General features: G+C 61.8%; 224 protein-coding genes and 7 pseudogenes (2 of these 231 cut by a window edge). 133 read left to right on the top strand and 98 right to left on the bottom strand.

Annotated elements, in window-relative coordinates:
- The 8 genes from K0P03_RS23340 to K0P03_RS23305 all read right to left on the bottom strand — a co-directional run.
- Window positions 1-791: the 5' portion of an acetate/propionate family kinase gene (locus K0P03_RS23340; protein ID WP_272790747.1), read on the bottom strand. Its footprint begins 322 nt before the window's first position; the window shows 791 of its 1113 coding nt (coding positions 1-791); it begins with the start codon at window positions 789-791; its stop codon lies beyond the left edge, outside the window.
- Window positions 788-1717, bottom strand: coding sequence for a bifunctional enoyl-CoA hydratase/phosphate acetyltransferase (locus K0P03_RS23335; protein WP_023512080.1), 930 nt, complete (start codon window positions 1715-1717; stop codon window positions 788-790). Before K0P03_RS23335 ends, K0P03_RS23340 begins: the two co-directional genes overlap by 4 nt.
- A gap of 39 nt (window positions 1718-1756) precedes the next feature.
- Window positions 1757-2854, bottom strand: coding sequence for an ABC transporter ATP-binding protein (locus K0P03_RS23330; RefSeq protein WP_272790746.1), 1098 nt, complete (start codon window positions 2852-2854; stop codon window positions 1757-1759).
- Window positions 2855-2856: 2 nt separating this feature from the next.
- Window positions 2857-3900 carry an NAD(P)-dependent alcohol dehydrogenase gene (locus K0P03_RS23325; protein ID WP_023512082.1) on the bottom strand — a complete coding sequence of 348 codons (1044 nt, stop codon included), beginning with the start codon at window positions 3898-3900 and terminating at the stop codon, window positions 2857-2859.
- A 17-nt stretch (window positions 3901-3917) separates the two neighbouring features.
- Window positions 3918-4730: a carbohydrate ABC transporter permease gene (locus K0P03_RS23320; protein WP_050746245.1), complete on the bottom strand. Its 813-nt coding sequence runs from the start codon at window positions 4728-4730 to the stop codon at window positions 3918-3920.
- Complete coding sequence (locus K0P03_RS23315) at window positions 4727-5590, bottom strand: carbohydrate ABC transporter permease (protein WP_272790745.1); 864 nt, start codon at window positions 5588-5590, stop codon at window positions 4727-4729. The genes K0P03_RS23320 and K0P03_RS23315 overlap by 4 nt, the downstream gene beginning before the upstream one ends.
- Before the next feature lie 66 nt (window positions 5591-5656).
- The gene (locus tag K0P03_RS23310; protein ID WP_272790744.1) at window positions 5657-6934 is read right to left on the bottom strand and encodes an ABC transporter substrate-binding protein; all 1278 of its coding nucleotides are present in this window, start codon (window positions 6932-6934) and stop codon (window positions 5657-5659) included.
- A 201-nt stretch (window positions 6935-7135) separates the two neighbouring features.
- A complete protein-coding gene (locus K0P03_RS23305; RefSeq protein WP_336314299.1) occupies window positions 7136-8098 on the bottom strand; it encodes an AraC family transcriptional regulator in 963 nt (320 codons plus the stop codon).
- Window positions 8099-8533: 435 nt separating this feature from the next.
- On the opposite strand from K0P03_RS23305, the gene K0P03_RS23300 reads away from it, so the two are divergent.
- The 8 genes from K0P03_RS23300 (at window position 8534) to K0P03_RS23265 (ending at window position 16182) form a co-directional block, all read left to right on the top strand.
- Window positions 8534-9226 (top strand): GntR family transcriptional regulator, encoded by a 693-nt coding sequence (locus K0P03_RS23300; RefSeq protein WP_272790743.1) that lies wholly within the window; start codon window positions 8534-8536, stop codon window positions 9224-9226.
- Window positions 9223-10083 (top strand): ABC transporter permease, encoded by an 861-nt coding sequence (locus K0P03_RS23295; RefSeq protein ID WP_023515415.1) that lies wholly within the window; start codon window positions 9223-9225, stop codon window positions 10081-10083. Before K0P03_RS23300 ends, K0P03_RS23295 begins: the two co-directional genes overlap by 4 nt.
- Window positions 10080-10868 (top strand): ABC transporter permease, encoded by a 789-nt coding sequence (locus K0P03_RS23290; protein ID WP_272790742.1) that lies wholly within the window; start codon window positions 10080-10082, stop codon window positions 10866-10868. The genes K0P03_RS23295 and K0P03_RS23290 overlap by 4 nt, the downstream gene beginning before the upstream one ends.
- Before the next feature lie 27 nt (window positions 10869-10895).
- On the top strand, window positions 10896-11924 hold the full coding sequence (locus tag K0P03_RS23285) for an ABC transporter substrate-binding protein (protein ID WP_024269880.1): 1029 nt from the start codon (window positions 10896-10898) through the stop codon (window positions 11922-11924).
- A gap of 100 nt (window positions 11925-12024) precedes the next feature.
- Window positions 12025-13116 carry an ABC transporter ATP-binding protein gene (locus K0P03_RS23280; RefSeq protein WP_272790741.1) on the top strand — a complete coding sequence of 364 codons (1092 nt, stop codon included), beginning with the start codon at window positions 12025-12027 and terminating at the stop codon, window positions 13114-13116.
- Between the two features lie 14 nt (window positions 13117-13130).
- A complete protein-coding gene (locus K0P03_RS23275; protein ID WP_024269879.1) occupies window positions 13131-13826 on the top strand; it encodes an RraA family protein in 696 nt (231 codons plus the stop codon).
- Complete coding sequence (locus tag K0P03_RS23270; RefSeq protein ID WP_023515759.1) at window positions 13819-14541, top strand: HpcH/HpaI aldolase family protein; 723 nt, start codon at window positions 13819-13821, stop codon at window positions 14539-14541. The genes K0P03_RS23275 and K0P03_RS23270 overlap by 8 nt, the downstream gene beginning before the upstream one ends.
- A gap of 27 nt (window positions 14542-14568) precedes the next feature.
- Complete coding sequence (locus tag K0P03_RS23265) at window positions 14569-16182, top strand: 5-guanidino-2-oxopentanoate decarboxylase (protein WP_272790740.1); 1614 nt, start codon at window positions 14569-14571, stop codon at window positions 16180-16182.
- Between the two features lie 101 nt (window positions 16183-16283).
- On the opposite strand, the gene K0P03_RS23260 is transcribed toward K0P03_RS23265, so the two are convergent.
- Complete coding sequence (locus K0P03_RS23260; RefSeq protein WP_023515757.1) at window positions 16284-17153, bottom strand: LysR substrate-binding domain-containing protein; 870 nt, start codon at window positions 17151-17153, stop codon at window positions 16284-16286.
- Between the two features lie 75 nt (window positions 17154-17228).
- Here K0P03_RS23260 and K0P03_RS23255 point away from each other — a divergent pair, with 75 nt between their 5' ends.
- The 13 genes from K0P03_RS23255 to K0P03_RS23195 all read left to right on the top strand — a co-directional run bounded on the left by K0P03_RS23255 (window position 17229) and on the right by K0P03_RS23195 (window position 30387).
- Window positions 17229-18398 (top strand): four-carbon acid sugar kinase family protein, encoded by a 1170-nt coding sequence (locus tag K0P03_RS23255; RefSeq protein ID WP_272790739.1) that lies wholly within the window; start codon window positions 17229-17231, stop codon window positions 18396-18398.
- The gene (pdxA, locus tag K0P03_RS23250) at window positions 18395-19396 is read left to right on the top strand and encodes a 4-hydroxythreonine-4-phosphate dehydrogenase PdxA (protein WP_272790738.1); all 1002 of its coding nucleotides are present in this window, start codon (window positions 18395-18397) and stop codon (window positions 19394-19396) included. The genes K0P03_RS23255 and pdxA overlap by 4 nt, the downstream gene beginning before the upstream one ends.
- Before the next feature lies 1 nt (window position 19397).
- Window positions 19398-20096 (top strand): 4-hydroxythreonine-4-phosphate dehydrogenase, encoded by a 699-nt coding sequence (locus tag K0P03_RS23245; RefSeq protein ID WP_272790737.1) that lies wholly within the window; start codon window positions 19398-19400, stop codon window positions 20094-20096.
- A 509-nt stretch (window positions 20097-20605) separates the two neighbouring features.
- The gene (locus K0P03_RS23240) at window positions 20606-22084 is read left to right on the top strand and encodes a sugar ABC transporter ATP-binding protein (RefSeq protein WP_023516242.1); all 1479 of its coding nucleotides are present in this window, start codon (window positions 20606-20608) and stop codon (window positions 22082-22084) included.
- A 54-nt stretch (window positions 22085-22138) separates the two neighbouring features.
- A complete protein-coding gene (locus K0P03_RS23235) occupies window positions 22139-23143 on the top strand; it encodes an ABC transporter permease (protein WP_050746265.1) in 1005 nt (334 codons plus the stop codon).
- An 84-nt stretch (window positions 23144-23227) separates the two neighbouring features.
- Entirely contained in the window at window positions 23228-24214 is a 987-nt protein-coding gene (locus K0P03_RS23230; RefSeq protein ID WP_050746233.1) for a substrate-binding domain-containing protein, read from the top strand.
- A 60-nt stretch (window positions 24215-24274) separates the two neighbouring features.
- Window positions 24275-25048: an SDR family oxidoreductase gene (locus K0P03_RS23225; protein WP_023516648.1), complete on the top strand. Its 774-nt coding sequence runs from the start codon at window positions 24275-24277 to the stop codon at window positions 25046-25048.
- Between the two features lie 11 nt (window positions 25049-25059).
- Window positions 25060-26052: a dihydroxyacetone kinase subunit DhaK gene (locus K0P03_RS23220; RefSeq protein WP_050746231.1), complete on the top strand. Its 993-nt coding sequence runs from the start codon at window positions 25060-25062 to the stop codon at window positions 26050-26052.
- 13 nt (window positions 26053-26065) lie between these two features.
- Window positions 26066-26707: a dihydroxyacetone kinase subunit DhaL gene (gene dhaL / locus K0P03_RS23215; RefSeq protein ID WP_023516865.1), complete on the top strand. Its 642-nt coding sequence runs from the start codon at window positions 26066-26068 to the stop codon at window positions 26705-26707.
- Window positions 26708-26843: 136 nt separating this feature from the next.
- Window positions 26844-28961: a bifunctional sugar-binding transcriptional regulator/dihydroxyacetone kinase subunit DhaK gene (locus K0P03_RS23210; RefSeq protein ID WP_272790736.1), complete on the top strand. Its 2118-nt coding sequence runs from the start codon at window positions 26844-26846 to the stop codon at window positions 28959-28961.
- 29 nt (window positions 28962-28990) lie between these two features.
- Window positions 28991-29626 (top strand): dihydroxyacetone kinase subunit DhaL, encoded by a 636-nt coding sequence (gene dhaL, locus K0P03_RS23205; RefSeq protein ID WP_272790735.1) that lies wholly within the window; start codon window positions 28991-28993, stop codon window positions 29624-29626.
- 180 nt (window positions 29627-29806) lie between these two features.
- On the top strand, window positions 29807-30007 hold the full coding sequence (locus K0P03_RS23200; protein ID WP_023517619.1) for a type II toxin-antitoxin system VapB family antitoxin: 201 nt from the start codon (window positions 29807-29809) through the stop codon (window positions 30005-30007).
- Entirely contained in the window at window positions 30004-30387 is a 384-nt protein-coding gene (locus K0P03_RS23195; RefSeq protein ID WP_272790734.1) for a type II toxin-antitoxin system VapC family toxin, read from the top strand. The genes K0P03_RS23200 and K0P03_RS23195 overlap by 4 nt, the downstream gene beginning before the upstream one ends.
- A gap of 231 nt (window positions 30388-30618) precedes the next feature.
- Here the strand turns inward: K0P03_RS23195 and K0P03_RS23190 are convergent, their stop codons facing one another.
- Both K0P03_RS23190 and K0P03_RS23185 read right to left on the bottom strand, forming a co-directional pair.
- Window positions 30619-33732 carry a multidrug efflux RND transporter permease subunit gene (locus K0P03_RS23190; protein ID WP_272790733.1) on the bottom strand — a complete coding sequence of 1038 codons (3114 nt, stop codon included), beginning with the start codon at window positions 33730-33732 and terminating at the stop codon, window positions 30619-30621.
- A gap of 10 nt (window positions 33733-33742) precedes the next feature.
- On the bottom strand, window positions 33743-34921 hold the full coding sequence (locus K0P03_RS23185; protein ID WP_272790732.1) for an efflux RND transporter periplasmic adaptor subunit: 1179 nt from the start codon (window positions 34919-34921) through the stop codon (window positions 33743-33745).
- Between the two features lie 146 nt (window positions 34922-35067).
- Between K0P03_RS23185 and K0P03_RS23180 the strand changes: the two genes are divergently transcribed.
- From K0P03_RS23180 to istB, 24 genes are all read left to right on the top strand, one after another.
- Window positions 35068-35757, top strand: a complete 690-nt coding sequence (locus K0P03_RS23180; RefSeq protein ID WP_024270424.1) for a response regulator — start codon at window positions 35068-35070, stop codon at window positions 35755-35757.
- Entirely contained in the window at window positions 35754-36815 is a 1062-nt protein-coding gene (locus K0P03_RS23175; protein WP_024270423.1) for an ATP-binding protein, read from the top strand. The genes K0P03_RS23180 and K0P03_RS23175 overlap by 4 nt, the downstream gene beginning before the upstream one ends.
- Window positions 36816-37124: 309 nt before the next feature.
- Complete coding sequence (locus K0P03_RS23170; protein WP_336314302.1) at window positions 37125-37553, top strand: GNAT family N-acetyltransferase; 429 nt, start codon at window positions 37125-37127, stop codon at window positions 37551-37553.
- Between the two features lie 53 nt (window positions 37554-37606).
- Complete coding sequence (locus K0P03_RS23165) at window positions 37607-37768, top strand: hypothetical protein (protein ID WP_156031951.1); 162 nt, start codon at window positions 37607-37609, stop codon at window positions 37766-37768.
- 248 nt (window positions 37769-38016) lie between these two features.
- The gene (gene tnpB / locus K0P03_RS23160; protein WP_080600525.1) at window positions 38017-38310 is read left to right on the top strand and encodes an IS66 family insertion sequence element accessory protein TnpB; all 294 of its coding nucleotides are present in this window, start codon (window positions 38017-38019) and stop codon (window positions 38308-38310) included.
- A gap of 208 nt (window positions 38311-38518) precedes the next feature.
- Window positions 38519-39328 carry a phosphonate ABC transporter ATP-binding protein gene (phnC, locus tag K0P03_RS23155; protein ID WP_006473175.1) on the top strand — a complete coding sequence of 270 codons (810 nt, stop codon included), beginning with the start codon at window positions 38519-38521 and terminating at the stop codon, window positions 39326-39328.
- Window positions 39325-40173 carry a phosphate/phosphite/phosphonate ABC transporter substrate-binding protein gene (phnD, locus tag K0P03_RS23150; RefSeq protein WP_046802286.1) on the top strand — a complete coding sequence of 283 codons (849 nt, stop codon included), beginning with the start codon at window positions 39325-39327 and terminating at the stop codon, window positions 40171-40173. Before phnC ends, phnD begins: the two co-directional genes overlap by 4 nt.
- Before the next feature lie 70 nt (window positions 40174-40243).
- The gene (phnE, locus tag K0P03_RS23145) at window positions 40244-41050 is read left to right on the top strand and encodes a phosphonate ABC transporter, permease protein PhnE (protein ID WP_006473411.1); all 807 of its coding nucleotides are present in this window, start codon (window positions 40244-40246) and stop codon (window positions 41048-41050) included.
- A 13-nt stretch (window positions 41051-41063) separates the two neighbouring features.
- Entirely contained in the window at window positions 41064-42062 is a 999-nt protein-coding gene (locus K0P03_RS23140) for a phosphonate dehydrogenase (protein ID WP_003501101.1), read from the top strand.
- A 12-nt stretch (window positions 42063-42074) separates the two neighbouring features.
- A complete protein-coding gene (locus K0P03_RS23135) occupies window positions 42075-42995 on the top strand; it encodes a LysR family transcriptional regulator (RefSeq protein ID WP_003501100.1) in 921 nt (306 codons plus the stop codon).
- A gap of 340 nt (window positions 42996-43335) precedes the next feature.
- The gene (locus K0P03_RS23130) at window positions 43336-43938 is read left to right on the top strand and encodes a recombinase family protein (RefSeq protein WP_003501098.1); all 603 of its coding nucleotides are present in this window, start codon (window positions 43336-43338) and stop codon (window positions 43936-43938) included.
- Window positions 43931-45583 (top strand): IS481 family transposase, encoded by a 1653-nt coding sequence (locus K0P03_RS23125; RefSeq protein WP_003501095.1) that lies wholly within the window; start codon window positions 43931-43933, stop codon window positions 45581-45583. The genes K0P03_RS23130 and K0P03_RS23125 overlap by 8 nt, the downstream gene beginning before the upstream one ends.
- Window positions 45580-46560, top strand: a complete 981-nt coding sequence (locus tag K0P03_RS23120) for an ExeA family protein (RefSeq protein WP_003501092.1) — start codon at window positions 45580-45582, stop codon at window positions 46558-46560. Before K0P03_RS23125 ends, K0P03_RS23120 begins: the two co-directional genes overlap by 4 nt.
- Before the next feature lie 213 nt (window positions 46561-46773).
- Window positions 46774-47445, top strand: coding sequence for a spermidine synthase (locus K0P03_RS23115; protein WP_130517637.1), 672 nt, complete (start codon window positions 46774-46776; stop codon window positions 47443-47445).
- 37 nt (window positions 47446-47482) lie between these two features.
- Window positions 47483-47863 (top strand): DUF6481 family protein, encoded by a 381-nt coding sequence (locus tag K0P03_RS23110; protein ID WP_023515533.1) that lies wholly within the window; start codon window positions 47483-47485, stop codon window positions 47861-47863.
- Between the two features lie 98 nt (window positions 47864-47961).
- Window positions 47962-48999 carry a fatty acid desaturase gene (locus K0P03_RS23105; RefSeq protein ID WP_272790729.1) on the top strand — a complete coding sequence of 346 codons (1038 nt, stop codon included), beginning with the start codon at window positions 47962-47964 and terminating at the stop codon, window positions 48997-48999.
- A gap of 453 nt (window positions 49000-49452) precedes the next feature.
- On the top strand, window positions 49453-50496 hold the full coding sequence (locus K0P03_RS23100; protein ID WP_272790728.1) for a transporter substrate-binding domain-containing protein: 1044 nt from the start codon (window positions 49453-49455) through the stop codon (window positions 50494-50496).
- A 29-nt stretch (window positions 50497-50525) separates the two neighbouring features.
- Entirely contained in the window at window positions 50526-51107 is a 582-nt protein-coding gene (locus K0P03_RS23095) for a protein-tyrosine phosphatase family protein (RefSeq protein ID WP_272790727.1), read from the top strand.
- A gap of 44 nt (window positions 51108-51151) precedes the next feature.
- Window positions 51152-51724, top strand: coding sequence for a GntR family transcriptional regulator (locus tag K0P03_RS23090; protein WP_023512437.1), 573 nt, complete (start codon window positions 51152-51154; stop codon window positions 51722-51724).
- Window positions 51721-52248, top strand: coding sequence for a protein-tyrosine phosphatase family protein (locus K0P03_RS23085; protein WP_272790726.1), 528 nt, complete (start codon window positions 51721-51723; stop codon window positions 52246-52248). The genes K0P03_RS23090 and K0P03_RS23085 overlap by 4 nt, the downstream gene beginning before the upstream one ends.
- Before the next feature lie 6 nt (window positions 52249-52254).
- On the top strand, window positions 52255-53448 hold the full coding sequence (locus K0P03_RS23080; protein ID WP_272790725.1) for an ABC transporter permease subunit: 1194 nt from the start codon (window positions 52255-52257) through the stop codon (window positions 53446-53448).
- Window positions 53445-54548, top strand: a complete 1104-nt coding sequence (locus K0P03_RS23075; protein ID WP_272790724.1) for an amino acid ABC transporter permease — start codon at window positions 53445-53447, stop codon at window positions 54546-54548. Before K0P03_RS23080 ends, K0P03_RS23075 begins: the two co-directional genes overlap by 4 nt.
- Window positions 54549-54698: 150 nt before the next feature.
- Window positions 54699-56195, top strand: a complete 1497-nt coding sequence (gene istA / locus K0P03_RS23070; protein ID WP_050746815.1) for an IS21 family transposase — start codon at window positions 54699-54701, stop codon at window positions 56193-56195.
- Window positions 56192-56938: an IS21-like element helper ATPase IstB gene (istB, locus tag K0P03_RS23065; RefSeq protein ID WP_272790723.1), complete on the top strand. Its 747-nt coding sequence runs from the start codon at window positions 56192-56194 to the stop codon at window positions 56936-56938. The genes istA and istB overlap by 4 nt, the downstream gene beginning before the upstream one ends.
- A gap of 777 nt (window positions 56939-57715) precedes the next feature.
- On the opposite strand, the gene K0P03_RS23060 is transcribed toward istB, so the two are convergent.
- A complete protein-coding gene (locus tag K0P03_RS23060; protein ID WP_245290366.1) occupies window positions 57716-57877 on the bottom strand; it encodes a hypothetical protein in 162 nt (53 codons plus the stop codon).
- Between K0P03_RS23060 and K0P03_RS23055 the strand changes: the two genes are divergently transcribed.
- Window positions 57866-58036: a hypothetical protein gene (locus K0P03_RS23055; RefSeq protein ID WP_272790722.1), complete on the top strand. Its 171-nt coding sequence runs from the start codon at window positions 57866-57868 to the stop codon at window positions 58034-58036. The genes K0P03_RS23060 and K0P03_RS23055 overlap by 12 nt on opposite strands.
- A 15-nt stretch (window positions 58037-58051) precedes the next feature.
- Here K0P03_RS23055 and K0P03_RS23050 read toward each other — a convergent pair whose 3' ends face one another.
- The 4 genes from K0P03_RS23050 to K0P03_RS23035 all read right to left on the bottom strand — a co-directional run bounded on the left by K0P03_RS23050 (window position 58052) and on the right by K0P03_RS23035 (window position 62493).
- A complete protein-coding gene (locus tag K0P03_RS23050; RefSeq protein WP_272790721.1) occupies window positions 58052-59410 on the bottom strand; it encodes an MBL fold metallo-hydrolase RNA specificity domain-containing protein in 1359 nt (452 codons plus the stop codon).
- A 40-nt stretch (window positions 59411-59450) separates the two neighbouring features.
- The gene (locus tag K0P03_RS23045; RefSeq protein WP_023515966.1) at window positions 59451-61817 is read right to left on the bottom strand and encodes a phosphoketolase family protein; all 2367 of its coding nucleotides are present in this window, start codon (window positions 61815-61817) and stop codon (window positions 59451-59453) included.
- Window positions 61818-61889: 72 nt separating this feature from the next.
- Window positions 61890-62216, bottom strand: coding sequence for a hypothetical protein (locus tag K0P03_RS23040; RefSeq protein ID WP_024270383.1), 327 nt, complete (start codon window positions 62214-62216; stop codon window positions 61890-61892).
- 124 nt (window positions 62217-62340) lie between these two features.
- Window positions 62341-62493, bottom strand: a complete 153-nt coding sequence (locus tag K0P03_RS23035) for a hypothetical protein (protein ID WP_245290365.1) — start codon at window positions 62491-62493, stop codon at window positions 62341-62343.
- On the opposite strand from K0P03_RS23035, the pseudogene K0P03_RS23030 reads away from it, so the two are divergent.
- The 3 genes and pseudogenes from K0P03_RS23030 to K0P03_RS23020 form a co-directional block, all read left to right on the top strand.
- Window positions 62488-62988, top strand: a pseudogene (locus tag K0P03_RS23030) (phosphate acyltransferase); the annotation flags it as partial. The gene K0P03_RS23035 and the pseudogene K0P03_RS23030 sit on opposite strands and share 6 nt — an antisense overlap.
- 24 nt (window positions 62989-63012) lie before the next feature.
- Window positions 63013-63405 (top strand): annotated as a pseudogene (locus K0P03_RS23025) (hypothetical protein); the annotation flags it as partial.
- Window positions 63406-63478: 73 nt separating this feature from the next.
- Window positions 63479-64237 (top strand): pyridoxamine 5'-phosphate oxidase family protein, encoded by a 759-nt coding sequence (locus K0P03_RS23020; RefSeq protein WP_024270381.1) that lies wholly within the window; start codon window positions 63479-63481, stop codon window positions 64235-64237.
- Here the strand turns inward: K0P03_RS23020 and K0P03_RS23015 are convergent.
- Window positions 64183-66024 carry a heavy metal translocating P-type ATPase gene (locus tag K0P03_RS23015; RefSeq protein ID WP_023511839.1) on the bottom strand — a complete coding sequence of 614 codons (1842 nt, stop codon included), beginning with the start codon at window positions 66022-66024 and terminating at the stop codon, window positions 64183-64185. The genes K0P03_RS23020 and K0P03_RS23015 overlap by 55 nt on opposite strands.
- Window positions 66025-66083: 59 nt before the next feature.
- On the opposite strand from K0P03_RS23015, the gene K0P03_RS23010 reads away from it, so the two are divergent.
- Window positions 66084-67433 (top strand): MgtC/SapB family protein, encoded by a 1350-nt coding sequence (locus K0P03_RS23010; RefSeq protein ID WP_245462406.1) that lies wholly within the window; start codon window positions 66084-66086, stop codon window positions 67431-67433.
- 44 nt (window positions 67434-67477) lie between these two features.
- Here K0P03_RS23010 and K0P03_RS23005 read toward each other — a convergent pair whose 3' ends face one another.
- The 3 genes from K0P03_RS23005 to K0P03_RS22995 form a co-directional block, all read right to left on the bottom strand.
- Window positions 67478-67978, bottom strand: coding sequence for a cytochrome b (locus tag K0P03_RS23005; protein ID WP_024270379.1), 501 nt, complete (start codon window positions 67976-67978; stop codon window positions 67478-67480).
- Window positions 67979-68025: 47 nt separating this feature from the next.
- Window positions 68026-68451: a sulfocyanin-like copper-binding protein gene (locus K0P03_RS23000; protein ID WP_023517604.1), complete on the bottom strand. Its 426-nt coding sequence runs from the start codon at window positions 68449-68451 to the stop codon at window positions 68026-68028.
- Between the two features lie 134 nt (window positions 68452-68585).
- The gene (locus K0P03_RS22995) at window positions 68586-69416 is read right to left on the bottom strand and encodes a universal stress protein (protein ID WP_024270378.1); all 831 of its coding nucleotides are present in this window, start codon (window positions 69414-69416) and stop codon (window positions 68586-68588) included.
- A gap of 182 nt (window positions 69417-69598) precedes the next feature.
- Between K0P03_RS22995 and K0P03_RS22990 the strand changes: the two genes are divergently transcribed.
- Window positions 69599-70423: a universal stress protein gene (locus tag K0P03_RS22990; RefSeq protein WP_024270377.1), complete on the top strand. Its 825-nt coding sequence runs from the start codon at window positions 69599-69601 to the stop codon at window positions 70421-70423.
- 137 nt (window positions 70424-70560) lie between these two features.
- Here K0P03_RS22990 and K0P03_RS22985 read toward each other — a convergent pair whose 3' ends face one another.
- The gene (locus K0P03_RS22985; protein ID WP_245290364.1) at window positions 70561-70944 is read right to left on the bottom strand and encodes an ArsR/SmtB family transcription factor; all 384 of its coding nucleotides are present in this window, start codon (window positions 70942-70944) and stop codon (window positions 70561-70563) included.
- Between the two features lie 29 nt (window positions 70945-70973).
- Window positions 70974-71612 carry a peroxiredoxin gene (locus K0P03_RS22980; RefSeq protein ID WP_023516262.1) on the bottom strand — a complete coding sequence of 213 codons (639 nt, stop codon included), beginning with the start codon at window positions 71610-71612 and terminating at the stop codon, window positions 70974-70976.
- A gap of 129 nt (window positions 71613-71741) precedes the next feature.
- Here K0P03_RS22980 and K0P03_RS22975 point away from each other — a divergent pair, with 129 nt between their 5' ends.
- From K0P03_RS22975 to K0P03_RS22955, 5 genes and pseudogenes are all read left to right on the top strand, one after another.
- Window positions 71742-72680 carry an MBL fold metallo-hydrolase gene (locus K0P03_RS22975; protein WP_023515538.1) on the top strand — a complete coding sequence of 313 codons (939 nt, stop codon included), beginning with the start codon at window positions 71742-71744 and terminating at the stop codon, window positions 72678-72680.
- A gap of 4 nt (window positions 72681-72684) precedes the next feature.
- The gene (locus K0P03_RS22970) at window positions 72685-73116 is read left to right on the top strand and encodes a YeeE/YedE family protein (protein ID WP_023515537.1); all 432 of its coding nucleotides are present in this window, start codon (window positions 72685-72687) and stop codon (window positions 73114-73116) included.
- Window positions 73116-73550 (top strand): DUF6691 family protein, encoded by a 435-nt coding sequence (locus K0P03_RS22965; protein ID WP_023515536.1) that lies wholly within the window; start codon window positions 73116-73118, stop codon window positions 73548-73550. Before K0P03_RS22970 ends, K0P03_RS22965 begins: the two co-directional genes overlap by 1 nt.
- Window positions 73551-73631: 81 nt before the next feature.
- Window positions 73632-74420, top strand: a complete 789-nt coding sequence (locus K0P03_RS22960) for a sulfite exporter TauE/SafE family protein (RefSeq protein WP_023515535.1) — start codon at window positions 73632-73634, stop codon at window positions 74418-74420.
- A gap of 146 nt (window positions 74421-74566) precedes the next feature.
- Window positions 74567-74957, top strand: a pseudogene (locus K0P03_RS22955) (chloride channel protein); the annotation flags it as partial.
- 57 nt (window positions 74958-75014) lie between these two features.
- Here K0P03_RS22955 and K0P03_RS22950 read toward each other — a convergent pair.
- The 3 genes from K0P03_RS22950 to K0P03_RS22940 all read right to left on the bottom strand — a co-directional run bounded on the left by K0P03_RS22950 (window position 75015) and on the right by K0P03_RS22940 (window position 76636).
- On the bottom strand, window positions 75015-75710 hold the full coding sequence (locus K0P03_RS22950) for a VIT1/CCC1 transporter family protein (protein ID WP_023515911.1): 696 nt from the start codon (window positions 75708-75710) through the stop codon (window positions 75015-75017).
- Between the two features lie 96 nt (window positions 75711-75806).
- Window positions 75807-76361, bottom strand: a complete 555-nt coding sequence (locus K0P03_RS22945) for a cytochrome b/b6 domain-containing protein (RefSeq protein ID WP_037406509.1) — start codon at window positions 76359-76361, stop codon at window positions 75807-75809.
- A complete protein-coding gene (locus K0P03_RS22940) occupies window positions 76358-76636 on the bottom strand; it encodes a PepSY domain-containing protein (protein ID WP_023515909.1) in 279 nt (92 codons plus the stop codon). Before K0P03_RS22940 ends, K0P03_RS22945 begins: the two co-directional genes overlap by 4 nt.
- 129 nt (window positions 76637-76765) lie before the next feature.
- Here K0P03_RS22940 and K0P03_RS22935 point away from each other — a divergent pair, with 129 nt between their 5' ends.
- The 5 genes from K0P03_RS22935 (at window position 76766) to K0P03_RS22915 (ending at window position 80941) form a co-directional block, all read left to right on the top strand.
- A complete protein-coding gene (locus tag K0P03_RS22935) occupies window positions 76766-77098 on the top strand; it encodes a PepSY domain-containing protein (protein ID WP_023515908.1) in 333 nt (110 codons plus the stop codon).
- Window positions 77098-77757 carry a response regulator transcription factor gene (locus tag K0P03_RS22930; RefSeq protein ID WP_037406526.1) on the top strand — a complete coding sequence of 220 codons (660 nt, stop codon included), beginning with the start codon at window positions 77098-77100 and terminating at the stop codon, window positions 77755-77757. The genes K0P03_RS22935 and K0P03_RS22930 overlap by 1 nt, the downstream gene beginning before the upstream one ends.
- Window positions 77754-79118, top strand: coding sequence for a sensor histidine kinase (locus tag K0P03_RS22925; RefSeq protein WP_023515906.1), 1365 nt, complete (start codon window positions 77754-77756; stop codon window positions 79116-79118). The genes K0P03_RS22930 and K0P03_RS22925 overlap by 4 nt, the downstream gene beginning before the upstream one ends.
- A gap of 425 nt (window positions 79119-79543) precedes the next feature.
- Complete coding sequence (locus K0P03_RS22920) at window positions 79544-79675, top strand: CGNR zinc finger domain-containing protein (RefSeq protein WP_081870569.1); 132 nt, start codon at window positions 79544-79546, stop codon at window positions 79673-79675.
- A 3-nt stretch (window positions 79676-79678) separates the two neighbouring features.
- Window positions 79679-80941 (top strand): glycosyltransferase, encoded by a 1263-nt coding sequence (locus K0P03_RS22915; protein ID WP_130520753.1) that lies wholly within the window; start codon window positions 79679-79681, stop codon window positions 80939-80941.
- Between the two features lie 128 nt (window positions 80942-81069).
- Here K0P03_RS22915 and K0P03_RS22910 read toward each other — a convergent pair whose 3' ends face one another.
- A complete protein-coding gene (locus K0P03_RS22910; RefSeq protein ID WP_037408253.1) occupies window positions 81070-82830 on the bottom strand; it encodes a peptidoglycan D,D-transpeptidase FtsI family protein in 1761 nt (586 codons plus the stop codon).
- 1049 nt (window positions 82831-83879) lie between these two features.
- Between K0P03_RS22910 and K0P03_RS22905 the strand changes: the two genes are divergently transcribed.
- From K0P03_RS22905 to K0P03_RS22875, 7 genes are all read left to right on the top strand, one after another.
- Window positions 83880-84674, top strand: a complete 795-nt coding sequence (locus K0P03_RS22905; protein WP_272790720.1) for a DeoR/GlpR family DNA-binding transcription regulator — start codon at window positions 83880-83882, stop codon at window positions 84672-84674.
- A gap of 35 nt (window positions 84675-84709) precedes the next feature.
- Window positions 84710-85774, top strand: a complete 1065-nt coding sequence (locus K0P03_RS22900) for an ABC transporter ATP-binding protein (RefSeq protein WP_272790719.1) — start codon at window positions 84710-84712, stop codon at window positions 85772-85774.
- Window positions 85775-85788: 14 nt separating this feature from the next.
- Window positions 85789-87087, top strand: a complete 1299-nt coding sequence (locus K0P03_RS22895) for an ABC transporter substrate-binding protein (RefSeq protein ID WP_272790716.1) — start codon at window positions 85789-85791, stop codon at window positions 87085-87087.
- Window positions 87088-87161: 74 nt separating this feature from the next.
- The gene (locus K0P03_RS22890; RefSeq protein ID WP_272790715.1) at window positions 87162-88037 is read left to right on the top strand and encodes a carbohydrate ABC transporter permease; all 876 of its coding nucleotides are present in this window, start codon (window positions 87162-87164) and stop codon (window positions 88035-88037) included.
- On the top strand, window positions 88034-88855 hold the full coding sequence (locus K0P03_RS22885) for a carbohydrate ABC transporter permease (protein ID WP_023513594.1): 822 nt from the start codon (window positions 88034-88036) through the stop codon (window positions 88853-88855). The genes K0P03_RS22890 and K0P03_RS22885 overlap by 4 nt, the downstream gene beginning before the upstream one ends.
- A 24-nt stretch (window positions 88856-88879) precedes the next feature.
- Complete coding sequence (locus tag K0P03_RS22880; protein WP_130520747.1) at window positions 88880-89662, top strand: metallophosphoesterase; 783 nt, start codon at window positions 88880-88882, stop codon at window positions 89660-89662.
- 12 nt (window positions 89663-89674) lie between these two features.
- A complete protein-coding gene (locus tag K0P03_RS22875) occupies window positions 89675-90442 on the top strand; it encodes an inositol monophosphatase family protein (RefSeq protein ID WP_023513596.1) in 768 nt (255 codons plus the stop codon).
- 45 nt (window positions 90443-90487) lie between these two features.
- Here K0P03_RS22875 and K0P03_RS22870 read toward each other — a convergent pair whose 3' ends face one another.
- On the bottom strand, window positions 90488-91399 hold the full coding sequence (locus K0P03_RS22870) for an HNH endonuclease (protein WP_023517618.1): 912 nt from the start codon (window positions 91397-91399) through the stop codon (window positions 90488-90490).
- 45 nt (window positions 91400-91444) lie between these two features.
- On the opposite strand from K0P03_RS22870, the pseudogene K0P03_RS22865 reads away from it, so the two are divergent.
- A pseudogene (locus K0P03_RS22865) lies at window positions 91445-91714 on the top strand (recombinase family protein); the annotation flags it as partial.
- Window positions 91715-91783: 69 nt separating this feature from the next.
- Here K0P03_RS22865 and K0P03_RS22860 read toward each other — a convergent pair.
- Window positions 91784-92982 (bottom strand): annotated as a pseudogene (locus K0P03_RS22860) (type II toxin-antitoxin system HipA family toxin); the annotation flags it as partial.
- A gap of 21 nt (window positions 92983-93003) precedes the next feature.
- Entirely contained in the window at window positions 93004-93318 is a 315-nt protein-coding gene (locus K0P03_RS22855) for a helix-turn-helix domain-containing protein (protein ID WP_272790712.1), read from the bottom strand.
- Window positions 93319-93634: 316 nt separating this feature from the next.
- Here K0P03_RS22855 and K0P03_RS22850 point away from each other — a divergent pair, with 316 nt between their 5' ends.
- The 11 genes from K0P03_RS22850 to K0P03_RS22800 all read left to right on the top strand — a co-directional run bounded on the left by K0P03_RS22850 (window position 93635) and on the right by K0P03_RS22800 (window position 104866).
- Complete coding sequence (locus K0P03_RS22850; protein ID WP_272790711.1) at window positions 93635-94750, top strand: ROK family transcriptional regulator; 1116 nt, start codon at window positions 93635-93637, stop codon at window positions 94748-94750.
- Window positions 94747-95550: an ABC transporter permease gene (locus K0P03_RS22845; protein ID WP_272790710.1), complete on the top strand. Its 804-nt coding sequence runs from the start codon at window positions 94747-94749 to the stop codon at window positions 95548-95550. Before K0P03_RS22850 ends, K0P03_RS22845 begins: the two co-directional genes overlap by 4 nt.
- Window positions 95547-96344 carry an ABC transporter ATP-binding protein gene (locus tag K0P03_RS22840; protein ID WP_272790708.1) on the top strand — a complete coding sequence of 266 codons (798 nt, stop codon included), beginning with the start codon at window positions 95547-95549 and terminating at the stop codon, window positions 96342-96344. The genes K0P03_RS22845 and K0P03_RS22840 overlap by 4 nt, the downstream gene beginning before the upstream one ends.
- A gap of 16 nt (window positions 96345-96360) precedes the next feature.
- Window positions 96361-97347: an aliphatic sulfonate ABC transporter substrate-binding protein gene (locus K0P03_RS22835; RefSeq protein WP_272790707.1), complete on the top strand. Its 987-nt coding sequence runs from the start codon at window positions 96361-96363 to the stop codon at window positions 97345-97347.
- Between the two features lie 53 nt (window positions 97348-97400).
- Complete coding sequence (locus K0P03_RS22830; protein WP_272790706.1) at window positions 97401-98954, top strand: sulfatase family protein; 1554 nt, start codon at window positions 97401-97403, stop codon at window positions 98952-98954.
- A gap of 81 nt (window positions 98955-99035) precedes the next feature.
- A complete protein-coding gene (locus K0P03_RS22825; protein ID WP_130521279.1) occupies window positions 99036-99902 on the top strand; it encodes a formylglycine-generating enzyme family protein in 867 nt (288 codons plus the stop codon).
- Window positions 99903-100232: 330 nt separating this feature from the next.
- Window positions 100233-100625 (top strand): RidA family protein, encoded by a 393-nt coding sequence (locus K0P03_RS22820; protein ID WP_272790705.1) that lies wholly within the window; start codon window positions 100233-100235, stop codon window positions 100623-100625.
- A gap of 212 nt (window positions 100626-100837) precedes the next feature.
- Window positions 100838-101749 (top strand): TRAP transporter substrate-binding protein, encoded by a 912-nt coding sequence (locus K0P03_RS22815; protein ID WP_272790704.1) that lies wholly within the window; start codon window positions 100838-100840, stop codon window positions 101747-101749.
- An 86-nt stretch (window positions 101750-101835) separates the two neighbouring features.
- A complete protein-coding gene (locus K0P03_RS22810) occupies window positions 101836-102309 on the top strand; it encodes a TRAP transporter small permease (RefSeq protein WP_023516578.1) in 474 nt (157 codons plus the stop codon).
- Entirely contained in the window at window positions 102306-103586 is a 1281-nt protein-coding gene (locus K0P03_RS22805) for a TRAP transporter large permease (protein WP_023516577.1), read from the top strand. Before K0P03_RS22810 ends, K0P03_RS22805 begins: the two co-directional genes overlap by 4 nt.
- A 35-nt stretch (window positions 103587-103621) precedes the next feature.
- A complete protein-coding gene (locus tag K0P03_RS22800) occupies window positions 103622-104866 on the top strand; it encodes a Zn-dependent hydrolase (RefSeq protein ID WP_023516404.1) in 1245 nt (414 codons plus the stop codon).
- A 24-nt stretch (window positions 104867-104890) separates the two neighbouring features.
- Here K0P03_RS22800 and K0P03_RS22795 read toward each other — a convergent pair whose 3' ends face one another.
- Both K0P03_RS22795 and K0P03_RS22790 read right to left on the bottom strand, forming a co-directional pair.
- The gene (locus tag K0P03_RS22795; protein ID WP_024271018.1) at window positions 104891-105811 is read right to left on the bottom strand and encodes a LysR family transcriptional regulator; all 921 of its coding nucleotides are present in this window, start codon (window positions 105809-105811) and stop codon (window positions 104891-104893) included.
- A 124-nt stretch (window positions 105812-105935) separates the two neighbouring features.
- Entirely contained in the window at window positions 105936-106397 is a 462-nt protein-coding gene (locus tag K0P03_RS22790) for an ATP-binding cassette domain-containing protein (RefSeq protein ID WP_245290410.1), read from the bottom strand.
- On the opposite strand from K0P03_RS22790, the gene K0P03_RS22785 reads away from it, so the two are divergent.
- The 3 genes from K0P03_RS22785 to K0P03_RS22775 are packed head-to-tail and all read left to right on the top strand — an operon-like array spanning window position 106353 to window position 107696.
- Window positions 106353-106838: a hypothetical protein gene (locus K0P03_RS22785; RefSeq protein ID WP_051758738.1), complete on the top strand. Its 486-nt coding sequence runs from the start codon at window positions 106353-106355 to the stop codon at window positions 106836-106838. The genes K0P03_RS22790 and K0P03_RS22785 overlap by 45 nt on opposite strands.
- Window positions 106839-106873: 35 nt before the next feature.
- On the top strand, window positions 106874-107284 hold the full coding sequence (locus tag K0P03_RS22780; RefSeq protein ID WP_156032044.1) for a hypothetical protein: 411 nt from the start codon (window positions 106874-106876) through the stop codon (window positions 107282-107284).
- Window positions 107247-107696: a GNAT family N-acetyltransferase gene (locus K0P03_RS22775; protein ID WP_024271016.1), complete on the top strand. Its 450-nt coding sequence runs from the start codon at window positions 107247-107249 to the stop codon at window positions 107694-107696. The genes K0P03_RS22780 and K0P03_RS22775 overlap by 38 nt, the downstream gene beginning before the upstream one ends.
- 108 nt (window positions 107697-107804) lie before the next feature.
- Here the strand turns inward: K0P03_RS22775 and K0P03_RS22770 are convergent, their stop codons facing one another.
- From K0P03_RS22770 to K0P03_RS22755, 4 genes are all read right to left on the bottom strand, one after another.
- Window positions 107805-108866: an ABC transporter ATP-binding protein gene (locus tag K0P03_RS22770; RefSeq protein WP_272790703.1), complete on the bottom strand. Its 1062-nt coding sequence runs from the start codon at window positions 108864-108866 to the stop codon at window positions 107805-107807.
- A gap of 2 nt (window positions 108867-108868) precedes the next feature.
- Entirely contained in the window at window positions 108869-109717 is an 849-nt protein-coding gene (locus K0P03_RS22765; protein ID WP_023515220.1) for a carbohydrate ABC transporter permease, read from the bottom strand.
- Window positions 109710-110591, bottom strand: a complete 882-nt coding sequence (locus tag K0P03_RS22760; RefSeq protein WP_024271015.1) for a carbohydrate ABC transporter permease — start codon at window positions 110589-110591, stop codon at window positions 109710-109712. The genes K0P03_RS22765 and K0P03_RS22760 overlap by 8 nt, the downstream gene beginning before the upstream one ends.
- A 64-nt stretch (window positions 110592-110655) precedes the next feature.
- Complete coding sequence (locus K0P03_RS22755) at window positions 110656-111927, bottom strand: ABC transporter substrate-binding protein (RefSeq protein WP_272790702.1); 1272 nt, start codon at window positions 111925-111927, stop codon at window positions 110656-110658.
- 216 nt (window positions 111928-112143) lie between these two features.
- Here K0P03_RS22755 and K0P03_RS22750 point away from each other — a divergent pair, with 216 nt between their 5' ends.
- The 5 genes from K0P03_RS22750 to K0P03_RS22730 are packed head-to-tail and all read left to right on the top strand — an operon-like array spanning window position 112144 to window position 119039.
- The gene (locus tag K0P03_RS22750; protein WP_023516996.1) at window positions 112144-112902 is read left to right on the top strand and encodes an IclR family transcriptional regulator; all 759 of its coding nucleotides are present in this window, start codon (window positions 112144-112146) and stop codon (window positions 112900-112902) included.
- A complete protein-coding gene (locus tag K0P03_RS22745; protein WP_023516997.1) occupies window positions 112883-113968 on the top strand; it encodes a Gfo/Idh/MocA family protein in 1086 nt (361 codons plus the stop codon). Before K0P03_RS22750 ends, K0P03_RS22745 begins: the two co-directional genes overlap by 20 nt.
- Entirely contained in the window at window positions 113965-115857 is a 1893-nt protein-coding gene (locus K0P03_RS22740; RefSeq protein WP_024271013.1) for a thiamine pyrophosphate-dependent enzyme, read from the top strand. Before K0P03_RS22745 ends, K0P03_RS22740 begins: the two co-directional genes overlap by 4 nt.
- A 10-nt stretch (window positions 115858-115867) precedes the next feature.
- On the top strand, window positions 115868-117307 hold the full coding sequence (locus K0P03_RS22735; protein WP_023516942.1) for an NAD-dependent succinate-semialdehyde dehydrogenase: 1440 nt from the start codon (window positions 115868-115870) through the stop codon (window positions 117305-117307).
- 10 nt (window positions 117308-117317) lie between these two features.
- A complete protein-coding gene (locus K0P03_RS22730) occupies window positions 117318-119039 on the top strand; it encodes a dihydroxy-acid dehydratase (RefSeq protein ID WP_023516941.1) in 1722 nt (573 codons plus the stop codon).
- A gap of 256 nt (window positions 119040-119295) precedes the next feature.
- Here K0P03_RS22730 and K0P03_RS22725 read toward each other — a convergent pair whose 3' ends face one another.
- Entirely contained in the window at window positions 119296-120987 is a 1692-nt protein-coding gene (locus K0P03_RS22725; protein WP_024271012.1) for an amidohydrolase, read from the bottom strand.
- 113 nt (window positions 120988-121100) lie between these two features.
- Here K0P03_RS22725 and K0P03_RS22720 point away from each other — a divergent pair, with 113 nt between their 5' ends.
- On the top strand, window positions 121101-121553 hold the full coding sequence (locus K0P03_RS22720; protein WP_023517596.1) for a hypothetical protein: 453 nt from the start codon (window positions 121101-121103) through the stop codon (window positions 121551-121553).
- Between the two features lie 319 nt (window positions 121554-121872).
- On the opposite strand, the gene K0P03_RS22715 is transcribed toward K0P03_RS22720, so the two are convergent.
- The 17 genes from K0P03_RS22715 to K0P03_RS22635 all read right to left on the bottom strand — a co-directional run bounded on the left by K0P03_RS22715 (window position 121873) and on the right by K0P03_RS22635 (window position 141114).
- Window positions 121873-123033: an iron-containing alcohol dehydrogenase gene (locus K0P03_RS22715; protein ID WP_024271011.1), complete on the bottom strand. Its 1161-nt coding sequence runs from the start codon at window positions 123031-123033 to the stop codon at window positions 121873-121875.
- Between the two features lie 4 nt (window positions 123034-123037).
- Entirely contained in the window at window positions 123038-123736 is a 699-nt protein-coding gene (locus tag K0P03_RS22710; protein WP_023513169.1) for an SDR family NAD(P)-dependent oxidoreductase, read from the bottom strand.
- Between the two features lie 2 nt (window positions 123737-123738).
- Window positions 123739-124782 (bottom strand): glycerol dehydrogenase, encoded by a 1044-nt coding sequence (locus K0P03_RS22705; RefSeq protein WP_037408252.1) that lies wholly within the window; start codon window positions 124780-124782, stop codon window positions 123739-123741.
- A gap of 10 nt (window positions 124783-124792) precedes the next feature.
- Window positions 124793-125635 (bottom strand): carbohydrate ABC transporter permease, encoded by an 843-nt coding sequence (locus K0P03_RS22700; protein WP_024271010.1) that lies wholly within the window; start codon window positions 125633-125635, stop codon window positions 124793-124795.
- On the bottom strand, window positions 125632-126492 hold the full coding sequence (locus tag K0P03_RS22695; RefSeq protein WP_023515450.1) for a carbohydrate ABC transporter permease: 861 nt from the start codon (window positions 126490-126492) through the stop codon (window positions 125632-125634). Before K0P03_RS22695 ends, K0P03_RS22700 begins: the two co-directional genes overlap by 4 nt.
- A 57-nt stretch (window positions 126493-126549) precedes the next feature.
- Window positions 126550-127878 carry an ABC transporter substrate-binding protein gene (locus K0P03_RS22690; RefSeq protein ID WP_024271009.1) on the bottom strand — a complete coding sequence of 443 codons (1329 nt, stop codon included), beginning with the start codon at window positions 127876-127878 and terminating at the stop codon, window positions 126550-126552.
- A gap of 54 nt (window positions 127879-127932) precedes the next feature.
- Window positions 127933-128994: an ABC transporter ATP-binding protein gene (locus tag K0P03_RS22685; protein ID WP_023511934.1), complete on the bottom strand. Its 1062-nt coding sequence runs from the start codon at window positions 128992-128994 to the stop codon at window positions 127933-127935.
- Complete coding sequence (locus K0P03_RS22680) at window positions 128994-130490, bottom strand: xylulokinase (protein ID WP_023511933.1); 1497 nt, start codon at window positions 130488-130490, stop codon at window positions 128994-128996. The genes K0P03_RS22685 and K0P03_RS22680 overlap by 1 nt, the downstream gene beginning before the upstream one ends.
- A complete protein-coding gene (locus K0P03_RS22675; protein WP_023511932.1) occupies window positions 130483-131943 on the bottom strand; it encodes an FAD-binding oxidoreductase in 1461 nt (486 codons plus the stop codon). The genes K0P03_RS22680 and K0P03_RS22675 overlap by 8 nt, the downstream gene beginning before the upstream one ends.
- Window positions 131944-132056: 113 nt before the next feature.
- Window positions 132057-133073 carry a LacI family DNA-binding transcriptional regulator gene (locus K0P03_RS22670; RefSeq protein WP_023511931.1) on the bottom strand — a complete coding sequence of 339 codons (1017 nt, stop codon included), beginning with the start codon at window positions 133071-133073 and terminating at the stop codon, window positions 132057-132059.
- A gap of 787 nt (window positions 133074-133860) precedes the next feature.
- Window positions 133861-134739, bottom strand: a complete 879-nt coding sequence (gene mmsB, locus K0P03_RS22665) for a 3-hydroxyisobutyrate dehydrogenase (protein ID WP_023514996.1) — start codon at window positions 134737-134739, stop codon at window positions 133861-133863.
- 84 nt (window positions 134740-134823) lie between these two features.
- Window positions 134824-136416, bottom strand: coding sequence for a GMC family oxidoreductase (locus K0P03_RS22660; RefSeq protein WP_272790701.1), 1593 nt, complete (start codon window positions 136414-136416; stop codon window positions 134824-134826).
- Between the two features lie 109 nt (window positions 136417-136525).
- Window positions 136526-137452, bottom strand: a complete 927-nt coding sequence (locus K0P03_RS22655) for a branched-chain amino acid ABC transporter permease (protein WP_430441341.1) — start codon at window positions 137450-137452, stop codon at window positions 136526-136528.
- A 58-nt stretch (window positions 137453-137510) separates the two neighbouring features.
- Window positions 137511-138398, bottom strand: a complete 888-nt coding sequence (locus K0P03_RS22650; RefSeq protein ID WP_023513518.1) for a branched-chain amino acid ABC transporter permease — start codon at window positions 138396-138398, stop codon at window positions 137511-137513.
- 7 nt (window positions 138399-138405) lie between these two features.
- The gene (locus K0P03_RS22645; protein ID WP_023513519.1) at window positions 138406-139107 is read right to left on the bottom strand and encodes an ABC transporter ATP-binding protein; all 702 of its coding nucleotides are present in this window, start codon (window positions 139105-139107) and stop codon (window positions 138406-138408) included.
- 1 nt (window position 139108) lies between these two features.
- On the bottom strand, window positions 139109-139891 hold the full coding sequence (locus K0P03_RS22640; RefSeq protein ID WP_023513520.1) for an ABC transporter ATP-binding protein: 783 nt from the start codon (window positions 139889-139891) through the stop codon (window positions 139109-139111).
- A gap of 14 nt (window positions 139892-139905) precedes the next feature.
- Window positions 139906-141114, bottom strand: coding sequence for an ABC transporter substrate-binding protein (locus K0P03_RS22635; protein WP_024271007.1), 1209 nt, complete (start codon window positions 141112-141114; stop codon window positions 139906-139908).
- Window positions 141115-141283: 169 nt separating this feature from the next.
- Between K0P03_RS22635 and K0P03_RS22630 the strand changes: the two genes are divergently transcribed.
- Window positions 141284-142213 carry a LysR family transcriptional regulator gene (locus K0P03_RS22630; protein WP_024271006.1) on the top strand — a complete coding sequence of 310 codons (930 nt, stop codon included), beginning with the start codon at window positions 141284-141286 and terminating at the stop codon, window positions 142211-142213.
- Between the two features lie 217 nt (window positions 142214-142430).
- On the opposite strand, the gene K0P03_RS22625 is transcribed toward K0P03_RS22630, so the two are convergent.
- Window positions 142431-142964, bottom strand: a complete 534-nt coding sequence (locus K0P03_RS22625) for an NnrS family protein (protein WP_245290409.1) — start codon at window positions 142962-142964, stop codon at window positions 142431-142433.
- A 226-nt stretch (window positions 142965-143190) separates the two neighbouring features.
- A complete protein-coding gene (locus tag K0P03_RS22620; RefSeq protein WP_156032042.1) occupies window positions 143191-143367 on the bottom strand; it encodes a hypothetical protein in 177 nt (58 codons plus the stop codon).
- 101 nt (window positions 143368-143468) lie between these two features.
- On the opposite strand from K0P03_RS22620, the gene K0P03_RS22615 reads away from it, so the two are divergent.
- Window positions 143469-145457, top strand: a complete 1989-nt coding sequence (locus K0P03_RS22615; protein WP_024271005.1) for a cysteine peptidase family C39 domain-containing protein — start codon at window positions 143469-143471, stop codon at window positions 145455-145457.
- Window positions 145454-147151 (top strand): ATP-binding cassette domain-containing protein, encoded by a 1698-nt coding sequence (locus K0P03_RS22610; protein WP_023512178.1) that lies wholly within the window; start codon window positions 145454-145456, stop codon window positions 147149-147151. Before K0P03_RS22615 ends, K0P03_RS22610 begins: the two co-directional genes overlap by 4 nt.
- Here K0P03_RS22610 and K0P03_RS22605 read toward each other — a convergent pair.
- The 10 genes and pseudogenes from K0P03_RS22605 to K0P03_RS22560 all read right to left on the bottom strand — a co-directional run bounded on the left by K0P03_RS22605 (window position 147106) and on the right by K0P03_RS22560 (window position 157801).
- On the bottom strand, window positions 147106-148029 hold the full coding sequence (locus tag K0P03_RS22605) for a GNAT family N-acetyltransferase (protein ID WP_023512179.1): 924 nt from the start codon (window positions 148027-148029) through the stop codon (window positions 147106-147108). The two genes, K0P03_RS22610 and K0P03_RS22605, sit on opposite strands and share 46 nt — an antisense overlap.
- A gap of 93 nt (window positions 148030-148122) precedes the next feature.
- Window positions 148123-148269, bottom strand: a complete 147-nt coding sequence (locus K0P03_RS22600; RefSeq protein WP_024271004.1) for a hypothetical protein — start codon at window positions 148267-148269, stop codon at window positions 148123-148125.
- Between the two features lie 269 nt (window positions 148270-148538).
- Window positions 148539-150779: an ATP-binding cassette domain-containing protein gene (locus K0P03_RS22595; RefSeq protein WP_023515200.1), complete on the bottom strand. Its 2241-nt coding sequence runs from the start codon at window positions 150777-150779 to the stop codon at window positions 148539-148541.
- Complete coding sequence (locus K0P03_RS22590; RefSeq protein ID WP_024271003.1) at window positions 150776-152923, bottom strand: cysteine peptidase family C39 domain-containing protein; 2148 nt, start codon at window positions 152921-152923, stop codon at window positions 150776-150778. The genes K0P03_RS22595 and K0P03_RS22590 overlap by 4 nt, the downstream gene beginning before the upstream one ends.
- A gap of 1 nt (window position 152924) precedes the next feature.
- Window positions 152925-154187 carry an NHLP bacteriocin system secretion protein gene (locus tag K0P03_RS22585; RefSeq protein ID WP_023515202.1) on the bottom strand — a complete coding sequence of 421 codons (1263 nt, stop codon included), beginning with the start codon at window positions 154185-154187 and terminating at the stop codon, window positions 152925-152927.
- Window positions 154188-154342: 155 nt separating this feature from the next.
- Window positions 154343-155278, bottom strand: a complete 936-nt coding sequence (locus tag K0P03_RS22580) for a hypothetical protein (RefSeq protein WP_024271002.1) — start codon at window positions 155276-155278, stop codon at window positions 154343-154345.
- Window positions 155279-155481: 203 nt separating this feature from the next.
- Window positions 155482-155661 (bottom strand): annotated as a pseudogene (locus K0P03_RS22575) (IS6 family transposase); the annotation flags it as partial.
- Between the two features lie 12 nt (window positions 155662-155673).
- Window positions 155674-156439 (bottom strand): annotated as a pseudogene (locus K0P03_RS22570) (IS5 family transposase).
- Window positions 156440-156506: 67 nt separating this feature from the next.
- The gene (locus K0P03_RS22565; RefSeq protein WP_024271001.1) at window positions 156507-156926 is read right to left on the bottom strand and encodes a GFA family protein; all 420 of its coding nucleotides are present in this window, start codon (window positions 156924-156926) and stop codon (window positions 156507-156509) included.
- Window positions 156923-157801, bottom strand: a complete 879-nt coding sequence (locus K0P03_RS22560) for an NAD(P)-dependent oxidoreductase (RefSeq protein WP_024271000.1) — start codon at window positions 157799-157801, stop codon at window positions 156923-156925. The genes K0P03_RS22565 and K0P03_RS22560 overlap by 4 nt, the downstream gene beginning before the upstream one ends.
- Before the next feature lie 108 nt (window positions 157802-157909).
- On the opposite strand from K0P03_RS22560, the gene K0P03_RS22555 reads away from it, so the two are divergent.
- Entirely contained in the window at window positions 157910-158278 is a 369-nt protein-coding gene (locus K0P03_RS22555) for a winged helix-turn-helix transcriptional regulator (RefSeq protein WP_024270999.1), read from the top strand.
- Window positions 158279-158370: 92 nt separating this feature from the next.
- Here the strand turns inward: K0P03_RS22555 and K0P03_RS22550 are convergent, their stop codons facing one another.
- Window positions 158371-159090, bottom strand: a complete 720-nt coding sequence (locus K0P03_RS22550) for a helix-turn-helix transcriptional regulator (protein ID WP_024270998.1) — start codon at window positions 159088-159090, stop codon at window positions 158371-158373.
- Between the two features lie 94 nt (window positions 159091-159184).
- On the opposite strand from K0P03_RS22550, the gene K0P03_RS22545 reads away from it, so the two are divergent.
- From K0P03_RS22545 to K0P03_RS22535, 3 genes are all read left to right on the top strand, one after another.
- On the top strand, window positions 159185-159796 hold the full coding sequence (locus K0P03_RS22545) for a glutathione S-transferase family protein (protein ID WP_024270997.1): 612 nt from the start codon (window positions 159185-159187) through the stop codon (window positions 159794-159796).
- A 263-nt stretch (window positions 159797-160059) separates the two neighbouring features.
- Window positions 160060-161067 carry an amidase family protein gene (locus tag K0P03_RS22540; protein ID WP_024270996.1) on the top strand — a complete coding sequence of 336 codons (1008 nt, stop codon included), beginning with the start codon at window positions 160060-160062 and terminating at the stop codon, window positions 161065-161067.
- Window positions 161064-161960 carry a phosphotransferase family protein gene (locus K0P03_RS22535; RefSeq protein ID WP_024270995.1) on the top strand — a complete coding sequence of 299 codons (897 nt, stop codon included), beginning with the start codon at window positions 161064-161066 and terminating at the stop codon, window positions 161958-161960. Before K0P03_RS22540 ends, K0P03_RS22535 begins: the two co-directional genes overlap by 4 nt.
- 443 nt (window positions 161961-162403) lie before the next feature.
- Here the strand turns inward: K0P03_RS22535 and K0P03_RS22530 are convergent, their stop codons facing one another.
- Window positions 162404-163636, bottom strand: a complete 1233-nt coding sequence (locus K0P03_RS22530; protein WP_023517038.1) for an MFS transporter — start codon at window positions 163634-163636, stop codon at window positions 162404-162406.
- A gap of 485 nt (window positions 163637-164121) precedes the next feature.
- On the opposite strand from K0P03_RS22530, the gene K0P03_RS22525 reads away from it, so the two are divergent.
- From K0P03_RS22525 to K0P03_RS22515, 3 genes are all read left to right on the top strand, one after another.
- Window positions 164122-164319 (top strand): hypothetical protein, encoded by a 198-nt coding sequence (locus K0P03_RS22525; protein ID WP_023517037.1) that lies wholly within the window; start codon window positions 164122-164124, stop codon window positions 164317-164319.
- A 995-nt stretch (window positions 164320-165314) separates the two neighbouring features.
- Window positions 165315-165506 carry a hypothetical protein gene (locus tag K0P03_RS22520; protein ID WP_024270992.1) on the top strand — a complete coding sequence of 64 codons (192 nt, stop codon included), beginning with the start codon at window positions 165315-165317 and terminating at the stop codon, window positions 165504-165506.
- Between the two features lie 238 nt (window positions 165507-165744).
- Window positions 165745-166125, top strand: coding sequence for a hypothetical protein (locus tag K0P03_RS22515; protein ID WP_023517537.1), 381 nt, complete (start codon window positions 165745-165747; stop codon window positions 166123-166125).
- 294 nt (window positions 166126-166419) lie between these two features.
- Here K0P03_RS22515 and K0P03_RS22510 read toward each other — a convergent pair whose 3' ends face one another.
- Window positions 166420-166659: a hypothetical protein gene (locus tag K0P03_RS22510; protein ID WP_156032039.1), complete on the bottom strand. Its 240-nt coding sequence runs from the start codon at window positions 166657-166659 to the stop codon at window positions 166420-166422.
- Window positions 166660-166943: 284 nt separating this feature from the next.
- Between K0P03_RS22510 and K0P03_RS22505 the strand changes: the two genes are divergently transcribed.
- Both K0P03_RS22505 and K0P03_RS22500 read left to right on the top strand, forming a co-directional pair.
- Window positions 166944-167183, top strand: a complete 240-nt coding sequence (locus tag K0P03_RS22505) for a hypothetical protein (protein ID WP_024270990.1) — start codon at window positions 166944-166946, stop codon at window positions 167181-167183.
- A gap of 173 nt (window positions 167184-167356) precedes the next feature.
- Window positions 167357-167566 (top strand): hypothetical protein, encoded by a 210-nt coding sequence (locus K0P03_RS22500; RefSeq protein ID WP_037408243.1) that lies wholly within the window; start codon window positions 167357-167359, stop codon window positions 167564-167566.
- Window positions 167567-168245: 679 nt separating this feature from the next.
- Here K0P03_RS22500 and K0P03_RS22495 read toward each other — a convergent pair.
- The 14 genes from K0P03_RS22495 to K0P03_RS22430 form a co-directional block, all read right to left on the bottom strand.
- Entirely contained in the window at window positions 168246-168551 is a 306-nt protein-coding gene (locus tag K0P03_RS22495; RefSeq protein ID WP_245290407.1) for a transposase, read from the bottom strand.
- A 147-nt stretch (window positions 168552-168698) separates the two neighbouring features.
- Window positions 168699-169625 carry a nucleoside hydrolase gene (locus K0P03_RS22490; protein ID WP_023515340.1) on the bottom strand — a complete coding sequence of 309 codons (927 nt, stop codon included), beginning with the start codon at window positions 169623-169625 and terminating at the stop codon, window positions 168699-168701.
- The gene (locus tag K0P03_RS22485; RefSeq protein ID WP_430440948.1) at window positions 169626-170588 is read right to left on the bottom strand and encodes an ABC transporter permease; all 963 of its coding nucleotides are present in this window, start codon (window positions 170586-170588) and stop codon (window positions 169626-169628) included.
- Between the two features lie 15 nt (window positions 170589-170603).
- The gene (locus K0P03_RS22480; RefSeq protein ID WP_051758739.1) at window positions 170604-171653 is read right to left on the bottom strand and encodes an ABC transporter permease; all 1050 of its coding nucleotides are present in this window, start codon (window positions 171651-171653) and stop codon (window positions 170604-170606) included.
- A 54-nt stretch (window positions 171654-171707) separates the two neighbouring features.
- On the bottom strand, window positions 171708-173249 hold the full coding sequence (locus K0P03_RS22475) for an ABC transporter ATP-binding protein (protein ID WP_024270985.1): 1542 nt from the start codon (window positions 173247-173249) through the stop codon (window positions 171708-171710).
- Window positions 173250-173305: 56 nt separating this feature from the next.
- On the bottom strand, window positions 173306-174295 hold the full coding sequence (locus K0P03_RS22470) for a BMP family lipoprotein (RefSeq protein ID WP_023517464.1): 990 nt from the start codon (window positions 174293-174295) through the stop codon (window positions 173306-173308).
- A 306-nt stretch (window positions 174296-174601) separates the two neighbouring features.
- Complete coding sequence (locus K0P03_RS22465; protein ID WP_051758733.1) at window positions 174602-175597, bottom strand: LacI family DNA-binding transcriptional regulator; 996 nt, start codon at window positions 175595-175597, stop codon at window positions 174602-174604.
- A gap of 452 nt (window positions 175598-176049) precedes the next feature.
- Window positions 176050-177117 carry a 4-oxalomesaconate tautomerase gene (locus K0P03_RS22460; protein WP_023512338.1) on the bottom strand — a complete coding sequence of 356 codons (1068 nt, stop codon included), beginning with the start codon at window positions 177115-177117 and terminating at the stop codon, window positions 176050-176052.
- A 98-nt stretch (window positions 177118-177215) separates the two neighbouring features.
- Window positions 177216-177722, bottom strand: coding sequence for a tripartite tricarboxylate transporter TctB family protein (locus tag K0P03_RS22455; protein ID WP_023512339.1), 507 nt, complete (start codon window positions 177720-177722; stop codon window positions 177216-177218).
- The gene (locus K0P03_RS22450; protein ID WP_023512340.1) at window positions 177719-178708 is read right to left on the bottom strand and encodes a tripartite tricarboxylate transporter substrate binding protein; all 990 of its coding nucleotides are present in this window, start codon (window positions 178706-178708) and stop codon (window positions 177719-177721) included. Before K0P03_RS22450 ends, K0P03_RS22455 begins: the two co-directional genes overlap by 4 nt.
- Before the next feature lie 26 nt (window positions 178709-178734).
- Window positions 178735-180249: a tripartite tricarboxylate transporter permease gene (locus K0P03_RS22445; protein ID WP_023512341.1), complete on the bottom strand. Its 1515-nt coding sequence runs from the start codon at window positions 180247-180249 to the stop codon at window positions 178735-178737.
- Window position 180250: 1 nt separating this feature from the next.
- Complete coding sequence (locus tag K0P03_RS22440) at window positions 180251-181135, bottom strand: NAD(P)-dependent oxidoreductase (protein ID WP_023512342.1); 885 nt, start codon at window positions 181133-181135, stop codon at window positions 180251-180253.
- A gap of 47 nt (window positions 181136-181182) precedes the next feature.
- Window positions 181183-181857, bottom strand: a complete 675-nt coding sequence (locus K0P03_RS22435; RefSeq protein ID WP_023512343.1) for a 4-carboxy-4-hydroxy-2-oxoadipate aldolase/oxaloacetate decarboxylase — start codon at window positions 181855-181857, stop codon at window positions 181183-181185.
- Window positions 181854-182588, bottom strand: coding sequence for a PIG-L deacetylase family protein (locus K0P03_RS22430; RefSeq protein ID WP_024270746.1), 735 nt, complete (start codon window positions 182586-182588; stop codon window positions 181854-181856). Before K0P03_RS22430 ends, K0P03_RS22435 begins: the two co-directional genes overlap by 4 nt.
- A 111-nt stretch (window positions 182589-182699) precedes the next feature.
- On the opposite strand from K0P03_RS22430, the gene K0P03_RS22425 reads away from it, so the two are divergent.
- Window positions 182700-183935 (top strand): LysR family transcriptional regulator, encoded by a 1236-nt coding sequence (locus K0P03_RS22425; protein WP_023514315.1) that lies wholly within the window; start codon window positions 182700-182702, stop codon window positions 183933-183935.
- Between the two features lie 37 nt (window positions 183936-183972).
- Here the strand turns inward: K0P03_RS22425 and K0P03_RS22420 are convergent, their stop codons facing one another.
- On the bottom strand, window positions 183973-184878 hold the full coding sequence (locus K0P03_RS22420) for a LysR family transcriptional regulator (protein WP_024270745.1): 906 nt from the start codon (window positions 184876-184878) through the stop codon (window positions 183973-183975).
- Window positions 184879-184987: 109 nt separating this feature from the next.
- Between K0P03_RS22420 and K0P03_RS22415 the strand changes: the two genes are divergently transcribed.
- The 7 genes from K0P03_RS22415 to speB all read left to right on the top strand — a co-directional run bounded on the left by K0P03_RS22415 (window position 184988) and on the right by speB (window position 190837).
- Window positions 184988-185983, top strand: coding sequence for an ABC transporter substrate-binding protein (locus K0P03_RS22415; protein ID WP_023514965.1), 996 nt, complete (start codon window positions 184988-184990; stop codon window positions 185981-185983).
- Window positions 185984-186059: 76 nt separating this feature from the next.
- Window positions 186060-186842, top strand: coding sequence for an ABC transporter permease (locus tag K0P03_RS22410; protein WP_023514964.1), 783 nt, complete (start codon window positions 186060-186062; stop codon window positions 186840-186842).
- A gap of 8 nt (window positions 186843-186850) precedes the next feature.
- Window positions 186851-187621: an ABC transporter ATP-binding protein gene (locus K0P03_RS22405; protein ID WP_023514963.1), complete on the top strand. Its 771-nt coding sequence runs from the start codon at window positions 186851-186853 to the stop codon at window positions 187619-187621.
- Window positions 187618-188373 (top strand): SDR family NAD(P)-dependent oxidoreductase, encoded by a 756-nt coding sequence (locus K0P03_RS22400; RefSeq protein WP_023514962.1) that lies wholly within the window; start codon window positions 187618-187620, stop codon window positions 188371-188373. The genes K0P03_RS22405 and K0P03_RS22400 overlap by 4 nt, the downstream gene beginning before the upstream one ends.
- The gene (locus K0P03_RS22395; protein WP_023514961.1) at window positions 188367-189074 is read left to right on the top strand and encodes an SDR family NAD(P)-dependent oxidoreductase; all 708 of its coding nucleotides are present in this window, start codon (window positions 188367-188369) and stop codon (window positions 189072-189074) included. Before K0P03_RS22400 ends, K0P03_RS22395 begins: the two co-directional genes overlap by 7 nt.
- Before the next feature lie 11 nt (window positions 189075-189085).
- Window positions 189086-189856 (top strand): creatininase, encoded by a 771-nt coding sequence (locus K0P03_RS22390; protein ID WP_272790700.1) that lies wholly within the window; start codon window positions 189086-189088, stop codon window positions 189854-189856.
- 9 nt (window positions 189857-189865) lie between these two features.
- Window positions 189866-190837, top strand: a complete 972-nt coding sequence (gene speB, locus K0P03_RS22385) for an agmatinase (RefSeq protein WP_023514959.1) — start codon at window positions 189866-189868, stop codon at window positions 190835-190837.
- Between the two features lie 85 nt (window positions 190838-190922).
- On the opposite strand, the gene K0P03_RS22380 is transcribed toward speB, so the two are convergent.
- A complete protein-coding gene (locus K0P03_RS22380) occupies window positions 190923-192002 on the bottom strand; it encodes an ABC transporter ATP-binding protein (RefSeq protein WP_023514958.1) in 1080 nt (359 codons plus the stop codon).
- A gap of 101 nt (window positions 192003-192103) precedes the next feature.
- Between K0P03_RS22380 and K0P03_RS22375 the strand changes: the two genes are divergently transcribed.
- From K0P03_RS22375 to K0P03_RS22340, 8 genes are all read left to right on the top strand, one after another.
- Window positions 192104-192790 (top strand): GntR family transcriptional regulator, encoded by a 687-nt coding sequence (locus K0P03_RS22375; RefSeq protein ID WP_023514957.1) that lies wholly within the window; start codon window positions 192104-192106, stop codon window positions 192788-192790.
- Window positions 192787-193767 carry an alpha/beta hydrolase gene (locus tag K0P03_RS22370; protein WP_023514956.1) on the top strand — a complete coding sequence of 327 codons (981 nt, stop codon included), beginning with the start codon at window positions 192787-192789 and terminating at the stop codon, window positions 193765-193767. The genes K0P03_RS22375 and K0P03_RS22370 overlap by 4 nt, the downstream gene beginning before the upstream one ends.
- A gap of 24 nt (window positions 193768-193791) precedes the next feature.
- The gene (locus K0P03_RS22365; protein WP_023514955.1) at window positions 193792-194994 is read left to right on the top strand and encodes an ABC transporter substrate-binding protein; all 1203 of its coding nucleotides are present in this window, start codon (window positions 193792-193794) and stop codon (window positions 194992-194994) included.
- A 107-nt stretch (window positions 194995-195101) separates the two neighbouring features.
- Window positions 195102-196025 (top strand): carbohydrate ABC transporter permease, encoded by a 924-nt coding sequence (locus K0P03_RS22360; RefSeq protein ID WP_024270744.1) that lies wholly within the window; start codon window positions 195102-195104, stop codon window positions 196023-196025.
- Window positions 196022-196855 carry a carbohydrate ABC transporter permease gene (locus K0P03_RS22355; RefSeq protein ID WP_023513551.1) on the top strand — a complete coding sequence of 278 codons (834 nt, stop codon included), beginning with the start codon at window positions 196022-196024 and terminating at the stop codon, window positions 196853-196855. The genes K0P03_RS22360 and K0P03_RS22355 overlap by 4 nt, the downstream gene beginning before the upstream one ends.
- Before the next feature lie 23 nt (window positions 196856-196878).
- Window positions 196879-197760: a sugar phosphate isomerase/epimerase family protein gene (locus K0P03_RS22350; RefSeq protein WP_023513552.1), complete on the top strand. Its 882-nt coding sequence runs from the start codon at window positions 196879-196881 to the stop codon at window positions 197758-197760.
- Window positions 197757-198752, top strand: coding sequence for a Gfo/Idh/MocA family protein (locus K0P03_RS22345; RefSeq protein ID WP_272790699.1), 996 nt, complete (start codon window positions 197757-197759; stop codon window positions 198750-198752). Before K0P03_RS22350 ends, K0P03_RS22345 begins: the two co-directional genes overlap by 4 nt.
- Before the next feature lie 11 nt (window positions 198753-198763).
- Window positions 198764-199888, top strand: coding sequence for a mannitol dehydrogenase family protein (locus tag K0P03_RS22340; RefSeq protein WP_272790698.1), 1125 nt, complete (start codon window positions 198764-198766; stop codon window positions 199886-199888).
- A 54-nt stretch (window positions 199889-199942) separates the two neighbouring features.
- Here K0P03_RS22340 and hutC read toward each other — a convergent pair whose 3' ends face one another.
- Entirely contained in the window at window positions 199943-200683 is a 741-nt protein-coding gene (hutC, locus tag K0P03_RS22335; RefSeq protein ID WP_024270743.1) for a histidine utilization repressor, read from the bottom strand.
- Window positions 200684-201188: 505 nt separating this feature from the next.
- Here hutC and K0P03_RS22330 point away from each other — a divergent pair.
- The 4 genes from K0P03_RS22330 to K0P03_RS22315 all read left to right on the top strand — a co-directional run bounded on the left by K0P03_RS22330 (window position 201189) and on the right by K0P03_RS22315 (window position 205466).
- Window positions 201189-202208: an ABC transporter substrate-binding protein gene (locus K0P03_RS22330; RefSeq protein ID WP_272790697.1), complete on the top strand. Its 1020-nt coding sequence runs from the start codon at window positions 201189-201191 to the stop codon at window positions 202206-202208.
- Between the two features lie 97 nt (window positions 202209-202305).
- A complete protein-coding gene (locus K0P03_RS22325; protein WP_272790696.1) occupies window positions 202306-203163 on the top strand; it encodes an ABC transporter permease in 858 nt (285 codons plus the stop codon).
- Entirely contained in the window at window positions 203156-203986 is an 831-nt protein-coding gene (locus K0P03_RS22320) for a quaternary amine ABC transporter ATP-binding protein (protein ID WP_272790695.1), read from the top strand. The genes K0P03_RS22325 and K0P03_RS22320 overlap by 8 nt, the downstream gene beginning before the upstream one ends.
- The gene (locus K0P03_RS22315; RefSeq protein WP_272790694.1) at window positions 203979-205466 is read left to right on the top strand and encodes an HAL/PAL/TAL family ammonia-lyase; all 1488 of its coding nucleotides are present in this window, start codon (window positions 203979-203981) and stop codon (window positions 205464-205466) included. The genes K0P03_RS22320 and K0P03_RS22315 overlap by 8 nt, the downstream gene beginning before the upstream one ends.
- Before the next feature lie 95 nt (window positions 205467-205561).
- Here K0P03_RS22315 and K0P03_RS22310 read toward each other — a convergent pair whose 3' ends face one another.
- A complete protein-coding gene (locus tag K0P03_RS22310) occupies window positions 205562-206413 on the bottom strand; it encodes a MipA/OmpV family protein (RefSeq protein ID WP_272790693.1) in 852 nt (283 codons plus the stop codon).
- Window positions 206414-206809: 396 nt separating this feature from the next.
- On the opposite strand from K0P03_RS22310, the gene K0P03_RS22305 reads away from it, so the two are divergent.
- From K0P03_RS22305 to K0P03_RS22295, 3 genes are all read left to right on the top strand, one after another.
- Entirely contained in the window at window positions 206810-207532 is a 723-nt protein-coding gene (locus K0P03_RS22305; protein ID WP_272790692.1) for a response regulator transcription factor, read from the top strand.
- 44 nt (window positions 207533-207576) lie between these two features.
- Window positions 207577-208878, top strand: coding sequence for an ATP-binding protein (locus K0P03_RS22300; protein WP_272790691.1), 1302 nt, complete (start codon window positions 207577-207579; stop codon window positions 208876-208878).
- Window positions 208879-210437: 1559 nt separating this feature from the next.
- A complete protein-coding gene (locus K0P03_RS22295) occupies window positions 210438-210674 on the top strand; it encodes a DUF6894 family protein (RefSeq protein WP_023517445.1) in 237 nt (78 codons plus the stop codon).
- An 8-nt stretch (window positions 210675-210682) separates the two neighbouring features.
- On the opposite strand, the gene K0P03_RS22290 is transcribed toward K0P03_RS22295, so the two are convergent.
- Window positions 210683-210883, bottom strand: a complete 201-nt coding sequence (locus K0P03_RS22290; RefSeq protein ID WP_024270740.1) for a hypothetical protein — start codon at window positions 210881-210883, stop codon at window positions 210683-210685.
- A gap of 155 nt (window positions 210884-211038) precedes the next feature.
- Entirely contained in the window at window positions 211039-211263 is a 225-nt protein-coding gene (locus K0P03_RS22285) for a hypothetical protein (RefSeq protein ID WP_272790690.1), read from the bottom strand.
- 68 nt (window positions 211264-211331) lie between these two features.
- Between K0P03_RS22285 and K0P03_RS22280 the strand changes: the two genes are divergently transcribed.
- Both K0P03_RS22280 and K0P03_RS22275 read left to right on the top strand, forming a co-directional pair.
- Window positions 211332-211472, top strand: a complete 141-nt coding sequence (locus K0P03_RS22280; RefSeq protein ID WP_156032018.1) for a hypothetical protein — start codon at window positions 211332-211334, stop codon at window positions 211470-211472.
- Between the two features lie 169 nt (window positions 211473-211641).
- Window positions 211642-211809 carry a Thivi_2564 family membrane protein gene (locus tag K0P03_RS22275; protein ID WP_024270738.1) on the top strand — a complete coding sequence of 56 codons (168 nt, stop codon included), beginning with the start codon at window positions 211642-211644 and terminating at the stop codon, window positions 211807-211809.
- Window positions 211810-211855: 46 nt separating this feature from the next.
- Here K0P03_RS22275 and K0P03_RS22270 read toward each other — a convergent pair whose 3' ends face one another.
- The 5 genes from K0P03_RS22270 to K0P03_RS22250 all read right to left on the bottom strand — a co-directional run bounded on the left by K0P03_RS22270 (window position 211856) and on the right by K0P03_RS22250 (window position 215523).
- Window positions 211856-212098 carry a hypothetical protein gene (locus K0P03_RS22270; RefSeq protein ID WP_024270737.1) on the bottom strand — a complete coding sequence of 81 codons (243 nt, stop codon included), beginning with the start codon at window positions 212096-212098 and terminating at the stop codon, window positions 211856-211858.
- A 1157-nt stretch (window positions 212099-213255) separates the two neighbouring features.
- Complete coding sequence (locus K0P03_RS22265; RefSeq protein WP_130519047.1) at window positions 213256-213588, bottom strand: hypothetical protein; 333 nt, start codon at window positions 213586-213588, stop codon at window positions 213256-213258.
- 621 nt (window positions 213589-214209) lie between these two features.
- Window positions 214210-214509, bottom strand: coding sequence for a hypothetical protein (locus K0P03_RS22260; protein WP_130519065.1), 300 nt, complete (start codon window positions 214507-214509; stop codon window positions 214210-214212).
- A 420-nt stretch (window positions 214510-214929) separates the two neighbouring features.
- Complete coding sequence (locus tag K0P03_RS22255; RefSeq protein WP_130519043.1) at window positions 214930-215148, bottom strand: hypothetical protein; 219 nt, start codon at window positions 215146-215148, stop codon at window positions 214930-214932.
- A 93-nt stretch (window positions 215149-215241) separates the two neighbouring features.
- Window positions 215242-215523, bottom strand: coding sequence for a hypothetical protein (locus tag K0P03_RS22250; protein WP_272791095.1), 282 nt, complete (start codon window positions 215521-215523; stop codon window positions 215242-215244).
- A 306-nt stretch (window positions 215524-215829) separates the two neighbouring features.
- On the opposite strand from K0P03_RS22250, the gene K0P03_RS22245 reads away from it, so the two are divergent.
- From K0P03_RS22245 to K0P03_RS22230, 4 genes are all read left to right on the top strand, one after another.
- Window positions 215830-216039: a cold-shock protein gene (locus K0P03_RS22245; protein ID WP_023517599.1), complete on the top strand. Its 210-nt coding sequence runs from the start codon at window positions 215830-215832 to the stop codon at window positions 216037-216039.
- A gap of 125 nt (window positions 216040-216164) precedes the next feature.
- The gene (locus K0P03_RS22240; RefSeq protein ID WP_037406336.1) at window positions 216165-216452 is read left to right on the top strand and encodes a hypothetical protein; all 288 of its coding nucleotides are present in this window, start codon (window positions 216165-216167) and stop codon (window positions 216450-216452) included.
- Between the two features lie 44 nt (window positions 216453-216496).
- A complete protein-coding gene (gene rpsU, locus K0P03_RS22235; protein ID WP_130519041.1) occupies window positions 216497-216739 on the top strand; it encodes a 30S ribosomal protein S21 in 243 nt (80 codons plus the stop codon).
- A gap of 34 nt (window positions 216740-216773) precedes the next feature.
- A complete protein-coding gene (locus K0P03_RS22230; protein WP_130519039.1) occupies window positions 216774-217010 on the top strand; it encodes a hypothetical protein in 237 nt (78 codons plus the stop codon).
- A 1336-nt stretch (window positions 217011-218346) separates the two neighbouring features.
- Here the strand turns inward: K0P03_RS22230 and K0P03_RS22225 are convergent.
- Window positions 218347-218613 carry a hypothetical protein gene (locus tag K0P03_RS22225; RefSeq protein WP_024270345.1) on the bottom strand — a complete coding sequence of 89 codons (267 nt, stop codon included), beginning with the start codon at window positions 218611-218613 and terminating at the stop codon, window positions 218347-218349.
- A gap of 360 nt (window positions 218614-218973) precedes the next feature.
- On the opposite strand from K0P03_RS22225, the gene K0P03_RS22220 reads away from it, so the two are divergent.
- Window positions 218974-219435, top strand: a complete 462-nt coding sequence (locus K0P03_RS22220) for a hypothetical protein (RefSeq protein WP_272790689.1) — start codon at window positions 218974-218976, stop codon at window positions 219433-219435.
- Window positions 219436-219475: 40 nt separating this feature from the next.
- On the opposite strand, the gene K0P03_RS22215 is transcribed toward K0P03_RS22220, so the two are convergent.
- Together K0P03_RS22215 and K0P03_RS22210 are read right to left on the bottom strand one after the other, a co-directional pair.
- Window positions 219476-219685, bottom strand: a complete 210-nt coding sequence (locus K0P03_RS22215; protein ID WP_130519037.1) for a hypothetical protein — start codon at window positions 219683-219685, stop codon at window positions 219476-219478.
- A gap of 135 nt (window positions 219686-219820) precedes the next feature.
- A complete protein-coding gene (locus tag K0P03_RS22210) occupies window positions 219821-221407 on the bottom strand; it encodes an MFS transporter (RefSeq protein ID WP_272790688.1) in 1587 nt (528 codons plus the stop codon).
- 53 nt (window positions 221408-221460) lie between these two features.
- Here K0P03_RS22210 and K0P03_RS22205 point away from each other — a divergent pair, with 53 nt between their 5' ends.
- Complete coding sequence (locus K0P03_RS22205; protein ID WP_245462348.1) at window positions 221461-222285, top strand: helix-turn-helix transcriptional regulator; 825 nt, start codon at window positions 221461-221463, stop codon at window positions 222283-222285.
- An 82-nt stretch (window positions 222286-222367) separates the two neighbouring features.
- Here the strand turns inward: K0P03_RS22205 and K0P03_RS22200 are convergent, their stop codons facing one another.
- Window positions 222368-223825 carry an MFS transporter gene (locus K0P03_RS22200; RefSeq protein ID WP_130519033.1) on the bottom strand — a complete coding sequence of 486 codons (1458 nt, stop codon included), beginning with the start codon at window positions 223823-223825 and terminating at the stop codon, window positions 222368-222370.
- A 95-nt stretch (window positions 223826-223920) separates the two neighbouring features.
- On the opposite strand from K0P03_RS22200, the gene K0P03_RS22195 reads away from it, so the two are divergent.
- Entirely contained in the window at window positions 223921-224745 is an 825-nt protein-coding gene (locus K0P03_RS22195) for a helix-turn-helix transcriptional regulator (protein ID WP_050746222.1), read from the top strand.
- Between the two features lie 99 nt (window positions 224746-224844).
- Here K0P03_RS22195 and K0P03_RS22190 read toward each other — a convergent pair whose 3' ends face one another.
- A protein-coding gene (locus tag K0P03_RS22190; protein WP_050746221.1) for an SRPBCC domain-containing protein crosses the window boundary here: on the bottom strand, window positions 224845-225235 show its 3' portion. Its footprint extends 89 nt past the window's final position; the window shows 391 of its 480 coding nt (coding positions 90-480); the start codon falls outside the window, past its right edge — the gene reads right to left on this strand; it ends in the stop codon at window positions 224845-224847.

Raw genomic sequence — 225235 nt, 5'->3', positions numbered from 1 at the left:
TAGAGCGCGGCTTCCACCTGTTCCACCGTCATGCCCAACGCACGCAGCATATAGGTCACCGCACCGCCATCAATCGCTCCGCTTCGCGTTCCCATGGGAATGCCGTCGAGCGCGGTCATGCCCATGGTCGTGTCGACGCTGACGCCGTTATCGAGAGCACAGAGGCTGGCACCGTTGCCGAGATGGGCGACAACCACCTTGCCCCGGGCGATATCGGGATGGTCCTGCTCCAGAGCCCGGGCAATCCACTCATAGGAAATGCCATGGAAGCCGTAGCGGCGCATGCCCCTGTCGCGCAGCGGCTTCTCGATTGCGAACGTCTGGAAGAGCGGATCGTGCCCCGCGTGGAACGCCGTGTCGAAACAGGCAATGTCGGGCGCATGCCCCGCCAGCCGATCCGACGCCTCGATGCCCGCGAGATTGTAAGGCTGGTGCAGCGGCGCCAGCGGATTGAGCGCCTTGAGCGCCCTGACGATTTCCGGCGTCACGATGACAGGCTCGACGAACTGTGCAGCGCCATGGACGATGCGATGCACCGCCGCCACCATGCGCCAACCGTCATCGAAGCGATCGATAAGGTCCAGAACGGCCGACAGGGCCGTGTCATGGTCGCTGCCGTCAAGCGGGCTGTCGATCGACCGTCCTGCATCCGCAACGGTTGCCGATAGGCGGGCGCTCGCGCCGATCCCCGTCACCTTCCCGTTGGCAAGTACCTCGAGCCCCTCGTAGCCCAGCACCTGGAACTTGAGACTGGACGATCCGGTGTTAAGGACAAGGAGGACGTCCTTCACTTGATCTGCCCCTTGTCGCGCGCCTCGGCCAGAAGCACCGCGAGCGCGCAGGACAACAGCCGCGCCCGCTCATTGTCCGCCCGGCTCGTCAGAATAACGGGCACGCGCGCGCCGAGCACGATGCCGGCGGCCTCGGCCCCTCCAAGGAAGGTCAGCTGCTTGGCCAGCATGTTGCCGGCCTCGATATCGGGAACGACAAGGATATCCGCCTCGCCGGCAACCATGGAGACGATACCCTTTTCCCGGGCGGCCTCCGCACTGATCGCGTTGTCGAAGGCCAGCGGGCCGTCGATGAGGCAACCTGTGATCTGGCCACGATCGGCCATCTTGCAAAGCGCTGCGGCATCAAGCGTCGCCTGCATCTTCGGATTGACCGTCTCCACGGCGGCAAGGACAGCCACCTTGGGAAGGTTTCCGTCACCGAAGACCACGCGCCAGAGATCGGCGGCATTCTGCACGATGTCGGCCTTGACCGGCAGGTCCGGGAGGATGTTCACCGCTGCATCGGTAATGATGAAGGGCTTGGGATAACTCGCAATGCTCATGAGATAGGCGTGGCTGATCCTGCGCTCCGTCCTCAGCCCGGCATCTGACCGCACGATGGCTCCGAGCAGTTCGTCGGTGTGGAGCGAGCCCTTCATGATCGCATTGACCTGATGCCCCGCCGCCAGCTCCGCAGCCTTCGCGGCCGCAGCGTGGCTGTGTTCCACGTCCACCAGTTCCCAGCCAGAAATATCGACCGAAGCAACCGTGGCCGCCTCCTCGATCTTTGCCTTGGGTCCGATCAGGATCGGTACGATGAGCTTTTCCCGCACCGCCTCGTCGACGGCTTCAATCACATTCGGCTTGACCGGGTGGACAACGGCCGCCCTGGTCGGCGGCAAGGCCCTGCAAAGCGCCAGGATCGCATCGGTCGCCTCGGCCATGCAGGAACTCCTCTGTCCAGGATGAATCACCCGCTGACCTTACGATCCCGTCCGCAACATCGAAAGACCCGTCATGCGATCGAAGAGGTGGAGGTTCGCTCCGTCAGCCGAGAAGGCGACGGGCGCGCCGGTTACGGGCCGGCTGCTCGCTGGAACGAGAGCGCCGATCTCCCTGCCGCCCACACGGAAGGAAACCAGGGCACTGTCACCGTGAAACTCAACGAGGTCGGCAATGCCGGCAAGGGTGTTCTCCCGCGTGTCTTCGCCGGCTGCGGGCGACAGCGACGACGGCCGCACGCCGAGGGTAAGGGCCTGTCCCTCCTTCAGGTCGAACCGCCTGCGATCGACCCTGAAACGCAGCCCGTCGCCCTCCAGCAGCCAGCTTTCACCAGCAGAGCGCGCTGTTACGTCGAGGAAATTCATGTTCGGCGTGCCGATGAAGCCGGCGACGAAGAGCGTGCGGGGACGCTCGTAGATTTCAGCAGGCGTGCCAACCTGTTCGATCGCTCCGCCTTTCATGAGCACGATACGATCGGCCAGGGTCATCGCCTCGAGCTGGTCATGTGTAACATAGATCGTCGTGGTCTTGAGCGTCTGGTGCAGCCGCGCGATCTCGACGCGCATATGGTTGCGCAGCTTGGCATCGAGGTTGGAAAGCGGCTCGTCGAAGAGGAAGACGCGCGGCGTCTTGATCATGGCGCGGGCAATCGCCACGCGCTGCTGCTGGCCACCGGAAAGCTCCGTCGGCTTGCGGGCAAGATAGGGCTCCAGGCCGAGCGTGCCGGCGACCGTCTTGATGCGGCTGTCGATCTCGGCCTTGTCGACCTTCATGCGCCTCAGGCCGAAGGCGATATTGTCGTAGATCGTCATGTGCGGATAGAGCGCGTAGTTCTGGAAGACCATCGCAACGCCGCGGTCGCGCGGTTCGAGGTCGTTAACGGTGCGGCCGGCGATGCAGACCTCTCCGCCGGAGATTTCCTCCAGCCCGGCGATCATGCGCAGGAGCGTCGATTTCCCGCAGCCGGAGGGGCCGAGGAAGACCACGAATTCGTGGTCCGCGATCTCCAGGTTGAAGTCCCTGATGACATTGACCGCGCCATAGGCCTTGTCGACGCGGGTGCAGACGATGTTTGCCATGCTCAGTTCTCCTCCTGCACGCGGATTTGCAGTTTTACGTCGGTCGGCCGCGCTTCGGCCGCCCGCTCGAAGGCGGCGACGCTTTCACCAAAGGCATAGGTGCCCGTTATCAGCGGCTTCAGATCGACCTTGCCGGACGCGATGAGTTCAAGGGCGCGGTCGAAGACATTGGCGTAGCGGAAGACCGTTTCCACGCGCACCTCCTTGGAAATGGCGCCCGGGACGTCGAAGCGCACCGCATCGACCGGCAGGCCGACCAGCACGACGGCACCGCCCGGCCGCACGAGATCGAAGAGGCCCTCGAAGGCCTTCGCGCTGCCGCTGGCCTCGAAGACGACGTCGGCGCCCCATCCCCCGGTTGCGGCAGCGACGGCAGCTGCGAAGGGGGTCTTGCCGACATTCACCGGCTCGATGCCCGGATAGGCGGCCGCGATCGCCAGCTTCTCGGCGGAAAAATCCGAGATGAAGACCCGGCTGCACCCGCCGGCCAGCGCCGCCAGCGCCACCATGATGCCGATGGGACCGGCGCCGATGACCGCCGCGACGTCTCCCGGCACGATGCGGGCGCGGGTGGCCGCCTGCATGCCGATGGCGAACGGCTCGACCATCGCGCCTTCTGCAAAGGAAACATTGTCCGGCAGGCGGTAGGTGAAGGCGGCGGGGTGAACGGCATAGGGAGCAAGAACCCCGTGCACCGGCGGCGTCGCCCAGAAGCGCACGGCGGGATCGACATTGTAGAGGCCGAGCTTCGCGGCGCGGGACGAAAGGTCGGGAATGCCGGGCTCCATGCAGACCCGGTCGCCGACCGAGAGGGAGCGGACGTTTTCCCCGACCGCGACGATGGTGCCCGCGGCCTCATGGCCGAGCACCATGGGCGCCTGCACCACATAGGCGCCGATCGCGCCATGAGTATAGTAATGCACGTCGCTGCCGCAGACGCCGACCGTATGGACGGCGATCTTGACATCCTCAGGCCCGACGGAAAGCGGGAGATCGATGTCGCGAAGGGCAAGCACGCCCTTCTCTTCGAGAACCAAGGCTTGCATGGAAGATTGTCCTGTCATCAATTGCTCTTGCGCCGGAACGCATTGTTGAGGAGGCCGCTGAGGATCCCGACAAGCAGGAGCGGCGGAATGGAGAGCAGCACCACCGAGGCGTTGAGGATGCCCCAGGGCACGTCGCGGCCGAGCTGGGTGAGCTCCGAGGCGACGATCGGCAACGTCTTGGCATCCGAGGTCGTCAGCATCAGCGCGATCAGGAACTCGTTCCAGACCAGCACGAAGGCAAAGGCGACCGCGCCGATGAGCGAGCGCGAGGCGATCGGCAAGGCGACGCGCAGGAAGACCGCATAGGGGCCATAGCCATCGACCCGCGCCGCCTCCTCGACCTCTTTCGGCACGCGGGCGAAGGCCGGCACGCCGAGCCAGATGACGGTCGCGAGCGTCAACAGCGTATAGGTAACGATCAGCGAGAGCCGCGTGTCGTAGAGGCCGAGATCGAGCCAGATCACCATGAGCGGGATCGCCACGGCGACCGGCGGCAGGAAACGTAGCGACAGCACGAAGAACTGGATGTCGGCCGACCAGCGGTTCGGATAGCGCGCGATGGCATAGGCCGCCGGCAGGCCGAGCAGCGCGCCGATCAGCACCGATCCGCCGGCAGCGAGCAGCGAATTGAGAAGGCCCGCCGCGACGCTTTCCCGACCCAGCACATAGGCGAAATTGTCGAGTGTCGGCGTGAAGAGGAAGAGCGGCGTGGGCGTGACGATATCGACGCGGTTCTTGAAGGCGTTGATCGCCGTCCAGACCATGGGGAAGACGGCGGAAAAGGCCGCAAGATAGAGAACGGAGCGGCCGAGGAAACGGGAGACGTTCATGGCTTCACCCTCTTCCAGATCACCGTGAAGATGACGGTCGTCGCCAGCATCATCAGCACCGCCATGCTGGAGGCATAGGAGATGCGGCCAGATTCGATGAAACCCTGTGAGAAGGCATACATGTCGAGCGTTTCCGTCGCGATGCCGGGTCCCCCGCGGGTCATGACATAGATGAGGTCGAAGGCGCGCAGGGACTCGATCATCTTGATGAAGGTGAGCGAGATGAGTGGCGCCTTCAACATGGGCAGGGCGACATAAGCATAGATCTCCCAGCGCCGCGCATGGTCGAGGCGCGCGGCCTCGAAGGGCTGCGGCGGCAGGGTTTCGAGCAGTTTCAGCACGATGACCGAAAAGAACAGGCCCCATTGCCAGACATCGACCAGCGCGACCGTCATCAGCGCCGTGGCGGGGCTCGACAGCACGTCGAGCGGCTGGCCGGTGATCATCTTGTAGGGATAGGTGATGATGCCGTAGAGCGGGTGGAAGGCGAATTTCCAGACGAAGGCAGCCGAGACGCGCGGCAGGATGACCGGCACCAGGAAGACCAGTGTCAGCACCGCCCTCTGGCGCATCGAGGCGAGTTCGAAGAGTAGGATGCCCAGCACGATCGCGACGAGAAGGGTCAACGTGACCGTTATCACCTCCCATGTCAGCGACACGCCCACCGCATTGACGAAGCGGCGGTCGGAGAAGAGATCGATATAGTTGGCAAGGCCGACGAAGCTGCCGTCGGGACGGCTGAGCTCGCGGTTGCGGAAGGAAATGTAGATGGCATAGGCGGTCGGCACGAAGGCGAGCACCGCCAGGATGACGAGCGGCGGCGCCAGGAAGACGGCGGGCAGGCTGGTTCTTGATTTCATGGGGGTTTCCTCGGGATCGCGCGGCCGCCGTCTCGGGAGGCGAAAGCGGCCGCGCGGCTCAAAGGTTTACTGGCTGCGGGCGACGAAGTCCTTGGCGAAACCTTCGAGTTCGGCAAGGCCTTCCTTGATGTCGGAACGCGAGCCGGTGATCAGTTCCTCCAGGATGATGCCCCAGCGGTCGCCGAGATCCGGCCAGAGCGCGCTCTGCCAGAAGTTGACCGCCGTGACCTTGCCGGTATCGGCAAGGGCCTGGCCGAGGTCCGGACCGTAGAGCTTGGCGAAGGCATCGCTCGCCATGATGCTGGTGCGGTTGAGTTCGCCGAACTGGTTGGCCTCCAGGCGCCGCTTCTCGTTCTCCTTCGATGTCGCCCAGGCGATGAAGAGGCCGGCGCAGGCCTTGGAGGCATCGTCCGGGTTGGCCTTGGTGCCGATGGCAAGGCCGTGGCCGTAGCCGCCGCCCGTCAAGGGCGTCGGGGGCGGCAGGTAGCCGACCTTGCCGACGACCTGCGAGGTCTTCGGATCGATCGCGAGGCCGGCGAGCGGCGTGGATTCGATCAGGATGGCGACCTGGCCCGAAAGAAAGGCGCCGGTCGATTCATCCCAGCTGCCGGTCTGCGTGCCGGGCGCGGAATATTTGAAGAGGTCGAGATAGGTCTGCGTCGCCTTGACGGCCGCCTCGCTGTTGAAGGCGCGCGTGTTGCCGTCGAACCATTCCCCACCGAAACCCTTGAAATAGGGCATCCAGCGCCAGACATTGGCACCCGATCCGCGCTGGCCGCGCAGCGCAATGCCATAGACGCCCTTGTCCGGCTGGTGCAGTTTCTGGACAGCGTCCTTCAGTTCATCGAGCGTTGTCGGCGGCTTGATGCCCGCTGCCTCCAGGAGGTCCTTGCGGTAGACCATCAGGTCGCCGCCGCCCGTAACGGGCGCGAACCAGACCTTGCCGTCATAGGTCGCGACCTTCTGGCGGCCGGGGTCGAAATCCGCATAGTCGTATTCTTCGGGATAATAGTCGGTGAGCGGCACGACCCAGCCGGAGGAAGCAAAAAGCGCAACATTCGCCTCATCGACGTAATACACGTTGTATTTGCCGATGGTGGAGGCATCCGCCTTGGTCTTGGCGCGCCGGTCATTCTCGTTGAGATAGTCGATCTCGAAGGATGCGCCGCCGGAGAGCTTGGTAAACTCGTCCTTGTAGCCTTCCAGAAGCGTCAGGCCGTCGCGCGGCTGGGCAAGAATGCGGATCGTGCCGGAGCACTCCGCAGCCAGCGCGATCGACGAGACCGAGCCGGCAAGAAGGCAAGCATAGGCGATGCTCGAAGCGAGCGTCTTCACGGATGTCATGGATGAACCTCCCCTAAGGATTCTATGGTCGGCGCGGCTCGACCTCCTCGGGCCGGCGCCAATCTGTCAGCGAACAGTTTCGCTGGTGCTGATATTAGCGAAGAGAACCGGGGGAACTAGCGTGCCTGATGCAGCAATTCTGTACTTTAATGCGAAATGGCATGCTGCAGTGCAGAAATAACACCGTGTTTTCGCAAGGTTTCATCGGCTTGCTGCGGGATCATCCCGAAGCGAGCGACGATGGGGCGCCAGCCGGCGATAGGCCGACGGCGTCATGCGGTGCTGTCGCAGAAAGGTGCGGTTGAAATTGGAAATGTTCATGTATCCGACCTCGAAGCAGATGTCGGTAATCGGCGTGTCGCCTTCCGCCAGAAGCTTGCAGGCCTGCCAGATGCGCAGCTTGTTGACGTGATCGGTGAAGGTGTTGCCGGTGTTCTTCTTGAAGAAGCGGGAAAAGGCGCTTTCGCTCATGCCGGCAAGGTCCGCGACATCCGCAAGCCGGATATCGGTTGCGAAGTTGCGGTAGATGAAGACGAGGGCGCGCTGGAGGACATCGAGCGTCTCGGCATCGAGCTTCGGCGAATATTCCGGGGAAGACAGAATGTCATAGTCGCTGGACGTGCCGAGCAGGTCGAGCAGCTGAAGGAAGAGGGCAAAGCGGGCGACGCCCTTTTCCGCCCCCATGCGCTCGACCAGGTCGGCGCCCCTGGCCAGCGTTTCACCGTGAAAGACGAGGCCGCGCTGGGCGCGGGAGAAGAAATCCTCGAGTTGGGCAAATTCCGGGATCAGCCGTGTCGCCTCGCGGATCCGGTCGGGATGGAACTGGAGCACGACGTCCCGCCCCTCGATCACCTCACCCGGCGCCGTCATCGTCACCCAGTCATGCGGCAGGTCGCTACCGATGACGGTGAGATAGGTCGCCGAAAAAGCGCCGATATAGTCACCGACAAAGGCAATGCCCGTGCCCTTGCGGATCAGATGGATCTCGAATTCCGGGTGGAAATTCCAGACGTTGCGCTCCCAGGGATAGTCATCGAGCCGCCAGAGAAAGCTTTCGTCGATGCCGGTGATGATGTGCTCGAAGGTCGGTGTGCTTGAGGAAAACGGACCGGGTCTTGGGTCTGCAGCGCTCTGGGCTTCACGCATCCTGGTGAGAGTGGCCACATTCTTCTCCGGCAGGGTTTCACTCGACGGAAGGTGCAGGCGAGCGATCACCGGTGCGGTTTGGAGCCACGCCTTCCGCTCCCATTGTGGCGTGGAACAGACGCCGGGACAATCCGCACCCACTGCAGCTACCCGTTCACGCAGCCGATGACGCCGCGGCCGGGGGATAAAACACGTCTCTCTAGCTAGGCGGAATGTTGCTGGCACCATTGGTAAGCGCTGGTGTTTGCGCAATCGACGACTTCGCCTCCACCGCTTTCCGAGGGCCCCGCTCCCGGCCAAAGCCTTCGGTTGCCCATCCAAACCCTTCCCTCTCAGGCGCTTCGTGCATGGCCCGATTTTCCGGCCTGTCACTTTCATCGGATTTTATCGAGAGCCGTTGACAGGAAATATTTCGACGATATCTTGAAAATATATTTTATGGAGCGACAAGCCTTGCAGCCCTTCTCCACCAAGAAAATGCGCCTCAGCGACGTCGCCTATCACGGGCTGCGTACTGCCATCATCAAGGCCGAGCTGCTGCCGGGATCACCGATCGACGAGAAGGAATGCATGGAGCGCCTGTCGGTCGGTCGCACGCCGCTGCGCGAGGCGCTGCAGCGACTGGCACAGGAGGACCTGCTGCTCGCCGTGCCCCAGCGCGGCTATTTCGTCTCTTCCACGTCCGCGACGGATTTCTTCCAGCTCCAGGAATTTCGCCTCCAGGCCGAAGTCTGGGCCGCCCGCCTTGCCGCGACGCGCATCAGCGACGCCCAGCTCGACAGTCTAGCTGCGCTGATCGAGGAAGCGCGGGCCGGTGTCGAAGCAAAGCGCATGGAGATCGAATGGCATCTCGGCATCGATGAGGAGATGCACAAGCTGATCGCCGAAGCCTCCGGCAACACCTATCTGATGCAGGCGCTGAACCGCCTCTACGCGCTCTCGGTGCGCAGCCTCTATGTCTCGCGGATGCCGGTGGCGCTGCTCTTCGAAGACCTGAAGGACATGGTGGTCATCCACGAAGCACTCGCGAGCCGCGACCCGGACCAGGCCGAGACCGCGATGCGTGCGCATCTTTCCGTCAGCGCGACGAACCTCATCCGCCCGGTCGAGCCCGCCCGCCAGGCCCGCGTGGAGATCCGCAAGTGACCGCCGCGCGCCGCGGCAACCTCGTGACGCTGGCGCTTCTCGCCCCGTCCCTCCTCAGCGCCATACTTCTCCTCGTCATCCCGATCCTGATCGTCATCGCCTTCTCCTTCGCCGAGCAGGACACTTATGGCGGTGCAAAATTCGGCTTCACGCTGGCGAGCTACCGCGAGCTCTTCCAGGCCATCTATGTGCCGATCTTCGTCAACTCGCTCCAGCTTGCCGCCGTCTCCACCTTCGTCTGCCTGCTGGTCGGCTATCCCATCGCCTATTTCATCGCGCTGCGCGCCGGCCGCTACGCCGGCATCCTGCTCGCGCTGCTGCTCATCCCGTTCTGGATCGATTTCATCGTGCGCATGTCGGCCTGGATGGTGCTGCTCGGCCGGAGCGGCACGATCAACAGCGCGCTTCTCGGCCTCGGTTTGGTCGAACAGCCAATCCGCATGATCGGCACCTATCCCGCCGTGCTCGTCGGCATGCTCTATGCCTTTCTGCCGACGACGGTGCTGCCGATCCACGCCGCGCTGAACGGCCTCGACAAGCGGCTGCTCGAAGCCGCCGACGATCTCGGCGCGACGCCGCTGCAATCCTTCTGGCGCGTCACGTTCCCGCTGTCGCTTCCGGGCGTCATGGCGGCAATCCTCTTCGTCTTCGTGCCGGCCATGGGCGTCTATGCCATCCCGGTCCTGCTCGGCGGCGGCAAGAGCATCATTCTCGGCAACCTCATCGTCCAGCTCTTCCTCGATTTCCGCAATATCCCGCTGGGCGCGGCTGTCTCCGTCGTGCTGCTCGCCATCTCGTCGGTCATCATCGTCTGCTACATGCGCGTGCTGCGCTCGGTCGAGGAGGCACGGGCATGAGGAAGGTTCTTTCGCTCTACGTCCCCGCCGCAACGCTCATCGGCTATATCTTCCTCTTTGCGCCGCTCGTCGTCCTCGTGGTCTACGCCTTCAATGCCGGCCGCTCGACGGTGATCTGGGAAGGCTTTTCGCTCGCCTGGTTCGCCGAAGCGCTGGGCGACCGCGGCCTACGCGCTGGCTTGCAGGTCAGCGTCATCGTCGCCGTCGCCTCGGCCGCGCTTGCCACCGCCATCGGCGCGAGCGCCGCACTTGCTATCGTCAAGCGGCCTTTCGCCGGCAAGAACCTCTTCTCGACGCTCGTCATCGCCCCGCTCGTGCTGCCGGAGATCGTGCTCGCCGTCGGCCTCCTCGTCGCAACCGTCTGGACCGGCGTTCCACTTGGCTATGGCACGTTGATTGCCGGCCATGTGCTGGTATCGATCCCCTTCAGCTTCCTCATCGTGCGCGCCGCCGCCTCGGGTCTCGATCCGCGCCTCGACGAGGCCGCCGCCGATCTCGGCGCCAACGGCCGGCAAGCCTTCCTGCGGGTGACGCTGCCTTTGCTCGCTCCGGCCATCCTCTCGGCCTTCCTGCTCTGCGCGGTCATCTCCTTCGACAATTTTGTCGTCTCGACCTTCGTCTCCGGTGTCGGCTCCACGCCGCTGCCGATCCAGATCTACGCCGCGCTGAAAACCGGCCTTACGCCCAAGATCAACGCGCTCGGCGCCATGCTGATCGCCGTCAACGTCATCGTCATCCTGGTCGTCATGGGACGCTATCTCAAGACGGTCCGCAAACCATCATAACCACCAACCAAAATGGGGAATGCGATAATGAAAAACTGGAGAACCCTTCTTGCCTCGGTCAGCCTGATCGCCTTTGCGTCGGGCGCCTCGGCCGCCGAACTCAACATCTATGCCTGGTCCGGCGAAGTGCCGCAGGAGATCGTCGACGATTTTGCCAAGGAGACCGGCATCACCGTCACCTTCGACACCTATGATTCCAACGAAACGATGATGGCGAAGCTTTCGGCCGGCGCCAGCGGCTACGACCTCATCGAGCCGAGCCAGTACACCGTGCAGGTGCTCGCCAAGCAGGGCCTGCTGAAAGAACTCGACCACGCGAAAATCCCGAACCTCGGCAATCTCGGCGCACCGTTCAAGGACGTCTCCTACGATCCCGGCCAGAAATGGTCCGTACCCTATATCTGGGGCACGACGGGCTTTGCCTATAACGAGGACTGCGTGAAAACCCCGCCGACGAGCTGGAAGGCGCTGTGGGACCCGCAGTATGAAGGCCGCATCTACATGCTCGACAACATGCTTGCCGCCTATATCGCCGGCCTCCAGGTCAACGGCTTCAAGGCCGGCACCACCACGCCTGCGGAAATCGAGAAGGCGACCCAGTCGCTCATCGACCAGAAGAAGGTGCTCGGCGGCTACAACAGCACGAATTTCGGCGATCTCGTCGCCTCGGGCGAAGCCTGCATCGTGCAGGGCTGGAACGGTTCGATCGCGCAGGTGATGGCGACCAATCCGAAGGTCAAGTATGTCGTACCGGATGAAGGCGGCTCGATGTGGATCGACGGTTTCGCCATTCCGTCCTCGGCGAAAAATGTCGAGGAAGCCTACAAGTTCATCGACTACATCATGCGTCCGGATGTGGCCGCCAAGGCGGCGAACCTTTCGAAGTCCGCAACGGTGATCGACAAGGCGAAAGAACTGCTGCCGAAGGAAGTCGTGGAGAACGCCGCCATCTATCCCGCGGAAGACAAGCTGATGAAGGCCGACTTCATCCTCGACGTGGGTGACGCGACAAAACTCTACCAGGACGGCTGGACCAAGGTGAAGACCGCCCAGTAAAGCGCTTGCGGCGGCCGGCTCCAAACCTCCGGCCGCCCCTCCCCTTTCATCACGAGTTCTGAACGATATGCCGCCTGACACCACGACAGGGACGGCCGGCGTGAGCCGTGCCGCCATCGAACTGATCGATATCCGAAAAGCCTTCGGCACCGCCGGCGGCGAGACGACCTACGCCGTCGACCGGATGAACTTTTCCATCCAGGCGGGCGAGTTCTTCACCTTCCTCGGTCCCTCCGGCTGCGGCAAGACGACGACGCTGCGCATGATCGCCGGCTTCGAGGAGCCGACCTCCGGCCGCCTGCTGCTCGACGGCAAGGACGTCACCGGCATTCCCGCCCACCAGCGCAACGTCAACACCGTGTTCCAGAGCTACGCGCTCTTCCCGCATCTCACCGTCGGCGAGAATGTCGGCTTCGGCCTTTCAGTGAAGGGCGTCGGCAAGGACGAGATCCGCCAGCGCGTCAAGGCGGCGCTTGAAAGCGTGCACATGGTGCACGCCATCGACCGCAAACCCTCGGCCCTCTCCGGCGGCCAGCAGCAGCGTGTCGCGCTCGCCCGCGCGCTGATCAACCGCCCCTCCGTGCTGCTGCTCGACGAACCTTTTGGCGCACTCGATCTGAAACTGCGACGGGAGATGCAGATGGAGGTGAAGGACATGCAGCGCAAGCTCGGCATCACCTTCATCTTCGTTACGCACGACCAGGAGGAGGCGCTGACCATGTCGGACCGCATCGCGGTCATGAACAACGGCACCGTCCAGCAGGTCGGGGGCCCCGCCGATATCTACGAGCGTCCCGCCAACCGCTTCACCGCCGGCTTCATCGGCGACATGAACCTGATCGATGCGCGCGTCCTCGGCCGCAACGGCGAGAACCTCATCGTCGAGGCCGCCGGCGGCCGCTTCGAAATGCCCTGCACCCTACCGCTTGACACCGGCGATGCCTGCACCCTCGCGATCCGCCCGGAAGCCCTGCACTTCCTCGCGGGCGAGACCGGCGGGACGATCCGCTTTTCCGGCACGGTCAGCGAGGCCGTCTATATCGGCACCGACACCGTCTACGGCCTGGCGCTATCAGACGGCACGCGCCTCCACGCCCGGGTCCGAAACGGCGACGGCCCGCCGCCTCCCCGAACCGGAGAGCCGGGCACGCTCGCCTGCGCCCCCTCCGCCATCAGACTTCTCACGCAATAGGACGCATTTTCATCATGTCGATCAAATCCTACCGGATCGCCGATCCCGCGCCGCAGCTCGATGCCGGCCTTCTCGCCCGCTTCGCCCGCGTCGAGGCGGCGACCGTCGGCCACTACCTGCACGACCGTTTCATGCGCAATGACCTGCGCCCGCTGATCGACGGCGTGCGCATCGCCGGTACCGCCCAGACCGTCTCGATCCCCGGCCCCGATTCCACCCTGCTCTACCACGCGATGGACCGGGTGCGGCCCGGCGATATCCTCGTCATCGACCGGGCCGGCGACGAGCGCCACGCCGCCTGGGGCGGCTTCATGGCGGCAGTCGCCAAGGAGCGCGGCCTTGCTGCCGTCATCGTCGACGGCATGATCACCGATCCCGCGGCCATCATCGAGGCCGGCGTTCCGACCTGGGCGCGCGGCGTCTCACCGATCACAACAAAACTGCTCAATCTCGGCGGCGGCTACAACATCCCCGTCTCCTGCGGCGGTGTCACCGTCAATCCTGGCGATGCGATCCTCGCCGACGATTGCGGCATCCTCGTCCTGCCGCCAGCCGAGGTGGCGGGGATTTCCGACATCGCGCTTGCCGACCAGGAGGACGAGGGAAGCTGGGTTGCGCGCATCCGCGACGGCGCGAAATTGCAGGATCTCGTCGATATCGCCGCCATGATCGCCGAGCGGCAGAACAAGGATGGAGCCGCCCATGGCTGACACGCTGAACAATCTCGCCGTCTGGCTCTCCACGCCGCACCAGGCGATGATCGAAATCGCCCACGACATCGGCTACCGCCATGTGGTGCTCGATATCGAACACGGCCTGTTCGACCTCGAAGCCCTCGACCGCATCCTCGCGCTCGGCAAGGCGCTCGGCATGACCATGCACGCCAAGGTGCTGGGGCCGGAGGCGATCCCGATCCAGCAGGCACTCGACATGGGCGCCGACAGCGTCATCATCCCCCATATCGGCGATGTCGAACACGCCCGCCGCGTCACCGCCTCGGCAAAGTATCCGACACTCGGCACGCGCAGTTTTTCCGGCACCCGCCCCGCCCGCTACGGCGGCGTGAAGCCGGAGTACTATGACAACGAGAACGCCAAGACGCGCTGCTATCCGATGATCGAGTCGGCCGCCGCGCTGAAGGATGTCGAGGCGATCCTCGCGCTGCCGACCGTCGACGGCCTCTTCGTCGGGCCGAGCGACCTCTCGCTCGATTCCGGCCGCGGCGCCTATCGCAACACGGATGCCGACAAGGCCGATCTCAAGACGATCGCGGACGCCGCGGCAAAAGCCGGCAAACCCTGGATCATGCCCGCCTGGTCGCGCAGCGAGCGCGCCTTCGCGCAAAACCTCGGCGCGAGCCTGATGGTCGTCGCCGACGAATACGGCTCGATCTGGATGGGCCTCGAAGACGCCGCCAAACCCTGACACCGCTTTTCCGAACGGATTTTTTCCATGAACGAGACCATTTCCTGCGGCAGCCGCCTCATGCAGATCCTGAAAGCCTATGGCGTCGACACCGTGTTCGGCATGCCGGGCGTGCACACGCTCGAAGCCTATCGCGGCATGGACGCCGCCGGCATCCGCCATATCGGCGTGCGCCATGAACAGGGCGCCGGCTTCATGGCCGACGGTTATGCCCGCATGTCGGGCAAGCCGGGCGTCTGCGTGCTGATCTCCGGCCCCGGCGTCACCAATGCCGCGACCCCAATCGGCCAGGCCTATTCCGACAGCGTGCCGATGCTGGTCATCACGTCAGTCGCCGCCAACAAGGACCTTGGCATGGGCCGCGGCACGCTGCACGAGATCACCGACCAGTCGGCCGTCACCCGCCCCCTCACCGCCTTCTCCGAAACCGCCACCAGCCCCGAGCAGGTGCGCGAATACATCGCCCGCGCCTTCGCCCTCTTCGAAAGCGGCCGCCCGCGCCCCGTTCATCTTTCGATCCCGCTCGACGTTTTCAAGGCGCCGGACGACAAGCCGGCGAGCCGCCGCACCACCGCCCGCCGCCGCGCGCCCGATAGTGCACAGGTCGAAGCCACCGCCGCCATCCTCAGCGCCGCCAAACGCCCGGTGATCCTTGCCGGCGGCGGTGCGGTCTCGGCGGCCGCCGAGGTGAAGGCGCTCGCGGAAAAGATCGGCGCGGCCGTGGTGCCGACCATCGCCGCCAAGGGCATCCTGCCCGACGACCACCCGCTCGCCCTGGAGGTGACGGTCGACCGCCCCGCGACCCAGGCTTTCGTGCGCGAGGCCGATGCCGTGCTGCTCGTCGGCACCGAGCTTGCCGAGCCCGACATCTGGCTCGACGGCCCTCTGCCGATGACCGGCAAACTCATCCGCATCGACATCGACCCGGCAACGCTGGTGCGCGACTATGACGTGGATGTCGCGATGGAGGCGGATTCGAAACTGGCGCTGGCGGCGATCACTGAGACGGTCGCGCCAGCCGCGGGCTTCAAGGAAACGAACACCATCGCCGAACTGCGCGCCACGGAGCGCGACGGGCTGACCCCGCTCGAACAGAAACATGTGCGCGTGCTCGACAGCCTGCGCAACGCCATCCCCGACGATGGCGTGATCTACACCGACATGACACAGCTCGCCTATACCGGCTACGCGTTCTACCGCAGCGCCCTGCCGCGCACCTGGCATTTCCCGGCCGGCTTCGGCACGCTGGGTTATGCCCTTCCCGCGGCCATCGGCGGCAAGATCGCGAGCCCGAAAACGCCGGTCGCCGTCATCGTCGGCGACGGCGGTTTCCAGTTCACGCTGCAGGAACTCGGCACCGCCGTGGAAAACAAGCTGCCACTCGCCATCATTCTCTGGAACAACAACAGCCTCGCCCAGATCCGCGACGGCATGATCGCCCGCGACATCCCGACCATTGGCGTCAACCAGCACAATCCGGATTTCGTCAAGCTCGCCGAAGCCTATGGCTGCCATACGGCCGAGCCCCAAAGTTTTGCAGAGCTGGAAGCCGCGGTGAAAGCCGCTTTTGCCGCAGATGGGCCGACGGTGATTCATGTCCAGGAATCCGCACCGTTCCTGGGAGCCAACCAGAGCGCTTAACCTCGACTTGACCTGGCGGTATTTCTTTCAGGCGGTCGGCGATGAAAACATCTCCGGCCGGCCTTGTCGGTGGGTGCTCCCGTACGGGACCTGCGACGTTTTTAGGAAGCGTTAAAACCAGCAAGAAGCCATGAAACGAATGTGTCGAGGGATGGGGTTGGCTCGACGGAGGGCGCGCGAATGATGCCGTATTGCGAACCATCCGGCTGGAAGCCCATCGGCGCGACGAGACGGCCCTTGCGGATGTCGTCAATGGCGACAATCTTCGGGCACATGGCAACGCCCAGCCCACTGGCCGCCGCCTCCACCATCAGGAAGTGATGATCGAACCAGCGTGTCGATCGCGGCTTTGGCGCATTCGGACAGGCTGCGGACCATTTGCTCCAGGCGTCGGGCCGGGTCTTTGCGGCGAGCGCGACATAGGCGCCGGCGGAAAACCGGTCCGCCATGTCAGGGTGCATGGCGGGTCCGACTTCCTCGGCAATCATCCGCTCGACATGCCACCGCGGATCGATCGCGAAATCCAGTCGGCGGATGGCCAGCGTGATGCGTTCGCGCGCGAAATCGAAACTGCCGCCCCCGACAGACAGATGAAGGTCGATATCCGGATGGCGGTCCTGGAATTCCGACAGCCGCGGGATCAGCCAGCGCATGGCAACAGATCGCTCGCAGGAAACGACAATCGGCGGCGATGTCTCGACTTTGCGGATATCCTCCAATGCGGCCGAAACCAGCGACAGGGCATCGGTCGCGGCTTGCGCCAATCGCACGCCCTCCTTCGTCAACCGCAGGCCGCGGCCGTCAGGTTCCAGCAGCCTTATACCGAGATGATCTGACAGGTTCGACACACGTCGGCTGACAGCACCATGGGTGAGGTTGAGATCGGCGGCCGCCGCGCGCACGGAACCGAGGCGCGCCACGGTCTCGAACGCGTGCAGGTCATCGAGAGAGGAAAGGTCCGACCGTTTCATTGGTGATATAATATCACCAGTATTCGTCAGATCATATCGATTTTTCTTCCGCTTACCCGCTGATATCCAGGGTTCATGGAAGAGATCATTGACCAGAACGAACATGTCGGCATCGTCGCCGATGACCTGACGAGCGCTGCAGATGGAGCCGGGGCCTTCTTGACGTACGGCTATCAACCACTCGTCCGCCGGCAGCGGCAGGCGAGCGTCGGTGCACCGGTCGTCGCCGTCGATACCGGCAGCCGGCTCATGGAAGAGGCCGATGCCATGCGTGCAACCGGGCAGGCGATCGCGTCGCTTGCCGGCTGCCGGCACCTCTACAAGACAATCGATTCCACCCTGCGCGGTCACATTCGTGCGGAAATTGCCGCGGCGTTCAAGGCCAGTGGTCGGCCACGGCTGGTAATCGCTCCGGCATTTCCGACCGCGGGACGCACCACGGTTGACGGTATCCAGCTCCTGCACGGTGTGCCGGTCGCACAGACCGCCTATGGCCACGACCCAGTTCATCCTGCGCGCGCATCGCTGATTGCAGATCTGATCGCACCCGATCTTGGCCGAATGGCAACGGTTTCCGTTAGCGCAACCGACGGCGATATCGGGAAGCACATTGCTGGCGCTTCGATCATCGTCGTCGATGCACACAGCCAGATCCTGCTGAATCGCCGGATTGCAGAGATTGCGAAACACGGCCCGGCTCTGTGGGTCGGATCCCCGGGCATGGCCGAGGCCCTGGCCGCGGTCGTCGGCCAATCGCCCGATCGCCAGACCTTCACGCCCCCAATCGCTCCGCGTCGCATTCTCGTCCTCGTTGGCAGCGCAAACCATCTCAGCCACGCCCAATACGAGGCACTGGCCGCGACTGGCGCCTCGGTCGCCGACAGAGCCGAAGGTATCGCTAAAACGGCATCCGTCGCGTGCATCCATGCCCCGCGCGCTCGCACGGCGGATCCGTCGAAAGTCCTCTGCGCACTGGTGGACGAGGCGGACATCGCGCTGTCGCGGCAATGGTACGACGCCATCGTCGCGACCGGCGGAGAAACGATGAGTGCGCTTATGGAGCGGCTTTCCATCCATACGCTCACCCTGGTCAAGGAACTCGAGCCCGGGTTTCCGCTTGGCTGCGCGCGCCTTTCGAACGGACGACCGATACTGCTTGCCATGAAAGCAGGCGGTTTCGGTTCGGTCATGACCTTGTGCAATGCCACAAATGCCATCCTTCAGATGGGAAGGAAGTCCACATGAAAACCATTCTACGGCCTCTTGCCATTACCATGGGCGACCCGTCGGGTATTGGACCGGAGATCGTCGCGAAGACGCTCCTTGCCCGTGCCGATTTGCGTCACAACGTCGTTGTCGGCGATCCGGCTGTTCTGGCGAAGGCGATCGCCAGGTTCGGCAGCGGGCTGCGCCTGAACGAAATCGATACGGTCGCCGATGCAAAGCCGGAAGGCTCCCTGAACGTCCTCGCCTCGTCCAGGGTTGAAACGCCACCCCCGCTCGGTACGGTCAGCGCCGTCAGCGGCCGCTTGGCCTATAATGCTATCGTTGCGGCGATCGACCTTGCCAGGTCAGGTGCGGTCGCTGGAATTGTCACGGCACCAATCCACAAGGAAGCACTGGCTCAGGCCGGGCTTTCCTACCCCGGCCACACGGAAATCCTCGCAGACAGAGGCGGCGCGATGCACGTGGCGATGATGCTCGCCAATGACGACATCCGTACCGTTCTGGTGACGATCCACTGCTCGCTCGCCGATGCGATCCGCCGGGCGGATTTCCCAGCGCAGATGTCCGCAATCCGCCTCGCCCACCAGGGCGGCCGTGCCCTGGGTATCGCCCATCCCCGTATCGCGGTCGCGGGACTCAATCCGCATGCCGGCGAAGGCGGCCTCTTTGGCGACGAGGAAATCCGCATCATCGCCCCCGCCATTGCGGCAGCCCGCGCGGAGGGCATTGACGCCAGCGGCCCCTGGCCGGGCGATACGGTGTTCATGCAAGCGCGAAACGGCCGCTTCGACGTGGTCGTCGCGCAGTACCACGACCAGGGGCTCATCCCGGTCAAATATCTGGGGCTGGAAAAGGGCGTGAATATCACGCTTGGCCTGCCCTTCATACGCACAAGCCCAGACCATGGCACCGCCTTCGATATCGCAGGCCAGGGCATTGCCGATCCGGGAAGCCTCGAAGCAGCAATCGACTACGCCTGCCGACTGACAAGGGCGTCATCCGAACGGGAGAACTGACATGTCCGACACAGACTTCATCTTCATGCTCACCCGCAACGACCGGACGATCCCGGACGCGCGGGAGCAACTACCCGCCGTGCTTTCGGCGGGCGTTCGTCACATCGGATTCAAGGATATCGGCCTGCCCCTGTCGGCGCTTACCGACCTGAACCGGGAAATCCAGCAGGCGGGTGCAAAAAGTTACCTCGAGGTGGTTTCGCTCGACAGAGACAGCGAGATCGCATCGGTGCGCGCCGCCCTCACGCTCGGGGTCGACTATCTCCTTGGCGGCACCCATGTGGACGATGTGCTTCCCCTAATCGAGGCAAGCGGCCTGCGATACTATCCGTTCCCCGGTCGCATAACCGGGCACCCGAGCATTCTCGAGGGGTCGATGATGGAGATCGTCGCAAGCGCCCGAGACCTTGCAAGCCGCGACGGCGTGCATGGCCTCGACCTCCTTGCCTATCGTGCCGATGTCGACGCCGCGGAACTGATCAGGGCCGTCTGCAACACCGTTGTCAAACCCGTCGTCGTCGCAGGATCCATCGACCGGGCCGAGCGCATCCACGCGGCCGTCAGTGGCCGGGCCGCCGGCTTTACCGTCGGAACCGCGGCCCTTGACGGCCGGTTCCCCGCAGCCATGCCGGGCCTGACCCATCAGCTTCTGGCGATAGCAGCGATCCAGAAACAAACTGGGCGGTTCATCGAAGAGTGAACCTGGAAGCGATCGAGAGCTGACCATCCCTCAATACACTCAAACCGAGGCACGACACTGAGCAATGAAACGGCTCTTGACGAGAGCAGAACCACCGATCCGTTACCCGGATCGGCATTCGAATAATCGCTCTTTGAGATGCAGGGGCTCTTTGGGCCCTCTGGCATTTTCGCTTTTAACATCGCCAACACCACCTGCCTCCACGGTCGCCACCGACACAGGACAATACAAATCCCGCCCCACCCAGCGGCAGGAACTGGCGGATGACCACTGCCTGCATGGGCGCGATACGCCTCCGGAAAAAGCCCGATCACGCTTACATCCCCATTTAGGTCACGGCTCGAAAAGCAAGGCGTAACAACAAGATACCCGGATAAGGCACCCTACATTCTTACAAATGACAAACGGTGAAGATCGTTTGTCATTTCTTCTGATTGACATTTGTCGATAGATAAACATATTTTGTAAAGCGCGATGAGGGAGTGTCGCGGAAATGCGTGGAGGAATGCATGGGTCCGCTTTTGAAAGTGGAAGGACTGAAAAAGTCCTTTGGCGGCGTTGCCGCACTTCGCGACGGCCGCTTTGAGCTGGAAGCCGGCTCGGTGCACGCGCTGTGCGGCGGCAACGGCGCAGGCAAATCGACGTTCCTTTCCATCCTCATGGGCATCCACAAGCGCGACGGCGGCACGATTCTGCATCGCGGCAACCCGGTGGAATTCGGCAATCCGGCCGAAGCGCTTCGCTCCGGCATCGCCATCATTGAGCAGGAGCTGAGCCCGGTTCCGCACATGACAGTGGCGGAAAACATCTATCTCGGCCGCGAGCCCTCCGCCCGCTTCGGCGGCATCGATTTCAAGACGATGAACCGCAATGCGCAGGCGCTGCTCGACCGCCTCGAGTTCAGCATTTCCGCCACGCAATACATGATGAACCTCTCGGTCGCGCAGATGCAGCTGGTCGAGATCGCCAAGGCACTGAGCCACGAGGCAGACGTCATCTTCATGGATGAGCCGACATCGGCGATCGGCGAAAAGGAGGCACAGCACCTTTTTTCTGCGATCGAGCGCCTGAAGGCAGAGGGCAAGGGCATCGTCTATGTCTCGCACCGTCTTTCGGAGATCTTCCAGATCGCCGACAGCTACACGGTGTTCCGCGACGGCGGCTTCGTCGGAGCCGGCAAACTTGCCGACATCGATCGGCCCGGCCTCATCCGGATGATCGTCGGCCGCGAGCTCGGCGAGGAGTATATCAAGACCAACACGCCGACCGAGATCGCCGGCCTTGAGGTGACGGGCCTGTCGGCCCCCGGCAAGATCGAAGACATCTCGTTTACCGCCCACAAGGGCGAGATTTTCGGCATCTACGGGCTGATGGGCTCGGGGCGCACAGAAATCTTCAATTGCCTTTTCGGCATGGATCGCCCGTCGGCGGGCGACATCCGCCTCGACGGCACGGCCGTGACGATCCGCCAGCCGTCCGACGCCATGGCAGAGGGCATCGCCTTTGTCACCGAGGATCGCAAGGTCACGGGCCTCAACCTGACGGACAGCGTGCGCAACAATATCTGCCTGGCCAGCCTGCCGGAAATGAGCCCGGCCTTCGTGATGCGCAAGAGCAACGAGCAGGCCGCCAGCGCCGACATGATCGCCCGCTTTGCCATCAAGGCGGCGCGAGACACGATGCCGGTCTCCGGCCTGTCGGGCGGCAACCAGCAAAAGGTCGTGCTCGGCAAGTGGTTCCTGCGCCAGCCGCGCGTGCTGCTGCTCGACGAGCCGACCCGCGGCGTCGATGTGGGCGCCAAGCGCGAGATCTACCGCGTCATCTGCGATTTTGCCGCGGCCGGCGGCACGGTCGTGATGATCTCCTCCGAAATCGACGAAATTCTGGGAATGTCCGACCGCATCCTCGTGATGCGCCAGGGACGGTCCGCCGGCATCCATGACCGGCGCGAGACCGATGCCCAGTCCCTCGTGCATCTGTCGACCTGACGGAAACGAGACCCCAAGCGACGCATCGACCCCCGCATGGCAAGAGGTGACACCGTGTCCAGTGCAGAAAACAACACCGCCAGCAGCTGGCTGAATTCCGACCGCCGCAAGCTGATCCTGCAGGAATACGGCATCTTCCTCGCCTTCCTGCTGCTGGTCGGCATTCTCGCATTGTCGAACGAATTCTTCCTGACGCCGGGCAACATTTCCAACGTACTGCTCCAGACGTCGATCAATGGCATTCTCGCGATCGGCATGACCTTCGTCATCCTGACACGCGGCATCGACCTTTCTGTGGGCTCGGTCGTCGCACTCGCCGGCATGGTGAGCGCGAGCTTCGTGACCAGTTCGGCAACGGCAGGCATTGCCGGTGCACCCTATCCCATGGTCGTGGCGCTCGCAGCCGGCATTCTCGTGGGCGTTGCCTGCGGCGCGCTGGTGGGTTTCATCGTCTCACGCTTTTCCGTGCCCGCCTTCGTGGCGACGCTCGGCATGCTCTCGGCCGCCCGCGGCGCCACGCTGATCTATGGCGGTGGCAAGCCGGTGCCCGGCCTCAGCCCGGAATTCCGCTGGATCGGCACGGGCAACATCCTTGGCATCCCGATGCCAGTCATCCTGCTCGCCCTGGTCTTCGGCGTCTCCTGGTGGGTCCTGACCCGCACGCGCTTCGGCCGCTACATCTATGCCGTCGGCGGCAACCCGCATGCGGCCAAGACCTCAGGCCTCAACGTCAGCCGCATCCGCTTCATGGTCTACGTTATCTCGGGTGCGCTGTCGGGCCTTGCCGGCATGATCCTCTCGGCCCGCACGGGTTCGGCCCTGCCACAGGCCGGCATCGCCTACGAGCTCGATGCCATCGCGGCGGTCGTCATCGGCGGCACCAGCCTTTCGGGCGGCGTTGGCCGGGTGACGGGAACACTGATCGGCGCCCTCATCATCGGCGTCATGAACAACGGCCTCGATCTCATGGGCATCCAGTCCTACTACCAGCAGGTCCTCAAGGGCGCCCTCATCGTCGGTGCCGTCATGCTCGACCAGAAGCGAAATCAGGGCCTCTAGCCCGAAGAAACCGGGCGTCTTCCCACGCCCGCGGACGAACGGCACGCCTGAGAGCGGCCGCAATTCTCAAAGGAGGAGAATGACATGAAGAAACTGATGATCGCACTTGCCTCTGCGACGGTGCTGCTCGCCTCGTCCGCCCTGGCCCAGGAGAAGCTGAAGATCGGCGCGGCGCCTTACGGCCTCAACGCGGAATTCATGCAGATCTGGTCCGCAGCGCTTGAGGAACACCCGGCCGTGAAGAGCGGCGAAGTCGAACTGACCGTTTTCGACGGCCGCTACGATGCGCTGGTCCAGCAGGAACAGTTCAACACGATGATCACCCAGAAGTTCAACGCGATCATCTTCGTGCCGATCGACATCGAAGCCGGCGCTACCGCCGTACAGGCTGCCCATGACGCCGGCATTCCCGTCATCGGCTCCAACACCCGCGTAAACTCCGACCTGCTCTCCTCCTATGTCGGTTCCGACGACACGATCTCCGGCTACATGGAAGCCAAGGCAGTGCTCGACAAGATCGGTTGCAAGGGCAATGTCGTGATCATCGAAGGCCCGATCGGCCAGTCCGCGCAGATCTCGCGCCTGGAAGGCAACCAGAAGGCGCTTGCCGAATGCCCCGACGTCAAGGTTCTCGAGCAGCAGACCGCCAACTGGTCGCGCGCCGAAGCCCAGACGCTGATGGAGAACTGGCTGACCTCGCATCCCGGCCAGATCAACGGCGTCATCGGCCAGAACGATGAAATGGCGCTCGGCGCCGTCGAAGCGATCAAGTCCGCCGGCCTGAAGACAGAGGATTTCGCGATTGCCGGCATCGACGGCATCACGGACGCGCTGACAGCCGTCAAGGAAGGCACGATCACCTCGATCCTGCAGGACGCCCGCGCCCAGGCACAGGGTGCACTAGACCTTGCGATCCTCCACGCCAAGAAGGGCGACTATAAGCCGCAGTCCGATATCTGGGCACAGTATCCGGACATGCCGTTCAACGACGGCAAGGACAAGGAGTACAATGTTCCGTGGACGCCGGTCACGGCGGAGAACGTCGATAAGCTCCTGGAAATGCGCAAGTAACAACCATCTGCGGGGCGGCGAGTGTCGCCCCGCTTTCCCAACCCTTCGAAGGCTGAACCGATGTCCGACACACCTCCCAAGATCGATCTCAACTTCCCGCTCGACGGCAGGGTCGCGCTCGTCACCGGCGGCGCCTCCGGCATCGGCGCGGCTATCGCCGCCGCCTTTGCGGCCAAGGGCGCCAAAGTCGCCGTGCTCGACATCAATGCCGATGTCGCCAAGGCGAAGGCGGAAGAACTCGGCGGTTCGGCAAAGCCCTTCGTCTGCGACGTTTCCAGCCCGGCCTCCGTCGAAAAGGCCGTTGATGATGTGGTCGAAACCTTTGGCGGCATCGATATCGCGGTCAATAGTGCCGGCATCGTCGCGCTTGCCCCGGCCGAAGACCTGACGCTTTCCCAGTGGGACAGGACGATCGACATCAACCTCAAGGGCAGCTTCCTGATCACCCAGGCGGTCGGCCGCCGCATGATCGCGGCCGGCAGGGGCGGCAAGATCGTCAACCTCGCCTCGCAGGCCGGCACGGTCGCCATCGAGGAGCATGTCGCCTACTGCGCCTCAAAGTTCGGCGTCATCGGCATGTCCAAGACCTTCGCCGCCGAATGGGGCAAACACGGCATTACCGTCAACACGATTTCGCCCACCATCGTTCTCACTGAACTGGGCAAGCAGGCCTGGGCCGGCGAGAAGGGGGAGAATGCGAAGAAGCGCATCCCCACTGGCCGTTTCGCGTTCCCGGAAGAGATTGCCGCCGCCGCCGTTTTCCTGGCCTCGCCGGGCGCCGACATGATCAACGGCGCCGATCTCCTGATCGACGGCGGCTATACCATTCTGTGAGAGGACTTATCATGCAGCGTTTCATCAACGATCCGGACCTGGTGGTCGAAGATACCGTCAAGGGCTTCATCAAGGCTCATTCGGACATCGTGCGCCTTGCGGAAAACCCACGCGTCGTCGTCGCCAAGGATGCCCCCTTTGCTGGCAAGGTCGGCGTGGTGACGGGCGGTGGTTCCGGCCACGAGCCGGCCTTCATCGGCTACACCGGCAGGAACATGCTCGACGCCGTTGCTGTCGGCGAGCTCTTCTCCTCGCCGACAGCCAAGAGTTTTCATGACGCTATCCGCGAGGCGAACGGCGGTAAGGGCGTCGTCGTCCTCTACGGCAACTATGCCGGCGACAACATGAATGTGAAGATGGCAACGAAGCTTGCTGCCAAGGACGGGATCGAGGTCGTGACCGTCGTCGCCAACGACGACGTCTGCTCCGCCCCGCCGGAGGAGCGCGAGAAGCGCCGCGGTGTCGCCGGCGAGATCTTCATGTGGAAGATGGGCGGCGCCAAGGCTGCGACCGGCGCCAGCCTCGAAGAAGTCCGCGCCACTGCGCAGAAGGCAATCGATAATTGCCGCTCGATCGGCGTGGGCCTCGGCCCCTGCACGCTGCCGGCCGTCGGCCATCCGAATTTCCAGATCGAGCCCGGCACGATGGAGGTCGGTATCGGCCATCACGGCGAACCGGGCGTACGCGTCGAAAAGCTGAAGACGGCCGACGAGGTCGCCAGGGACATGGTGAAGATCGTGCTCGACGATCACAAACTGCCTGAGGGCACCGAGGTCGCCGTGCTCGTTTCGGGTCTGGGCGCAACACCGCTCAACGAGCTCTATATCCTCAACGACACGATCGAGAGCGAGATTTCGGCCCGTGGCCTGAAAATCCGCAAAACCTGGATCGGCAATTACTTCACTTCGCTGGAAATGGTCGGCGCAACGCTGACCGTCATGGCGCTCGACGACGAACTGAAGACGCTGCTCGACGTCGAGACGCGTTGCACGATGATCCTGTAACGGAGGAAGACATATGCAGACCTTCGACAATGCTTCCGCCGGTGCCATCGTTCTGTCGATGGCCGAGCGGATTATCGAGAACCGTGCCTATCTCAGCGAGATCGACGGCAAGATCGGTGACGGTGACCATGGCGTGAACATGGCCAAGGGTTTTGGCATGGCCGCCGAGCGTCTTAAGGACAAGAATGCCTCGCTTGCCGTGTCTCTCGACACGCTCGGCACGGTGCTGATGACGGAAATCGGCGGCTCGATGGGTCCGCTCTACGGCGTCATGTTCACCGAGTTCGCCGAAACGATCGAGGGTGTCGAGACGATCGACGCCGCGGCCTATAGCAAGATGCTGCACGCAGGCCTCGCTGGCATCCAGTCGATCGGTTCGGCCAAGGTCGGCGACAAGACGCTGCTCGATACTTTCGTGCCCGCAGTCGAGGCTTTCGACGCGGCGACGGCGAATGGCAAGTCGTTCGGCGAGGCGCTGGAAGCCCTCGTTGCTGCAGCCGAAACCGGCCGTGACTCGACAATCAACCTCGTGGCCAAGATCGGCCGCGCCAGCCGTCTCGGCGAACGTTCGCTCGGCGTATTGGATGCGGGCGCCACCTCCTGCGCTATCATCCTCAAGGAACTGTCCGACGGCGCGCGCGCACGACTTGCCTGAGCCGGGCGAAAAGGTCCTCCCAGGACGCGCGGCCTGTCCTTTGTGACGGGTCGCGCACCGCTTTTTTGCCCAGGCATGTTGCAAACCGGCGGCGTTGCTCTCATCTTCGCCGCCTGATGGGGGACCAGCGAAACCGATGGCATTGAAGACTTCCGCAGCGCGCAAGGGCGGCCCCGGCCGGGGCAACGGGCCGGAAGGCATAGACTTGATTCCGCTGCGCTATGGCGATGACCCCTATGTCTGGGCCTGCTGGCTCTACTACGAAGACGGCATGACGCAGGGCGAGATCGCCGAGGCGATGGGTGTGTCGCGCGCCACCGTCAACAGCTACCTCGCGGATGCCCGCGAGAAGGGCATCGTCAACATCTCCATCGAGCCCGCCCGCCTCGCCTCGCTCACCATCGCGCAGGAACTGAAGCGTCATTTCGGCCTCGCCGACTGCCTCGTCGTACCAAACGATGACGATTCACGTCCGCTGATCGGCCGGCTTGGGGCAGCTGGCGCGCAGGCGCTTTCCAAGATGATCAAGTCCGGCGACACGCTCGCCGTCGCCTGGGGCCGTACGGTCCTCTCGGTCGGCGAGCACCTGGAAATGGCTCCTCTACAGGATGTTACCGTCGTTCAGGCAACGGGCGGCACCACGGCAAGCTTCAACTACACGCCGGAACTGACAACCGCCGCCCTTGCCCGGGCGATCTCGGCACGCTGTGTCAACATCACCGCCCCCTCCGTCGTCGCCTCCGCCCAGATGCACGATCTGCTGCTCGCCGAGCCACTGATCCGCGAACAGTTCGACACACTCGCCCGCGCCAACCGCATCGTCTTCGGAATCTCCTCGCTCCGCCCCAATTCGACGATCCACACCAGCGGCTTCTTCGAATCCGTGCCGTTGCAGCACTATCTGGCGAAGGGGGCGGCCGGTGTGCTTGCCGGACGCTTCATCGATGAGCGCGGCCGTCCGGTCGCCGGCCCTCTTGATGACCGCACGATCGGCATTTCGCTGGAAATGCTGCGCGGCATCGGTACGCGCGTTGCCGTCGCTGGTGGTTTCGACAAGGTGCCGGCCCTGCTGGCAGCATTGCGTGGCGGCTATGCCAATGTCCTGGTGACCGATGCTGCCACCGGCGCCGGCATCCTGCGCGCTGACGGGGTGACGAGCCTCGACGGGAAACTTTCACAACGCCAGAAGAGCGCACCTGTCGCCAACAGCTATCGCACGCGCGTCAAGAAATTCCTCAACAATCCCAATGACGTGGTCGAAGAAATGCTGGACGGCCTGATCGCCGCACACAAACCCTACCTCCAGCCCATTGGCACGTCACGTCGAGCACTCGTTGCGCGCAATGGCCCGCGACAGGGTAAGGTAGGCCTCGTCATCGGTGGCGGCACGGGGCACGAGCCCTGCTTCGTCGGCTATGTCGGCAAGGGACTTGCCGATGCGGTCGCCCTCGGCAACATCTTTTCCTCGCCGCCACCGGACCCAATCACCAAATGCGCCGTCGCCGCTTCGGGGGGAGCGGGTGTGCTTTTCGTCTACGGCAATTACGCCGGCGACGTGATGAACTTCGAAATGGCAGCCGAGCTCGCAGAAGAACAAGGCATCTCGATTCGCACAGTGCTGACCACCGACGACGTCGTTTCGTCTCCCGTGGAGGACAAGGAAGGACGACGCGGCGTCGCCGGCAACTTCTTCGTCTTCAAGGTGGCGGGGGCGGCCTGCGATCGCGGCATGACGCTTGACGAGTGCGAGGCCGTCACTCGCAAGGCGAACGACCGCACCTTCACAGTCGGTGTCGCGCTCGAATCCTGCTCCATGCCGCAGACGCAACGGTACAATTTCGAGATCGGGCCCGAGGACATGGAGCTCGGCATGGGCATCCACGGCGAGCCGGGCGTTTCGCGCGAGCGTATCCGCACGGCCGACGAGATCGTCGATACGATCATGGACACCATCTTCAAGGAAATGAAGGCGGAACCCGGTGACCGGGTGGCGGTTCTGGTCAATTCCTTCGGCGCAACGCCGTTGATGGAACTCTACATCCTGTTCCGCCGGGTGGCGCAGCGGCTGGCGGCCAAGAACATCACGATCGAGGCCAATTGGATTGGGCACTATTGTACATCGCTCGACATGGTGGGCGCCTCCATCTCGATCATGCATCTCGACCGGGAATTGACCGACCTGCTGCACCATCCATGCCAGACGGCGATCCTGACCATCAATGCGCCTGAAACAGGAAGTGCGACGCAGGGCTAGGGCCGCCTGCATCAAAGGGGGAGGAAAACATGTCGGAAAATGCGGCACGGGTTCTCGCCAGGATGTTCGAACGGATGTCCCAGGTGATCGAAGCAGAGAAGGACCACCTCTCGGAACTTGACGGCGCCATCGGCGACGGGGACCACGGCATCACCATGTCGATCGGCTTCAAGGCGGTGACGACGGCACTCGCTATACTCGATGTCGATACGGCAAGCCCGTCGGACGTGATATCGACGACGGCGACGAGCTTCCTCGACGCGGTCGGCGCCTCGACAGGTCCCCTCTACGCTACGGGTTTCCGCCGGGCAGCACAGGTGCTTATCGGCCGTCACGAGCTCGATCTTCAAGCCTTCCGTGACATACTTGCTGCAATTTCCGAGGGCATTCGGGACCGCGGCAAGGCGCAGCGCGGTGACAAGACCATGCTCGATGTCTGGCTCCCAGCCGCCGAGGCGGCTACGGCAGCCGTCGCTGAAGGCAAGTCGAAACATGAATTCTGGTCCGCCGTCACTGCCGCGGCCGACAACGGTGCTGCCGCGACGGCCACGATGGTTGCAGCCAAGGGGCGCGCAGCGCACGTTCGCGAACGATCCCTGGGCCACCTCGATCCGGGTGCAGTTTCCGCCGCGGCATTGATCAAGGCAATGTCGAAGACATGCTAGACCTTCGCCGAAACAAGATGCGCTTGGTCTTGATCAGCAAGGGCTCTTGATGGGATTTGAACCAAAAACTCTAAGATGATTCTGATCGGTAATCGGTCGCCGCATTGGAGTGAGTACAGCAAGGCGTAGATTTCAGCACCAAATGGTGCTATCGATGCCATTCTATGCAGGAGCTTTTTCATGCGATCCACGATCAATCTCGACGACAACCTCATGGAACGAGCAAGATTCCTAACCGGAACCAAGGAAACGGCTGCGCTTGTCCGCCAGGCATTGGAAACACTTGTGCGAATCGAATCAGGAAAGCGACTGCTCGCGCTCGGGGGCTCCATGCCCGATGCTGAAGCAGCCCCTCGGCGCCGGAGCGAAGCGGCAAAGTGATCCTTGTAGACACCTCCATCTGGATCGATCATTTTCGCTACGGAGACCCGGAGCTACGCACAATCATTGAGGACGACCTCCTACTCTGCCACCCTGCGATTATCGGCGAATTGGCGCTTGGCAGTCTTCGGGACCGTGATGCCGTAGTGGCGTATTTAGCGGCACAGCGCGAAGCATTCGTCGCCACGCACGCTGAGGTCATGACAATGATCGATCGTCATTCGATTTTCAGTATGGGAATCGGTTACACCGACGCACACTTGTTGGCTTCGACGCTGCTTGACGGGCGATCGAGCTTGTGGACCAGGGACAAACGCCTAACAGCAGCAGCTCAAAAGGCAGGCGCCGTGCTGCATACACCTATGGTCCCACCCAATTAGTCGGTGCAGGACGTGAGCACCGGCCGAATGCATAACTTAAAATGCTCTTGAAGGGATCAGAACCCGCGCCCCGCGGCTCACCACTTTATATTCAGATCAAGTTTCCGATACGGGCACCACTTGATGTCCCCAATGGCCGGTTTGGGGCCGTGACAAGACTGTCCGCTTCTGTCTCGTGGACAAGAGAAGCGGACAATCTCGTTGGGGGTTATGCCGTATCGGTCCAGCTGGCTAGCCGTTGCCGGGCAGCGCACTTGAACGTCCGAGCCAGCGTGTGAACCGCGTCACGATCACGTACAAGGCCGGGACAAATAATACCGCAAGTACCGTTCCGGAAATCATTCCGCCGAATAGGCCGGTCCCAATTGCATTCTGGGTTTCCGAGCTTGCACCTGATGCAATGACCAGCGGAACGACGCCCAGCGTAAAGGCGAGCGAGGTCATGACGATAGGGCGCAGACGAAGGCGCGCGGCTTCGACGACGGCTGCGGCAAGAACCAGCCCGTCTCGCTGGCGCTTGCGCGCGAACTCGACAATCAACACCGCATTCTTGGCGGAAAGGCCGATCAGGGTGATCAGGCCGACCTTGAAGAAGACATCGTTTTCCAGGCCACGCAGGTGAACAGCGATCACCGCCCCGAGGATCCCGAGCGGGACAACCAGCATGACGGAGAGTGGAATGGTCCAGCTTTCGTACAAGGCTGCGAGCACCAGAAAGACAATGAGGAACGAAAAGGCCATGAGCATCGGCGCCTGCGTACCCGATTGCCGCTCCTGCAGGGACTGCCCCGTCCATTCGACGGCAAAGCCCTTGGGAAGCTTGAGCGCCAATTGCTCAATTTCATCCATGGCTTCACCGCTCGACACACCTTTTGCTGCCGAACCCGACAGGCTGAGGGACGGATATCCATTATAGCGTGTCACCTGCAGTGGGATGGTGGACCATTCTGCTGTCACAATTTCCGAAAGCTGAACCATTTTGCCCGCATCGCTGCGAACATGCAGGTTAAGGATGTCATCGACCTGCATACGGCTTTTCGGCTCGGCCTGGAGGATGACCTGTTGCAGCCGACCGTCGCGCGGGAAGTCATTGACATAGGTCGAGCCAACGGAACCGCTGAGCGTGTCACTAATCGTCGTGTAGGCGACCCCCAGCGCACTTGCCTTCTGGCGATCGACGACAAGGGTAACACTGGGACCGTTTGGCAGCCCGTCCACGCGCACGTCGCTCAGCAGCGTGCTCTCGGACGCAAGCTTCGTGAGTTGGGCTGCAGCCGCAGAAAAGGCTATCTCCCCATGGTTAGCGCGGTCTTGAAGCCTTAGCGCAAATCCAGAGGTTGTACCGAGCTCATCAATGGCCGGCGGCTTCATGCTGAGAATCTCGCCCTCTGGTGCTGCAGCCATGGCTTCGGTTGCTAGATTCACCTCGTCATCGACGCTACCTGAACGCTTATCCCAATCCTTGAGGCTCGTAAACGACATGGCGGTATTGGAACCTGAACCCGAGAAACCGAAACCCATGATTGTCAGGTTGTTGACGATATCCGGTCGTGTCTGGACATGTTTTTCTAAGAGATCAACGACGTCTCGGGTGCGTTCAGCCGTCGCCTCCGCCGGAAGTGTGATGGAGGTCATGAACGAGCCCTGATCTTCCTCAGGCACGAATGCCGTCGCCAGCGTGCCGTAACCATAGGCGACTGCGCCCACTATCGTGACATAGACAAGCATGGTCCGACCGGTCCTCTGAACAAGACGTGCGACCCAGCCCGTGTAGCCCTCGGTCAAGCGATCAAAGCCGCGGTTGAACCAGCCGAAAAGTCCGTTTCGCTGATGGTGCCCGCTATCGATCGGCTTCAACAAGCTCGCGCAAAGCGCCGGGGTCAGGCTGAGAGCCAGAAAGGCCGAGAAAGCGACCGACACGGCCATAGATACCGTGAACTGACGATAGATCGCGCCAACCGCGCCGGAGGCAAAGCCCATAGGAAGAAGCACGGCTGTCAAGACGAGCGTGATCCCGATCACCGCGCCCGTGATCTCGCCCATGGCCTTTCGCGTCGCCTCACGGGGGAACAGACCTTCCGTCGCCATCAGCCGCTCGACGTTTTCCACGACCACGATCGCGTCGTCTACGATAATCCCGATCGCGAGAACCATGCCGAACATCGTTAGGACATTGATGGAATATCCCAATGCCAGCATGACCGCGAAGGTGCCGAGCAGCGCTATCGGTGCGACGATGGCCGGAATGAGGGTGTACCGGATGTTTTGCAGGAAGAGCAGCATGATGAGAAAGACGAGCACCATAGCCTCAGCCAGTGTCTGCGCCACTTTCTGGATCGAGACCTTCACGAAGGGTGCCGTGTCGTACGAGATCGCATATTCGATCCCCGCCGGCATGTTCAGCGAAAGCTCTGCCAGTCTCGCGCGAACACCGCTAGAGGTGCTAACCGCATTTGCCCCGGGTGTGACCTGGATGGCGGCTGCCGTGGCAGGCTTGCCGCCGTCGAGAATGGCGAAGCTCGACGACTGGGATCCAACCTCAATGCGGGCAACATCACCCAGCGTCAGATGGGAGCCGTCCGGATTTGAGCGGAAGACGATGTCCGAGAATTCGTTGACGGTCTGAAGCTGGCCTTCGACATTGAGCGGTACGCTGACCTTTTGCCCTGGAACTGTCGGCGCATCTCCAAGTCGCCCAGGCGCCACCTGAAGGTTCTGCGACTGGATCGCCTGTATGACCTCGGCCATCGAAACAGAATGCGCGAGCAAGCGCGTCGGATCGACCCAGATCCGCATGGCAGCCTCGGACCCGAAGGACTGGACGCGGCCGACGCCTGAAACCCGCTTGAGTTCCGGGGCGATGTTGCGCACGAGATAGTCATCAAGCGCCAATGCGTCGATGGCGCCGTCTTTCGACTTCAGGGAGACAATCATCAAGAACCCTGACGAAGCCGATTCCACCGATAGGCCAGCCCGACGGACTGCCTCTGGCAATCGCGGCTCCACGGCCTTGAGCCTGTTCTGGATGTCCACCTGAGCCAATTCAGCGTCCGTGCCCGGCTTGAAGGTGACGGTGACGGTTGTCGATCCCGAGGAGTCAGCAGACGAGTCGAAGTAAAGCACATTCTTAGCGCCGGAAACCTCGCGTTCGATCAGACTGGTGACGCTATCGTTGATGACCTGCGGAGTGGCGCCGGGATAGCTCGCGTAAATCGACACGCTAGGCGGAGCAATCGCCGGGTAACGCGACACGGGCAGTTGCGGGATGGCGATCAGACCGGCGATCACAATCATGATTGCGATGACCCATGCGAAGACGGGCCGTTCGATGAAAAATTGCGGCATGATGGCTGTCTCAGCTCTGCGTACCAGGGACGGGTTGGACCGGCGATGTCTCCAAAAGCTGGCCACTTTGGACCCTCTCCTGCCCTTGAACGACAATCGTTTCTCCAGCCGACAAGCCGCGTCTTACGAGGTAGTTGCGATCGATAAGCGGCCCCAGTTCCACCAGACGTTTTTCGCTCGTCTTCTTTGCGTTGACGATGACGAGTTGCGGCTTTCCGGTGAGGTCGCGCATCACGGCCTCTTGAGGCACAAGAAGTGCTGCGGAATGGACCTCTCGCGGCACGAGTGCGCGCACAAACATACCAGGCAGCAACTGGTCCTCGGCGTTCGGCACGACTATGCGGATGGCCAGACTCCCTGTTGCGCTGTCGACGGAGATATCGGAAAACACGATAGTGCCCGTATGGGCGTACGGCCTGTCCGTGATGGTTTTGATCTTGACCGGCAGTTTTTCCGGATCTTTGACTTCGGAACTCGATGCCGTCTCGCGCAGGCTTTCGAGGCTCATCGATGATTGACGAACATCTACATAGACCTGGTCGATCTGCTGGATCACTGCAAGCGGTGCGCTCCCGGAAGACGAGGCTAGGCCGCCTTCTGTCATGAAGGACTGACCGATCGTCCCACTAATCGGGCTGCGAATTGTCGCATTCGACAATTCGAGCTTTCGCCGGGTCAAATTGGCCGTGGCCTCGGCCACGCTCGCCTTAGCCTGAGCAAGCGTCGCGGCCGCATTGTTGAGAGCTTCGTCACTGGTGATCTTCTGTGCCGAGAGCAGCTCAGCGCGCTCGAACTTCACCTTCGCATTGACAAACTCGGCTTCGGCACGCGCAAGCGCGGCGGCGGCAGCATCGACATCGGCCGCAAAGGGCGATGGATCGATCTGGAAGAGTGGCGCATCTGCGTCCACGAAAGAGCCCTCTTGAAAGAGCTTCTTTTGAATGATTCCGCTGACCTGCGGCCGGATTTCGGCCGTGCGCAAGGCACTGACACGTCCTGGCAGCTCGTCATAGACCGTCACGGCTTGCGGCTGCACCGTCATCACGCTGACGCGCACGGCCTGCGGTTCGGCCGCTCCATTCGCTTCAACATCCTGCTCAGCACAGCAAGCAAGCAGCAGCAATAATGGCACGCATAACATGCAGAAAAGCCAAAACCGCGCGACATTTCGCATCTGTGTCACCATCATCTCGTGAGGGAGTATCGATGGTGACGCTCTAAGAGTCTTCCATTGGCGGTTCGTGGAGGTTCTGTTGCGATATTATGGAGGCGGGGCACGGCCGCTCGACGGACGGACCGTTCGGTGCCATGTAAATTGCAAGGAGTGCGATGAGCATGGCAGAACTTGTTTTGATAGCTGAGGACGATGCGGAGATCGCCGGCATCCTTGAGGCGTACTTTGCCCGCGAAGGCTTCCGCACCGTGCATGCCCGCGACGGGCAGGTGGCGCTTGATCTGCACCGGTCGTTGAAACCCGACATCGTCTTGGCTGATATCACTATGCCGCGCCTGGATGGCTGGGAGCTTCTCGCAGAGATCCAGAGACGAGGCCGCACACCTGTCATCATGATCACGGCACTTGATGAGGATGTCGATCGGTTACAGGGCCTGCGCATCGGCGCGGACGACTATATCGTCAAGCCCTTCAATCCGATCGAGGTCGTCGCGCGAGCCAAGGCCGTGTTGCGTCGCGCGGGTCTCAGCCAAGCGGGCGCAGTGATCCGGGTCGGAAACCTGGCAATCGATCTCGATAGCTATCAGGTTAAGATTGAGAAGGAGGACGGGCCAGTGACCGTACCTCTCACGCTGTCGGAATTCAGGCTTCTGGCCCATCTCGCTCGGACACCCACCAAGGTGTTCTCGCGAGCCGAACTTGTTGACGCCTGCCTGCCCGGCTCGGATGCGCTGGATCGAACGATCGACAGTCATTTGAGCAAGCTTCGCAAGAAGCTCGAACAGGTGGGAAGCGAAGGCTTGTTGATCAGCATTCGAGGCGTCGGCTACCGCCTTGGGGTCGATCCATGATCGTGAAGGGGCTCAGTCGGCAGATATTGCTCGCCATGGCCTCGGTCACCCTGGCGGCTGGCCTGCTGGTCTTCTTTGGAACCTATCTCGCCTTCACCGCCCTCTTCTATTTTTCTCCCTGGTCTGAAGACGCTGACAATTGGCTGACGGGCTTCGATTTCATTACTCTGGCCATTCTCATCTTAATCGCGCTGATCGTCGCGGCGATCGCATCGATCCGATTGGCGCGCCGCATCCTCGAACCGTTGGAATCATTGGCGATAAGCGCCAGGCAGATCAAAGACGGCGATCTTTCGGCTCGCGCCATCCCCGGCGATCACTCTCTGGGGGAGACGGCCGTTCTTGTCGAAGACTTCAACGCCATGGCCCAGCGTCTGCAGGACATGGCCTCGGATATGACACTCTGGAATGCCACGATCGCCCATGAACTGCGTACACCTTTGACCATTCTCAAGGGGCGACTCCAAGGCATGATTGATGGGGTCTTCGAGCCCGATGAAAAGTCGCTTAGTGCCCTCGTGCTGCAGGTCGATTCATTGGCAAGGCTGGTGGAGGACCTGCGAACGGTGACGCTCGCTGACAGTGGTCACCTTGATCTTCGCCTTCAGCCTGTTCGTCTCAAGGACGAAATCTTGCGGCTTGCTGCGGTGTTGGATCGGGAACTGCAACAGGACGGCTTCGAGCTTAGCCTAGACCTTTGCGATGTCACGGTCCGGGTCGATGCGATGCGGATCCGGCAGGCGCTTCTTGCCCTGGTCACAAATGCGCGTCGATACGCGCAACGCGGCCTCATCGAAATCAGCCTTTGCGTGGAGAGGAACGAAGTGATCCTGCGTGTCGCCGACGAAGGTCCGGGCCTTGCACCGGACATCGCCGCTTCCGCGTTCGAACCTTTCCGAAGAGGCGGAGAGTCCGGCTCGTTGGAAAAGGGCGGCAATGGTCTGGGTCTATCCGTCGTCCGTGCGATCGTTGAGGCTCATGGCGGCAAAGTCCAATACGCAAAATCTGACACAGGCGGCGCCATGTTCGAGATGGTTCTTGGCGAGGCAGTCTCGTGACGTTTTGTTCGTCGCCGCTTCCTTACGGATTCTACGGCTCGTTCAACTCCACCGGTCGTCTCCACGTCGTCTCCACACGCCCTCCACGAACCCTCAAACTTGGCTTGCTAACGCAGTCATCCCAGGCCCAACCAAGATGCTGTGCTCGGGATTATGGAAAGCGCACTTATGGGCACCGAATCCGGCCCCGCGTTCGATAAGCCGTTGGAGAAACGTTTTGACCATACAAACTGTCAGTCTGGCCGTTGCAGATCAGAATGATCTCCCGACTTCAAGAAAGAGCTCCAGGAGGCATTTTCTCTTGCTGTTATCGATGAATACGGAGCGCTGCCCGATGGCCCCATACCTTCCGACGAGGACCTAGACAGCTCTATCGCCGCCCCCGGAGCTGTCGCACTGCGTATTCTCTCAGACGGCGAGAAGATCGGTGGCGCAGTTGTGACCATCGATGAGAACACGCATCACAACACGCTGGATCTATTTTTCCTGAAGGTTGGCGAGCATGGGCAGGGTCTGGGTCACAAAGCCTGGCTTGCGATCGAAGCCCGTTATCCGAAGACGATCACGTGGCGAACCCATACGCCCTATTTCGAGAAGAGGAACATCCACTTCTACGTCAACAAATGTGGCTTCAAGATCATCGCGTTTCATCACGCCAAGTATCCGGACCCACATCATCCCGCGTCGAATGATCTTCCGGATGACGAAGGGTTTCTATTCGAGAAGGTGATTAAGTAAGCCGCAATCGATCTGACCCATTTCAGCAGACCGGCTGCATACGGGAAGTCCCGATGGCCAGCTCAATGGCAGGTATGAAGGCGCGTAGCGGTCATTCGATCTACCGGTGGAGCCGCTTGGGCTTCATCGGTCGAAAGACCGAACTCGACGCGGCTCGTTTCAACGGTGTCATTGAAAGCTGCACAGGATTAGCCGAGCGGCTGACAAACGGCTGACGCGATGTCAGACGGCTGCATTCGGCCCCGGGGCTCACGGATAATAAGGTGTCTTCGGCGCGACCGTCATGCTAGGTGTAGCGGCTTGCCAACATAAGCGCCTCTGCTCGCAAACATCGGCATTTTCTGCTCGAATTATCTGACAATGGAGCGGGCGTCGTGCTCACGCTCTTTGCCAATGTGCTCGCAAACATCCGGGTCTGCTTGCAAACATCCGCCACGTGCTCAGATTAATTGCCAGCGACGGCATGGTCAAACCGGGACGCCTGCCTGTCGTAGTTGCTCGGTCAGCTGACGGGAATATTCGGGATCAAGGGTGCCCGCCAGGAAGGCGCGGATATACGGACATGCGCTGTGGCTTTCCCTCCTTGGCGCTTCGGGTGCAGGAGGTTCTGCAGCATGATCCGTTGTCAGGGCATCTCTTCGTCTTCAGGGGCCGCAGATCGGATATTTTGAAGATCATCTGGCATGATGGTCTGGGCGCCTGCCTTTTTACCCGGCGGCTGGAGAAGGGCCGGTTTATCTGGCCGAATATGGGATAGCATCCGTCAAGGTGGTGTAGAATTGGGACCGGGCCGTCATGATCAGGCGGCTCTGGGTGAAATTTCTCCATCGCAGCTACGCGAGGAGGTAGAGCTGAGTTTAAGTGCTGTCATTGAAGTTTCACGAGCCTGATAAACGGACGTCATATGTCGCCCATAGTGATGCAAATATTCAATCGATGCACCACTAACGATCAGGATTATTGTGATGCTGGCTCTGAACGGAGTTGCCGTGACCTATGCCAACGGCACCCAAGCTTTGAAGACAACGACATTGACGTTCAACCAGGGTCAGTTCGTCGTGCTCCTCGGTAGATCCGGCGCAGGCAAATCTACCCTCATCCGGACACTCAACGGCTTGGTTGCGCCGACGTCTGGTTCGATCACTTCTAACGATATTGGTGCTCTGGATGCGGAAACTAAGCTTCGCATTCACCGAAGGCGAACTGGGATGATATTCCAGCAGCACCAACTCATAGGGCGCTTGAGCGCGCTCGACAACGTCATGACGGGCCGCCTGGGCTACCACTCTGGCTGGCGTACGTTGTTCCCTATGCCGCGTTCGGATCGAAGGCTGGGGTTGGAATGCCTTGAACGCGTAGGCCTTCTTGATAAGGCTCTCGTCAGGGCGGATCAACTATCCGGCGGTCAGCAGCAACGGGTGGGCATTGCGCGCGCGCTGGTCCAGAAGCCCCAACTGGTCCTTGCAGATGAGCCCGTTGCAAGTCTGGACCCTGAAACGGCTGTCGAGGTCCTGTCGCAGCTTCGCGAAATATGCACAGCCGACGGCATCACTGCTGTGATCAGCCTTCATCAGATCGATCTAGCTCGCCGGTTCGGCGACCGGGTCATTGCTATGCGCGACGGGGAAGTGGTTGCGGACGCCGCTGTCGACGAACTGACCGATCAAATGTGTGCGTCGATCTACCGCAGCGCCCCAAGAAATCCGACCACAACACAAGATTTGTCCAACTACGAGTATGATCAACCTTTAGCTGCCATGGAGGCCGCATTATGAAGAAGCTTCTGTCCCTCGCATTCCTCGCCGTTCTTGGCTGGAGTTCGTTGGCGCATGCTGGCTCAAATCCAGAGACATTGCGCGTCGCGTTGCTACCGGACGAGAACGCCGCCACTGTCATCAAAAACAATCGTCCTCTCGAGGAGTATCTTGAGAAGACACTCGGTCGGGAGATTGAACTGATCGTAACGACCGACTACTCGTCAATGATCGAAGCGATGCGTTTCGGCCGGCTTGAGTTGGCTTATTTCGGGCCGCTCTCTTACACGCTCGCGAAAACCAAGGCTGATATCGAGCCTTTCGCAGCAGTTATGAAGGATGGCGAAACTACCTATCGCGCTGTAGTTGTCGCCAATGCAGAGGCTGGCATCGAAAGCCTTGAAGATGCAAAAGGGAAAAAGGTCGCGTTTGGGGACGTGGCTTCCACCTCAAGCCACCTTATCCCGAAATCTATGCTGCTTAAGGCCGGAGTTGAGGCTGGAAAAGACTATAGCGAGAACTTCGTAGGGTCGCATGATGCCGTGGCTATTGCAGTGCAGAATGGCAATGCTCAGATTGGCGGACTTTCGTTGCCCATCTACAATTCAATGGTCGCTCGTGGCACCATTGATCCTAAGAAAGTTATCGCCCTCGCCGAGTCCGATCCGTTCCCGCAGTACCCCTGGACCATGCGGTCGGATCTTGACACTTCGTTGAAAGAGGCGATCACCAAAGCCTTCATCGACCTTAAAGACGAAAAGGTATTGGCATCCTTCAAAGCCGATGGGTTCGCTCCGATCGATGACAAAGCCTACGACGTCGTCCGTGAGCTCGGTAAAGTGCTGAACTTGGACCTGAGTCAGTAAGGCGCGTTCGAGACAGTTTCTCACCTTTCGACGCAGGCGCTGGCCTGCGTCCTTTCTTCCAGGATATGTGATGACACAGCCGTCGGCCGACTACGACTCTATCCTTCAACATCAAAACAAAGCTTGGACCAGAGCTGGCGTGATCGCGTTGGCAATTGCGTGTGTGATCATTGTTAGCAGTTATCACTCCGGTCTTCTTGATCTGGAGCGTCTGGGATCTGGGTTTCCTGCGCTCTGGCAGCTCGGTACGGAAATGTTTCCCCCGGATTTCAACCGAGGCTTGGAGTGGATCAGCCCTCTCATCGACACTCTGGCGATGAGTATAGCTGGGACTGCGATCGCGGTACTGATATCACTTCCAGTTGGCTTTTTCGCCTCAGGGAAAACAGCACCCAACGCTGTCATCTATATGATCTCGCGTGGATTGTTGAATGGTCTACGGTCGATCCCGGAGCTGATTATGGGCATCGTCTTCGTGGCGGCAGTGGGATTTGGAGCGCTCCCAGGCGTGCTGGCTCTTGGTCTTCACTCGGTTGGCATGGTGGGCAAGTTCTTTGCGGAGGCGATCGAGCATTGCGATAATGCGCCTATAGAAGCCGCACGCGCAGCTGGTGCGTCGCCGTTCCAGATCGTGACGCGGGCGATCTTGCCACAAGTTCTACCGCAATTGGCCGATGTGACCATCTATCGGTGGGAGTACAACTTCCGCGCCTCGACAATCCTGGGCACTGTGGGAGCTGGTGGTATCGGTTTCGAGTTGATGACATCCCTCCGGATCATGAATTATCAGGAGGTTCTTGCGATCATGCTCGTTGTCCTTCTGATGGTCACCATCGTTGACCAGGTCGGCGCTCTCCTCCGCCGCCAGCTGCAATAGAAGGATAAATTAAATGCTCCCAAAGGTAGTAATCACCCATCGCGTCCACGAGGAGATTATCTCAAAGCTATCTCCCCACGCTCGTTTAGTTTGCAACGATACTGATGATACATGGCCCCGCGAGAAACTGCTCGCAGAATTGAGCGACGCCAAGGCGATGATGGCGTTCATGCCGGACATGATCGACGCGTCTGTACTCGCGCACGCTCCCGATCTTCAACTTGTGGCATGTGCGCTGAAAGGCTTCGATAACTTCGACATCGAAGCCTGCACGCAGCGTGGAGTCCACGTCACGATAGTGTCCGATCTTCTCACTGACCCGACAGCCGAACTTACAATCGGTCTGATGATTGCTCTTGGGCGGCACATTCTGCCAGGCGACAAGAGCGTCAGGAGGGATTACAAAGGTTGGCGCCCTCGGTTTTACGGCCTTGGGCTGCAGGGCACAGCAATCGGCATTTTAGGGATGGGAGCGATCGGAAAAGCTATAGCACAGCGCCTAAGTACCTTCGGCGCCATTGTGTCGTACTGGGATCGTCAATCCCTGGACAAAGCCGATGAGATCAGACTGAACGTAAAGCCTCTTGAATTTGACCAGTTGATCTCGTCGTCTACCTTTCTTGTGTGTGCACTCCCGCTTTCGGCCGAAACGAAGCATCTCCTCGGCGCTGAACAACTCGCCAAAATGCCCAAAGGAGCACTTCTTATTAATCCTGCACGCGGAAGCGTGGTTGATGAAGAGGCTGTTGTCGCTGCATTGCAGGCGGGGCGCTTGGGAGGCTACGCCGCTGATGTTTATGAGATGGAGGACTGGGCCAGACCCGACCGGCCTGACAAGGTCCACGGGGGTCTCCTCAATCGCGAACATGATTCGATCTTGACACCCCACATAGGCTCAGCAGTGGCGAAGTCGCGTTTGGCTATCGAGCACGAGGCTGCTGACAACATTATAGATTTTGTCCAAGGCCGAAGACCTCGTGCGGCAATTAACGAGGTTCAACTAATTCCTTGATTAGAGAAAGTAATGTTTAGCCTTTCGCATGTCGCAGCATTCATAGAGGTAATCGAAACTGGCAGCTTTCACGAGGCGTCGCGACGGCTTCAGATATCCCAACCGACTGTCTCACATAATGTGAAACGATTGGAGGATATACTAGGGGTGCGGCTGGTCGAGAGGAGGAAGGACAAGTGTGTGCCGACTCGGCAAGGGCTCGTATTCTTGCCATTCGCACGCAGCCTTTTGACCGTCACGAAGAGATCTCTGGACCGCCTGCACAGCGGCCGGATTACGTTGGGTGCCAGTACTAACATCGGTACCTATATTTTGCCAGTCCACTTGAAGCGTTTACAGGATGCTCAAGGCCGGCCACCTGAGGTGGCCGTTGCCTCAAATCCTGAAATCATCGAAAAGCTCTTGAGGAAGGAGATTGATCTAGCCTTTACCGAATGGTGGGACGATCGAAAAGGATATCAAGCCCGCCTTTGGCGGAAGGAAAAGCTGGTAATAATCGTATCCCCACAGCATAATTGGAGGACGCGAAAAACAATTGAAGCGGCAGAGTTATTTCAAGAGTCCCTCATTGGCGGAGAACGTGGAACCGGTACCGGATCCGTGCTCCGCGAGGCCTTCGGCCAAGCGGCAGAGCAATTCCCAATCTCATTCAATGTCGGGAGCACTGAGGCTGTGAAGCATGCAGTTCGAGCTGGTCTCGGCATTTCGATCGTGATGAGGAGCACTGTCCTCGATGAGCTCGCGTCGGGTAGGCTTTATGAGGTTTCTGTTGAGAATGTGGTTCTCGAAAAGTCTGTGTGGGCTGTACATCCCGTACATATGGAGGATGGTTCACCGGAAGCAATCGCGCTTAAGGTTATACTCGATGCGAGCGCCCCTCTGGGTGACCTAGAGCACGTCCACATTACTCGGGGTCATATCCGCAAGATTTGAAGTAGTTGGCGCATTCCTGCGGCTCGAACATGGTAACGGCCTGGCCGACCGCATCCTTTGGTATCGCCGCCTCAATTCCCGGAGTATCCCATACAAGGGGGACAAGATCGGGGACCGCCCGATTTTCGATGCGTAAGGTTCCCTGCTCCATGTCGCGAATATTCGGCCGTCAGACACATAGTTGGTTTCCATGGATCGTTTGTCATAAACGAGGGTTTTTGAGCATGCCATAGCGCATGCCGTCACGCCCCTTGAATGGCGCGATGGAATCTTCTCAAAACTGTTATAGAAACGGTTGTCGCAAAATGCTATGTGTCCAACGACTTTCAAGAACATTTGGATGGCTATGCGGGTCGGGTACGCCAGGGTCAGCACGATCGATCAAAATCCGGAGCTTCAGCTTGAGGCGCTGAGACGCGCCGGTTGCGAGAAGGTGTTTACCGAGCGCGGGTCAGGCGCTCGCGATGACCGCCCGGAATTGGGCCGAATTCTCTCCGACGTGCTTCGCACTGGTGACACGCTCGTTGTCTGGAAACTCGATCGGTTGGCGCGATCGCTAAAGAAGCTCATCGCGACGGCGGAAGAGTTGGAGCGCGCGAAGATCGGGCTCGTGTCCTTGACCGAGAGCATTGATACGACGACGCCGGGCGGCATGCTGACCTTCCATGTCTTCGGTGCGATCGCCCAGTTCGAACGTGCTCTGATCCGCGAACGCACGACGGCTGGACTGGTCGAGGCGCGGCAACGTGGCCGCAAGGGTGGCCGCCCGCCCGCGATGCGCCCGGGCGATATTGCCGCGGCGCGCGCCCTGATGAAGGAAGGCAGCATACCGGTACGCAATATTGCGCAGCGCATGGGGGTTTCTGTTGCAACCCTCTATCGTCATATCGGCAAGAAGGGTGGCTCTCCCAAAACAGTGGAATCCGAGGACGTCCATGGCTGAGCGGAGAAAGCGGCCGCCCGGAGAGGCTCTTGTCGATCTTCGACGCCGATTGTCGCTGCTTTCTCCCCGTGATCCAGGCCGTACCGAGATTGTTGCTCGTGCCGCCGATGCCTACGGCATCTCGATCTGGACCCTGTATCGGGCGCTGCGGGAGTTGAACCGCCCGAAATCCGTACGGCGCGCCGATCACGGAACCTCCCGGATCGCCCCGCAGCCGGAGATGGAAACCTATGCCGAAATCATCGCGGCCCTGAAGATCAGAACGGCGAACCGGAAGGGGCGGCATATCTCCACGGCGCGCGCCATCAAGCTGCTTGAGGAAGACGGCGTGGTGACGCCCGATGGCCTGGTCCGTGCACCGCCCGGCATCTTGAAACGCGCAACGGTCGATCGGCTGCTGCGTGTTTCCGGCCTGGATTATGCGCGCGTCACCCGCCCGGTGGCTGCCGTCCGATTCCAGGCGCGGCGTTCCAACGAACTCTGGCACTTCGACATGAGCCCGTCCGACCTGAAGCAGGTGGAAGCGCCGCTTTGGGTCGAGGAAGGGCGCGGCCGGCCGACGCTGATGCTGTTCTCCGTGGTCGATGATCGCTCCGGCGCGAGCTATCAGGAATACCGCTCCGTCTACGGCGAGGACGCGGAGTCCGCCTTGCGCTTTCTCTACAATGCCTTCGCCGCCAAGCCTGAACCGGAACTGCCGCTTCAGGGGATTCCAACGACCATCCATATGGATAACGGGCCGGTGAGCCGCTCGCGCGTTTTCCAGTCCGTCATGGGTAGCCTTGGTGTCCGGGTTCTCACGCATATGCCCCCGTCGGACAGCGAGCGGCGCACGCCGGCGCGAGCGAAAGGCAAGGTCGAGCGGCCGTTTCGCACGATCAAGGAAGTGCACGAGACCCTCTATCATTTCCACAAGCCGAAGGACGAAGAGGAAGCCAACCTTTGGCTCAGGCGCGCCTTGGTCACCTACAATAACGGCGACCATCGCACAGAGTCTCATGCACGCATCGAGGATTGGCTGCGGCATCTTCCTCCTGACGGGGTGCGGGCGATGTGCTCCTGGGAGCGGTTCTGCGCCTTTGCGCGCGAACCGGAACGACGGACGGTTGCTGGAGACGCGACCGTATCGGTCGAAGGCGCATCCTATGAGGTCGAGCCCGAACTTGCCGGCGAAACGGTGACCTTGCTCTGGGGCCTGTTCGATCAGGAACTGTTCGTCGAGCATGAGGGCAAGCGCTTCGGTCCATTCCAACCTTCGCGCGGGGCGGTTCCCCTCTTTCGCTATCGCAAATACCAGAAGAGCAAGCTCGAAGAGCGGCTCGACAAGGTGGTGCGCCTGGCAGACCAACTTGGGCTCCCCCGCGCCGCGGTCACCGGCGGGGATCGTCCATTGCCTTCGCTGCCCCCGACCACGGCTGGGCTGAGTGTACGGCGGACACCGTTTCCGGAACCCGCAATAGAGACCGCTTATCCAAATGGCCTCGCAGCCCGTGGGGCCATCGCCGACCAGCTCGGCCGGCCGATCGGCGCGATGAATGCCGGTGACCGCGCCTTCATCAATGAACTGCTTGGAGAAACACTCGACAAAAAGATGATCGCGGCCCGTATCCGCGAACGCTTCCAGGCGCGAAGAAAGGAAGAATGATGCTCGCTGACGTTCAATCCAGTTACGGCCTCGACCGGCCTTTCCAAGGGGCCGGCAACTTTGAGACCGAGCATCAGCGCACGATCATCCGCGAGGTGTGTGCGGCCGTCCAGACCGGTCGGCTTGTCGTGGTCTCCGGCCTGGTCGGTTCGGGGAAAACCCACCTTTTGCGCCGCATCGAGGCCGAACTCACCAAAGCCGGCAAGGTCGCACTCGCCAAATCGCTGGCGGTCGACAAGCGGCGCACTTCGCTGCCATCGCTCATTGAAGCCCTGTTCTACGACTTGTCTCCCGGCGATCGTGCGCAGGTCAAGATCCCCAAGCAGGCCGAGCGCCGGGAGCGCGACCTGCGCGACATCATGAAAAAAGGCAAACGGCCGATCGTCCTCGTGGTCGACGAGGCCCATGACCTGCACCACAAGACCTTAACCGGCCTGAAGCGACTGATGGAGGTGGTCGCCGACGCCGGCGTGCTCCTTTCCGTACTTCTTGTCGGGCATCCCCGGTTGCGCAATGATCTGCGCCGGCCGCAAATGGAGGAGATTGGCTACCGCACGACCATTTTTGACTACGAGGGGATCGGCTCCGCGCGCCGCGACTATGTTGCCTGGCTGCTTGGCGCCTGTGCGGCCGAAGGCGTAAAGGTTGGCGAACTCCTCGAGGAAGAAGCCATCGACCTCATCGCCGAACGTTTGCGCACGCCGCTTCAGATCGAGATGCATCTCACCCTCGCATTCGAGCAGGGCTTTCGCCTCGGCGCCAAGCCGGTTACCGCCGAAATCGTCGAGCAGGTCCTGTCCCGCGCCATCGACGATCTCGAACCGACGTTGACCCGAAATGGTTACGATGCGACGGCTCTGGTCACGCACCTCAATGCTCGGCCGTCGGATATCCGCGCCTTCCTGGCGGGCACCCTTGATCCCGAATATTCCCGTCAGCTGACCGAGCAACTACGACAGGCAGGCGTCCCGGTTTGACCATGCCGTCGCTGGCAATTAATCTGAGCACGTGGGGGATGTTTGCAAGCAGACCCGGATGTTTGCGAGCACATTGGCAGGGAGCGTGAGCACGACGCCCGCTCCATTGTCAGATAATTCGAGCAGAAAATGCCGATGTTTGCGAGCAGAGGCGCTTATGTTGGCAAGCCGCTACAGCTAGGAGGCGTCCAAACAACCCAATGAGACGCTCCGATGCTTCCCTGGACCAATCTTGATCGCGCGACCATCCCCGGTGACGCTGGCGAATTGCGCCTGAAGCAGCGCGGCAGCGAATTCTCGATCATGCTCGGCTCGACGGAGCTGATGAACAGCCGGCTGAGCGGCTCGGAAGAGGCACTTGCTGCGTTGAGTTGCGAGCGGATTGCGGGTCGCAAAAACCCCGGCATGCTCGTCGGCGGCCTCGGCATGGGGTTTACGCTGCGGGCCGCGCTGGCCCAGCTTCCTCAAGACGCCCGTGTCGTCGTCGCCGAACTCGTTCCCGCCGTCGTCGAATGGGCGCGCGGACCTTTGGCGGATCTCCACGGCGGCACGCTCGATGATCCCCGCGTCGATATCCATCTCGGCGACGTCGGCGCCCTTATTCGGTCGAAGAAGGCCGCATATGACGCGATTCTGCTCGATGTCGACAACGGCCCCGATGGACTGACGCGCGCGTCCAACGACAACCTCTATAGCCACGACGGTCTTCGGGCCGCCAAGACTGCCCTTCGGCCGAACGGCGTGCTCGCCCTCTGGTCGTCTGCGCCGGACCGCGCCTTTACCCGTCGCTTGCGCGAGGTCGGCTTTGCCACAGACGAAGTGAGCGTGCGCGCCAACGGCAAGAACGGCGCCCGCCATGTCTTGTGGATGGCGACCAAGCGCTAGCATCCCCCATAACACCCACCACAGTCTGGACAACGATTTGAAAAACTCTAGAAACAGCCAGCTTTCCGACCGCCGCACGGCCTCCGCCGAGGCAAAAGCGGCTTTGCTGAACGCCTACAAGGCCGCACGGGCATCCGACGAGCCGGCGCGAGCCGCGCGTCAGGCGGAACGCGCATCCATCACAGCTGCGCGGGAAGAGCGGCGGATCGAGCGCGCGCGCGTAAAACTGGAAGAGCAGGCGCGCGCCGAAGTGGAAGCGGCCGAACGAGAAGCGGCTGCCCAGGCTGCCGCAATCGCAGAAGCGGAAGAGCGCCAGAAATCGGAAGCTGAGCGCGTTGCACGCGTGATTGCAGACGAGGCCGCGCGAAAGGCCGCACGCGATCTGCGCTACGCAAACCGGAAAGCGCGTCAAAGATAGTCTCCGGGCAGGCACGGAACACTCCAAGAAGCCTACTTTTAAACCTGCATCAAATTGCCCCTCAAGTGACGGGGCACAACCGGAAACGCCATCTGCCGATGACCTCGTTGAACGCGACTGCCCCCAATGGCGCCGACCGTGAAAAAGCCTGGCTTAAAATCCTGTCCGGCTACCGCCAGCCCCATATGGGCCGAAGCGCGTTCGAACTGGCTGTGACCCTCATTCCGTTCGCCCTCCTTTGGGCTGGCGCCTGGGCCTCGATGCACTTCGGCTTTTGGCTGGGTATGATCCTCATCATTCCCGCGGCAGGATTTCTCTTGCGCCTCTTCATGCTGCAACATGATTGCGGCCATGGCTCCTTCTTCGGCCGGCGGCGCCTGGATGACTGGACGGGACGAGCAATCGGCGCGCTGACCCTAACGCCCTATGACTATTGGCGTCGCGCCCATGCGGAACACCATGCCTCGGCCGGGAACCTCGACGAGCGAGGTGTTGGTGACATCACGACACTCACTGTCGCGGAATATGAGAGGGCGACGCGCTGGCAACGGCTCAGCTACCGCCTCTACCGGCATCCCCTCGTCATGTTCGGCATCGGCCCCGCCTGGCTCTTTCTCGTCAAGCAAAGGCTGCCGTTCGGCATGATGCGGTCCGGAGCGCTGCCATGGGTTTCGACAATGGCGACGAATGCCGCGATCGCCGTCCTCGTCGCGCTGCTCGTCTGGGCGGTCGGCCTTGTTCCGTTCCTCGTAATCCACCTGCCGATCGTGCTCCTCGCGGGAGCGGCCGGTGTCTGGCTATTCTACGTTCAGCACCAGTTCGAAGACACCCATTGGTCGAGCCCTCCGGAATGGACGTTCCAATACGCGGCCCTGCATGGCGCCTCACACTACGATCTGCCCCGCCCCCTGCGCTGGATCACCGGCAATATCGGCTTGCACCATATCCACCACCTGTCGAGCCGCGTTCCGTTCTATCGGCTTCCGAAAGTTCTGCGCGACTATCCTGAACTGGGGGATCTTGGGCGCATCACGATCAGGGAAAGCCTCGGCTGCGTGAAGCTCATCCTGTGGGATGAAGCGTCGAAACAGTTGATTTCGCTGCAGGAAGCAAGGGCGCGCCGCATCGCCAAATAACGTTCACAGTACCGTCGGGCGAGTTTGCTCGACGGCACCGATTTGGCAGAGATCGGGCCCCGGCCGCTGATAGAAGCGTTGACTTCCTGACCTGGAAGGATGCCGATTTGGCCGAGCACGGGCTGCGCACGCTCGGCATTGGAGCCAGCCTCAGCGAGGCCACACCAGAATGAAGGCTTCGAGTGAGGAGCGCGATTTCGCCTCCCAACCGAACTGACCGCTACATGGACGAGGCGGCCAAGCCAATGCTTGGTTTTCCCGAGCGGCGGCCTCTCCGGCAAGCCGGGGGACTCTCCTCCTCGTGTAGTCACACACACAAATCACCAAACGCAAGATTGACCGGGCAAACCCGACCAGAGTCATCGAAAGTCAGTTGACAGCGGGAAAACCCTCTCCTACGCTGAACATGTATACAGGTATAGCTGTCTCTACCTGAGCAGGAGGGGGAATATCATGCTTCGATCTTATCTCACAGCAGCGCTTGCCGGCGCTGCCGCTCTCGCAGTCACGTCCCATGCGCAGGCTGGCCCGGTTTTCGACGAGGTCGTCTCGGGCGGCAAGCTCGTCTGCCTGGTCAGTCCGAGTGCGCCCGGCTTCTCCGTGCCGGATAGCAATGGCGTCTTCCAGGGTTTCAATGCCGATTTCTGCCGCATGGCGGCAGCGGCAATCCTCGGTGACGCGAGCAAGGCAGATATTCGCGGCATCGGCTTTTCCGACTCGCTGAAGAGCCTCGTTTCCCGGCAGGCACACATGGCGTCCCGCTCTGTCACCGAGACCGGCACGCGCTCGGCCGATCCCGGTCTCTCCTTCGTCGCAACGACTTTCTATGACGGCCAGGGCTTCATGGTGTCGAAGGCGCTTGGCGTAAAATCGGCCAAGGAATTGAAGGGCGCGACGATCTGCGCCGAGGACGGCTCGACGACGCTGCTCAACATCGCAGATTGGTTCGCCGCCGAGGGCATGGACTACAAGGTCGAGAACATTGCCGACAAGACAGCGCGCCTCCAGGCTTTCTTCGCCGGCAAATGCGACGCCTATGCTTCCGACATGACGGCGCTCGCCGCCGACCGGCGCCTCGCCAAGAATCCCGATGACTACGAGCTTCTGCCGGAGATAATCTCCGCCGAGCCGCTGACGCTGGTGACCCAACCGGACGACACGTTGCAAAAAGCCGTGCGCTGGGCGTTTCAGGTCATGCTGAACGCCGACGAACTCGGCATCAACTCGACGAATGTCGATGCCACCGTCGCCGATCTCGACAAGCAGCCAAAGGCCGTGCAGCGTCTCTTCGCCAAGGACGGTGCGACTGCCGACATGGCAGCAAAGATGAAACTGCCCGCCGACTGGGCCTATCAGTTGATCAAGCAGGTCGGCTCCTACGGCGAGGTGTTCGATCGCCATCTTGGCCCTGCGACCCCTTTCAATCTGAAGCGCGAGGGCAGTCAGAATGCGCCTGCCAGCAAAGGTGGCCTGATGTACGCCTATCCGATACGGTGAGGCTGACGGCCAGACGGAGGAGAGGCGGCGTGGCGGATGTTGACGATCCCATATCCATCCGCGCCACCGTCGATTGCCCCGGCGGCGGGCGTCTGGTGACCCTCGGCGCACCCGGCCTGACCATCGACCATCGGGGCAGTCCCTGGATCGATCCTCACGGCGTCGACGAAACGTTGGCGGCACTCGCCGCCCGCAAAGCCGCCCTCTTCCTCTTCCTGGCACGCGACAGCGATTGTCCGCCCCGCCTGCGGGCAATACTGCGCGAGAAGGTCAAACAAGCCGGTATGGCCTTTGCCGCACTGCCGATCGACGATTTTTCCGCACCCGGTGCGGCGTGGACGCGGGCGTGGCTGCGGCTGGAGACGCGGGTTTCAGCGCTGCTTGCTGAAGGGAGGGCCATTGCGCTCTGCTGCAGCTACGGCGCTGGACGGAGCGGCATGGCTGCCGCCCATATTCTCAACAGGCAGGGCCTTTCCGTCGAGGAAGCTCTGTCGACGATGCGCAAGGCTTTTCCGGAGTCGGTCGAAAGTCCTCTTCAGGAAGCCTGGCTGCATATTCACGACAACGGCCGCGCGGATGCGCGCCAAGCGAATGGAAAGGCAAAGGCGTGAGCTTACCGCAAATATCGAGATCCGGTCCGCCCCGTTCGGAAGATATGCTGCAGGAGCTGCGCTTCCGCATTTGCACCACCCATCCCGACACGCCGATGATGCTGCACGAGGGCAAGCTGGCGCAGGAATTCGGCGTCAGCCGCACGCCGATCCGCCAGGTCCTGCAACGGCTCTCCTTCGAGCATCTCCTCGAAACGCGTTCGGGCGTCGGCACGGTGGTGAGCACGCTTGATCCCGCCCAGCGCGACCTGCATTTCTCCATGCTGTCGGATATGCTGCGTCTTTGCACGCGCTGCTGCGTTCCGGCTTTCGCCATGTCTACCCGTATCCAGCTGGCCACGATCACCGAGCTTACGGCCAATCCGGGCGAGGCGCCGCTCGCAAGCTATTTCGCCATCCGCACCCAGTTCCTCGACCTCGTCTCCGGCCTGGTGCAGGACCCCATCGCCGCCGAGGCCCATGCCGCCCTGCACTGGCGGGTTATCCGCTGGCGCATGCAGGCAGCGCGCGAGGATATCGACGCTGCCTTCTCGGCGATGCGCGCAACCGTGGCGGCCGTTTCGGCGGCGCAGACGCCAACCGCCCTTCTTGCCGACCTTGCGGCGGAAACCACATGACCGAAACGCCCTTCCTGCGCCCTGTCCGGCTGCCGCAGGGCATTGCCGGCGAACTCTGGCTCGGCCCGATGCCCGGCCGGCGTCGCCCGTTCGGCGATGACATGGACGATCTACGGGCGCGAAACATCACCCGGATCGTCAGCCTCACCCCGCTTGCGGAGATCGAGGAGAAGGCGCCGTCCTATGCGATCGCCCTTGGCGGCGAAATAAACATCGCCATTGTTCGCTTCCCGATCGCAGATTTCGGCATTCCGGCAGATGAAGCTGCCCTCTTCGCACTCGCCGACGAGGCGGCGCAGCACCTATCGGGCGGCGGAAATGTCTTCGTGCATTGCGCGGCCGGTATCGGCCGCACTGGCACCTTTGCCATCTGCATCCTGCGAGCCCTCGGCCTCAAGACGGTGGAGGCCGCGGCCCTTGTCGCCAGCGCCGGGTCCGGACCGGAGACCGACGCGCAGAAGGCTTTGGTAGACCGGTTCCAAGCCCCCACCCGGCCACGCCAACCGGCAGAAACGAGCCCGTGAGCGTCCATGGACCAGAAGCTGCAAATCCCTCACGCTGCGCAGGACGGTCCACCCCGGACGCGGCCTGCCGTTTCCTGGCCCGATATCGGCGTCGGCCTTGCGATGCTCGCGGCCTTCGCCCTCATCGCCTACAACATCCATTCCAATATGATGGCAGCCGGCATTGAGCCGGGCTTCGCCTTCCTTATCCAGCAGGCCGGGTTCGACCTCAGCGAAACGCTCATTCCCTACGGCGCGAATGACAGCTATCTGCGTGCGATCCTCGCCGGCCTTGCCAACACCATCGTGGTCGCCGTGGCGAGCCTTGTCATCGCTTCCCTCGCGGGCCTGCTGCTCGGTCTTCTCAGCGTCAGCAAGGCACCTCTCGCGCGGCTGTTCGCACTCGCCTATGTTGAATTGTTCCGCAACCTGCCGAAGATCCTGGTCCTGCTGGTCATCTTCGTCGCCGCGGTGAACGGCCTGCCGGCCATCCGGCAGGCGCTGGTGCTCGGCCCCTTCACGATCTCCAACCGGGCAATCTATCTGCCCTGGCTTTCGGAGGATCCGCGCAACACCCTTTGGCTCGTCGCCTGCCTGTTGCTCGTTCCGCTCCTCGTCTGGCTGTGGATCCGCCGGGCCGCCCGCAGGCAGGCCCTTCTCGGCCGTCGCGCGCCCGTGCTGCCGATAGCCCTCACCCTTTCCGTCGCCGTGCCGGCGGTTCTCGCCGTCGCGCTTGGCGCGCCGCTCGGGCTATCCTGGCCGGCGTTGGAAGGCTTTTCGGTCAAGGGCGGTGTCGCCCTTTCCATCCAGTTCTGCACAGTGGCGGTCGCGCTCGGCCTTTATCATGGCGCCCAGATCGCCGAGGTGCTCCGCGGCGGCATCGAGACCGTTCCGCAGGGCCAGATCGAGGCGGCCGCGGCGCTCGGCCTCAAGGGCGGCCAGACGACCCGGCTCATCGTCGTGCCGCAGGTACTGCGAACCGTCGTTCCGCCCCTTAACAATCAGTTCGCCAATCTCCTGAAGAACACGTCGATCTCCATCGCCGTCGGCTATTCCGACCTCATGTCCGTCGCGGGCACAGCGATCAACCAGACCTTCCGGCCGCTGGAAACCATGCTGATCACCATGGCGATCTACCTGCTGCTCTGCCTTGCGCTCACCGGCGCGCTGAACCATTGGAGCGCGCGCATCCGCGCCCGGGAAGGACGAGGATCGCGATGAGCGTAGACATCCAGCCTGCTCTAAACGGCCGAGCCTCGACGTGGCTGCGAAGGCAGCTTTCCCGGCCAGGCTCCAGCCTCCTGTCGCTGGCAAGCGGCGGCCTCGCCCTCGTGATCCTCTGGATCATCATCGACTGGCTTGTGCTCGCCGCCGTGCCGCCTTTCGCCGACCCTGCCGCCTGCGCCGAAGCTGCCGGTGCCTGCTGGCCCTTCTGGGTCGAAAAATCCCGCTTCATCCTCTTCGGCACCTATCCGTTCGATGAGCAGTGGCGGCCGATGCTGGTCTCATTCCTGCTGCTTGGCCTCTCCATCGCTACCGGCCAGATGGCCGTCAGCGGGCGCTGGCTGGACATCCGCCTCTTTGCGGCGCTCTGGCTTGCCGGCATGGCCGCATCCTTCGTCCTGATGGGCGGCGGTGTGCTCGGCCTTGTTCCGGTCGATGCCAACAGATGGAACGGCCTGCCGATCCTTCTCATCCTCTCCACCATCGCGCTCGCCCTGGCACTACCGGTCGGCGTGCTGCTTGCGCTTGCCCGCTACCAGACGCGCCATCGGCTGCTGCACCGCGCCGCGGGCGCCTATGTCGAGATCATGCGCGGTGTGCCGATGGTGACGCTGCTCTTCGTTGGCGTCTTCGTGCTGCCGCTGACCCTGCCCAAGGGCATTGCGATCGACCCGATCGTGGCAGTGCTCATCGCGCTCGTCTTCTTCCATGCCGCTTATTTCGCCGAGGATGTGCGCAGCGGCCTGATGGCGTTGCCCGCAGGACAGCACGAGGCCGCCTCCTCGCTCGGCCTCGGCTTCTGGCAGACGGCCCGCCTCGTGCTTCTGCCACAGGCTATCGAGCGGGCGATGCCCGCCCTCGTCAACAGCACGATCGGCGCCTACAAGGACACCTCCCTCGTCGTGATCCTCGGCCTGCACGACCTCAGCGCCACCGCCCGCATGGCCTTCAGCGACGTTGCCTGGGGAAACCAGGCGCTGGAGGCCTACGTCTTCGTCGGCGCCTGGTTCCTGATCTCCTGCTCCTACCTCTCCTGGATCGGCCGGCGTCTCGCCGCGCGGGCAGCCAAGGGCCGAAGCCTCAAGGCCTCCCGTTGAAAGAGCCGGTGAACGAAACGGCCTGATGTGAGAGCGGCGGTGGAAAAGTCGGCCACGGTAGCGGCGGAATAGTCCAGCCGCGGGCGGAGTAAAAACCGGCCACCTATTTCCTTTCTGCCATGAATGCAGGAGGGACAGGGGATCTACACCGTGGAACTTTATTTGAGAGTTCGCCTGGCTGTTTCCGAAGGGATGACGCAACGTCAGGCAGCAAAGCATTTCAACATATCGCGCGACAGCGTAGCCAAGATGTTGGCCTATTCGACGCCACCTGGCTATCAGCGGCGATCACCGATCCGGCGGCCGAAGCTGGATGCGTTTGTGTCGACGATCGAGCATTGGCTCGACGAAGATCTGAAGGTGCCGCGCAAGCAGCGCCACACAGCCAAGCGGGTATTCGACCGCCTGCGCGATGAGTGCGGGTTTACCGGCGGCTACACGATCATCAAGGATTATATGCGCGAGCGAGATCAGCGCCGACAGGAGGTATTCGTGCCGCTGTCGCATCCGCCGGGCCATGCGCAGGCCGACTTTGGCGAGGCGATGGTGGTCATCGGCGGCGTGGAACAGAAGGCGCGCTTCTTTGTGCTGGATTTACCGCATAGTGACGGCTGCTATGTGCGGGCCTATCCGGCGGCCGTGGCCGAAGCCTGGGTCGATGGTCACATCCATGCATTTGTCTTTTTCGGGGCCGTGCCGAAGTCGATTGTCTACGACAACGACCGCTGCCTTGTCGCGAAGATCCTCCCCGACGGCACGCGCAAACGGGCAGCGCTGTTCAGTGGCTTCCTGTCCCACTACCTGATCCGGGATCGCTATGGCCGTCCTGGGAAGGGCAACGACAAAGGGAATGTCGAAGGGCTTGTCGGCTATGCCCGACGTAACTTCATGGTGCCGATCCCGCAGTTTCCAACATGGGATGCGTTCAACGCCTTTCTGGAAGAGCAGTGCCGAAAGCGCCAGAGCGACAAGCTGCGCGGCGAGAGCGAGACAATCGGGGAACGATTGCAGCGGGATCTCGCGGCCATGCGCTCCTTGCCGGCGTCACCCTTCGATGCGTGCGATCAGGCCAGCGCTATTGTGACTGCCCAGTCGCTGGTGCGCTACAAGACCAACGACTATTCCGTCCCGGTCGCGTATGGCCATCAGGACGTCTGGGTCCGGGGCTATGTCGACAAAGTGGTGATCGGCTGCCGCGGCGAGATCATTGCCCGTCATCCGCGGTGCTGGGAACGCGAAGATGTCGTCTTCGATCCCGTCCATTACCTGCCGCTGATCGAGCAGAAGATCAACTCGCTGGATCAAGCAGCTCCGTTGCAGGGCTGGGATCTGCCGGAGGAGTTCGCGACGCTGCGCCGGCTGATGGAAGGCCGCATGGCCAAGCATGGGCGGCGGGAATACGTGCAAGTTCTCCGTCTTCTGGAGAGTTTCGACCTTGCGGACCTGCATGCGGCCGTTAAGCAGGCCATTCAGCTCGGCGCGATCGGCTTCGATGCGGTCAAACATCTGATCCTGTGCCGGGTCGAGCGCCGGCCACCGCGGTTGGACCTGACGATCTATCCCTACCTGCCAAGAGCGACGGTCGAGAAGACATCGGCGAAGGCGTATATGCGTCTCCTGTCGTCTGATGCGGGTGAAGCGGCATGAGCACCGAAGCACCCGACATCCTGCTTGCCCATTATCTCAAAACCCTCAAGCTGCCGACCTTCCAGCGCGAGCACCAGAAGCTGGCCCGGCTCTGCGCCACCGAAGGCGTCGATCATGTCGGATACCTCTTCCGGCTTGCCGAGCGGGAGACGATCGAGCGGGATCGCCGCAAGGTAGAACGCCGGATCAAGGCGGCCAAATTCCCGGTCGTCAAAAGCCTGGATAGCTTCGACTTCTCCGCCATACCCAAGCTCAACAAGATGCAGGTGCTGGAACTGGCGCGCTGCGAATGGATCGAGCGCCGTGAGAACGTCATCGCTCTCGGCCCCAGCGGAACCGGCAAGACGCACGTCGCGCTCGGCCTCGGCCTGGCCGCCTGCCAGAAGGGCTTGTCCGTCGGCTTCACCACAGCGGCGGCCCTGGTCAGCGAGATGATGGAGGCCCGAGACGAGCGGCGTCTGCTCCGGTTCCAGAAGCAGATGGCCGCCTACAAACTGCTGATCATCGACGAACTGGGGTTTGTGCCACTATCCAAAACTGGCGCGGAATTGCTGTTCGAGCTGATCTCGCAACGCTACGAGCGCGCAGCCACCCTGATCACCAGCAATCTTCCGTTTGACGAATGGACGGAAACCCTGGGATCTGAGCGCCTGACCGGCGCGCTGCTCGATCGCATCACCCACCACGTCAACATCCTTGAGATGAACGGCGACAGCTATCGTCTCGCCCAAAGCCGCGCCTGAAAGGCCGGCTGAAACTTCCAACAAAAAATCGCCGCGCCGGCCTGAGACCCCCGCTCGGGCTACGCCCTCCCGGCGGTCTCAGGCCGGCGCCACCGTGGCCGACTGTTGCTCCGCCCCGTGGCCGGTTTTTACTCCGCCGTTGACAGCGTCTACAAGTCTCGGTGCTATTTGTGATGAAAAGGAATGCCAGCATGCCAACGGCGGTTATCGCCCAGCCGATCAATGTGGCGAGCGGCCGGGCTCCTGCTGCCATATTCTGCGGCAGGCCGAAAACGCCCAATCCCACCATTGAACCGATGACGAGCGCCGTCAGCGCGCCCAGATGCAGCTTGGTTTGCTTTGTCGCCGAGGCGGCGGTGCTGGAGGCGGAGTGAACATCTGCGGCAGTCATGGCGGGTCTCCCGGCGTTCGAAAACACAGCCAAAGACTGCGCCTCCAACCCACAGGTTGCTTTGGCCGGCGTCAAAGCCTGTCACGGGGGAGAGGCTCATTCTCACCTGCATCCGCAACGCATGCGAACCCGCCAAGGAGAATGAGATGATGGCGCTTGTCTACGAAAGGTCCGGGACGGAAGACCTTCTCCCACGCGTCCGATACGAAAGCGCTCAAGGTGGTCATCGAGACGGACGCCGTGCGGGCGATCCCGGTCAGGGCGATGGACGAGCCTCTGCTGTCGGACGTCCTCCGGCATGTGACGCCGGAAGACCTGCGCTTCCGGTTCCTTGGCAGTGTGCGGGAGGTGAGCCATGAACGCTTGCTTGCCATGGCGCAGGTCGATCATGTCGCGACCGAGCACTTCCTCGCCTTCGCCGGCAGCAGCGGCGCGATTGTCGTGGCGGCGATGGTGGCCTGCAACCCGTCGATGACGAAGGCCGAGATGGCGATTTCCGTGCGCGCCGACGACAGGCACAGGGTGTCGGCTGGGAGATGCTGCGCCACGCAGCCCGCTATGCACAAAGTCGTGGCATCAGCACTCTGGAATCGCTGGAAAGACGGGAAAACCAAGAGGTTATCGAACGGGAACAGGGTTTCGTCACCGTCCCCTACCCCGACGATCCGACGCTTGTCCTCATCCGCAAGGATCTTCGCTCCACCTGAGCCCGGGTGCAGGGCTCACAGCGAGAATTCCTGGTCGAGGCGCGGCACGACGCTCGCCCAACCGAGCTCGCGCTCTATGCGCACACGCAAGGCTTCCGAGGCTTCGGCCTCCCCGTGCACGATGAAGACCTTGCGCGGCGGGTGCGGAGAACCGGAAAGCCAGCGCATCAGCTCATCGGCATCGGCATGGGCCGAGAGCATGTCGAGATGGGCGACCTCCGCATTGACCGGAAGCCAGACGCCATGGATCTTCAGTTCCTTCGCGCCGTCCTGAAGCGAGCGTCCCCGCGTGCCGGCGGCCTGGAAGCCGGCAAGCAGGATCGTATTGCGCGGATCGGGCGCGAAGGCTTTCAGATGATGCAGCACACGGCCGCCCGTCGCCATGCCGGAGGCGGAAATGACGATCTTCGGAACGCGGCTTGAGCTGATCGCCTTCGAGGCCTCGACGTCGTCGGTGTAGCGCGCGATGCCGAACACCTTCTTGCAGCTTTCGAGATCGAGCCGGTGATCCCTGGGATGCCGGCCCATGAGCCCGGTCGCATCGATGGCCATGGGGCTGTCGAGGAACACGGGGACGTCTCCAAGAGCCCCTGCCTGTTTCAGCCTCCAGAAATAATAGAGCAATTCCTGCGCGCGCCCGACAGCGAAGGCCGGGACGACGAGCGTTCCGCCACGTCTGATCGTGCGCTCCACGACCGCCCGCAGGGCATTTTCCGGGTCGGTCTTGTCGTGAATGCGGTTGCCGTAGGTGGATTCGACCATGATGTAGTCCGCCTCGACCGGCCGAGCGGGGTCCGGCATCAGCGGATCGCCGTAGCGGCCGATATCGCCGGAAAAGACGATCCTCTGGCCACCCCAGACCATTTCCACCCATGCAGCGCCGAGAATATGACCCGCGCGGTGGAAACGGAACCATGCTCCGTTGGAAAGCCGCACGGTCTGGTCGAATTCAACGGTCGAGAAGTGCTCCACGGCGTTCTGCGCATCATGGACCGTGTAGAGGGGGAGAGCCGGTTGGTGACGCGACAGCTTGTGCCGGTTGAGGAATTCCGCGTCCTTTTCCTGCAGATGGCCGCTGTCCATGAGGATCAGCTCGGCGACATCGCGGGTGGCGGACGTCGCGTAGATTTTGCCACGATAGCCCTCGCGCACCAGACGCGGCAGATATCCACAATGATCGAGATGCGCATGTGTCAGGATCACCGCATCGATATCACGCGGCGAGACTGGCAGGGGCGTCCAGTTGAGGTCACGCAGGTTCTTCAGACCCTGGAAAAGACCGCAGTCGATCAGGATGCGGTGTCCCCCGAGGGTGAGCAGATGCTTCGAGCCGGTGACGGTTCCCGCACCGCCGAGCGATTTCAGTGACAGCATAGTTCCCTCCCCTCACGGGTCGCTTCGCCCACGGATCGGCCTATTGCCGCGCATAGGGCCATTTCCAGTCGCGGATTTCTGGCATGTCCTCGCCGTGCTCGCGTACATAGGCATGATGCGCGTCGAGCTTCGCCTTCAGCCCGGCGACGAGATCCGGTTTCCGCTCGGCAAGGGCCGGCAAGCGTTGGATCGCCTCGATGGCGAGGTGGTAGCGGTCGAGCTTGTTCATCACCGCCATGTCGAAGGGCGTGGTCGTGGTGCCTTCCTCGACGAAGCCTCTGACGTGGAAATTCGTATGGTTGGCGCGTTTGTAGACCAGCCGGTGAATGAGATAGGGATAGCCGTGATGGGCGAAGACGACCGGCCGGTCACGGGTAAATATCCGGTCGAAATCCTCATCCAAAACGCCGTGCGGATGATGCTGCGGCGATTGCAACGCCATCAGGTCCACGACGTTGACGACGCGGATGCGCAAGTGTGGCAGCGCCAGGCGCAAAAGATCGACGGCGGCGAGCGTCTCCAGAGTGGGAACGTCGCCCGCGCAGGCCATCACGATGTCGGGCCCAAGTCCCTCCTCCGTGCCCGCCCAATCCCAGATGCCAAGCCCGGCCTCGCAATGGGAGGCCGCCTCGTCCATCGTTAGCCATTGCGGCGCCGGCTGCTTACCGGCCACGATGACGTTGATGCGGTTCCAGGTCTTAAGGCAATGGTCGCCGACCCACAGAAGCGTATTGGCATCCGGCGGCAGGTAGACGCGCACAATGTCCGATCCCTTGTTGGCGACGAGATCAATGAAACCGGGATCCTGGTGGGAAAAGCCGTTGTGGTCCTGCCGCCAGACATGGGAGGTGAGCAGATAGTTGAGCGAGGAAACCGGCTTGCGCCAGGGCAGTTCGCGCGCGACCTTCAGCCATTTGGCATGCTGATTGAACATCGAGTCGACGATGTGGATGAAAGCCTCGTAGCAGGAGAAGAAGCCGTGTCGGCCGGTGAGCAGGTAGCCCTCCAGCCAGCCCTGGCACAGATGCTCGCTGAGCACTTCCATGACACGGCCTTCCGGCGCGAGGTGATCGTCCGTCGGTAGCGTCTCGGCCATCCACACACGGTCCGTCGCCTCGAAGACGCTGGCGAGCCGGTTCGAGGCCGTCTCGTCCGGTCCGAAGATGCGGAAGTTGCGCTCCGCCGCGTTCAGCCGGATTACGTCACGCAGGTAGTCGCCGAGTACCTTCGTCGCCTGCTCCTCGGCCGCGCCGGGCCGCTCCACCGCGACCGCATAGGCAGCGATGTCGGGCGTGCGCAATTCCTTGCGAAGGATGCCGCCATTGGCGTGCGGACTGGCGCCCATGCGCCGCGCACCCGTCGGCGCCAGCGCCCGCAGCTCCGGCTTCAGGCGGCCATCCGCATCAAAGAGATCTTCGGGATCGTAGCTGCGCATCCAGGCTTCGAGGATGCCGCGGTGGGCGGCGTTCGTGCGGCACTCGGAGACGGGCACCTGATGCGAGCGCCAGTGGTTTTCGACCACTTTGCCATCCACCTCTTTCGGTCCCGTCCAGCCCTTCGGGCTGCGCAGCACGATCATCGGCCAGTGCGGGCGGCGGGCGGGTTCGCCCTTCGCCGCGGCCCGGATGGCCGCGATGCGGTCGAAGGCGGCGTCGAGCGCGGCTGCCATGTCCCGGTGCATGGCCTGCGGCTCGTGGCCCTCCACGAAGATCGGCTCGTAGCCGTAGCCGGTGAAGAGATGGGCCAGCTCCTCGTCCGGCAGGCGCGCCAGCACGGTCGGGTTGGCGATCTTGTAGCCGTTGAGATGGAGGATCGGCAGCACCGTGCCGTCGCTGACGGGGCTGAGGAACTTGTTGGAATGCCAGGCCGCAGCGAGCGGGCCTGTTTCGGCCTCACCGTCCCCCACCACGCAGGCGGCGACGAGATCCGGATTGTCGAAGGCCGCGCCATAGGCATGCACCAGCGCATAGCCAAGCTCGCCGCCCTCATGGATGGAGCCGGGGGTTTCCGGCGCCGCGTGGCTCGGAATGCCGCCGGGGAAGGAAAACTGCCGGAAGAGCTTCTTCAGTCCCGCTTCGTCCTCGCCGATTTCGGGATAGATTTCCGAATAGGTGCCTTCCAGATAGGTACTGGCCACCATGCCCGGCCCTCCGTGGCCGGGGCCGCAGATATAGAGGACATTGGCGTCGCGCGTCCGGATGATACGGTTGAGATGGGCATAGATGAAATTCAGGCCCGGCGTCGTGCCCCAGTGCCCAAGAAGGCGCGGCTTCACATGCTCCGCCTTCAGCGGCTCGCGCAGCAGCGGATTGTCCATCAGGTAGATCTGGCCTACCGAAAGATAGTTGGCCGCCCGCCAGTAGCGGTCGATCAGCGCGAAGTCTCCGGTGTCATGATCGTTCGCCATATCCGCTCTCCCTGTCCGCCCGCTCCGAGAGTTCAACGCCCGTGAAAGCCTGTTTGCTCCGAAGGCACAACGCTACTGCGGCAGCGCCCCACCGCCGGCGATACGCCCACAGGCCATATCGGTTATCGTGATGACACCCCGGCGTAATTCCTCAAGATTCGCAGCGAAGGATTTCTCGGCAAACTCGGTCTGGCAAACCAGCATCTTCAACGCATCGTCGCACTCGGCGAGGTTCTGGAAATGAGCACACTGATCCTGAAGCAGACGTGACGTCGTCCCCAGCCAATGCCAGTACATCGCCATTCCGATCCCGAAGCGTGTCAAAAGAAGTGGATCGGCGATGCTTGGGACGAAGGCCGCCGCAATTCGCTCTGCATTCATCGCGTTGCCCGCGGACATGACGAACTCCCGTCTCCCGTTCCAACATGATCTCATTCTAGACGGCTCCGCACAATGAAACTTGATCTGCGTCAACGGAGGGTGAGACTGTCCTGTATAGGGTGATGGATCGACAGATGACTTTCTACGCAACAAGACTTTCGACCAGATTCAGCCCGGCGATACCGCCTCTATCGTCCCGCTCGTCGGCCAAGACGATATAGACCTTTTCGCCGCCGCCGAGACCGCACAGGTCTCGCTCGACGGTATCGAGATCGTTCCCGTTGCGCACAGCCATGTCTATGCCATGGACATCCCGGCCTGCGACAAGCTGCTCATCGTCACCGACGCAGCGATCAACATCCAGCCGACGCTGAAGCACAAGCGGGACATCTGCCAGAACGCGGTCGATCTCCTGCGCCGGCTCGGCATGGAGAAGCCGAAAGTCACGGTGCTCACCGCCGTGGAGACCGTGAACCCCAAGATGCCGGCGACGGCTCGATACCGCGGCGCTGACCGTGATGGCCGCGCGCGGACAGATCACCGGCGCGAGCGTCGACGGACCGCTCGCCTTCGACAATGCCCTCAACTTGGACGCCGCCCGCACCAAGGGCATCGCCTCCCCGTCGCGGGCGAGGCCGACATCCTGCTCGTGCCGGATCCCGAAGCCGACAACATGCCGGCCAAGCAACTGATCTACTTCGCCGGCGCGACGGCGGCTGGGCTCTTGCCCGTGGCGCGTGTCCCCATAGTGCTGACGGGCCAGGGCGATCCGGTGTCGGCCCGCAGCGCCCCATCCGGTGGAGGGGTTGCCCGGATGAAGACCTTGCTGACCTTCAATGCTGGCTCCTCCACCATGAAGATCGGCCTGTTTGCGCTTCGCTCGGAAGCGCCCCTCCGGATCTCCCGGGGCATAATCGATTTCCGCCACGATCCGCTGACCTTGCAGGTAAGCGAGGGGGAGCAGCGGATCGAGGCCGCGCTGGATGCCCGGCCGAACCCGGATTTGAGCGGCATCCTGTCGGAGACCCTCGCCATCCCACGCACATTCCATGACCGGGGCATCAAGCGGCATGGCTTCCACGGCCTCTCCTACAAATATGTCGCCGGCGAACTCGCCCACCTCGCGCCGGAAAAGGCAGACGGCAGGGTTGTGGTCGCCCATCTTGGCAGCGGTGCGAGCCTGTGCGGCCTCGACAAGGGGACCAGCCGCGACACCAGCATGGGCTTTTCGACTCTCGGCGGTATTCCCATGGCGACGCGCTGCGGCGCTTGGCCCGGGCGTGCTGCTGCATCTCCTCGAGCAGGAGGGACTGGCGCTGCGCGAGATGGAAGACCTCCTCTACCACAAAATCGGGCTTCTCGGGGTTTCCGGCATCATGGGCACCCCTGCCGTGCTCGCCGCCATCGCAGTCTTCGTGGCCGCGCAGCTCGTCTTCACCTTCGCGCCGTTCCTGCACGAGCTTTTCGGCACGACTCCCATAGCCTTGCTCGACGGACTGCTCATCCTCGCCATCAGCGTGATCACGATGGCGGTGCTGGAATGCGAGAAGGCAGTGGTCCGAAAGGTATGGTCTGGAAGCGGGAATGGTGATGGGAGGAGCGGGTTGGCTGAAGCTTTAGAGCATTTCCGCCCGATTAGGCGATGCGTCAACTCCTTTGCCTTGCGTCAAGGTGCCGGGAACCAAAGGGGAAGAAAGTGGAATCAATCCGCGCACGAAGCGAAGGAGGAACTCCCGATGATGATCCGCGAAATGCCCCATAAAGAATGCGCAGCGACGATTGCGGCTCAGCGGCTGGCGCGACTGGTTTGCGCCGAAAACGACAGTCCTTACGTCGCCCCGATCTGCTATGCCTATTCGGTAACCCGGCTTTTTGCATTCTCGATGCCCGGCAAGAAACGTGACATCCTGCACGCCAATCCTCGCGATGAGCGAAACAAGCGAACTGTCGCACTGAGAACTCCAGCGGGGGTTTTAACCTCACATCATCGAAGAGCCCTGAGAGCATTGAGGATCACGGCCACGTCGATCGCCTCCTGAAGGATCGCACCTTCGACGGGCTGGAGATATCCGCATGCCGCCGCAACCATCGCCCCGACCGAAAGCGTCAGTCCCACAGATACACTCTGCAACGCGATCCGACGGCTTCGGCGCGCGATCGCAATTGCTTTGGCGAGCGGCGCAAGCTCATCGACAAGGAGCACCACACCGGCGGCCTCCGACGATGAGGCCGTGCCACGCGCACCCATGGCGACACCGATGTCGGCCGCCGCGAGTGCGGGCGCATCGTTGACGCCATCGCCCACCATCATTACCGGGCCATTGCCGGTCTCCTTCCTGACGGCCGCGACCTTGGCTTCCGGCGTCAGATCGCCAAGGACACTATCCATGCCAAGAGCCCGCCCCACGGACTCGGCGATCTCCCTGCGATCGCCGGACGCCAGCACGAGCTTTCGGACACCGGCGGCGCGGAGATCATCGAGAACCGGCAGCGCATCCATGCGGACCTGATCCTTCAGTACGATCATCCCCGCGAGCACTCCATCGATGGCGACGGCAACGGTCATCGAGGCGCGCATTTCGGGTGCGATCAATTCATGTGGATCGTCGCAGCCGGACGTGCGCTGCACGAAACCGCTCCCGCCGACAACAACCCGCCTTCCGTCGACATAGCCTTCGATGCCAGTGCCGGGCACTTCCCGCGCAGCCTCTGGCCTCGAAAGAGACAGACCTCTTTCGGCTGCCGCACGGACCAGCGCAGCGGCGACGACGTGGCCGGAAGCCTGATCGAGGCTTGCAGCCGCCTGCAGCACGGCTTCTACGGTAAAGGCTGATGTCGTCCTGATATCGACCACCGCTGCCTGCCCATGGGTGAGCGTACCGGTTTTGTCGAGAACCGCCGTCCGCACACGCGCCAGTAGTTCGAGCATGCCACCATTCTTCACAAGGACCCCGATACCCGCCGCCTTCGACATGCCGGAAATGATGGCGACGGGGACTGCAAGGATCAGGGGACAGGGCGTCGCGACAACAAGGACGGCGAGCGCGCGGATCGGATCCTGTGATAAGTACCAAGCAGCGCCCGCTATGATGAGGGTCAGGACCAGGAAGCCCATCGCGAAACGGTCAGCCATGCGGACCATGGGCGCCTTGCTCGCCTGCGCGGCCTCGACCAGCCGGACGATCCCGGCATAGGTGCTTTCGGCGGCCGTTCGGTAGGTGACAAGATCGAAGGCCGCACCCACACAGGTCGAGCCGCTGAGCGCCTCGGTTCCAGGTGGAGCGGGCTGCGGCAAAGGCTCTCCCGTCAAGGCCGCCATGTCCAGTGCGGAGCCTTCGCCGGAAACGATCCCGTCCACCGGCAGCACCTCGCCCTGTCGGATCAGCAGCCGGTCGCCTGGCTGTATCTGGGAGATCGCGACCTCCTCGAGCCCGGAAGGGCCGTAACGCATCGCAAAATGCGAGACGCGCCCCATCAGGGCCGTCATCTCCCGACGCGCGCGCCCTTCCGCAAAAGATTCCAGCAACTGGCCGCCCGCGTACATTAAGCCGACGACGTTTCCGGCAAGCGGCTCGCCAAACGCGATCGCTGCAGACATGGAAAGCGCCGCAACGATATCGAGCCCGACATCACCTCGGCGCAATGCACTGAAAACCTGTAGAAAAAGGCTGGTAAGGACGGCCAGCGTCGCCGCGCTCCAGACAAGATGAGCGTAGCGAGCGGCCTGCCACGACAAGACCAAGCCGATCACCAACCCACCAGCGGCGATTGCGACCAGGATCACGCTCGAATGTCGTTGCCAGAGGCTTTTGTCCGCTTGTGGCACGTTCCCTGCTCCTATCGCAGAATGCGAAGAGAGTAAGCCCAAAGACGGGCGCTCTCGCCTTGCGCAAGATCAATTCCTGGAGCGGCGATTTCTCTATACTGAAACAAGCAGCCACCGCGACTTGGCCGGCTGGTTCATACTTGGTGGTTCTGCAAATGGATACGCTCATAGCCAGATTGGGTCTCGCGCTATCGATCGGTCTTTTGGTCGGGCTCGAACGTGGCTGGCAGGAGCGGGAGGCACCCGAAGGCAGCAGAACCGCTGGCATGCGCACGTTCGGGATATCGGGACTTCTGGGCGGCGTTCTGGCAGTCCTCGCTCAAACCCTCAACTCTCCGGTGGTGTTTGCAATCGGTTTCCTGAGCTTCGCCGTCACGCTGGGCGTGTTCAAGCTGCGCGAGGCGCGTTCGGATTCCGATTATAGTGTCACCACCGTCATGGCGGGTCTCGGCGTTCTGGCGCTCGGCGGCCTGGCGGCCACCGGCGATGCGCAAGCAGCGGCAGCGGGAGGCGCAGCCCTTGCAGCCACGCTTGCAAGTCGGAACGTCCTGCATGGTTTCCTGAAGCGCTTAACCTGGATGGAACTGCGCTCTGCGTTGATGCTTGCCGTCATGACGGCGGTGGTCCTGCCGGTCCTGCCCGACGAGGCCATCGACCCATGGGGAGGGCTTAATCCTTGGAAGGTGTGGTTCTTCACCGTTCTGACCGCAAGCCTCTCGTTCCTCGGCTACATTGCCGTCAGGATTTTCGGAGCGAGCAAGGGCTTCGTGCTGAGCGCGATTGCCGGCTCCCTCGTCTCGTCCACGGCCGTCACCATGGTTCTGGCGCGAACCGCGAAACGCTCTTCCGATCCGCTGCCGCTTGCCGGCGCTGCGGCCCTCGGCGCAGCAGTGTCCATCCTGCGCGTAATGGGCCTGATCCTGCTGATCGATCCGGCAGCGATTGTTGCCATCGGCCCGGCCGCAACCATGGCAGCGGTCGTCTTCGCCGGGTCTGGGCTCGCAATTTTCTATTGGCGACAGGACAAGCCGTTCGCCGACGTACCGGCCAGCAATCCCTTCGAGATCGGTCCGCTCCTGATCTTCGCGACGATTTTCGCAGCAGCCGCCATTGCAAGCGCTGTTCTCGTCTCGCGCTTCGGTAGCTCCGGTCTTTTGGCCACGAGCGCATTGACAGGCACGGTCGATGTCGATGTCGCCGTGCTGGCCGCTCTGCAAGTGGGCCGGAGCGCCATGCCGATCGACGTCATCGGAGAGGCAATCCTTATCGCCATGACAACGAATGCCCTATGCCGTGCAGGCATCGCAACCGTCCTCGGACCATCGACCTTCAGCGGACCGTTCGCTGCCCTCACGATCATCGCCGGCGCGGCAGCGTTTGCCGTTCACACCATCATCACCGGCATGTAGCAAGCGCGCTCGATGGCGTGGCCGCCGGGCGCAGGAAGGGATGATCAGCCAATCGTCATTCGCCGAAGCACATTCGTCTTCCAATAAAACTGATGCGCCAACGCGCCGAGGACATGAAGGCCGACAACAGCCCACAGCACGGCCTTGAGAACATCGGCATGGAGGTCGCCTGCGCCCTCGAATCCGAGGTAGTACGCAGCGGCGCCAGTAACCGGCATTGCGATAAGAAGAAGGTAAAGGGTCCATTCGGAAACCTTCGCGACCAACTTGAATATCTGTGGCTCCTCAGATGGCGCCGCCGGCACGCCGTGGACCTGCCGGAGCAAAAGACGAGCCGCCACAAGAAGGAGGATCGCAATTCCGACATAGGCATGGATGTTGGCGCTTGCCACCTGTTCGGCGTTCGCCGCACCGGTTTGTTTGATGCTCCGGTTCCACGCATTCATGCCGTCCGGGAATAAAAGGTTGAAGAAGACGAACCCCGCTGTTAGCCAGTGCAAGACGCGCTGCGGAAGGGAAAACGAGAGCGATGCGGTCGTAGCCATGGACGTGGTTCGCCTTCTTGCGTGTGATGGCATCCAGGAGGATGCGGTTACTTCGTCACCGTCAGCATGGCGTGCATTCCCGCCTCGTAGTGGCCCTTGATGTTGCAGAGTAGCAGATAGGAACCCGGGGCAAGTTTCGCCTTCAGTTGCCCGTCCGTGCCGGGTTTGAGGTCCGATACCTCGCCGAGACTTTTCAACTGCTTCTCATCCACCCGGTGTTTGGAGGCAATCACATCGATCTTCTGATCGGCCGAGTTCAGCTTGACCAGGACCATTTCATGCTCCTCGGTCACCGCGTCGTTGTGCACCACGAATGTCGTTTCTCCGGCCTTTATCGTGGAACGGTCGAGCGTGAGCGTCATCGGACCGCCGCCTTCGCCACCCTCTATGACCTTGACGGTGTTCACTGCCCATGCGGGCGAGGTGATTGTGACGATGGCGAGCGCGGTGAGGATATTGCGACGGATGTTCATGTCAGCTTCCTTTTGGCTGGAACTCCATCGGGGAATAGGTCGTCATGCTGACAGGCGCCTGAACGACAACGAGAAACGCCAGTGGATCGGGATGAGCGTCCCATTGCAAAATGAGCATTGGGACGCTCCGGCTCTTACCGCACCATGAACACCGGCAAGTCACACTTATCGAGGATCGAAGCGGTGACACCCCCAAAGACACGTTCGCGCAGACGTGAATGGCCATAGGCCCCCATGACGATCATGTCGCAGCCGAGTTCGAGCGCATGCTGGCGAATGACGTCTTCCGTCGGCCGCTGGCCGCTCGCGATCTGCTCAACCACGACCTTTGCGCCATGGCGCGACAGGAACGCCGCCATGTCGGCGCCCGGCTCACCGCCATTCTCGAAGTAAGACGAATCCGGATCGACGACGACGAGACGGACTGTATCGGCGCCTTTCAGCATCTCGATAGCCGCCTTTGCGGCGCTGGCCGCTTGCGGACGCGAATTCCACGCCAGAAGGACGTTTTTCGGCTTCAGGGTGGCACGGCCTGTTTTCGGCACCAAGAGCAGAGGTGTACCGGCATTGAACGCCGTCGCCGCGATTGCAGCCTTGCGAAGCTCGATGTCTGAGCGGACACCTTCACCGGCAACGACCACGTCTGCATACATTGCCCGCGTGCCGATGTTGCTCTCGATAATGAAGCGATCGTCGTAAATGTGGTCGACATCGAACGATACGCCATCCTTCCTGCAGCGCTCATCAGCAATGCGTCGAGCATCGACTACCTCGTCGATTTCCCTTTGGCGCTCACTCAGCCATGCGGCCGCAGCCGGATAGTCGGCCCCGAACGGCGATATCGCGGTTCTCAGCGCCATGACGGAAAGATGCGCGTCTATTTCTGCCGTCAGCTCTACGGCCTTGTCGATATCTGCATCGGTATTTGTCGTGCCGATGAGCGAGAGTATGGTCCTGAACGACATTTCTGAGCTCCTTCACCGAAATGGTCATGCGATGAAGGAAAGATTGCTCTCGGCACCTGCAGTCCGCGATGATCTACGTCAAAATAGCATCCTGAACCTGTCCCGCTTGACCGGTGTCAACGCGCATGGCGCGCCCAGCGCTAGTTTAGCAGTATTTCCAACTGTCGGCGGAGGCGGGAGCCGTGAGCTATCGTAGCATTCTCGTGAACCTGGACATCGATCGACCAGTCAAGCCGATCACAAATGCCGCAACCGACCTGGCAGTGCAGGTGGGTGCACGGCTGATTGGTCTGTGCGCTGCGCAGGTATTCCCCTCTCCGTTTGCTTTGCAAACAACGAGCTACGCGGCAACCAGCGCGACACAGCGCATGTACAAGGACATCGAAAATCGCATAGAAGAGATCCATGCTGAGTTTCGTGCCCTGACGGCCGACAGGGTCGAGAGCGAGTGGCGCACAGAAATGAGCGGACCCACCGAGGCAATCGTTGAAGCTGCCCGCGCCGCTGATTTGATTGTCATGGCTGCAGGGGAAGGTGCGCAGTCTGGCGATTCCTACAGAACCGCTGACCCGGCGAGTGTCGTGCTGCACTCAGGCCGCCCCGTGCTTGTTGCGGGAAACGGAAGACATGCGATGCCGGTGAAAAAGATCGTGGTCTGCTGGAAGGACACACGCGAGGCGCGGCGTGCCGTGGCCGATGCCATTCCTTTGCTGTCCTTGGCCAAGGACGTGACCGTCGTTTCGGTCAGCTCCGAACCTGACACTTCGCTGCGAAAGAGCAATGCGGACGTTGTCTCGTACCTCGCCCACCACAACGTGAGAGCCAGATCCCATATCTCCAAAAGCGCGGATGAGACGATTGGCCTGTTGCAGTTTGTCGATCAGAGCGGTGCGGATCTCATAGTGTCGGGCGCATATGGACATAGTCGGCTGAGAGAGCTGGTATTTGGCGGGATCACCCGCTTTCTTCTCGATGAAAGCGGCCGGAATCGATTCATGTCGAGTTAAAAGGCATGGACCGAACCAGCTTGTTGCCGTACCGATCTCGGCCGCATGAAGAAGACTGCCTCGCTCCACGCCTCAACCTGCCGCCATGCGACCCGGTCGGGGACAGATAGTCTGGTCGCCTTCGACAATCCGACAAGCTATTCGGAAATAACAATGCGGGCGAAATGAGCCGCATCTCCGCGTATATCCGGGGCCGGCGCACCGTCTCGCCTTTCCGTGAGCCCGGCGGCTGAGGGCGCCTCACTGCCGCAGAAAAGCTCAAACAGCAATCCCATAACCGCCTCGGCGCGGCCATCGGCAATGGAATAGTAGATCTGACGCGATTCCCGGCGTGTTTTGACAAGGCCGGCCTGCCGAAGCTCCGCCAATTGCTGGGACAGCGCCGGCTGCTTGATGCCGAGCGCCTCTTGAATGTCACTGACCGAGCTTTCCTCGCGTGCGATCTGACATAGCAGCATGAGACGATTGGCGTTGCTGAACTGGCGCATGAAATCTGCCGCTTCCGGCGCCTTGGCGATCATCGTTTCCAGCGAAACGCTCGCTCCCCCACTCATGCCCGCCTCTCCCGATAATACCAGGCCTCTCCCTCACGCAGAGCGCAATCGTCCTCGTTGGCAAGGGGTACCTGCTCAAGAAGAGCCGCGCCCGGTCGCCACCCTTCGGGCGTCGAGGCGTCCTCGCGCTCTGCGGCTTGAAGGGCCGCAACGAGGCGCAGAAGCTCATCGACCGAGCGCCCTACATTCATCGGATACCAGACGACCGCACGCACGATGCCATCCGGGTCGATGACATAGGTCGCCCTGACGGTCGCGCTGCTTTGCGCGGTCCCGTCGATCATGCCGTAGGCCTGCGCGATCACCATAGCGCTGTCCTCCACGAGCGGGAACATGACCTTTACGCCGAAGCGCGCCTCGATGTCTCGTAGCCAGGCGATGTGGGAATAGAGACTATCCACGGAAAGCCCAAGCAGGGCGCAGTCAAGCTTCTCGAATTCCGGCGCCGCGCGCGCGAGCGCGATGAACTCGCTGGTGCAAACCGGCGTGAAGTCCGCGGGGTGCGAGAAGAACACCAGCCAGCGCCCGCGGAAGGCCGACAGCGTAACAGGACCTGCGGTGGACCGCGCGGCGAATCCGGGCGCAGTCTCGTCGATACGCGGCGGGCGGGCTGAGTGAGTGTTCGTTTCCGTCATGATCGCATTCCTGGGTGCAGGCCGAGCATCCGTGATAACGGCTGCCGATTTCGATTTCCACAAAATACATACTTGCATAATTACTGTAAATATGTATCTATTAGCCATTCTTTACGGAGAACACGAGCCATGCCAAGCACCGTTTCAGATCTCCCCCTCGATCGCGCCCGCGCCATCGTCGCAGCGGGCCTTGCGGATCCAGCAAAACGCCCTGTCGTAAAATCATTCTTCGATGAGCAGACCTACACGATCAGCCATGTCGTGCGCGACCCGCAGTCCAATGCCTGCGCCATCATCGACAGCGTGCTCGACTACGATCCGGCCTCGGGCCGCACCACGAGCGCTTCCGCCCAGGCGCTCATCGATTACATAAAATCCGAAAGTCTCGAAGTGCACTGGTTGCTCGAGACCCACGCCCATGCAGATCATCTTTCCGCGGCGCCGCTGCTGCAGGCCGAACTCGGCGGCCAACTTGCCATCGGACGCGAAATCGTCCGCGTGCAGCAGGTCTTCGGAAAGATCTTCAACGCCGGCACCGAATTCCAGCGGGACGGCAGCCAATTCGACCAGCTCTTCAACGACGGCGACCGCTTTTCGATCGGCAGTCTGGAGGCAACCGTGCTGCACGTCCCTGGCCACACCCCTGCCTGTCTAGCCTATGTCATCGGCGATGCGGTCTTCCCCGGCGATACGCTGTTCATGCCGGACTACGGTACAGCGCGCTGCGACTTCCCCGGCGGGGACGCACGCCAGCTCTACCGTTCGATCCAGCGCCTCATGAAGCTACCGGATAAAGCACGCATGTTCCTGTGCCACGACTACAAGGCGCCCGGCCGCGATCACTACGCCTGGGAGACCACAGTCGGCGCAGAACGGACCGGCAATGTCCATGTCCGCGAGGGTGTGAGCGAGGACGACTTCTACACGATGCGTACCGCGCGCGACGCGACGCTCGCCATGCCGAAGCTGATCCTGCCGTCCGTGCAGGTCAATATGCGCGGCGGCCAGCTTCCGCCCACCGAAGACAACGGCGTGCAGTATCTCAAGATCCCTCTAAACGTCCTGTGACCCCATGACCGACCTCAACATCCTCTGGCCACTTTCCGGCGGCCTGCTGATCGGCCTTTCGGCCGGCCTCTATCTGCTGACGACCGGACGCATCGCCGGGATTTCGGGCCTTGCGGCATCGGCCGCCGGCCTCACGGGAACCGGCATCAGCACACTGGGCCTTGGTTTCCTCGGCGGCATTCTGGCTGGCGCGGTACTTGCCTCGACCTTCCTCCGGCAAGCCGAGATCACCCTCACCGCATCGGCGCCGCTGCTCGTTGCCGCCGGCCTTCTCGTCGGCTTCGGCACGCGCCTCGGCTCCGGCTGCACGAGCGGTCACGGCGTCTGCGGCCTTGCACGCCTGTCGAAGCGCTCGCTGGTCGCCACATCGGTTTTCATGGCCGTCGCCGCCCTCACGGTTTTCGCCGTCCGCCACGTCTTTGGAGGCATTGTCTGATGTTCGCCAGAACCCTTGCTGCGATCCTGAGCGGCCTCCTCTTCGGCGCGGGGCTCGTCGTGTCGGACATGATCAATCCGGCCCGCGTCCTCGCCTTCCTTGATATTACCGGCGAGTGGGACCCCTCGCTCGCATTTGTCATGGGCGGTGCGCTCATCCCTTCCTCCTTCGCCTACCTGATCCGGAAGCGGCGACTTACGCCGGCCTTCGACGATCGGTTCTACGTTCCAGAACATGGCCGCGTGGATCGGGCGCTGATCGGCGGCGCGGTGCTGTTCGGACTTGGCTGGGGACTGGTCGGCCTTTGCCCCGGCCCCGCCATTGCGGTCCTGACGACGGGCCGCTGGGAAGCTGCCCTGTTCGTCGTCGCCATGTTTGCCGGCATGATCCTCTATCGCTTGACGGTCGGCCGACCCGCAGCGGTGATCCGATAATCCGCAAACAGTGTCATCGCCTTGCACGCTTTTCGACCACACCGAAACAAGACCGCCTAAACGCGCGGCGAAAGGTGCGCCATGCTTCTGGAACCCATTCAATACGGCCTCGGCGCGCTGTCTGGCGGAGTTGTCGGCTTTACTCTCGGCCTGTTCGGCGGGGGCGGCTCCATTCTCGCTGTGCCCCTTATGGTCTATATGGTCGGCGTTCCCAACCCGCATCTCGCCATTGGCACCAGCGCCTTTGCTGTCGCCGTGAACGCGTTTGCCAACCTTCTCGGCCATGCCCGCTTCGGCAATGTCAAATGGCGCTGCGCGGGTCTCTACAGCCTCGCTGGAATCATGGGCGCGTTTGTCGGCTCCTCCATCGGCAAGATGATTGATGGGCAGCACTTGCTGATCCTGTTCGCCTTACTGATGCTCGTCGTCGGTGCGTTGATGTTCATAAGGCGCGGCGAAGAGGGTGACCCGAATGCGCAATGTTCCCGCGAGAATGCCCCGAAGGTGATCGCTTTCGGCGGACTGACCGGAGCCTTTTCCGGCTTCTTCGGCATCGGCGGCGGCTTTCTCATCGTACCTGGCCTTATCGCCGCGACCGGCATGCCCATCCTCTTCGCCGTCGGCTCCTCTCTCCTCGCTGTCACCGTCTTCGGCCTGACGACATCCCTTAACTATGCCTATTCCGGCCTGGTTGACTGGGGACTCGCTATCGTCTTTATCGGTGGCGGCGTTGTCGGCGGCTTGTTGGGCGCCCTTGCCGCGCGCAAACTCGCAACCAGAAAGGGCGCGCTCAACACTGTCTTTGCGCTGCTCCTCTTCGTCGTGGCAGGATACATGCTCTTGAAAGCCTACGAGCAGTTGACCATCTGACCCGCGTTGCTTTCCGCACGTGCTACCAAGAGAGCTTTGAAAGGCAATGGCCGAGGTCTAAATCCGTCGATGACATGCATTTGAATTGAGGCCCGCGGGCTATGCTCGACCGTCGGCAAAACACATGACACAAGGCATTCCCTGACGGCCACGGTGCCCTGCACCTGAACCTGGAAACCGATGTACCTGACCTTGCGCTCCTCAAATTGCTCATGCTGAAGGCGGCTACATCCGCGATCTCGATCAGCTCCGGTTTCCGCGGCGACCTATTCTTCGCTACAGTTTTGACGGGTGCTCTGATCGGAAGGCTATTATCGTTAGCTGCGCCATATCTTGGACACGCCACCCTGAGCTCGCAGGCTACGCGGTAGTTGGCATGAGCTCACGCGCGGTCGCCGTCATCGGCGGGCCACGACGATGACATTCCTTGCCCTCGAGATCACGTGACTTCTCGACGACCGCCCTTGTGCTGGTCTCGGCTAACACCTCGCCCTTCATCGAGCGAATGTGTTCGGCTATTCGTTCGCCGCCTGGCGTTCCATCTGCGTGAGGGCGACGTGGGCGCCAGCTTGTCGAACGACAGGCGCCTCATGATCAGACCGCCCGGCCGACAAGCGCGCCAATGGCCGCCGTCGACGCCATGGCGACCGCGCCCCAGAAAACGACCCGGACAGTCGGCCGCCAGATGCCAGCACCGCCGGCACGCGCACCCATCGCGCCGAGGACGGCAAGCCCGATGAGACAGGCAACGGGCACAGCCCAGACGACCGTTCCCGACGGCGCCAGCAGGGCGACCGCCAGCGGCAGGACCGCACCCATCGCAAATGTCGCTGCCGATGTCAGTGCCGCCTGGACAGGCCGCGCCACTACGTGGCTCGACAGGCCGAGTTCGTCCCGTGCATGGGCTTCGTAGGCGTCCTTCGCCATCATTTGTTCGGCGACCTGGCGGGCAAGATCCGGCGCGACGCCGCGCTGCTCGTAGATTGCAGCGAGTTCTGCCAACTCCGCCTCCGGCTGGGTGGCCAGCTCGTGACGCTCACGCGCCATGTCGGCCTGTTCCGTATCGGCCTGGGAGCTGACGGAGACATATTCCCCCGCCGCCATCGACATCGCACCTGCCACCAGCCCGGCGACACCGGCGACGAGGATTTCCTGCGATGCCGCGGTCGCCGCCGCGACACCGACGATGAGGCTCGACGTCGAGATCAACCCGTCATTAGCACCCAGCACCGCTGCCCGGAGCCAGCCGATACGATCGATGAGATGATTTTCCTTGTGAACGGAACGCATGGCATCTCCGAATTTCAGCATATCGGCCGTGGCTGCAGGACTTCAGACGATATATTTAGAATTATTCTAAATAATTGCCATAGAGTCGGCAACACATCAACCTTCGCGACGCTTTCTTCCCGTCACCATGGCGCGCACGAGGTTTTCCCGGTGCTCGACGCTGGCAAGGACAACGCCGGCGATATGCAGGGCGACCAACCCCATGGTCGAATAGACGAGGACCTTGTGCGTATCCTCCACCCACGCGACGCCCCAATATGCATCCGTGGTCATCATATAGCCGGTGGTCACGATGCCCGACACCGCAACGAGCAGCAGGACGACCATGGCGCCCCCGGCCGGATTGTGGCCGAGATACCGCTTGGCGCGCAGGGCGAAGCTGTCGCGGAGGAACGCAAGTAACGTCGTGGGGGCGTAGAGGAAATTGGCGAAGCGGGCGTGATGCGACCCGACCAGCCCCCAGACCAGGCGCAGGGCGATCAGCCCGGCGATGGCATAGCCGGAGAGGATATGGGCCTTCTTCCATTCGTCGCCGGTGACAAAGGAAAAAACGAAGAGGCAGACCAGCGACCAGTGAAAGACCCGCACGAGCGGGTCCCACACCTTGACGCTTTCCCCCGCCCCATCGGTTCGGGAGAGCGGCGCCATCATTCAGCTCCTTCCGAGCCGACCGGTTCACCGGTTTCCGGGTTGAAGATCGTCTCGACCTTGGCGCCCTTGGCGTCGATCGCATAGACCTCGTAGCAGCCGTTCTCGACCTTCACCCGCCGGACATCAAGGCCCATCGCCTTGGCCTTGTCCTTCATGGCGTCCTCAGTCATCCATTTGTCCTTCGGCACGTTGCAGCCCTTGCCTTCATCTTCGGCGCGGGCCGCACCGGCGGCGAACAGGCCCAGAAGGGCGGTTGCGAGAAGGAATGTCTTCATGGAAATTCTCCTTGTGGCCGGCCGGAGCACCCTGCCCCGACGCTGAACGCACCATAGGCGACCGTGGCTGAGCGATGGCTGACGAGAAATGTCAGCAAAATTTCAGCCTCGGCGTGCTACGCTTCGATCATGCGTATCCTCCTTATGCCCATCGCTGCCCTTTCCCTTGCCGGGCTTCTTTCGGCAGGCGCGGTCGCCCATGCGGATGATGATGGCCACGACACGGATGGGCGCACCCTCGACGCCATCCAGGAGGCGGTAGAAAAGGGCGCGATCAAACCGTTTTCCGAGCTGCGCGAGATCGCCAGCCGGCGCGTCAAGGGCGATATCGTGCGCGTGGAGCCGCGCCGGAAACACGGGCGCTTCCTCTATAAATTCAAGGTTCTGTCGCCCGAGGGGCAGCTCGTCGAAATCGAGATGGATGCGGCGAGCGGCACGATCCTCGAAATCGAGAACGAATGATGCGCATCCTGCTCGTCGAAGACGACCGGCTGATCGCCCGCGACCTCACCGTCCATCTGCAGCGGGCGGGCTATGTCGTAGACCATGCCCGCGACGGTGAGGACGGCTGGTATCGCGGTGACAGCGAGGATTTCGCAGCCGCCATCCTCGATCTCGGTCTGCCCTCCATGGACGGCATGACGATCCTGAAACGCTGGCGCAAGGACGGGCGCCGCTTCCCCGTCCTCATCCTGACGGCGCGCGGCAACTGGGAAGAACGCGTGGAAGGCATCGATGCCGGGGCGGACGACTATCTCGCAAAGCCCTTCCAGATCGCGGAGGTCCTCGCCCGCCTGCGTGCCATCCTGCGCCGCTACGCCGGCGAGCCGAGCCCCGTGCTCAGCGCCGGCGCGCTGCATCTGGACCCGCGCAGCAAATCGGTGACGCTTCGGGACCAGCCGGTCGATCTGACGCCACTCGAATATCGCTGCCTGCATCATCTGCTTCAGAACCGCGAGCGCCATGTCAGCCAGCAGGAACTGACCGAACAGCTCTATGCCCAGGACTTCGACCGCGACAGCAATTCGGTGGAGGTGTTGATCGGCCGGCTGCGGCGCAAGCTGGGCAAGGCCTTCATCGAGACACGTCGCGGCTACGGCTACCGGATCGCCGCCGCATGAGATGGCCTATCTCCATTCGCAGCCGCCTCCTGCTGATTTCCGCGCTGACCGTGAGCCTCGCACTGACGCTGACCGTCACCCTGCTGGTCTCGCTTTTCTCCAGCAACATCCGCAATCGCATCGACGCGGAGTTGACCAGCCATATCAACACGCTGGCCGGCGCGCTGTCTTTTACCGCCGACGGCACGCTCCAGCGCCCGGAAAGCCCGCTCGACCAGCGCTTCGCTACGCCCTATGGCGGGCTATACTGGCAGATCGTCGACGATGTGCGGGGGCAGACCATCCGCTCGCTCTCGCTGTTCGACACGGCCCTCGGCCTGCCCGCCGACCAGCACGCTGAGGGCGCGGTCCATCGCTACCTGCTGCCCGGCCCAGCCGGAAGTTCGCTGATCGTCCTTGAGCGGCTGGTGCAGGTCGCCGCGCCGGAGGGGAAACGCGCGCTGCGCATCGCGGTCGCCATCGATGCGCGCACGCTGGAGGAGGCCAAGACGGCCTTCATCCGCGACATCATGCCGGCCGTCGCCGGGCTCGGCGCCTTTCTCGTCGTCGCGTCGATCCTGCAACTCACCCTCGGGCTGCGGCCGCTGGCAGCGTTGAACGAGGGGATCATGCGCATCCGCGAGCGGCGCGCCAGCCAGTTGACCGGCTCCTATCCCAGCGAATTCCAGAGCACCGTGGCGGCGGTCAACGCGCTTCTGGAAACGCAAGAGGCGATGATGGGCAAGGCAAGGAAGCGCGCGGCCGACCTCGCCCACGGCCTGCGCACGCCGCTGACGGTGCTCTCGAACGATGTCCTCACTCTGCGCGACAAGGGTGAGGCGGCGATGGCGGACGAACTGGAGCACCTGGCGTCCGTCATGCGCAGCCATGTGGAACGCGAACTGGCCCTTGCCCGCATCGCTGCCAGCGCGGACCTGCGCCGCTCAGATACCGACGTGGCCAAGATCGTCGGCGAACTCGTGCGCATCCTCAAACGCTCGCGCTCCGGTGAGCGCTTGAGGTTTGAGATCGACGGCCGGAGCACCGAAATCGCACCCATGGATCCTGCCGACTTTCGCGAACTCATCGGCAACCTCCTCGAAAATGCCGTCAAATGGGCGAAATCGGAGATCCACATCCGCTGGTGGCGCAATGAAGCCGGCCTGCATCTGGCGATCTCGGATGACGGTCCCGGCGTGCCGGAGCAGGAACTCGGCAATCTCACCCGCCGCGGTTGGCGTCTCGACACGGCATCACCCGGCTCCGGCCTCGGTCTCTCGATCGTCCGGGAGATCGTCGATGTCTATCGCATCGGCTTTGCGCTGCGGAACCGGAAAGCCGATAGCGGGCTGGAGGCAGAGCTTGTGTTTACGTGCACATAAGGACGCCAAGGTCCGAAGGGGTATTGGTACGTCAACGTGCCAGCGACGCCGCAACACTATTGAGCTATTATATCCACGCAGCGCACCATAAAGTACTCCTCCGACTACCTCCCCAACGGCAAATCCACCGAGAAAAACACCTGACATACCGGTTGAAACGCTCACCACTGCACCAACCTGCAAGACGCCGATTGTAGAGCTGCGAAGCGTGATGATTGCCAGCAGGGTTGCCAATGGCGCGTTTACCAAAATACCAAACACCCTGCGAGGGCGACGCCTGCTCGCCTCCCCTCCAGATACACTAGCGGCGATCATCGCGCTACCGACCAGCTTGGCAACAGCGCAGGCGCCTACGATCATCGTGGGCGGCATTCCTTATACCAGTAAACCGACGGCCATAGGCCCCAGTATGAAGTCGCTTTGGACTGTGCCACGCTCGGGGGTGCGACCGCGCCTATATCGACGTAGCGAGAAACAGATCAAATATATACTGTTTCGAGACGTGGACAGCACGCATGAAAATGGCTGAATATCACGCACGCCTGTGCAAGGGGTGAGCAATGCGGATATCAATCCATACGCTGGGTACACGAGGCGATGTTCAGCCCTACCTCGCACTTGCCAAGGGACTTGTCCAAAGTGGCCACGACGTTCAGCTTACCGCACCCGAGCAGTTCGCCTCGATGGCCTATGAACGTCGTGTGGCATTCGCTCCGCTGCCACGCGAATTTCTCGCCGTCCTCGAAAGTCCAGAAGCCAAGGCAATACTTGGACGATCCAGTGCCGGCTTCGGTGCAGGACTCAAGCTCCTGAAATTCTATCGCGAAATCGGCCGGCGACTGCTGGACGCAGAGTGGAATGCAGCGCGGGAATTCTCGCCTCAAGCGATCATATTTCATCCTAAGACCCTGGGCGCGCCGCACATTGCAGCAAAGCTCGAAATACCTCTCCTTTTAGCATCCCCCCTTCCAGGCTTTACGCCGACCACGGAGTTCCCCACTCCAGTTCTACCCGTCGCTTCTCTTGGTCCTTTCAACCGCTTGAGCCACGCGTTGATGATCCATGGGGGCAGTATCCTGTTCTCCAAGACGATCCGCGCATGGCGTGCCGAGGCGCTCGCGCTGCCCGATCGCAGGAAGGCCTCGCCACTGGCCGGAACGCTCTACGCGTACAGCTCGCATGTCCTGCCGAAGCCTTCTGATTGGGGTTCAGACATCATCGTTACGGGCTACTGGTTTCTCGAGACGAAGGACTGGAGTCCACCAGATACACTTGCTCAATTCCTCGCTGCCGGAGAGCCGCCAGTTTACGTCGGATTTGGCAGCATGCCGGGCTCCAGCCCGGAAAGATTGACGGGGCTCGTGCTGGAAGGGCTACGGCGTGCCGGCAAGCGCGGCCTCCTCGCCACGGCCGGTGGAGCACTGGCAACGAGCGCATCAAACGAATATGCCCATATGATCGCTGAAGCGCCTCATGACAGACTGCTCCCGTTCGTCAGCGCCACCCTGCATCATGGCGGCGCGGGAACCACTGGTGCTGCGCTGCGTGCCGGAAGGCCGACAGCAATCTGCCCATTCATCGGCGACCAGCCGTTCTGGGCACGACGCGCCAACGCCCTGGGGGTCGGCCCAAAACCGCTGGACAAGCGAACAATGACCGTCGACGATCTCGCCAGCGCCTTCATGGCGATGGATAACCCCGCCATGCGTTCGCGAGCAGCAGAGCTTGGGGCAGCGATTCGAGCAGAGAAAGGTGTCGAGCAGGCCGTTGACTTCATCAACGATCGCCTGTCCGAGCCGAGAACCACCGGCATTGGAAGATAGCAGCCGCCGCTGATCGATATCCTATCCGACGCCGCACCTCTGGACAAAGGCGCCCTCCTGACATGCTGAACGCACTGGCGTCAGGAGAAGCGGAAAACGCAAACGAACCCAGCATCATCCCTCATGGATCAGTAGCCTATGAGCAAATAGCTCTCATCTGTGCCGAACAGGGGCTGGACACCCAACAGTGGGGCTGTACGCCTCACGATCTCCTTGACCATTGGGGCCGCCGTGAACGATGCCAGCCGCCGCCCTTGTTCGCCTGTGAGCGGTGCATCGATGATCGTCAGGACCACATAGCGCGGGTCGTGCATAGGGAACCCACCGAGGAATGCATTGAAATTCAGGTCCGTGGCATATCTTCCGTTGATCACCTTGTCTGCGGTTCCAGTCTTTCCCCCAACGTGATAGCCCGGCACCTGGGCGCTGCGGCCAGAGCCCGTGAGGCCGTTCCAGTTGAAAAGATATCGCATCTCTGCGCTTGTCTCAGGTCGAAGAACCTGCTTCGTGGCAGGGGCACCTTCTTTCCGGTCGCGGGCGAGGAATGTCGGTGCAATCAATTTGCCTCCATTCAGGAGCGCCGCTGCGGCTACGGCCGTCTGCAATGGAGTGGTTGCCATGCCGTGTCCGTAGGAGATCGTTGCAGAATTGATCTTCTTCCAGATGCGAGGCTGTACAGGTGTCGCGATCTCTGGAAGCTCCGTCTCCATCTTCGTTAGAAGACCCAGCCTGGTGAGGAAGGCCTGATGTTCATCCATGCCGACCATGTCTGCTATCTTCACAGTGGCGATATTCGAGGAATATCGAAAGACCTCGGGTACCGTAAGTGGGCGGTTGCGGCCGTGGAAATCCTTGATCGTAAAGCCCCCCATTCTGAGCGGCCGCGAAGCATCGACGATTGAGTCGAGGTTGATCACACCGGCATCCAACCCCATAGCCAGCGTGAAGCTCTTGAATGTAGAGCCCATCTCGAACGTCGCATTGCTCATTCGGTTGAACCAGCCCTTCTCGTACTCCTTGTCGATCTTGCCGTTGGGCATCATCCTCGAAGGCTCATTCGGATTGTAGTCGGGCACAGAAGCCATTGCGAGGATCTCCCCCGTCGATATATCCAGGATAACGGCTCCTGCTGCTTCGGCCTGATAGGCGCTCATCGCTTCCTTGATCGTCTCGCGAACGATGCTTTGAACTCTGAGATCGATGGACAGACGAACCGGTTCGAGCCGCACATCATTCGTCATTCCCGCCGCTCTGAGATCGGCAAGGCCCTGGCGGTCAATATAGCGCTCCATACCCGCCAGGCCCCGGTTGTCGATATCGACGTGCCCCAATATATGGGATGCCGTTGCGCCACCCGGGTAGAGCCGGCCGACTTCCGGACGAAAGCCTATTCCGGGGATTCCGAGCGCCAGGATCGCGGCTTGCTGTCGGGGTGTCAGCTGTCGCTTCAGCCACTGGAACGCCGCCCCCGAACGAAGCTTGCGATGGGTGGCCTTCCAGTCGAGATTGGGAATAACCGCGGACAGCTTCTCTACAACCTCATCGGCATCAACGATTCTGCGAGGCTCGGCATAGAGGGATACGAGCCTGAGATCGGTTGCGAGAAGCTTTCCGTTGCGATCGACGATGTTCGGGCGAGACGCTACCGGTGAAACGATGCCTATCGGACCCGAGGAGACTGGTACCGCGAGCCCATAGTGAACCAAACGTGCGCCAATACCCAGATACGCCATCAGGAAGAGCGCGATCAGAACGCCAAGCCGCCGCTTCTTCATCGCCGCACAACTCCTGTGAGTGCGAGACCCGTGAGCGGTCACGATCGAGCGATCCCCGCGCAGAAGGAAATGAACTCGGCTTCGTCGCTTGAGGACGCTGGAAATGACGTTCATCCGGATGACTCCACCGCAAATCCTCCCATATACATCGTACCGATCCCAGCACGTCAGGAGGTGGAACCCCGCAAGGCAGGGTATGGACAGACACCCTTGTAGCCTCGCCGAGGGTTACCAGAAGGTTAAGATTGAGGTCCCGCTGCGTGTTGGCTAGCTTCAAATGCCGGCCACAAAAAAGTGATTGGAATGTTGAGCTGGAAGTAAGCGGCACGCCGAAATCGTTGGGGTGGGTGTTGGTCCACGAAGTCTATCAGTGTCCAAAAATTGGCTCTGGCGCAAACCTGATAATATCACATCACTCCGATATTGAGTGCCTCACGCAGATCAAATTTCCTGCGACCGTTCATCCGCTGTTGGTTTCCACGCGGAACTGAGGCGGCCAATGCTCAATTCCCGCGCGGCAATGCCAGCGACTGTCGGCACCGCTGTTGAATTGCTCTTAAAGGGATGTGAGCCCGCCTCGACCCCGCACTTTGAATAGAGCTAACGTTCTGCAGCTCCTCAGCGGGGATCTCCTCCTCGGATACCAATGCGCGGTCGTTGCGCGCGGCAGTGTATGCCGAAATCTATCGAAAGGCTGTGCGCGGCAAGCGTTCCTCATAATTGACGGCGGAACGAAGTAAAGTGGAAGAGTCGAGGATCGCACGGACCCACCTTCGCGCCACTGTCCATGCACCCTCCGAACCGGTTTCGTTTCCAAACCTGGCAGCTACATGCCGAACATGCGCATCGCCCACCACGCCAGACGCAGCGGCCAGTCGCCACGTCATCTTCGGGAATGGGGCCGTGACCACGCGCGCAGGTCCACCTACGCGCATCAGCGATCAAAATGGTGGGGGCACGACATTGGCCCGTTCACATGGATCGCGGGCCGGTGATTGATCGATAACGATCAAATTCCGAACTACTTGGCCACCCGCACATACCTGGCATCCAAGGACATTGACGACCGCTTGCGTGCGGTCAGATCATTAGGCTCCGCTTGACAAGATCGAAAAAGATCATAAAAAGATTGTATTCGATCATGAAAGCTGGGAGGGCTTCCGATGAGCGAAACTCTTTCTGAGAATGAACTCAAATCCGCCGCCGTTCGTCAGGCGCGCCTGCTTGAGCATTTGCGCGTCGAGGTTTTTGCCGACGCCCAGAAACTCAAAGACGTCTTGGACGTATCCATCGCCACGATCCGCCGCGATCTCAACGAGCTTGAAGCGCGCGGCCTGTTGAAGCGCATGCATGGTGGCGCTGCCATCATCAATCAGACAACGCGCGACTACAGCACGCCGGTGCGCGAGGGCACGAATATCGAGGAGAAGGCGCGCATCGGTGCCGCGGCTGCCGAACTCGTCGTCGAGGGCGACGCTGTGATGATCGACAGCGGCACGACGACGCTTCAGGCCGCAAAGCACCTGGCGGCACGCCAGTCTCTCACCTTCGTGACCAACGGCACCGATATTCTCACCGAATTGGCCGCCAGCGGCGCACGGGATATCCACTTTATCGGCGGACAATATATTGAGCTCAACCGATCGCTAGGCGGTCCGATGGCAGTGGAAGCCGTACGGCGCTTCAGCGTCGACAAGGCGATCCTGAGCGTGACGGCCGTCGATCTGGATCGCGGGCTGATCGCGACGGCGACTCCGCAGATCAGCTCCGTTCAGCAGGCAATGATCGAGATCGCGCGCACAGTCATCGTCGTTGCAGACCATTCCAAATTCCAGCGCAGCGCGCTCTCTGTGATCGCGCCGCTGCAGAAGATCGATCACATCGTCACCAACGAGGCGACGCGACCGCTGACGCGATCCCTGCCGGGCGATCTGCGGTCCAAATTCATCTTCGTTTGAGGTGCCGGCAGGCTTGCCGGGCGGGGAGGGAAATTTTGACAGGAATATCGGTCAACAACCTTGTGAAGGACTGGGGCGCGTTCCGGGCGGTGGACGACGTGAGCTTCTCGACCAGCGAAGCCGAATTCGTCGCCCTGCTCGGCCCGTCGGGCTGCGGCAAATCCACGACACTTCGGCTGATTGCCGGGCTCGATACGGTGACGTCTGGCACGATTTCGATAACCGGACGCGATGTCACGGCGCTGGCGCCCGCCAAGCGCAATCTTTCCATGGTTTTCCAGTCCTACGCGCTGTTCCCGCATCTGAACGTTGCCGATAATATCCTGTTCGGCCTTTCCGTGCGCGGCGTCGCCAAGGCCGAACAGCAAAAGCGCTTGCAGCACACGGTAGAGCTTCTCGGGCTCGGCCATCTGCTCGACCGACGGCCGAGCCAGATGTCAGGCGGCCAGCAGCAGCGCGTGGCGCTTGGCCGCGCGCTGATCTCGCAGACGCCGCTCTGCCTGCTCGACGAACCGCTTTCCAACCTCGATGCGAAACTGCGCGCGGGGATGCGCAGCGAAATCCGCGCGCTACAAAAGCGCCTCGGCATCACCATGGTCTATGTCACGCACGACCAGACCGAGGCAATGAGCATGGCTGACCGCGTGATCCTGCTCAACAAGGGCGGCGTGGAACAAGCCGGTGCGCCGGGCGATCTCTACGAGAAGCCGGCTTCGATCTTCGTCGCCCAGTTCATCGGCACACCCCCGATGAACATCCTCGATCTCGCCGGCGGCCCCGACGGTTCGGTCATCGCCGGCGGCACGCGTCCGGTCGCCGACGCCGCGCACGAGGGCCTGCACCTCGGCATCCGGCCCGAGCATTTGCGCCTTGTCGAGAACGGCGAGCCGGCAACCGTCCAGTCGAGCGAGTATTTCGGCGCCGACACAATCCTGGCCTGCCGCGTCGGCAACCAGCTTCTTCAGGTGCGCGTGCCCGGCCGCCCAGGCCTTGCCGATGGCGCGGCGGTACACCTCGCCTGGGATCCCATGGCGACGCATTTCTTCGACAGATCGAGCGGAGCAAGGCGCGACGACGTCACCCGACTGAACAGCTTCTAGAGGAGGATGGAACCATGCTTTTGAGCAAACGAAATGCCCTGAAACTGGCTGCGGCCGGCTTCTCCTACATCGCGCTTACTGCGGGAATGGCGTTGGCCGACACCAAGATCGATTTCTACTATCCGGTACAGGTCGGCGGCCCCGTCACCAAAGTGGTCGATGGCTACGTGCAGAAGTTCATGGAGGCCAATCCCGGCATCACCGTCGCTCCGATCTACGCCGGCAACTACAATGACACGACGACCAAGGCGCTGACCGCCGCCAAGGCCGGTACGCCGCCCGCTGTCGCCGTACTGCTGGCCACCGACGTCTACACACTGATCGACGAGGACGTGATCGACCCGATCGACGATTTCATCAAGACCGCCGAGGACAAGGCCTGGCTGGCCGGTTTCATGCCGGCCTATCTCAAGAGCGCGCAGACCGAAGACCATCTCTGGTCCGTGCCGTTCCAGCGCTCGACCGCGGTGATGTACTACAACAAGCAGGCCTTCAAGGACGCCGGCCTCGATCCGGAAAAATACCCGACGACCTGGGACGAGATGGTCGCCGCCGGCAAGGCGGTCACGGCCAAGGATGCGGCTGGCCAGGTGACGCGCTGGGGCGTCGGCATCGCCGGCAATGTCGGCTCGGCCCAGTGGCTGTTCGGCGCGCTGGTCGCCCAGAACGGCGGCACGCTGGTCAACGAGGCGGGCACCGAGACCTACCTGACCGACCCGAAGGTCGTCGAGGCCCTGCAATATTGGGTGGATCTCTCGACGAAGGATGCGATACACCCGCCGGGCATCTTCGAATGGGGCACGGCGCCGGCCGATTTCCTCGCCGGCCGCGTCGCCATGATCTGGCACACGACGGGCAACCTCGCCAATATCCGCAAGAACGCCACCTTCGACTTCGGCATCGCCCCTTTCCCGGGGCATCCGACGCCCGCCTCCGTGCTTGGCGGCGGCAATCTCTATATCTTCAAGGATGCCTCGGATGAGGAAAAGGCCGCCGCCTACAAGTTCATCCAGTTCCTGACTTCCGACGAAATTCTCGCCGACTGGGCCGTGCAGACGGGCTATGTCGCACCGCGCGACGGCTCCTGGGAAACCGAGACGATGAAGAAATACGTCGCGGAAGCACCGCAGGCGCTGGTGGCGCTCAAGCAGATCCCCGCCTCCGTGCCGGAATTTTCGACCCATGAGAACGCCCGCGCGACCAAAATCCTCAACGACGCCCTGGCGGCGGCGCTGACGGGCAACAAGACGGCGGAAGCAGCGCTCGCCGAGGCGCAGGACCAGATCGACCGCATCCTGAAGCCTTACCGCTAGGGCACATCCTGCCGGGCGCGGCCGATCAGGCCGCGTCCCTCCGCTTGAGGCCGACAACCGTCGACAGGTCTAAGATGAACAAGTCCCGAAATCTCATCTACGGAAGCTTGCTGCTCTTGCCGGCGGCGGTTCTCCTGTGGGTCTTCACCTATCAGCCCATCCTGGCAACGCTCTACCACAGCTTCTTCTCGACGCCGAAGGGCCGCCGCGCCGCCGTCTTCGTGGGCGTCGACCACTATACCCGCATGATCGAGGACCCGGTCTTCTGGCAGGCGCTGACGAACAACATCGTCTATGCCGCCGCCACGATCCCGGCCTCAATGGCGCTGGCGCTTGCCATGGCGCTCTTCGTCAACAACCGGATCCACGGCCAGGGCCTGGTGCGCATGGCCTACTTCACGCCAACCGTGTTGCCGATGGTCGCCGTCGCGAATATCTGGCTGTTCTTCTATGCGCCGAGCTATGGGCCGGTCGACCAGCTGCTCGGCCTTGTCGGCCTCGGCCACAACAACCTGCTCGGCACGCCCTCCACGGCGCTGTGGGCGCTGATCGTCATCACGATCTGGAAGGAGGCCGGCTTCTTCATGATCTTCTACCTCGCCGCGCTCCAGCAGATCTCGCCGACGCTGATCGAGGCGGCACGCCTCGAGGGGGCGACCCCGCTGCAGACTTTCCGCCGCGTCACCGCGCCGCTCATCATGCCCACCACGCTTTTTGTGCTGGTCAATGCGCTGATCGGCGCCTTCCGCCTTGTCGACCATGTCATTGCGCTCACCAAGGGCGGGCCGGACAATGCGACGACGCTGCTGCTCTTCTACATCTACGAGACGGGCTTCCAATACTGGGATACCGGCTACGCCGCAGCGCTCACCGTCTTCCTGCTGACGGTCCTCGCCCTCATCGCCCTCTTCCAGTTCGGCTATCTCGACAAGAAGGTTCACTATCGATGAGCACGTCGACCCAAGCTCCCTCCAGCACTGTCACGACACTTGGCGCCTGGTTCCTCGCCTTCCTCTGGGTATCCCCCATGCTGTTCGCCCTTTGGGCGGCCTTCCATCCCGCGACGGGATCGAGCACCTTCGATCTTTTCGCGCCGCTGACGCTGGAGAATTTCCGTGAAGTGCTGTCGGCCGCGCCCTTCCCGCGCTACTTCCTCAATACCTTCCTGCTGGTGACGCTCATTCTCGCCTCGCAGATCGTCGTGTGCACGCTCGCCGCCTATGCCTTCGTCTGCTTCCCGTTCCGCGGCTCGGAGGTGCTGTTCCTGCTGGTGCTGGTGCAGCTGATGATCATGCCGGAGATCCTGCTGGTCGAGAACTACCGCACGCTCGCAGCCCTTGGCCTTCGCGATACCATCCTCGGCATGGGCCTGCCCTATCTCGCCTCGGCCTTCGGCATCTTCCTCTTCCGGCAGACGTTCAAGAGCGTGCCGAAGGAGCTGGAGGAGGCCGCGCGGCTGGAAGGCGCGAATGCGCTTCAGGTTCTGCTGCGTGTCTTCGTGCCGCTGGCCAAGCCGACCTATGTCGCCTTCGGCCTCGTCACCGTCAGCTACCACTGGAACAACTTCCTCTGGCCGCTCGTCGTGACGAATTCCGTCGAAACCCGTCCCATCACGGTGGGCCTGCAGGTTTTCGCGACGGTCGAGCAGGGTGTCGACTGGGCGCGTGTGACGGCAGCGACGCTGCTTTCCGTCGCGCCGCTCCTTCTCGCCTTCATCATTTTCCAGCGTCAGTTCGTCCAGAGCTTTATGCGCGCCGGCATCCGCTGAGCGGGCAGGAAAGGAATTCACCCGGTGCTGATCGCCCATATTTCCGATTTCCATGTCTTTTCCGACAAGCCGGAAACCCCTCTGGTGCGGCTCGATGCCGAGCGCGTCGCGCGTCGCGTCGTGGCAGATCTTGCCGCCTTCGCGCCCAGACTCGATGCCATTGCCCTCACCGGCGACCTCACCGATGGCGGTTCGGCACAGGACTATGCACTGCTGCAGGATATCCTTGCGCCTCTTTCCATGCCGGTCTTCGTGGTGCCCGGCAATCATGACAGGAGGTATGCCCTGCGCGCGGCCTTCGCCGACCGCTTGCCCTTCTCCGATAGTTCGTATCTCAACTACGAGACCCGCATCGGCGGCCTCAAGGTTCTTGCGCTCGACACACTGATCGAGGGGCGCGGCGATGGCGCACTTGTCCCGGAAAGCCTTGTCTGGTTGGCGGAAAGGCTGCCGGCCGGCGGCACGGAGCCGGCGCTCGTGCTGCTGCATCATCCGCCCTTCCCTTCCGGCATCCAGTCACTCGACAAGGCTGCATTGACCGCAGGACGCAGTGAGATCGCACGGTTGGTACGAGAGTATCGTGGACCGCTCACTATTCTGGCCGGCCACATCCACCGCCCTTTTCAAGCCACCTGGAACGGTGCCCATTGCGCCGTTGCCGGCAGCCCCGCCTTCCAGATGGCGCTCTACCTTACGCCGACGCCGCATGAACCCAGCCTCGTCAGCGAGCCCTACGCCTACTACGTCTACCGTTTCGAGGACGGCAACGTCGCCGTTCACACCCGTTATGTCTACCTGGACGATTGAAGGAATTCCGTTTTGAACAATGATTATGCGCGCGTGCAATCCATCGCCAAGGAAGCCGGTGAGATCGCGCTGAACCATTTCCGCAGCCTTTCCACGCTGAGTGTCGAGGCCAAGGGGCCGCTCGACCTCGTCACGGCGGCGGATCGAGATGTCGAACAATTCATCTGCGACGCGCTGGCGAAAGCCTTCCCTGAGGATGGGGTTTTCGGCGAGGAGGGTGCGGCTGTCGCCAGCCACTCGGGCCGCACCTGGGTCATCGATCCCATCGACGGCACGTTCAATTTCGTGCGCGGCAGCGACGGTTGGGGCATTTCCATCGGTCTGTTCGATAAGGGGTGGCCGGTCTTCGGCGTCGTCAACACGCCGGTGCGCGGCGAGATTTTCTCCGGTGGCGGCGGATTGCCTGCCGCGGTGAACGGCAAGCCGCTCTCCCCTCTGCGCCCCTTTGAGCGCGCCAGCGCGGCCCTCGGCGTGGGCATTCATCCAAGCGTCCCCAATGACGAGGCGCTCCGCGTGCTCGACCAGGTGATGAACGACCTCAATGTGGCGTTCCGCATCACCGGCTCGTCCGTCATTTCGCTGATCGACGTCGCCAAGGGCGCAGTTGACGGCTATCTCGGCCGCTCCATCCCGTGCTGGGACATTGTCGGCATGCTCCCTGCTCTTGAGACGATGGGCGTCACAACCACGATCGACTGGGCAACAGCTGGCCTTTCCGGCAAGCTGGACTTCGTGTGCGGCACACCGGAAACGGTCACCCTCGCAAGGAGCGTGGGTTAGAAAGCATCCGTTCTTTGTCTTGAAAGGATATGAACCACGGGCATGCTAATGTTTGAAGACATTCTCACGATGCCATTGTAGAAATTGAGGGTGCGGGCGCTCATGGATACCTACCGGCGAGATCGCCTTTCCAGTCTTGTTGATGAGGCCCTGGATACTGTCACGATCGTTTGCATGGCGTGAGACTAGGATATCAAGATCGTCTGACAAGCCGATAAGGCCTCGATCGAACATCCAGTGTGCAGTTCCGGAGAGCGCAATGCCGTTCGACAGGATATCTGGTCCTTTCGCTTCGACCGGGCGGATATGGGCAGCATCGACCTCCGCGCGCCCACCGCCGTTGACCAGCTTCAAGCCTGTTATCGCACATCGCTTGTCGTAGGCTTGCAAAATCAAGCGGCGAAATAGACGGTCGCGAACGATACGTGACGAGAGCTGCGCGACACGCGCCCTCTCCTGTTCCAAAATAAAGGGAGCCTGGGGACCGTCCGAAAACCCATCCGGCTCCCACGTCTCAGTCGCTTCTCCGGACCGCGGCAACTCGGGTTGATCTTCCGCCAGTCCGATGGAGAGGACGCGATTAAAATCCGCTGCGGAGATTGGCCGGACCGCGGCCTGCGCTCGTCCCGAGATCCGTCCCTCTTCGTTCAGAACTCCGCGTTCGATCACGCCGTCTGGACCACTGAAGGGAACGGGGTTGACGAAATCGAGGTAGCTGCCAGTTTCGATCAGAGCCAGATGCATTCCGTGCGCTTTGGGATCCGGAATGGCCCGCGAAACTTTGGCGATCGCGAAATATCCGCGAGTCGCTGCCACTTTGCGGGGCTCATAGTAGATAATCCAGTCTCCCACGCAGGCCTGAACACGACCGAGATACTGGCTCGGAAACTGATATTGCTCAGCCGGGCTGTCGTCATAGATCGAATCTGTGCGATGAATGAAAATCCCGAATCCCATACTCGATCTCTACCATGGTGACTGCGCTTCAAACCAGGGAGACCGGTGATTTTGCACGCCCCAGGCGGCGGGCTTTACGTGCGTTGTTCAAAAGATCAACAAAATCCCACCTCGATCGAAACCCAGCTCGACCTCAGAAAGGAATTCATCCTACGACAAAGCCGGCATTTTGCCGACACGTTCGTTGATGCCGGTGTCAGTGGCTCGTCATTCGAGACGAGGCCGGGCCTTCAGGCAGCATTGGCCAAGTCCAATGGAGGTGCATACGCAGTTTTTCTCCGCCTCACCTTCGATCGCCTGTCTCGCGATCTGGAACACAGCGCCCGTATCCTCAAGATCCTGCAGTTTCATGATTTCGATCTCTGGACGGTCCACGTGCCGCCGCGGTGTCATCAGCCGCACATGAGCATCCATACGCTCGAGAACCTTTGCCGGAACAACCTCGCGTTCCGGCAGCGACCACCAGTGATCGTCCACGCGTTCGATCGTGTCGACCACTGTCCCGAGAACTGCAGCTTCCGGCAATCGTGCACGGTTGGCAAAAGCTTTCCAGCGCTGCGCATTCAACGCCTTGAAAGGACGCTCGCCGCCGAGCGACAGAGCCATTGCATCTGCCTGGATATATGGGATTGTCGAGAGCACGTCATAGACAGACGCGAGTTGCGGTTTGTCACCTGCCTCGCGATAGATCAACGACCCGTTTTTCGGGTGCATGTCACCATTGCCGGTCAACGCAGCCAGAGCCAGCCGCCGGACAAACTCCAGTGCGGCAGGCGGCGACACGGCAACGTTCAAGGCGGCAGCGAAATCATGCTAGGCCGCTCCTTCATATTTCCGGGAAGGATAGACGCCGAACACTTGTGCGAAATCCTCGACATGGATCCGCTGGCTACCAAGACCACGATCAAGGCGTTTGACGAGCAGGACTTTGCCGTCCGACAGCATCTCGAACGCCTTTGGAATTCCTTCGAACCCCGATTGCTCTACACGTTCCCGTTCCGGCACCTCCATGCCGATGGCTTCTGCCAAAGCAAGATTGGCATATTCGTTTTCCGACACGCCAGGAAATGAGGTCGACGGAAACTTGGCGATATACGAACCCTGCTCGTCGCCAAGTGGCAATGTCAGCCTGCCGCCTTGCCTGTACTCTAGATAACCGAAAGCGTCTTCTGCACTCCAGCGAGCGAAAACCGGGCTTTCGGTTTTGAAACGGGTAGATCGTCAAGATGCACCACCGTTCCCTCGCTCGGCACAACGCGGATGGCGCCCCGCAGGTCCGCCCCGAGTGCGATAGGCAGATCGAAATCGTTCCCGGCGCGAACGCTGCCGGCGTGGTGCTTTTCCATTGCCTCGCGCAATTTGTCCTCTGGGAGGAGATTGGCAAAGAACGCCGGTAGAGCACGGGCAACTGGTTTGGGGTCCTTACGCAATCCGCCTGTGGCTGCGCGGAAAGACAGGCTGAGCACCGGAAAGCCGCCGGTGGCGCGATAGCTCTCCTCGAAGCTGAAGGCGTTGAAATCACCCGGCGTCCGAACGATCGTGCCGACCTTGAAATCGTTCAGCAGCACATCACGCGACGAGATGGACTCGGATCGGAGGAAGCTTCAGACATTCTCATCCTCGTCCGGATGAGCGAGGAATGCCGGGAGATCGTCGATATCATCCTGGGGCCGTAGCAGCGCATCAACGGCCGGAACCATCGCCTGCGGTACAAGCATCAATTCAAGCCCGAGAGCGCGCGCGATGTTGATCAGTGTCGTTGTGGGCGCGGCACTGCTTCCGGCTTCTATCTCACGATAGCGGGGACGCGATACACCCGCCATGTTGGCAACCTGCTCCTGTGTCAGTTGCCGGCCTTTACGCGTCGCCATCAGCAACTGCCCGATTTCCAGCAAGAATTCTGACGCATGCTGTGCCACCCTATCTACCCGTCCGTTCTTCGCGGAGTAAGGCGAGCTGCCTCAAACATTTTAGGCTCGGTCAATACGAAAGACATAAATACGTACAATTACTTCATAATTGACCCGTTTACGTATCACACATGCCATTCTCTAAATGGCCGCGCCACAACCTAAACGCGCCCGGCGGACCGAAAGTGTTTCCAGTGAACATGGGGCCCCGGAAACACTCGAAATCACTCATGAGAGTGCCATTCCGGCCCAAGCAGAACCGGCCTGCCTTGACAGATGCAAATTAATTTCTAAACTTTAGAAAATAATTGGTGGAGGGGCATGCATGGGGCTGCATCACGGACAGATTCTCCGTATTCTGCGCGATGAGGGACCACAATCGCGCGCAATTCTCGCACGCCGCAGCAAGCTGTCTGCTACCACGCTTACACATGTGACAGCCCAACTTCTCAATGAGGGCGACGTTGCCGAAGAGGAGCCCGTGGGAAGCAGCGGCGTGGGGCGGCCGGGTCAGGCGATCCGGCTCCTGCCCGATGCGAGACATGTTGCCGGCGTGCATGTCGGCGCGGGGCTCGTGCAACTCGCTATCACCAATCTCATGGGCGCGCCCAAGGCCGCGGCGTCTTTCGACTTCGACCTGCCTCTCGCATCACCCGAAGCAATACTCGCGCGCATTGCCGGCGAAATCCGGACACTTCAGGCGTCGAGCGGCATCGAACGCATTCTCGGCGTCGGCCTTGGCGTGCCGGGTCCTGTCGATACCGACCAACGCACCATACTAACGTCGATCAATACCGGATGGTGCAACGTGCCCCTGGCCGACATGCTGCAACAACAGACCGGCCTGCCGGTGATCCTGGAGCACAATGTCACCGCAATGGCGATCGCGGAAGCGCGCTTCGGTCTGGGTCGCAAGGTGCCAGGCACGCTGTTCGTCTATCTGCGGTCCGGGCTTGGTGCCGGGCTGGTGATAGACGGCATGCCGTTCCGGCCAGGCGGCCATGGCGCCGTCGAACTCGGTCACATCCAGATTTCCAACGATGGGCCGCGCTGCAGCTGCGGCAATCACGGCTGTCTCGAATGCTACCTGAACGAGCGCGTTCTGACGCAATCCCTGGGCCTGGAGGGCCCGGCGCCGACTGACCTGCTGGCAAGGATGGAAAAGACTGCTGGCTGGGTGCCGGTACTCAACCGCCTGACGGATTCGCTGGCCATCGCGATCACGCTGCTGACGCCGGACCTGATCGTATTCGGTGGTCATCTTGGTGAAGCCCCCGAGAGCCTGTTCGCGCATCTACGCCAACACCTGCCGCCGCGCGTGATGCCGCATATGCGCGACATCCTCCGGTTCGAGCGAACCAGCTTCGGGGCGCAGCCCGGTGCTTTCGGCGGCGCCGCCGTGGCCCTGGATCACTTCTTTTATTCTGGAGACCGCCATTGAGCTCCGTGACGACAAAAAACGAGGCGGGCGTCACCAGGAGTGCCTCAGCCGGGAAGCTGGGTCCACTCGCACTCAATCTGACCGCCTTCGCGATCGGCTTAATCATCTGGTGGGCAATCACCCAAGCCAAACTGGTCGTTTTGCCAGGGCCCGCGCAAGTGGCGGAGCGCGCGGTCACGCTGCTCGCCAACGGCCAGTTGCTGCTCGATATCGTCTCCAGCCTCCGGCGCGTTCTGACTGGCTTCCTGCTCGGGGTCGCGCTCGCCGTTCCCGTCGGCTTCCTGATGGGATGGTACAGCGTCGCCCGGGCTCTGATCGAACCCTATGTCCAGTTCTTCCGCATGATCCCGCCGCTGGCGATCATTCCGCTGGCCATCGTAACCATGGGCATCGATGAAGCGCCGAAAATCTTCGTCATTTTCCTAGCCTCCTTCCTGTCCTGTGTGGTCGCCACCTATCAGGGAGTGATCAGCGCCGATCGGACGTTGATCAATGCGGCGCGCGTGCTCGGCGCGAAGGATGGAGTGATCTTCTGGCGCGTGGTCATTCCCGCCTCGATGCCCTTCATCATGGTCGGGGTACGGATCGGCCTAGGCTCCTCCTGGGCAACGGTTGTCGCCGCCGAGCTCATCGCGGCGCAGTCCGGACTGGGCTTCCGCATGCAGCAGGCACAACTCTACTACGAACTACCCACCATTTTCGTCAGCCTAATCACCATCGGCATCCTCGGCCTTGTCATGGACCGCCTCGTCCAAGCGGCGGAACGGCGCCTCACCCAGTGGCAGGAGCGCGTCCAATGACCCCTATCAACAGCGAACCGAAGATCTCGTTCCAGAACGTCACCCGTCGTTTCGGCCAGGGCAGCAACGCGTTCCTCGCCCTCGACCGGCTCAATCTCGACATCGCCGACGGCGAATTCGTCACCGTCGTCGGCCCGTCCGGCTGCGGCAAGTCGACAGCCATGAACATCGCCGCCGGCTTGACGGACGTGTCTGACGGACGCGTGCTCGTCGATGGCAAGCCGGTTAATGGACCGGGGCCGGAGCGTGGCGTCATCTTTCAGCAATACGCCCTGTTCCCCTGGCTCACGGTTCGCGAGAATGTCGAGTTCGGCCTCAGGATCAAGGGCCTGCCCTCGGCCGCGCGCAAGACGATCGCCGATCGCTTCATCGACCTCGTCGGCCTCAAGGATTTCGCGGACGCCCTGCCGAAAACACTGTCCGGCGGCATGAAGCAGCGTTGCGCCATTGCGCGCGCCTATGCCGCCAACCCGACGATCCTGCTCATGGACGAACCTTTCGGCGCACTCGATGCATTGACCCGCGTCAACATGCAGGACCAGTTGCTGGACACGTGGAGCCGGGAGCGGCGCACCGTCGTCTTCATCACTCATGATGTCGACGAAGCGGTCTATCTTGCCAACCGCGTCATCGTCATGGCTTCGAGGCCCGGCCGTCTGCACAAGATCATTCCTGTCGACCTGCCCTATCCACGCACGGAAGAAATTCGACTGTCGCCGGAGTTCGCCGAGATCCGCAATCAGGTTTGGTATGCGGTCTACCACCAGAACAGCCAAGCCAAATCAACGTCATGACAAGGAGGAGAAAATCATGACCTTTACCAGACGCAAGCTTCTCGGCGCAGTCGCCGCAGGCGCCATCGCGAGCCCCTTCCTCGGCCTTTCGGCAAGATCCGCCCGCGCCGACGCCAAACCAGTACGCGTCGGCTATATCGCCGACTATTTCGGCACCAGTCTCACGGCGATCGCCAGTGACCAAGGCCTGTGGGCAAAGCATGGCCTGGAGCCGGACCTCAAGGTCTTCACCAATGGCCCGATCCAGATCCAGGCGCTCGGCGCCGGCAGCCTCGATTTCGGTTATGTCGGTCCCGGCGCATTGTGGTTGCCTGCCACCGGCAAGGCCAAGCTCGTGGCCATGAACGCACTCGGCCTGTCGGATCGCGTCATCGCCCAACGGGGCATCAATTCCATGGCCGATCTCAAGGGCAAGAAGATCGGCGTTCCCGAGGGCACGTCTGGCGATATGTTACTGCGCCTCGCACTCGCCAAGGCCGGCATGACGCTGTCCGACGTCGAAGTCGTCAAAATGGACCCGCCTACCGTGGTCTCGGCCTTCGCCTCCCGGCAGATCGACGGCGCGGGCATCTGGTATCCGCTGGTCGGCGTCATCAAGAACACGCTGCCAGATCTGGTGGAAGTCGCCAAGAGCAGCGATTTCTATCCACAGAACTCGTTCCCGTCCGCGTTCGTCGCTCGCAACGAGGTTGTTACCGAGGACGTCGATCTGGTCAAGCGCTTCATCGCCACGATGAAGGAAGCCAACGACTTCCGTGCTGCCGACGTGCCGCGCTCCGTCGACATCACGGCAAGCTTCCTTGGCGCGCCAGTGGACCCACTCCGCACCGAAAGCACGAACGGCAAGTTCCTCACTTCGGCCGAACTGGCCGCTGCGAGCAAGGACGGCACTGTCGAGGGCTGGCTGAAAGGCCTCAACGAACAGTTCGTCGCCTTCGGCAAGATCGAGAACCCGCTCGATCCGAAAGACTATTACATGGCCGATCTTTACGCCGGCAACTAAGGCCAATCGACCGGCGCGGACACCCGCGCCGGCCCTCTTTCATCGAGATGAGAATGTCCAAGAAGCCCAATATCCTGTTCATCATGTCGGACGACCACGCCGCGCGGGCGATTTCCGCCTATGGCTCGGGTCTCAACAGCACCCCCAATCTCGACCGCATCGCCGACGAGGGCATGCGCCTCGACCGCTGCTACGTGACGAACTCTATCTGCACGCCGAGCCGGGCCGCTATTCTGACCGGAACCTACAATCATGTGAACACGGTGACGACGCTCGATACGCATATCGACAATCGCCAGCCCAACGTGGCCAAGCACCTGCGCGCCGGCGGCTACCAGACCGCAATCTTCGGCAAATGGCATCTCGGCGAAGGCAAGGCGCACGAGCCGACGGGCTTCGACGAATGGTCGGTCGTACCCGGCCAGGGCGACTATTTCGACCCCGTTATGATCGACCGTGACGGATCGCACCTCGAGCAAGGTTACGCGACCGACATTATCACCGACAAGTGCCTCGACTTCCTGGGCAATCGTGACCCCGACAAGCCCTTCTTCCTCATGTGCCACCACAAGGCACCGCATCGCAGCTTCGAACCGCATCCGCGCCATCGGCACCTTTATGCGGATGGCGCGCTGCCGGTGCCTGAGACCTTCTCCGACGACTATGCCAACCGCGCGACGGCGGCTGCGGCGGCCAAGATGCGCATCCGCTCCGACATGACCTACAAGGATCTCGGCCTCGTCCAGCCGGAAGGCGGCGAGGAGGTCGGCACGTTGCTTTTGGGTGGATGGACCCAGCGCAAGGTGCCTGAAATCAGGGAGGGAGAGGAGCTGCGCCTGATCGATGGCCTCACGGGCGAGAACTTCGTCTTCACCGATCCGCAGGAACTGGCTCTGTTCAAATATCAGCGCTACATGATGCGTTACCTGCAGACCATCGCCGCCGTCGACGAGAATGTCGGCCGTCTGCTTGATTATCTCGATGCACAAGGCCTGCGCGACAACACCATCGTCATCTACACGTCCGACCAGGGTTTCTTCCTCGGCGAACACGGCTGGTTCGACAAGCGCTTCATGTACGAGGAATCGCTGCAGATGCCCTTCCTCATCCGTTATCCCGACGGGATCGAAGCCGGCGCACGCGCGGCGCATATCACGACCAATGTGGATTTTGCGGCGACATTTCTCGACTATGCGGGCCTGCCTGTTCCGAGCTACATGCAGGGAACAAGCATGCGGCCGATCCTGGAGCAGACAGCGGACGAGAATGACAAGGGTCTCGCCTACCATCGCTATTGGATGCACAAGGACGAATTCCACAACGCCTTCGCACATTACGGCGTGCGTGACGAGCGCTACAAGCTCATCTACTGGTACAACGATCCGCTCGACCAGCTCGGCGCCTTTGCCGGCGACGAGCCGCCCGAATGGGAGCTTTTCGATTGCGAAAAGGATCCATTCGAGCTTTCCAATTGTGCCAGCGATCCGGCTTATGCCAAGGTCTTCGAACGTATGCTGGCGAAACTGGATGCGCGAATGGCGGAGATCGGAGATATTCCTGAACATGTGAGCGCCGATGTACTGGCTGGCCTCAGAAGGGCAGCCTGACCGTTGAGTTGCTGCTCCGATATTGGCGAACGTCGCAAGGGATCTGCACATGATCCACGGGAACCGGCAACCCCGCGGGCCATGGCGGCATGCATGCAAGTCGTGCGCATACGCTTCCCGGCCGCCAACAGCCATGTCGGAACCGACCGTCCGGTCATCCCTGACGACGGGGAAGGTCCTCGCCGGGCCGTGAAGCTCGGTGCTTTCGAGCTCGAAGCGACAACGGTAACCAATGCACGCTTCGCCGAGTTCATCGCTGCGACGGGCCACGTCACCGAAGCGGAGAGGTTCGGCTGGGCACCGGTGTTCCGCGGCCTGCTGCCAGAGGGGTTGGGCCACGCGCCAGTCGGTGCGCAAATCCCCTGGTGGCTTCGCATCGACGGTGCCAACTGGCGGTCGCCGGAAGGGCCCGGCAGCACAATCCACGCCCGCACCCATCATCCCGCCGTGCAGGTTTCCTGGAATGACGCCATGGCCTTCGCCGCCTGGTGCGGCGGCCGCCTGCCGACCGAGGCAGAATGGGAACATGCCGCTCGCGGCGGCGCGGCAGACCCACGTTTCCCATGGGGTGACGATGAACCCAGCGATCAGGCGGTGTTCTGCAACATATGGCAGGGCCGTTTCCCCGAGCAGAATACATGCGCGGACGGTTTTTTTGGAACATCCCCTGCTGATGCGTTTTCACCGAACGGCGCCGGGCTCTATGGCATGGCGGGCAATGTCTGGGAATGGACTGCCGATTCCTTTCGCATCCGCTCGCTCGGGAAGCTTGCGCGGCAGCGCAATGAGCAGGCCAGCCGCAACCGTGACAAGGTGGTGAAGGGCGGGTCGTTCCTTTGCCACAAGAGCTACTGCTATCGCTACCGGATTGCTGCGCGCTCGTCGATGAGCCCGGACTCATCGACGAGCCACACCGGGTTTCGCATCTGCTACGATTCCGACATATGACAAGCGATGCGGTGAGGTCATCCCACGCGCTGGCGTGGCAGGGGCGGTGATCACCTCAGCAAAATCGGCACGATCCCAAGCCCAAGCCAGACTGTTCGCGACGGTGATGAAGGCAGCGCATGCGACTTCACGCCGAATGCACATGGTGAAGCCTTCAATTGGATAGGCTAGTCGCTAGGTTTGCGCTCTGATCCGCCGAGTTCCAACGACAAATGGACGATCGCCCGGGGGCACAGCGCCCGCCGGCGTCCGTGATGGCCAGCCCTATCTACCGCTCCACTCGTACCCGGGTTATCAGGATTGCTCCATCAAGCCTGAAGGTGATCTAGAATGAGACACGAAATCATTGAAATTCCTATCATTTCAGAGGCCATTCGCCGCTTGGGTGCGCCGACCACGGTCCTGACCCGGGTGGACGGTCTTCTCTACACCTGCGGAATGCCGCCGATCGACATCGGGACCGGTGAGATCGTCAGGGGCGACATAGCAACGCAGACCCAAGCCTGCATGGAAGCCCTTTCCTTTACGTTGCGTCACGCGGGCTCTTCACTCGACAATGTCTTCAAATCATTAGTCTTTATTACCGACAACGATTTCGCAGCGGATATGAATGCTGTCTATCGCGAGTATTTTCCGCATGGTTTTCCAGCCCGAAGCTGCGTGACCATCCGCCCCTGGACGCATTTCGATATCGAAATCGAATGCATAGCAACCACAGGATAATCCACGGAAAATGTCGGGCCTGCTCATAAGCGGACGCAATGCTTGCCATTGAGTTTGGCTATTTGCGTTACAGACTCTCCTGTCTGCCTAATATGCCCAGAACGAACACAACATAAGAGGGTGTTATGAAACTGGGCATATTGAATATTTCCCGTGGTCTCGCTGCGACAGTTATAGCGGGCGTTATTAGCCTTTCCGCACATTCGGCCGCCATGGCCGAGACGACGATCCGCCTCGGTCATGTGCTGGCCGATACGCATAGCTGGCATGTGGCCTCTACCGACTTCGCCAAGGACGTTGCGGAAAAGACGCAAGGCCGCGTCAAGATCGAGATTTTCCCCTCCGGCCAGCTGGGTACGGAGAAAGAAGTGATCGAGGGCATGCAGATCGGCACCATCCAAGGCGGCCTGATCGGCAGTGGTTCCTTCCAGTTCGTCGAGCCGAAATTCGGCATCATCGAAATGCCCTATGCCTGGACCAGCCGCGAGCAAGCTTTTGCAGCGCTTGACGGCAAGCTTGGAACCGCGCTTTCCGACCTGCTGCGGCCGAAAGGCATCGAAGTTCTCGCCTGGTGGGAGAACGGTTTCCGCAACATCACCAACAGCAAGCATCCGATTGCCAAGCCCGCCGATCTCGCCGGCATCAAGATCCGCGTGACACCGGACAAGGTTCGATTGGCAACCTTCGAGCTTCTTGGCGCACAGCCCGCACCGCTCGCTTTCGGCGAGCTCTATTCGGCTCTCCAGCAAGGCGTGTTCGACGCGCAGGAAAACCCGCTGTCGATCATCGATGCGTCGTCATTCTATGAAGTGCAGAAATATGTCTCGATGACCGGCCACATCTGGGGCGCGGCCTGCCTGACGGTGTCGAGCATGACCTGGGCGCAGATTTCTCCCGAAGATCAGGCCATCGTCAAGGAAGCCGCAGTCAAATGGGGCAACGCCCAGCGGCAAATGGTTGCCGACAACGAGGTAGCACTCATCGAAAAGCTGAAGTCCAAGGGCATGGCGTTCAACGAGGTCGACAAGGCCGCCTTCGTAGAGGCGCTGAAGCCGATCTGGGACAACGAGAAGGGCGTTTTCGGTCCCGAATTGCTCGCCATCATGGATAGCTATCGCAAGTAAAGGCGATCCCCTTTGTCCTGCCTGCCTCCCGCGGGCAGGACAAAGTCGTTTCCATCCAAGTCTTCCCACATATCAGCGAGATTTCCATGCAGGATGCATCGAACCCGCCACGGATAGCTGCCGCAATAGACCGGACTGCCGGGGCCGCCGGCGGCTTGGCTATCGCTACCTTCACCGGCATCATCGTCTACGTCGTCATCTGCCGCTATGCCTTCTCCTTCACACCACGCTGGTCGGAGGAGATTCCGCGCCTGCTGCTGGTGTGGGCAACGTTCATCGGCGCGATCTCCGCCTTCATCCGCAAGACGCATCTCTGTGCCGGACTGACCGACCTGATCGTCGCACCCGGCCGCTTCCGCGTTTTCCTCGACAGGCTCGCACGCCTGGCCTCCTTCCTGTTCCTGATCGTCGTCTTCTGGTCCGGCTGGAAAATGACATCCCTCACCTGGTCGCATGAGACGACGGTTCTCAGCTGGCCCGCCGGTCTTGTCTATCTGGCCCTGCCGGTCACCGCGGTCTTCGCCTTCGTCGCCCTGCTGGCCCTGGAACTGCGCAAATGAGCCTCGCCCTTATCGTTCTTTTCGTCGTCTTCGTCCTTCTGCTGCTGATCGACGCACCGATCGTGATCGCGCTCGCGCTGTCCTCGGTCGCCTATCTGCTTGTCGGGGACGCACTGCCAGTGATGGTCGTCGCGCAGCGCATGGTCGCCGGTATCGACAGCTTCACCCTGCTTGCGATCCCACTGTTCCTGCTTGCCGGCCTGCTGATGGTTCATGGCGGGCTCGCGCCCCGAATCGTCAATCTCTGCGCAGCTGTTGTCGGACAGCGCACGGGGGGGCTTGCCATCGTCATGATCGCCGCCTGCATGATGTTCGGTTCGCTTTCAGGCTCGGGCGTCGCGGATGTGGTCGCCATCGGCTCCATGCTGCTGCCGGCCATGAAGGAGCGTGGCTATCATCCCGGCTTTTCTGCCGCTGGCCTCGGCTGTGCAGGCTCGCTCGGCACGGTCATTCCGCCTTCCATCGTGCTGATCGTCTACGGTACCGCGACCGGCACATCCATCGGCCAGCTTTTCATCCATTCGATCGGCCCCGGCATCCTGCTCGGCCTCGGCTTGATGGTCGTGGCTTGGTGGATTTCGCGCAAGAACGGCTGGAAGGGCGGCGAACCTTTCAGCTGGGCCCGTCTGGGAACGGCACTGCGCGAATCCATCCTTGCCCTGCTGGCGCCGGTCATCATCGTCGGCGGTATCCGCTTCGGCATCTTCACGCCGACGGAAGCAGCCGGTGTCGGCGTCGCCTATGCGCTGCTGGTCGGGATGCTGGTCTATCGCCGCCTGACATTCGCCAAGGTCTTCAGCCTGCTGCGCGACACCACCGAAATGACGGGCTCGATCCTGATCGTTATCGCCGCCGCCTCGGTATTCGGCTGGATTCTGACAGTCGAGCAGGTCCCCCAGCTTGTCGTTAACGGCATCACCGGAGCAACTGAAAGCGCCACGGTAGCCCTGATCCTGATGATGATGGCCGTTCTGGTGCTCGGCACCTTCATGGAATCCATCGCCATTATTCTGATCCTCGCGCCCGTCTTCCTGCCGGTCCTGCGGGCCTTCGAAATCGATCCGGTCTATTTCGGCGTGCTCCTGACCATCAACCTGGCGATCGGTGCCAACACGCCGCCCCTCGGCATCGACCTGATGGCTGCCTGCCGCACCGGAGGCATCCCGATGTCGGCGTCCTTCCGCTACCTGCTGCCGTTCATCGGCGTGATGACCTTCATCATGTTCCTTCTCGTTCTCTTCCCGGGGCTGATGAGCGTGCTGTCATTCGGCATGTAACCGGCTCCCAACTACCGCATCTGAAAGGTGAACCCATGACGTTCGCACCCGATACCCGTGTCGATATAGATCGCTTCTGGTCGACCATCGAAGGATCTGCCGAAATCGGTCAGGGACGGCCAGGCGGCCTTGCCCGCCTAACGCTGACGGATGACGATCGCCGCATGCGCGACCTGTTCATCAACTGGTGCCGGGACGCCGGTCTGAGCGTTGAGATCGACGAACTCGGCAATATCTTCGGCCGACGGGAAGGGTACGATCCCTCGCTGCCGCCGGTGCTGATCGGTAGCCATCTCGACACTCAGATCAACGGTGGCCGCTTTGACGGCATTGCCGGTGTGCTTGCGGGCCTTGAGGTCGTGCGAACGCTGAACGATGCCGGCCATGTCACACGGCGGCCCATCGTCGTCGTGGACTGGACGAATGAGGAAGGCGCGCGTTTTTCGCCGCCCATGGTGGCGTCTGGCTGTTTCGTTGGAGCCTATGACGTAGATTGGGTACACAATCTGGTCTCCGACGACGGCGCGCGCTTCGGGGCCGAGTTGGAGCGCATCGGCTACAACGGCAACAAGCCTTGCCGTGCGGGCGAGATCGACGCCTATTATGAACTCCACATCGAGCAAGGGCCGCTCCTTGACCTCGAAGGCCGTGATGTCGGCGTGGTGACGGGCGGCTATCCTAGCTACGGCATGCGCGTTCGTTTCACGGGTAAGACGGCGCATACCGGCCCGACACCGATGGACCTGCGCCGCAATGCGCTGATCGCGGGTGCCCGTTGGTTGACCGCCGTCGACGACATCGGCTGGGACTACGCCGTCGGCGATGGGAAGGCGACCGGCGCTCGGCTGGCGGCCTGGCCGAACAAGCCGGGCATCCTTTCCGACACCGCCCAGGCGATCTGCGACGTGCGCCATCCCGATCCGGCAACAGCCCGGGTTATGGCTGAGAAAATGCGCCGCGCCGTTTACGAAAGCGCCGCAAGGGCGGGGTGCGAAGCAGTGATCGAAGACGAATGGTTCTGGGGCGGCGATATCTTCGACCGCGATATGGTGAGCGGCATTCGGGACGAGGCAGTGCGGATGGGTTACGACTGGCGCGATATCCAGTCCCAGGCGGGCCACGACGCCTATTTCCTCGCCCGCCACTGCTCGACGGCGATGATCTTCACCCCTTGCAAGGGCGGAATCACGCACAACAACGAGGAAGATTGCACCCGCAGCGATCTAGAGCCGGGCCTTAACGTGCTGCTGCACGCGGTCGTGGCGCGTGCCGATCGCTGATTGTGCGGACCAGTCCGGACATGCTCAATGCATGTCCGGATAAAGGGCGCGCAGCTCTTTGACCAGATCGAGGAAATGTCGTTCGGCGCGGGAATATTCGCCTTCCGGGTGGGTAACCAGAAAAACATCCGCGCCCAGAGGATAGTCCTTGATCTCCAGAGGCCAGAGGTGGCCGTTCGCGACTTCGTCATGCACGGCGGTTAGCGGAAGGATGCCGATTCCAAGACCGGCCACGATCATTCGCCGGACTTCCTCCAGATTGGGGCTTTGGCCACTCATGCGTTCGCCCAGTCCGAGGCTCTGGCTGAGCACCGACATGGGTTCCAATCCCATGCCTTCACTGGCGCAGGTGAAGGAGACGAAGGATTCCTGCCGCAACTCCCGCTTCTCGACCTCCTTGCGACCGAAAAAGGCGTGTTCGGCTCCGCAATAGATGCTGAATTCTTCACGAAACAGCAGTTCACACGTCAGGTTGAAGACGGGCCGCGATAACAGGCAAAATCCGATGCCACACTTTTCCGCGTTGATGCGCTTGATCGTCTCCTGGCTATTCTGCACCTCGATGACCCACGTCACGGATGGATAGCGCTGATGATAGAGCCGCAGCGCCTCGTTGATCAGCGGTGATTCCAGATTGGAGATGATCTGGATGCGGACTTCGCCGAATTCCTCGACCGTCTTATCCTGCGTCAACTGACCGATGCGCTCGACAGCATCGAAAATCTCGCCGCATTCCTCGAAAACCTTCTGCCCACGGGCCGTCAACTCGAACCGGCGGCTGTCGCGCAGAACGAGCTGGCAGGCCATTTGCTCTTCAAGCCGCTGGAGCGCCTGGCTAACGGAGGGCTGGCTCATGTTGAGCCGCGCCGCCGCGCGCGTAAGGCTTCGCTCCTTGGCAATCATGAAGAACGACCGTAGGAGATTGAGATTGAGGTCTGTCAGCATCGATCAACCCTACCGCTTCGACCGACGCCCGGCAACCGGATCTCCTGAAGGAACAGGCCAACCATAGCGAGGCAAAAAGTCAGCCCTGCGCCATCTTCCAGCGGCGCATTTCGGCCGAGCCCCTCTATAACCGCTGGTAGATCGGTGACGAGGCCAGCAGGGCTTCGTGGCTGCCGCCGTCCAGAAGCACAATCCGATCTGCAGCCACGATAGAAGGAAGATCGTGGGCAATGACGAAAAGGGCCGATACAGCGCGCTGGATCGCCTCTTCGTTTTCCGGATCGAGCGCCGACGTCGCCTCATCGAGAACGACGATCGGCGCGTCCTTCAGGATCGCCCGGGCGATGCAGATCCGCTGGCGCTCACCGCCGGAAAGCCGCGCACCGAGTGGACCCACCCGGGTCTGGTAACCGAGTTCGAAACCCATGATCGCGTCGTGAACGGCAGCGGCTCTGACGACGGCCTCCACCTCCGCATCGGATGCCACCGGCCTGCCGACGCGGATGTTGTCCGCAATGGTTTCATCAAACAGCAGGGTCTCTTGGAAGACCGGGGCGATCATTGCGGCGAGCGCCCGGCTGTCGATAGCGCGGATATCCTGGCCGCCGACCAGGATTCGTCCGCAGTCCGGCTTCTAAAACCGCATGAGGAGTTGCATGCAGATATTTCTTCCGCTGCCATTGGCACCGATGAGGACCGTCATGTCTACCTGCGGCCTTTCAGCGTGATTGCCGGCGCCTGCGCCCTGGCTTCGGCCATGCTGCCTTCCTTCGAAACCATTTCCCCTCGTCCATATACTGTGCAAAACACCCGTGAATCGACCGCCTGGATGCGCGCCCTGCCCGCTTTGGTCCGCAGTCGGGCTCTGTTCCCCATCCTGATGGTCGGGCTTGGCGCCTCCGTCTTCACAGGCCTGATGACCTTCCAGACATCGCTCATCCGTGGGACCACGCTGGAGGCGGGGACCTATTTCGGCGCCTATGCCATAACGGTCGTTGGTTACGCTTCTTCCTGGCACCAACGCTGACAAAGGCGGATTCGAACCGCATAGCGGTGCTTCTCTTGGTGATGATGTCACTTGGCGTCGGTCTGGCCTTCGGCTTTACGGCCGGTGTTCTTGTTCAGCTGGCCTCAGCGACCACGCTCGGCCTCGGCTATGGGCTGGCGTATTCGATCATTCAGGCCCAAACAGTCAACGATGCGCCATCGCCGCTTCGTTCGGCGGCCCTCACATGGTTCGTCATTGCGTATTTCATTGGTATTTTCGGGTTTCCCATGCTCGGCGGCTGGCTAATCGTGCTATTGGCAACCAGTGGTTTCTCGTCGTCGTTCTGTCTCTCGCTCTTGCCGAACTGGCGCTTGCTCTCATCCGTCTTGCCGGAAAACAGAAAAAAGTCGCGTCGGCGGCTCAATGACATTGTAGGAGGATTTCACCGTGACCAACTTTTCCATTCGCCCGGTTCGCGCCGATGACAGATCGCAATGGGACACGCTCTATCAGGGCTATGCCGACTTCTACAAAGTGACCCAGACACCTGAAATGCGGGAAACGGTCTGGTCCTGGCTGCTCGACGAGACAAAGGAATCCCGCGGACTTCTGGCCGTCAGCCCTGACGGGAAAGTGCTTGGACTTACCCACTTCCGCCCCTTCGCTCGCCCGCTTTCGGCCACAACCGGCTGCTTCCTAGACGACCTTTTCGTCTCTTCGGACGCGCGTGGGCTCGGCGTCGCCGACGCCTTGATCGAAGCGGTACGCGGCGTTGCGGCCGAAAACGGCTGGTCGGTGGTGCGCTGGATTACGGCGGAAAACAACTACCGGGGCCGCAATGTCTATGACCGCATGGCCAGCAAGACGAACTGGGTGACCTACGACATAAAGCTATAGCCCCGCGGCACTGCACTTTCCTGCACATGCCGGCCCGGTCTGCACGGTGAAGCTCTTGATGGGAAGCGAACCATCAGCCCGCCAAGTCTGGCCCACACCGGTCCGCTCCTACCCTGAAATCGCGACCCCATTTGCATCGAAAACATGCAGCTTGTCCGCCGCCGGCTGCATTCCCACGATATCGCCCGCTGCCAGGTTGCTTTCATCTGGTGCCGAAAGAGTGATCGGATCATTCAGACCTGGTGTTTCAACGTAGGCGTAGGTCTGCGCGCCAAGACGCTCGATCAACTCGACACGACCACGGATTCCCCCCTGTTCCGGCGGAACAATCGTCAGATGCTCTGGACGGATGCCGGCAGTGGTCGCTCCCGAGGCGCTCCAGGGACGCGTGTTCTGCACAGGCACCCCATGCACAACAAGGTGTCCATCTTCCACCGAAGCTGGCAGGAAGTTCATGGCGGGGGCGCCGATGAAGCCGGCGACGAAGATGTTGGCGGGACGCTCGTAGAGTTCCATCGGCGCGCCGACCTGCTCTATCCTGCCCTTGTTGAAGACGACGATGCGGTCGGCGAGTGTCATGGCCTCGGTCTGGTCGTGCGTCACATAGATCATCGTGGCGCCGAGGCGCGCATGGAGACGCGCGATCTCAAGCCGCATCTGCACGCGCAGCGCCGCATCGAGGTTCGACAGCGGCTCGTCGAACAGAAAGATCTTCGGCTGTCGGATGATCGCACGGCCGATGGCGACACGCTGGCGCTGGCCGCCGGACAGTTCACGGGGGACCCGTTCGAGCAAGGGACCGATCTGCAGCGTGTTCGCGACGTCGCCCACCCGCCGGGAAATCTCCGCCTTCGGCAGCCCGGAAAGCTTCAGGCCAAAGCCGATGTTTTCCGCGACCGTCATATGCGGGAACAGGGCATAGGACTGGAAGACCATGGCGATTTCGCGCTTGGCCGGCGCCGTGGTCGTGACGTCACGGCCGGCAATGCCGATCGTGCCGTCCGTCACATCCTCGAGGCCGGCGATCATGCGCAGCATGGTGGATTTTCCGCAGCCCGAGGGGCCGACGAAGACGACGAACTCTCCTTCCGCGACATCGAGATCGACCCCGCGGATGACCTCCAGCGCGCCATAGGTTTTGCGGATCGAGCGAAGTGCAAGCTGTGTCATGATCAACCCTTTACCGCGCCCATGGTCATGCCCTTGATGAAGTAGCGCTGGAAAAACAGAAAAACGAGAAGCGTGGGCAGGCTGGCGACGAGCGAGAGCGCGCCCTGCACGCCCCAGGCGACGGAATACTGGCCCTTGAGATTGACGATGCCGATCATGATCGTCCGCTTGTCGTCGGACTGGGTGAAGATCAGCGGCCAGAGGAAATCGTTCCAGATCCAGGTGAACTGCAGCGTCGCGAGCACCGCAAGCGCCGGCAGGCTGAGCGGCAATACGACGCGGGTCAGCACCTGCCACTCGCTGGCGCCCTCCAGGATCGCCGCCTCACGGAGCGCCGTCGGCACGGTGGAGAAGAAGTTGCGCATCAGGAGCGTGCAGATCGGGATGCCGAGCGCAGTGTGGACGATGAAGACCGGCCAGAGCGTATCGATTAGCCCCATGCCGTTGAACAGGCGGAAGAGCGGAACGAGGATGACCTGCGGCGGGAAAAACATGCCCGCGACGAGGACGAGGAACAGCATGTTGGAGCCGCGGAAGGGCAGCTTGGCAAAGACATAGCCGGCCAGCACGCCGAGCGCTGTCGAGGCCAAAGTGCCCGGGACCGTGACCAGCAGCGTATTGAGGAAGTAGCGGTGCACTGCGGGATTCGACAGCACTTCGACGAAGTTGCCGAGATAGAGCGCCGTGGGGAACGACCAGAGGCTGCCGAGCGCGATCTCGCGCGTCGTCTTGATCGAGGCGAGCAGCACGCCGAGCGTCGGCAGCAGGAAGAGAACCGAGAGCGCAAGAAGCATGGCGAAGATCGCTCCGCGCCAGGGATCGAAGCGGCGGACGGCGGAAGGATTAGCCATAGATGCGATCCACCTTCTTGAGCTGGCGGAAGTAGATACCGATGATCGTCAGCGCGATCAGGAACAGCACGACGGAAATGGCGCTGCCATAGCCCATCAGGTATTTGCGGAAGGATTCGTTGTACATGTGCATGGCAAGCGTATCGGAACTGTTGAACGGCCCACCACCGGTCATGATGTAGAGGATGTCGAAGCCCTTGAGCGAGTTGATCACCGAAAGGGCGATGACGACGACGGTGGACGGGGTGAGCAGCGGCAGGACGACGAAGACGATGCGCTGCCAGAGTTTCGCCCCCTCGATCTCACAGACTTCCAGGAGGTCTTCCGGAATGGCCGTCAGGCCGGCGAGGTAGATCACCATGGAAAGGCCGGTCTGCTGCCAGGACCAGGCGAGGATCACCGATCCAAGCGCCGTATCGGGCTTGGCAAGCCAGGCATAGCGCATCTTCTCCCCGGTGACGTTGGAAAGCATGGTGTTGAGCAGGCCCCAGTCCGGCTGGTAGATCCAGATCCAGATCTGCCCGACGATGACGGCCGAAAGGCAGATCGGCAGGTAGAACACCGTCTTGAAGGCTCGCCCGCCCGGAACCTTTCCGTCGAGCAGCAGTGCAAGACCGAGGCCGAACAGCGTCGGTACCACGATCGCGGCGACCATCCAGATCGTCGTGTTGATCGCCGCATTCATAAACAGCTTGTCGGTGAAGATTTTGGCGAAGTTGTCGAGGCCCACGAAGTCGTAGTTCGAGTCGAAACCGTTCCAGTTCGTCACGCTGTAGAAGAACGAACTGAACAACGGCCAGATCACGAAGACGGCAAAGACGGACAATGGCGGTGCCAGAAGCGCAACGCGCCAGACGGTGTTGTGCCGCTCCATCAGAATTCCTTTCCGGTAAACCGCGGCCCACCTTGGGCCGCGGTCTTCATTCCTGTTGTTTGGCCTACTGCTTGAATGCCGTCTTGGCATCCACAGCCACGGCCTTCAGGATCTCATCCAGCTTGGACGGATCGTCGACGAAGCGCGTAAACATGGAAAGACCGACTTCGGCAACGGGCGGCGTGGTGGCGAGGTCGTAGTTGAAGGCGAAGGCCTCAGCCTCGGCAACGGTCTTCGCCGCGCTCTGCATGACGACATTGTAGGTCTTCGGGTCAACATTGACATTTGCGGACAGCGCGCCCTGCGCTTCGGCCCATTTCGCCTGCACATCGGCGTTCGACATCATAAAGGCGAGGAATTTCTCCGCACCTTCAGGATTGGCGGCGTTGGCGGAGATCACCAGACCATCGACCGGGCCGACGGCGGCATTCGCGACGCCGTCCTTGATCTTCGGGAAGGGGAAGAAATCGTAGTCCTGCCCGGGAACGAGGCCGACGCCATTCCAGTAGCCGGTGATCCAGGTGCCCATCAGGGTCATCGCCGCATCGCCACGGGCCACCTTGTCGGCAGCATCCGTCCAGTCGTCGGCATTGGCGTTCTCGACGAAGAAGCCCTGATCAAGAAGCTCCTTCCAGAGCGTCATGGCTGCGACGACTTCCGGGTCGTCATAGGACGCCTCGCCCTTCATCAGCTTGGCACGATAATCGGGGCCAGCAGTGCGCAGCAGCAGGTAATCAAACCAGAACTGCGCCGGCCAACGGTTCTTGGAGCCGAGTGCGATGGGGGCGATGCCCTTTTCCTTCAGGGTCTTGCCAAGCGCAGTGAACTCGTCCCAAGTCGCGGGCAGCTTCGTCACGCCGGCATCGGCGAGCACCTTCTTGTTATAGAACAGGCCGGCATAGTGATAGTTGAACGGCACAAGGAAACGCTTGCCGTCATAGAGCGTCGCGCTGTCGGCGATGGGCTTGGCGACCACACTGTCCAGCTTCTCGCTCGTCCACACGCCGTCGATCGGACGCAGGCTGTTGGACTTCACGATGAAATCGACGCGGGCACCGGCCCAGTAGCTGAAGACATCCGGAAGGCTGTGGCCCGCTGCCCGCACGAGGATGTCGGTCTTGAAGTCCTCATGACCAACAGGACTTTCCTTTATCTTGATACCGGTCGCCTGCTGGAACTTTTCGACCTGCTCGTTGAATGCCTTCAAGCCGAGCTCGCCCGTGAAATAGTGGCTGATGGTGACTTCGCCGGACTGGGCGAAGGCGGGGCCGGCCACGCCCGCTGCAGACGCCAGGAGCGCTGCAAGCATGAGCGAGCGCCGCGTAATGGAAAACATAGGAACCTCCCGTAGAGTTTGCGATTGTTAAACTTATTACCTCGCAAAACCAGAATTCGGCAAATTTGTTGCCTATGTCAACACAAAAGTATTGCATTACGCAACAAAACGGGCAATTCATCCATTTATCGGCGGCCGTCGCTGATTTAGTTGCCACATGCTGTACTTGTGTTTAGCATGACGCAAATAGACGGCACCCCGAAGGAGTTTTAAACGATGCGCCTCTTGCAATCTCTCACGCGCGGCCTCGAAGCCCTCGACTTTCTCGCAGCAAGCCGCGAGCCCGCCCGGCTGACCGACGTCGCCGAAGCCTTGGGCGTGGACAAGTCGAATGCATCGCATCTCATGAAAACCCTGGTCGCCGCCGGCTATGCGACGCAAGATTCGACACGCCGCTACCAGCCGACCGACAAGATCACGCGCCATGCGACCATCGGCCATTCGCTCATAGATATCATCGCCGTGAAAGAAGCCTGGCGTCCGATACTTGAACGGTTCGTCGCCGAGACCGGAGAATGCGCGCATATGGCCGTGCTCGTCGGCAGCCGCGTCTGGTATATCGACAAGATCGACTCCTCCCTGCCGCTGAAGGTCGACCACCCCATCGGCGCTCTTGCACCGCTTCATTGCACGGCGCTCGGCAAGGCGTTCCTCGCCTTCGGCGATGCGCAGGTCGATGGCCCCTTCCCCTCCTTCACGCCGCGCACGCTGACAACACGCCGCGCCCTCGACGACGAGATCGCCCGCACCCGTGCGCGCGGCTACTCCATCGACAACGAGGAATTCGCGCCCGGCATCCGCTGCGTCGCGCGCCCGATCTACGACAATCAGGGTCGCATGATCGCCGCCGTCGGCGTTTCCGGCCCTTCCGTTCGCGTGACCGACGAGCGCCTCGCTGAGCTCGGCCACATCGTCACAACCGTTTCCATACCTGCATCACAGAAAGGCCCATTGCATGAGCACCAACCCGATTAGGGTCGCCATTGTCGGCACCGGTCGTATCTCCGATCTTCATGCGATCGAGTATCTTCGGAATCCGGCAAGCCGCATCGTCGCGCTTTGCGACCGGGATTCAGCCCTGGCCGAGGCCAAGGCGGGGGAATGGGGACTTGCGGATGTCGCGATCGAAACCGATCTCGATGCCATTCTTGCGCGGCCCGATGTCGATCTGGTGGAAATCCTCCTGCCGCATCACCTGCATCTTGGCGCCGCGCTGAAGGCAATGGACGCCGGCAAGATCATCTCGCTGCAGAAGCCGATGTGCGTCTCGCTTGAGGAGGCAGACCAGCTCGTTGCCGCCGCCGAAGCCTATGACCGACCGGTCAAGATCTTCGAGAACTTCATCTTCTATCCGCCGGTCCTCAAGGCGCGCGACCTTATCGACCAGGGCGCGATCGGCACGCCGCTCTCCATCCGCATCAAGTCCAATCCGGCGCGCAGCGCCACCGCCTGGGACGTGCCGGCCGCCGCCAATGCCTGGCGCCAGAAGCAGGATCAGGCCGGCGGCGGGCCGCTGGTCTTCGACGACGGCCATCACAAGTTCGCGCTGGCCTGGCACTTCATGGGCGAGCCGGATGAGGTCCATGCCTTCATCGGCGACACCGAAGGCCCCGGCGGCATCCGTTTCGACGCCCAGTCGCAGATCTCCTTCCGCTTCCCCGGCAACCGTATCGGCAATCTCGAAATCGTCTATTCGCCCGAAATGGAACTGGCGACGAAACACTACGCCCAGGACGACCGCGTCGAAATCACCGGCACCAAGGGTGTCATCTGGATCAATGGCGGCCACGGGCGCCTCGCCGACGTTCCGCCGGTCGTGCTCTACAGCGACGGCAAGCTGACGGAATTCAACGATATCCCGACCGGGTGGGAGCAGAGCTTTGTCCTGTCGACCCGGCACTACATCGACGCCATCGGAACCGGCGCGGCCCCCGTGCTGACACCGCGACAGGCGCGCGAGATTCTGCGTTTCGCGCTGGCCGCCGAGGAATCCGCGCGCATCGGCCGCCCTGTAGATCTGCGGAACGGGAGGTCGGCATGACGCTTCCTCCGTTTCCCGATGGTCCGACGCACACCGCCGCCGACCGTGCCGCGTGGCTGCGCACCGCCGGCGGCCTGAAGGCCGCGATAGATGCGGACCGTCTCAGCGCACCGGTGACGATGCCGCTGGTCGAGGCGCTGGTTCTCGGCCTGATGCGTCAGGGCATCACCAAATATCTCGCGATCTTCGGCCATGGCAGCACCGCGCTCGCCGATGTCCTCGACACCTACGAGGCCGAGGGTCTGGTGCGCTGCTGGCAGTTCCGCAACGAGGTGGAGATGGCCCATGCCGGCACGGCGCTGTCCTGGGTCTATGGCGAGGTCGGCGCCGTCGTCACCTCGATCGGCCCGGGCGCCTTCCAGGCCATGGCCGCATCGCTTGCCGCCTCGTCCAACGGCGTCGGCCTCTATCACCTCTATGGTGACGAGACGACACAGGGCGAAGGCTACAATATGCAGCAGGTGCCGAAACCGGCACAGGGCGTTTTTGCCCAAATCACCTCCCTTATGGGAAGCGCCTATACGCTGCATACTCCGGGCGCGCTGCGGGATGGACTGCGCAAAGGCGCAACCTGCGTTTTCCACCCGTGGCGCCCCGGCCCCTTCTACATGAACCTGCCGCTCAACACACAGCCCGCCCCGGTGACGCTGCGCCTCGACGCCCTGCCTGACCGGCCAGTCTTCCCTGCGCTTGCCCCCGCCGACGACAGCCCGCTGCGGGCCGCGGCGGATGCCATTCGCGCGGCGGGCAAGGTCGCGATCAAGCTCGGCGGCGGCAGCCGCACGGCCGCGGATGCCGTGCGGAAGCTCACTGAGGCAGCGGGCGCGCTCGTCGTCTCCAGCCCCGGCGCCAGCGGCGTCCTGCCGGCCAATCATCCACAGAACATGTGCGTCGGCGGCTCCAAGGGATCGATCAGCGGCAACTGGGCGATGGAGGAAGCCGAACTCCTCGTCGTCATCGGCAGCCGCGCCGTCTGCCAGGCGGATTGCTCCGGCATCGGCTGGCCGAAGGTGCGCCATGTCGTCAACATCAATGCCGACCCCATCGACGTGCAGCACTACAACAACACGATCGCGCTTACGGGCGATGCCTCCGTCGTCGCCGGCCGGCTGGCCGGGATGCTGGCAGGCGACAAACCCGATCCACGCAAGACGGCATGGCTGGACGCGGGCCGCGCCAAGCGCGCCGAATGGGACGGCTTCCTCACCCGACAGGCAGGCTCGCCGCCGCTCTTTGATATGGTCTGGCAAAAGCCGGTACTCACCCAGCCGCGCGTCATCCGGCTCGCCGCCGATTTCTGCCGCCGGCACGGCGCGCTGAAATTCTTCGATGCCGGCGACGTACAGGCAAATGGCTTCCAGATCGTCGAGGACCAGGCGCCCTTCGAAACGTTCACCGAGACCGGCGCGTCCTATATGGGCTTTGCCGTCAGCGCGCTGCTGGCCTCCGGCATCGCCGACAAGGGCCGCTACGGCATCGCCTTCACCGGCGACGGCTCCTTCATGATGAACCCGCAGGTGCTGATCGACGGTGTCGAGCATGGCGTGCACGGCACGATCCTGCTCCTGGACAACCGGCGCATGGCCGCCATCAGCCATCTGCAACACGCCCAATACGGCCGCGACTTCCGCACCAATGACGGTGTCGCCGTCGACTATGTGGCGCTGGCCGGCGCGGTGAGCGGTGTTCGCGCCCTCTCCGGCGGCGAGGACGAGACAAGCCTTATGGCCGCGCTTGAGGAGGCGCATGTCTGGCCAGGTCTCAGCCTTGTGCACGTTCCCGTCTATTTCGGCGAGGACCCCGCCGTCGGCCTCGGCGCCTATGGCCAATGGAACGTCGGCAACTGGGTCGACGACGTCCAGCGCCAATATGCCCGCACCCTGATCTGAGAGAACGACCATGTATGAACAATTCGGACTGCTGATCGACGGTCAGTGGCGCGCCGCGCGCCGCGGGCAGACCCGCCCCGTCATCGATCCCGTCGATGAAGAGATCATCGGCCATCTGCCCTCGGCGGACACCGCCGACCTCGACGAGGTTCTGGCCGCCCTCGCCCGCGAGGCTCCCCGCTGGGGCAAGGTTTCCGGATGGGAGCGCAGCGGTCTCCTCCGCCGCATCGCCACGGAAATGCGCGCGCTTTCCGACCGCGCCGCGCGCGACATGTCCGCCGAAACCGGCAAGCCCATCGCGGAGGCCGCGGGCGAATGGAACGCCGCCATCGACCAGTTCGACTGGTATGCCGACGAGGCACGCCGCATCTTCGGCCATGTCCTCGACGGACGCGATCCCGATGTGCGCCTCAATGTGCGCTTCGATCCGGTCGGCCCGGTCGCCGCCTTCACCGCCTGGAATTTCCCGGCCCTGCTGCCGGCGCGCAAGATTGCCGCCTCGCTCGCCGCCGGCTGCCCGGTCGTCATCAAGCCCTCGGAGGAAGCGCCCTCCAGCACCTTCCACATCGCTGCCGCGGCGATCAAGGCCGGCCTACCCGCCGGCGTGCTGAACGTGGTCAGCGGCAAGTCCTCCGACATTTCCGCCTACCTGATCGCCTCGCCGGTGATCCGCAAGGTCTCGCTCACCGGCTCCGTGCCCGTCGGCAAGCTGATCCTCAAGCAGTGCGCCGACACGGTGAAGAAGGTGTCGATGGAACTCGGAGGCCATGCACCGGTTCTGGTGCTTGCCGATGCCGATCCGGTCGCGGCCGCGACGGCCTGCGCCCGGGCGAAGTTTCGCAATGCCGGCCAGGTCTGCATCTCGCCGAGCCGGTTCTATGTGCACGATTCCATTTACGAACCCTTCGCCCGGACCATGGCGAACCTTGCCAACAATCTCAGGATCGGTCGGGGCAGCGACGACGGCGTTGAGATGGGACCTATGGCAAATGCCCGCGGCCGAGAGCGCATCGCCGGCATGGTCGCCGACGCCCTGAGCAAGGGAGCAACCCTATTGGCCGGCGGCGAGATCCCCGCCGACCGCAATCGCGGCTTCTTCTATCGCCCGACGGTTCTCGGCAATGTGCCGGACGACGCCTCGATCATGACGGAAGAGCCGTTCGGCCCCGTCGCTCCGGTCGCCCGCTTCTCGGGTTTGGACGACGCCATCAGGCGTGCCAACGATGTGCCCTTCGGCCTTGCCGGCTACGTCTTCTCGCGCTCGCTCGACGGCGCAAACAGGGCGGCGGAAGCGCTCGAAGTCGGCATGGTCGGGATCAACGACATGCTGCTTGCCGCAGCCGAAATCCCCTTCGGCGGCATCAAGGAAAGCGGCATGGGCCGCGAGGGCGGCCAGCTCGGGATCTTCGACTATCTCGAGGCCAAATACATCAAGACGCGGCTCGCATAAGGAGAATACCATGTGTGACGACAACAATTCCGACAAGGAAAAGGGTTTTTCGCGCGGCCTGACCAACTACGGCGACCGGGGATTCAGCCTCTATCTGCGCCGCTCCTTCGCCAGCTCGATGGGCTACAGCCGCCAGATGCTCGACCGGCCCATTGTCGGCATCGCCCACTCGGCGAGTGGCTTCAACAACTGTCACCGGCATTTTCCCGAGATGATCGAGGCGGTGAAGCGCGGCGTCCTCGCCGCTGGCGCCCTGCCCGTCGAATTTCCGACCATCTCGCTCGGAGAAGTCTTCCTCAGCCCCACGAGCCTCAAGTTCCGCAACCTCATGTCCATGGACGTCGAGGAGATGACCCGCGCCCAACCGATGGACTCGGTGGTGCTGCTCGGCGGCTGCGACAAGACTGTCCCTGCCCAGCTGATGGGCGCGGCCTCCGCAGGCCTCCCCTCGATCCAGCTCGTCGCCGGTCCCATGTCGACCAGCCGGCATCGTGGCGAACGCCTCGGCGCCTGCACCGACTGCCGCCGCTTCTGGCAGCGCTATCGCGCGGGCGATGTCGACGACCAGGGTATCGATGAAGTCGAAAAACGCCTCGCCTCGACCAGCGGCACCTGCGCGGTGATGGGAACCGCCAGCACCATGGCCTCGCTTGCCGAAGCCATCGGCATGATGCCCGCAAATTCCGCAGCGATCCCTGCGGTTGACGCAGATCGCTTGCGCATGGCGGAGGAAACCGGCCGCATCGCCGTCTCGCTGATCGGCTCGGACAAGACGCCGAAGACGATCATCACGGAAAAGGCGCTGGAAAACGGCATGCGCATCCTGATGGCGATCGGCGGCTCGACCAACGCCATCATCCATCTCGCCGCCATCGCCGGCCGCCTCGGGTTGAAGATCGATCTGCGACGCATGAACGAAATCAGCGACACGACACCGGTGCTCGTTGACCTCAAGCCGACCGGGAGCGCCTATATGGAGGACCTGCACGCCGCCGGCGGCGTCCCCGCCGTCATGCGCGAACTGAAGCATCTCCTCCATCTCGACTGCGAGACGATCACCGGCGAGACCATCGGCGACCGCATCGCGGCGGTCGATCCCTGGGTCGACCGGACTGTCGTCAAATCCGTCGACGATCCCATTCGCGAGAATGGCGGCCTGCTCGCCGTCTTCGGCAACATGGCCCCGCGCGGCGCCATCATCAAGCGCTCGGCCGCCGACCCAAATCTCTTCGAGAAGACCGGCCGCGCCGTCGTCTTCACCTCGCTGCAGGATCTTGCCAACCGTATCGACGATCCCGACCTCGACGTGACGGCGGACGACTTCCTCGTCCTCCAGAATGCCGGCCCGCTCAGCGATGCCGCCATGCCGGAGGCAGGCTACATCCCGATCCCCGCCAAGCTCGCGCGCGCCGGCGTCAAGGACATGGTCCGCATCTCCGACGCCCGCATGAGCGGCACCGCCTACGGCACCATCGTGCTCCACGTTGCCCCGGACGCCGCCTCCGGCGGCCCGATCGGCTTCATCCGCAACGGCGACAGGATTGCGCTCAGCGTCAAAGACCACGCAATCCGTCTCCTCGTCTCCGATGAGGAACTGGAAACGCGGCAAGCCGAACATCAAATCGAGAAACGCCCTGCGCCCCGCGGCTACGACATGCTCTACCGCGATCACGTGCTGCAGGCGGACGAGGGCTGCGACTTCGACTTCCTGCAAAGCGCGCCAGAATCCTGATCTGAAGGCGGCTGGTCCGCCGAGGTTTCACCGGGCGGCTGTGCAAAGCATTAAGACGTGACAGCAGAGGCAGGCAGTGAATGACGCCGAGTGATTGCCCCTGGGTTGTTTATCGATCGTATCAATCGGATGCTGTGCAATAAAATGCGGACACTCCTTCGTGGCGGAAAACCGGCATCACCCAACCGTTTCGGATAAAGCCAACAGCCCTACATCCCCAAGCAAGACCAAGGAGCCGGATGAAAGGAGGATCCGCCTACTCTTTAAACAACCTCTCCGGATCGTAGACTGGCCGACCCTGTAAAAGCGTTGCCATGACTTTCGCCTTCGCAATCTCTCTGATCGGGATAGAAAGGATATCGCGGTCGATCACGACCAGGTCGGCCAGTTTACCGACCTCCAGCGATCCGGTGGTCTTGTCCTGGCGCAGCAATCGCGCGGGGTTGATTGTCATCCATTCAATAGCGGTGGCAACGTCCGCAGCTCCGTTGTCCTTTCGCATGACTGCAGCCTGGATCTTGATGAGGGGCGACAGTTCGTCGGCGTCGAAGTCACTGCTCATCACCACCTCAGCGCCCGATGCCGCTAGTGCGCGTGCCGGCATCAGATGCTCTGCGCGCTGGCCGATGAAGCCGCGGATGAATTGAATGTACTCAGCGTCGATCGAGCTGGGAGCAAGTTGGAAATCAGCGACAACGCCCAACTGCTTGAACCTGCCGTAGTCGGCTTTGTCAACGAGATAGAGATGTGTAAGGCGATGCGGGCCCGGCTGTGGGTCAGATTGTTCGATCGCATCAAGGGCGAGGCGTGCACCGCGGTCGCCGGTGACATGGAAGTGCAATTGAAAGCCCGCTTTCGACAGCGCGCTGGAGTAGCGGTTCAAGGTAGAAACATCAAAATACAGAAAGCCACTATCGAAGCCGTGGTCAATGCCCGCACCTTTCCTGTAGGGCTGCATCACTGACCCGGTACGTTGTTCGAGAATGCCGTCAACGTAGATTTTCGCCTGATTGAACCGCAGTAAGCTACTTGCGTCGTTGGAATAGAGCTTGCGAAGCGCGGCCATCTGCTCGTCAAAAGCCAGATCCGGGTATATATAGAGGGCGTTCGACGCACGCACAGTCAGGGTGTCCTGCGCCACGGCCTTCCGCCAAACCTCGACATGGCCCTGAGGCCAGAAACCACCCGCATCGCTGACCGACGTGATCCCGTTTTCTGCCAGTGTTTCCAACGTTGGCAGCAGGCTTTCATAGGCAAACTCAATATTCTCCGCGGTCGCGGGAAAGGCCAGGTTGCGTAGCCGCTGCTGGGCGTTTTCCAGAACGATCCCATTCGGCTTGCCCGTTTTTTTGTTGCGCAAGATGATGCCACCGGACGGATTCACATCCGTCACATCATAGCCCGCAGCACGCATCGCGGCAGAGTTTGCCCAGGCCCCATGCCCGATGTCGTCAAGGATCAGAACCGGCCTGTCCGGTGATATTTCGTCAAGCAGGGCAATAGGGTTGTCATCCTGATCAAGCAGATTTGTCATGCTCACACCCGACCCGAGCACCCAATCCTTCTTGCTCGAGGCCATACAGTCCTCGACCGTGGCCAGAGTGTTTCCGAGCGTATCGAATGGCTCGAACGAGCAGAGGATTTCGTTTACCCCGGCTTCGATCAAGTGCATGTGGGCATCCTGAAACCCCGGCAGCACCGACATTCCGCGCAGATCAACGACCCTGGCCTGCTTTCCGGCAGCCGCCAACGCCTCCTCCTCGGTTCCGACTGCGAGAATGACACCGTTGTCATCTACGGCGATCGCCTGGGCGGACGCCCTGCTGGGGTTCACGGTATGGATCTTGGCATTGGTCACGACCACCGGCGCCGCCCAAATCACCGAAGGCATACAGACGCTCGCGACAAGGACCATTGCGAAAACGGTTCTCATATCGATACGGCTCATCCGGTATTCCCCAGTGTTGAAAGGTCAAGGTAGGGCATCGTCCGGATTTTCCAATGACAAACCATTTGAACATACTAATGTTCGCCTCCAGCAGGGAACAGGGAGGCAGAAAAATGGGAGAATGGTTGGAGCGGAACTTCGAGAAGATCAGCGCAGTCGGAGCAATTGCAACAGCCCTTGCGGCACTGGTCGCGCTGATCGTTGTCCCGCTTCAGATCCGTTCTGCAGATATTATCCAGCGCGACCAGACCGCGCGGGAAATATACCGTGAATTCCTGAGCCTGACGGTTCAGAAGCCGGAGCTGGCCAGTGGTCGCTACTGCGCGATGAAGGACGAAAACCAGCGCATCGCCTACGAGGGTTACGTGGACTATTTGTTCTACACTGCCGAGCAGATGATTGAATCAGACCCAGAGTGGAAGGGGCCGATGGCATCTTACTTCAATGATCACCTTGAGTTCATTTTCCAACGCGCGAACCGGGAGCGCTTCACCCAGAGTGTCGCTGCAATCGCCGCGGGGCTTCAATCGCAGTGTTCGAAGATTGAGAGCTGCACATTCGAGTAAACCGGTTGCGTTACCGGAAGCTATCCGATCGGCCATTCTGACAAACCCCACTGTTGATTTCCGGCAGGGTTTGATCCGGCTTCCATTTGGCACGGCTCCACTTTGCACCTTCCAAAAATGTTTAGCAAAATTCGATACTTAGCTTCATGGTGAATTGCAGCAAAACAAGAATCCAGCTCAAAATCTGCTGACAATCGACAGTACGGGCTTTGATATCGCCCGGTGCACTATCGCTCGGCTGACGGGATCGATGAACCTGCAAGGGATCATTCGCGGGAAGCCCATCCGCATGACGGTACCGGCCAAGTCGTCACTACGCCTAATACGCAGTCCGATACAGTACCAACGCATCCGCTTCATTCAATGGTGCCGGATTGTTAGCGAGAAGTCGGGTCTGCCGCATCGCGTCTGCAGCAAGTGTTGGGAGCATGTCTTCCGCCACCCCAGCATCCCGCAGCCGGCGCGGTACGCCGGAAGCATCCATGAGGCCGAGCATTCGACCGAGAAAGCAACGGGCGCGGTCCATCTCACTGTCAGCGCCCGTAAGATCCGCCCCCACAGGCACGGCCAGCCGCGCATAAAGTGGCGCCGCTGCCTTCAGGTTGAAATCGAGTACGGGCCCGAGCATCAGCGCGTTGGCAAGGCCGTGGGGAATGTGACAGCGGCCACCCAGAGGATAGGCCAGTGCATGGACTGCCGCCACCGGTGCATTCGCAAAAGCTTGCCCAGCCAGCGTCGCGCCCAGAAGCATGGCCTCCCGCCCCGTGCGATCGCTGCCGTTGTGGCATGCGGCAACCAGATGGGTGGAGAGAAGCCGCAGCGCCTCGCAGGCCAGAAGGTCGGATATGGGGTTCTTCTTGTGCCGGGAGGTATAGGCTTCGATCGCATGCACCATGGCATCGATGCCAGTCGCAGCGGTGTGCAATGGCGGCAAACCGCAGGTAAGCGCCCCGTCGAGCAGGACCCGGTCGGCATAGAGCTGGTCGGCGACCACGCCCATCTTCGTTGTCTCGCCGGTGGTCAGGATCGTGATGTTTGTCACCTCCGATCCCGTGCCGGCCGTGGTCGGAACCTGCACGAGCGGCAGACGCCCGCCCTCGACGTTGCCGATGCCGTAGAGGCTCGCAAGGCTTTGCCCGGAACGGATGAGAACGGCGGCCAGCTTTGCCACGTCCATGGACGAGCCACCGCCGAAGCCGAGCACGATGTCGACATGCGCTGCCCTGGCGCGTGCGACGCAATCGAGAAGGACGCTTTCGGGCGGGTCGGCAACGACGGCGCCAAACAGGGTCACGGCAAAGCCGTTCGCCCGGAGTGAGGCAGCCGCGGCGTCCAGCACGCCCGAGGCCGTGAGGCCGGCATCCGTGACGAGCAAGAGGTTGCGCTCGGCAAACCAGGCGCCCAGCCTCTCTCCGAGGCGGGCCGCCCCGCCCCATTCGACGGTAAGGCTCGGAACGGTGTTGAATTCAAACGACTGCATCGGATCAGGCCGCCAGATAGCCGCCGTCGACGGGCACGATGGCGCCGTGGACATAGGACGCGTCGTCCGACAGGAGGAAGGCCACCACCCGGGCGATCTCCACCGTGGCGGCCCACCGTCCGATGGGAATGCGGGCATCGATCCGGGCGCGCCGTGCCGCATCCGCCCGCGCCCCTTCCGAAATGCGTGTCTCCACCCAGCCCGGCGCCACCGCATTGACGCGGATGCCGCTTGCTCCCCAGGCCACGGCCAGCGAGCGCGTCAGCGCCGCGACAGCCCCCTTGCTGGTCCCATAGCCAGGCGCGACGGGGTTGCCGAACCAGCTCCACATCGAAGCGATGTTGACGACCGAACCGCTGCCGCGCTGGAGCGCGTCACGGGCCGCCGTGCACGAGGAAAGGACGCCTGTGACGTTCACCGCCATGACCTTCTCGAAGACCGCCGGATCCCACTCCTTGCCATACTGGATGGTTCCCGCGCAGGTCACGAGCCCGCCGAGCGTTTCGAACCCTTCGAAGACACGGGCAAGGGAGGCCGGATCGGTGACGTCGCAATCGACGAAGCGGGCTGCGTCGGGAAACCCGTTCTCCCGCTCCAGCCCCGCAGCCGTCACCTGCCAGCCACGCTCGAGAAGCACATGGGTGGTCGCCAGCCCGATACCGGTCCCTCCGCCGGTAACCACCACGTTTCTTGTCTCTCCCATCGTCAGTTCCTTTCGTCGAGGCTCCGCATCGCGCGCATGAGATCGCCGGCATCGAGTTTTCGATAGTAGTTCGGGGCATAGGGCGCGGCCAGCGCGACCTCCGCCATACGCTGGAAATCGGCCTCCGCGGTAATGCCGAATGCCTTGAAGCTGGTGGGCAGGCCTATGCGGCGGAAGAAATCGGCAAGCGCGCAGATCTCCTCCGCGCTGCCCTGCCCGGCGGCAAGCTGGGTCAGTGTTCCAAGCGCAACCATTTCGCCATGCAGGAGGCCGCCCAGCGCCGGCATGATCGAAAGCCCGCGCACCATGGCATGGGCGATTGAAAGGCCGCCGCTTTCAAAAGCCAGGCCGCTCAGAAGCACCGCCGCCTCGACGACACGCTCGAAAGCCGCGTCGGGCTCGACTGCCGCCATCGCGGCCTGGCTGTCGGCCAGAAGGATCTCCTGAGCGCGCGAGACGATCGCCTGTGTTAGTTCCGTCGGCCGGCCCGAGAAAAAATTGAGCCCGCCGCCGGCAAGCGCGCCCGCAAGCTCGTAGGGCTTCGACATCGCATCACCGATGCCGGCGGCAAGGAACCGGCGCGGCGCGCCGGCGATGACGGCGGTATCGACCAGCACCAGAACGGGGTTGGTCTTCATGCGGCGCACGCCCTCGACGGCATGTTCCGGCGTGTAGACGACGGCGATATGGCTGGTCGGGCTGTCGTTGGAGGCGATCGTCGGCACGATAGCGACCGGAAGGTCGCGCTCGATCGCCGCCCCCTTTGCCGTGTCGATCGCCTTGCCGCCGCCGATTCCGATGAGGAGCCGGGCATCGCCCGCCTCCTCCGCGCGTGCGATAATTTCCGCCGCGGTGCATTCACCGCCGAACTCCATGAGGCGGGCACCGGGCAGCTGGCGGATTATGCGTTCACCGAGAAGGCTGCGTGCAACCGGATCGATGACCACGGCCACCGGGCCACCCCCGACGATCGCCACCTCCTGCGCCAGCCGGTCGATGGCGCCCGGCCCCTGCACGTAGCGCAGCGGCGCGCCCAAAATACGCATGGTCACGGCATCATCCTTTCACGGCGCCGGCCGTCAGGCCTTGTACAAAGTAGCGCGACAGCGCCAGGAAGGCGGCAAAGAGCGGCAGGGCGATCAGCGTCGAGCCGGCCATGACGTCGCCCCAGCGCAGATCGAAGGCGCCAATCATCGAGGCAAGGCCCAGCGGCACGGTCTTGTTGGCGTCCGAGCCGATCATGACAAGTGCGAAGGTATAGTCCGTCCATGAGAGCAGGAAGGCGAAGATCGCGACCGTCACGAGGCCGGGAACCGAGAGCGGCAGCACCACCCGCAGAAACGCGCCGAGCCGGGTGCAGCCATCGACCATCGCCGCTTCCTCCAGTTCGAAGGGCATCGTCTTGAAGAAACCCCAGAGGAACCAGACCCCGAGCGGCATGGTGATCGTCAGGTGCGAGATGACCAGCGAGAGCAAGGTATCGTTGAGCCCGATCAGCGAGAACATCGAATAGAGCGGAATGGCAAGCAGCAGCGGCGGGAACATGTAGGCATAGAGCATGCCGGCGATGATCATCTGTTTGCCGCGGATGCGCTGGCGCGTGACGCCGTAGGCGATCATCACGGACAGGACCATCGTCAGTGCCACCGTGGTCACGGCAACGATCAGACTGTTGAGGAATTGCCGCGGATAGTCGGTCTGCGCCAGGAGGCTGGTATAGTATTCCAGCGTCCAGCGCTGCGGCACCAGCGACGGGTTCATCAGCATTTCCTGCGTGGGGCGCAGGGAGGAGACGATCATCCAGTAGATCGGGAAGGCGCTGTAGACCGCGAGAACGATCGCCGCGAAGTAGAGCCCCACACGGCCGGCGATCCGCCGGGGTCGGATTTGCCCGCTCATTTGCCTTGCTCCATCGGGAATACGCGGAAGTAGATCGCCACGGCGACCATGAGGACGAAGAAGGAAAGCGTCGCGATGGCTGCCCCGCTCCCAATATCATAGAGTGCGAAGGCCTCCCGATAGGACAGGACCGGCAGATGCTCTGTGGCCCCCAACGGCCCGCCGCCCGTCGCCAGCCAGACGACGTCGAATTTGTTGAACATCCAAACGCCGCGCAGGAGGATGATGACCGTCAGGATCGGCCGCAGCGAGGGCAGCGTGACGTGGAAGAACTGCCGGATAGGTCCGGCGCCATCGACGCGCGCCGCCTCGTAGAGCTGGGTCGGCACCGTCTGCAGGCCGGCAAGGAAGGTCGTGGTGACGAAGGGCGTCCACAGCCAGACCGAGATCAGGATGACGGAGACCATCGAGGCCGTTTCCGTTTCGAACCAATAGATCGGCGGCAGGCCCCAGTCGTCCATCAGGATCGTCACGATACCGAGCGAGCCGTCCACCATCCACTTGAATACCAGCACCGCGACGACCGTCGGCAACAGATAGGGCAGGAAGGCAAGCCCCCGCAGAAGCGAGCGACCGATGAAATTCTGGTTCAAGAGCAGCGCGAAACCGATGCCGAGAACCACCTGCAGCACGATCGCAAGCCCGGCATAGACGATGCCGTTCCACAGCGCGTTCCAGAACGCGGCGCTCGCCAGAACCTCGCCGTATTTTGCGAAGCCGACCCAGACCGGATCGGCCGTCAGCGACGGCATGTCGTAGAAGCTGAGGGATACCGCGTAAAACGCGGGGCCGACGATCAACAAGAGGGTCGCAAGGACCCCGATGCCGAGAAAGCCAGGCAGCAGCCAGCGGGTCATTCGAAAACTCCTGTGGGAACGGGCCAGGGGAGGAGCGCACCCTCCCCTGGCGTCTCGTCACTTGATGACGTCGCGCATCTTGGCTGCGGCCTGCGCTACGGCTTCGGCTGAGTCCATTCCGCGCAGGATCTTGTTCTGCAGCATTTCCGGCATGACGAAGGATTCGAACACCTTGCCCGGCCTGACGTCCGGCCTGGGTCCCTGCGTGTCGATCGAAGTCAGGATGACCGATCCGTCGGTGACCAGGTTGCGCATCTGGTCGATCTCCGCACTGAACTGCTTGATCAGTGCATTGTCACGCCAGCGCTGGTCATCGTAGATGTCGAGCCGGGCCGGCTGGAAGTGCACCGGGGCCGTGTGCAGGAAGTCGACCATGCGGTCGGTCGTCAGCCAGCGCATGAATTCCATGGCATTGCCGGTATTGTCCGTCTTCAGTACGACCCAGCCGTCATAGCCGTGGCTGACTGCCGTCTGCTTTCCGGCGCTATCCATGTAGGGCATGATGCCGAGACGCCCGCCCATGTCGGGATTGTCCCGCGCCGCCGCCTCGTAGACGCGGCCCGCATAGGCGCCATGCGCCACCGTGCCGGCGACGAGGTTCGACAGGACGTCCGAATAGCCGGCCTGGAGCGCGCCGGGCGGCATGGTGGCGTAGAGCCGCGCCATGAAGTCGAGATAGGCGGCGGCTTTCGGCTTCATCTCGTCATTGTCGATGATGACGTTCCACTGGTCGTCGAAGAGCTTGACGCCCTCAGCCCACAGGAAAGCGAACGACATCCAGTTGGCGGCGCCGTTGGAGCCGATCGGGAAGAGGCATCCCTTCTGGCGACCCTCCACCAGCGCCTCGCAATTGCCGGCAAAGGCGTCCCAGGTCTTCGGTACCGAGAGGCCCTTCGCCTCGTAGAGGTCCTTGCGGTAGTAGACGAGCGCGAGGTTGTAGTCGAAGGGATACCAGTAGACCTTGCCGTCGATGGGGAAGAGGATGTTGTTGCCCCATTTGAACTCGTCGGTGAGCTCGTTCAGCGGCACGATCTGCTCCTCTTCAGCCAGGAGAAGAACCTGCCCGATGAAGCCGACATTGGCGACGTCATAGGGCGTGCCGGATCGGATGCCGTTGGTGATCTTCGTGAACGCCTCGTCGAGCGGCACCGAATCGACGATGACTTCGACACCGGTCTTTTCCTGGTACTCCGCAGCCATCTTGGCGAAGAAGGCGAGCGTATCCTTGCCCGTCTCGCAGTTCAGGAAGCGGATGGGGCGTTTTTCCTGCGCGCGCAGTGCAGGCGCAGCCAGCCCCGACAGCGCAAGGCCCATGCCGATGGCGCCAGCGCCCTTGAGAGCCTGCCGCCTGGTCCACACGCCACCCTTCGTCTTTTCGTATGTCATGTCTTCTCCTCCCATGATCCGCTCTCTGTGCGGACGCTCCCAATGCGTTGGCCGTTATCGGCCGGTGGAAAGCCTTTCGCCGCTTTCGCGGTCGAAGAGATGGATCGCCGCCTCTGGTACGATGATCCTCATGCTGCTGCCGAGCGCCACGTCGTCGCGGCGGCCGGTCATGACGCGCAGGCGACGCCCTGCCAGCTCGCCGATGAACAGGGTCTGCGAACCGAGCTGCTCGATGCCCCGGATGGTGAACGGCAGGCCCTCCCCGGCCGGCACGATCGCTTCCGGCCGCATGCCGACCGTCACGCGCCCCTCCCGGCGCGTGAGGCCCTGCGGAGCAGGAATCGAAACGCCCTCGCCGAGCACCAGCCGCCCGTCGGATAAATCCGCATCGACAAGATTCATCTCAGGCGAGCCGATGAAACCGGCGACGAAGGCATTGGCCGGACGGTCATAGACCTCCAGCGGCGAACCGATCTGCTGCACCCAGCCGTCCCGCATGATGACGATGCGGTCCGCAAGCGTCATCGCCTCGGTCTGGTCGTGCGTGACATAGATCATCGCCTTTCCGATGCGCCTTTGCAGCAGGGCGATCTCCTCGCGCATGCGCGAGCGCAGCTTGGCATCGAGATTGGACAGCGGCTCGTCGAGCAGGAAAACGGCGGGATCGCGCACCAGCGCACGGCCGAGCGCCACGCGTTGCATCTGGCCGCCCGAAAGCTGGCCGGGCTTGCGCTCGAGCAGATGCGTGATGTCCAGCATTTCGGCTGCCGCATCCACCCGCTTCGTGATCTCGCTCGTGTCGGTGCCCCGCATCTTCAGGCCGAAGGACATGTTCCCCCGGATCGTCTTGTGCGGGTAGAGCGCGTAGTTCTGGAAGACCATCGCGATGTCGCGATCCTTGGGTTCCAGCGCCGTGACATTGCGCCCGCCGATATGCAGCTCGCCGTCGCTGATCGTCTCGAGGCCCGCGACCATGCGCAGCGTGGTCGACTTGCCGCAACCCGAGGGTCCGAGCAACACGATCAACTCGCCCTTGGCGATTTCCAGATCGACGCCCTCCACCGCGACCACTGGGCCATAGGTCTTGCGCAGCTTGCGCAGACTGACTTCCGCCATCACTTCGCCTCCCTGATTGCCCGGACCGTCTCGTGATTGATCGGGGTCAGTGCCTCCTTTGCCGCCCGGAAACGGGCAAAGCCGGCATCGTAGACCCCGGCGATGCCAGCGGTCGGGGTCAGGGTCTCGGCCACCCGGATGACTCGGGCCGCGTCCACCGTATCCGCGAAGACACCGATGCCAATGCCGGCGATAAGGGCCGCACCGTAGGACGCATCGCCTTCCGCCGGCACCTCGATCGTGAGGCCCGTAACGTCGGCAATGATCTGGCGCCACAGGGCGCTGCGCGTGCCGCCGCCGACGAGGCGCGCGGTGTCGAAACCCATGCCACGGGCGTGCAGCACCGTCAGGCAATCACGCAACGTGTAGGCGATGCCTTCGTAGAGCGCGCGGCAGATGTGCGGCGCCCCGTGCTGGAAGCCGAGCCCAACGAAAGAGGCCCGCAGATCCGGATCCCAATAAGGGCTCCGCTCGCCGTTGAGATAGGGATGGAAGAGCAAGCCTTCTGATCCCGCGGGAGCCTCCTGCGCCTTTTTGTCCATGCCGTCGAAGCCGATCTCCGCAAACAGCGCGTCGCGCAGCCAGCGATGGGCGGAAGCGCAGGAATTGGTGCCGAGGATGGCGTAGTGATGGCCCGGAACGAGGTGCGGATAGTGGATGACGTCATCGGAGAAGACCGGCGCGGCGGTGAGCGTCGACACCGTGCCCGCCGTCGCCAGCTTCAGCGCGCCGATGCCCGATCGGGTCATGCCGGCCGCATAGGTTTCCGCATTGGTATCGGAGGTGCCGCAGACGACGGACGTGCCCTTCTTGAGCCCTGTCTGCGCGGCAGCCGCAGCCGTCACGGTTCCGGTCGTCGCCGTCGATCCGACGATCTGCGGCAGCACGCCAGGCTCCAGCCCGGCCATCGCGCACAGTTCCGTCGACCAGCGGTCGCGCTGCGCATCGGCCAGCATCAGGCCCCAGGCATCCGTGAGGTCCGTCGCGTCGCTACCGTCGAGACGGCGGCGCAGCCAGTCCTTGGCGGGCAGCAGGCGGCGGATGCGGGCATGAACCTCCGGCTCTTCCTCCCGCAGCCAGGCGAGCTGCGGCAGGGTCCAGGTCGGGCTGACCCGGTTACCGGAGAGTTCGAGGATGCGCGGGCCACGAGCGGCCCTTTCCCGCGCGACCTGCGGGCCGGAGCGCTGGTCGTTCCACATGATGGCCGGGCGCAGGGTCCGGCCCACCTCGTCCTCTAGGACATGGGTATGGGCGCCCGCGGTCACCGAGACGGCTGCGACGCGGCCGGGATCGATGCCAGCGTGCCAGATCTTCTGAAGCGATTCCACCAGGGCGGACCACCAGCCTTCCGGGTCCTGTTCGCTGAAGCCGGGTTTCGGCGTCAGCGTTTCCACGGCAACGGAGGCCGTGGCAAGGACCTTCCCGTCACCGGAAATGACCGTCGACTTGAGCGATCCTGCGCCGAGGTCGACCCCGAGCAAGAGGATGTCAGACATTGGCACCCCTGTCGCGGTAGGGATCGACGGCGCCGGGCCGCGGTGGGAAGCCGAGCTTGCCGGGATTGAACAGGTTCTGCGGATCGACGGAAGCCTTGATGCTGCGCAGGAGATCCATCCCGACGCCATGCTCGCCATCCATCCACGGCCCGCGGAAGAGGCCGCTACCATGATGATGCGCAATGGAGCCGCCATGGGCCAAGGTTTCGCCGGTCGCGATTTCCCACATCTTCTGGTGCAGCGTCAGCGCCGCATCCTGGTCCATGGGTGGCAGGCGCAGCGTCATGTACTGGCAGACGCCTTCCGGGTAGACATGCGACCAGTGCGCGCTGAAATGCGCGTTCGGCAGCACTTCCGCCACAATGCGCGCGGCGATCGTGTCGTAGAGCGCGGCCGTATTGCTCCAATTTACGGTCACCTCGATCGTGTCGTTGTAATAGCCGCGATCAAGCCATTGCTTGGTGATCGAGTGGTAGCGCTTGGCGCGCCATTCGTCGAAGGGACGCGTTTCTGTCTCAACCGCATCGACGTCCTGCGCAAAGCCGCGCACGAGCGCTGCTTCGGCGGCCACGATGGCCGGCTCACCGCAGACGACGATGTTGGCCATCACCGGGCGGGTCCGATAGGCATCGATGCCCTCGGTGCGCAACGCAGTTTCCTTTTCATCGTAGAGACGGACGATCCGCGGATGAAGACCCGCCTGCATGATGCGCTTGGCAAGCCCCAGCGCGGCACCCCGGTCCGGCAGGGCCAGCACCATCACCTCTTCGGCTACCGGCAGCGTCCAGATGCGCATGGTCAGTTCCGTGATGACGGCGAGCGTGCCTTCGCTACCCACGATGACATCGAGCACGGAAGGACCGGAGGCACGCTTGGGCAGCGGGCGGACTTCCAGCACGCGCCCGTCGGGCATGACGGCCTTCAGGCCGACAACAATGTTCTCGATCTTACCGAAGCGGCTCGATTCCTGTCCGCCGCCACGGCAGGCGGCCCAGCCGCCGACCGTCGAAATAGTGAGGGACTGCGGCAGGTGGCCAGACGTGTACCCTTCGGCATTCAGCGCATCTTCGAAGGCCTCGCCGTTCATGCCGGCTTCGACCGTGACGAGGTTGTTCTCGCGATCGATGCCGAGGATACGGTTCATGCGCTGCATGTCGAGCATCAGTTCCTCGCCGAGCGGGATGATCCCGCCGAGAACGCCGGAGCCGCTGCCGTAGGGAATGAGCGGCTTGTCGACTTCGCCGGCCTTGCGGACGATCGCCGACACCTGCTCGGTGCTGGCCGGGCGCAACACCAGAGCGGGCAGCGTGCCAACCAACGCGCCTTCTCGCGCACGGAAGTTCGCATAGGGCAGACGGTCATGGGCGTAGCCGGCACGCGCGGCCTCGTCCACCAGGACGTTTTCTGCGCCGATCAGCTCCGAAAGCTCGGAGACGAGATCACGTTCTTTCAACGGTTTTTCCTCCTCTATGCCCTGCGAAATCTTCAATCTCGCCTTGGACAAACGTTTGCTCAAGCAATAAACAAGCTATTTCGCGCAGGATGTCAACCCTGACGCCGGATTTTTCAAAGAGCAGCCACAGAGGCGCGGATAATGAGTTCGTCGGGGGGAAGAAGAAGGCTGCCTGCGGATTGCGTGCCGTTGGGCTCCACCCCCTGGATGAGATCGATTAACCGACGCGCGGCAACTCGCCCCATCTCTTGCGACGGCAACGCGACCGTCGTCACCTGCGGATAGACGACCCGCGCGAGCAGGTCATCATGCATGGTGATAACCGACACCTCCTCGGGTACGCGGACATCCCGTTCATGCAGCCGCGCGATGGTGGCAGCTGCCGTTAGCAGCGTCGCTGCGTGGATCGCCGTCACTCCGATGGCAAGAAGTTTGTCCACGGCCGCCGGCACCGCATCAGGGCTATAGCCCGCCTGCGCTATGAGATGATCGCCATGATCGAGCCCTGCTGCGGCCATCGCTTCCTCCCACCCGCGCCGGCGCATGTCGCCGTTGAAGCGCCCAAGCCGACCGGCAAGATGCCCGATACGGCGGTGTCCCATCGCGATAAGGTGTTCCACCCCCATGCGCGCTGCGCGCCGCGTGTCGATGGCGACACAGTTCTCGTCGCCGGGCAAGTGCCGGTTAAGGACGACATGCGGCAGGTCCGTACTGTTCAAAACTTGGCGCAACCGGTTGTCATCGTCAAAGCTCGCGATGATGACGCCTTCGATGATGCTGGAGCGCGAAATATCGGAGATAATCTCCCGCCCGTCTCCCTTGTCGTAGGAAACGAGCAGAGCAAAGCCTCTGCTGCGCGCCTCGATCTCCGCCCCGATGATAGCGGAGGCGAAGATCGGGTTTTCGATCTGCGGCACCACCATGAGCACGGTCGAGGACTTTGCTGTCTTCAGGGCGCGCGCTACGGGATTTCCGTGATAGCCAAGACGTTCGGCTGTTTCGAGAATACGGGTGCGTGTCTCCTCAGAGACACGCCCCTTGTTCTGCAGCACACGTGAAATAGTCGAGACATCCACGCCCGTCGCGGCCGCTACGTCACGCAAGGTGACCGACGAGTTCTTGTTGTTCATGCAATCCTCCTGCGCCCATCTAAAAGCCAATAGGCCGATAAGGAAACGGCATTAAATCGCTTTACTCGGAAACTATCCAGTTCGACGGCAAAGACATTCGAACCGACGTACCCCGTCGCTCCCAAACCGCTCCGCACAAGCTTCACCGGCTGCGGGCATGGGCCAGACCTGGCTGGAACGACCGGTTTGGGAATTGCAAGGAAATACAACTTACCTCCACTTTGCTCTCATCTTGCCCGCTCTGGCCACCTCTGACATTTTTTGCAAACCCGCAGGCCTGCAGCGGCGTAAAATGCTCAAGCCCCATCCCCCTCCAGGCGTATATTGCGAGCGGCGCCAAGGATCGCTGCGTGGCACGAGATCGCGTTTGCATTTGCCATCGAAGGGCCGCCGCCGCCCAAAAGAGGAGCAACGAAGCTGGTGAGAAAGCAGAAGGAGTGGCAAGCCATGTTGCGGGCTTTCGTCACGGGACTAGCGGCAGACTGTGGCACGCTTGAGCACCACCGTGGCTCCTGTCACAATGAAAAGTACGGCAACCAGCGTCATAGGAATTAAGCGTGCTGGGTACATGCTTCCTCCATGAAACCGGTCTGGAAAGGAGCGTCAGGCGAACCTGACGCACCCGGAGCAGGAGCCGCAGACGGTTGTCAAAAGATTAACGACGGCGCTGTTTCCAGCCTTGAATCTTGTGGGGGCGTGCGGGTTTTTCGGGTTCGCGAAAACGCGCCCTCCAGGATATCGGCGTCCTGCCTGGCCCATCCACCGGCAACAAATGCTCCTGAGGCGGCTATAGTCCCCGCAGCATTTCGATGATGGCGGAGAAGTCCCGGCCGCCGTTCCCTTCTTTTTCGAAAGCCTCGTACAAGTTCGAGGCGGCGGCACCCAAGGGTGTCGCAGCACCACACGCATCCGCAACCTGCTGGGAGAGCCGCAGGTCCTTCAGCATCAAATCGGTTGCAAAGCCGGGCTTGTACGCGCTGTTGGCGGGCGAGGATGGAACGGGACCGGGAACAGGGCAATAGGAGGTCAGTGACCAACATTGGCCGGAAGACGCCGAAGCCACGTCGAACAGGGCCTGATGGGAAAGACCGAGCCTTTCTCCCAGTGCGAAGGCCTCACTGACGGCGATCATGGAAATGCCGAGGACCATGTTGTTGCAGATCTTCGCGGCCTGACCGGCGCCATCGGCCCCGCAATGCACGATCCTCTTACCCATCACTTCCAGCAACGGTCTGGCGCGGGCGAAGGCTTCGAGCGAGCCGCCGGCCATGAAGGTGAGCGTGCCGGCGGCCGCCCCGCCGGTACCGCCGGAAACCGGTGCGTCCAGCGAAGGGCAACCCACCGCCCGGGCGATACCGTGTACCCTGCGCGCACTCTCCACATCCACTGTCGAGCAATCGACCTGAAGGGTTTCGGCGGGAACCAGCCCCGCCAACTTCTCCCAAACGGCAACGACATGCTCGCCCTTCGGCAGCATGGTGATCACGACCTCCGCCCCGCTGACGGCCTCACCCAGGGTGGTGAAGGTCTTGACACCGGCCTGTGCGGCAGCGGCGCGCGAGGTTTCGGAAAGGTCATACCCGGAAACACTGTGCCCGGCCTTGACAAGATTTGTGGCCATTGGACCGCCCATATTGCCCAACCCGATGAAAGCGACATGAGGCATGCTGATCGTCCTTCGTACAGATCTTTCGAATTGCGGGCACGGATATGAGCAACCGAAGCGCACCTGCCCGGAATTTGGGGGGGATCACCGCTCCGCCAGGATCATGGCTGCTGCCTTCTCCGCGATCATGATCGTCGGAGAATTGGTGTTGCCGGAAGTGATGCGCGGCATGACGGAGGCATCGGCGATACGAAGCCGGCCAAACGCCCGCAGCTTCAGCTGCGGATCCACGACGCTTTCCGGATCGGCCCCCATGCGGCAGGTGCCGGTCGGATGGAAGATCGTCGTGCCAATGTCACCCGCCGCTTTTTCAAGATCCGCGTCGGTCTCGAAGGAGGGGCCGGGTTTGTGTTCGATCGGATTGAAGCGGGCGAAGGACGGCTGCTGCACGATATGGCGCGTCAGGCGGATTGCGTTGACGGCCACGTCGCGGTCGCTTTGCTCGCTGAGATAGTTCGGGCGGATTTGCGGCTGCAGGGCAAAGTCCGGGCCTTTCACATGAACCGAGCCACGGCTGTCGGGGCGCAAGTTGCACACGCTCGCCGTCATCGCCGGGAAGGGATGGACGCCCTCGCCAAACTTCTCGAGCGACACCGGCTGGATGTGATACTGCAGGTCGGGCGTCTCCTTGTCCGGCCCCGAACGGGTGAAGATGCCGAGCTGACTCGGCGCCATCGCCATGGGGCCGGAGCGCCTCACCAGATATTCGAGCCCAATCGACGCCTTGCCGAGCAGCGTGCTGGCTTTCTCGTTCAGCGTCGGCACGCCGGTGACTTTGTAGACCAGCCGAAGCTGGAGATGGTCCTGCAGGTTCTCACCGACGCCGCCCACATCCTTTGCGACCTCGATGCCCGCGTTCTTGAGGACCTCGCCGCGACCGATGCCGGAGAGTTCAAGAAGATGGGGGGAGCCGATCGCGCCAGCGCTCAGCACGGTCTCGCGGGCGGCATAGGCCTTCTTGACGACCCCCTCGTGCTGGAACTCGACGCCCTTGACCTCGCCACCTTCAACGATCAGGCGCCGCGCATGCGCCTTGGTGAGAACGGTCAGATTGGACCGGGCACGTGCCGGTTTGAGGAAGGCCTTGGAGGTGTTCCAGCGGATGCCCGAGCGCTGGTTGACGTCGAAATAGCCGGATCCTTCATTGTCGCCGCGGTTGAAATCCTCGGTCTCGGGTATGCCGGCTTCGCTCGCAGCCTTCTGGAAAGCATCCAGCACCGCCCAGCGCACGCGCGCCTTTTCCACGCGCCATTCGCCGCCGCCGCCATGCATGTCGCTCGGGCCCTTATAGAAATCCTCCGACTTGCGGAAATGCGGCAACACATCGTCCCAGCCCCATCCAGTGCAGCCAAGCTGGCGCCACAGGTCGTAATCGCGCGCCTGACCACGCATGTAGATCATGCCGTTGATCGAGGAGCACCCACCGAGCACCTTTCCGCGTGGATAGTTCAGCGCCCGACCGTTGAGGCCCGGCTCCATGTCGGTGGAAAAGCACCAGTCCGTGCGCGGGTTGTTGATACAATAGAGATAACCGACCGGGATGTGGATCCAGTGATAGTTGTCGCTTCCACCGGCCTCCAGCAGCAGCACGCGATGGCTGCGATCCGCCGACAACCGGTTGGCGAGGATACAGCCAGCGCTACCGGCACCCACGATGATGTAGTCGAACTGTTCCATGTCGAACTCCAAGCAGACCCCGTCCAGCGTGCCGCCCAGGCGCCGCGGGGTAATGTCTCCGTTTCCTTTTCGTGGGGCCGGTCTCCAGCACCCTGCCGCTGAGGGGCGTCTAGAAGCCGAGCTTCCTGCCCAGCCGCGAGGCGTAGAACTCCCCCACGATGCCGCGACGGAAGAGCAGAACACAGGCCATGAAGACGATGCCGGTGACGATTGTGACCGGAACATCGGAGGTGGCGAGGTAGTTCTGCAGCGTGACGACCAGACCGGCGCCGACGACCGGCCCGATCATCGTGCCAATGCCGCCGAGCAGCGTCATCAGGATCACTTCGCCGGACATCTGCCAGCCAACGTCGGTAAGCGTGGCGAACTGAAACACCAGAGCCTTGAGGCCACCGGCAAGCCCCGTAAGCGCCGCTGACATGACGAAAGCCCCGAGCTTGTAGTTGCGAACCGAATAGCCGAGCGAGATCGCGCGCTGCTCGTTCTCCCGGATCGACTTCAAGATCATGCCGAAAGGCGAGTTGATGAAGCGCCAGATGATGGCCATGCCGAACAGGAAGACGACGAGGACGAAGTAATACATGCTGGTTGGACGGTTGAGGTCGATCAGGCCGAACAGATGGCCGCGCGGCACCGACTGGATACCATCCTCACCATGCGTGAAGGCTGCCTGCAGGCAGAAGAAGTAGAACATCTGCCCGAGCGCCAACGTGATCATCGCAAAATAGATGCCCTGCCGGCGGATGGCGAAGAACCCCACCACCAGGCCGAGCAACGCTGCGCCCACAACACCGATGAGAATACCGGCCTCTGGGGTGACGCCCCACTCCTTCACCGCGTATGCGGTGAAGTAGGCCGCACCACCAAAGAAGGTGGCGTGGCCGAAGGAGAGCAATCCGGTATAGCCGAGCAGCAAATTGAAGGCACAGGCAAACAGCGCGAAGCACAGGAGCTTCATCAGGAAGATCGGGTAGAGGAACAGCGGGGCTGCAGCCAGGCAGCCAACCGCCACGACCAGCAATCCCACCTGGATCATCGAAGCACTACGCTCCGACCGGGCATTCGTCGTCATTTTTTCAGAAAGCTCCACCATGTCACGCATCCCTTCCGAACAGGCCGGCGGGCCGCAACAGAAGCACGATCGCCATAATTACGAAGATAACGATGTTGGAGGCTTCCGGGTAGAAGACCTTGGTCAGGCCCTCGGCGATGCCAAGCATATAGCCCGTGATGATCGCTCCCATGATGGACCCCATGCCGCCGACGACGACCACCGCGAAGACGACGATGATCAGGTTCGTGCCCATCAACGGCGAGACCTGGTAGACCGGCGCCGCCAGCACGCCGGCAAAGGCGGCAAGCCCCGCGCCGAGCGCATAGGTAAAGGTCAGGAGCAGCGGCACGTTGACGCCGAAAGCCTGTACAAGGACGGGGTTTTCCGTCGCTGCGCGCAGGTAGGAACCGAGTTTGGTCTTCTCGATTAGAAGCCAGGTTCCAAGGCAGGCGAGCAGCGAAACGACGACGACCCAGCCGCGATAGTTCGGCAGGAACATGAAACCGAGGTTGGTGCCGCCCGCAAGCAATGGCGGCGCCGCGTAGGGCTGGCCGGACGCGCCGTAGAGATAGCGGAACGTCCCCTCGATCGTCAGCGCCAGACCGAAAGTGAAGAGCAGACCATAGAGCGGATCGAGATTGTAAAGTCGGCTCAGCATGGTGCGTTCGATGACCGCACCGAGAAGCCCGACGATGACGGGTGCGAGAAGCAGGGCGGCCCAGTAGCTGATTGCAAAATACTGCAGCAGCAGGAATGCGACGAAGGCGCCCAGCATGTATTGCGCCCCGTGGGCGAAGTTGATCACGCGAAGCAGGCCGAAGATGACGGCGAGCCCGAGGCTCAGCAGCGCATAGAACGAACCGTTGATCAGGCCGATCAGCAACTGACCCAGGAGCGCCTGCACCGGAATTCCGAAAATCATGGTCATGGCGCGGTCAGACCCCCAGGACTTTGTGAAGCATCGGCATCCGGTCGGGCAGTTCCGACACCGGGAAATCCGCCACCATCTGGCCGTGGTCCATCAGGTAGAAGCGGTCGGCGATCTTGCTCGCGAAACGGAAGTTCTGCTCGACCAACAACACGGTCATGCCCCGCTCCTTCAGCGTCTTCAGCACGTCGCCGATGCGCTGCACGATAACCGGGGCCAAACCCTCCGTCGGCTCATCGAGAAGGAGCATCTTCACGCCTGTGCGCAGGATGCGGGCCATCGCCAGCATCTGCTGCTCGCCGCCGGACAGCTTGGTACCGGGACTGGTGCGGCGTTCGGCAAGGTTCGGGAAGAGGCCATAGATTTCGTCGAGCGACATCCCGCCCTTGGCGACGACCGGCGGCAGCATGAGGTTTTCCTCCACTGTCAGCGTCGCGAAGATACCACGCTCTTCCGGCACGAAGCCGATGCCGGCATGCGCCGTCCTGTGCAGCGGCACGGCCATCATGTCTTTGCCGTCGAAACGGATCTGGCCCTTTCGCTCGCGCAGGATGCCGACGATCGTGCGCAGCGTTGTCGATTTCCCCACGCCGTTGCGGCCGAGGATGGTAATCATCTCCCCTTCGCCCACCGTCATGTCGACGCCATGGAGTACGTGGCTCTCGCCATACCAGCTGTTGAGGCCCTTGACCTCCAGCAACGGTCTCATCTCAAGCCTCCTCCGTACCCATGTAGGCGACGCGGACCTGCTCATTCCGGCTGACGGTTGCATAGTCGCCCTCAGCCAGAATCTCGCCCCGCTGAAGCACGGTGACGTGATGGCAGATATTGGCCACGACCTTGAGGTTGTGCTCGACCATCAGGATGGCGCGATCCCTGGAAAGTGCGGTGATGAGGCTGGCGATGACGCCGACATCTTCCTGCCCCATCCCGGCCATCGGCTCATCCAGCAGCAGCACCTTCGGGTCGAGCGCCAGCGTGGTGGCGATCTCCAGCGCGCGTTTGCGGCCGTAGGACAGGTCGGCAGCGACACCGTTGCGCCATCTGTCGAGACCGACCATGGAAATCAGCTCGTCGGCGCGGGCGTTCAGGCAGTTCAGCGACGCCATCGGCTTCCAGAACTGTGTGGCGAGGTTGTTCGGCCGCTGCAGCGCCACGCGGACATTGTCCAGCACCGTCAGGTGCGGAAAGACCGCGGAAATCTGAAAGGACCGAACGAGACCCATGCGGGCGACCTTGTCCGGCGGCATGTTCGTGATGTCCGTCCCAAGCAGCGCAATCGTGCCTGCCGTCGGCTGAAGGAACTTCGTCAGGAGGTTGAAGACAGTCGTCTTGCCCGCGCCGTTCGGTCCGATCAGGGCGTGAACGCGGGCATGATGGACATCGAGATCGACGTTCTTCACCGCAGAGAAGCCACCGAAGTCTCGCCGAAGGCCGCGGGCGGAAAGCACCACCCGCGGATCCGGCTGCGTCTGTCGTTCAGACATAGCCATGCTTGCGTCCAGACCTACTGGCTTACCAGATCGCAGCCGCTCTTGGCCGGATCGATGAAAGCGTCCTTGCCGGGAATGGTCGCCAGCACCTTGAAGTAATCCCAATCGACATTGCTTTCGCCCGGCTTCTTCACCTCGAGCAGGTACATGTCGTGGATCATCCGGCCGTTCGCTGCAACCGTGCCATTCTTGGCGAAGACGTCGTTGACGGGCATTTCGTGCAGCGCCTTGGAAACCGCATCGGCCTCATCCGTGCCTGCCTTGTCGATCGCCTTGAGGTACTGGGTGACGGCGGAATACGTGCCCGCCTGCACCATGTTCGGCATGCGGCCGGTACGGTCGAAGAAGCGCTTGCCGAACTTTGCCGACTCCTCGTCGCGGTTCCAGTAGAAACCCTCGGTGAGCGTCAGGCCCTGGGCCGCTTCCAGGCCGAGGCCATGGACTTCGGCGAGCGTGAAGAGAAGTGCCGCAAGGCGCTGGCCGCCGGCGACGATGCCGAATTCGGCTGCCTGCTTGATGGCGTTGGCCGTGTCGAGGCCGGCATTGGCAAGGCCGATGACTTTGGCGCCGGACGACTGGGCCTGGAGGAGGAACGACGAATAGTCGGTCGTGGCGAGCGGGTGGCGGACCGAGCCTGCGACCGTGCCGCCGTTCTCCTTGACGAAGTTCGACGTGTTCTCCTCCAGCGAGTAGCCGAAGGCATAGTCGGCCGTCAGGAAGAACCAGCTGTCGCCGCCCTGCTTCACAAGCGCGCCGCCGGTACCGACCGCCAGCGAATGGGTGTCATAGGCCCAATGGAAACCGTAGGGGCTGCACTGCTTGCCGGTCAACTCGGTCGTTGCCGCACCGGTATTGATGGTGATCTTCTTCTTTTCCTTGGAAAGCGCCTGTACCGCGAGACCGACCGACGAAGACGTCAGCTCCATGATGCTGTCGACCTGTTCGGTGTCGTACCATTGGCGGGCGATGTTGGAGGCGATGTCGGCCTTGTTCTGATGGTCGGCGGTGACGACCTCGACCGGTGCGCCGGCCGCCTTGCCGCCGTAGTCCTCGACGGCCATCTTCGCCGCCTCGTAAGACCACTTTCCACCGAAATCCGCATAGACCCCGGACTGGTCGTTGAGAATGCCGATCTTGACCTTGCCGTCGGATACATCGGCAGCAATAGCAGCCGTACCCATCGAGAGCAGGATGGCTGTGGACGCAATAAGACTGTTACGCATGTATCTCCTCCCCGAGATCAAAAAATGCCGATCTGTTCAAAAATTGGCCGACTGTTCTCCCGACAGCGACCCTCCCACCGCTAGTTTCCCAAAAAACCCGATTGACGCAAGGTTCGTCTGAAATTAATTGCAAACAGGGTCTGTTCATTTTTGAACAGAAGGGACATTCATGTCGGCGTATCCGCAGTTCACCTGGGACGATCTGATGTACTTCCTGGCGGTCGCCCGGACGGGGCAGTTGTCGACGGCTGCACGACAGCTAAGGACGAGTCACGCCACGGTGTCACGCCGCATCGACCGACTGGAATTCGCACTGAAGGTGAAGTTGTTCGAGCGCAATCCGCGCGGTTACGTCCTGACCTCGATGGGCCAGCGCTTTGTCGATACGGCCGAAAAAATCGAGGCGGAGACCGACAGGCTCCAGGCGGAAGTTTCCGGAGGTGCCACCGCCCAGCGCGGCGTGATCCGCATGAGCGCACCGGAAGGCTTCGCCAACTTCTTTCTGACCCATCGGCTGCATGATTTTGCGGCCAGCCATCCGAACCTCGCGCTCGAACTGGTGACGATCCAGCAGATCATGTCGCTCTCGCGCAAGGAAGCGGACCTCGCCGTTTCGCTCGATCCGCCGAAAGCCGGCCCCTATGATTGCGAGAAGATCGCCGACTACAGCCTGCATGTATACGGCTCCCGCCGCTACATCGAAGAGAATGGCCCGGTTCAAAACCGCGACGAGTTGCTCCAGCATCCCTTCATCGGTTACATCGAGGACATGATCTTCGCACCGGGCCTCGACTATCTCGGCGACGTGCATCCCGGCATCAAGGCGCGCTTTCAGAGCTCCAGCATCTTCGCTCAGTTGACGGCAACCCGGAACGGTCTCGGCCTTTGCATCCTGCCGCATTTCGTCGCCAAGCAGCATCCCGAGCTCCAGATCGTCCTTGCCGACGAGGTTGAGCTTCGCCGCACCTACTGGCTGATCTGCCACCACGACCTGCGCAACGTGCCGCGGGTGAAAATGGTGATCGACTTTCTCTTCCGGATCGCCCGCTCGAACATATCTTCTTTCCTGCGGGAGCTCGACGACGACGTCTATCGGTAAGGCCGTTTGCCCCCGGGGTCCCTCGTCCGTGGGAGTGCAAGCGGCTACCGCGTCACAAATGGCAGGCCTGTAAACAACCGCGAGACACAAGATCCTTTCCTTCGGGATCTGAGGGACGATCCCAATGCGCTAGATTGCCAGATATCGATTGCGCAACTCCCTATCGGCGGGAACGTCACGCGCGGAGCCGACATCGACGGTCCGCCCATGGCGATGATTACCGCCCTGTCGGCAAGCTCCAGAGCAACGGCGCAAGGCCGGAGGCGAAGGCGATTTCCGGGAGAACGCGGACGAAAGCGGCGGCAGCTATCAGCAAGGCCGCCCCATGGGCCTGCCACGGCAGGTCCAGGAGATCGCGGCCCGTGTGCCGCAGGCCCGCGATGATCAGCACGGCCATCACCGCGCAACCGAGCGCCCCGACCGACAGCATGTGCAGGCCCGCGACAGGCGGAAGATCAAGGCCGAGCCGCGTTGCACCGAGCACGAGGAAACCGGCACCTGCGAAGGCGTTGCCGAACGCCAGCACGGCCACCTCGGTCTTGAAGGCGGGCTGGCCGATGAACCATTCCGCCAGCCGGTCGAGGAACGCCGCGCCCGCCGCCAGCGCTAGCCAGGCCGAGACGCCACTGTCGGGAGTGACAAGCACCGAGGCCATATAGAGCAAGGTCATCGCCGCCGCCGCGTGGCGTCGCCCGGGATGCGGCCTGTAAACGAGAGGCTTGCAACGGAGCCATCCTTCCTGCTTGGCCATCGTTATGATCACATCATAGAAATTGCCCGCCGTCAGAGAAGATAGATCGAATCCCGGATCGGTATCGAATTTGGCGAAGACGACGGGTTCGGCTGCGCATGCTGCAGTGCTGTCATCTCCCTTGATGACAATGCGGCAGCTCATTGGGGCGTCGATATCGCCGACCTGGGCCGTGGCTGCCAAAGTCGTGAAGAGCACAAAAGGGGCGGGAGGGTTGCCGGAAAGGTCACGCTGCCAAAAGGAAAAGACTTGCCGCGATCAATAGCAGGCCAGCAACCAGCGGCGTACGCGCATTGGCGCGCATGGCTACGACTTCATCCAGTTGCTCGCCCTCGGCCAAGCGATCGAGTGCCTCCTTGCGGAAACGGACTGAACCGCTCTGGCCATTTGTTTCATTGCCCACAATTTTGGACCTAAAATCCGTTGATCTGCGAACGCCCGCCGGTGTCTATGCGCGGGAAGCTTCCAATTCGCCGCTACGCTCGTCGGCCAAAAGAGTCAAGCATGGCATTCAACCAAATCTGGCGGCATCTGGGGCCGTCCTACAAGCGTTTCACACGGATGAGCGGTGATGGTTTCGTCGCGACACCGCAGCGCCTACAAGGTATGGCAGCGGAATGTGGTGCCGTAGCACTTGCCATGCTCATGGCGCACTATGGCCGGGACATCCCACTCGATGTCCTTCGGCGCCGAATCTGCTCCCCGCTGGCGGGGTCGACGTTGCGGAACCTCCGCGATGCGGCACGAGAGGAAGGCTTCTCAGCGACAGCCCGGCGGATCGACCTCGACGGCTTGGTCAATGTACCGCTCCCCGCAATCGTACATCTGCGCTTCCTTCATTTCGCAGTGCTCGAGGCTGTGTCTAAGGTCGGCGTTCGCCTTAACGATCCCGCTGAAGGGGTAGTTGAGTTGGATATGCTTGAATTTTCGCGCCAGTTCACCGGCATCGTCCTCACCATCGCATCAAATGAGCCGCGCGAAGCCGAGCGGACACACCTGATCCAATGGGACAATACGCGCGGCGGACCTGTCTGTCTTCCTGCAACGCTCCTTGCGGTTGGCGCACTCGCAGCCCCGCTAGCCCTCACCACAGGACAGGTCGGCTTGACGTTCGTCTCCGTCCTGTTTTTGCTTGCCGGGGACGGCTTAGCCATGCAGCGAACCCGCGTTGCTGCTCGCAGCAGGGCCGAGCGACATGCTGCAAGTCTCGAGGAACATGTGAAGCGCTGGCCTGCCCAAGACATGGTCCTGTCGGGACGGTACCGGCTCGATGCAATGCTGTCCGCCATTGGGGCCCTCACCGATCCGCTCACACAGCGAAACGTCATATTCCTGCCCGCGCTTGCCGCCTGTTTGGCGGTACCGCCCTTCCTTGCGAGCCTCTTGGGCCTAGCACAAAGCCTGCTGCTGCTTGCGGCATGCAGCTTTTTCATCGCCACATCCAACGGGCGGGGACAACGGCACGCCAAGAGAGGCGATTTGGAGGCCGAACCCGGCCTTCTTACAGCAATGCTGTTCGCGCCAGCTGCCCGTTGGCGCCTTGGGGCTGGCCCGCAGGCGATGTTCGTCCGCCTCTCCGGCCTGTCAACACAGACGGAAAAGCCCCTCTTTACTGCCGTCGAGAAAAACCAACGCCGTACACTTCTCTTTTTGATTGCGGTTGCGGCCAGTCTTGCGCCGGCTTTCGCCGCGAGCGGCGACAGGACACTTGCGATGCTGTGGTGCGGCCTCATGGCCATCTGGCTATGCTTTCGCCTTGTTGATGGGTTGGCAAGCAAGCGGGCGGCCGAGGCCACCTTCGCTCGTCTTTCCGACACCCCTCCGGATGGTTTGATTGGCGCACCGACCGGTGCGCGGGCGTCCGACCGGCTCCACGCCCTCGAATTTCGCGGCGTAAGCTGGCGGCCGTTCGAGCGGTCCGAGAGTGTATTCGGGCCTATCAGTTTCCAGTTTCCCCCCGGCGGATTGCTTGCTGTGGAAGGCCGCTCAGGTAGCGGCCATAGCCTCCTGTGCCGCTTGAGTAGTGGCCTCCTCTCGCCATCCGAAGGTCAAGTTTTGGTGTACGGTCATCAATGTTGCGGACCACAGGCGGGAATCATCCTTCTTGACGGCGAGGAGCCGATGCCACGGGGAAGCGTGCGACGTTTCTTGGCCGTCGAAAGCGACATGGAGAAAAATAGAACACTCGAACTAGTGGAACTGGCCGGAGCGCTTGCGCCACGCGGGGGGCTTGACCTCTATCTCACCGCCGGCGCGCCGGAGCTCAGCGGCGGCCAGAGGGCACGGTTGCAACTCGCGCGCGCCCTTCTTGCCCAGCCCCGCCTTCTCGTCATCGACGGGATGCTTGATTCGGTCGAGGCGGAGCTTGCCGAGCGCATTCTTGCGCGCCTGCACAAATCCGGCCTGACAATGGTGGTCTCGTCTTTGCGCCACCTGCCGATGGAGCTAACCAGCCATCGTGTGGCGCTTGGTTCAGCGGAAACATCGCCATGAGCGGGCGTTATTGGCGACGACGCATCCGACCGCTGGCGGGACATTGGCGCGGCGAAGACATTGGCCCAGTTCTTACCGGCGAAACCGAGGACGACGAGCATATCCATCAGCCGGGAACGACAGGATATCGCCGGCTTGCAGACATGGCGTGCGGCGACTTGAAAATATATGCCTTTGCCGAACGGGGACAGGCTTTGCGGCCTCGCCCGCCGTGGCTGGCCGCGCTCATGCAGGCCGGTTGGCTGGCACCGGGCGGCGCCCTTTGGCTTTGGCAAGCGGACACCTCAAACTGGGCCGGCTTACTCCGGCCCCTTTTCTTCGCCTTTGGGCTTTTCTTTCTCGCCTATGCCGGCCAAACCATCGCCCTGCGCAACATTCGCGATGCCCGCATAGCGATCCGTCACCGCTCTTGGGACAGGTTGCTTTCCTCGCCTGGCGACCGCCGCGCGCATGCGGACCGGCGGGAAAGCCGTGCCAATCACGCAGAATTGGTCTGCTTCTGTGCACGGATGGACTTGCAAGCTTGGCTACCGACGGGCCTGATTGCGCTCCTTGCACTTTCCCTCACGGCAGGGCCGGCGGGTACGATTGCATCGTTGCTCGTCGCAACAGTCCTCGCTGTCGCCGCCGCGATTTGCGACGGGCTGAGCATGGAGCATGGCGTGAGGATGCATGAGCGGGCGGAGGCTGCGCTACGGCGCGCAGGTCCACTCAAATATGCTCCGTGGTCCATCGGATACGGCCAGCTCGATGGGCGACTGCAGAAGGCGCGAAGCTTTTTGGCGGACCGGGTCAGCCGTCTGCACCGGCAATCCGCATTTGATGATGTTGCCCGCAGCATCGATCTTGCAGGGCTGACCTTGACGCCGCTCGCTGCCTACGCCTCGGCATCGGCAAGCAGTCGCCCTTTGGCGGCACTTTTCGCCCTTGCACTCGGCAAGGCTGCGATATCAGTTGCGAGGGCAGCGCTGCGGCTGCGAACCGCTGCCACGCCAACGGTTGCATGCCGAGCTCGCACCGGCGCGGCAGATGAACCTTCGCCCTTCATCAGCCTGGAGGCAAGAGCCGTAACCCACGCCCACGGCACCGGCGCGCCTCTGTTTCAACCCGTCTCCTTTTGGCTGAGGCCAGGAGAGGTTCTGGCACTCACCGGTCCGTCGGGGATCGGCAAATCCACGCTGATGCGCATTCTGATGGGCCTGGAAGAACCGCGGGCAGGCCGACTGCTACTGAATGGCACGCCTCTCAACGGCGCGCGCGTGCAAGCTTGGCGCGTTTCTGCCGCATGCGTCATGCAAGACGAGCGCAATGAACCCGGCACGATTTCCGCTGTGATCGGCGCAGGACTTGACGATATGTCGCCGGTCGCCATAGAGGCAGCAGCCCTGGCCGCCCACGTTCATGAGGAGATCTCGGCCCTGCCCATGGGCTATCTTACCTTGATGATCGAAGGCGCTATGCCGCGAGCGCTCAGCTCCCGCATTGCAATCGCGCGCTGTTTTGCTGCCCGCCCCAGGATCCTTTTTCTCGATGAAACGCTATCCTGCCTCGACACCGACACAGCCGCGCGGATCCTCGCCAATGCCCGCGCTCAAAATATTGCCGTCGTCATGATCTCACATCGGCCGGACGTATTGGCGCTAGCCGATCAGACTGTCGCGATCGGCGCCCCAGAGAAAGTGAACGTGGAGTAGAGGTGTCGATCGTGAAAATCTGCGAACTCCCCGGCGTACCGATCGAGAAACGCCGCCATACCTGGATGTTCCGGTCCTGTGTTGTAGCGCCAGCGCCCCGTTGGGCCGAAGGCGGCATGGTGCCGGCGACAGACCTCCACAAGAAGTGGCATCAATGCCCCCGCGCTGGTCGAGAGGCCCCGGTTGTATAGGCTGCAGAACCAAACCTCGCCCGGCCCGCTATTCTGCACCACCATCCAGCCGTCAAGGTTCATGTTGCGGTACATGAGCAGTGAGAGCTGCTGATTAACGTTTACGAGCGGGTCAAACGGACGCCAGCGACCCGGGACGCCCTCGGCTTCGAGAAGCCCATCGATCTCGGCCCGCTCGCTAGCCGTCACAGCGCCGAACTCGCGAAATTCAATGCCCGGACGGACGGTCATGCGTTCCATGCGGCGGCTGTCGGACCAGACTTTCGTCTGCTGTGCATTCGCGGAAATGCGGACGCAATCCAGCGCCGGCGTGCTCCAGCCAAGCGACGCGAGGAGCCTGGAAAGGGGCTCGGCGCCCGGCAAGCTATCCGACCAGAAAGCCGCCAGTTTGCCGGATCCGGCAGTGCAATAGATTTTCTGTGCCTGTCGCATTAACGCGCGCGCAACACCTTTTCTACGCCACACCGAAGCTGTAAAGACCGACAGAAGCCGTCTGCCGCCCTCGTCACTCTCGCGCCACAGCGCCAGTCCGCACAGTTCCGTTCCCTGAAACGCGACAAAAATGTCGTGGCCCGGCGCACCGTCCAACAACTGCCGATACGCCGGAAATGTCATTCGCTGCGCTTCCGCGCCGACAATAGCATTCCGTCTTTCGACGGTGAATGGATGAGTATTCGGGGTGAGCATTCCCGTTTTCCGCTTTTTTTGACCGGTATCCGCAAACTCTGTCGCGGATACCCGCAGGTTCACCATCCGGCCTTTTCAAGAGGCCGGAGTTTTTTAGCGGCCGAAGCCCGAACCCTTGACGATTTCCTTCATGCTCGGACGCGCCGGATAACCGCCCGAAACCATATCGAGTGCGGCATCGGGAAGCTCGTCATTGACGATGGTCTTAACGTCCTGGCTCTTGATCTTCTTGTCACTCATGTCTGTTCCTTTCGGCCCTGATCGTACAGGGCGGTTGGTTGCGAACCGTCGGTTCCGGAACCGCGCGGTCTTTTTCATTCGGCGCCAATGCCAGAGAAAAAAGCCCGCAGTTATCCCTCCGTCGATCAAACGAGACTCATTCTCGCCAGCGATCGCCGGAAAGTTACTGTTCAAAACCTGCGGTTTTTTGCTTTTCCTCTGGACAGAGGAGGTAGAATTCTCCCGGCCCGCGTTCAAGAATATTCGTTGAAGCTCCCAGATTTGGTCTGTCACGGAGCGGCCAACACCTCTTCGCCGGCAAGGTCCTGGAAGCAGCCACCGGCCCGGGCGAGTTCGTTGAAGGTCCCGGTTTCAACCACCTTGCCCCGATCGAGCACGATAATGCAGTCGGCCTGGCGAATGGTGGACAGGCGATGGGCGATGACAATGCGTGTCGCGTTCAAACCGGTCAGCGTTTCGGCCAGCCTGGCCTGCGTACAATTGTCGAGCGCACTTGTTGCTTCGTCGAGCAGGAGGATCTTCGGTTTGTTTATCAAGGCTCGAGCAATCAAAATACGCTGGCGCTGACCACCGGAAAGCGTGCTGCCGCCATCAGCCAGTATGGTATGCAGACCCATCGGCATGGCGGCCAGATCCTCCTCCAAGCCTGCAAGTCGGGCAGCGCACAGGACCTCCTGTGGTCCACAGTCGGAGGCACCGACAATGTTGTCGTAGATCGAACCTGCCGATAGCATGCCGTTCTGCAGTACGACGCCCGTTTGGCGGCGTATGAAGCGGGGCTCCAATCCATGGACAGGAATGCCGTCAAAGAGAATTTCGCCGCTTTCCAACGTTTCGAAACCAAGCATCAGCCGGAGGAGCGTCGACTTTCCACTGCCAGACGAGCCGACGATCGCCACGAACTGCCCGCGACCCACATTGAAGCTCACGTCCTGCAAGATCGGAGGGCCATCCGCGTGATAGCGGAAGTTGACATTGCGGAAAGCGATATTGCCTTCAAGATCAAGGCCATGCTGGGCGGGACGTATGCCTTCCTCCGGCTTCGCCTCGAGCACCGGCCGGGTGCGTTCCAGCAAGGGCGCGACCGCCATAAGGCCGGAGATTGCGCCGATGCCGGCACGCATGGCAGCTGTCAACTGACCGAACGCCGTCGCAAAGCCCGCAAATGCCGCGACGGTCAACACTGTCGGCGCATCGTCGCTGTCCGCCGGGGCCGCAAGTGCGTCGAGGATCGCCTTCTTTTCATCGACATCGGCCAGCCATATCACAGCACCGTAGATCAGAAGCAAGCAAAGCCAGGGCATCGAAACCTGCAAAACGCTCTGCCACGCCCTGTAGAGCCTTGCCCGCATGAAGGCCTGCCGCTGCCGGGCGCTCTTCCATGCCCATTGGGTCAGCGCGCGTTTTTCGGCATCGGCCCCACGCAGTCGCACGATGCCGAACAGCAGTTGCAGAACGAACCCCTGCACCACGCCACGCGCCGCGACCTGTCGACGCTCTTCCAGAAGCTGCTGCCAGGAGAGCACCATCGAGACCAGCGCAAGCAAGCTTGCAGCCGAAACGCCGATCAGCGCAAGACGCCAATCGATAAGGAACAGCACCAGGGCGCTGACCAGGATCCCGAGTACGCCGAATAGGCCGGAAAGCATGCTGCCAGTAACCATTTGCCGCGCCTCCTGCAGGCTCAGCACGCGCTCGGCGAGGTCGCCGGTGGTGAACCGTTTAAAGAACCCGACGGGAAGGCGCAGAAGCCGATGGAAAATGGCGGCCTGCAGGGTTGCGTCTAGGCGGGATTCGATGCGCGCCACCGCGAAGGTCCGAACCAGATCGAAGGCCGTTTGCCCAAAGGCGATCGCCACAAGGCCGATCAGGATTTGCCAGAGATTGACCCGGTCGCCCGATGGGATCACGTGCTCGAACAGCAGGGTCGCCGCGACAGGCAGCACCAACACCGCAAGGCTCGCCATAACCGCCATCGCCAACATGCGCAGCACGTCCATGCTCGCGCCGCGAAGACCGAAGCGCAAAAGGCCGCCAAGTGTTGCGGGCGCATCGGGTAGCACGGGGTAGACCTGGATTGCTGCGGAGCGTACCCGCGCTGCGATGCGCGCGTTCGCCCGAGCGAATGTGCCGCCGGCAACGATTTTCCAGCCACCCTGTGCGGCGGGAACCAACGCGGCCGGCGTGCCGTCCTCCAGTTCGGCCAGCATTGGCAATCCGTCATAGCGCCACCAGTCCACCGCTAGCTCCACCGGGCGATAAGCAATGCCCGCCCGCCGCAGCAAGACCGGCGCTTCGACCCAGGGATCGTGGGCCGCCAGATCGCGCAATGTTTCCGTAGATATCGGATGGCCGGCCGCCTTCATGGCAGTAGCAATCGCCGTAACCAGAGGCGTGCTGACCACTTCGCTGCCGCTACCTTCGCCAGCGAAAAGCTCGAATAGCGCCAACGTCAATCCGGCATCGGCAAGTTTTTCGCGCTGCGTGGTTGGTGACGGTCGCTGCGTCATGGCGCATTCTCCCGCACCAGGGAGGCATACTCACCCTTAAGCGCAAGGAGTTCCGCGTGGTTGCCGCGCTCGACGACCCGTCCGGCCTTCATGACGATTATTTCGTCGCAATCGCGAACAGTCGCGATGCGATGGGCGATAACGATGCAGGAACATCCCCTCCGGCGCAGGCTCTCACCGATCTTCTTTTCCGTGACCGTATCCAGCGCCGAGGTCGCCTCGTCGAGGATGAGTATCTGCGGATTGCCACCAAGTGCCCGAGCAATTTCCAGACGCTGGCGTTGCCCGCCGCTGAAGTTGCCGCCGTTCTCGTCGACCGCTGCAAACAACCGCCCTTTGCGCGAAAGGATATCATCCAGCACCGCCGCATCGGCCAGCGCCTGCGTGATCGTTCCTTCGGATACGCCGTCGTTCCAGAGTGTCAGATTATCGTGAACCGTTCCTTCGAACAGGAAGATGTCCTGGTCGACATAGCCGCACAGCGCCGCGCGCCGTGCGGCGGGAATGGCCATAAGATCAACGCCACCAAGCTTGAGCGAACCACCCCACGGCTCCAGAAGCCCGGCGAGCAGGCGGCCCGCGGTGGTCTTGCCGCTGCCAGAGCCGCCAACAATCGCGATCCGCGACCCAGGCCTCAGTACCAGCGAGAGACCTTCTATCAGTGGTGGATCCAGCGGACTGTACCCGAAGCTCAGGTCTTCTGCTTCAATCACGCAATCCTTCGGAGCGCGCGCCTCGACCGCTGCCGCAAACGCCGGTGCCCGCATTACGTCGTCAGCCCGCTCCAGATCCGCACGTACCTGCTGGATCTGTCCTGCTAGCGCCAACAAGCCTGCGATCGGAGCAGAAAAACTCACAGCTAGGGCCTGGAACGCAATCAGCGTACCGGGCGTCGCTGCCCCGTCCATCACTCGGAGTCCGCCCACGCCAAGGACAAGAGCGCCGGCCAGCGCCTGCATCAGTGCGGGAACGGCCGCCAGCACCGCATCAATATGCCCCTGATCGCTGCGCAGGCCGAGGAGCCGCGCCTGATGCCCGGCCCAGCGCCGGAAGGTTTCGTTTTCGAGACCGGAAGCCTTCACCGTTTCCAAGCTGCGAATAGGCCCGATGGTAGCCGCCACTAGCTTACCGGCTGCTGCCACCTGCTGACGGGCATTGATTCCTTGTCGTCGGATGGCTTCACGCAACACCAGCGCATAGACGCTCTGAATGGCAATGAGCAGTGCCGCCAATACCGGATCGAGGGCGAGCATGATCGCCGCGTAAGCCACAATGCTTGCGAGGTTGAAGACATGCGTCGCCAGTTCCCCGGAAAGCAAGTTCGCGAGCCGCTCGTTGGCGTCGAGCCGGCTAGCAAGCTCCCCCGCATGACGTTGCGTGTAGAAGCTGATCGGCAGGCGCAGCATGTGCCAAAGCTGCCGGGTCGTCGGCAGGAAGGCGAGTCGCGTTTCCAGTTTCATTAGAAGGAGTTGCTGGAACAAAGCGACAGCAGCCTGGAACAGGATAACGCCGAAGAGCAGCAGGCAGAACGGCAGGAGCCAGTCCTTTTGTTGGCCGATCAGAATGTCGTCGATGAAGCTTCGGGAAAGCACCGGTAACACGACGCCCGGCACGACGAGAAAAAGTGAGGCCGCCAGAATGGAGAACAGGGCCGGTCGCGTTCCTCTCAACCGCTCACCGAGCGACGACAGCGGCGACATCCTCTTTCCACCGGGGCAAAACCGCTCGCCCTTCCGGAATGTCAGCGCGACGCCGGTAAAGCTTCCAGCGAGTTCCCGCATCGATATCGTCCGCCGCCCCTCGGCCGGGTCGACGATCGTGGCGACACCACCTGCAATGCGCTCCAGAACAACAAAATGGTTGAACTCCCAGTGCAGGATAGCTGGTCCCTCGATATCGCATAGCTCTCCAGGCTCGGCACGCAGCCCCCGCGCTTCCAGCCCGGCCCAGCGTGCGACACGCAACAGGTTGCTGGCCTTGGTGCCGTCGCGTGAAACGCCGGCCCGGATGCGCAATTCGTCGAGGCCTATATGCCGGCCGTGCCAGGCCAGCACTGTGGCGAGGCAGGCGACGCCGCATTCGGCGTGCTCGATCTGCAAAATCGTCGGGACCGGTCGTCTCGACGCCGGGAACAGGCGCCCCATGTCAGGTCCCAGTCAACGTGCGCAGGAACGGCAGGAGAAAATCGATGGGCGCGCGTTCCTCGATCGTCACCTTGCCCGTGCCGATTGCCCCTTGCCCCGGCGGCTCGTCCGGGCCATGGCCGCCGCGCCAGAGATAGCCTCCGGGCGTGTCTGGATCTGCCGCCAGCTCGACAACCGCCACGAAGGGCGTTCCTTTTGCCGAAAAGCGCGAAACTAGTCCGTCGTTGCGCAAAGTTGCAAACATGCCCTCACGGGTTGCCGGAAAGTCCGAAACGGAAACCACAGTGCCCTGGAGCGTACCCCATTGCTCGCGCGGGAGGCCGGCGATCTCGATATTGACAGGCATTCCCTGCCGCACGCGCTTGCCGCTCGCGGGCGGCAGATAGAGTTGCATCTGAAGCGGGCCGGTACCTGTGGCGACGCTCGCAACGGGTGTTCCGGCCGCCACCTGCGCCCCTGAAGGAGCCTTCCATTCGATCAATCGGCCCCCAGCAGGAGCGACCACTTTACCGAAATCATCCAGCTTTTGGCGCAATTGGTCGCGGTCGGCGGTCTCTCGCAACAAATCCTGCCGCAAATCCTGCAATCGCCGCAATCTCTCAGCATGAGCTGTGATCAACGCAGCATCAAGTTCAAGAAGGGCTGCACGCGTCGAGGACAAGGCTTGATTGGCCTCTTCCACCGCTTCCCGGGTTTGCTGCAGTTTCGTGGTCGTGACGGCCCCCGCACTCGCCAGCTTCTCCTGCCGGGTAAGTTGGGCGAGGTAGGTGTCGCGCCGCCGGACGGAATCCACCATCTTCTCCCGATAGGCAGCACGGAGAGCTCCAGCGTTCGCCTTTCGCGCGGCAAGCACCCGATCCTCATTCTCTTCCACCGCTTTCAGGTTGTCCCGCAACCGCTCCACCCGCTGCGACGCCGCCTCAAAACTCAGGCGCACATCCGGCTGATCGATACGAGCGAGCACGGCGTCAGCCGCAACAGCTTCACCGACGCGACTTGCAGTCGTCACAAGCGTCCCCGACACTAGCGCCGCAGCGTCTATGATCTGTCCGCCCGCCAACAGCAGGATGCCCTGGCCCTCGACGCGAGCGGGAATACGCCCGACAAGGCCCCACACTGCGAACAGGAGGAAAAGCAGAAGCATGGCAAAAAGTCCGACCCGACCGGCGGTGGTGTTGATACGCACCGCCTCTTCCAAGCGCTCAGGCGAAAAATTCCGCTCCAGCGCTTCCTTGCGGAAAAGCCCCTCATCCAGTGCACTCATCCACCCTGCTCCGAGACAATGTTCCCCACGCGATTAAAGCAGTCGAGTGCGCGGGCGAAGATGCACCCCTCACATTCAAGGGCCAAATCTGGGAGTATTGATCCGCTCTTCCATTACAAGCCGGTCGGCCGCGGCCTCCGTCCTCTCGCACAGCCTCACTGCGATCGCCCGCCTGACCCCACAGTCGGCACCGTTGCCAAAGAAAAATGAAAGGCCTCATCGAGAGCCGAGAACTTTTGCGCCTGCCACCACAAATAGTCTTCGAGGAAATGTCGGGAGAGCCAAAGGACCTTGTGCCCACGGCGCCCTTCCCAGCCGAGGCAAGCTTGCTCCTGTGCCCGTTTGAACATTCGTTTGATGTTGGTGGCGGAGATCCCATACTGCATCGCCAACGAATGAACATTGACGGGACCAACGACCACTCTGCCATCTACGGCCGTAAAATCCGAGATCTCGAACATGAACTCGTGGATAATCATCCCGCCGAATTCCGAGGCAAGGAAATGGCTGATACTATCAGGCGGGTAACGCCAAATAGGATTGGCGATCAGCGCTGCGGCCGCGTGTGGCTGCGCAGTGCGGAAGATCAGCGGATTTTCCGCACAGTCAGCGACTCGGTTGCCGCCATCCATTCGGTCCAGCCCACTCATGTGCCCCATGAACCAGCCGCGCATGGCCGCGTCGCTTGCCGGGGTTGTCCCAAGGCTTCGTATCCGCCTGTCATGCCGCGAAGGAATTTCCTGCAGAAACTTGTAGGCGAGCAACTCCTTGAGAAAGGCATCCGCGGTGTTCCGGCTCGCAACTCCGATCGACGTAACCGACTCGATAAAGCGGCTTGCATGAAGCCCGACGGCATCATTGCCTGTCGCCCTCTGCATGCACAGGGCGTACATGGATTGCGTCATGAACCACTTTCGGTGAGAAGCCTTAAGGCGCGCCAAGCGGGGCGTCTCCCGATGAATTTTGATGAGGTGAGCGGCAAGTTGTCTGTCGACGGCAGGGAAATCCGGATGGTGGAAAATTGCCTCCGCGGTCATCCAACAGGAGCCGGGCGCATTGGATAGCGCATCCTTGTCTAACAGCTCAGCCATGGGAACATCTAAAGTATAATATCAAAGTATGCCGTTTCCACGATGGATAGAGTTTATATGTTAATTAATTATTCTCGACACGTTGGAATACCGAGTATCCGTTCCACTGCACCTTCCAACTCGCGGCAGATTGTACCGAACTCCGCTACGGGTAGCGTCGCCTTAATTAGACGCAGTCGCAGCGAGAATTTGCATACCGAGACTCAGGCAGCGATCGACCACGCTGTTGCGCGCCCGGTAGAGATGGTATGGGGGCGAAGCTGGCGGTGATCGGCGGCCGTCCGATGTTTGCGATGAAAGTTGAAGAAATTGGCGATCTGACCGTGGGCGAAAACGAAACGTTGGCATTGCCGCGCTGACTACAAGCGCATCATGCGCCGTTCTAGGGTCGAGCCTCAATTGCGGGTCCACCAAGTGATAGCGGCAGCGATACAGACGGCTGACAGGAAGATGTCGGCGCGTTTGTCGTAGTGTGTGGCGATGCGGCGGAAGTCCTTCAGACGGCAGAACATGCGCTCGATGCGATTTCGGCCGCGATAGGCGTCGCGGTCTTAGGCGTGCGGGTTCTTGCGGGTCGGATTGGGTGGAATGACGGGCCCGGTTCCCCGCTCGGCGAGCCAGTCGCGTAGGCTTGCTGCATCATAGGCGCGGTCGGCCAGCAGCTTGTGGCTGGGGCAGCGGATGGCGAGCAGCGCCTTGGTGCCGGCGAGATCGTGGGCGTTCCCGGGTGTCAGGGCGAAGGCGACGGGGCGGCCGCAATCATCGCTCAGCGCGTGGATTTTGGTCGTGCGCCCACCGCGCGAAGTGCCAATGGCGTGATGACAAGCCCCCTTTTGCGCCCGCTGCCGAGCGATGGGCCTTGATGTGCGTTGAATTCACCGAGCCGGTGAACACGCCGCTCGATCCGGTCAGGGCGTAGAAGATCCGCTCCCGCACACCCTGGCGGCTCCATCGGTTCCAGCGATTGTAGATCGTGGTGCAGGGTCCATAGACCACTGGACAGTCCTTCCAGCGTCCGCCAGAGCGCAACATGTGCATGTTTCCCGAGATTTCCCGGCGGTCATCCACTCATCGCGCTCCACGCCGGCCGCTCGGCAGATGCGGTTGGATCGCCTCCCACTCCGCATCCCAAAACCAATAAACGTCCCGCTTCCTTGCCATCCGAAAACATCCGGATCACAGGGAATCAGACACTCACATCATCAGCAACCCAAATTGAGTATCGAGCCTAGTCGATAGCGACGATGTCTTCATCGAGCTGATACCAGTCATGACGACGCCTAGACCAGAAGATCGAGGCAGGTCGCGGGAAATCTGGTTCACCAAAACAGCCGATTGAGATCACGCGCTTGTCTTCAATGACCTCGGCTTCCATGTAGATGAGTGTTCCGCAGTTCGGGCAGAACACTTGGTCCATCCACCTGCCGGTGTCCGTGATGCGCCGAAACCGGCGCTTGTCGCCTTCGTCAAAGACAATCGCCTGTTTGCTGTAGAGGGCGCGATAGGCAAACGCCGACCCGGTTGCCTTCTGGCACTCCAGGCATGCACAGGCATAGACCCGCTCCGGCGCTCCCCGAACTTTCAACCGGAAACTGCCGCAAGTACACGTGGCGGTGTGCGTCTCCGTTCCGGAATCTGCAGCTGTCATTGCGAAACCATGTAGCTTGCGAGCATTGCGAAGTCGTCGTTGCCGTGCCCGTTTGCTATCGCTGCAGCAAAGTAGCTATCGAACGCATCTGTGATCGCCGGGTTCAGGCCACGTTCCGCAACAATGTGTCTCAGATGTTGGAACGCGGTATTGTGAGCTGCAATTGTTGCTAGAGTTGCCTCATCGCCCCGGTCGCGGCCGTCTCGCACCCGACTGAGCAAGTCCACTTCGGCGCCGTCGATCACCGGGCGGAAGAGTTTGAGAGAGGCGGCGTAGTCGTCCAACGCGATGCCCTCGGCCCGAGCGATGGTCGTCGCTTGAAGCGTGCCGAACAACGTGCCCCACAATTGCGCAAGGAGGGCGCCATCGAGTGCCGATGCGACACCGAAGTCCTCGCCGACGAAAGCGGACTTGCCGCCTAGCGCCGCAAACACGGCTTCGTATTTTTCGTAGCGGTCGCGCGCGCCGCTGTAGAGGATTTGAGTTTCCACTCCACCGATGAAGTCAGGAGTCGCCATGATCGCTCCATCGAGATAGTCGATCCCTTTGACCGTCGCCCACGCACCGGTGTCACGCGCTGTCTTGGGCGAACCGGAGGTGAGTTGCACCAGCAGCCGGCCTTTAAGGGCTTCGGTGACCTCTGGCCGTTGAAACAAAGCGTCGCTTGCGACGTAGTCCAACAAATTGACCATAACGATATCCGCGGCCGCGACAGCGGCTTCTGGTGTGCGCTCCGGCCGTGCTCCGAATGCCGCCAGGGCTTGGGCTTTTTCCGCCGTTCTGTTCCAGACATGGACTGTGCGCCCGGTCCTGCACAGTGCCGCGACAAGCGCCGTCCCCATTCGGCCAGCGCCGAGGAAGCCTATTGTAGTCATTGAATTCAAGCTCCATCTTCAAATAGTGTTGCTTGATAGGCTGGCCCGAAGGACCTGGTAAATTACGCACTTTCGAGTAACTGGTTACTTTGAAGTAGGGAGATATGGATGAAGCGCTTACCTGATGACGACTGCGGTTTCGCAAGCGCGCTCAATGTGATCGGTGGAAAATGGAAAATGGAGATACTCTGGGAGATCACTATGGCACCGCGCCGTTTCGGCGAGCTTAGAAGAATCCTGCCTGGTGTCAGCGAGAAGATGCTTGCGCAACAGCTTCGGGAAATGGAAGCGGACGATCTCATCTGCCGGCAAGTTTTTCCAGGTAAGGTCCAACGGGTGGAATATTCTACGACCGATTTCGGCCGCAGCTTAAACCAGGCCGTTGCGGTCATGTCGCACTGGGGCAAAGCGTATGAGATCCGGATGGCGGAAAAAGCCGGCCGCGACACGCGTGTGCGCTTAGCGCTATCGGCTTAACCGAGCAATGTCTTTACACCCAGGCGCTGCCAACTGATTGGATTGCCGGCTCCTATTTACACACTGCAACACGGGCCGCGTCGTCGTTTTGCCTATTGGCCGTTCAACGTCATCCTCGAAGTCTCAGGCGCGCCTGCGTTCAGAGACGCGACAAAGTCCCGAAGCATGGGCACCCTGCGTGGACGGAAACTCTCCTCTGTCATGCGGATATCGGCGACGCGGTCGATGCGGAACTTGCGAAAACCCTGCCTGAGGCAGCACCAGGCAAGCAGCACCAACACCCGCTCCAAATAGACGATCGCCAGCGGCAGTATCTTTCGGTCCGTCCGCTGCTGGTCCGCGTCCACATAGGCGATCACCACCGCACGCTCCAGCCAGCAGGCTTCGCGCAGAAGGCCGACATTGGCGACAGGCGGGTCCCGGCGCTCGAAGCGATAGACCTGTGAAGCGGCATGCAATGCCTGGCGCTGCAGCCTGTCGGGCAGTGTCGCCGTTATCTTCGAAAGCACGGCACCTGCTGCGGCCGCGAGATCTGGCTCGCCCATGTGCCGCACCTCGGCAAGGCCGAGCACCAGGGCTTCGAGTTCAAGCCGTGTGAATGTTTGTGGCGGCAAGGCGATGTCCTCCGTCAGCCGGTAGCCGAAACCGCGCTCGCCATCGATGACGGCGCCTGCAGCGCGCAGGCTGTCGATGTCGCGGTAGAGCGAGCGCAGCGACACGCCGGTCTCGTCGGCAAGGCGGGCGGCCGTTACCGGAGAGGGGAGAGTGCGCAGCGCCTGGAGCAGGCGGAACAGACGATCACTACGAGCCATGACTTTGGAGGATAGAGGAAGCCTACTGACGAAAACTGGCAGTTGGCCGACTGTATAAGATCGGCATTCGCAAACGCAACCGAGGATCCAGATTATGCTGACACTCTTTCACGCCCCGCGCTCGCGCTCTTCGCGCATCATCACCCTGCTTCGCGAACTCAACGCCCTCGACAAGGTGGCGATCGAGATCGTCGATATCACGCGCGGCGATGGCAGCGGCCGCAAGGATCCGAAGAACCCGCATCCGGAAGGCAAGGTGCCGCTGCTCGTGCATGACGGCGTCGTCATCTGGGAGAGCATCGCGATCATACAGTACCTGACAGATCTCTTCCCGGAAACGAAGCTGGCACCAGTTGCTGGCGACCCACAGCGCGGCCGGTATCTGAGCTGGCTCGCCTGGTATGCCGGCGTCGTTGAGCCGGTGCTGATCACGCACGCTGCCGGGCTTTCACATCCCTATCTGGATTTTACATTCCGAGGCCCAGCGGAGCTGGCGAAGCATCTTGAAGGCGCGCTCAAGGATAGCCCCTATCTGATGGGGGACCGATACACAGCTGTCGATCTGTTGTTGCAATCGCCCTTTGCCTGGTACCCCGCGGCGACGCCGGACAGCGATGTGGTCAAGGCCTGGATCGAGCGGTGCGGCACGCGGCCCTCGCTACAATGGACGACCGACTTCGATACCCGCACCGCGGCTGCGGCTTGATCGCTGACCATGGCCGCTCCTGCGGGGCGGCCTATTTTCGCTTGAGATTGACCTCGCTCGTCACCACCAGCTTTCTCGATACAAGATCGAAACATGCAGGTCACGTTGAGCGACGGGTAGGTCTCCGCGGCAAGACCTTGTGGGATTGCGCCCACCAGGCGCGAAATCGCACTCCGCTATCAGCAAGCATCGGGCCGATTCCAATCAGCCGAGCGTACGAATTGTCAATCTTGATTATTGCGCAGTGGTCTGAGCGAAGCGCCATGGATGCGGGGATCATTCTGGCCGCCATTGCAGGAAGTGATCCGAGGGACCCGACGGCGGCGGCCCAGCCAGTGCCGGATTTCGCTTCCGCTTCGCGCGGCGGGATCAGCGGTCTGCGGATAGGCTTTGATCCACAGTGGAACAACAAGGACGTGGAACCTCAGACACAGGCCGCTCGCGCCGCTGCCTCGGACGTTTTTTCCGATCTTGGCGCGCACATGGTCGATATCAGGCTCACGGACGTGAGCCAGGCCGTTGCCGATTGGGTGCCTAACTGCGCTGTGGAGGCGGCAGCCGTTCACGAGCAGGACTTTGCTGCGAACAAAGACTTGTACGGACCTATCCTTGCCGGCGTCATTGAAATGGGCAAATCCGTCTCGCAGGCTGAGTATCAGCAGATCCTTCTGCGGCGCGCGATTTTCTGCCGTGACGTCGAAGCTCTGTTTGCGACGGTCGATCTGATCCTGACCCCGGTTCAACCATTCGCTCCGCTGACGCTCGCCGTCATCGCGACTCTTGGTGAGCAGCCGGATCTGATCGCCAGACTGCAGCGCTATACTGCCCCTCGATATGAGCGGCCATCCGGCGCTGACTTTCCCTGCCGGTGTCGCGAAGGACGGGATGCCGATCGGCCTTCAATTGCTGGCCGGTCTGCTCCAGGAATTGACCCTGCTGCGCGCCGGAGCGACCTTCCAGGAGCATACGGCTTGGTACCAGCGACACCCAGGAAATGGTTGAGGGCGAGGAACGATCATGAACGCTCACCACCAGCGCCAGGGCGTCTTCTACGGATGGGTCGTTGTCGCCGCGACGTTTACACGAGCGTCGCGATCGGCACGCTGATCGGCCCAAGCCTTACCGGCTTTATCTGCGACGCCAGCAACAATTGTTTCCCTGCCATTGCGCCAGGTGGAAGTGTCAATACGGTGGCCACGCCTGTGGCGATCGTGACAAACGGGCTTGCACGTGGGAGGAGTGGACCGAGATCAACCGGGACGAACGCATGAAGGATGAATCTGGAGCATCGACCGCGCCCGCTTCCGTTGACGGGGAAGCCGACGACACCCGCAGTGCGACTCTTCTCAAAAAGATCGTCGAGGAACTTGGCTTGCGATCCGAGCTACAGACTGTCCCAATCGGCTCAGGACAGAACTCCATCGCCTATGAATTGGACAGAAAGATTCTCCGATTGCCGCGTCATGCGGGCGCCGAGCGCGATCTGGTGCGCGAAGCGGCGGCGCTTCGTGCGCTACGGCCGCGCCTTCCCGTGCCAGTTCCGGACCTCGCACTCCACAGCATCGATGGCCAGCTTGTTTCGCTGCACCCCAAGATCATTGGGGAGCCGCTGGCGGATCTGTCGGGGCTGACGGAACGCGCGCAGGGGGCCTTGGCGGCGGACCTTGCTGCGTTTCTGGGTGCGCTACATTCTATTCCGATAGCACACCTTGAGGTGCAGCCGGCCGAGGCGCTGTCATCGGAATGGGGTCGGCTTCTTTCTCAATGCGAAGCGACCGCTTTCCCGCTGCTTCCGCCGAAGGTGGCCACCGGTCTGAGAAAGAGCTTTTCCGATTTCCTGACGACCTGCGACGACCTTCCACGTTGCATCATTCACGGAGATTTCGGGAGTGGCAACATACTCGTAGAGCACGGCAGGCTTTCAGGGGTGATCGACTTTTCGGGTTGCGGTCCCGGTGATCCGGCTTACGATTTCGCCAGCCTCGCGGCGGGATTTGGTGACCGGTTCGTCGATCGAGTGCTTGATCCCTTCCCGTTGGACAAGGCAGCAAAGGACCGCATACGGTTCTATCGAATGACGTTCCCGCTCCTCGACATTCTCTACGGTGTCGAAAACGGTGACCCGGGGACACTCCGCGCCGGCGTGGGCGCCCTCGCTGTGTAGGCCGATAGGCCCGACCTGGTGGCACAACAACGCCGTGGAAGGCGCGCTCTGTTGTTACCGGGCAGCATCCAGGATCGCTTGCAGTCGTAGAGACCGCGGACGGCAATCCGTCGAATGAATGTCTGCCGCTATCAAACAGTAAGCTGTCGCGTGCAAAGGCAGGCGGTCGCCAATCTTGCTAAGTTGGGCGGCAATTTCTTGAAGGAGGTCGGATGTTGATTACGGGATGGCCCGCCCTTCCGAGGACATCGAGTATGATGATCCGTCGTTGAAGGAAGAGGAGCCGATCCATGACGATTTCAATCTTGGGCACCGATATAGGCAAGAATAGCTGCAGCGTTGTAGGAGTGGATGAGAAAGTGTTGCAGAAAATTTGCCTTTATTTGTCATGTTTTTCAAGGTGCTTTTTCGCACGTTTTTTGGCATTGGGACGCCACCGCGCCCTAGCCAAACTTCCTCCGTTGCCGCAGTTTTGGCCAGAGGATCAGCCCGCTCACAAGAACAAGGTTCACGATGTTCCAGAGGAAGCCATGCAGGAAGGCCAGGCGGTAGGATCCGGTCGCGTCGAAGATGTAGCCTGCGGCAAGCCCTCCGCAGGCCATGCCGAGCACCGTCGCCATCAGCACCAGGCTGATGCGGACACCCGCTTCGCGCGGCGGCAGGAACTGTCGAATGATCACCGCATACATCGGCACGATCCCGCCCTGGAAGAGCCCGAACAGCCCGGAGATCACATACAGCGAGGATTGGCTGTTGAAAAACAGGTAGAGCAGCAGCGCCACGGCTTGCATGGAGGAGCCGAGGATGAGCATCGGGCCGGCGCCGATCCGGTCCGCGACCACGCCGGAGGCAAGGCGGCTGACGACACCGAGGCCGAGCATTAGTGAAACGATCTGCGTGCCGACGGCAACGCCATAGCCGAGGTCACCACAATAGGCGACGATATGGACCTGCGGCATCGACATCGCCATACAGCAGGCAAAGCCCGCGACGACGAGAATGCCCTGCAGCACGTTCGGCTTGAGGCCGAGTTCGCTGCGCGCCGTTTCGGTCGCAGCCTCCGCCTCTGCAAAGGCAGCGGTCTCCAGGCGTCGCTTGAGCAAAAGACCGATCGGCACCATGACCAGAGGGATGAACAGACCGATGCCGATATGGGTGGCGCGCCAGCCCTGCGTTGCCTGAAAATGCTCGATGAGCAGCGGCCAAACGGCACCGGAAAGATAGCTGCCCGAAGCGGCGAAGGTGACGGCGAGCGCCCGCCGCTTGCAAAACCAGTGGGAAAGGTCGGAGATCAGCGGCGAGAAACCGGCAGCGGAGCCGAGGCCGATCACGGCGGAAATCGCGGCGAACTGCCAGATATTGTTGGTGAAGGCCGCCGCCACATAGCCGACGCCCAACAGAGCAGCGCCAATCAGCACAGGCGCCACGATGCCCACCCGATCGGCAAGCCGCCCCATCGCCACACCGCCCAGGGCGAAACCGAGCATGGTGGATGTATAGGGCAAGGAGGCACCGCCACGCAGCGTATCGAATTCCAGCTGGAGGGTGGGCAGCACCACCACGACGGACCAGTTGCCGACACAGGCGACAGTGCCGAGAACAAGTGTAAGCGCCAGCCGCAGCCAAGCATAGCCTGAATCGACACCGCCAGCTTGAGGAGTATTAAGCGCGCTCATTCCGTGTCCGAACCTGCCATGCCTGCCTGTCTGCATTGCAGATTGCACACTATGTTCCTTCGGTGACGTCAAGAGGCAGGGGCGTCATTTCACCCATTCCGCGGAAGATCAGCGGGCCGACGCAATTCGGCAGGATGTGCCGGAAGATCGTATAGGCTTCTGAATCGCCCGTGACCCAGGAGCCGCGATATATCCTTCCCCCGCAGTGACAGCATGGTTCCCCTAGCGACACGCGCAACCGAGGGCGTATCGCCGCCGTCAATCACGCTCTGGCTGCGCATGCCAGCTGCCAGCGGAGATGGGCACAATCAGCAAGCAGGGTTGCAATTGCCGCCCACCCATCGCCGTCGTGCCATGCTAGCGCTTCATCAATCTCGTTTGTGGTTTCAGGTTGTTTCTCGGGCGGGCGCGCGTCGTCGTTCTCCCGCGATTGTCACAGCAGGAATCAATCTTGACTCTCTGCCGAGCCATGGCACTTTGCCCGGATGAAGAGGGCATCGGAAAACCGCTACGCCATTCGCAAGGACGGCACGGGCCTGTGGGCGGTCTATGACATTTTCACGGGGATGACGGCGGAGGTAAACGGGGAGCCGCAAGACGGGCTGGGAGTAGAGCAAGCCGATAGCCTGGTTGACCTGTTGAATGCCGAATATATTGCCAGGCGCAAGGGGATGACACATTGAGGAGCATTATTGCCGTCGCCTGCATCTTGATTGCCACCACATCACTTGCGAGCTGCGCCGGGCGTCAATGCAGCGATTGGCCGGGGACATGCATCATTCAGTGATGGTGGGCCCAAGGGTACGACGTATCGAATAGCTAGGCACGGCGTGCATGAAGGACATCTTCGAATGGATACCTGAGAACGGCTTGGAGCCGTGGTTCGAAACGAACCCCTATCAACCCAGGCGCTTGGTGCCAATCGTTCCCTAGGGGCGCCGCTCTCTCTGGACCCTCATGGCAGGGATGGCTTCTGCTATACCTCTCGTGCTGCTGCTGGCCCATTTTGACCCCCACTACTTGGTGGTACTGGCCGCGATCCTCTTGGTTGAGGTCGGTTTTCCGGTATGGTTTCTCTGGAGGATACGAGGGCGGGTTAGGGAGACGACATAGGGCGGGCGCTACCGATATGCCATAGGCCCATGGTATTCTTGCCGCCCGTGGTAAAGTCGGCGCTCTACAAGATCAAGCGGTACCTAGCTTGACTTTGTGCCGTTCGATAGGCTCCCCGGATGTGCGGTTCTCTTCTATCGCCATGCTTATGAAGTAACACAGCAGGGCGTTCTCCTGCTGTACGGCCAAAAGTTTCGCCATTGTGAGAAGATGCCCAATTTCCTGCCTTGCGTTCTGCATATCCGTCCGCTCCAGCGTTGCAAGAATATCTGCAAATGCAACCAGAACGGTGAACCCGCTTGATTAACGAAAACTTAATGTACCTGCTTCCCCCAAATAATTTCTCTACATCGCTGGCAGTCGATAAGCCTTTCCCCTACGGAGCTTGGGCGAGCTCCGACACGGCTGGATTGAGAGAACCGAGCTTGCCGGGGGGGTGTTGCTCTTTGGTTGGCATGGGGGGAAGGTTGGGCGCAATCACAAGCCGCACTGACGCACTGGAGCCCCGCTTCCCGGTCCCAGGCGGGTGAAGTGGCGAAGGCTTTGGCTCTTAAGGGATTTCAGTATGGATGTTCGCGCTCGCCTCCGCCGGATGATAAAAAACGAGCAATCGATACTCGACCTACAGCAAAACGGCATTCGTGGCATCGGCACGGAGCAGACGGCGGCGTACGAAATCGAGAGCGATGCTATTGCCGAGGCGAAGCGTCGGGTCGCCATGTATGAAATGCTCCTGGCCGATCTCGAGAAGCTATAGGCAGTGTTGCGACCTGGAGGCACAGCACATTGATGCGGCCGCGCTTGATCTGTAGAACGCCATCAGCCCTCTCAGCTTCCCTATAGGTTTAGCGGGTCAGAGTGTGGCATGCGGCAGAAACCCGGATGCCACGCTCGCAGGCCAACGAACGGCTCAACTGTAGCTGCAGGAATCCTGCTAAAGCAGGAACAAAACAGGGCAGGCGTTCTTCTCACCCTGAAGATATGGAGAAACGCATATGGAAAGCCTTGTGACGCCTGCCCTCTTGCTACCCGCAGGAATATCACTCGGGTTAGTCGCTTTCCATCTCGCTGCTGGCGGTCCGGAGGTCGTTCGTCCTTTGCTTTCTTCGCGCGAGCTGCCGCCTGAGGTAGTTTATACGCTCTATCTCTGCTGGCATATCGTCACAATCGTTCTGATCGCTTCTCTCCTGGTTTATGCAGCCGCAGCGATCGATTCAGGATTTCGTCCTTACGCGCTTGCTGCCACCGTGATTGCTGGCGCCGTTTCCCTCTTGAGTTTTGTAGTTGTGGTTTGGAAGCGGCAAAAGCATCGGGAAATGCCCCAGTGGGCAGTGTTTCTTTTGCTGGCACTTGCCGGGATGTGGGCATTAAGCTGAGTTCTTTCGTGACCCCCCATTACTCTGCCGCCTGGACCAGGCATTTCCAATCGATGCAATAGGCAGTGCTCACACGACTTCAAGGCGCAGTCGCCCGCTCAGATTTCGGGGCTTGCGAACTTGCGGATCCGCCTTTGGTAGTAAGGCCCTACATGCCGCCTTCTTTGGCGAGTGTATCAACGGTTGCAATGGTCGGCTGAGAGCGAGTCGAGAAAAGCGCAATACTCAGCACGGACCCGAATATAGCGAGGAAAGTCGCGAGCAGGCAGAAACCGATGAGGTTGTTTGTTCGCTTCATAGCAGCACGCCAATCAAAAGGGAGCCAGCGAAAGACGGGATGGTGCTCGGTCCTGCCCTGGATCGTCTGGGGTCTGGATCCTCTGTGTAAGCGTTACCCTGGCGTTCGGCGACAACCTTCATGGCGGCGTAAACAACCATTGGCTGCCAGCCAGCTTGAATGATGGCATCGACAAGCTCGCGCACCGGAAGCTCTATGGCCGCTTCGCAAGTAATTTGTGAATCTACGTCGCTCATCGCTTGGCCCGGGGACGGTATAGAGGTCGTCATAGCGTTCTCCATAATCAGGATATCGCAACGGCTCCGGCAGTCATTGTGTTCCCAACATCAAGCAGGCGCCGGGCTTCAATCAGCCAAAGCTAACATTGCCTTTCTCCAGAGTGCCGTTTCCTCGCGGGAGTGACATTTCTCACTCCACCCTGTTCCTTGGGTATGGAAGGAGCGTTCTAAGTGCATGTGTCTAGGGAACATCGCGCCCGCATCTTTGTTTTCAATAAATCACGAAAACACGGGAGGAGGAGATGTTTCAGGCATCCCTCGGAGGCGGCTTCGGCGCGCAGGAATATGGGCTGCAAGCCTCAATTCGGGCCGCGGTCGCTTATGATGACGTTTGCTGTGAATACAAGGTCGAACTGGCGTTCGAGCCTCAGGCCATCATCGTTCACGGCCGGGTTCCGCCGGATGTAGCGCGCCGCGCCCGGGAAATTATCATCGCCGTCGCTGGCCCTGTTCCTGTCTGGGATCGGACGTTCTGGATATAATTGGAAAAGGATTCGTAGTCCGCGCCGTGACGGTTAGAAGGCGCGGTTGCCCTGGAGGGCCACTTGCCGCGAGCGACTGGCCGTGCATGGTCGCGGTATCGAACAAGTATTGAATCAGGGTGTTCCGCGCTAAGATCACTTCGTATCGCTGGCCGAACAGGAACAATGCGTTCATGCGGCTGTTCCTCAGGTTCGAGGAGACCGCTATGGCCCACGCCCCGGAAGACCCGAAGAAGCCCTTGGAAGTCCCGCCGGAAGATTCGCCAGACTCTTTGCCCGACATCCCGGAGCGTCCGATTGAAGAACCAGGGCCTGATGTCGTACCCGAGGAGGCGCCCGACATTACGCCTGCACCGGGTGAGGAGGTGCCAGCAAAAATGTGATGCCAAGCAGCCCTTCGAATGCAGGGAGAAAACAGCCCTAGTATGCTTTCCCGAGATCCGGCTCCAAATAGAGGCGCGAACGATTTTTGAGGAATCATGATGGAAGATGCAAACGAAGCCGCCCATCAGCGATGCGATCAATCCGTCCTGGCCGAATTGATCGCCGTAGGATGCGCCCCGGACAATTCCAGATACCTCCATGTTGTCGGGCCCACGTTGGTTTGATCAGTGTTTTGAAGTCGACCCGGAGCATACTGTTGGTTTTGCTAGCAGCTTTAATCAGGTGTTCGATATCGGATTGGCGAAAAGAGAATCTTGATTAAGCTATCTGGTGCGCGAGTCCTGTTCGCAAACGCCAATTGTAGCGCTTGGCAAAATTCCTCGACGCCGATAGGCGACCACATTTGTCCCGACTACCATCTTAGTTCGAAGTACCATCCGGCGTAACAGTATGGGTTTCACCGCCAGTACCCAACTCCGGGGTGGGATATCGATCTGTGGGGACGGTCTGCGTGGCGCCCGGTATTTAGTTGTCTATCGTGCCTTGTGTCGGGTTCACAGGAGATCGTCGCCGTCTGCTGCGTATTCTCGGGTCTCGGGTCAAGGTAGTTACCCCAGAGCTCAACCGCAGCCCAAACCATGACAACCAGCGCTAGGCTGGTGCCGAGCACCGCTAGTACTAGGAAGCCGCGGCCACTTTGACGGGCCTCCACTGCGGACCGGCCTTTCCATCACTGATGTTGGCTGGCGTGACGGCAATCTCCTCGACAAGAGCGGTCTCGGCGTCGGCGCCGACATGCGCCTTGAAGCCATGGACCACTGGTCGATCCTTGTGTTTGACCCAGCAACCCTCCCCCTCCTCTTTGCTTGCCGAAGCAGCAACCGTCGCATCGACGAGTGTGTCGGCATTCACCCGAATTGCCTTTGCCTTAAGCTGGCCGGTGATCGTGTCAAACAGGGATTTGTCCAAACCATAGGCGGACAAGGCTCCGGCGAAAGCGAACGAAGGCGGTGCGCTCTGGCGTTTGCCGCGGCCCTGGAGCAGCCGCAGAACCAACGGAAGGAAGCACGATCATCCAGAGCTTCAGCCCGTTTCACGTCCGACAGGTCGTACCTGATTGACACAGGGCGGTTACGCCGCCTCCAATTCCACCCGCTGGTAGCGCTCTTCCAGGAGAGAGAACAACCGGTCATGATCGACTTCCGTCATGACAAGGCAGTTCGGTGCCCGTCCTGCAAGCTCCCGCTCGGTCACGCTGACGACGCTTTGGCCGATTGCGAGCGTCGATACGCAATCCACCTCGACGAAGCCTTCGACGCCGGAGAAGATCTCCGGCTCGATGAGATAGGCAATGACGCAGGGGTCGTGCAGGCAGGGGTCGCCCGCACCGTAGGCGTTCAGCATGTCGGCAATGGTGCTGCCGATGCTGCCAAGGCGCTTCAACCGTTCCGTCCGTTCCTGTGTGATGATCGCCTTGTGCGTGACATCGAGGCCGAACATGACCATCGGGATGCCAGACGCCATGACCGCCTGGGCGGCGTGGGGATCGAAATAGAAATTGAACTCCGCGCGTTCCTTGATGTTGCCCGGGCAGAAGGCGGCACCGCCCATAAAGACAATGCGCTTGATCAGCGGCGCTATGCCGGGATCGATCGAGAGCGCCACCGCTATATTCGTCATCGGGCCAAGCACAGCCAGGGTCACATCGCCCGGCGCAGCACGAACCTGATCGATGATGAACTGGACGGCGGTGCGCGCAGCCGGCGTCGAGGCGGGCTTCGGCAAACCGATATCGCCCAGTCCATCCATGCCATGCACGGTGACACCGGCGCGGGCCGGGTAGAGGAGCGGGCGCCCGCAACCCTGGAAGACGGGAATATCCGTCCGGTTGGCAAGCTCGCAGATCAGCCGGGCATTGGCCTCCGTCTTTTCGAGGGGGATATTGCCGGCAACCGCTGTGATGCCGAGGATCTCGACTTCGCTCGACCCGAAGGCCAGCAGGATAGCGGCCGCATCGTCAACGCCAGGGTCGCAATCAATGATAATACGTTCGGTCATTCAACGCTCTTTCGTATAAGGTAGGCCGCCGGCCTTGGGGGGGATGGCGCGGCCCATGAAGCCGGCCAGCAGAACCACCGTAAGGACATAGGGGAGAGACTGGACGATCTGTGTCGAAAGCTCCGGCCCCAACCCAAAATCGAAGGCCTGGAAGCGGATCGAGAGAGCTTCCAGGAAGCCGAAGAGAAGGCAGGCGAAAAGGACGGGGACGGGACGCCATTTGGCGAAGATCAATGCCGCCAGCGCCATGTAGCCCTTCCCCGCCGACATTTCCCGGACAAAGCCCGCGGACTGGGCAACTGACAGATAAGCTCCTGCAATGCCGCACAGGATCGCACCGCAAAGCAGGGCCCTGTAGCGAAGCCAATCGACGGAAATCCCGGCCGTATCGACGGCCGCAGGGTTTTCACCGACGGCGCGCAGGCGAAGGCCGAACCGCGTGTGGTGGAACACCCACCATGTCACGGGCACCGCGGCGAAAGCGGCATAGACAAGGATGTTATAGCCGGAAATCAGATCAGCATAGATCGTACCGATGACGGGAACCGAGCGCATTTCTTCAGCAAATGGAAACACGATCGTGGGGAACCGCGCGCCCGGCTGCAGCTGCGGCGTCCTGCCGCCAAGCGCAAACCACCCTACCGCCAGAAGGACGGTCAGTCCGGACGAGATGAAGTTGATCGCGACCCCGGAGATTATCTGGTTGCCGTGATGCGTCACGGAGGCGAAGCCGTGAACAAGACTGAGAAGCACGGCAACGAGGATCGCGAAGAACAACCCCGCCCAGGCGGAATCAAACTGGTAGGCTGCTGCGGCGGCGGCAAAAGCCGCAAACAGCATTTTTCCCTCAAGACCGATATCCCAAACGCCCGAACGTTCGGAGAAGAGACCGGCCAGCCCACACAGAATGAGCGGCACGGACAGACGAAGCGTAGAACCCAGGAGAAGAATGACCGTGGACATGAACTCCTGCATCGCTCAGACCTCCGGCTTCGAGAAACGAAGGAGATCGACCAGGGAATAGACCGAACTCCGGAACATCAGGCTCAAGGCCCCGGCAAAGAGAATGACGAGCCCCTGGATGAGCATGATGAGCTCGCGCGTGATGTTCGGCATCCAGAAGGAGATTTCCGCACCACCCTGATAGAGGACGCCGAAAAGAACCGACGCGACCATGATCCCGACCGGGTGGCCGCGGCCCATCAGGGCGACAGCGACCCCGACCAGGCCGATGCCTGCCGGGAAATCGAGCTGCAGCTTGCCGAGATCGCCCATCAGGATATTGATGCCGGCGAGCCCCGCGAGAGCCCCGGATATCAGCATGCAGACGATGGTGATCTTGACGTAGCTGATGCCTGCATTGCGGGCTGCCGCCGGATTTGCACCCGTCGCCCTGATCTCGAAACCCAGCTTCGTCTTCCAGATAAGCACCCAGACGAAAACCGCCGCGGCGATGGCGATGAACAGGCTGACATTCAGCGGCGCGGTTCCGATATTGACGGGCAGGACGTCGCCCAGCTTCGGCACAAGGCCACCGCTATCGAAGAGGCGCGTCTGCGGCGCCATGCTGCCCGGTTCCTTGATCACGTTGACGAGCACGTAGATCATGATCGACGAGGCTATGAAGTTGAACATGATTGTCGTGATGACGAGATGGCTGCCGCGCTTGGCCTGGAGATAGGCAGGAATGAATGCCCATGCGGCGCCAAACAACATTCCGGCTGCGGCCGCCGGCACAAGCGTCACATACCAGGGGACGACGCGGTCGAGCGCCAGGCAGACAAGCGCAATGCCGAGACCGCCGAGATAGGCCTGCCCCTCGGCACCGATCGTGAAAAGCCCGGCATGGGACGCTACCGCCACTGCAAGCCCGGTAAACATGAAGCTGGTGGCAAAGTAGAGCGTGAAGCCGATCCCTTCGCCCGAGCCCAGCGCACCGCTGACGAGATAGCCCACCGCCTCCAGTGGGTTCTGCCCAACGAAGAGCACCACCAGCCCCGATATAAGCAGGGCGACGGCGACATTCATGAGCGGCAGGACCGCGAAATCGACGATCTGCTTTATGTTGAGAACGCTGGCCACCTAGGCTCTCCCTTGATCTTCTTGCGTGACACCGGCCATGAGCAGTCCCAGTTCGCGCTCCGAGGCATCCGGGCTCGCTTCCCCGACAATCGCACCATCGAACATGACGAGGATGCGGTCGGAGAGCGCTCTGATCTCATCGAGTTCCACGGACACGAGAAGGATCGCCTTGTTCTGCTCGCGCAACTCGATCAGCCTGCGATGGATGAATTCGATGGCACCGATATCGACACCCCGTGTCGGCTGGCCGACCAGCAACATTTCGGGATCGTGCTCGATCTCGCGCGCCAGCACGATCTTCTGCTGGTTCCCGCCTGAAAAGAGCGAGGTGCGAAGATCGGGATTGGGCGGACGTATGTCGTAGTCGGAAATGTAATCCTGCGCGTAGTGCTGGAGCTGCGACCGCTTCAGCATCGGGTTCGTGCCGAATTCCGGGCGCCGATGATAGCCGAGACTCGCATTCTCCCGCAGCGGGAACGACAGGATGAGACCGATGGCATGTCTGTCCTCGGGCACATGGGCGACCCCAGCTGCACGGCGCTTGAACGGGTCGGCGGCAATCTCCTTGCCGTTGAGAAGGACCGTACCGGAATCCGGCACACGGTTGCCCGCCAGCGCCTCAAGAAGCTCTGTCTGGCCATTGCCGGCAACCCCCGCAATGCCGACAATTTCCCCGGCACGGACTGAAAGCGAGACGTCCTTGACCATACGCACGCCGCGCTGATCGCGAACGTTCAGTCCCTTCACGTCGAAGACAACCTGTCCCGGCCTGGAAGGTGATTTGTCGACACGCAGCAGGACCCGCCGGCCGACCATAAGCTCCGCGAGGCTCTCCTTGGTGATGGTTGCAGTCGGGGCGGTGGCGATCAGCTCGCCACGCCGCATCACCGACACCGTGTCCGTCGCATCCATGATCTCGCGCAGCTTGTGCGTGATGAGGATGACGCTCTTGCCCTCATCGCGAAGCCGCCGAAGGATCCGGAACAGATGATCGGCCTCGCTTGGCGTCAGCACACCCGTCGGCTCGTCAAGGATCAGGATTCTCGCCTGGCGATAGAGTGCTTTCAGGATTTCCACACGCTGCTGGACGCCGACGGGAAGGTCTTCCGTGATCGCCTCGAGATCGACCTGCAGCTCGTATTCCCTTGCAAGGCGCTGAAGTTCGAGGCGCGCCTTACGCCGGCTGGAGGGCAGAAAGGGGCCCTCTTCCGCACCGAGGACAATGTTCTCCAGAACCGTGAAGTTCTCGACGAGCTTGAAATGCTGGTGGACCATGCCGATGCCATGGGCGATCGCCGCACGGCTGTCGGGAATCCCGACGTCCTTGCCATCGATGCGGATCGTACCGGAATCGGCCTGATAGAAGCCGTAGAGAATGGACATCAGGGTCGACTTCCCGGCGCCATTCTCGCCGACGATGCCATGAATGCTGCCGGTCTTGACCGAAAGGGTCACATCCTTGTTCGCAACGACCGAGCCAAAGCTCTTGCCGATACCGATGAGCTCCAGAACATTCTGCGCGGAGCTGATTTCTGCCTTCATGACTCCCTCCAGACGGCCTCGACCGGGCGAGCGCCGAGGCGCCCGCCCATTGCCCCTTAAAGGGGGCACTTGTCGTCCGACATGTAGTCGTGGACCTTGAGGGTGCCGGCGGCGATGTCTTCCTTCGCCTTCTTGGCCGCAGCCTCGACATCCCCAGTGATCAGGCCGCGGTTGTGCTCGTCCAGCGCCCAGTCGACACCGTTTTCCGCCAGCCCCAGCGAGTGCACCCCGCCAGTGAACTTGCCGTCCTTGGCATCCTTCAACGCGTTGTAGACCGCAACATCGACGCGCTTGACCATGGAGGTCAGCATGACGCCGGGATGCATGTAGTTCTGGTTGGAATCGACGCCGATCGCGAACTTTCCGGCATCCGCAACCTTCTGGAGGACACCGATACCCGTTCCGCCGGCCGCAGCGAAGATCACATCCGCCCCCTGCCCCATCTGAGACGCCGCGATTTCGCCGCCCTTGACCGGGTCGTTGAAGGCAGCATTCGTCGTGCCGGTCATGTTGCGGATGATGTTCGTCGCACCACCGGCGGCCGCGCCCTGCGCATAGCCGCAGCCGAACTTGCGGATGATCGGGATATCCATACCGCCGATGAAGCCCACCGCCTTGCTCTTGGAGGAAAGCGCCGCGATCAGGCCGACCACATAGGAGCCCTGCTCTTCCTTGAAGGTGATGGAGCGAACATTGGGCAAATCCACAACATCGTCGAGCATCACGAAATCAGTGTCGGGGAACTCCCTGGCGACCTTGGCCAACTGGTCCTTGTAGCCAAAATTCGTGACGATGACCGGGCTGAAGCCCCGGCTTGCGAAGTTGCGAATCCCCTGCTCCGCCTGGGAGTCCGCCTGCGCTTCGAAATCGCGGTAGCTGGAGCCGGTGTCCGCCTTGAACTTTTCCGCACCTGTATAGGCCATCTCGTTGAACGACTTGTCGAACTTGCCACTCGTTCCGTAGACGATGGCCGGATTGAAGTCGGCAGCGGTCGCGCCGGTCGTCATTGCCGCCAATGCGACTGTCACCATCAGATGTTTCAGCATTGTCATTCCCCTCCCTGGAGGCCGGAGCATGCAGCACCGGCGAGGCTGATCGTAATGTCTATACAAATGACGACCAGGATATCTGTTGTCAATCAGATTCTGGTCGTTTTCGCTTTAGTTAAACGTGTACCTAAGCGTAGGTAAACGTGTACTTTGATAAAACCCGCCTCGTCAAGGCCTCCTAAAGCGCGCGCTAAACAACCTTGTCTGGAACGGGAAAACGGCACGATTTCGCATTCGCCGCGGCCTGCACGGCGCCACCTCGGAACGGCTCCTGAACGCCGTCTCGATCTCCTGTACTTTCAGCTATGTCGTGGTCCGGCTGACGACCGTGGGCATGATCGTTATGGCATCGCCCTTGCGGTCCGGATTGTCGAGGAAATCGATGAGGGCATTGGTGGCAACGCGCCCGGAATGTGCAATGCGCCTGTCCACCGTCGAGAGCGGATGCTCAAGCAGCGGAGAGAGGTAGATGTTGTCGAAGCCGATTACCGCGCAATCTTCCGGCACGCGCCTGCCGCGCTCACGCAATGCCACCATCGCACCAATCGCCAGCATGTCGTTCATGCAGCAGATCGCGGAGAAATCGGTGCGATCAAGCAGATCCAGTGTCGCCTGATGGCCAAACCGATGCTGGAATTCCTTGCAGCGGATCAGTTCCGCATCGAAGGGGATGCCGGCCTCGGCCAGCGCATCCTTGTAGCCCGAAAGGCGGATCTGCGTGTTCGACCGATGCGGCGCGCCGCTCAGGAAGGCGATGCGGGTATGACCTTTCTCGATCAGATGGCGTGTCGCCTGCAATGCGCCGCACCGATAGTCCGTATCGACCGTCGCTACGAGCCCCTCCACCGGACCGATCTCCCGGTCCATGCAGACAAAAGGGATACGAAGGGCATCGAGAAGCTCTGTATCGGGAATGACGTCGCTGGCAGCAAGCAGCACCCCATCCACACGATGCCCGCCGAAGGAGGTCAGGTGTGCCGTCTCGATTTCCGCTATGCCCTCGGAATTGCAAACGAGAGTCGTATAGCCGCGCAGGCGGGCCGCATCGTCGCACGCCCTCACCAGTTCGGTGAAATATGGATTGAGGATATCAGGAACGATGATGCCGATGACATGCGATTTGCGCGTAACGAGCGAACGCGCCAGCGAATTCGGCGTGTAGTTCAGCTCCCGCGCAAGCGACAGCACTTTCTGGCGTGTCTCGTCCCCGATCACCGAATCCTTCCGGTTCAGGACCTTCGACACCGTTGCCGTCGAAACGCCGGCCTGCCTAGCAATGTCCTTGATCGTAACTGCCACGTGCCCCACCGCTGCCGGCCTATCGCATCCGCCATCGACGAATCCAGACACCCCGTCTAGCCCGCGACCGGCTTGAATGTCCAGCCGCAGGAGCGGCGACTGCGCTGGCAGGAACCGAAATGCTGGAGGCCGGTCCATCGCCGTCAGCAAGACGAAGGCGAGCTTCCGGAAGAGCCCGTGCTTCCACAGCCAGCGACCTATTGAGACAGGAACGCAACCTGGATCGCTGCGAGATTGGCGCACATCACGCTGGCGACATCGGCGGCCGCTGCCCCGGCAGTCGAAAGCCGGAGCGACCCAAGCTCCTTCGCGACCTTTGAAAGCCCAGGCTCCGGCTCCACATGAAGCGACACGCCTGGCACACCATTATCCTTCAGCCAGATTGTCACCACGTCCCGGGGACGCAAGCAGCATTTGAAAAGATGGAGGCGACCGCGCGAGGCGATGGAGCGCTATTCCACGAACACCCGGCCGTCGGAAAGCTTGCGAGCGGTACGCAGGAACGAGCACTCGCCCAATCCTCCGGGAGCCTTACCGTCCAGCCGCAGGAGAATTTCCATATTGCCGCTCGGGTGCTCGACGGCAACTGTCTTGGCGTCCCCTTCTGGCAGCACGGCAAGGGCGGCGGCAGGGCTTTCGGGGAACATGCAGGCCGTTGCCACGCTAAGTGCGCCGAACACTCCGATGGACGCATGAACGCGGTGGGGAATGAAGCTGCGCGTCATGATGGCTCCGCCACCCGTCGGCGGAGCGACGAGCGTCATCTTGGGTACGGACTTCTTTTCGACATCGCCGAGATTCATCAAGGGACCTGCGGCGAGCCGGATGCGTTCGATACGTGCTTTGGCGTCCACGTTCGCCTCCAGTTCCTCGCGGCTTTCATAGCCCGTCAGGCCGAAATCCGCGGCACGCATCACGACGACGGGCATGCCGTTGTCGATCAGCGTGCAGGTGACGCCGTCGATTTCCGTCGCGGCCGAGCCGGTCGGCAAAAGGGCCCCACAGCTCGAACCGGCGGCATCCGTGAAGGCAAGGTAGACGGGTGCCGACGATCCCGGCACGCCGTCGATGCGCGCGTCGCCGGCATAGACGGGCCGGCCGGCCTTCGTGCGGATGCGCGCCACGGCGGATTGCGCCGTGTTCTCCATGTAGATGTGAACGGTGGTTTCACCTTCGTCGGCCTGCACCAACCCGCGCTCGACGGCAAAGGCGCCGACGCCGGCGAGGATGTTGCCGCAGTTCTGGCTGTCGCTGACGAGCGGCTGGTCGACAAAGACCTGAAGGAACAGGAAATCGACATCGAAGCCCGGCCGCGCCGAGGCCCGCACTACGGCCACCTTGCTGGTCAGGGGATCCGCACCGCCGATGCCGTCGATCTGGCGGGGATCGGGCGAACCCATAATGCGCAGAAGCAGCCGATCGCGCTCCGCCGGGTCCGAAGGCAGGTCATCGGCAAGGAAGTAGGCCCCCTTCGACGTGCCGCCTCTCATCATCATGCAGGGGATGCCATCCGCCGTCATGTCCGTTTCTCCTATCGGTCGAGGGCATCTCCAGCCGGAGCGGCACCGCTTCGGCGTCGGAGAATGCGGTAAAAATCAAGGAACCGGAGCACGCCCGGTCAGGGAAGCGGCAGCTCCAGCAGCTTGCCGAACAAGCCCCAGGCGATCAGCCAGAAGCCGCCCCCCGTCGCAACCGCCCGCACCAACGGCTTTTCACCGGGGAAAAGCAGTGTCGCAACGCCTGTGCCAATGCCGAGACAAAGGGCGAGCCCGATCCAGTTCGCGCTGAGCACCGCTGCGACGAAGAGGCCGAGCAAACCTGTCACGCGCGCTATGTCGATCCGCTCGCTCGCCCCGCCGAGATCCACGCCGCGCAACACCTGCACGAGATAGACCGCCGAGACGACAAGACCGAAGATAGACACCTGCATCGGCAGCGAACCCGGCCCGACATCGCCCCGCGAATGGCCGGCCGGAAGCGCAAGGCTCATGAAGAGAAAGCCCGCATTCCACGCCAGTGACACACAAGCGGCCACGAGGTTCTGCCAGAAGTGCCGGCGGGGCGCCTCTCCCCCCGATGCGGGGGAGAGGTTCGAGCCCGGAACAACCGAAGCCTGGTTGGTCATTGGGCGTATCCGTTCGCCTTGAGGAATTCGAGCTGGTTGGCGAGATCGCTTTCCGCGCGCTTGGTGAATTCCTCCTCCTTCCAGTCGGGGCTATCCTGGAATTGTTCGGTCTGGAACTTCTTCCAGTCCTCGGAGGCCGTAACCTTGTCCACGGCCGCCTGGATCGTATCGACGACGTCATCCGGCGTTCCGGCCTTCACGGCGATACCGCGCCAGACCGCCCCCTCGATGTCGTAGCCGAGCTCCTTGAAAGTCGGCACGTCGGGCAGGAAGTCACTGCGCTTCTCGGTGGAGATGCCCAGAAGCTTGATGTCGCCGCTCTTGACCTGCGCCAGGCCGGTCGAGGGGGTCATCATCGCCGCGTCGATGTGTTTGCCAAGCAGGGCGAGCGTCACCTTGCCGGAAGCGTCGTGCGGGATCCAGCCACTCTCGAAGCCGCCCGCCTTCATCAGCTGGTAGAGCATGTACTGGTGGAAGCCGCCGGGCGCATGGCCGCCGACCTTCAGCCCGTTCGGATTGTCCTTCATGTGCTTCACGAAGTCGCCGACCGACCTGTAGGGACTATCGGACAATACGGCCAGCGAGGACGGCTCAGACTGCATGGCGCGCAGCATGCGGAAGTCCTTGAGTTCGAAGGGAATGAGTCCCTGGGCGATGCCGAAGGTCAGCGTTCCCGTAAAGACGAGGATGTTGTAACCGTCCGCCGGCTGGGTCATGATCTGGGACACGCCGACGGCACCGCTGCCGCCCGGCCGGTTGTCGACCTTCACGGTCCAGCCGGACTCCTTTTCCAGGAGTTCGGCAAGCTTGCGGCCATAGGTATCGAGCGCCCCTCCAGCGCCCGCCCAGACCACCAGTGTCACGGACTTTTCCGGGAAGCCGGCGGCGGCGGCAGGGCCCGGCAGGGCGACGCTCGAAAGCGCAAGCGCCAGTCCAAGAGCAGCCCCTGCCATGCGCGTGCCGAATGTTCTTCTGTTGATCGTCATGTCTTCTCCTCCAGTTTGTTGAGTATCTAGCGCAAGGCGCCGTTTGCGGTTTCGTCGAGCCGGCGCATGCGGCGTGCCTGGAGCCGGCGCCACAGCGGTGTCAGCAGGCTGACGAGGCTGAGAACGAGGAACAGCAGGCTGACGGGATCAGTGATGAAAATCGTGTAATCGCCCTGCGAGGACACCAACGCGGTCCGGTAGTTCGATTCCACGAGATAGCCGAGCACCATGGCAAGGATGATCGGTGCGACAGGGAAGCGCAGCTTCTTCATGAGGTAGCCGACGACGCCGAAGCCGAGCATCAGATAGACATCGAACATCAGGTTGCGGATGGCGAAGGCACCGAGCACGGCAAAGGCCATGATGCCGACGGCGATCACCGCATCCGGCAGGCGCATCACCCGCGCCATCAGGGGCAGAAACAGCGAGCCCGCGGCATACTGCACCAGCGATGCGATGATCGTGCCAAAGAGGATCGCATAGACCAGCGACGGCGCTTCGGTGAAGAGCTGGGGTCCCGGATGCAGGCCATGCATGATCAGCGCACCGACCATGATGGCGGTCGTGGGTGAACCCGGCACACCGAGTGCGAGCAGCGGAACGAGCGCACCGCCGACCGTCGCGTTGTTGGAGGCTTCCGGGGCAGCAATGCCGTTGGCCGAGCCATGGCCATATTCCTCCGGGTGCGGATCGCGCGCCCGGGCATAGTCCCGCGCCACCCAGCAGGCGATGTTGCCGCCGACGCCGGGCAGGATGCCGAGCAGGGTGCCGATGATCGAGCCCGACAGCATGGAGCGCCAGGTCTCCTTCCAGAGCGCGCCCGACATGAAGACATGACCGACCTTGTCCTTGATGATGGGCGCTGCGGCAACGCGGCTCTCGATCATGACGAGCGCCTCAGAGACGGCAAAGAGGCCGATGAGCGCGGCAAGGAAGGGGACGCCTTCGTAGAGCTCGAACAGGCCGAAGGTGAAACGCGGCGTGCCGGCAATGGGATCGATCCCGATTGTCGCCAGTGCAAGCCCGAAAGCGGCGCAGACCAGGCCCTTCACCAGCGAACCACCGGACAGGGCTGCCACCGAGGTGAGGCCAAACACGCCGACGGCGAAGTAGCCCGCCGGGCCGAACTTCAGGGCGAGCGAGGCAAGCGGCATGGCCAGCAGCAGCAGGGCCAGCCCACCAAAGACACCCCCCACGGTCGATGCGGTCAGCGAGATCGAGATCGCCTCGTTGGCCTTGCCCTTGCGCGCCATGGCATAACCATCGATGGCGGTCGCGGCCGCCGCCGCCGTTCCGGGTGTCGAAAGAAGGATTGCGCTGATCGACCCGCCATATTCGGCCGAGGTGTAGAGCGAGATCATCATCAGCATGCTCAGCTCTGGGCCGAGATTGTAGGTGAAGGGGATGAGGAGGCTGAGCCCGATCGACGGGCCGAGGCCCGGCAGGGCGCCGATCACGATTCCGAGCAGAGCGCCGACGATGAGGACCGCCAGACCCGAAAAGCTGAAGATGACGCCGAGCGACTGGAGAATACCGTCCATCTCAGAGATCCTTTGCCACGCGGCGCGCCATCACCGGCACGAAACCGCGGTATCCGTCGGCCACGGCAAGGCCCTGGTCCTTCATCGCCGCATGGGCGGCGGCGATGGTCTTGCAGGCGGCCCGTGACATGGAAGCCTCCAGGCCGAACGATTCGATCGTCTCGGCCGCTTCGGTCATCTCGGTCACGCGGCGCGCGCCGTGCTCGAAGGTTCGCGATAGGTAGTAGTCCGCCACCTGTCGCCAGTCGAGCCCGGGAAAGGTTTCCTGCACGGAATCAAGGATGCGCTCGGTCACGCCCGCCCGCTCCGCGGAGGATAGCGCTTCGATCAACAGCGCTTCCACGCCCTTGATCATGACCGAGCGAATCATCTTCAGCGACGAGGCCTGGCCCGGCGTCTCGCCGACGACCTCCAGATTCATGCCGAGCGCGTTCAGCCGTTCAGCCGCCTCGCCCGCCCGTGCGCCGGCGACGAGGATCGGCACCTTCTCGGCATAGGGAGGGACGCGAGCCATGACGGCCCCTTCGACGAAGCTTCCCCGGCCGATCGCGATTTCCCCGGCGGCAAGCGCCTTGGTGTCGGGGCCCACCGAATTGAGATCGATGAAGATCGCCCGTTCGGAGAGATGCGGTGCTGCCGAAGCGGCGACGGCCCGTGTCGCAGAGCCGACGACGAGCGACAGGACGACATCCGCCGTGGCAATGCCCGCGATGTCGGCAAGCGGCTCCACACCGCGCTGCGCGGCCCGGTCAAGCAGGCCGGCGGACGCCGCCGGATCTGCAAAGCGCAGATCATAGGCTGCAAGCTTTGCAGCCTTGCGACCAGCAAGGCCGCCGGCGATGGATTGCGCCGCCTCGCCGAAGCCGATGAAAGCAATCGTGGTCATTCGTCCTCCCTTGCGGAAAAAGGTTCCTCCCCCTTTCCCGGCTTCGATCAATCGAGGTAGGTCAGCCCCTTGGCCGCCAACGCCTCGCGCATCCTGTAGATGTCGAGCCCGAGTTCACCGGCAGCGAGCCGCACGCGTGTCTGCTGCTCCTTGTCGAGCCGCGCTCGCGAGGCCTGAAGCGCCGCCTCCGCCCCGGCCTTCGGAACGATCATCACCCCGTCGTCATCAGCGATGACGACGTCGCCGGGCGCGATCGCGGCACCGGCGCAGACGATCGGAACGTTGACGGAGCCCAGCGTCGCCTTGACCGTGCCTTGCGCAGACACGAACCGCGACCAGACGGGAAAGCCCATCGCCTCAAGCTCCGCAACATCGCGAACACCGGCCTCGATCACCAGGCCGCGCACACCGCGCACCTGAAGCGAGGTTGCGAGCAGTTCGCCGAAATAGCCGGCATCGCAGGGCGAGGTCGGGGCAACGACGAGAATGTCGCCCTCCCGGCACTGCTCCACAGCGACATGAATCATCCAGTTGTCCGCCGGTGGAATGGAGACCGTCACCGCCGTACCCGCAATGCGCGCGCCGCGCCAGATCGGACGCATATGGGACTGCATCAGGCCGATGCGCCCCATGGCCTCGTGCACCGTCGCCACGCCGCATGCCGCAAGACCGTCGACGATGTCGAGCGGTGCACGCTCGATGTTGCGATAGACCACGCTCATGCCAGCGCTCCATGACCGAGCGTGCCCGTCACATGCGGAAACACCGCTTCATAAGCCTCGCCATGGACAATCTTGTGATCCGAATTGCGTGAAGCCTGCACGCCGCGCTGCAGGGCAACCCGGGTATAATATTCCCAGAGGTGCTCCTGCCCCTCCATGCACTTGATTGCTGCCAGTTTCCTCTCCCAGTCCGCACTGATATCCAGCAGGAAATTGGGCTTCCAGTTGCACTGTTCGGGCTGGTGCGGCTCGAAGAGGTAGACGGGCGGCGCGCCAAGCACCGGCACCTCGGGCTTGTGGCCATGCGCCTGCGCGATGACCCGCGCGTGCTGGGCGAACTCGGTCGCCATCGGATGGTCGAAATTGTACGGGTCCTGCCGGGAATGCGTCAGCATGAACTCCGGTCGGAGCGCACGATAGAGATCGACAAGCCGATCGAAGGCTTCCGGCGTGACCTGCATCGGATAGTCCCCGAGATCGTAGAACTGAATATCATGGACACCGAGGGCCCGCGCGGCGTTTTCCGCCTCGCGGCGGCGGTCCGCCTTAACGGCTTCGAGCGTCATGCCGGGCTTGCGCCAAAGCTTTGCCGACTCGCCCCTTTCCCCGAACGACAGGCAGACGACAGTGATGTCGTAGCCCTGCCTTGCGTGCGCCGCGATCGCGCCACCGGCCCTCCAGACGAAATCCGCCGAGTGTGCGCTGACGACGAGTCCGGTCTTGTTCTGCATATCCATGCTCCTCAAATTTTCGAGGCAACACTGGCATCGATCGTATCCCAAGTGCTAATACGAAAGCTGTGCCGTGTTATAGCTTTTTGCGAATCTGATTCTAGAGATTGCATGATCGCCACCGACCTCAACCTCCGCCACTTGCGCGTCTTCATGCAGGTCTGCGAGATGGGCAGCCTCAACCGTGCCGCTGCGCAGCTGAACGTCTCCCAGCCGTCTGTCACGGTGGCGCTGGCCGGCATCGAGGCCCGCTTTGGCGCACGGCTCCTCGACCGCTATGCCGCCGGCAGCCAGCCGACGCCGGCTGGCACGGTGCTGCTCGCCCGATTGCGCCGCATGGATGACCAGCTCACTGCCGCCCTCGGTCAGGCGCTCGGCGCCAGTTCACAGCGCGACCCGGCCCTGATCTCCAAGGCGCTGGTGCGCATCGGCTTTCGCCAGATCGAGGCGCTGATCGCGCTTTCCGGCAGCGGCTCCATAACGGAAGCCGCCCGCAGCGGCGGCAGCTCGCCGACCGCGCTGCACCGGATCCTCCACGAATTGCAGGCGAATGTCGGAAAGACGATCTTCGTGCGGGGTCCGAGCGGCGTGGCGCCGAACGCGGTCGGGCACAGGCTTGCCATGCGGTGGCGCGTGGCACTGACCGAACTCGAACAGGCCGTTGACGAACTGCGGGAACTCGAAGGCCGTATGGAGGGGCGCATCAAGATCGCAAGCCTGCCGCTTGCTCGCACCTTGCTGCTCGCCCGCGCGATCAACCCGCTGCTGGCAGCCTATCCCAATGCTCGGATCGAGATCGCCGACGGCTCCTATGAACTCCTCTCCCAGCAATTGCGCATCGGCGCGAGCGACATTCTCATCGGCGCGCTGCGCTCGGGAAGCGATCTTGCCGGCCTGAGGACGGAGGCACTGTTCGACGATCCCTATGCAATCGTCGGCCGGCCGGGTCACCCGCTCCTCGCAGGTGGCGCGACGGGCGCCTCACTCGACGATCTCGCAAAACAGGAATGGGTGGCCCAGCGGCCGGGTACACCCATCCGCGCGGCCTTCGATGCCCTGTTCGAAGGTTCGTCCGCGCCGCCGCGCGCCAGCATCGAAACCAGTTCGCTCGTCCTGACCCGCGCCATCATCCTGGAAAGCGATCGCCTGTCCATGCTCTCCCGCCGGCAGATTGCCATCGAGGAACGCGAAAACCTGTTGAGCCTCATCCCCGTCGCAGAAGATGTGCGCGCACGGCTCGGCATGCGCACCATCGGCATCACGATGCGTGAAAACTGGCTGCCAAGCGGGCTGCAATCCCGCTTTCTCGAGCATCTAAGACGCCAGCCGAGTTTCCCCGATTTTTGAGATCAGAGAGGCGATGCCGGCTCGGCTATCCCCTCACTCACGGTCCATCGTTTTTCGCGATGCGAACTGCCTCCAGGAAGGCCAGGATGATCGGGCTGGAACCGTTCTGCGTGCGGTAGGCGATGCGATGCATCGAGGAAAAATCGAAGCTCGCCGGCTTCAACGCGCGAAGACGGCCCTCCTTCACCCAGGGCGCGGCAAAGTGGCAGGGCAGGAAACCGATGAAATGGCCCGACAGGAGCATCATGGCCTGCCCCTCCATTTCCACCACCGACGCGCTCGCGCGCGGATGGCCGACCAGATAGAGATCGTCGAAGTAGCGGTAGCGCCGAACGGAGAAACGGCTGTTCTCGATATCACGCAGGTCGATGTCGCTGTCCTTCTTGCCAAAGAGCGGATGCTTCGCCCCGCAATAGAGCGAATGGGGCTCCGACGTGAAGTCGATATAGGTGACGCTCGGGGCTTTCTGGGAAAACGGGCCGATCGCAACGTCGAGCTCGCCATCGGCAACCATCTGCTCCAGCTCCGAAGGCGTTCCAAGCGTCAGCTCGATGAAGACATCCGCACCACCCGCCAGCAGGCGGTCGATGGCGCGATGCAGCCCAAGCTGCTCGCTCGTATAGATCCCGTCGGAAGCCCCGACCCGTAGCCGCCCCGAGAGATTTCCCGTGGCGGAACTGACGCGCAGCGTGAAATTGTCGAGGTCGAGGAACAGTTTCTGCGCCGCATCATAGGTCGCCTGGCCGATCTCCGTCAGCCGGAACTGCTGTTTCCCGCGAAAGCACAACTGCGCGCCAATGCGCTTTTCCAGCTCCGCGAGATGGGTGCTCAGCGTGGATTGCGAGAGGTTGAGCGCGATCTGCGCATCGGCAAAGCCCCGCGCATCGGCAAGGGCGACGAAGACCCGCAGCAGGCGGATATCGATATTGTCGAGCCGGCGCATTGCAAATACTCATACATCGGTAATTTTCAATGCAACATTGCAAACAATTTGATTTACTTCAATGCATGAAATGGCAAATCTGCCCCCATAACAAACAAGGGGATCGACAATGAACGCCATCTTCAAGCTGGCTGCAGCCACAGCCATGTCTCTTACGACTGTATCGGCGGCCCACAGTGCCGAGCAAATCAGGATACTCACGCCCACCTGGCTCGGCTTTGCCCCTGTGCATGTCGCCATCAAGAACGAGTGCTTTGCCAAGCGCAATCTCGACGTCACCATCCGCTTCGAAGACGACCTTGCCAATGTGATGGCCGCCATGACCCGGGGGGACATCGAGGTCCAGATGCGCTCGGTCGGCGAATATCAGGGGCGCCCGCGCGACAAGGACACGCCTGGCATCATCATCGGTATTATTGACGAATCCGTCGGAAGCGACGGCATCATTGCCGATGACAAGATCAAGACCGTCGCCGACCTCAAGGGCAAGACGATCGCTGCCGAACCCAACATCCCGGCGCGGCTGCTCCTGCAGATGGCCTTGCGGGAAGCCGGGCTGTCGCTCGCCGACCTCAGCCTCAAGGATATCGCCTCGGCGGACACCGCGGCGGTCTTTGCCGATGACAGCATCGCCGCCGTCGCCACCTACGAGCCGTTCATGTCGCAGGCGATCGCAAATTCCAGCCGCCCCGGCGCCAAGCAGTTCCTGACCTCCAAGGACTATCCCGGCCTGATCGTCGACGCGATCATCGCCCGCAACGACGATCTCAAGGCCTCACCCGAGAAGTACGCGGCCTTCCTCGCCTGCATCTACGAAGCCGTCGATTTCATCCACGCCGAACCGCAGCAGTTCGCGGAAATGGTGGCTCCCGAGTTCGGGCTGACACCCGATGAGGTGACCGGCATCGTGAAGGGCAGCCTCGCCTACACGACCCTGGCACAGGCCCGGGACTATATGGGCACCGGCGGCACGCTCGGCAAACTCGGCACCGTCTTCGATACCGTCATGGACCTGAACCTGGAGAACGGCGCAGCCGACAACAAGCTCGTGGCAAGCGAGCAGATCGACAACTCGATCATCAGCACACTGCCCGCCACTCCGTAACGCTCCGGAAACCGGAAGGCCTTTACTCGGCGCCTGCCAAGGTGCCGAGGCCCCTTCTCTTTGCCCTGGTTTGCCCATGTTCAAGAACCTTTTCGTCTTCAGAGGCCGGGCCACGCCGTTCGTGGAAGCACTCGTCGGAGCCGCCGCGGCCATTCTGCTGCTGGCCATCTGGGAGATTGCCGCCCGAACCGGACTGATCAGCCCGCAGTTTCTCCCCGCGCCAAGCCGCGTCTTCACGGCCCTGTGGAGCATGTTCACGCAGCAGTCGCTGCTCTATCACACCGGGGTCTCCGCCGCCCGGGTCTGGGGCGCCTTCCTGATTGCGGCCGTGATGGCCATTCCGATCGGCATCCTGATGAGCAGCTACCGGATCGTCGGCGCCGCCCTCGAACCGATCGTCGACTTCATCCGATACCTGCCGGTCCCAGCCCTCGTACCATTGTCGATCATCTGGTTCGGCGTCGGCGAGCCGACCAAGATCTTCCTCCTGTGGCTGGGCACCTTCTTCCAGCTCGTTCTCTTCGTCGCCGATGACATGCGCCGCGTGCCGAACGAGTTCGTCGAGGTCGCAAGGACGCTCGGTGCGAACTCCCGCCACGTCATGACCGATGTCGCGCTGCGCGCCATGGCGCCGTCGCTGGTCGACAACCTGCGCATCACCCTCGGCTGGTGCTGGACCTATCTCATCATCGCGGAGATCGTCGCCGCCGATTCCGGCATAGGTTACGTCATCTGGTCTGCGCGTCGGTTCGTCAAAACACCGGAGGTCATTGCGGGGGTCGTCGTCATCGGCCTGATCGGGCTCATCACCGACCAGCTGCTGCGCCTCGCGCACCGGCGCCTGTTCCGTTACCTGTGAGGCCGACCATGCAAGACTACCTTCAGTTCGACAACATCACGAAGGTCTTCGGGCCGGTCAACGTCGTCAGCCGTACGAGCCTTGCCATCGAGCGCACCCAGTTCGTCGTCTTCCTCGGCCCGTCGGGCTGCGGCAAGACGACCCTGATGCGCATGGCCGGCGGCCTCGATACCCCGACGGAAGGCTGTGTGCGGCTGGATCGGGAGATCATCGACAAACCCGACCGGCGGCGCGGCATGGTGTTCCAGTCCTATTCCTCCTTTCCCTGGTTGACGGTCGAAGGCAACATCGAGTTCGGCATGCGCTACAGGACGGATCTCACGAAAGAGGAAAAGACGGCCCGCACCCGGCACTATCTTCGCCTCGTCGGCCTCGAGGATTTCGCCGGCGCCTACCCGAACCGCATTTCCGGTGGCATGCGGCAGCGGGTGGCGATCGCACGGTCCCTTGCCGCTGGATCCGACGTGCTGCTGATGGACGAACCGTTCGGCGCGCTCGACGCCCTGACACGCGAGCGACTGCAGGTGGAGCTCCGGCGGATCCACAGCCGCGAGAAGAAGACAATCATCTTCGTGACGCACGATGTGGAAGAGGCCGTCTTCCTGGCCGACCGCATCATCGTGTTCTCGCGCCGCCCTGCCCGGGTGGTCGCGGATATCGATGTCGCCGCTAGGCTCGGCACCGATCGTACGCTCGAATCCCGCGAATTGCCCGAATTCTTCGCGCTGCGGAACCACGTTCTCCACCTCATTCGCAACGAAACGGGAGACATGATGTGAACCTTTCATTCCAGGGAAAAACCGTGCTCGTCACGGGGGCGAGCCGCGGCATCGGCCTGGGTGTCGCCAGGGGGTTTGCCGCCCTTGGCGGTGACGTCCACATTCTTGCCGACGACGACGGCGTGTTCGGCGCGGCAAAGGAACTCGGCGCCCGGCCCTACAAGGTCGACATCACCGACGGCGATGCCGTGCAGGACGCCTTGTCGACCATTCCGCGCATCGATGTCCTCATCAACAATGCCGGCTTCGAGCGCATGACGCCGCTCGTCTCGGAGAGCGAGCGTGTTGAGGAGGTCTTCCGACGGATCATCGAGATCAATATCATCGGAACCAGCACGGTAACCCGCCGGTCGATCGCCCGCATGCGGCCGGGCAGTACGATCGTCAACACGGCATCGATCTGGGGGCGCGTCGCCGAGGCGCAGTTCGATGCATATGTGGCCTCCAAGCACGCCATCATCGGCCTCACGAAAACCTGGGCGAAGGAACTCGGCCCGCTCGGCATCCGAGTCAATGCGGTCTGCCCCGGCTGGGTGCGCACGGAAGCATCCATGCGGTCGCTCAGCCTGATGGCTGCCGCGCGCGGCACGAACGAGGCGGGTCTTCTGGCGGACATTGTCGCCGGTCAGGCCCTCGCAGGCCTGATGGAACCCGACGACCTGCAGGAGGCCTATCTGTTCCTCGCTTCGGAACGCGCCACCAACATCACGGGTCAATCCCTGGGGGTAGACCGGGGAGAGGTGCCATGGTGAAACCGCTTGCAGGAAAGAAAGCGATCGTCACGGGCGCAGCCAGCGGCATCGGAAAAGCGGCGGCGATCGCATTGAAGGAGGCCGGAGCCGAAATCATCGGCCTCGACCGCGCGACACCGAGCCTCGATCTGGAGATATTGCGCTGCGACCTGACCGTCGAGGCGGAGGTCATCGACGCGGTCTCGCGCGCTGCCGCCCGGCTCGGCGGCCTCGATATTGTCGTCAACAATGCCGGCATCATCGAGGAGGTCCCGCTCGCGGACATGTCCGCAGAGCACGCTGACAGGATGTATGCCGTCAATGTCCGCGGCGCGATCTTCGTCGCGCGCGAAGCCCTTCCCCATCTGCCGGCGGGCGGCAGGATCATCAACATCGTCTCGGAACTGGCCTATCTCGGACGCGCGAACGCCTCGATGTACTGCGCGACGAAGGCCGCTCTGCTGGCGTTGACCCGATCCTGGGCCCGCGAGCTGGCTCCGCGCATCCTCGTCAACGCCATAGCCCCCGGCCCGACCGATACGCCGCTTCTCGATTTCGAGAACATGAGCATGGATATGAAAGCCGCCGAGACCGCCAATCCGCTCGGCCGGATCGGGCACCCCGAGGAGGTGGCGGCGAGCGTCATCTTCCTCGCGGGCCCCGGGGCGACCTTGTTTACCGGACAGTGCCTGGGGGCAAACTGTGGCGCGGTGATGCTGTGAAGGAGAGCACAATGAAGAATTCCGTATTCTGGGGCGAAATAACATGGGCCGAAATCGCCGAGAAGGTCGCCTCCGGCGCACCTGTCTTTCTGCCGCTCGGCGCGACGGAGCAGCACGGCCGACACATGGCCGTGAATGTCGACGTCGTGCTGCCGACGGCGATCTGCGAACGCGTCGCCCGGGCCGTTGGCGGCATCGTGCTGCCGACCATTCCCTACGGCAATCGCTCGCAGCCACGCTCGGGTGGCGGCCCCGCCTTTCCCGGCACGCTCAATCTTACCGCCAACACGTTCTCGCTCGTCGTCAGGGACGTGATCACCGAACTCTACCGGCAGAACATCCGGCGCATCGTCGTCCTCAACGGCCACTACGAGAATATCTGGCCGTCCGTCGAGGGGATCGAGCTGGCGCTCGACGCCATCGGCCGCGAAAAGGCCAGTGACCTCACGATCCTGCGTATGGACCATTGGGAACTGGCACAGCCTGCGACCATCGACAGGATCTTCCCGGACGGCTATCCCGGCATCGAGCTCGAACATGCAAGCGTGATCGAAACCTCGATGATGCTGGCGGTCCGCCCCGACCTCGTCGATCTTGACCGGGCGCTGCATGATGGTCCCGCGGCCTTCAAACCCTATGACCGGTACCCGAAGCCTGCCGAGGAAGTGCCGCCATCCGGGGTACTGTCCCTGACTGCCGGATCGTCGGCCGAGAAGGGCGAATGGTTGCTCGCCGACTGCGAAAGCCGGATCGTCGACATCCTGCGCCAAGAGTTCAACTAGGAAACCGCCATGCAGAACGCCTTCCACCAACCCGTCGATGCGGCGAAGGTACCACGCTTCGCCGGCCATTCGACCTTTATGCGCCTGCCGGCGGTCGAGACCGCCGTGGGCCTCGACATCGCGCTTGTCGGCATTCCCTGGGACGGCGGCACGACGAACCGCGCCGGCGCCCGCCATGGCCCCCGGGAGGTGCGCAGCGCCTCAAGCCTGATGCGCAGCACCCATCACGCCTCGAAGACCCAGCCCTTCACAATCGCCAACATCGCCGATGTCGGCGATCTGCCGATCAACCCCATCGACCTCATGGATGCGCTGAAGCTGATCGAAGGCGGCATGCGCACCGTCATCGAGGCCGGTGCGCTGCCGCTTGCCGTGGGGGGCGACCATCTCACGACGCTGCCCGTCCTGCGCGCCGTTGCCGCGTCCGGACCGGTGGGCCTTATCCATTTCGATGCCCATTCCGACACCAACGACACCTATTTCGGTGACAATCCCTATACGCACGGCACCCCCTTCCGCCGAGCCATCGAGGAAAGCCTCATCGATCCGCGCCGCACCGTGCAGATCGGCATCCGCGGCTCGATCTATGCCCCCGACGAACACGACTGGGCGGTGAAGCAGGGTATCCGCATCATCTATATGGAGGAGTTCGTCGAACGCGGCGTCGCTGCGGTGATGGCGGAGGCCCGCCAGATCGTCGGGGATGCGCCGACTTATGTCACGTTCGACATCGATTCCATCGATCCGTCGATGGCACCGGGCACCGGCACGCCGGAGCTCGGCGGCTTTTCGACCCGGGAGGCGCAGCACCTCGTGCGTCTGCTCGAGGGCGTAAACATCGTCGGCGCGGACGTGGTCGAAGTCGCCCCGCCCTTCGACCTGGCCGGGATGACGTCGCTTGCCGGTGCGACGATCATGTTCGAGCTTCTGTGCGTCATGGCGCGCCTCGTGGCGCGCAGGAGGGCAGGAGGCCGGGCGTGATCGTGCGTTTCCGGCCAGCCACACAAACGGGCGGTGCGCGACAGGCTCTGGACCATCGCCTGTTTCCGGGGCGAGAACCCCCGGCCTAGTTGATGCGCAGACCCGTTGCGGTATCGAACAGGTGGATGGCCTCCATGTTCGGCCGCACATGGATCGTCTCACCGACGCGGATCGGTGTGTTGCGCGGAAATTCGACGGTCAGCATGCGCGCTTCGCCGATTTCCACATAGCCGTAGGTCTGGCTTCCCAGCCGCTCGGCAACGGCAAGCTCACCGCTGAACCAGGCCTCCTCCGGCGGACAGGCGACAAGGTCCTCCGGGCGAATGCCGAAAACGACCTCGCTGGCGGGCATCGGCTGTCCCCCCATGCCTGCCAGCGACAGGGTGCGCTCCTTCAGGCGCAGCGCGCTGCCACTGCCGTCAGCAACGATCGTGGCCGGCAGGGTGTTCATGGTCGGGCTGCCGATGAAGCGCGCGACAAACAGGCTTGCCGGGCGATGATAGAGTTCGAGCGGCGGGCCGATCTGCTCGATCCTGCCGGCATTCAGCACGACGATGCGGTCGGCCAGCGTCATCGCCTCCACCTGGTCGTGGGTCACGTAGACGGTCGTCGCCTTCATACGGTTATGCAGCTTGGCGATTTCCAGGCGCATCTCGACGCGCAGCGCCGCATCGAGATTGGAGAGCGGCTCATCGAAGAGGAAGGCCGAGGGTTCGCGTACGATGGCCCGGCCCATGGCAACGCGCTGGCGCTGGCCGCCTGAGAGCTGCGCCGGCCGCCGTTCGAGGAAGGGCTGGATCTTCAAGATGTCGGCGGCATGCGATACCCGGCGGTCGATCGTCTCGTCAGCCGTGCCGCGCATCTTCAGGCCGAAGGCCATGTTCTCGCGTACGCTCATATGCGGATAGAGTGCGTAATCCTGAAACACCATGGCGATGTCGCGGTCGGACGGCGGCAGCGCGTTCACCACCTTGCCGCCAATATCGAGAATGCCGCCGGAAATCTCCTCCAGGCCTGCAATCATGCGCAGGAGCGTGGACTTGCCACAGCCGGAGGGGCCGACGAGGACCAGGAACTCGCCGCTTGCAATGTCGATGTCGACATCGTGGATGACTTGCAGCGTGCCATAGGTTTTCCGGATCTGCCTCAATGCGATTGCCGTCACGGTTTTCTCCTCCAAAAGGTCAACTCGACCCTTGACCTTCATTATCGATATCAATATCAATAATGATAGCAGTGACGATTGGCAACTCCGAGAGCCCGCCGATGACGTATTTTTCTACAGCCCCGAATGCCCGCAGCCCGGCCAAGCCCGCAAAGTCGGCCGCCACCTTCAATGCACTGAAGCGCGACATCATGCTGGGCGTGCTTCCAGCTGGGGCAGCGTTGACCGAGCTGGATCTGGCAGCTCATTTCGCCTGCAGCCAAGGCACTGTGCGCGAGGCCTTGCTGCAACTGCAGGAAGAGGGCCTGGTTCGCCGGCAGGGTCATCGCGGCACGCAGGTCTCCGAATGCACGGAGGCAGAGGCCGTCGAAATGTTCCGCGTGCGCCTGCAGGTCGAGTGCAGCGGCATCGTCCGGACACTCCAGGCACCCAGCCGCACGCTGGTCGGCGATCTCAAGGCGCTCTTTGCCGAAATGCTCGACGCCGCCAAGGTGGGCGACGAGCTGGAACTGGCCTCCTTCGACCGGGATTTCCATCGCCGCATCTTCCAGGATGCGCAGCTTCCGGCGCTCGATCCGATCCTGCATCGCTGCCTGGTGCACAATCACCGCTTCAAGATCTCGCGCAGCATCACCCCGCGCGATCTGGTGGCGACCGCCCAGCGGCACGGCTCGATCATCGAGGCGATCGAGAGCGGTGACGTGGCAAGGGCAAGCGCCGCCTTGCGCCACCACATCGCAACGATCGTCGATCTCGGCCCCGACGTCTTTCCGGACGCGACCCAATGAGCGCGATGCCGAACCCGTCGCAGCTGTCGCCGGAGATGGCGGCGCTGCTTGCGCGCGTCGCCGCTGAAACCGGGCCGCTGGTCGATCCGACGACCCTTCCGCCCGCCGAAGGCCGCGCACTTTCGGAAGAAGGCAACCGGCGCTGGAATGTCGACCTGCCCGCCATGGCGGCGATCGGTGAAGCCTTCGTCGCTGATGACGCAGACCTCGGCACGGGGCGGGTACGCCTCAAGGTGCTGGTGCCTCCGGGTGCAGGCACCGGCGCGATCATCTTCGTACATGGCGGTGGTTTCGCCTTCTGCAGCCCGGAGACACACGAGCGTTGCGCCCGCGTCCTCGCGCTGGAATCCGGCTTGCCGGTGCTGCTGCCGGAGTATCGCCTGGCGCCCGAACATCCCTATCCCGCGGGCCTGATGGATGTCATCGCCACGATCCGCCGCGCCTTCGTAGCCTCGGCGCCGTTTGGCGTGGTGGCCGGCCCGCTCATCGTGTCCGGCGATTCTGCGGGCGCCAATCTCGCATTGGCCGCCCTGCTGCACGAAGCGAAGAACGGACGCCAGCCAGTTGCCGGCGCTCTTCTCTTCTACGGCACCTATGCCGGTGATTTCCGCACCGAATCCTACCGGGATTTCGAGAACGGACCAGGACTGACGACGGCGAAGATGCAGCGCTACTGGCATTGGTATGTCGGCGATCGCGACGCCTCGGCCGATCCGCTCGCCTGTCCCCTGCTCGCCTCGGACGAGGCGCTTGCGGCCCTGCCACCGCTCCACCTGATGGCAGCAGGGGTCGACCCCCTGCTGTCCGACAGCATCGCACTGCACGAGCGCCTGAAGCATCTCGAACGCGAGGAAACGCTGACGGTGGTGCCGGGCGTTACGCACGGTTTTCTGCAGAACACGCTCGATCTTGCCGCCGCGCGGGAGGCGCTTCGGGCGGCAGGATCGGATGCCCGGCGTATGGCCGGTGCAAACTGAATTCGATTTTCAAAGGAGGAGACAATGAAAATCTGGAAGACACTGGCCGTAAGTGCCGCATTCGCAACGTCGCTGCTGGCGAGCACCGCATCGGCGGAAACCGTTCGTTTCTGGTATCACTTCGACAATCCGGAAAATCCGATGGCGGATCTTGTCGCGAAGTTCGAGGCTGCCAATCCGGGCATCGAGATCGAAGCGGAAAACGTTCCGTGGAACAGCTACTACGACAATCTCTACACCGCGCTCGTTGGCGGCAATGCGCCGGATGCCGCAATGGTGAAGCTCTTCGCCCAGCCGCGCCTGCTTGAAATGGGCGCGCTGGAGCCGCTGGGCGCGAAGATCGACGGCTGGGCCGGCAAGGCCGACCTGCTCGACAACCTTCTCGAGCTCAACAAGGGGCCGGACGGCCAGCAATACTACCTGCCCATCCAGTATGTCGTGCTCTATCTCTACTATCGCGCCGACCTGTTCGAAGCCGCCGGCCTGACACCACCGAAGACCTGTGACGAATTCCGCGATGCGGCCATCAAGCTCACCAAGGCACCGACGACCTACGGCTTCGGCCTGCGCGGCGGCAAGGGCGGGTGGGACCAGTGGGGCGCCTTCGTCCTGTCGCAGGGTGCCAAGCTCGAGCCGGGTGGCCTGACGACACCGCAGGCGATCGCCGCCAACCAGTGGCTGATCGACCTCTTCCAGAAGGACAAGGTCATTCCTGCGTCCGCGCCGAACGACGGCTTCCAGGAAATCACCGCGGCCTTCAAGAACGGCACGACGGCCATGACCATCCATCACGTCGGCTCGTCGAACGACATGGTCAAGGCGCTCGGCGACAAGGTCTCGGCCGTTCCGGTGCCGGAATGCGGCGGTGGCCACTGGACCTCCTATGGCGATGAATCCCTGGCGATCTTCTCTTCCTCCGAAGTGAAGGATGCTGCCTGGAAGTGGATCTCCTTCCTTGCCGAGGGCGAGAACAACGTCGCCTTCAACAAGGCGACCGGCCAGATGACCGTAACCAAGAGCGGTTCGGCCAACTGGACGCTGCATGAGCGCCGCTTCGTCGACGCCACCGTACAGTCCCTGCCCTTCGCCCATGTGCTGCCGCAGAACACCGCAACGTCGGAATTCGTCAACACGGCCTGGCAGACGGCCATGCAGCAGGCGCTGACCGGACAGATCACCTCCGAACAGATGATGCAGCAGCTCGAAGCCCTCTTCGCGCAGCAATGATCTTCCCTGGAGCGGGCGGACCTCCATCCGCTCCACCTTCCCATCCGCCCCGCCCGAACACCAGGGCGGATGGGATCTTTTGATTGCCAACGGCCGGGAACGACCGAATGACCGCGACAACCGCCCCCCTATCGACTGCCGTGACCATCCCCACGCCGTGGAGCGTGCGGCTGATGCCCTACATGCTGCTGGCGCCGGCAGTGCTCGTCACGCTCTTCATCGTCTTCTTCCCGATGGTGCAGGCGGTCTTCACCAGCCTCTACGACCTCATCCTCTGGAAGCCGAATGCCAGCCGCTTCGTCGGCTTCGGCAACTATGCGAAGCTCTTCGCCGATCCCGTCTTCTGGACCGCGCTCGGCAACACCGCGATCTGGATCGGCCTGACGGTTCCGCTCCAGATGGGCCTTGGCCTGCTGACGGCACTGCTGCTCAACCGGGAATTCCCCTGGCGAGGGCTGGCACGTGCGCTCATCATCATTCCCTGGGCCCTGCCGAGCGTCGTGATCGCGTTGATGTGGCGCTGGATCTACGATCCCAACACCGGCGTGCTGAACGATATCCTGCTCTACCTCTCCGTCGTGCAGTCTGCCGTGCCATGGCTTGCCGATCCCAACCTTGCACTCTATGCCATCATCGCGACGCTGACCTGGCAGGGCTTCCCCTTCTTCGCGGTCATGATCCTTGCCGGCCTTCAGGGCATTCCGAAAAGCCACTACGAGGCCGCCTCGATCGACGGCGCCTCGGTCTGGCGGCAGTTCGTGCACATCACGTTGCCCGGCATCGCGCCGGTGCTGGCAACGGCAGGGCTGCTCCGTGTCATCTGGGTCGCCAATTCCATGGACGTGATCTTCGTCATGACCGGCGGCGGACCGGGTTATGCCACGCACACCCTGCCGCTCTACGCCTTCGTTCGTGCCCGCCAAAACCTCGATTTCGGCTACGGCACGACGATCGCCGTCACCTTCACCATCCTTCTCGGCGCAATCGTCGCCGTCTATCTCGCCCGGACCATGCGGGAGGTCGAACGATGAACAAGCCCTCCACACTCCGCCGCATCCTGACGACCGACCTGCCGGTGCTCGTCATCGTTCTCTTCGCCATGGCGCCGTTTGCCTGGATGGTGCTGACCTCGCTGACGCCGACCGAAACGCTGAACGCGACCGGCGTCTCCGTCTCGCCCGCCGGCTGGAGCCTCGACAACTACGTGCGCCTGCTCCGGCAGACCTCATTCCTCGGCAACATGCTCGACAGCCTCATCATCGCCTGCGGCACCGTCGTGCTCGGTCTTGCCGTGGCGGTAACGGCGGCCTACGCCTTCTCGCGCTTCCGCTTCGCAGGCCGCAAGCTCTTGATGCTGCAATTCCTGCTCATCAACATGTTCCCGATCGTGCTGCTCATCCTGCCGCTCTTCGTGCTGATGCGCAAAGCCGGCATCCTCGATACGCATTTCGGGCTCATCCTTGCCAATGCGACGGTCGCCATTCCCTTCGCCGTCTGGATGCTGACGAGCTATATCGGGGCGATCCCGAAGAGCCTTGACGAGGCAGCGATGATCGACGGCTGCTCGCGGCTGACGGCGCTGCGCCGCGTCGTCCTGCCGCTCACCATGCCCGGTATCATCTCCACCGGCATCTACATCTTCATCACCGCCTGGAACGAGTATCTCTACGCCCTGACACTGGGCGGCAAGAACGTGCGGCCTGTCACCGTGGCGATCCAGACGCTGATTGGCGAATACCAGATCGAATGGGGCCTGCTTGCTGCCGGCGCCGTCGTCGGCGCCATGCCGGCCACCCTGCTTTTCCTTCTCGTGCAACGCCGCCTCATCGGTGGGCTGACCCAGGGCGCGGTGAAGGGCTGATTGCGAATGAAAGAGGACTGACCATGAACCCCGTCGGGTTGATCTCCATGCAATATGCGCGGCCCTTTTCGGCTGAACACTTCCCGCTGTTTTCCGAGATGCGAAGGCTCGGCTACGATTTCGTTGAACTTCTCGTGCCCGAACCCGGCGAACTCGACCTCGCCGAGACGCGGCGCGCCCTGGATGCCGCCGGGCTCTCCGTCGTGCTCGCCGCCCGTGTCAATCTCCAGCGCAACCTCTCCTCGGACGATCCCGCCGCCCACCGTGCCGGCATCGATTATCTGAAATATGCGGCCGATTGCGCCGCCGCACTCGGGGCCACCATCGTCGGCGGCCCGCTCACCGGCAATCCGCTGGTCTTTGCCGGCCGCCCGCCGCAGCCGGTGGACGAGGCGGAGCGCCTCGCCCGCAAGGCGCGCTGCGTCGCCGGCCTGAAGGAGGCGGGAGACCATGCAGCCAGGCTCGGCGTCATCCTTGCCGTCGAACCGCTCAACCGCTTCGAGAGCGACGTGCTCTGCACCACGCAGCAGGCAATCGAGCTGCTCGACGCCGTCGATCATCCCGCCATCCAGCTTATGCTCGATACGTTCCACATGCACATGGAAGAAGCCTCGATCGCCGAGGCGATCCGGCTCGGCGGCAAGCGGGTCGTCCATTTCCAGGCCAACGAGAACCACCGCGGTTTCCCGGGAACGGGCGCCACGGACTGGGTTGCGGTGTTTCGTGCGCTGCATGAGATCGGCTATCGGGGGCCCGTGTCGCTCGAACCCTTCCGCCGCAACGACGACCGCTTCGGCGTCCCCTTCGCACAGTGGCGGCCGCCGCACGAGGACGAAAGCGAACGCCTCGCCGCCAGCTGCGAATTCATCAAATCCCACATCCTGCTTACGGAACATCGTCGATGACACTCAAGATCGGTTGGATCGGCTGCGGCATTCATGCCACCCAGATGCTGCTTCCGCAGCTCGTTCGCCATGACGTGCAGGTGACTGCGCTCTGCGATATCGACGGCGACAGGCTCGCTGCCGCCGGACGGCAGTTTGGCGTGTCAAACCTCACAAACGATGCGGAGGCCCTCATCCGCCGCACCGATATCGACGCCGTCGGCATGGCCGTCGGGCCGGACCAGCACCTCATGTTCGGCAAGATGGCGCTGGAACGGGGTCTGCCCGTCTTCATGGAGAAGCCGCCATCCGGAAGCGCTGCGGGCGCCCGCGAACTGCTCGCCGCTTCGGAAAAATCCGGCAAGCCACTGCTTCTCGGCTTCATGAAGCGCTATTCGGCCGGCAACAAGATCGCGGCGAACATCCTGCGCTCCGGCCGCTTCGGCCCCGTCTACGGTCTCACCGGCTACTACATGACGGCACCCGGCTACTTCGCCGGCAATGTCGATTACACCGGCTTCTTCCTGCATCACTGCGTACACTACATGGACCTCGTCTCCTTCCTCGTCTCGCCGGTCACGAAGCTGACGGCGCGCAAGGTCGAGAAGGATCGCGGCAAGGTGCTCTTCCACGTGCATTTCGACTTCGAATGCGGCGCGATCGGCACGGTCGCCATGGGCACGGCGCAGTCACGCGGTGCGCCGGTCGAGCGGCTTGAAATCATGGGCGATCACCAGCGCATCGAGGTGGACAATGTCATCGACGTGCGCTGGAACCGAAACCCGCCCTTCAAGATCGACGACCCTGCCGGAACACTCGACGATGCGGTCGACACGCTGACCTGGAAGCCGAATTTTACCGCGGCCGCCAACGAGGACCCGAAAGGCTACCATTCGCTGCTCGCCGACGTCATCCCGGCGCTTGCCGGCCGGCAAACGTCGGCACCGACGATCCGCGAAGGCGTGATCGCCATGGAGCGGCTGGAAACGCTACGCCGCGAACTTGCACTGTGAGGGTCGGACAGGTGATCCAGACATCCGTCATCCAGTTCGGAACAAGCCGGTTCCTGCAGGCCCATGCCGACCTGTTCCTGTCAGAGGCAGAGCCGAAGCGGGCGATCACCGTGGTGCAGACATCCGGCGATGCGGCCCGCAGCCACCGGCTTGCCGCGCTCGCCGCACCGGAGGGCTATCCGGTGCGGATCCGAGGCCTCAAGGACGGCCGCGCCGTCGATGAAACAACGACCGTCACCTCCGTCCGACGCGGCCTGTCCGCGGCGAACGATTGGCCGGAAGTGGCGCGGGTCTTCGTCAAGGAGGCAGCTTTCGTCCTCTCCAACACCGGTGATGCCGGTTACCAGGGTCAGCCGGAGGATGCCGCGGCTGCCTATCATCCGGCCATGAGTTTCCCCGCGAAACTCTTCCACCTGCTTGCCGCGCGCCATGCCGCGGGCGGCGCGCCGATCATCGTGCTGCCGATGGAGCTGGTCGTCGACAACGGCAAGGTGCTGAAGGCTGCCGTGCTGGCAGTCGCGCGCCGGCAGACGAGCGATGCCGGGTTGCTGTCCTATATCGAAAACGACGTGGTCTGGGCGAGCAGCCTCGTCGATCGTATCGTGTCCGAGCCCATCGAACCGGCCGGTGCGGTCGCAGAACCCTATGCGCTCTGGGCGATCGAGAAGGGACCGGGCGTCGTCGCGCCCTGCACCCATCCGGCCATCCAATTGGTCGACGATCTCAAAGAGATCGAGCGGCTGAAGCTGCATATTCTCAATCTCGGCCACACGGTTCTCGTCGATATTTGGCAGCGGCAAGGCGGCGCCGGCGATCCGATCGTGCGTGAATTCATCGCCCGGCCCCAGGTCGAGGAGGCACTGATGGCAATCTACCGGCAGGAGGTGTTGCCCGTCTTCGCCCGGCTGCCGGGCGGCGAAGGGGCCGAAGACTATCTCGCCGTCACCCTCGAACGTTTCGCCAATCCCTTCCTCAACCACAGGCTCGCCGACATCGCACAGAACCACGCCCGGAAGGTCGAGCGGCGTATCGGCGCCTTTCTCGATCTCGCCAGGCCTTTCGGCCTGCCCCTACCGCACCTCGCCGCGATTGTGGCGGAAGCCGACCGTCCCGACGACCCTGCCAGCTTCAAATAGGGAGATGATATCCGCAGGCGGCGGCATGACCGGATACACGACCTTGCCCACCCGTCAGAAATTGCTCTGCAGGCGATAGCGCGAACCTGGATAGAGCAGCCGCACGGACGTGACCACCTGATCATGCGACCAGGTGCGGCGGCGGATGAGGATGCAGGGTTCAAAACGGGCAATCGCCAAGACCTTGCACTCCCAGGGCTGCGGCAGAACAGCCTCGATGAATTGCTCCGTCCTGGCGATGGGAGCGATCTTGGTGAGGAACGCGTTGGGCGTCGTCGCCGCGAAATCCTGTTCGAGATAGTCCGGTGCAATGGCCGGATTGACGAAGCGGTCCTCAAGCTGGATCGGCACGTCATCTTCGTGATGCACCATGACCGAATGGAAGCACTGCATTCCAACGCCCAGTTCCAGCGCCGCCGCCAGCTCGTAGCCGCAGGTCTCGCTCTGAGCGAGGATCAGCTCGGTGCGATGAACCGAGCCGCGCTCCAGGATCTCATCGGCAATGTTGCGCACACCAAGCGCCGGAGCGCTGCGCTTCTTCGGCGCAACGAAGGAGCCCTTGCCCTGCACACGGGTAATCACGCCTTCATTGGCCAGTTCACGAAGCGCCCGGTTCGCCGTCATGCGGCTGACGCCGAGCGTTTCCACCAGCTCGTTCTCCGAGGGAATGCGATGATTGACCGGCCACTCTCCGGTTTCGATGCGCGTCCGGATCTCGGCCTTCATGCGCTCGTAGATCGGCGCGCCGCGATCCTTCGTATCCCTTGCCACAAGGCCGGTTTCCTCGTTCAACATCGCCACGGCACTCCGTATTTCAATCAGAACCTGCTTACAGACCATATGCAATTAAAGTAAGCGCGCCTTCTGATTCTTGTCACGTACTTGTCCACCAGAAGCATCAACTTGCATATACAACTTTGCCTTCCACGGTGTTTTTCACGATACAGCTTCAGGCAAAAAGCCCCACAAAGCAAGCATTGTGGGACACAAGCCGGAGGGTAGGCATCTGGAGTCCCAGAATCGCAAGAGTTCTATAATTCCTAAATCTCCCTGCTTGGAGCAATTTTGAATCCCAATGACGCCAATCAGCGCAAGAATCGCAATATCACGCTGATAGATCGATCTTACGGCGACAAAAAATGTCGCTTATAGGCACACCCCGTAATGCATCGAGCGAGATAGTTGTCTACTAAGTTGTATAGTGAACTTTGCCAACGGCTCTGCTTGGCATGACCGGCCACGGGAGCGGCTTCGACAAATCTGGTTTTCAACGTCACATCATCAAAACAGGGGAACTGACATGCTGAATTCCAAACTGAAATGTGCACTTCTTGCCGCCGCGGCGCTGTTCGGCGGCTCTGCCGGCACGGCGCATGCCTCCTATTGCGGCGATGGCAATACCGTCACCTTTGCGGGTATCGACTGGGAGAGCGGCGCCTTCATCACTGAAGTCATGAAGGAAATCCTCGCCAAGGGCTACGATTGCAAGGTCGACTCCATCCCCGGCAACTCAGTGACGCTGGAACAGGCCACCGCCAACAACGACGTACAGATCTTCGCCGAAGAATGGATCGGCCGTTCCGACGTCTGGAACAAGGCGGCTGCCGCCGGCCAGGTGAAGTCGGTCGGCAAGACCTTCGTCGGCGCGGCCGAGGGCTGGTTCGTGCCGGAATATCTCGTGAAGGGCGACGGCGCCAAGGCGCCGGACCTCAAGAGCGTCGCGCAGCTTTCCGACCCGAAATTCGTCGAACTGTTCAAGGATCCGGAAGAGCCAGCAAAGGGCCGCTTCCTCAACTGCCCGTCGGGCTGGACCTGCGAGGGCGTCAACACGGCCAAGCTCGAAGCCTACAAGCTCGGCGAGAGCTATGTGAATTTCCGCCCCGGCACGGGTACCGCGCTCGACGCAGCGATTGCCGCCGCCTATCTCCAGCAGGAGTCGATGCTCTTCTACTACTGGAGCCCGACAGCGATCATGGGCAAGTACAAGCTCGTCCAGCTCGAGGAGCCGGCTTATAGTGAAGCCTGCTGGAAGGAGCTGACCAGCACCGACGGCAAGCGCGATGCGGGCTGCGCCTTCCCCTCCGTCGAGGTGGCCTACGGCGTCAACAGCACCTTTGCCGGTGCAGCGCCTGAAATCATGGAAATCCTCGAAAAGGCGACCTTCCCGCTGGAAGAGGTCAATGCGAGCCTCGCCTACATGACCGACCAGAAGGTGGATGCTGCCGCGGCTGCCAAGAACTTCCTGCAGACCAAGGCCGACGTCTGGGGCGGCTGGGTCTCGGCAGACGCCAAGGCGCGCATCGAGGCCGCCGTCAAGTAACCCGCGAGAACCGCGCGCCGGCCTTCCGGCGCGCGGTCTTTCCCGTCAGGACAGGACCGGCCGCCGGATGGCGTCGCCGCGCGCGAGGATTTCACCGATGTTTCCCGAAGCCTTCCATATCTCCATCCGTGGCCCCATCAACGATTTCGTTCAGTCGCTGGTGGTGAACTACGGGTTCGTCTTCAAGGCGATCTCGCAAACCCTTCTCCAGGCCATCCTCTTCGTGGAATGGATCCTGCGCGGCCTGCCCTGGTGGGCTGTCTTCATCATCTTCCTGGCGCTCGCCTGGTTCGCATCGAAGAAGATCTCGCTCGTCATCACCGTTGCCGTCATGCTCTTCACCGTCGGTGCGCTCGGGCTCTGGGACCTGACGATGCAGACCTTGGCACTCATGCTGATCGCCAGCCTCATCTCCGTCGCCATCGGCGTGCCCATGGGCATCTGGCTGGCCAAGAGCGAGCTGATGCGGCGCATCACCCTGCCGGTGCTCGATGTCATGCAGACCATGCCGAGCTTCGTCTATCTCATTCCGGCGATCATGCTCTTCGGCCTCGGCAAGGTACCGGCGGTGCTCGCCACCATCATCTACGCCGTGCCACCGCTCATCCGCCTCACCGACCTCGGCATCCGCCAGGTGGACGGCGAAGTCGTGGAAGCGGCGACCGCTTTCGGCGGCAGTCCGCCGCAGATCCTCTTCGGCGTCGAACTGCCGCTTGCCACCCCGACCATCATGGCCGGCCTCAACCAGACGATCATGATGGCGCTCTCCATGGTCGTCGTCGCCTCGATGATCGGCGCGCGCGGCCTCGGCGAACAGGTGCTGAACGGCATCCAGACGCTTGACGTCGGCAAGGGGTTGGAAGCTGGCCTCGGCATCGTCATCCTCGCGATCGTGCTCGATCGCATCACGCAGGGGTTCGGCCAGATGAGCCGGAAGGAGCGCGGCAATGACTGACATCAAGATCCGCAACGTTTCCAAGATCTTCGGCGGCAACTGGGAGACGGCCCTCGCGATGACCCAGCAGGGCGCCGACAAGGGCGAGGTGCTGGCCAAAACCGGCTGCAGCGTCGGCCTCGACAATGTCAGCCTCGATATCGCGGGCGGCCGCATCTTCGTCATCATGGGCCTGTCGGGCTCCGGCAAATCGACGCTGGTGCGCCACATCAACCGGCTGATCGAGCCGACCAGCGGCGAGATCATCGTCGACGGCAGCAATGTGCTCGACCTCAAGCCGAAGGAGCTGCGCGATTTCCGCAATCGCCGCGTCAGCATGGTGTTCCAGAATTTCGGCCTGATGCCGCACCGCACGGTGTTGCAGAATGTCGTCTACGGCCAGCGCGTGCGCGGGCTCACCAAGGTGGACGCCAAGCCGATCGGCATGAAGTGGATCGAGACCGTAGGCCTTGCCGGCTACGAGAACAAGTTCCCGCACCAGCTTTCCGGCGGCATGAAGCAGCGTGTTGGCCTTGCCCGGGCGCTCGCCGCCGACACCGACGTCATCCTGATGGACGAGGCCTTTTCCGCGCTCGACCCGCTGATCCGCGCCGACATGCAGGACCAGTTGCTCCAGCTTGAAAAGAACCTGCACAAGACCATCGTCTTCATCACCCATGATCTCGACGAGGCCTTGCGCATCGGCGCGCAGATCGCGATCCTGAAGGACGGCAAGCTGGTGCAGGTCGGAACCCCGAGCGAGATCCTCAACAGCCCCGCCAATGACTATGTCGCCCGCTTCGTGCAGCGCCGCGCCGGCGCAGGAGAGGCCCAGCATGCCTGAGACGATCGTTCTCGATCGCCCCCTCACCTGGCAAGAGATCGCCGCCGTCGCAAAGGGCGCGGCGCTCTCTCTGTCAGACAAGACCTGGACGCGCATCGCCAATGCGCGCGCCATCGTCGACGCGCTCGTCGAAAGGCGGGTGCGCGGCTATGGCATCAATACCGGCGTCGGTGCGCTCTGCGACGTCATCGTCGATATTCCCGAGCAGCGGGCACTCTCGCGCAACATCCTCTTCAGCCATGCCTGCGGCGTCGGCGAACCGCTTGGCCGCGAAGAGACCCGCGCCGTGATGGCCGCCCAGATCGCCAATTTCGCGCTCGGCTATTCCGGCGTGCGGTTGGAGACGGTGACGACGCTGCTGGCGCTGCTGAACGCCGATATCCTGCCCGTCATTCCCTCGAAGGGCTCGGTCGGCTATCTCACCCACGCCGCTGCCATCGGTCTCGTCCTGATCGGCGATGGCGAGGCGCGCCACGGAACGGAAACGATCACCGGCAGGCAGGCGCTCGAAGCGCTCGGCATCGTGCCGCTGGTGCTGGAGGCGAAGGAAGGCCTCAGCCTCGTCAACGGCACACCCTGCGCTACCGGCCTCGCGAGCCTCGCGCTTGCCCGCGCGACCCATCTTGCCGACTGGGCAGACGCCGCCGCGGCGATGACCTATGAAAATCTCGGTGCGCAAGCCGACCCCTTTGCGGCCCGCCCCCTCACGCTGCGCACCTCACCCGGCCTTCAGACCGTGGGCGAAAACCTGCGCCGCCTGCTTACCGGCAGCCGCCTGCTCGCGCACGCGGCGGGCTCACGCACACAGGATCCGCTCAGCTTGCGCGCGGTGCCGCAGGTGCATGGCGCGGTGCGTGACAGCATCGCGCAAAACGCCGCAGTGGTGGACCGGGAACTATCCAGCGTCACCGACAACCCCGTTGTCGCCGGCTCGCGCGAGGCGCCGGAAGTCCATTCGCAAGCCCATGCGGTCGGCGCCGCACTCGGCCTTGCCATGGACGCACTCGGCATCGCCGCAGCCGAGCTTGCGGCCATTTCCGAACGGCGCATCGACCGGCTCGTCAACCCGCTCGTCAGCGGGCTGCCTGCCTTCCTCGCGGATGGCAGCGGCGTCGCCTCAGGCTTCATGATCATCCAGTATACGGCTGCCGCCCTTGTCGCGGAAAACCGCCGCCTTGCCGCCCCCGCCAGCCTCGACGGCGGTATCACGTCGGCCCTGCAGGAAGATATCCTGACCCATGCCACCCCGGCCGCCGACAAGGCGCTCGCCATCATCGCCAATCTCGAAACCGTGCTTGCCATCGAAGTCATGGCCGCCGCCCAGGCCTACGACATGCGTCCTGGTCTGAGCGACAAGGCTTCCGGTACGCATGGCCTCTATGAACGGATACGCGGGATCGTGCCCATCTATCGGGATGACCGGCCGCTCAATGGTCTCCTCGCCATGACGCGGGAGTTCATCAGCACGAACGCGACCTGACACCAAAACCGCCTTGCGGTCGGTATGAAGCGATTGGCGGGCGTGTCCGTCCGGGCCAGTGCGGCAAGGGCGTACAACAAGGTGCCCACCGGCTGCTAGAACCTGTAGCCGACGATCGCCATGAACGACGGCTGCAGTTCTCGTTCAACAATCGGGCTATCCGCAGCATCGCCCAGCAAGGCGCCCATGCCAACTTCACCCCGCATAAGCCAGTTTTCCGTTGCCATATATGTCGCGGATACCGAGAAGTCGACGCGTTTCAGAGACGCCTGGGGCTTGAACGCACGCAAACCCGATGCCGCCGATTGCGCAGCCGTCACGCCGAAATAGGACTGCATGTGCTCCTCGTTGGCAACCGTGGCGGAAATGCCCGCCGATACGAAGAAACGGTCGGTTACGGGCGCGGTATATTCGGCACCGAATTTGCCGATAAGGCTCTCGCTCCCCCCGACCGTCTGATCGACCTCCGCATAGAGCTCCAGCGCCTCCCACCGGTAGGTGGCCTTTGCCCCGATGGTCGCGGCAAAGTCGATGTCGCCGAGGCCCTTCAGCCGGTCACCATCGTCTTCGTCACGCCCCATTTCATAGCCGACCTTACCGGCCAGCGAGAAGCCCTGATGCGTGAAAGCGGTGACGGAAATCCCGCGGGGATCAAGCGTTAGCCAGTCGCCGTAGGTGAAGATGACCGCCGGCAGAGGGCTGACCTTGAAGTCCCGGCTCCCCTCATATTCGGGAGCGTACAGCGCACCTGCGCCAACGATCAGGCTCCACACAGCTCCGTCCGCCGATGAGGGCTCGAACCGCGCCGGGTCGAACGCGGGTTCGGCAACGCTCTCTGATGCGGCGTCAGCTGCATGGCTTCCCGATGGTACGACCAACGGTATCAGCACCGCGCCGACTGCGAAAAGGAGCTTGAGTGTCTGATTGGCTTTTTTATCGGGCTGCATACCTGCTCCACACCATTGATCGCGCCGCGCCACAGAGAAACCGGCGCGGCGCTCGACACCTCCTTGTCCCTCCAAGGGAGCCCCCTTGGGTGTGTTGTTTTGTTGCGGTTTGTTACGGGGAAGGGTTGTTCACGCCGACAGGAGACAAGACGCCTGCTCCGGATGCAGGAATGTGTGCGTTGTAATAAATCTTAACACAACCGAGCGGTTTGGGCGCACAAGCGGCCACACTGCTGTCCCTGATCGTCTTTAGCCTTCGCCGCAGTCCCCTCCGGAGAAAGGCCGGTGAAACACGGGAAGCCTTGTTTAATCCTACCACAGTAACATTGCCGCAACGGCAACCGACACCCCGCCGGTGTCGGCTTTCACCCCATTGAAATCGCCAGGGAGACGTTCGTGAATAGCGCGAAAAGAAGCCCGCACATCCTCATCGTCGAGGATGATACGGAGATCGGCCGGCTGCTGATGGAAACCATGGTGGAAAACGGTATGCAGGCCACGACGGCGGATGACGGACACGCGATGTTCGCGCTGTTGCGACGGCAGGCATTCGACCTTGTCATTCTCGACGTCATGCTTCCTGGTGAAGACGGCATCAGCCTTTGCCGGCGATTGCGTGCGGACAAGACGATCCCCATCATTCTGCTGACCGCGCTGGGCGAAGAGGTGGACCGGATCGTCGGGCTGGAGGTCGGAGCCGACGACTACATCACGAAGCCCTTCAGTCCGCGGGAGGTCGTAGCCCGAATCCGAAGCATTTTGCGTCGTGCCTCTTACGGGCCGGCGGCAGGTGATCGTCAGCTACCGCTGCGCTTCGACGGCTGGCGCATCGACCCTATACGCCGTCAGGTGCATGACCCTGCGAACACGCGGGTTGCCCTTACAACCACCGAATTCGACCTCCTGCTCGCCTTCTGCCGAAATCCCGGTCGCGTCATAACACGCGAGGAACTCTTGACCCTCACGCATTCCGGACTTGCCGGCCCCATCGAACGCAGTGTCGACGTGCACATTCGCAGACTGCGGCAGAAGATCGAAGTCGACGCGTCCGATCCCGTTCTTTTAAGGACGGTCCGGCTTGGCGGCTACCTTTTTACCGCCGCCGTCGAGGAGGCGTGATGCGCTTTCCAGGCTTCGGTACGAGGACGATCCGCGGGCAACTCATGCTGGTCGTGATCCTTGCCATCGGCTCCGTCATCGTGGCCGGACAGGTAATCGAACGGATCAAAACCTTCGACTACGCTGATGCGGTGGACGTCGATCTCGTCGGTCAAAGGGCCTTGACCCTCGCCCTTCTGCTCGACGGCGCCGACGATGCCCAAAGGAAGCGCATCCTTGCGCGTTCGGCCGAGGTCGGCATCGAAATCGACATCGTGCCGCGCGACGCGCTGGAGCGCATTGCAGGCCCGGACGGGTTTCGTTCGAAAATCGGCTCGTTTCTGGCATACCTCTTCCCGCCGGACGGGAACTTGCCCGATGGATCGAAGATGATGCTGGTCGGGCGCAAGCCGATGCTGTCGCTCCCCATCAACGACAAAGAATTTCTCCTGTACAAGTCGTTCCCGGACAGCGTTCTGACGACGGACATCACGGGGCGCATCGTGTATTACTCCCTGGCGCTGGCGATTTTGGGGGTGCTCTTTTCCATTTTCGCCGTGCGGTTTCTGACCGCACCGCTCAAGGCGATCTCAAGCGAGATCCGCGATACCGACGCGTTCCTTTCCCGCTCCACCCTTGTGCCGGAAACCGGCAGCCTCGAGATCAAGGATCTGGCGCGGGCGCTCAATGAGCTCCGGACCCGCATCCACGAGATGATACGCAACCGGACAGGAATGTTGCGGAGCGTAAGCCATGACCTGCGCACGCCGTTGACCCGGGTGCGCCTTCGGGCAGAACGGATCGGGGATGCGGCGATCCGCGACCAGATCCTCGCGGATGTCGAACAGATCAATACCCTGATCGACATCACCCTGGACTACCTTCGCGACGATCGCGACAGGGAGGCGCGCGAACGCACTGACGTCGCCAGCATCATGCAGTCCATCTGCGCCAATTTCACGGACATGGGCGCCCATATCAGGTATGCAGGTCCGCCCAGACTGGTCTGGCACTGCAAGCCCATGGCACTTTCGCGGGCGATCACGAACCTCTGTGAAAACGGCATCAAGTTCGGCGGCGAGGTCACGATGAGCCTGAAGTCCACTGACCAATACCTCAGCATCGGCATCCAGGATCGTGGCCCCGGCATTCCCGAGCAGTTTGCGACACAGGTGCTCGAACCCTTCTTCCAGATGGATCCTGCCCGTACGGGCAATACCAAGGCGAGAGGTTTCGGTCTTGGGCTTTCCATTGTCGACGAGATCGTCCGTGATCACGGCGGCCAACTGGAATTCGAGAACACCGCGCCTCGTGGACTATCGGTACGGATCATCCTCCCGAAGGCCTCATCGCGCACGTCGGATTGACCCGAAAACCGCCCGAACCTCTCCGGATCACTGCATGCCGGTGTCCTCCGGCGGGCAACGACAGGTCCCGGCGATACGCACGCGGGTTCACTCCAAAGTTTTCGCCTCTCCTCGCAACCGCCAAACTCCGTTGCCAAGCACTTCACGCGGCCTCGGCGCCCTCTAGCAGCACCATTTTTCTTTCTAGAACGCTGGTTTTTCAGATGTTTTCGGGTGCTCGCCCGGTTTCAATCCACCCCTAAATCCACCCTTTTGCGCTCGCTTAGCGCCTGTCCAACTCCCGTAAGCATCGCGCTGTTGTGGAAGCGTCAGCTCGGATGTTTTACGGGCTCGATGAGGGCTAGTAACGCGGGCAAGCCCATTTTAATATGAGCAACCCCGCGTAACGGTTGAATAGTTCGGATTTAGCCCCACCTTGAGGTTTTGCCTCAACTTGAGCCTAAACGTCCTGATAGCCGCCTGTTCTCAGGTTAGTTTGATGTGAGTTTGATGAACTGGGGGGGGGCTTCAGGGGCGTCCCCCGACGCTCCGCCTTGTTCAAGACAGCCTCGCGGCCGTCAACCTGGCTCTGGGTAAGCGACGTGCCGAAGTTGCCGGACGCGCGAGCGCGCACCGATGCAAAGAATGCGCTGCGGTTCATGGCGTTGTCCTTTGTGAGGGGAACGAAAGGATTGCTTAGTGAATTAACCTGCTGCGGCCGTTCCCATACGCGGCCTGCGTGAAGGACCCGGTTGAGCGCACGAGGGCGCTCCCGGGTCTGGATCTCGGAATGGAAGGCGCCGCTGTGACTGCGAGGTGCCGATCTAGCCAAGCGCGGCCACTGGAAGGGTGTCGGAGCAAACTTGACCGTGGAGCGTATAGCTCACGCTCTCGGTCCTCACCTGAGGATATCCCCGCCGAGAGAAAGCCGGGGCCTGGTAGTCTGGAGCATGCCGGGTCTCGGCGCCTATCGCATCCGCGACGGGTCTCAACTACGGGATATCATCGGGATGATCCAAATTGGTGCTGTTCAGCAGCCAACATTGGGCAGATAGATTGACGGGCTGGCTGCACTTCCCGCCAGCATGAGACCCGGTTGAGTTCCCGGGGGTGTTCCCGGGTCTCGCACATCAATCCCAGCAGCCCTGGATGTTGATTGCTTCGAGCGCCGCGAGATCCGGCGCAGCAAGGATGAGAGCCGCGACGTCCGCCTCTCGATTGAAACACTCGTCGATATGCTGCACACCAGCCGCCTTTATCGCCCGCAATGTCACCTGGTCGATGTCGATGTGGACGCCCGGCGCCGATTATAAATTCCCTTCAGGGGAGCAACATCTCCGGCTTTGGGTTCCCCGGCACGTTCACTCTATCTTTTCCACCTGCCCCGCTTCGGCGGGGCGTTTTTCTAAGCTACGAGTTGGAACTTCATAGGCGGCGCACGGTTACCTGTGCGCCTCCGCGACGGTCCCTCGTGGGGGTCTTGGGTGGGGCGGGCTTTCTAACTCAGCGGATGGCCCGCCTCTTTCTCTCCCGATAGAAACCTTCTGATTTTGAGGAAGTTGTTGCCGCGAGAGGTGTCCATGCCGCGATTTTTCTTTCACATTCGAGACAGCGATAGCTTTGAGATCGATCCGGAAGGGGTTGAATTCGATAGCGTCGAAGACGCCATCGTCGACGCTAAAGCAGCAGCCAGGGAAATGATGGCCGAGATGCTGCGCACCGGTCAGCCGCTCGATGGGCAGCGTTTTGAAATAGCCGACGAGCGCGGACGGGTGATTGAAATCCTCCCCTTCCGCTCGGTGTTGAATCTGCAGTAGCCCATCTCTCATGGCGGGTCTCCCCCTCGCTTATCGAGATCCGCCAGCAGCATTTCATACATGGCGATCCGGCGCCTTGCCTCGGCAGTAGCATCGTTCTCGCAACTCAGCGTCTTTTCAGTACCGCCGCCTCGAATGCCGTTTTGCTGCAAGTCGAGTATCGCTTGCTCGTTTTTTATCATCCGATGGAGACGGGAGCGAACATCCATACTGTCCTCAAAACCAATGCCATGCCATCCAGAAGCAGGCGTAGGCCGCTATGCCGATGACAAAGCAAAGCGCGATTTGTCGAGCCATGACGCAACGCCCCTCTGGTTCGATAAAGCAGGATGCAACGGAAGGGCGCAAGAGCCGAGCGAAGGGGCTACGTTAAGCGCACGCGGTTGCCGCCGGTATATTCGATATGCCTCTCGTATTCGAGGAAGTCGAGCGCGCTGACAATCTGCTGCTCGGTAAAGCCTGCAGCCACAAGGGTAGGTCCGACAAGATAGAGGGCGATCGGGTTATCAAGCGTGCATCCCGCGGCAATCAGTTCGGCGAGGACGGCTTGCTTGCAGCGTTGATGGGTGGTCTGGTTCACGTCTTCCATCGTCAGCTCCTAATGACCGCCCTGTCCCGTACGCGTCGATGCCCGGCGCGCTTTGTACGGAGATCAAAATGTTCCGCATAACTGACGGCCAATGTGATTATGGAATGTTCTATGACCGAGAGGTAGCCGAAAGAATCGCGCAGGAGTTCCGTCGAGAGGGATTTGACGTGGATATTCGAGCGCTCGGCGATGGCGACGAGGAAGACTGACAGGCTTGGCCGGCCCTGTTAATTCCCCGCATTAGCAGGGCCCGCCGGCCGTGCGCTCAGCGAGTAGGAGCATACGGGTTTCTGCCGTACGCCCCACTTGTTTTACTCGTTCGGGGCCATAGTTACGCCCTTACCGCGCAATTGAGCGTTGGCTTAAGGAGTTGGGGCTTTGGCTACATCGGTTCTCGTCAGCATCTTGATTACCTTCCTCGTAATCGTGCTGGTCCTCTATCTCATCGGGCGGCTGCCTCTCGATGGACGTGCAAAGCAGATCGCGCAGGTTGTCGTCATCATCATCGGCATTGTCGCGCTGCTAAAGTACATCGCCGTCTTTTAGGAACTGACGCGGGACGGCACAGTGCCATTGAGTGCGAGCCGTCCCGTCAACTCAGCCAGAATGTTCGATCCCAAACTGGAACAGCGCCTGCAATTTCTATGATGACGAGTCGTACACGCCGCGCCACATCGGGCGGCACGCGGCCGAGAATTATGATTGCCTGGGGTTCGAAGACCAGCTCAATTTTGTGCTGAGAGCAAAGCTCGTCATATGCGATAGCCGCTTTGATTGACGCGCGCAGGCCATAATCTTGCGCGCCGAAACCCGCTCCGAGAGATGCTTGAAACATCTCGCCCTCCATGTTTTCGAGATTTATTGAAAACAAAGATATGCCCGCGATGTTCCATCGTCGGGAAGGAACAAGTAGCCGGGGCCCGGGTTGGTAAAAGTGGCCGATGCGGCTATGGTCTCCCCCGAGCCAACCATCGTTGTAGGGGTCCCAGTCTAGGCCGTACTGGGGGTCGTTTCCGGCACTTCGACGACCCCTTTTCCATTAATTGATCCTGAGGCACCATAATGGAAAACAGATCACGCGTTGCTATTGGGCGCCGGGTTTCCACGGTCCTGGCGATAGCGGCGATTTTGTTCCTTGCTTTCATGGCACTTCTGGGAGCGCTTACCCTCATGTGAGCCGACTTAGAGGCGGTCAGGCTCTCAATGTGGCCCGCTCATGACAAAACGGCACGATTTTGAAAGCGAGCCTGCGATCCTGACCGCTACCGTCCTGCCGCCTTCCCCAATTTTGCAAGCAAGGAAGGCTCTGCGCAGAAGCGAGCGGGCGTCGCCTCTGAATTTCGAAATATGAGATTGCGCCTGCAAGGAAATCTGGTCCCTGCTTTTTCCTTGCATTAGCGGGGCCGCCGCCCGCGGCTTGCCATTCATCGCTCAGCGAGTGCGGCACACGGGTTTCTGCCGCATGCCACACTCTGACCCGCTAAACCTATAGGGAAGCTGAGAGGGCTGATGGCGTTCTACAGATCAAGCGTGGCCCGATCAATTCGCCACCCATGACGGTCGAGGCTACGCCAGGAACTTGGACCATCTCCATGTCGAGATTTCCATGATCTACGAAAACCTCTTTCACATCCACATCACTTATGTTCGTCGAACCCGGTAGCGATAAAGCTCCAGGTCTACATTCGCGAACCTTTTCAGTTCCGACAGCTCTCGCTTCGCAATTCCGATCAACTGCGCATCAGTGGAGCTCACATCCAACCCAAAGAAAGGAAAGAGCGCGATGAGGGGATGACTCTCCTCACCTCCAAAAACATGTACGAGTACCATCTTAAACATATTGCGTCCTCGCCGGACTTGCCGCGTTCCTGAACCTAAGTCCGCCCCGGTTAGCGACGACCCCACCTTCTATCTTGTTTTCGAAGATGGCGGTCGCCGCCCCCCCCCAAAAAAGACGAGTGCCGCTGACACCGGAGGACCACAGGGAAAGCGTTAGGCGTCGTAGTGTCGGCGCAGATATCTGAGTTCGATCACCTCTGTAGCGTCGTCAATGCGATATCCGCAGACGATAGATCGAAGAGGATACATGACGAGCGTTTGCTCGCAGATTGTGAAGGCGGATGTTGTGTCGATACCCAAGAGTTCAACGGGAAAGAGCCGGGTGTTTCCCATCTTATCAATGGTCTCGATCACCACGCGCGCCGTCCTAAGGTAGGAACGGGCGTCATGCGCGACTACTGAAATCAATCGACTTGGAGCCGACTTGCAGCCGGACAGCAAAATTGGGAAACCATCGGGCAGCACAGATGAATGCTCTATACGCATTGGCTTCACGCTCAGTTGGGGCGGAAGCCTTTCGACCCTCAGCGACAGCGCCCGTTTCACAAGCCGTCGATAAGAACCTATACTCTTTTTACCCACACACGTCGAATCTTGAATTTGCTTCGCTATATTTTAGTAATCGGGTGGGGTTCTATAAAATCATCGCCCAGTTTTCAGCATTGAGCTTTGGCAGGCATCACAACAGATAGAGAATACACTCGCTCCGTCTTTCGGAGGCAGGAGGGTGGTAGTGGTGTTTACTTGCGAGGACATTGGTCGCGAACGCTGGCTGCTCTTGGATTTACGTCATTTTGGCAACTGATCGTATGACGTTGGCACACCGTCCCGGCTGAAGCGAACTACGATACTGGCTCCTACGGCTGGCCGTATGCTGCACCCGTTTTGGGTGCAGGAGGAGTTCTTTCTCCACTGCGATCGACCACTCCGGCCATAAAACGCCTCAGCACCGAACGAGACTGTTCTGCCAACGGGCCTGAGAGCGGCGTCAGTCTCGCGGTTACATACCCTGCTTTGTGTAACATCTGTTTGAGAACGCGGTTGCTGGCCGGATTGAAATCAACGTTTCGTATGGCGGAAGACATCTTGTCCTCCTTTCTTTGGGGGTTAAGGCTCGACCCGACCGATAGTCGGCCGCCCATCAGCTTCTCGCTGCCGTTTCGCATCCAAGGTAAGGACGCGGAAGATTTCTTCGTATGAAACCTGGAGACGCTGGCGCGTTCCCGTAGGGACTGAAATCGGTGGTATCTCTAGATGAGTAGCCACCCTCTTATAGGCAGGAAAGCTTAGTCCTTCGATAAGCTCTTCGCCAATCACAAGTCGATAAGTCCCAGCTTCTTGCGGCTCTACGAGCGCATCAAGGTGGAACGGATGGGTAAATGTGATTTCAGTTTCCGTCGATCTCATGCAAAGCCCACCTTGAACACCTGTAGCGTTCGCCTGCTCTTCGTGGGCGACGCTATACATGCGAATCTTGCGGGCTGCGGGGAGAAAGGGGTAGGGACCCCTCTCCCTCCTGAGTCGCGCGAGTGACTTGATATTTTGCAACTTCAGCATCACCACAGCCACCCCTCTGTCAGGAGGTAGACAATCATGAGCAAGCTAGCAGCAACGGCACATTGCGACGCGACCGCGGTAACGTGATATCGGTTTTGCCGGCGTGTAAACAGGGAAGACATTTCGTCCTCCTCTCAGATGGGGCCAGGGTAGTCAGCCCTCACACAGCAGCGCCCGTTTCGATGGCTACTGAAGGTTTAACCCTGCGCCTTCATCGCCGCGTTAGCAAGCAATCAAATAAGGCCATTTGTAGCTTGGAGTAGTCGGCTACTATGGGATGGCAGCGGTGAACAGGTTGTCCAGCTCTCGTTTAGCGGCAGACGCAAGCGTTTCGATTTCCGCGCCGCGCCAGTGAGGCACGCTTAGCCGACCGCTGGCAAACGCCCTGATCTGATCCTGTTCCTTCTGCGGGAGGCGAGCCAGCAGTTGCCTTACAACAAGAGTTATTGCGGCTATCTCGCCAGCCTGCTGAATTGACATCTCATTCATCTCGGCTCCTCCATTTGGAATGGCCGCGATGCGAAGCTAGCGCTGCGAGCAGGCCACACGCAACCAAGTCTGCATGGTGCAGAAAGTTCCGCATCATCCAACGGAAAACCCTACTTCGTCGGCCTCACTGACCTGCGAAACCACTCTAGGCTTCGACGGAGCGTCCAGCCACTCAATCCATTTTCCTCGCTCTTCGATTGTGTCAAAGAACCGCAAGAGTTTGTAACCCCCATCGGTTGTTTCCAACATCTCGCCAAGAGACGCAAGTTCCAAGGGCAACGTCACCTCATTGCCGTCGAAGCGTACAAAGTAAATGCTCTCGGCCGAGAGCTGCACGACTGGCCCGGTTCGATGCGTCGGACGAATACCTTGCACACCCCCCTGGCACGGATTGACCCCTGCTTCGGCAAATAACGGCGAAATCCAAAGGCTCCTCGAAAAAAAAATAACCCGCGCTACCGCTTTGAAAATGAGGGAGTTTAGCAAAAATAAAATGCTGCCTCGGGGTATTGGCAAAAATAAAAACTTGCTTGTGCTGCGGAAAAACCTATCTTTAGCCCATCGAACTTTGCTTGTGACCTTTTGTCTATCGCCCCAGTGGCTCGGTCAGATCTCCTCTCATCGTCGATCTACATGGTTCGTCAATCCGACGACATCAACAACGATTGAAAGGAAATCGTTATGAACACAGGCACTGTAAAGTGGTTCAACAGCACCAAGGGCTTTGGCTTTATCGCACCCGACAACGGTGCAACAGACGTTTTCGTGCACATTTCCGCCATCGAACGCGCGGGCCTCAACTCTCTCGTTGAGGGCCAAAAGGTAAGCTACGATGTCGTGCAGGACCGAAAGTCTGGCAAGAGCTCGGCTGACAATCTGCGCGCAGCATAAGGAATTGTCGTCTCTCTGACGCTGACCACGGATGTACTGGCAGCGCCGATGACGAACGACAGGAAGAGGTCGGGGTGATGCCCGGCCTTTTTGTTTTCAACCACACGCTACGCGAGGACCTGGTCATGAGCCAGACAGTTTATGCCGTTGGCGACATGGTGAAGCTCAAGCCTGATCTATTCCGCCGCGCGGAAGGCAACCGACCCTGCCGAATTGTAGGTGTCCGGCCGTCAGACCGCGGGGAGATCCAGTACCGAGTCCGCCTTGGCGACGAGAAGTTTGAACGCCGCATCCTTGCGAGCGATATCGAGGAACAGGAAAGCGCAACAGCGCGGCCGGCGCCTGCTCCGCGAGGTTCTGAAAGCAACAAAGAGCCTTGGTTCAAAGCTTCGAGCATCCGGATCAGGAAGTAATCAGATCATAACAGCGGCATCGACCGCTATCGGAAGGAAATATCTTGCAGGTTCTCGTACGGGACAACAATGTCGATCAGGCCCTTCGCGTTCTGAAAAAGAAGATGCAGCGGGAAGGCCTCTTCCGCGAAATGAAGGCACGGAGCGCCTTCGAAAAGCCTTCGGAAAAGCGAGTGCGCGAGAAGGCGGAAGCCGTGCGGCGTGCCCGCAAGCTGGCACGCAAGAAAGCGCAACGTGAAGGATTGATTCCCGCGCCAAAGAAGAAGCCGGCCATTGGCCGGCGCTAACGGAAGCTCGGAATTACCCCGAAGGAGGTGACGAATGATGGCTACAAAACAGCAGTTCTTCAAACCCACGAAGGCAAGCGCGGAGCAGAAGTCGGAAGCGACCACTTTCGTTGCGAGAGGAATTATCGAGCAGGAAGCACAGGCACGCGAAATCAAAACCGAAAAGCTCCGTGCGCTTCGTTTAGCGCAAGAGGCTGTTGCCACGCCTGCACTGACGCCACAACGTAAGCGACAGGAAAAGCAAATCCGGCGGAGAGCGGTTGGTAGATAACCGATCATCCGAAGACGAGCTCGGCACCTCTCCCGCTACGAACATCATGGAACGAAAAGTGGGCGCCACTCACTCCTCGAGAGCAACCGGCACCAGGCGCCTAGATTGATAGGGGCCCTTTCAAACCACGGCTCCAAGCCGCTCTCAGGTATCCACTTGAAGAAGTCTTTCATGCACCGCCGCGCCTAGCCACTCAGCATGTCGTCCCCTTAAGGCTACCATCACTGAATGATGCATGCCCCGGCCAATCGCAGCCTTGCGCTCAGCGCTCCACTCGCGCCGACGGCCGCTGCCCGTGAAAACCTCGAACCGGCGCGCCGGCTCTTCGGATCGCCGCGCTTCAGGGTCACTGCGCCCTGGCTGAGAAGGTCGGCAAGCGCCTGAGTGGCGGTTTAGCCCCTGACACGTTCGGTCCCACATTTGGACCGACTGTCTTCGACTGGTGGGCAACGCCTTGCTGCTCTTTTTACGCAATTTGAGGCGTTAAAAACTCGCGCTATGCGTGAATTATTCTTGTTCCGATGCAGAAACTTAGTACCGTTGAGGGAGATTCGGCAACCGATTAGCCGGCGCGCTTCTTAATCAAATCCACCGAAAACGGGAGTTAACCTCGTGAAATGGCCAACTGTTCAGCCAGCGGGAAGCTTGCAGAGGGGGACATTCAATACCCCCGATCATATCCAGGATATGTCCCGGCGGATGCATCAAGAGATTTCTCGGGGAACATTCAATCTGTTTCCAACACAGAATGCTCCCTCGGGAAACAGAGGCCAACGAACGAACCCACTCGGAGCATTCCAGTCGGGCGATAAAAAGCTGGGGCGGCAAAACTATGATGTTCGCTTCAACGTCCACATCTGCAAATACATAATACTTAGCTGGGGCAGAAACGCCTACACTAGCGATACGAAGAAGGGGGGCGCCCCGATAGCCGTATCATATCAGGGGCAGCTTCTGTCGGTCTCGTGCCACATCGACATTACGACGCCCCGGGACAACATGCTTTGGCATGGGATCGAAGGCCCACACGTTGTCATAGAGGGCTACAAGTTGCCCAACGGCACCCACCCTCACAGATATTTCAAGCCCAGAAGTTCAACTTTTGAGATTACGCCTAATGATTTGTTCAAGCTATACATTTGGGAGCGAGACAACAATGCGGGCAGAGCGATGAACGATCCCGCGAGAACGTGGCCTGACTGGTTGCTAGAGCGCCTAGGAAGAGGGTGTATCACCGGCTGAACGCTCTCAACGTGGCAGCTCAAATTATGGACTGAGGAGCGAGAGGGCGTGCGCTGCCTGCTCGACGCGAATTCCCTCGGGATTGCAGCTCGCTTCATCCTATCTGCCTCAAGTTCGTATCAGTGAACATGATGAGGTCGAATGCTTCCTGGTCTGCGATACCAGACTCTGCCGGGTCGGCTTCCAGATCATATTCAGGCCGGCCGTTGATGATTGAGGGCCGTACCGACAAAGATGGTTCTTCATCGGCGCCGTCTTCAAGGTCGCAATCACCGTCCATCATGTCGAGAAGCGAAATCATCTTCTCGATGCATCGCTCCAGTTCGGAGCGGCGGAAACGTTCGATTGCCGCGCTCTTCATTATTCGCGCTCCTCGGCAAGAGTTTCCACCAGCGCCCTTAGTTTCGGCTCGACCTGGCTGGCCCAGCGATCCGTGCCAACCAGTAGTATGATAGCCAACTCCCTTGCTGTTGCTGGCTGGCTGCCCTCTATCTGGTCCTGTAGAGCTTGGCACTCGGCAAGGAGAGGCTCGGCGTCCTCGTCTGCGATGGGCAAGGATGCAAGGCGCTCGGCCTCGCACCAACGCCGGAACAGCTATTCAATGGTTGTGGGCATAGCTGCGCCGGCTACCGGAACGGCTTCGTTCGGCATGATCGTATCTCCAGCATGAATTTGAGGATGTCGGAACGGCTTCTGGCGGCACCGCGTCAATGGTTATCGCATGGCCCGTGATGCCGCTGCGCCTCTCTATCAGGCCGGGCGTGAACGCCTTGCAGCTCGCCAGCTTGCCGACAGCGCGACCGACCTTTCCGCCTTCCGCCGCTCCCTTGAAGATCCGGCCGCCGACCTGGTTTCCGGTTCACAGCCCACCACCTTCCAGGCAACAGGCGACATGGGGGTTGGTGGTCTTGAGCGCGGTATCCAGACGAAACGGCCCGAGGCATTCCAGCAGCGTCGCGTTGATCAGAATTCGGCAAGGCTTGCCGCCCTTGAAGGTGTCCAGCGCGACGGCTCTCCTGAAAAGGTGGCTGATGCCGCTCGCCAGATTGTGCAGGCCGTCAGCGAACGTGCGCAGGCCGCCTATGACGACGTGGTGGCACGATCGACGGCCAACGTGGATGAAGCCGTTTCCGACCCACCCCTCAATCCACCCTTCGTCGTGAGATTGAGTGATAGGCGATAAAAATCCATGATCTGGAACGCATCATGAACGGCGCGGAAGGTCAATAGCTCTGATAGGCAGTGATCGGAGATAAATTACTCTGACATTCCAATTGGATGCCCTTCTGCGGACTGGGAAAGACGAGGCTTGCAGCCAGGCCGCCGCCAACCGCGTCTCCCAAGCCAACCGATCCGCCATGGGTCGACATGACCTGGCTGACAATGGCAAGTCCCATACCGGTTCCCTCGCAGCGGACGACGAAGCCGGCCATCAGCGTCTGCTCGCCACGCCGCCATCGTCCTGTCCCTTCCCCTCCCTGGCCAAAACCGCGCAACCGGGGAGCGATGAAGGAGCGTCGTCGCCGGACGGGCGAAGGCGATGCATCGGAGGTCGGACAATCCCGGGCCTACGGGCCGCCGTGCGAATCGCCGCCTTCGATGGCGCCGACGTGCCGCAGCGAAACAGCGGCAAGAACCGCAAGAATGGCGACGCCTGCGGCACTAAACATCGCCGCATTGCTGAACCCTGCCGTGAATGCGGCCTGTGCCGTCTCCATGAGGCCAGGCGGCAGTTCCGAAGCGACCGACATCGCCGCCCACAGGCTGTCACCAACGGCCCTGTGGGCCTCCGCGCCGAGCCCCTCCGGTATTCGACCGGTCATGGCCTGACGATAGATAGCGGTTGCAAGGCTGCCAAGCACCGCAATACCGAGCGATATGCCGAGATCCTGCACCGTCTCGGACATCGCCGAAGCCGAGCCGGCTTTTTCCACGGGAGCCGAGCCGACCACCAGATCCGTGCCTAGCGCCGCAATCGTGCCGAGCCCGAGATAGGCAAGCGAAAATCCGGCGACGACGATGACGACACCGCAAGTGCTTGTATCGATCCGGGTCAGCAACAGGTACCCCACCACCGACAGTCCCAGGGCACCCGCCACGACGAAGCCGGGGCGAACGCGCCGCGCGATCAGGGGCGCCGCGACGCCGGCAGCGACCATGGCAAGGGCTGGAGGCCCCATCCAGAGACCGGCGACGAGCGGAGAAAAACCGGCAACGAGCTGCAGGTACTGGGTAACCAGCAGCATCGTGCCGCCAACCGCGACAAGGCCGAACAGCAGCACGACCAGCGCCACGCTGAAAGCCCGACTTGAAAACAGGCTGATGTCGAGCAGCGGATCGGCAAGCCGACGCTGCCGGCGCACGAACAGCACGGCAAAGGCGAGCCCCACCGCAATCGCCCCGATCGGCTGCACCCCAAGATCATCCTTGGCAAACTGCTTGATGCCGTAGATCACCGGCAGCATGGCGGCGAGCGAAAGGCCGACGCTTGCAAGGTCCAGCCTGCCGGCCCGTGGTGCCCGATATTCCGGCAGAAGGGCGGGCGCCAGCACGACCAAAAGGCCGACAATCGGGACGGCCAGGAGAAACGCGGCGCCCCACCAGAAATACGCCAGGAGCACGCCACCCACTACCGGCCCGAGCGCCATGCCGAGCGCAAACATCGTCGCCCATATGCCAAAGCCGAGCGCACGCTGCCTCGGGTCGGCAAACATGTTCGTGATGAGGGCCAGCGTCGAGGGCATCAATGTTGCACCGGCCATTCCCAGCAGGCCCCGTGCGACAATCAGCATGGTGGCGCTCGTGGAGAAGGCCGCGAGTATCGAGGCAAGCGCGAAGGCGGCTGCGCCGATCATCAGGAGTTTGCGACGCCCGATGCGGTCACCGAGCGTTCCCATGGTGATCAGAAAACCCGCTATCAGGAAGCCGTAGGCATCCATGATCCAGAGAGCCTGCGTGCTGGTCGGCTGCAGATCAGCGGCGAGCGCCGGAAGTGCCAGATGAAGAAGGGTAAGATCGAGGCCGAGCAGGATGGTGGGCAGAGCAAGCAGCGCAAGCCCCAGCCAATCGCGGATACTGGCTGTTGCGGGCGGCGGAGGCAGCCCGGCAGTCAGGGTTCCAGAGGGCGGAAGATCAAGTTCGTCGTGAGAAGTCATGCTGCCTCCTTGTTGCAGGCAGACTTTCCAGGCATGATCATCCTGTTACAATATTGGAAATTATCCTGTTACTGAAGGCAACAGTCTTGTCGACCCGCTCATTTGCACGCACGCGAACCGACCTTTCCGACTTCCTGATGCGTCACCGGACAAAGCTGACGCCAGCCGATGCCGGCCTGCCCGCGACGGGCCAGCGCCGGACGCCCGGCCTCCGGCGCGAGGAAGTGGCTGCGCTCGCGGGGGTGGGGCTCACCTGGTACACCTGGTTCGAGCAGGGGCGCGACATCCAGGTCTCCGAGAGTTTCCTGCTCAAGGTGTCGAAAGCGCTGAAACTCGACGACGCCGAGTGCAGCCATCTCTTCCTGCTCGCACACCGGCGCCCACCGCCACCGGAAGCCTATCAATGGCCGTCCGTCGGCTCGCTCGTTCAGACATTGCTGGACGATCTTGTCATGCGGCCCGCCTATGTGGTCAACCTTCGCTGGGATGTTGTTGCCTGGAACCGCGCGGCCGACGATTTGTTCAGCTTCACATCCCGCGAGCGGCCCGCCCGCAATGTCATGCGCCTCCTCTTTGCCGACCCGCAATTCCGCCACCGCCTCCCCGAATGGCGCGCCGAGGCGCCGAGACTTCTCACGCAGTTTCGCTATGACCTTGCGGGAGCGCCCGACGATCCCGCGATGCTGGGCCTTGTCGATGAACTGAAGCGCCTCTCACCGGATTTCCGCCGTTGGTTCGAGCAGCCGAGCTTGGAAAACTACGCCCGCGGTATCGGCACCCTGTTGGATCGAGACGGAGCCACTCTCCGCTTCCTGCATGAGATGCTTACCGTGGACGAGTACCGACACCTGAGGATGGTCGTCTATTTTCTGCAGTAGCGCCGACCGCCCCTGCCCGCCGATCGCGTTGGAGCGGCCGTGGGATCCGGCCGATCATGCGGCAGGGGCGGACGGAAAGGCGTCAGGTTCGGGGCTTTGGCTTCCCGCGGGCAATGGCGAGGATCACGGCCGCAGCTATGGTGGCGGCTGCAAGATTGTATGTCATTCCGCTCACGAAGGCGGAAGCGTAGAGCTGCGCCGAGCCGCCAGCTCCAAGGGCCGCGCCGAAAAGCATACCGACAACCGCCACTCCAAGGGCAGCACCAACCTGCTGGAGCGTCGCAACGACACCCGAGGCCATGCCGGCCTGGCGTTCCTCGACAAAACCGAGCACGAGATTGAGAAGCGGCGTCATGATGAGCCCCTGGGCCGCGCCAACCAGGATCAGCATCGGGATCAGATGCGCGACGACGAGGTCGATCGCTGCGACCCAGACCTGGGCGATCAGGATGCCAAGCGACAGGGCGTAGAGCAGCGCGCCCGCTGCGATCGCCGATGGGCCGAAGCGGGCGACAAGGCGCGGCGCGACCAGCGATGCCACGACGAAGCCGACGCTGCACGGCACGAAGGCACTGCCCGCCTCGAGGGGGCTCAAGCCAAATCCGGTCTGGGCCAGAAGGGCAAAACACAGGAAGAAAGACGAGGAGGTCGAATAGATCAGGACCACCAGCAGCCCGCCCCGGGCAAAGCGCGGCTGGCGCATGAGCGTCATATCGACCAGCGCTTCGAAACCCGCCTGGCGCCGGCGTTCCTGCTGCAGGTAGAATGCGGCGGCCAGCACGACAGCACAGGCCATCGACGCAAAGGCCCAGAGCGGCCACCCGTGAGCCGGCCCTTCGATCAGCGGCACGAGCAGAAGCGTGAGTCCCAGGCTCACGAGGACGACACCCTGCCAATCGACCGCCGGACGCTCCTGTGCCCGGGTCTCGGGAATGAACCGCGCCATCGCGGTGGCAAAAAGACCTATGGGAATATTGATGAGGAAAATGGTGCGCCAGCCGAGGTCGAAGAGATTGGCTTCGACAAGAAACCCGCCCATGACCTGACCCGCGATGGCCGCAAGACCCAAGGTCATGCCGAGGAGCCCGAAGGCCCGGCGACTGTCATTCGCAGAAAAATTCACCCGGATCGATGCGTAGACCTGCGGAAACAGGAGGGCTGCGGTCAATCCCTGCGCTATCCGCGCGCCGATGAGGGTCTCCACATTGGGCGCCAGCCCGCAAAGTGCTGAGGCGAGCGTGAACCCTGCCATGCCGAGGACGAAAAGCCGCCGTCGTCCATTGATATCCCCCAGCCGCCCGCCCGTGATCAGGAGCACTCCGAAGGCGAGTTCGTAGCCGGCGATGATGAATCCGATCTGCGGCAGGCTTGCACCGAGACTGGCCTGCATGCTCGGGATCGCAACATTGACCACAAAGAGATCGAAGATCGTTACGAAACCGGCAAGCAGGAGAATGGACAGGCCCAGCCATGGTGGACCGGCGGCAATGCCGTCTCCCCGGCTTTGAAAGGGTCGGGGGGTATGGGTATCGGAACTCATCTTGCGTCCTCATGTTACTGACGCAACAGCCATGCCCGAGCATTGACACCCGTACAATTTAACTCATTATGCTATTACTTTTAGTGGCGGCAGAGATGCGTACGTTCGAACGAACCCGGCCTGAACTGGCAGATTTCCTGCGCGCGCAGCGCGAACGCCTGACACCGGCGGATGTCGGCCTGCCCGCCGGCAGACGACGGCGCACGCCCGGCCTGCGACGCGAGGAGGTGGCCGCCCTCGCCGGCGTCGGACTTAGCTGGTACACATGGCTTGAACAGGGGCGAGACATCGGCGTCTCCGCCGGCTTTCTCGACAATCTCGCGCGCGTTCTCAAACTCGATGCGGCCGAGCGGCGACACCTCTTTTTGCTTGCCCAGGAACGTCCGCCGGCGGAACCCGGCAAGACATGGTGTACCGTGCCTTCTCTGGTGGGCCGCCTGATGGACGACCTTTCGCCGCACGCCGCCTATGTGCTCAATCTTCGCTGGGACGTCCTTGCCTATAACCGAGCCGCCGACGACCTGTTCGGCTTCACTCACCAGGCCTCTCCCCGTCGCAACCTTCTATGGATGCTGTTCTGCGACCAGAATCTCCGTGATGTTCTGGTGGATTGGCAAAGCCAGGCGCAAACCATGCTGGCGAGCTTTCGACGGGATTTCGCAGGCGCACGCGACGATGCGGATATGCGCGCGCTGGTCGCGGAGCTGGAAACCATCTCGCCGGAATTCAAGGCGTTGTGGCAGAACCCCGATGTTCATATGCCCTGCACTGGCACGCGCGCGATCCGCGTCGAGGGCCACCCCGTGACCTTCGAGCACACCTCCCTGACCATCGATGGCGGGCGGCACCTGCGGCTCGTGGTGCATGCTGTCCTTACCGGCCCGGCCGCCGATGAAGGACCTGAGGGTTCCGTACCGTAGCCACAACAAGGATCGGCCTCGCCTCGGCCGCGTCCAATGCGCTAGCGAGGGGTGGAGCACTCCACCTGCATTGCTGCGAGCCCGTTGTCAGCACCGGCTTCAGAACTCAACGGGCACCCGCACGCACGCGACCAAATTGTCGAGGGCAGCATTGTTGCCAATCTCGACGCCCCCCAACATTCCTTCGCCAAAAAAGGAAACCACCTGCACGGTTACCTTGACCCTTGTCGTATCGGCACTGGCCTCAAGTTCCGTCGTGATCAAGCTCGACATCAGTGTCCGCCCTCCGGTTTCAACAGTTTCACTGCTGACCACGAGCCTGTCCGGCACAATCGAGATATAGGTCGTGCGCCCGGTATATTGCGGATTTTCCTTTGAACCACAGCGGAACTGGTCCTCACCGCCCTCGCGAAAGTCGGCTTCATCATAGACGAATGCGGCATCGTTGGACGGCGCACTCCATGTCGCACGGACAGCAGGGTCCGCAAAT

Origin of the sequence: Shinella sp. HY16 (assembly GCF_028534175.1) — a bacterium.
Taxonomy (GTDB): Bacteria; Pseudomonadota; Alphaproteobacteria; order Rhizobiales; family Rhizobiaceae; genus Shinella.
This window is presented reverse-complemented; position numbering and strand designations above follow the sequence as displayed.

Bases quoted from the DNA above. Each gene is read 5' to 3' on its own strand.
- K0P03_RS23335 (WP_023512080.1), bottom strand. From the start codon at position 1,717: ATGGCCGAGGCGACCGATGCGATCCTGGCGCTTTGCAGGGCCTTGCCG.
- K0P03_RS23330 (WP_272790746.1), bottom strand. From the start codon at position 2,854: ATGGCAAACATCGTCTGCACCCGCGTCGACAAGGCCTATGGCGCGGTC.
- K0P03_RS23325 (WP_023512082.1), bottom strand. From the start codon at position 3,900: ATGCAAGCCTTGGTTCTCGAAGAGAAGGGCGTGCTTGCCCTTCGCGAC.
- K0P03_RS23320 (WP_050746245.1), bottom strand. From the start codon at position 4,730: ATGAACGTCTCCCGTTTCCTCGGCCGCTCCGTTCTCTATCTTGCGGCC.
- K0P03_RS23315 (WP_272790745.1), bottom strand. From the start codon at position 5,590: ATGAAATCAAGAACCAGCCTGCCCGCCGTCTTCCTGGCGCCGCCGCTC.
- K0P03_RS23310 (WP_272790744.1), bottom strand. From the start codon at position 6,934: ATGACATCCGTGAAGACGCTCGCTTCGAGCATCGCCTATGCTTGCCTT.
- K0P03_RS23290 (WP_272790742.1), top strand. From the start codon at position 10,080: ATGAGGAAGGTTCTTTCGCTCTACGTCCCCGCCGCAACGCTCATCGGC.
- K0P03_RS23285 (WP_024269880.1), top strand. From the start codon at position 10,896: ATGAAAAACTGGAGAACCCTTCTTGCCTCGGTCAGCCTGATCGCCTTT.
- K0P03_RS23275 (WP_024269879.1), top strand. From the start codon at position 13,131: ATGTCGATCAAATCCTACCGGATCGCCGATCCCGCGCCGCAGCTCGAT.
- K0P03_RS23270 (WP_023515759.1), top strand. From the start codon at position 13,819: ATGGCTGACACGCTGAACAATCTCGCCGTCTGGCTCTCCACGCCGCAC.
- K0P03_RS23265 (WP_272790740.1), top strand. From the start codon at position 14,569: ATGAACGAGACCATTTCCTGCGGCAGCCGCCTCATGCAGATCCTGAAA.
- K0P03_RS23260 (WP_023515757.1), bottom strand. From the start codon at position 17,153: ATGAAACGGTCGGACCTTTCCTCTCTCGATGACCTGCACGCGTTCGAG.
- K0P03_RS23255 (WP_272790739.1), top strand. From the start codon at position 17,229: ATGGAAGAGATCATTGACCAGAACGAACATGTCGGCATCGTCGCCGAT.
- pdxA (WP_272790738.1), top strand. From the start codon at position 18,395: ATGAAAACCATTCTACGGCCTCTTGCCATTACCATGGGCGACCCGTCG.
- K0P03_RS23245 (WP_272790737.1), top strand. From the start codon at position 19,398: ATGTCCGACACAGACTTCATCTTCATGCTCACCCGCAACGACCGGACG.
- K0P03_RS23240 (WP_023516242.1), top strand. From the start codon at position 20,606: ATGGGTCCGCTTTTGAAAGTGGAAGGACTGAAAAAGTCCTTTGGCGGC.
- K0P03_RS23230 (WP_050746233.1), top strand. From the start codon at position 23,228: ATGAAGAAACTGATGATCGCACTTGCCTCTGCGACGGTGCTGCTCGCC.
- K0P03_RS23225 (WP_023516648.1), top strand. From the start codon at position 24,275: ATGTCCGACACACCTCCCAAGATCGATCTCAACTTCCCGCTCGACGGC.
- K0P03_RS23220 (WP_050746231.1), top strand. From the start codon at position 25,060: ATGCAGCGTTTCATCAACGATCCGGACCTGGTGGTCGAAGATACCGTC.
- dhaL (WP_023516865.1), top strand. From the start codon at position 26,066: ATGCAGACCTTCGACAATGCTTCCGCCGGTGCCATCGTTCTGTCGATG.
- K0P03_RS23210 (WP_272790736.1), top strand. From the start codon at position 26,844: ATGGCATTGAAGACTTCCGCAGCGCGCAAGGGCGGCCCCGGCCGGGGC.
- dhaL (WP_272790735.1), top strand. From the start codon at position 28,991: ATGTCGGAAAATGCGGCACGGGTTCTCGCCAGGATGTTCGAACGGATG.
- K0P03_RS23200 (WP_023517619.1), top strand. From the start codon at position 29,807: ATGCGATCCACGATCAATCTCGACGACAACCTCATGGAACGAGCAAGA.
- K0P03_RS23190 (WP_272790733.1), bottom strand. From the start codon at position 33,732: ATGCCGCAATTTTTCATCGAACGGCCCGTCTTCGCATGGGTCATCGCA.
- K0P03_RS23185 (WP_272790732.1), bottom strand. From the start codon at position 34,921: ATGATGGTGACACAGATGCGAAATGTCGCGCGGTTTTGGCTTTTCTGC.
- K0P03_RS23180 (WP_024270424.1), top strand. From the start codon at position 35,068: ATGGCAGAACTTGTTTTGATAGCTGAGGACGATGCGGAGATCGCCGGC.
- K0P03_RS23175 (WP_024270423.1), top strand. From the start codon at position 35,754: ATGATCGTGAAGGGGCTCAGTCGGCAGATATTGCTCGCCATGGCCTCG.
- K0P03_RS23165 (WP_156031951.1), top strand. From the start codon at position 37,607: ATGGCCAGCTCAATGGCAGGTATGAAGGCGCGTAGCGGTCATTCGATC.
- tnpB (WP_080600525.1), top strand. From the start codon at position 38,017: ATGGTCAAACCGGGACGCCTGCCTGTCGTAGTTGCTCGGTCAGCTGAC.
- phnC (WP_006473175.1), top strand. From the start codon at position 38,519: ATGCTGGCTCTGAACGGAGTTGCCGTGACCTATGCCAACGGCACCCAA.
- phnD (WP_046802286.1), top strand. From the start codon at position 39,325: ATGAAGAAGCTTCTGTCCCTCGCATTCCTCGCCGTTCTTGGCTGGAGT.
- phnE (WP_006473411.1), top strand. From the start codon at position 40,244: ATGACACAGCCGTCGGCCGACTACGACTCTATCCTTCAACATCAAAAC.
- K0P03_RS23140 (WP_003501101.1), top strand. From the start codon at position 41,064: ATGCTCCCAAAGGTAGTAATCACCCATCGCGTCCACGAGGAGATTATC.
- K0P03_RS23135 (WP_003501100.1), top strand. From the start codon at position 42,075: ATGTTTAGCCTTTCGCATGTCGCAGCATTCATAGAGGTAATCGAAACT.
- K0P03_RS23130 (WP_003501098.1), top strand. From the start codon at position 43,336: ATGGCTATGCGGGTCGGGTACGCCAGGGTCAGCACGATCGATCAAAAT.
- K0P03_RS23125 (WP_003501095.1), top strand. From the start codon at position 43,931: ATGGCTGAGCGGAGAAAGCGGCCGCCCGGAGAGGCTCTTGTCGATCTT.
- K0P03_RS23120 (WP_003501092.1), top strand. From the start codon at position 45,580: ATGATGCTCGCTGACGTTCAATCCAGTTACGGCCTCGACCGGCCTTTC.
- K0P03_RS23115 (WP_130517637.1), top strand. From the start codon at position 46,774: ATGCTTCCCTGGACCAATCTTGATCGCGCGACCATCCCCGGTGACGCT.
- K0P03_RS23105 (WP_272790729.1), top strand. From the start codon at position 47,962: ATGACCTCGTTGAACGCGACTGCCCCCAATGGCGCCGACCGTGAAAAA.
- K0P03_RS23100 (WP_272790728.1), top strand. From the start codon at position 49,453: ATGCTTCGATCTTATCTCACAGCAGCGCTTGCCGGCGCTGCCGCTCTC.
- K0P03_RS23090 (WP_023512437.1), top strand. From the start codon at position 51,152: ATGCTGCAGGAGCTGCGCTTCCGCATTTGCACCACCCATCCCGACACG.
- K0P03_RS23085 (WP_272790726.1), top strand. From the start codon at position 51,721: ATGACCGAAACGCCCTTCCTGCGCCCTGTCCGGCTGCCGCAGGGCATT.
- K0P03_RS23080 (WP_272790725.1), top strand. From the start codon at position 52,255: ATGGACCAGAAGCTGCAAATCCCTCACGCTGCGCAGGACGGTCCACCC.
- K0P03_RS23075 (WP_272790724.1), top strand. From the start codon at position 53,445: ATGAGCGTAGACATCCAGCCTGCTCTAAACGGCCGAGCCTCGACGTGG.
- istB (WP_272790723.1), top strand. From the start codon at position 56,192: ATGAGCACCGAAGCACCCGACATCCTGCTTGCCCATTATCTCAAAACC.
- K0P03_RS23055 (WP_272790722.1), top strand. From the start codon at position 57,866: ATGCTGCGCCACGCAGCCCGCTATGCACAAAGTCGTGGCATCAGCACT.
- K0P03_RS23050 (WP_272790721.1), bottom strand. From the start codon at position 59,410: ATGCTGTCACTGAAATCGCTCGGCGGTGCGGGAACCGTCACCGGCTCG.
- K0P03_RS23045 (WP_023515966.1), bottom strand. From the start codon at position 61,817: ATGGCGAACGATCATGACACCGGAGACTTCGCGCTGATCGACCGCTAC.
- K0P03_RS23040 (WP_024270383.1), bottom strand. From the start codon at position 62,216: ATGTCCGCGGGCAACGCGATGAATGCAGAGCGAATTGCGGCGGCCTTC.
- K0P03_RS23035 (WP_245290365.1), bottom strand. From the start codon at position 62,493: ATGGCTGTGCGCAACGGGAACGATCTCGATACCGTCGAGCGAGACCTG.
- K0P03_RS23005 (WP_024270379.1), bottom strand. From the start codon at position 67,978: ATGGCTACGACCGCATCGCTCTCGTTTTCCCTTCCGCAGCGCGTCTTG.
- K0P03_RS23000 (WP_023517604.1), bottom strand. From the start codon at position 68,451: ATGAACATCCGTCGCAATATCCTCACCGCGCTCGCCATCGTCACAATC.
- K0P03_RS22995 (WP_024270378.1), bottom strand. From the start codon at position 69,416: ATGTCGTTCAGGACCATACTCTCGCTCATCGGCACGACAAATACCGAT.
- K0P03_RS22985 (WP_245290364.1), bottom strand. From the start codon at position 70,944: ATGATCGCCAAGGCGCCGGAAGCGGCAGATTTCATGCGCCAGTTCAGC.
- K0P03_RS22980 (WP_023516262.1), bottom strand. From the start codon at position 71,612: ATGACGGAAACGAACACTCACTCAGCCCGCCCGCCGCGTATCGACGAG.
- K0P03_RS22975 (WP_023515538.1), top strand. From the start codon at position 71,742: ATGCCAAGCACCGTTTCAGATCTCCCCCTCGATCGCGCCCGCGCCATC.
- K0P03_RS22970 (WP_023515537.1), top strand. From the start codon at position 72,685: ATGACCGACCTCAACATCCTCTGGCCACTTTCCGGCGGCCTGCTGATC.
- K0P03_RS22965 (WP_023515536.1), top strand. From the start codon at position 73,116: ATGTTCGCCAGAACCCTTGCTGCGATCCTGAGCGGCCTCCTCTTCGGC.
- K0P03_RS22960 (WP_023515535.1), top strand. From the start codon at position 73,632: ATGCTTCTGGAACCCATTCAATACGGCCTCGGCGCGCTGTCTGGCGGA.
- K0P03_RS22950 (WP_023515911.1), bottom strand. From the start codon at position 75,710: ATGCGTTCCGTTCACAAGGAAAATCATCTCATCGATCGTATCGGCTGG.
- K0P03_RS22945 (WP_037406509.1), bottom strand. From the start codon at position 76,361: ATGATGGCGCCGCTCTCCCGAACCGATGGGGCGGGGGAAAGCGTCAAG.
- K0P03_RS22940 (WP_023515909.1), bottom strand. From the start codon at position 76,636: ATGAAGACATTCCTTCTCGCAACCGCCCTTCTGGGCCTGTTCGCCGCC.
- K0P03_RS22935 (WP_023515908.1), top strand. From the start codon at position 76,766: ATGCGTATCCTCCTTATGCCCATCGCTGCCCTTTCCCTTGCCGGGCTT.
- K0P03_RS22930 (WP_037406526.1), top strand. From the start codon at position 77,098: ATGCGCATCCTGCTCGTCGAAGACGACCGGCTGATCGCCCGCGACCTC.
- K0P03_RS22925 (WP_023515906.1), top strand. From the start codon at position 77,754: ATGAGATGGCCTATCTCCATTCGCAGCCGCCTCCTGCTGATTTCCGCG.
- K0P03_RS22915 (WP_130520753.1), top strand. From the start codon at position 79,679: ATGCGGATATCAATCCATACGCTGGGTACACGAGGCGATGTTCAGCCC.
- K0P03_RS22910 (WP_037408253.1), bottom strand. From the start codon at position 82,830: ATGAACGTCATTTCCAGCGTCCTCAAGCGACGAAGCCGAGTTCATTTC.
- K0P03_RS22905 (WP_272790720.1), top strand. From the start codon at position 83,880: ATGAGCGAAACTCTTTCTGAGAATGAACTCAAATCCGCCGCCGTTCGT.
- K0P03_RS22895 (WP_272790716.1), top strand. From the start codon at position 85,789: ATGCTTTTGAGCAAACGAAATGCCCTGAAACTGGCTGCGGCCGGCTTC.
- K0P03_RS22890 (WP_272790715.1), top strand. From the start codon at position 87,162: ATGAACAAGTCCCGAAATCTCATCTACGGAAGCTTGCTGCTCTTGCCG.
- K0P03_RS22885 (WP_023513594.1), top strand. From the start codon at position 88,034: ATGAGCACGTCGACCCAAGCTCCCTCCAGCACTGTCACGACACTTGGC.
- K0P03_RS22870 (WP_023517618.1), bottom strand. From the start codon at position 91,399: ATGGGATTCGGGATTTTCATTCATCGCACAGATTCGATCTATGACGAC.
- K0P03_RS22850 (WP_272790711.1), top strand. From the start codon at position 93,635: ATGGGGCTGCATCACGGACAGATTCTCCGTATTCTGCGCGATGAGGGA.
- K0P03_RS22840 (WP_272790708.1), top strand. From the start codon at position 95,547: ATGACCCCTATCAACAGCGAACCGAAGATCTCGTTCCAGAACGTCACC.
- K0P03_RS22835 (WP_272790707.1), top strand. From the start codon at position 96,361: ATGACCTTTACCAGACGCAAGCTTCTCGGCGCAGTCGCCGCAGGCGCC.
- K0P03_RS22830 (WP_272790706.1), top strand. From the start codon at position 97,401: ATGTCCAAGAAGCCCAATATCCTGTTCATCATGTCGGACGACCACGCC.
- K0P03_RS22825 (WP_130521279.1), top strand. From the start codon at position 99,036: ATGGCGGCATGCATGCAAGTCGTGCGCATACGCTTCCCGGCCGCCAAC.
- K0P03_RS22820 (WP_272790705.1), top strand. From the start codon at position 100,233: ATGAGACACGAAATCATTGAAATTCCTATCATTTCAGAGGCCATTCGC.
- K0P03_RS22815 (WP_272790704.1), top strand. From the start codon at position 100,838: ATGGCCGAGACGACGATCCGCCTCGGTCATGTGCTGGCCGATACGCAT.
- K0P03_RS22810 (WP_023516578.1), top strand. From the start codon at position 101,836: ATGCAGGATGCATCGAACCCGCCACGGATAGCTGCCGCAATAGACCGG.
- K0P03_RS22805 (WP_023516577.1), top strand. From the start codon at position 102,306: ATGAGCCTCGCCCTTATCGTTCTTTTCGTCGTCTTCGTCCTTCTGCTG.
- K0P03_RS22800 (WP_023516404.1), top strand. From the start codon at position 103,622: ATGACGTTCGCACCCGATACCCGTGTCGATATAGATCGCTTCTGGTCG.
- K0P03_RS22795 (WP_024271018.1), bottom strand. From the start codon at position 105,811: ATGCTGACAGACCTCAATCTCAATCTCCTACGGTCGTTCTTCATGATT.
- K0P03_RS22770 (WP_272790703.1), bottom strand. From the start codon at position 108,866: ATGACACAGCTTGCACTTCGCTCGATCCGCAAAACCTATGGCGCGCTG.
- K0P03_RS22765 (WP_023515220.1), bottom strand. From the start codon at position 109,717: ATGGCTAATCCTTCCGCCGTCCGCCGCTTCGATCCCTGGCGCGGAGCG.
- K0P03_RS22760 (WP_024271015.1), bottom strand. From the start codon at position 110,591: ATGGAGCGGCACAACACCGTCTGGCGCGTTGCGCTTCTGGCACCGCCA.
- K0P03_RS22755 (WP_272790702.1), bottom strand. From the start codon at position 111,927: ATGTTTTCCATTACGCGGCGCTCGCTCATGCTTGCAGCGCTCCTGGCG.
- K0P03_RS22750 (WP_023516996.1), top strand. From the start codon at position 112,144: ATGCGCCTCTTGCAATCTCTCACGCGCGGCCTCGAAGCCCTCGACTTT.
- K0P03_RS22745 (WP_023516997.1), top strand. From the start codon at position 112,883: ATGAGCACCAACCCGATTAGGGTCGCCATTGTCGGCACCGGTCGTATC.
- K0P03_RS22740 (WP_024271013.1), top strand. From the start codon at position 113,965: ATGACGCTTCCTCCGTTTCCCGATGGTCCGACGCACACCGCCGCCGAC.
- K0P03_RS22735 (WP_023516942.1), top strand. From the start codon at position 115,868: ATGTATGAACAATTCGGACTGCTGATCGACGGTCAGTGGCGCGCCGCG.
- K0P03_RS22730 (WP_023516941.1), top strand. From the start codon at position 117,318: ATGTGTGACGACAACAATTCCGACAAGGAAAAGGGTTTTTCGCGCGGC.
- K0P03_RS22725 (WP_024271012.1), bottom strand. From the start codon at position 120,987: ATGAGCCGTATCGATATGAGAACCGTTTTCGCAATGGTCCTTGTCGCG.
- K0P03_RS22720 (WP_023517596.1), top strand. From the start codon at position 121,101: ATGGGAGAATGGTTGGAGCGGAACTTCGAGAAGATCAGCGCAGTCGGA.
- K0P03_RS22715 (WP_024271011.1), bottom strand. From the start codon at position 123,033: ATGCAGTCGTTTGAATTCAACACCGTTCCGAGCCTTACCGTCGAATGG.
- K0P03_RS22710 (WP_023513169.1), bottom strand. From the start codon at position 123,736: ATGGGAGAGACAAGAAACGTGGTGGTTACCGGCGGAGGGACCGGTATC.
- K0P03_RS22705 (WP_037408252.1), bottom strand. From the start codon at position 124,782: ATGCGTATTTTGGGCGCGCCGCTGCGCTACGTGCAGGGGCCGGGCGCC.
- K0P03_RS22700 (WP_024271010.1), bottom strand. From the start codon at position 125,635: ATGAGCGGGCAAATCCGACCCCGGCGGATCGCCGGCCGTGTGGGGCTC.
- K0P03_RS22695 (WP_023515450.1), bottom strand. From the start codon at position 126,492: ATGACCCGCTGGCTGCTGCCTGGCTTTCTCGGCATCGGGGTCCTTGCG.
- K0P03_RS22690 (WP_024271009.1), bottom strand. From the start codon at position 127,878: ATGACATACGAAAAGACGAAGGGTGGCGTGTGGACCAGGCGGCAGGCT.
- K0P03_RS22685 (WP_023511934.1), bottom strand. From the start codon at position 128,994: ATGGCGGAAGTCAGTCTGCGCAAGCTGCGCAAGACCTATGGCCCAGTG.
- K0P03_RS22680 (WP_023511933.1), bottom strand. From the start codon at position 130,490: ATGTCTGACATCCTCTTGCTCGGGGTCGACCTCGGCGCAGGATCGCTC.
- K0P03_RS22670 (WP_023511931.1), bottom strand. From the start codon at position 133,073: ATGAACAACAAGAACTCGTCGGTCACCTTGCGTGACGTAGCGGCCGCG.
- mmsB (WP_023514996.1), bottom strand. From the start codon at position 134,739: ATGCCTCATGTCGCTTTCATCGGGTTGGGCAATATGGGCGGTCCAATG.
- K0P03_RS22660 (WP_272790701.1), bottom strand. From the start codon at position 136,416: ATGGAACAGTTCGACTACATCATCGTGGGTGCCGGTAGCGCTGGCTGT.
- K0P03_RS22655 (WP_430441341.1), bottom strand. From the start codon at position 137,452: ATGATCCAGGTGGGATTGCTGGTCGTGGCGGTTGGCTGCCTGGCTGCA.
- K0P03_RS22650 (WP_023513518.1), bottom strand. From the start codon at position 138,398: ATGACCATGATTTTCGGAATTCCGGTGCAGGCGCTCCTGGGTCAGTTG.
- K0P03_RS22645 (WP_023513519.1), bottom strand. From the start codon at position 139,107: ATGAGACCGTTGCTGGAGGTCAAGGGCCTCAACAGCTGGTATGGCGAG.
- K0P03_RS22640 (WP_023513520.1), bottom strand. From the start codon at position 139,891: ATGGCTATGTCTGAACGACAGACGCAGCCGGATCCGCGGGTGGTGCTT.
- K0P03_RS22635 (WP_024271007.1), bottom strand. From the start codon at position 141,114: ATGCGTAACAGTCTTATTGCGTCCACAGCCATCCTGCTCTCGATGGGT.
- K0P03_RS22630 (WP_024271006.1), top strand. From the start codon at position 141,284: ATGTCGGCGTATCCGCAGTTCACCTGGGACGATCTGATGTACTTCCTG.
- K0P03_RS22625 (WP_245290409.1), bottom strand. From the start codon at position 142,964: ATGGCCAAGCAGGAAGGATGGCTCCGTTGCAAGCCTCTCGTTTACAGG.
- K0P03_RS22615 (WP_024271005.1), top strand. From the start codon at position 143,469: ATGGCATTCAACCAAATCTGGCGGCATCTGGGGCCGTCCTACAAGCGT.
- K0P03_RS22610 (WP_023512178.1), top strand. From the start codon at position 145,454: ATGAGCGGGCGTTATTGGCGACGACGCATCCGACCGCTGGCGGGACAT.
- K0P03_RS22605 (WP_023512179.1), bottom strand. From the start codon at position 148,029: ATGCTCACCCCGAATACTCATCCATTCACCGTCGAAAGACGGAATGCT.
- K0P03_RS22600 (WP_024271004.1), bottom strand. From the start codon at position 148,269: ATGAGTGACAAGAAGATCAAGAGCCAGGACGTTAAGACCATCGTCAAT.
- K0P03_RS22595 (WP_023515200.1), bottom strand. From the start codon at position 150,779: ATGACGCAGCGACCGTCACCAACCACGCAGCGCGAAAAACTTGCCGAT.
- K0P03_RS22590 (WP_024271003.1), bottom strand. From the start codon at position 152,923: ATGGGGCGCCTGTTCCCGGCGTCGAGACGACCGGTCCCGACGATTTTG.
- K0P03_RS22585 (WP_023515202.1), bottom strand. From the start codon at position 154,187: ATGAGTGCACTGGATGAGGGGCTTTTCCGCAAGGAAGCGCTGGAGCGG.
- K0P03_RS22580 (WP_024271002.1), bottom strand. From the start codon at position 155,278: ATGGCTGAGCTGTTAGACAAGGATGCGCTATCCAATGCGCCCGGCTCC.
- K0P03_RS22565 (WP_024271001.1), bottom strand. From the start codon at position 156,926: ATGACAGCTGCAGATTCCGGAACGGAGACGCACACCGCCACGTGTACT.
- K0P03_RS22560 (WP_024271000.1), bottom strand. From the start codon at position 157,801: ATGACTACAATAGGCTTCCTCGGCGCTGGCCGAATGGGGACGGCGCTT.
- K0P03_RS22555 (WP_024270999.1), top strand. From the start codon at position 157,910: ATGAAGCGCTTACCTGATGACGACTGCGGTTTCGCAAGCGCGCTCAAT.
- K0P03_RS22550 (WP_024270998.1), bottom strand. From the start codon at position 159,090: ATGGCTCGTAGTGATCGTCTGTTCCGCCTGCTCCAGGCGCTGCGCACT.
- K0P03_RS22545 (WP_024270997.1), top strand. From the start codon at position 159,185: ATGCTGACACTCTTTCACGCCCCGCGCTCGCGCTCTTCGCGCATCATC.
- K0P03_RS22540 (WP_024270996.1), top strand. From the start codon at position 160,060: ATGGATGCGGGGATCATTCTGGCCGCCATTGCAGGAAGTGATCCGAGG.
- K0P03_RS22535 (WP_024270995.1), top strand. From the start codon at position 161,064: ATGAAGGATGAATCTGGAGCATCGACCGCGCCCGCTTCCGTTGACGGG.
- K0P03_RS22530 (WP_023517038.1), bottom strand. From the start codon at position 163,636: ATGAGCGCGCTTAATACTCCTCAAGCTGGCGGTGTCGATTCAGGCTAT.
- K0P03_RS22525 (WP_023517037.1), top strand. From the start codon at position 164,122: ATGAAGAGGGCATCGGAAAACCGCTACGCCATTCGCAAGGACGGCACG.
- K0P03_RS22520 (WP_024270992.1), top strand. From the start codon at position 165,315: ATGGATGTTCGCGCTCGCCTCCGCCGGATGATAAAAAACGAGCAATCG.
- K0P03_RS22515 (WP_023517537.1), top strand. From the start codon at position 165,745: ATGGAAAGCCTTGTGACGCCTGCCCTCTTGCTACCCGCAGGAATATCA.
- K0P03_RS22510 (WP_156032039.1), bottom strand. From the start codon at position 166,659: ATGAGCGACGTAGATTCACAAATTACTTGCGAAGCGGCCATAGAGCTT.
- K0P03_RS22505 (WP_024270990.1), top strand. From the start codon at position 166,944: ATGTTTCAGGCATCCCTCGGAGGCGGCTTCGGCGCGCAGGAATATGGG.
- K0P03_RS22500 (WP_037408243.1), top strand. From the start codon at position 167,357: ATGCGGCTGTTCCTCAGGTTCGAGGAGACCGCTATGGCCCACGCCCCG.
- K0P03_RS22490 (WP_023515340.1), bottom strand. From the start codon at position 169,625: ATGACCGAACGTATTATCATTGATTGCGACCCTGGCGTTGACGATGCG.
- K0P03_RS22485 (WP_430440948.1), bottom strand. From the start codon at position 170,588: ATGTCCACGGTCATTCTTCTCCTGGGTTCTACGCTTCGTCTGTCCGTG.
- K0P03_RS22480 (WP_051758739.1), bottom strand. From the start codon at position 171,653: ATGAATGTCGCCGTCGCCCTGCTTATATCGGGGCTGGTGGTGCTCTTC.
- K0P03_RS22475 (WP_024270985.1), bottom strand. From the start codon at position 173,249: ATGAAGGCAGAAATCAGCTCCGCGCAGAATGTTCTGGAGCTCATCGGT.
- K0P03_RS22470 (WP_023517464.1), bottom strand. From the start codon at position 174,295: ATGCTGAAACATCTGATGGTGACAGTCGCATTGGCGGCAATGACGACC.
- K0P03_RS22460 (WP_023512338.1), bottom strand. From the start codon at position 177,117: ATGACGGCGGATGGCATCCCCTGCATGATGATGAGAGGCGGCACGTCG.
- K0P03_RS22455 (WP_023512339.1), bottom strand. From the start codon at position 177,722: ATGACCAACCAGGCTTCGGTTGTTCCGGGCTCGAACCTCTCCCCCGCA.
- K0P03_RS22450 (WP_023512340.1), bottom strand. From the start codon at position 178,708: ATGACGATCAACAGAAGAACATTCGGCACGCGCATGGCAGGGGCTGCT.
- K0P03_RS22445 (WP_023512341.1), bottom strand. From the start codon at position 180,249: ATGGACGGTATTCTCCAGTCGCTCGGCGTCATCTTCAGCTTTTCGGGT.
- K0P03_RS22440 (WP_023512342.1), bottom strand. From the start codon at position 181,135: ATGACCACGATTGCTTTCATCGGCTTCGGCGAGGCGGCGCAATCCATC.
- K0P03_RS22435 (WP_023512343.1), bottom strand. From the start codon at position 181,857: ATGAGCGTGGTCTATCGCAACATCGAGCGTGCACCGCTCGACATCGTC.
- K0P03_RS22430 (WP_024270746.1), bottom strand. From the start codon at position 182,588: ATGCAGAACAAGACCGGACTCGTCGTCAGCGCACACTCGGCGGATTTC.
- K0P03_RS22425 (WP_023514315.1), top strand. From the start codon at position 182,700: ATGATCGCCACCGACCTCAACCTCCGCCACTTGCGCGTCTTCATGCAG.
- K0P03_RS22420 (WP_024270745.1), bottom strand. From the start codon at position 184,878: ATGCGCCGGCTCGACAATATCGATATCCGCCTGCTGCGGGTCTTCGTC.
- K0P03_RS22415 (WP_023514965.1), top strand. From the start codon at position 184,988: ATGAACGCCATCTTCAAGCTGGCTGCAGCCACAGCCATGTCTCTTACG.
- K0P03_RS22410 (WP_023514964.1), top strand. From the start codon at position 186,060: ATGTTCAAGAACCTTTTCGTCTTCAGAGGCCGGGCCACGCCGTTCGTG.
- K0P03_RS22405 (WP_023514963.1), top strand. From the start codon at position 186,851: ATGCAAGACTACCTTCAGTTCGACAACATCACGAAGGTCTTCGGGCCG.
- K0P03_RS22395 (WP_023514961.1), top strand. From the start codon at position 188,367: ATGGTGAAACCGCTTGCAGGAAAGAAAGCGATCGTCACGGGCGCAGCC.
- K0P03_RS22390 (WP_272790700.1), top strand. From the start codon at position 189,086: ATGAAGAATTCCGTATTCTGGGGCGAAATAACATGGGCCGAAATCGCC.
- speB (WP_023514959.1), top strand. From the start codon at position 189,866: ATGCAGAACGCCTTCCACCAACCCGTCGATGCGGCGAAGGTACCACGC.
- K0P03_RS22375 (WP_023514957.1), top strand. From the start codon at position 192,104: ATGACGTATTTTTCTACAGCCCCGAATGCCCGCAGCCCGGCCAAGCCC.
- K0P03_RS22370 (WP_023514956.1), top strand. From the start codon at position 192,787: ATGAGCGCGATGCCGAACCCGTCGCAGCTGTCGCCGGAGATGGCGGCG.
- K0P03_RS22365 (WP_023514955.1), top strand. From the start codon at position 193,792: ATGAAAATCTGGAAGACACTGGCCGTAAGTGCCGCATTCGCAACGTCG.
- K0P03_RS22360 (WP_024270744.1), top strand. From the start codon at position 195,102: ATGACCGCGACAACCGCCCCCCTATCGACTGCCGTGACCATCCCCACG.
- K0P03_RS22355 (WP_023513551.1), top strand. From the start codon at position 196,022: ATGAACAAGCCCTCCACACTCCGCCGCATCCTGACGACCGACCTGCCG.
- K0P03_RS22350 (WP_023513552.1), top strand. From the start codon at position 196,879: ATGAACCCCGTCGGGTTGATCTCCATGCAATATGCGCGGCCCTTTTCG.
- K0P03_RS22345 (WP_272790699.1), top strand. From the start codon at position 197,757: ATGACACTCAAGATCGGTTGGATCGGCTGCGGCATTCATGCCACCCAG.
- hutC (WP_024270743.1), bottom strand. From the start codon at position 200,683: ATGTTGAACGAGGAAACCGGCCTTGTGGCAAGGGATACGAAGGATCGC.
- K0P03_RS22330 (WP_272790697.1), top strand. From the start codon at position 201,189: ATGCTGAATTCCAAACTGAAATGTGCACTTCTTGCCGCCGCGGCGCTG.
- K0P03_RS22325 (WP_272790696.1), top strand. From the start codon at position 202,306: ATGTTTCCCGAAGCCTTCCATATCTCCATCCGTGGCCCCATCAACGAT.
- K0P03_RS22320 (WP_272790695.1), top strand. From the start codon at position 203,156: ATGACTGACATCAAGATCCGCAACGTTTCCAAGATCTTCGGCGGCAAC.
- K0P03_RS22315 (WP_272790694.1), top strand. From the start codon at position 203,979: ATGCCTGAGACGATCGTTCTCGATCGCCCCCTCACCTGGCAAGAGATC.
- K0P03_RS22310 (WP_272790693.1), bottom strand. From the start codon at position 206,413: ATGCAGCCCGATAAAAAAGCCAATCAGACACTCAAGCTCCTTTTCGCA.
- K0P03_RS22300 (WP_272790691.1), top strand. From the start codon at position 207,577: ATGCTGGTCGTGATCCTTGCCATCGGCTCCGTCATCGTGGCCGGACAG.
- K0P03_RS22295 (WP_023517445.1), top strand. From the start codon at position 210,438: ATGCCGCGATTTTTCTTTCACATTCGAGACAGCGATAGCTTTGAGATC.
- K0P03_RS22290 (WP_024270740.1), bottom strand. From the start codon at position 210,883: ATGGATGTTCGCTCCCGTCTCCATCGGATGATAAAAAACGAGCAAGCG.
- K0P03_RS22285 (WP_272790690.1), bottom strand. From the start codon at position 211,263: ATGGAAGACGTGAACCAGACCACCCATCAACGCTGCAAGCAAGCCGTC.
- K0P03_RS22280 (WP_156032018.1), top strand. From the start codon at position 211,332: ATGTTCCGCATAACTGACGGCCAATGTGATTATGGAATGTTCTATGAC.
- K0P03_RS22270 (WP_024270737.1), bottom strand. From the start codon at position 212,098: ATGTTTCAAGCATCTCTCGGAGCGGGTTTCGGCGCGCAAGATTATGGC.
- K0P03_RS22265 (WP_130519047.1), bottom strand. From the start codon at position 213,588: ATGCGTATAGAGCATTCATCTGTGCTGCCCGATGGTTTCCCAATTTTG.
- K0P03_RS22260 (WP_130519065.1), bottom strand. From the start codon at position 214,509: ATGAGATCGACGGAAACTGAAATCACATTTACCCATCCGTTCCACCTT.
- K0P03_RS22255 (WP_130519043.1), bottom strand. From the start codon at position 215,148: ATGAATGAGATGTCAATTCAGCAGGCTGGCGAGATAGCCGCAATAACT.
- K0P03_RS22245 (WP_023517599.1), top strand. From the start codon at position 215,830: ATGAACACAGGCACTGTAAAGTGGTTCAACAGCACCAAGGGCTTTGGC.
- K0P03_RS22240 (WP_037406336.1), top strand. From the start codon at position 216,165: ATGAGCCAGACAGTTTATGCCGTTGGCGACATGGTGAAGCTCAAGCCT.
- K0P03_RS22230 (WP_130519039.1), top strand. From the start codon at position 216,774: ATGATGGCTACAAAACAGCAGTTCTTCAAACCCACGAAGGCAAGCGCG.
- K0P03_RS22225 (WP_024270345.1), bottom strand. From the start codon at position 218,613: ATGAAGAGCGCGGCAATCGAACGTTTCCGCCGCTCCGAACTGGAGCGA.
- K0P03_RS22220 (WP_272790689.1), top strand. From the start codon at position 218,974: ATGGCCCGTGATGCCGCTGCGCCTCTCTATCAGGCCGGGCGTGAACGC.
- K0P03_RS22215 (WP_130519037.1), bottom strand. From the start codon at position 219,685: ATGGCCGGCTTCGTCGTCCGCTGCGAGGGAACCGGTATGGGACTTGCC.
- K0P03_RS22210 (WP_272790688.1), bottom strand. From the start codon at position 221,407: ATGACTTCTCACGACGAACTTGATCTTCCGCCCTCTGGAACCCTGACT.
- K0P03_RS22200 (WP_130519033.1), bottom strand. From the start codon at position 223,825: ATGAGTTCCGATACCCATACCCCCCGACCCTTTCAAAGCCGGGGAGAC.
- K0P03_RS22195 (WP_050746222.1), top strand. From the start codon at position 223,921: ATGCGTACGTTCGAACGAACCCGGCCTGAACTGGCAGATTTCCTGCGC.